At 53.9% G+C, this 230,686-nt stretch carries 210 protein-coding genes, 9 tRNA genes and 3 pseudogenes (2 of these 222 cut by a window edge); 106 read left to right on the top strand and 116 right to left on the bottom strand.

All coding sequences use genetic code 11. The annotated features are described in order from the left end of the window. Positions 1-46: the start of a fimbrial protein gene (locus tag VSR74_RS13215; RefSeq protein ID WP_347795157.1), read on the bottom strand. The gene continues 539 nt to the left of window position 1, outside the view; 46 of the gene's 585 nt are visible here — the first part of the coding sequence; the start codon lies at positions 44-46; its stop codon lies off the left edge, out of view. A 654-nt stretch (positions 47-700) separates the two neighbouring features. Here VSR74_RS13215 and VSR74_RS13210 point away from each other — a divergent pair. Then, complete coding sequence (locus tag VSR74_RS13210; protein WP_347795156.1) at positions 701-1,225, top strand: rhodanese family protein; 525 nt, start codon at positions 701-703, stop codon at positions 1,223-1,225. 78 nt (positions 1,226-1,303) lie between these two features. After that, positions 1,304-1,483 (top strand): hypothetical protein, encoded by a 180-nt coding sequence (locus VSR74_RS13205; RefSeq protein WP_347795155.1) that lies wholly within the window; start codon positions 1,304-1,306, stop codon positions 1,481-1,483. A gap of 45 nt (positions 1,484-1,528) precedes the next feature. Here the strand turns inward: VSR74_RS13205 and stpA are convergent, their stop codons facing one another. Further along, complete coding sequence (stpA, locus tag VSR74_RS13200; protein ID WP_347795253.1) at positions 1,529-1,930, bottom strand: DNA-binding protein StpA; 402 nt, start codon at positions 1,928-1,930, stop codon at positions 1,529-1,531. Between the two features lie 646 nt (positions 1,931-2,576). On the opposite strand from stpA, the gene alaE (VSR74_RS13195) reads away from it, so the two are divergent. Beyond that, positions 2,577-3,026, top strand: coding sequence for an L-alanine exporter AlaE (alaE, locus tag VSR74_RS13195; protein ID WP_347795154.1), 450 nt, complete (start codon positions 2,577-2,579; stop codon positions 3,024-3,026). A 32-nt stretch (positions 3,027-3,058) separates the two neighbouring features. On the opposite strand, the gene VSR74_RS13190 is transcribed toward alaE (VSR74_RS13195), so the two are convergent. Beyond that, the gene (locus VSR74_RS13190; RefSeq protein WP_347795153.1) at positions 3,059-3,403 is read right to left on the bottom strand and encodes a DUF2002 family protein; all 345 of its coding nucleotides are present in this window, start codon (positions 3,401-3,403) and stop codon (positions 3,059-3,061) included. A 163-nt stretch (positions 3,404-3,566) separates the two neighbouring features. Between VSR74_RS13190 and VSR74_RS13185 the strand changes: the two genes are divergently transcribed. Further along, on the top strand, positions 3,567-3,893 hold the full coding sequence (locus VSR74_RS13185) for a DUF883 family protein (RefSeq protein WP_347795152.1): 327 nt from the start codon (positions 3,567-3,569) through the stop codon (positions 3,891-3,893). 105 nt (positions 3,894-3,998) lie between these two features. Here VSR74_RS13185 and pdxR read toward each other — a convergent pair whose 3' ends face one another. Beyond that, positions 3,999-5,345 carry a MocR-like pyridoxine biosynthesis transcription factor PdxR gene (pdxR, locus tag VSR74_RS13180; RefSeq protein WP_347795151.1) on the bottom strand — a complete coding sequence of 449 codons (1,347 nt, stop codon included), beginning with the start codon at positions 5,343-5,345 and terminating at the stop codon, positions 3,999-4,001. 89 nt (positions 5,346-5,434) lie between these two features. On the opposite strand from pdxR, the gene VSR74_RS13175 reads away from it, so the two are divergent. From VSR74_RS13175 to emrB, 12 genes are all read left to right on the top strand, one after another. Further along, entirely contained in the window at positions 5,435-5,869 is a 435-nt protein-coding gene (locus VSR74_RS13175; RefSeq protein ID WP_347795150.1) for a carboxymuconolactone decarboxylase family protein, read from the top strand. A gap of 181 nt (positions 5,870-6,050) precedes the next feature. After that, positions 6,051-6,296: a glutaredoxin-like protein NrdH gene (gene nrdH, locus VSR74_RS13170; protein ID WP_347795149.1), complete on the top strand. Its 246-nt coding sequence runs from the start codon at positions 6,051-6,053 to the stop codon at positions 6,294-6,296. After that, on the top strand, positions 6,293-6,703 hold the full coding sequence (nrdI, locus tag VSR74_RS13165) for a class Ib ribonucleoside-diphosphate reductase assembly flavoprotein NrdI (protein ID WP_347795148.1): 411 nt from the start codon (positions 6,293-6,295) through the stop codon (positions 6,701-6,703). Before nrdH ends, nrdI begins: the two co-directional genes overlap by 4 nt. Further along, positions 6,676-8,820, top strand: a complete 2,145-nt coding sequence (gene nrdE / locus VSR74_RS13160) for a class 1b ribonucleoside-diphosphate reductase subunit alpha (RefSeq protein ID WP_347795147.1) — start codon at positions 6,676-6,678, stop codon at positions 8,818-8,820. The genes nrdI and nrdE overlap by 28 nt, the downstream gene beginning before the upstream one ends. Positions 8,821-8,830: 10 nt before the next feature. After that, positions 8,831-9,793 (top strand): class 1b ribonucleoside-diphosphate reductase subunit beta, encoded by a 963-nt coding sequence (gene nrdF / locus VSR74_RS13155; protein WP_347795146.1) that lies wholly within the window; start codon positions 8,831-8,833, stop codon positions 9,791-9,793. A gap of 354 nt (positions 9,794-10,147) precedes the next feature. Beyond that, positions 10,148-11,350 carry a glycine betaine/L-proline ABC transporter ATP-binding protein ProV gene (proV, locus tag VSR74_RS13150; RefSeq protein WP_347795145.1) on the top strand — a complete coding sequence of 401 codons (1,203 nt, stop codon included), beginning with the start codon at positions 10,148-10,150 and terminating at the stop codon, positions 11,348-11,350. Beyond that, on the top strand, positions 11,343-12,401 hold the full coding sequence (gene proW / locus VSR74_RS13145) for a glycine betaine/L-proline ABC transporter permease ProW (RefSeq protein ID WP_347795144.1): 1,059 nt from the start codon (positions 11,343-11,345) through the stop codon (positions 12,399-12,401). Before proV ends, proW begins: the two co-directional genes overlap by 8 nt. A 65-nt stretch (positions 12,402-12,466) precedes the next feature. Next, the gene (gene proX, locus VSR74_RS13140; RefSeq protein ID WP_347795143.1) at positions 12,467-13,462 is read left to right on the top strand and encodes a glycine betaine/L-proline ABC transporter substrate-binding protein ProX; all 996 of its coding nucleotides are present in this window, start codon (positions 12,467-12,469) and stop codon (positions 13,460-13,462) included. Positions 13,463-13,705: 243 nt separating this feature from the next. Continuing rightward, positions 13,706-14,887 carry an MFS transporter gene (locus tag VSR74_RS13135; RefSeq protein WP_347795142.1) on the top strand — a complete coding sequence of 394 codons (1,182 nt, stop codon included), beginning with the start codon at positions 13,706-13,708 and terminating at the stop codon, positions 14,885-14,887. A gap of 147 nt (positions 14,888-15,034) precedes the next feature. Next, complete coding sequence (gene mprA / locus VSR74_RS13130; RefSeq protein WP_347795141.1) at positions 15,035-15,565, top strand: transcriptional repressor MprA; 531 nt, start codon at positions 15,035-15,037, stop codon at positions 15,563-15,565. 127 nt (positions 15,566-15,692) lie between these two features. Then, the gene (gene emrA, locus VSR74_RS13125; RefSeq protein ID WP_347795140.1) at positions 15,693-16,865 is read left to right on the top strand and encodes a multidrug efflux MFS transporter periplasmic adaptor subunit EmrA; all 1,173 of its coding nucleotides are present in this window, start codon (positions 15,693-15,695) and stop codon (positions 16,863-16,865) included. A 16-nt stretch (positions 16,866-16,881) separates the two neighbouring features. Next, complete coding sequence (gene emrB, locus VSR74_RS13120; RefSeq protein ID WP_347795139.1) at positions 16,882-18,420, top strand: multidrug efflux MFS transporter permease subunit EmrB; 1,539 nt, start codon at positions 16,882-16,884, stop codon at positions 18,418-18,420. A 73-nt stretch (positions 18,421-18,493) separates the two neighbouring features. Here the strand turns inward: emrB and luxS are convergent, their stop codons facing one another. The 18 genes from luxS to mltB all read right to left on the bottom strand — a co-directional run bounded on the left by luxS (position 18,494) and on the right by mltB (position 32,524). Beyond that, on the bottom strand, positions 18,494-19,009 hold the full coding sequence (gene luxS / locus VSR74_RS13115) for an S-ribosylhomocysteine lyase (protein ID WP_015963308.1): 516 nt from the start codon (positions 19,007-19,009) through the stop codon (positions 18,494-18,496). 243 nt (positions 19,010-19,252) lie between these two features. Then, positions 19,253-20,809 carry a glutamate--cysteine ligase gene (gene gshA / locus VSR74_RS13110; RefSeq protein WP_347795138.1) on the bottom strand — a complete coding sequence of 519 codons (1,557 nt, stop codon included), beginning with the start codon at positions 20,807-20,809 and terminating at the stop codon, positions 19,253-19,255. A gap of 78 nt (positions 20,810-20,887) precedes the next feature. Beyond that, on the bottom strand, positions 20,888-21,316 hold the full coding sequence (locus VSR74_RS13105) for a YqaA family protein (protein ID WP_347795137.1): 429 nt from the start codon (positions 21,314-21,316) through the stop codon (positions 20,888-20,890). Further along, on the bottom strand, positions 21,313-21,879 hold the full coding sequence (gene yqaB, locus VSR74_RS13100) for a fructose-1-phosphate/6-phosphogluconate phosphatase (protein ID WP_015963305.1): 567 nt from the start codon (positions 21,877-21,879) through the stop codon (positions 21,313-21,315). Before yqaB ends, VSR74_RS13105 begins: the two co-directional genes overlap by 4 nt. Positions 21,880-22,118: 239 nt before the next feature. Then, positions 22,119-22,195, bottom strand: a tRNA-Arg gene (locus VSR74_RS13095). Positions 22,196-22,384: 189 nt separating this feature from the next. Next, positions 22,385-22,461: transfer RNA gene (locus VSR74_RS13090), tRNA-Arg, on the bottom strand. 189 nt (positions 22,462-22,650) lie between these two features. Further along, a tRNA-Arg gene (locus VSR74_RS13085) sits at positions 22,651-22,727 on the bottom strand. A gap of 57 nt (positions 22,728-22,784) precedes the next feature. Next, positions 22,785-22,861 (bottom strand) — tRNA-Arg (locus VSR74_RS13080). A 4-nt stretch (positions 22,862-22,865) separates the two neighbouring features. Then, positions 22,866-22,958, bottom strand: a tRNA-Ser gene (locus tag VSR74_RS13075). A 327-nt stretch (positions 22,959-23,285) separates the two neighbouring features. Continuing rightward, a complete protein-coding gene (gene csrA / locus VSR74_RS13070) occupies positions 23,286-23,471 on the bottom strand; it encodes a carbon storage regulator CsrA (protein ID WP_000906486.1) in 186 nt (61 codons plus the stop codon). A 236-nt stretch (positions 23,472-23,707) separates the two neighbouring features. Continuing rightward, positions 23,708-26,335 carry an alanine--tRNA ligase gene (alaS, locus tag VSR74_RS13065; RefSeq protein WP_347795136.1) on the bottom strand — a complete coding sequence of 876 codons (2,628 nt, stop codon included), beginning with the start codon at positions 26,333-26,335 and terminating at the stop codon, positions 23,708-23,710. A gap of 130 nt (positions 26,336-26,465) precedes the next feature. Next, positions 26,466-26,966, bottom strand: coding sequence for a recombination regulator RecX (gene recX / locus VSR74_RS13060; RefSeq protein WP_347795135.1), 501 nt, complete (start codon positions 26,964-26,966; stop codon positions 26,466-26,468). A gap of 73 nt (positions 26,967-27,039) precedes the next feature. Further along, positions 27,040-28,104: a recombinase RecA gene (gene recA, locus VSR74_RS13055; RefSeq protein WP_347795134.1), complete on the bottom strand. Its 1,065-nt coding sequence runs from the start codon at positions 28,102-28,104 to the stop codon at positions 27,040-27,042. Positions 28,105-28,184: 80 nt separating this feature from the next. Further along, the gene (gene pncC, locus VSR74_RS13050) at positions 28,185-28,682 is read right to left on the bottom strand and encodes a nicotinamide-nucleotide amidase (protein ID WP_347795133.1); all 498 of its coding nucleotides are present in this window, start codon (positions 28,680-28,682) and stop codon (positions 28,185-28,187) included. A gap of 136 nt (positions 28,683-28,818) precedes the next feature. Further along, on the bottom strand, positions 28,819-29,697 hold the full coding sequence (locus VSR74_RS13045) for a metal ABC transporter substrate-binding protein (RefSeq protein ID WP_347795132.1): 879 nt from the start codon (positions 29,695-29,697) through the stop codon (positions 28,819-28,821). A gap of 9 nt (positions 29,698-29,706) precedes the next feature. Continuing rightward, positions 29,707-30,570 carry a metal ABC transporter permease gene (locus VSR74_RS13040; RefSeq protein WP_347795131.1) on the bottom strand — a complete coding sequence of 288 codons (864 nt, stop codon included), beginning with the start codon at positions 30,568-30,570 and terminating at the stop codon, positions 29,707-29,709. Continuing rightward, positions 30,567-31,247 (bottom strand): metal ABC transporter ATP-binding protein, encoded by a 681-nt coding sequence (locus VSR74_RS13035; protein WP_347795252.1) that lies wholly within the window; start codon positions 31,245-31,247, stop codon positions 30,567-30,569. The genes VSR74_RS13040 and VSR74_RS13035 overlap by 4 nt, the downstream gene beginning before the upstream one ends. A gap of 197 nt (positions 31,248-31,444) precedes the next feature. Continuing rightward, positions 31,445-32,524 carry a lytic murein transglycosylase B gene (mltB, locus tag VSR74_RS13030; RefSeq protein WP_347795130.1) on the bottom strand — a complete coding sequence of 360 codons (1,080 nt, stop codon included), beginning with the start codon at positions 32,522-32,524 and terminating at the stop codon, positions 31,445-31,447. Between the two features lie 266 nt (positions 32,525-32,790). On the opposite strand from mltB, the gene srlA reads away from it, so the two are divergent. The 7 genes from srlA to gutQ all read left to right on the top strand — a co-directional run bounded on the left by srlA (position 32,791) and on the right by gutQ (position 37,728). Then, positions 32,791-33,354 carry a PTS glucitol/sorbitol transporter subunit IIC gene (srlA, locus tag VSR74_RS13025; RefSeq protein ID WP_347795129.1) on the top strand — a complete coding sequence of 188 codons (564 nt, stop codon included), beginning with the start codon at positions 32,791-32,793 and terminating at the stop codon, positions 33,352-33,354. Beyond that, the gene (gene srlE / locus VSR74_RS13020) at positions 33,351-34,319 is read left to right on the top strand and encodes a PTS glucitol/sorbitol transporter subunit IIB (RefSeq protein WP_347795128.1); all 969 of its coding nucleotides are present in this window, start codon (positions 33,351-33,353) and stop codon (positions 34,317-34,319) included. The genes srlA and srlE overlap by 4 nt, the downstream gene beginning before the upstream one ends. A gap of 11 nt (positions 34,320-34,330) precedes the next feature. Beyond that, positions 34,331-34,693, top strand: coding sequence for a PTS glucitol/sorbitol transporter subunit IIA (gene srlB / locus VSR74_RS13015; protein ID WP_347795127.1), 363 nt, complete (start codon positions 34,331-34,333; stop codon positions 34,691-34,693). 16 nt (positions 34,694-34,709) lie between these two features. Continuing rightward, entirely contained in the window at positions 34,710-35,489 is a 780-nt protein-coding gene (srlD, locus tag VSR74_RS13010; protein WP_347795126.1) for a sorbitol-6-phosphate dehydrogenase, read from the top strand. A 75-nt stretch (positions 35,490-35,564) separates the two neighbouring features. Further along, positions 35,565-35,924, top strand: coding sequence for a transcriptional regulator GutM (gene gutM, locus VSR74_RS13005; protein WP_347795125.1), 360 nt, complete (start codon positions 35,565-35,567; stop codon positions 35,922-35,924). 72 nt (positions 35,925-35,996) lie between these two features. Beyond that, a complete protein-coding gene (gene srlR, locus VSR74_RS13000) occupies positions 35,997-36,770 on the top strand; it encodes a glucitol operon DNA-binding transcriptional repressor SrlR (protein ID WP_347795251.1) in 774 nt (257 codons plus the stop codon). Next, positions 36,763-37,728, top strand: coding sequence for an arabinose-5-phosphate isomerase GutQ (gene gutQ, locus VSR74_RS12995; protein WP_347795124.1), 966 nt, complete (start codon positions 36,763-36,765; stop codon positions 37,726-37,728). Before srlR ends, gutQ begins: the two co-directional genes overlap by 8 nt. Here the strand turns inward: gutQ and norR are convergent. Beyond that, positions 37,725-39,245, bottom strand: a complete 1,521-nt coding sequence (gene norR, locus VSR74_RS12990; RefSeq protein ID WP_347795123.1) for a nitric oxide reductase transcriptional regulator NorR — start codon at positions 39,243-39,245, stop codon at positions 37,725-37,727. The two genes, gutQ and norR, sit on opposite strands and share 4 nt — an antisense overlap. A gap of 186 nt (positions 39,246-39,431) precedes the next feature. Between norR and norV the strand changes: the two genes are divergently transcribed. Beyond that, on the top strand, positions 39,432-40,871 hold the full coding sequence (gene norV, locus VSR74_RS12985; protein ID WP_347795122.1) for an anaerobic nitric oxide reductase flavorubredoxin: 1,440 nt from the start codon (positions 39,432-39,434) through the stop codon (positions 40,869-40,871). Further along, on the top strand, positions 40,868-42,001 hold the full coding sequence (gene norW / locus VSR74_RS12980; protein ID WP_347795121.1) for an NADH:flavorubredoxin reductase NorW: 1,134 nt from the start codon (positions 40,868-40,870) through the stop codon (positions 41,999-42,001). Before norV ends, norW begins: the two co-directional genes overlap by 4 nt. A 127-nt stretch (positions 42,002-42,128) precedes the next feature. Here norW and hypF read toward each other — a convergent pair whose 3' ends face one another. The 4 genes from hypF to VSR74_RS12960 form a co-directional block, all read right to left on the bottom strand. After that, complete coding sequence (hypF, locus tag VSR74_RS12975) at positions 42,129-44,342, bottom strand: carbamoyltransferase HypF (protein WP_347795120.1); 2,214 nt, start codon at positions 44,340-44,342, stop codon at positions 42,129-42,131. 3 nt (positions 44,343-44,345) lie between these two features. After that, entirely contained in the window at positions 44,346-46,496 is a 2,151-nt protein-coding gene (gene fdhF, locus VSR74_RS12970; RefSeq protein ID WP_347795119.1) for a formate dehydrogenase subunit alpha, read from the bottom strand. 36 nt (positions 46,497-46,532) lie between these two features. Next, positions 46,533-47,078 (bottom strand): electron transport protein HydN, encoded by a 546-nt coding sequence (gene hydN, locus VSR74_RS12965; protein ID WP_347795118.1) that lies wholly within the window; start codon positions 47,076-47,078, stop codon positions 46,533-46,535. Between the two features lie 144 nt (positions 47,079-47,222). After that, positions 47,223-48,236, bottom strand: coding sequence for a LacI family DNA-binding transcriptional regulator (locus tag VSR74_RS12960; RefSeq protein WP_347795117.1), 1,014 nt, complete (start codon positions 48,234-48,236; stop codon positions 47,223-47,225). 224 nt (positions 48,237-48,460) lie between these two features. On the opposite strand from VSR74_RS12960, the gene ascF reads away from it, so the two are divergent. Beyond that, on the top strand, positions 48,461-49,900 hold the full coding sequence (gene ascF / locus VSR74_RS12955) for a PTS cellobiose/arbutin/salicin transporter subunit IIBC (protein WP_347795116.1): 1,440 nt from the start codon (positions 48,461-48,463) through the stop codon (positions 49,898-49,900). A 27-nt stretch (positions 49,901-49,927) separates the two neighbouring features. Next, positions 49,928-51,352, top strand: coding sequence for a 6-phospho-beta-glucosidase (locus tag VSR74_RS12950; protein ID WP_347795115.1), 1,425 nt, complete (start codon positions 49,928-49,930; stop codon positions 51,350-51,352). Positions 51,353-51,387: 35 nt separating this feature from the next. Here VSR74_RS12950 and VSR74_RS12945 read toward each other — a convergent pair whose 3' ends face one another. The 11 genes from VSR74_RS12945 to hycA form a co-directional block, all read right to left on the bottom strand. Next, positions 51,388-51,756 carry a type II toxin-antitoxin system PemK/MazF family toxin gene (locus tag VSR74_RS12945; RefSeq protein WP_347795114.1) on the bottom strand — a complete coding sequence of 123 codons (369 nt, stop codon included), beginning with the start codon at positions 51,754-51,756 and terminating at the stop codon, positions 51,388-51,390. Then, positions 51,756-52,028, bottom strand: a complete 273-nt coding sequence (locus VSR74_RS12940; RefSeq protein WP_347795113.1) for an AbrB/MazE/SpoVT family DNA-binding domain-containing protein — start codon at positions 52,026-52,028, stop codon at positions 51,756-51,758. Before VSR74_RS12940 ends, VSR74_RS12945 begins: the two co-directional genes overlap by 1 nt. Before the next feature lie 80 nt (positions 52,029-52,108). Continuing rightward, entirely contained in the window at positions 52,109-52,579 is a 471-nt protein-coding gene (gene hycI / locus VSR74_RS12935) for a hydrogenase maturation peptidase HycI (RefSeq protein ID WP_347795112.1), read from the bottom strand. Next, complete coding sequence (locus VSR74_RS12930) at positions 52,572-52,982, bottom strand: formate hydrogenlyase maturation HycH family protein (RefSeq protein ID WP_189623963.1); 411 nt, start codon at positions 52,980-52,982, stop codon at positions 52,572-52,574. The genes hycI and VSR74_RS12930 overlap by 8 nt, the downstream gene beginning before the upstream one ends. Beyond that, positions 52,979-53,746, bottom strand: coding sequence for an NADH-quinone oxidoreductase subunit B family protein (locus tag VSR74_RS12925; protein WP_015963281.1), 768 nt, complete (start codon positions 53,744-53,746; stop codon positions 52,979-52,981). The genes VSR74_RS12930 and VSR74_RS12925 overlap by 4 nt, the downstream gene beginning before the upstream one ends. Continuing rightward, on the bottom strand, positions 53,746-54,288 hold the full coding sequence (locus VSR74_RS12920; RefSeq protein ID WP_347795111.1) for a formate hydrogenlyase complex iron-sulfur subunit: 543 nt from the start codon (positions 54,286-54,288) through the stop codon (positions 53,746-53,748). Before VSR74_RS12920 ends, VSR74_RS12925 begins: the two co-directional genes overlap by 1 nt. Positions 54,289-54,297: 9 nt before the next feature. Further along, positions 54,298-56,007 (bottom strand): formate hydrogenlyase subunit HycE, encoded by a 1,710-nt coding sequence (gene hycE / locus VSR74_RS12915; protein ID WP_347795110.1) that lies wholly within the window; start codon positions 56,005-56,007, stop codon positions 54,298-54,300. A 16-nt stretch (positions 56,008-56,023) separates the two neighbouring features. Next, a complete protein-coding gene (locus VSR74_RS12910; protein WP_347795109.1) occupies positions 56,024-56,947 on the bottom strand; it encodes a respiratory chain complex I subunit 1 family protein in 924 nt (307 codons plus the stop codon). Between the two features lie 2 nt (positions 56,948-56,949). Then, on the bottom strand, positions 56,950-58,776 hold the full coding sequence (gene hycC / locus VSR74_RS12905) for a formate hydrogenlyase subunit 3 (RefSeq protein WP_347795108.1): 1,827 nt from the start codon (positions 58,774-58,776) through the stop codon (positions 56,950-56,952). Further along, on the bottom strand, positions 58,773-59,384 hold the full coding sequence (locus VSR74_RS12900; RefSeq protein ID WP_347795107.1) for a 4Fe-4S dicluster domain-containing protein: 612 nt from the start codon (positions 59,382-59,384) through the stop codon (positions 58,773-58,775). Before VSR74_RS12900 ends, hycC begins: the two co-directional genes overlap by 4 nt. 83 nt (positions 59,385-59,467) lie before the next feature. After that, positions 59,468-59,935: a formate hydrogenlyase regulator HycA gene (gene hycA, locus VSR74_RS12895; RefSeq protein WP_347795106.1), complete on the bottom strand. Its 468-nt coding sequence runs from the start codon at positions 59,933-59,935 to the stop codon at positions 59,468-59,470. Between the two features lie 214 nt (positions 59,936-60,149). On the opposite strand from hycA, the gene hypA reads away from it, so the two are divergent. The 7 genes and pseudogenes from hypA to VSR74_RS12860 form a co-directional block, all read left to right on the top strand. After that, on the top strand, positions 60,150-60,500 hold the full coding sequence (gene hypA / locus VSR74_RS12890; protein WP_347795105.1) for a hydrogenase maturation nickel metallochaperone HypA: 351 nt from the start codon (positions 60,150-60,152) through the stop codon (positions 60,498-60,500). Between the two features lie 3 nt (positions 60,501-60,503). Next, positions 60,504-61,376, top strand: coding sequence for a hydrogenase nickel incorporation protein HypB (gene hypB, locus VSR74_RS12885; protein WP_347795104.1), 873 nt, complete (start codon positions 60,504-60,506; stop codon positions 61,374-61,376). Next, complete coding sequence (locus VSR74_RS12880) at positions 61,367-61,639, top strand: HypC/HybG/HupF family hydrogenase formation chaperone (protein ID WP_015963272.1); 273 nt, start codon at positions 61,367-61,369, stop codon at positions 61,637-61,639. Before hypB ends, VSR74_RS12880 begins: the two co-directional genes overlap by 10 nt. Further along, entirely contained in the window at positions 61,639-62,760 is a 1,122-nt protein-coding gene (gene hypD, locus VSR74_RS12875; protein ID WP_347795103.1) for a hydrogenase formation protein HypD, read from the top strand. Before VSR74_RS12880 ends, hypD begins: the two co-directional genes overlap by 1 nt. After that, positions 62,757-63,767 (top strand): hydrogenase expression/formation protein HypE, encoded by a 1,011-nt coding sequence (gene hypE / locus VSR74_RS12870; protein WP_347795102.1) that lies wholly within the window; start codon positions 62,757-62,759, stop codon positions 63,765-63,767. Before hypD ends, hypE begins: the two co-directional genes overlap by 4 nt. 98 nt (positions 63,768-63,865) lie before the next feature. Further along, the gene (gene flhA / locus VSR74_RS12865) at positions 63,866-65,947 is read left to right on the top strand and encodes a formate hydrogenlyase transcriptional activator FlhA (RefSeq protein ID WP_347795101.1); all 2,082 of its coding nucleotides are present in this window, start codon (positions 63,866-63,868) and stop codon (positions 65,945-65,947) included. Between the two features lie 68 nt (positions 65,948-66,015). Next, positions 66,016-66,144 (top strand): annotated as a pseudogene (locus tag VSR74_RS12860) (TOBE domain-containing protein); the annotation flags it as partial. Positions 66,145-66,249: 105 nt separating this feature from the next. Here VSR74_RS12860 and VSR74_RS12855 read toward each other — a convergent pair. Continuing rightward, a complete protein-coding gene (locus VSR74_RS12855; protein ID WP_347795100.1) occupies positions 66,250-66,918 on the bottom strand; it encodes a hypothetical protein in 669 nt (222 codons plus the stop codon). 321 nt (positions 66,919-67,239) lie between these two features. Between VSR74_RS12855 and VSR74_RS12850 the strand changes: the two genes are divergently transcribed. Further along, a complete protein-coding gene (locus VSR74_RS12850) occupies positions 67,240-69,537 on the top strand; it encodes a formate C-acetyltransferase (protein WP_347795099.1) in 2,298 nt (765 codons plus the stop codon). Then, positions 69,503-70,378: a [formate-C-acetyltransferase]-activating enzyme gene (locus tag VSR74_RS12845; protein WP_347795098.1), complete on the top strand. Its 876-nt coding sequence runs from the start codon at positions 69,503-69,505 to the stop codon at positions 70,376-70,378. Before VSR74_RS12850 ends, VSR74_RS12845 begins: the two co-directional genes overlap by 35 nt. Here the strand turns inward: VSR74_RS12845 and VSR74_RS12840 are convergent, their stop codons facing one another. The 4 genes and pseudogenes from VSR74_RS12840 to VSR74_RS12825 all read right to left on the bottom strand — a co-directional run bounded on the left by VSR74_RS12840 (position 70,379) and on the right by VSR74_RS12825 (position 73,701). Beyond that, complete coding sequence (locus tag VSR74_RS12840; RefSeq protein ID WP_347795097.1) at positions 70,379-70,732, bottom strand: nitrous oxide-stimulated promoter family protein; 354 nt, start codon at positions 70,730-70,732, stop codon at positions 70,379-70,381. A gap of 133 nt (positions 70,733-70,865) precedes the next feature. Next, positions 70,866-71,003, bottom strand: a pseudogene (locus VSR74_RS12835) (transposase); the annotation flags it as partial. Between the two features lie 100 nt (positions 71,004-71,103). Beyond that, positions 71,104-72,159, bottom strand: a complete 1,056-nt coding sequence (locus VSR74_RS12830; protein WP_347795096.1) for a fimbrial protein — start codon at positions 72,157-72,159, stop codon at positions 71,104-71,106. Positions 72,160-72,420: 261 nt separating this feature from the next. Then, positions 72,421-73,701 (bottom strand): annotated as a pseudogene (locus VSR74_RS12825) (tyrosine-type recombinase/integrase). A gap of 217 nt (positions 73,702-73,918) precedes the next feature. Between VSR74_RS12825 and mutS the strand changes: the two are divergent. Further along, positions 73,919-76,480 (top strand): DNA mismatch repair protein MutS, encoded by a 2,562-nt coding sequence (gene mutS / locus VSR74_RS12820; protein ID WP_347795095.1) that lies wholly within the window; start codon positions 73,919-73,921, stop codon positions 76,478-76,480. Positions 76,481-76,573: 93 nt separating this feature from the next. On the opposite strand, the gene VSR74_RS12815 is transcribed toward mutS, so the two are convergent. From VSR74_RS12815 to VSR74_RS12805, 3 genes are read right to left on the bottom strand one after another with little or no spacing between them, the layout of a single operon-like run. Beyond that, positions 76,574-76,810, bottom strand: coding sequence for a non-oxidative hydroxyarylic acid decarboxylases subunit D (locus tag VSR74_RS12815; protein WP_347795094.1), 237 nt, complete (start codon positions 76,808-76,810; stop codon positions 76,574-76,576). A 10-nt stretch (positions 76,811-76,820) separates the two neighbouring features. After that, entirely contained in the window at positions 76,821-78,248 is a 1,428-nt protein-coding gene (locus tag VSR74_RS12810) for a non-oxidative hydroxyarylic acid decarboxylases subunit C (RefSeq protein ID WP_347795093.1), read from the bottom strand. Further along, positions 78,248-78,841, bottom strand: a complete 594-nt coding sequence (locus VSR74_RS12805) for a non-oxidative hydroxyarylic acid decarboxylases subunit B (RefSeq protein ID WP_347795092.1) — start codon at positions 78,839-78,841, stop codon at positions 78,248-78,250. The genes VSR74_RS12810 and VSR74_RS12805 overlap by 1 nt, the downstream gene beginning before the upstream one ends. A gap of 170 nt (positions 78,842-79,011) precedes the next feature. Between VSR74_RS12805 and VSR74_RS12800 the strand changes: the two genes are divergently transcribed. Beyond that, entirely contained in the window at positions 79,012-79,416 is a 405-nt protein-coding gene (locus tag VSR74_RS12800) for a MarR family winged helix-turn-helix transcriptional regulator (RefSeq protein WP_347795091.1), read from the top strand. Between the two features lie 61 nt (positions 79,417-79,477). Here VSR74_RS12800 and rpoS read toward each other — a convergent pair whose 3' ends face one another. The 13 genes from rpoS to cysG form a co-directional block, all read right to left on the bottom strand. After that, positions 79,478-80,470, bottom strand: a complete 993-nt coding sequence (gene rpoS, locus VSR74_RS12795; protein ID WP_015963258.1) for an RNA polymerase sigma factor RpoS — start codon at positions 80,468-80,470, stop codon at positions 79,478-79,480. Between the two features lie 106 nt (positions 80,471-80,576). Then, positions 80,577-81,734, bottom strand: a complete 1,158-nt coding sequence (nlpD, locus tag VSR74_RS12790; protein WP_347795090.1) for a murein hydrolase activator NlpD — start codon at positions 81,732-81,734, stop codon at positions 80,577-80,579. Between the two features lie 125 nt (positions 81,735-81,859). After that, a complete protein-coding gene (locus VSR74_RS12785) occupies positions 81,860-82,486 on the bottom strand; it encodes a protein-L-isoaspartate(D-aspartate) O-methyltransferase (protein ID WP_347795089.1) in 627 nt (208 codons plus the stop codon). Then, positions 82,480-83,241 carry a 5'/3'-nucleotidase SurE gene (gene surE / locus VSR74_RS12780; RefSeq protein ID WP_347795088.1) on the bottom strand — a complete coding sequence of 254 codons (762 nt, stop codon included), beginning with the start codon at positions 83,239-83,241 and terminating at the stop codon, positions 82,480-82,482. Before surE ends, VSR74_RS12785 begins: the two co-directional genes overlap by 7 nt. Then, a complete protein-coding gene (gene truD / locus VSR74_RS12775; protein ID WP_347795087.1) occupies positions 83,222-84,271 on the bottom strand; it encodes a tRNA pseudouridine(13) synthase TruD in 1,050 nt (349 codons plus the stop codon). Before truD ends, surE begins: the two co-directional genes overlap by 20 nt. Continuing rightward, on the bottom strand, positions 84,268-84,747 hold the full coding sequence (gene ispF / locus VSR74_RS12770; RefSeq protein WP_347795086.1) for a 2-C-methyl-D-erythritol 2,4-cyclodiphosphate synthase: 480 nt from the start codon (positions 84,745-84,747) through the stop codon (positions 84,268-84,270). The genes truD and ispF overlap by 4 nt, the downstream gene beginning before the upstream one ends. Continuing rightward, positions 84,747-85,457, bottom strand: coding sequence for a 2-C-methyl-D-erythritol 4-phosphate cytidylyltransferase (gene ispD / locus VSR74_RS12765; protein WP_347795085.1), 711 nt, complete (start codon positions 85,455-85,457; stop codon positions 84,747-84,749). The genes ispF and ispD overlap by 1 nt, the downstream gene beginning before the upstream one ends. Before the next feature lie 24 nt (positions 85,458-85,481). After that, positions 85,482-85,793 (bottom strand): cell division protein FtsB, encoded by a 312-nt coding sequence (gene ftsB / locus VSR74_RS12760; RefSeq protein WP_347795084.1) that lies wholly within the window; start codon positions 85,791-85,793, stop codon positions 85,482-85,484. Between the two features lie 161 nt (positions 85,794-85,954). Beyond that, positions 85,955-86,281 (bottom strand): DUF3561 family protein, encoded by a 327-nt coding sequence (locus VSR74_RS12755; RefSeq protein WP_347795083.1) that lies wholly within the window; start codon positions 86,279-86,281, stop codon positions 85,955-85,957. Between the two features lie 43 nt (positions 86,282-86,324). Then, on the bottom strand, positions 86,325-86,930 hold the full coding sequence (cysC, locus tag VSR74_RS12750; protein WP_347795082.1) for an adenylyl-sulfate kinase: 606 nt from the start codon (positions 86,928-86,930) through the stop codon (positions 86,325-86,327). After that, positions 86,930-88,357, bottom strand: coding sequence for a sulfate adenylyltransferase subunit CysN (gene cysN / locus VSR74_RS12745; protein WP_347795081.1), 1,428 nt, complete (start codon positions 88,355-88,357; stop codon positions 86,930-86,932). Before cysN ends, cysC begins: the two co-directional genes overlap by 1 nt. Positions 88,358-88,366: 9 nt before the next feature. Next, a complete protein-coding gene (gene cysD, locus VSR74_RS12740) occupies positions 88,367-89,275 on the bottom strand; it encodes a sulfate adenylyltransferase subunit CysD (protein ID WP_064543103.1) in 909 nt (302 codons plus the stop codon). Between the two features lie 9 nt (positions 89,276-89,284). Further along, entirely contained in the window at positions 89,285-90,691 is a 1,407-nt protein-coding gene (gene cysG, locus VSR74_RS12735) for a siroheme synthase CysG (protein WP_347795250.1), read from the bottom strand. Positions 90,692-90,939: 248 nt separating this feature from the next. On the opposite strand from cysG, the gene VSR74_RS12730 reads away from it, so the two are divergent. Continuing rightward, entirely contained in the window at positions 90,940-91,983 is a 1,044-nt protein-coding gene (locus VSR74_RS12730) for an aminopeptidase (protein WP_347795080.1), read from the top strand. A gap of 67 nt (positions 91,984-92,050) precedes the next feature. Here VSR74_RS12730 and VSR74_RS12725 read toward each other — a convergent pair whose 3' ends face one another. From VSR74_RS12725 to cysJ, 4 genes are all read right to left on the bottom strand, one after another. Then, positions 92,051-92,203: a Hok/Gef family protein gene (locus tag VSR74_RS12725; RefSeq protein WP_347795079.1), complete on the bottom strand. Its 153-nt coding sequence runs from the start codon at positions 92,201-92,203 to the stop codon at positions 92,051-92,053. Between the two features lie 264 nt (positions 92,204-92,467). Beyond that, complete coding sequence (gene cysH, locus VSR74_RS12720; RefSeq protein ID WP_347795078.1) at positions 92,468-93,202, bottom strand: phosphoadenosine phosphosulfate reductase; 735 nt, start codon at positions 93,200-93,202, stop codon at positions 92,468-92,470. Positions 93,203-93,265: 63 nt separating this feature from the next. Then, positions 93,266-94,978 carry an assimilatory sulfite reductase (NADPH) hemoprotein subunit gene (gene cysI / locus VSR74_RS12715; RefSeq protein WP_347795077.1) on the bottom strand — a complete coding sequence of 571 codons (1,713 nt, stop codon included), beginning with the start codon at positions 94,976-94,978 and terminating at the stop codon, positions 93,266-93,268. Next, positions 94,978-96,783 (bottom strand): NADPH-dependent assimilatory sulfite reductase flavoprotein subunit, encoded by a 1,806-nt coding sequence (cysJ, locus tag VSR74_RS12710; RefSeq protein ID WP_347795076.1) that lies wholly within the window; start codon positions 96,781-96,783, stop codon positions 94,978-94,980. The genes cysI and cysJ overlap by 1 nt, the downstream gene beginning before the upstream one ends. A 303-nt stretch (positions 96,784-97,086) precedes the next feature. Between cysJ and queD the strand changes: the two genes are divergently transcribed. Continuing rightward, the gene (queD, locus tag VSR74_RS12705) at positions 97,087-97,452 is read left to right on the top strand and encodes a 6-carboxytetrahydropterin synthase QueD (protein ID WP_163446301.1); all 366 of its coding nucleotides are present in this window, start codon (positions 97,087-97,089) and stop codon (positions 97,450-97,452) included. Positions 97,453-97,500: 48 nt separating this feature from the next. Here queD and queE read toward each other — a convergent pair whose 3' ends face one another. The 6 genes from queE to rlmD form a co-directional block, all read right to left on the bottom strand. After that, the gene (gene queE / locus VSR74_RS12700) at positions 97,501-98,172 is read right to left on the bottom strand and encodes a 7-carboxy-7-deazaguanine synthase QueE (RefSeq protein WP_347795075.1); all 672 of its coding nucleotides are present in this window, start codon (positions 98,170-98,172) and stop codon (positions 97,501-97,503) included. Positions 98,173-98,307: 135 nt separating this feature from the next. Next, complete coding sequence (eno, locus tag VSR74_RS12695) at positions 98,308-99,606, bottom strand: phosphopyruvate hydratase (RefSeq protein ID WP_347795074.1); 1,299 nt, start codon at positions 99,604-99,606, stop codon at positions 98,308-98,310. A gap of 82 nt (positions 99,607-99,688) precedes the next feature. Then, the gene (gene pyrG / locus VSR74_RS12690) at positions 99,689-101,326 is read right to left on the bottom strand and encodes a glutamine hydrolyzing CTP synthase (protein WP_347795073.1); all 1,638 of its coding nucleotides are present in this window, start codon (positions 101,324-101,326) and stop codon (positions 99,689-99,691) included. A 349-nt stretch (positions 101,327-101,675) separates the two neighbouring features. After that, positions 101,676-102,467, bottom strand: a complete 792-nt coding sequence (gene mazG, locus VSR74_RS12685) for a nucleoside triphosphate pyrophosphohydrolase (RefSeq protein ID WP_347795072.1) — start codon at positions 102,465-102,467, stop codon at positions 101,676-101,678. Between the two features lie 71 nt (positions 102,468-102,538). Continuing rightward, positions 102,539-104,773 (bottom strand): GTP diphosphokinase, encoded by a 2,235-nt coding sequence (relA, locus tag VSR74_RS12680; protein ID WP_347795071.1) that lies wholly within the window; start codon positions 104,771-104,773, stop codon positions 102,539-102,541. Positions 104,774-104,823: 50 nt separating this feature from the next. Then, complete coding sequence (gene rlmD / locus VSR74_RS12675; protein WP_347795070.1) at positions 104,824-106,122, bottom strand: 23S rRNA (uracil(1939)-C(5))-methyltransferase RlmD; 1,299 nt, start codon at positions 106,120-106,122, stop codon at positions 104,824-104,826. 56 nt (positions 106,123-106,178) lie between these two features. Between rlmD and barA the strand changes: the two genes are divergently transcribed. After that, positions 106,179-108,932 carry a two-component sensor histidine kinase BarA gene (barA, locus tag VSR74_RS12670; RefSeq protein WP_347795069.1) on the top strand — a complete coding sequence of 918 codons (2,754 nt, stop codon included), beginning with the start codon at positions 106,179-106,181 and terminating at the stop codon, positions 108,930-108,932. A 192-nt stretch (positions 108,933-109,124) separates the two neighbouring features. On the opposite strand, the gene VSR74_RS12665 is transcribed toward barA, so the two are convergent. The 8 genes from VSR74_RS12665 to syd form a co-directional block, all read right to left on the bottom strand. Further along, positions 109,125-110,264 carry a glycerate kinase gene (locus VSR74_RS12665; protein ID WP_347795068.1) on the bottom strand — a complete coding sequence of 380 codons (1,140 nt, stop codon included), beginning with the start codon at positions 110,262-110,264 and terminating at the stop codon, positions 109,125-109,127. Between the two features lie 84 nt (positions 110,265-110,348). Then, the gene (gene gudD, locus VSR74_RS12660; protein ID WP_347795249.1) at positions 110,349-111,689 is read right to left on the bottom strand and encodes a glucarate dehydratase; all 1,341 of its coding nucleotides are present in this window, start codon (positions 111,687-111,689) and stop codon (positions 110,349-110,351) included. A gap of 13 nt (positions 111,690-111,702) precedes the next feature. Beyond that, positions 111,703-113,043: an enolase C-terminal domain-like protein gene (locus VSR74_RS12655; RefSeq protein WP_347795067.1), complete on the bottom strand. Its 1,341-nt coding sequence runs from the start codon at positions 113,041-113,043 to the stop codon at positions 111,703-111,705. Continuing rightward, on the bottom strand, positions 113,040-114,398 hold the full coding sequence (gene gudP / locus VSR74_RS12650; RefSeq protein ID WP_347795066.1) for a galactarate/glucarate/glycerate transporter GudP: 1,359 nt from the start codon (positions 114,396-114,398) through the stop codon (positions 113,040-113,042). The genes VSR74_RS12655 and gudP overlap by 4 nt, the downstream gene beginning before the upstream one ends. 357 nt (positions 114,399-114,755) lie before the next feature. Continuing rightward, positions 114,756-115,199 carry a flavodoxin gene (locus VSR74_RS12645; protein WP_347795065.1) on the bottom strand — a complete coding sequence of 148 codons (444 nt, stop codon included), beginning with the start codon at positions 115,197-115,199 and terminating at the stop codon, positions 114,756-114,758. 21 nt (positions 115,200-115,220) lie between these two features. Continuing rightward, entirely contained in the window at positions 115,221-115,997 is a 777-nt protein-coding gene (gene truC, locus VSR74_RS12640) for a tRNA pseudouridine(65) synthase TruC (protein ID WP_347795064.1), read from the bottom strand. After that, entirely contained in the window at positions 115,997-116,326 is a 330-nt protein-coding gene (locus VSR74_RS12635; RefSeq protein ID WP_347795063.1) for a YqcC family protein, read from the bottom strand. Before VSR74_RS12635 ends, truC begins: the two co-directional genes overlap by 1 nt. A gap of 683 nt (positions 116,327-117,009) precedes the next feature. After that, on the bottom strand, positions 117,010-117,555 hold the full coding sequence (gene syd, locus VSR74_RS12630; RefSeq protein WP_347795062.1) for a SecY-interacting protein: 546 nt from the start codon (positions 117,553-117,555) through the stop codon (positions 117,010-117,012). A gap of 68 nt (positions 117,556-117,623) precedes the next feature. Between syd and queF the strand changes: the two genes are divergently transcribed. From queF to xni, 5 genes are all read left to right on the top strand, one after another. After that, positions 117,624-118,469, top strand: a complete 846-nt coding sequence (queF, locus tag VSR74_RS12625; RefSeq protein WP_347795061.1) for an NADPH-dependent 7-cyano-7-deazaguanine reductase QueF — start codon at positions 117,624-117,626, stop codon at positions 118,467-118,469. A gap of 269 nt (positions 118,470-118,738) precedes the next feature. Beyond that, on the top strand, positions 118,739-120,103 hold the full coding sequence (ppnN, locus tag VSR74_RS12620) for a nucleotide 5'-monophosphate nucleosidase PpnN (RefSeq protein WP_347795060.1): 1,365 nt from the start codon (positions 118,739-118,741) through the stop codon (positions 120,101-120,103). A gap of 560 nt (positions 120,104-120,663) precedes the next feature. Next, complete coding sequence (locus VSR74_RS12615; RefSeq protein ID WP_347795059.1) at positions 120,664-121,953, top strand: HAAAP family serine/threonine permease; 1,290 nt, start codon at positions 120,664-120,666, stop codon at positions 121,951-121,953. Between the two features lie 54 nt (positions 121,954-122,007). After that, the gene (locus VSR74_RS12610; RefSeq protein ID WP_347795058.1) at positions 122,008-123,375 is read left to right on the top strand and encodes an L-serine ammonia-lyase; all 1,368 of its coding nucleotides are present in this window, start codon (positions 122,008-122,010) and stop codon (positions 123,373-123,375) included. Between the two features lie 129 nt (positions 123,376-123,504). Continuing rightward, entirely contained in the window at positions 123,505-124,260 is a 756-nt protein-coding gene (xni, locus tag VSR74_RS12605) for a flap endonuclease Xni (protein ID WP_347795057.1), read from the top strand. Positions 124,261-124,376: 116 nt separating this feature from the next. On the opposite strand, the gene rlmM is transcribed toward xni, so the two are convergent. The 4 genes from rlmM to VSR74_RS12585 form a co-directional block, all read right to left on the bottom strand. Beyond that, positions 124,377-125,477, bottom strand: a complete 1,101-nt coding sequence (gene rlmM / locus VSR74_RS12600; RefSeq protein ID WP_347795056.1) for a 23S rRNA (cytidine(2498)-2'-O)-methyltransferase RlmM — start codon at positions 125,475-125,477, stop codon at positions 124,377-124,379. Beyond that, positions 125,470-125,865 (bottom strand): DUF423 domain-containing protein, encoded by a 396-nt coding sequence (locus VSR74_RS12595; RefSeq protein WP_347795055.1) that lies wholly within the window; start codon positions 125,863-125,865, stop codon positions 125,470-125,472. Before VSR74_RS12595 ends, rlmM begins: the two co-directional genes overlap by 8 nt. Before the next feature lie 19 nt (positions 125,866-125,884). Next, complete coding sequence (gene gcvA, locus VSR74_RS12590) at positions 125,885-126,802, bottom strand: glycine cleavage system transcriptional regulator GcvA (RefSeq protein WP_015963219.1); 918 nt, start codon at positions 126,800-126,802, stop codon at positions 125,885-125,887. Between the two features lie 350 nt (positions 126,803-127,152). Then, positions 127,153-127,380 carry a YgdI/YgdR family lipoprotein gene (locus tag VSR74_RS12585; protein ID WP_347795054.1) on the bottom strand — a complete coding sequence of 76 codons (228 nt, stop codon included), beginning with the start codon at positions 127,378-127,380 and terminating at the stop codon, positions 127,153-127,155. Between the two features lie 193 nt (positions 127,381-127,573). On the opposite strand from VSR74_RS12585, the gene csdA reads away from it, so the two are divergent. Together csdA and csdE are read left to right on the top strand one after the other, a co-directional pair. Beyond that, the gene (gene csdA / locus VSR74_RS12580) at positions 127,574-128,779 is read left to right on the top strand and encodes a cysteine desulfurase CsdA (RefSeq protein ID WP_347795053.1); all 1,206 of its coding nucleotides are present in this window, start codon (positions 127,574-127,576) and stop codon (positions 128,777-128,779) included. Then, the gene (gene csdE / locus VSR74_RS12575) at positions 128,779-129,228 is read left to right on the top strand and encodes a cysteine desulfurase sulfur acceptor subunit CsdE (protein ID WP_347795052.1); all 450 of its coding nucleotides are present in this window, start codon (positions 128,779-128,781) and stop codon (positions 129,226-129,228) included. The genes csdA and csdE overlap by 1 nt, the downstream gene beginning before the upstream one ends. On the opposite strand, the gene tcdA is transcribed toward csdE, so the two are convergent. Further along, positions 129,213-130,025, bottom strand: coding sequence for a tRNA cyclic N6-threonylcarbamoyladenosine(37) synthase TcdA (gene tcdA, locus VSR74_RS12570; RefSeq protein ID WP_015963215.1), 813 nt, complete (start codon positions 130,023-130,025; stop codon positions 129,213-129,215). The two genes, csdE and tcdA, sit on opposite strands and share 16 nt — an antisense overlap. A 158-nt stretch (positions 130,026-130,183) precedes the next feature. Next, positions 130,184-131,281: a murein transglycosylase A gene (gene mltA, locus VSR74_RS12565; protein ID WP_347795051.1), complete on the bottom strand. Its 1,098-nt coding sequence runs from the start codon at positions 131,279-131,281 to the stop codon at positions 130,184-130,186. Between the two features lie 209 nt (positions 131,282-131,490). Here mltA and VSR74_RS12560 point away from each other — a divergent pair. The 4 genes from VSR74_RS12560 (at position 131,491) to VSR74_RS12545 (ending at position 133,015) form a co-directional block, all read left to right on the top strand. Next, positions 131,491-131,567 (top strand) — tRNA-Met (locus VSR74_RS12560). A gap of 43 nt (positions 131,568-131,610) precedes the next feature. Then, a tRNA-Met gene (locus VSR74_RS12555) sits at positions 131,611-131,687 on the top strand. A gap of 50 nt (positions 131,688-131,737) precedes the next feature. Continuing rightward, positions 131,738-131,814, top strand: a tRNA-Met gene (locus tag VSR74_RS12550). A 397-nt stretch (positions 131,815-132,211) separates the two neighbouring features. Continuing rightward, positions 132,212-133,015 (top strand): hypothetical protein, encoded by an 804-nt coding sequence (locus VSR74_RS12545; protein WP_347795050.1) that lies wholly within the window; start codon positions 132,212-132,214, stop codon positions 133,013-133,015. Positions 133,016-133,805: 790 nt separating this feature from the next. Here the strand turns inward: VSR74_RS12545 and amiC are convergent. Then, entirely contained in the window at positions 133,806-135,053 is a 1,248-nt protein-coding gene (gene amiC / locus VSR74_RS12540; RefSeq protein WP_347795049.1) for an N-acetylmuramoyl-L-alanine amidase AmiC, read from the bottom strand. Positions 135,054-135,282: 229 nt separating this feature from the next. Between amiC and argA the strand changes: the two genes are divergently transcribed. Next, complete coding sequence (argA, locus tag VSR74_RS12535; protein ID WP_347795048.1) at positions 135,283-136,614, top strand: amino-acid N-acetyltransferase; 1,332 nt, start codon at positions 135,283-135,285, stop codon at positions 136,612-136,614. 33 nt (positions 136,615-136,647) lie between these two features. On the opposite strand, the gene recD is transcribed toward argA, so the two are convergent. The 12 genes from recD to rppH all read right to left on the bottom strand — a co-directional run bounded on the left by recD (position 136,648) and on the right by rppH (position 154,975). Beyond that, a complete protein-coding gene (recD, locus tag VSR74_RS12530) occupies positions 136,648-138,483 on the bottom strand; it encodes an exodeoxyribonuclease V subunit alpha (protein WP_347795047.1) in 1,836 nt (611 codons plus the stop codon). Beyond that, positions 138,480-142,043, bottom strand: coding sequence for an exodeoxyribonuclease V subunit beta (recB, locus tag VSR74_RS12525; protein ID WP_347795046.1), 3,564 nt, complete (start codon positions 142,041-142,043; stop codon positions 138,480-138,482). Before recB ends, recD begins: the two co-directional genes overlap by 4 nt. Beyond that, positions 142,040-144,925 (bottom strand): pitrilysin, encoded by a 2,886-nt coding sequence (gene ptrA / locus VSR74_RS12520; protein ID WP_347795045.1) that lies wholly within the window; start codon positions 144,923-144,925, stop codon positions 142,040-142,042. Before ptrA ends, recB begins: the two co-directional genes overlap by 4 nt. A 128-nt stretch (positions 144,926-145,053) precedes the next feature. Further along, positions 145,054-148,422 carry an exodeoxyribonuclease V subunit gamma gene (recC, locus tag VSR74_RS12515; protein WP_347795044.1) on the bottom strand — a complete coding sequence of 1,123 codons (3,369 nt, stop codon included), beginning with the start codon at positions 148,420-148,422 and terminating at the stop codon, positions 145,054-145,056. A 12-nt stretch (positions 148,423-148,434) separates the two neighbouring features. Next, entirely contained in the window at positions 148,435-148,758 is a 324-nt protein-coding gene (locus VSR74_RS12510; protein WP_347795043.1) for a prepilin-type N-terminal cleavage/methylation domain-containing protein, read from the bottom strand. Continuing rightward, the gene (locus VSR74_RS12505; RefSeq protein ID WP_347795042.1) at positions 148,743-149,147 is read right to left on the bottom strand and encodes a DUF2509 family protein; all 405 of its coding nucleotides are present in this window, start codon (positions 149,145-149,147) and stop codon (positions 148,743-148,745) included. Before VSR74_RS12505 ends, VSR74_RS12510 begins: the two co-directional genes overlap by 16 nt. Beyond that, positions 149,144-149,704: a prepilin peptidase-dependent protein gene (locus VSR74_RS12500; protein WP_347795041.1), complete on the bottom strand. Its 561-nt coding sequence runs from the start codon at positions 149,702-149,704 to the stop codon at positions 149,144-149,146. The genes VSR74_RS12505 and VSR74_RS12500 overlap by 4 nt, the downstream gene beginning before the upstream one ends. Further along, on the bottom strand, positions 149,692-150,165 hold the full coding sequence (locus tag VSR74_RS12495) for a prepilin peptidase-dependent protein (protein WP_347795040.1): 474 nt from the start codon (positions 150,163-150,165) through the stop codon (positions 149,692-149,694). The genes VSR74_RS12500 and VSR74_RS12495 overlap by 13 nt, the downstream gene beginning before the upstream one ends. Before the next feature lie 171 nt (positions 150,166-150,336). Next, entirely contained in the window at positions 150,337-151,131 is a 795-nt protein-coding gene (thyA, locus tag VSR74_RS12490; protein WP_347795039.1) for a thymidylate synthase, read from the bottom strand. A 6-nt stretch (positions 151,132-151,137) separates the two neighbouring features. Further along, positions 151,138-152,010: a prolipoprotein diacylglyceryl transferase gene (gene lgt, locus VSR74_RS12485; protein WP_347795038.1), complete on the bottom strand. Its 873-nt coding sequence runs from the start codon at positions 152,008-152,010 to the stop codon at positions 151,138-151,140. Between the two features lie 175 nt (positions 152,011-152,185). Next, positions 152,186-154,432, bottom strand: coding sequence for a phosphoenolpyruvate--protein phosphotransferase (gene ptsP, locus VSR74_RS12480; protein WP_347795037.1), 2,247 nt, complete (start codon positions 154,430-154,432; stop codon positions 152,186-152,188). 12 nt (positions 154,433-154,444) lie between these two features. Beyond that, positions 154,445-154,975 carry an RNA pyrophosphohydrolase gene (gene rppH, locus VSR74_RS12475; protein ID WP_347795036.1) on the bottom strand — a complete coding sequence of 177 codons (531 nt, stop codon included), beginning with the start codon at positions 154,973-154,975 and terminating at the stop codon, positions 154,445-154,447. A 441-nt stretch (positions 154,976-155,416) separates the two neighbouring features. Here rppH and VSR74_RS12470 point away from each other — a divergent pair, with 441 nt between their 5' ends. The 6 genes from VSR74_RS12470 (at position 155,417) to VSR74_RS12445 (ending at position 160,407) form a co-directional block, all read left to right on the top strand. After that, a complete protein-coding gene (locus tag VSR74_RS12470) occupies positions 155,417-155,566 on the top strand; it encodes a hypothetical protein (protein WP_347795035.1) in 150 nt (49 codons plus the stop codon). A 92-nt stretch (positions 155,567-155,658) separates the two neighbouring features. Further along, positions 155,659-156,354, top strand: coding sequence for a DNA mismatch repair endonuclease MutH (mutH, locus tag VSR74_RS12465; protein WP_347795034.1), 696 nt, complete (start codon positions 155,659-155,661; stop codon positions 156,352-156,354). Positions 156,355-156,418: 64 nt separating this feature from the next. Next, positions 156,419-157,132 (top strand): TerC family protein, encoded by a 714-nt coding sequence (locus tag VSR74_RS12460; protein WP_347795033.1) that lies wholly within the window; start codon positions 156,419-156,421, stop codon positions 157,130-157,132. Between the two features lie 123 nt (positions 157,133-157,255). After that, a complete protein-coding gene (locus VSR74_RS12455; RefSeq protein WP_347795032.1) occupies positions 157,256-157,474 on the top strand; it encodes a YgdI/YgdR family lipoprotein in 219 nt (72 codons plus the stop codon). 122 nt (positions 157,475-157,596) lie between these two features. Then, positions 157,597-158,637 carry an NADP(H)-dependent aldo-keto reductase gene (locus VSR74_RS12450; protein WP_347795031.1) on the top strand — a complete coding sequence of 347 codons (1,041 nt, stop codon included), beginning with the start codon at positions 157,597-157,599 and terminating at the stop codon, positions 158,635-158,637. Between the two features lie 135 nt (positions 158,638-158,772). Then, positions 158,773-160,407, top strand: a complete 1,635-nt coding sequence (locus tag VSR74_RS12445; RefSeq protein ID WP_347795030.1) for a DUF4139 domain-containing protein — start codon at positions 158,773-158,775, stop codon at positions 160,405-160,407. A 37-nt stretch (positions 160,408-160,444) separates the two neighbouring features. Here the strand turns inward: VSR74_RS12445 and lplT are convergent, their stop codons facing one another. After that, positions 160,445-161,638 carry a lysophospholipid transporter LplT gene (lplT, locus tag VSR74_RS12440; protein WP_347795029.1) on the bottom strand — a complete coding sequence of 398 codons (1,194 nt, stop codon included), beginning with the start codon at positions 161,636-161,638 and terminating at the stop codon, positions 160,445-160,447. Further along, entirely contained in the window at positions 161,631-163,790 is a 2,160-nt protein-coding gene (gene aas, locus VSR74_RS12435) for a bifunctional acyl-ACP--phospholipid O-acyltransferase/long-chain-fatty-acid--ACP ligase (RefSeq protein WP_347795028.1), read from the bottom strand. Before aas ends, lplT begins: the two co-directional genes overlap by 8 nt. Before the next feature lie 394 nt (positions 163,791-164,184). Here aas and galR point away from each other — a divergent pair, with 394 nt between their 5' ends. The 4 genes from galR (at position 164,185) to VSR74_RS12415 (ending at position 168,461) form a co-directional block, all read left to right on the top strand. Next, positions 164,185-165,201, top strand: a complete 1,017-nt coding sequence (galR, locus tag VSR74_RS12430) for an HTH-type transcriptional regulator GalR (protein WP_347795027.1) — start codon at positions 164,185-164,187, stop codon at positions 165,199-165,201. 204 nt (positions 165,202-165,405) lie between these two features. After that, complete coding sequence (locus VSR74_RS12425; RefSeq protein ID WP_347795026.1) at positions 165,406-165,885, top strand: Hcp family type VI secretion system effector; 480 nt, start codon at positions 165,406-165,408, stop codon at positions 165,883-165,885. Between the two features lie 34 nt (positions 165,886-165,919). Beyond that, the gene (locus VSR74_RS12420; protein ID WP_347795025.1) at positions 165,920-166,432 is read left to right on the top strand and encodes a hypothetical protein; all 513 of its coding nucleotides are present in this window, start codon (positions 165,920-165,922) and stop codon (positions 166,430-166,432) included. 997 nt (positions 166,433-167,429) lie between these two features. Next, a complete protein-coding gene (locus VSR74_RS12415; RefSeq protein WP_347795024.1) occupies positions 167,430-168,461 on the top strand; it encodes a LacI family DNA-binding transcriptional regulator in 1,032 nt (343 codons plus the stop codon). Here the strand turns inward: VSR74_RS12415 and lysA are convergent. Continuing rightward, complete coding sequence (gene lysA, locus VSR74_RS12410) at positions 168,431-169,693, bottom strand: diaminopimelate decarboxylase (RefSeq protein WP_347795023.1); 1,263 nt, start codon at positions 169,691-169,693, stop codon at positions 168,431-168,433. The genes VSR74_RS12415 and lysA overlap by 31 nt on opposite strands. A 174-nt stretch (positions 169,694-169,867) precedes the next feature. Here lysA and VSR74_RS12405 point away from each other — a divergent pair, with 174 nt between their 5' ends. The 5 genes from VSR74_RS12405 (at position 169,868) to VSR74_RS12385 (ending at position 176,222) form a co-directional block, all read left to right on the top strand. Beyond that, positions 169,868-170,791: a LysR family transcriptional regulator gene (locus VSR74_RS12405; protein ID WP_347795022.1), complete on the top strand. Its 924-nt coding sequence runs from the start codon at positions 169,868-169,870 to the stop codon at positions 170,789-170,791. Between the two features lie 317 nt (positions 170,792-171,108). After that, on the top strand, positions 171,109-171,813 hold the full coding sequence (locus VSR74_RS12400) for a fimbria/pilus periplasmic chaperone (protein ID WP_411914256.1): 705 nt from the start codon (positions 171,109-171,111) through the stop codon (positions 171,811-171,813). Positions 171,814-171,838: 25 nt separating this feature from the next. Then, positions 171,839-172,333 (top strand): CS1 type fimbrial major subunit, encoded by a 495-nt coding sequence (locus VSR74_RS12395; protein WP_347795020.1) that lies wholly within the window; start codon positions 171,839-171,841, stop codon positions 172,331-172,333. Positions 172,334-172,407: 74 nt separating this feature from the next. Further along, positions 172,408-175,104 carry a TcfC E-set like domain-containing protein gene (locus VSR74_RS12390; RefSeq protein ID WP_347795019.1) on the top strand — a complete coding sequence of 899 codons (2,697 nt, stop codon included), beginning with the start codon at positions 172,408-172,410 and terminating at the stop codon, positions 175,102-175,104. After that, complete coding sequence (locus VSR74_RS12385; protein ID WP_347795018.1) at positions 175,101-176,222, top strand: CfaE/CblD family pilus tip adhesin; 1,122 nt, start codon at positions 175,101-175,103, stop codon at positions 176,220-176,222. The genes VSR74_RS12390 and VSR74_RS12385 overlap by 4 nt, the downstream gene beginning before the upstream one ends. A 43-nt stretch (positions 176,223-176,265) precedes the next feature. Here the strand turns inward: VSR74_RS12385 and VSR74_RS12380 are convergent, their stop codons facing one another. Continuing rightward, positions 176,266-176,958: an aspartate/glutamate racemase gene (locus VSR74_RS12380; protein ID WP_347795017.1), complete on the bottom strand. Its 693-nt coding sequence runs from the start codon at positions 176,956-176,958 to the stop codon at positions 176,266-176,268. 143 nt (positions 176,959-177,101) lie between these two features. On the opposite strand from VSR74_RS12380, the gene VSR74_RS12375 reads away from it, so the two are divergent. The 6 genes from VSR74_RS12375 to VSR74_RS12350 all read left to right on the top strand — a co-directional run bounded on the left by VSR74_RS12375 (position 177,102) and on the right by VSR74_RS12350 (position 183,312). Beyond that, positions 177,102-177,425: a cupin domain-containing protein gene (locus VSR74_RS12375; RefSeq protein ID WP_347795016.1), complete on the top strand. Its 324-nt coding sequence runs from the start codon at positions 177,102-177,104 to the stop codon at positions 177,423-177,425. Between the two features lie 479 nt (positions 177,426-177,904). Further along, positions 177,905-178,795, top strand: a complete 891-nt coding sequence (locus VSR74_RS12370; protein WP_015963179.1) for a carbohydrate ABC transporter permease — start codon at positions 177,905-177,907, stop codon at positions 178,793-178,795. Next, the gene (locus VSR74_RS12365) at positions 178,788-179,690 is read left to right on the top strand and encodes a carbohydrate ABC transporter permease (RefSeq protein WP_347795015.1); all 903 of its coding nucleotides are present in this window, start codon (positions 178,788-178,790) and stop codon (positions 179,688-179,690) included. Before VSR74_RS12370 ends, VSR74_RS12365 begins: the two co-directional genes overlap by 8 nt. 12 nt (positions 179,691-179,702) lie before the next feature. Further along, a complete protein-coding gene (locus VSR74_RS12360) occupies positions 179,703-180,830 on the top strand; it encodes an ABC transporter ATP-binding protein (RefSeq protein ID WP_347795014.1) in 1,128 nt (375 codons plus the stop codon). 12 nt (positions 180,831-180,842) lie between these two features. Continuing rightward, a complete protein-coding gene (locus VSR74_RS12355; protein ID WP_347795013.1) occupies positions 180,843-182,129 on the top strand; it encodes an ABC transporter substrate-binding protein in 1,287 nt (428 codons plus the stop codon). A 67-nt stretch (positions 182,130-182,196) separates the two neighbouring features. Beyond that, complete coding sequence (locus tag VSR74_RS12350) at positions 182,197-183,312, top strand: oligogalacturonate lyase family protein (RefSeq protein WP_347795012.1); 1,116 nt, start codon at positions 182,197-182,199, stop codon at positions 183,310-183,312. A gap of 111 nt (positions 183,313-183,423) precedes the next feature. On the opposite strand, the gene araE is transcribed toward VSR74_RS12350, so the two are convergent. The 3 genes from araE to kduI all read right to left on the bottom strand — a co-directional run bounded on the left by araE (position 183,424) and on the right by kduI (position 186,817). Next, complete coding sequence (gene araE / locus VSR74_RS12345; protein ID WP_347795011.1) at positions 183,424-184,842, bottom strand: arabinose-proton symporter AraE; 1,419 nt, start codon at positions 184,840-184,842, stop codon at positions 183,424-183,426. Between the two features lie 313 nt (positions 184,843-185,155). Further along, entirely contained in the window at positions 185,156-185,917 is a 762-nt protein-coding gene (kduD, locus tag VSR74_RS12340) for a 2-dehydro-3-deoxy-D-gluconate 5-dehydrogenase KduD (RefSeq protein ID WP_347795010.1), read from the bottom strand. 63 nt (positions 185,918-185,980) lie between these two features. Next, the gene (gene kduI / locus VSR74_RS12335) at positions 185,981-186,817 is read right to left on the bottom strand and encodes a 5-dehydro-4-deoxy-D-glucuronate isomerase (protein ID WP_347795009.1); all 837 of its coding nucleotides are present in this window, start codon (positions 186,815-186,817) and stop codon (positions 185,981-185,983) included. 460 nt (positions 186,818-187,277) lie between these two features. Between kduI and VSR74_RS12330 the strand changes: the two genes are divergently transcribed. Next, a complete protein-coding gene (locus tag VSR74_RS12330; RefSeq protein WP_347795008.1) occupies positions 187,278-188,453 on the top strand; it encodes an oligogalacturonate lyase family protein in 1,176 nt (391 codons plus the stop codon). A 153-nt stretch (positions 188,454-188,606) separates the two neighbouring features. Here VSR74_RS12330 and VSR74_RS12325 read toward each other — a convergent pair whose 3' ends face one another. The 3 genes from VSR74_RS12325 to VSR74_RS12315 all read right to left on the bottom strand — a co-directional run bounded on the left by VSR74_RS12325 (position 188,607) and on the right by VSR74_RS12315 (position 191,928). Beyond that, positions 188,607-189,302, bottom strand: coding sequence for an oligogalacturonate-specific porin KdgM family protein (locus tag VSR74_RS12325; RefSeq protein ID WP_347795007.1), 696 nt, complete (start codon positions 189,300-189,302; stop codon positions 188,607-188,609). 462 nt (positions 189,303-189,764) lie between these two features. Further along, positions 189,765-190,958: an acetyl-CoA C-acetyltransferase gene (locus VSR74_RS12320; protein WP_347795006.1), complete on the bottom strand. Its 1,194-nt coding sequence runs from the start codon at positions 190,956-190,958 to the stop codon at positions 189,765-189,767. A gap of 100 nt (positions 190,959-191,058) precedes the next feature. Continuing rightward, positions 191,059-191,928: a LysR family transcriptional regulator gene (locus VSR74_RS12315; RefSeq protein ID WP_347795005.1), complete on the bottom strand. Its 870-nt coding sequence runs from the start codon at positions 191,926-191,928 to the stop codon at positions 191,059-191,061. A 95-nt stretch (positions 191,929-192,023) separates the two neighbouring features. On the opposite strand from VSR74_RS12315, the gene VSR74_RS12310 reads away from it, so the two are divergent. The 24 genes from VSR74_RS12310 to VSR74_RS12195 all read left to right on the top strand — a co-directional run bounded on the left by VSR74_RS12310 (position 192,024) and on the right by VSR74_RS12195 (position 215,215). Then, on the top strand, positions 192,024-192,488 hold the full coding sequence (locus VSR74_RS12310) for a multidrug/biocide efflux PACE transporter (RefSeq protein WP_347795004.1): 465 nt from the start codon (positions 192,024-192,026) through the stop codon (positions 192,486-192,488). A 190-nt stretch (positions 192,489-192,678) separates the two neighbouring features. Next, on the top strand, positions 192,679-193,908 hold the full coding sequence (locus tag VSR74_RS12305) for an amino acid permease (RefSeq protein ID WP_347795003.1): 1,230 nt from the start codon (positions 192,679-192,681) through the stop codon (positions 193,906-193,908). A 121-nt stretch (positions 193,909-194,029) separates the two neighbouring features. Then, positions 194,030-194,206: a YnfU family zinc-binding protein gene (locus VSR74_RS12300; RefSeq protein WP_347795002.1), complete on the top strand. Its 177-nt coding sequence runs from the start codon at positions 194,030-194,032 to the stop codon at positions 194,204-194,206. 315 nt (positions 194,207-194,521) lie between these two features. Next, on the top strand, positions 194,522-195,244 hold the full coding sequence (locus tag VSR74_RS12295) for a beta-ketoacyl synthase chain length factor (RefSeq protein WP_347795001.1): 723 nt from the start codon (positions 194,522-194,524) through the stop codon (positions 195,242-195,244). Then, entirely contained in the window at positions 195,241-196,023 is a 783-nt protein-coding gene (locus VSR74_RS12290) for a lysophospholipid acyltransferase family protein (RefSeq protein WP_347795000.1), read from the top strand. The genes VSR74_RS12295 and VSR74_RS12290 overlap by 4 nt, the downstream gene beginning before the upstream one ends. Before the next feature lie 24 nt (positions 196,024-196,047). After that, on the top strand, positions 196,048-196,305 hold the full coding sequence (locus tag VSR74_RS12285) for a phosphopantetheine-binding protein (protein ID WP_347795248.1): 258 nt from the start codon (positions 196,048-196,050) through the stop codon (positions 196,303-196,305). A 12-nt stretch (positions 196,306-196,317) separates the two neighbouring features. Next, positions 196,318-196,569, top strand: a complete 252-nt coding sequence (locus tag VSR74_RS12280) for an acyl carrier protein (protein ID WP_347794999.1) — start codon at positions 196,318-196,320, stop codon at positions 196,567-196,569. Positions 196,570-196,575: 6 nt separating this feature from the next. Beyond that, entirely contained in the window at positions 196,576-197,145 is a 570-nt protein-coding gene (locus tag VSR74_RS12275) for a COG4648 family protein (RefSeq protein WP_347794998.1), read from the top strand. Further along, complete coding sequence (locus tag VSR74_RS12270) at positions 197,142-198,500, top strand: AMP-binding protein (RefSeq protein WP_347794997.1); 1,359 nt, start codon at positions 197,142-197,144, stop codon at positions 198,498-198,500. Before VSR74_RS12275 ends, VSR74_RS12270 begins: the two co-directional genes overlap by 4 nt. Further along, the gene (locus tag VSR74_RS12265; RefSeq protein WP_347795247.1) at positions 198,487-198,840 is read left to right on the top strand and encodes an ApeI family dehydratase; all 354 of its coding nucleotides are present in this window, start codon (positions 198,487-198,489) and stop codon (positions 198,838-198,840) included. The genes VSR74_RS12270 and VSR74_RS12265 overlap by 14 nt, the downstream gene beginning before the upstream one ends. Further along, positions 198,831-200,507: a glycosyltransferase family 2 protein gene (locus VSR74_RS12260; protein ID WP_347794996.1), complete on the top strand. Its 1,677-nt coding sequence runs from the start codon at positions 198,831-198,833 to the stop codon at positions 200,505-200,507. The genes VSR74_RS12265 and VSR74_RS12260 overlap by 10 nt, the downstream gene beginning before the upstream one ends. Before the next feature lie 3 nt (positions 200,508-200,510). Next, a complete protein-coding gene (locus tag VSR74_RS12255) occupies positions 200,511-200,933 on the top strand; it encodes an acyl-CoA thioesterase (protein WP_347794995.1) in 423 nt (140 codons plus the stop codon). After that, entirely contained in the window at positions 200,930-201,535 is a 606-nt protein-coding gene (locus VSR74_RS12250) for an outer membrane lipoprotein carrier protein LolA (protein WP_347794994.1), read from the top strand. Before VSR74_RS12255 ends, VSR74_RS12250 begins: the two co-directional genes overlap by 4 nt. Continuing rightward, entirely contained in the window at positions 201,504-203,825 is a 2,322-nt protein-coding gene (locus tag VSR74_RS12245) for an MMPL family transporter (protein ID WP_347794993.1), read from the top strand. Before VSR74_RS12250 ends, VSR74_RS12245 begins: the two co-directional genes overlap by 32 nt. Further along, complete coding sequence (locus VSR74_RS12240) at positions 203,822-204,400, top strand: DUF3261 domain-containing protein (protein ID WP_347794992.1); 579 nt, start codon at positions 203,822-203,824, stop codon at positions 204,398-204,400. Before VSR74_RS12245 ends, VSR74_RS12240 begins: the two co-directional genes overlap by 4 nt. Before the next feature lies 1 nt (position 204,401). Next, entirely contained in the window at positions 204,402-205,559 is a 1,158-nt protein-coding gene (locus tag VSR74_RS12235; protein WP_347794991.1) for a beta-ketoacyl-[acyl-carrier-protein] synthase family protein, read from the top strand. After that, positions 205,556-206,032: an ApeP family dehydratase gene (locus tag VSR74_RS12230; protein WP_347794990.1), complete on the top strand. Its 477-nt coding sequence runs from the start codon at positions 205,556-205,558 to the stop codon at positions 206,030-206,032. The genes VSR74_RS12235 and VSR74_RS12230 overlap by 4 nt, the downstream gene beginning before the upstream one ends. Further along, a complete protein-coding gene (locus tag VSR74_RS12225) occupies positions 206,029-206,760 on the top strand; it encodes a 3-ketoacyl-ACP reductase FabG2 (protein WP_347794989.1) in 732 nt (243 codons plus the stop codon). Before VSR74_RS12230 ends, VSR74_RS12225 begins: the two co-directional genes overlap by 4 nt. Continuing rightward, a complete protein-coding gene (locus tag VSR74_RS12220; protein ID WP_347794988.1) occupies positions 206,757-207,986 on the top strand; it encodes a beta-ketoacyl-ACP synthase in 1,230 nt (409 codons plus the stop codon). Before VSR74_RS12225 ends, VSR74_RS12220 begins: the two co-directional genes overlap by 4 nt. A gap of 2 nt (positions 207,987-207,988) precedes the next feature. Continuing rightward, positions 207,989-208,513 (top strand): 4'-phosphopantetheinyl transferase AcpT, encoded by a 525-nt coding sequence (gene acpT, locus VSR74_RS12215; protein ID WP_347794987.1) that lies wholly within the window; start codon positions 207,989-207,991, stop codon positions 208,511-208,513. A gap of 263 nt (positions 208,514-208,776) precedes the next feature. Beyond that, on the top strand, positions 208,777-209,229 hold the full coding sequence (locus VSR74_RS12210; RefSeq protein ID WP_347794986.1) for a DUF1398 family protein: 453 nt from the start codon (positions 208,777-208,779) through the stop codon (positions 209,227-209,229). Between the two features lie 535 nt (positions 209,230-209,764). Next, positions 209,765-211,969: a ferric-rhodotorulic acid/ferric-coprogen receptor FhuE gene (gene fhuE, locus VSR74_RS12205; protein WP_347794985.1), complete on the top strand. Its 2,205-nt coding sequence runs from the start codon at positions 209,765-209,767 to the stop codon at positions 211,967-211,969. A 121-nt stretch (positions 211,970-212,090) separates the two neighbouring features. Then, complete coding sequence (locus VSR74_RS12200; protein WP_347794984.1) at positions 212,091-213,698, top strand: FAD-NAD(P)-binding protein; 1,608 nt, start codon at positions 212,091-212,093, stop codon at positions 213,696-213,698. A gap of 596 nt (positions 213,699-214,294) precedes the next feature. Beyond that, entirely contained in the window at positions 214,295-215,215 is a 921-nt protein-coding gene (locus VSR74_RS12195) for a fimbrial protein (RefSeq protein ID WP_347794983.1), read from the top strand. Between the two features lie 183 nt (positions 215,216-215,398). Here the strand turns inward: VSR74_RS12195 and VSR74_RS12190 are convergent, their stop codons facing one another. The 3 genes from VSR74_RS12190 to VSR74_RS12180 are packed head-to-tail and all read right to left on the bottom strand — an operon-like array spanning position 215,399 to position 217,196. Then, positions 215,399-215,731 carry a pentapeptide MXKDX repeat protein gene (locus VSR74_RS12190; protein ID WP_347794982.1) on the bottom strand — a complete coding sequence of 111 codons (333 nt, stop codon included), beginning with the start codon at positions 215,729-215,731 and terminating at the stop codon, positions 215,399-215,401. A 59-nt stretch (positions 215,732-215,790) separates the two neighbouring features. Continuing rightward, positions 215,791-216,579 (bottom strand): molybdopterin-dependent oxidoreductase, encoded by a 789-nt coding sequence (locus VSR74_RS12185; protein WP_347794981.1) that lies wholly within the window; start codon positions 216,577-216,579, stop codon positions 215,791-215,793. 8 nt (positions 216,580-216,587) lie between these two features. Beyond that, positions 216,588-217,196 (bottom strand): cytochrome b/b6 domain-containing protein, encoded by a 609-nt coding sequence (locus VSR74_RS12180; protein WP_347794980.1) that lies wholly within the window; start codon positions 217,194-217,196, stop codon positions 216,588-216,590. Between the two features lie 242 nt (positions 217,197-217,438). Here VSR74_RS12180 and VSR74_RS12175 point away from each other — a divergent pair, with 242 nt between their 5' ends. Next, positions 217,439-218,005: a TetR/AcrR family transcriptional regulator gene (locus VSR74_RS12175; protein ID WP_347794979.1), complete on the top strand. Its 567-nt coding sequence runs from the start codon at positions 217,439-217,441 to the stop codon at positions 218,003-218,005. 56 nt (positions 218,006-218,061) lie between these two features. After that, positions 218,062-218,811 (top strand): SDR family NAD(P)-dependent oxidoreductase, encoded by a 750-nt coding sequence (locus VSR74_RS12170; RefSeq protein ID WP_347794978.1) that lies wholly within the window; start codon positions 218,062-218,064, stop codon positions 218,809-218,811. Between the two features lie 79 nt (positions 218,812-218,890). Here the strand turns inward: VSR74_RS12170 and VSR74_RS12165 are convergent, their stop codons facing one another. From VSR74_RS12165 to VSR74_RS12155, 3 genes are all read right to left on the bottom strand, one after another. Continuing rightward, positions 218,891-220,093, bottom strand: a complete 1,203-nt coding sequence (locus VSR74_RS12165) for an amino acid permease (protein ID WP_347795246.1) — start codon at positions 220,091-220,093, stop codon at positions 218,891-218,893. 482 nt (positions 220,094-220,575) lie between these two features. Continuing rightward, a complete protein-coding gene (locus tag VSR74_RS12160) occupies positions 220,576-221,703 on the bottom strand; it encodes an MFS transporter (protein WP_347795245.1) in 1,128 nt (375 codons plus the stop codon). 126 nt (positions 221,704-221,829) lie between these two features. Continuing rightward, a complete protein-coding gene (locus tag VSR74_RS12155) occupies positions 221,830-222,888 on the bottom strand; it encodes an alpha/beta hydrolase (RefSeq protein WP_347795244.1) in 1,059 nt (352 codons plus the stop codon). 263 nt (positions 222,889-223,151) lie between these two features. Here VSR74_RS12155 and VSR74_RS12150 point away from each other — a divergent pair, with 263 nt between their 5' ends. Further along, complete coding sequence (locus tag VSR74_RS12150; protein ID WP_347794977.1) at positions 223,152-224,036, top strand: LysR family transcriptional regulator; 885 nt, start codon at positions 223,152-223,154, stop codon at positions 224,034-224,036. A gap of 299 nt (positions 224,037-224,335) precedes the next feature. On the opposite strand, the gene alaE (VSR74_RS12145) is transcribed toward VSR74_RS12150, so the two are convergent. The 4 genes from alaE (VSR74_RS12145) to VSR74_RS12130 all read right to left on the bottom strand — a co-directional run bounded on the left by alaE (VSR74_RS12145) (position 224,336) and on the right by VSR74_RS12130 (position 226,782). Beyond that, entirely contained in the window at positions 224,336-224,902 is a 567-nt protein-coding gene (gene alaE / locus VSR74_RS12145; RefSeq protein WP_347794976.1) for an L-alanine exporter AlaE, read from the bottom strand. A gap of 23 nt (positions 224,903-224,925) precedes the next feature. Then, positions 224,926-224,999, bottom strand: a tRNA-Gly gene (locus tag VSR74_RS12140). 82 nt (positions 225,000-225,081) lie between these two features. Beyond that, positions 225,082-225,783, bottom strand: a complete 702-nt coding sequence (actS, locus tag VSR74_RS12135; protein WP_411914255.1) for an amidase activator ActS — start codon at positions 225,781-225,783, stop codon at positions 225,082-225,084. A 96-nt stretch (positions 225,784-225,879) separates the two neighbouring features. Beyond that, positions 225,880-226,782 carry a LysR family transcriptional regulator gene (locus VSR74_RS12130; RefSeq protein WP_347794974.1) on the bottom strand — a complete coding sequence of 301 codons (903 nt, stop codon included), beginning with the start codon at positions 226,780-226,782 and terminating at the stop codon, positions 225,880-225,882. 168 nt (positions 226,783-226,950) lie between these two features. Here VSR74_RS12130 and VSR74_RS12125 point away from each other — a divergent pair, with 168 nt between their 5' ends. From VSR74_RS12125 to xdhA, 4 genes are all read left to right on the top strand, one after another. Further along, positions 226,951-228,423, top strand: coding sequence for a UbiD family decarboxylase (locus VSR74_RS12125; RefSeq protein ID WP_347794973.1), 1,473 nt, complete (start codon positions 226,951-226,953; stop codon positions 228,421-228,423). A gap of 25 nt (positions 228,424-228,448) precedes the next feature. Next, entirely contained in the window at positions 228,449-229,018 is a 570-nt protein-coding gene (locus VSR74_RS12120) for a UbiX family flavin prenyltransferase (protein ID WP_347795243.1), read from the top strand. Positions 229,019-229,036: 18 nt separating this feature from the next. Next, positions 229,037-229,753 (top strand): DUF554 domain-containing protein, encoded by a 717-nt coding sequence (locus VSR74_RS12115; protein WP_347794972.1) that lies wholly within the window; start codon positions 229,037-229,039, stop codon positions 229,751-229,753. Positions 229,754-229,966: 213 nt separating this feature from the next. Continuing rightward, a protein-coding gene (gene xdhA / locus VSR74_RS12110) for a xanthine dehydrogenase molybdenum-binding subunit XdhA (RefSeq protein WP_347794971.1) crosses the window boundary here: on the top strand, positions 229,967-230,686 show its 5' end (the start). It continues 1,584 nt past the right edge of the window; only the first 720 of its 2,304 coding nucleotides appear in the window; the start codon lies at positions 229,967-229,969; its stop codon lies off the right edge, out of view.

The raw sequence follows: 230,686 nt of genomic DNA, 5'->3' as shown, positions 1-230,686 counted from the left end.
CCAGAGCAGCGACGAAAACGGCCATAATACGGAACTGCGATTTCATTGTTATTTCTCTCTTCTTTAACGGCTATCCAATGCGGTATATGCCAGGCAGCAAACCTGTGGCATATAGCGCCAGTTCTTCCGTGTTGAAGTTTATCGTCGTTCCATCTGTAGGATATTTTGCATGGTCTCTAATCTCCCGCATGTTTCTCTGGGGTAGAATATCGACTTTATGGAGTAGCAGACCCGCTGAATGTATTAGGTCTGCGAATAAATGATATCGGCAGTAGCATTAATTGCAACAACAAATTATGTAGAGAATGCGTTAAATAAATTACCCAAAGACTGAGTGATGGGCAAATAAATCCACAATGTTGCATTTTGGACACCACTTAACATCACTCACCCCCACATAACGCCATGCAATTTAACACCATCATTAACAAACTTTAATAATTAACAAAAAATCAATCTTTCTTGCTGGAATTTTATACCCACAAGCTTTCAACATTTACATTAACTAAGAATATTCTTAGAATACATATTAACCATAGCTATAACGTGGATAAATAATGATCGCCCTAAGAAAATTAACCATAGATTATATAATGCCACTCGCGGTAGCCGTCTCCCCGGCATCATCATCACTGCATTATCTATGGTTATTTTTTTGCATTTACTCCAGGATAGGATGAACCCTGCAGGAGGCAATAAAATGAACAGACCTGAGATAATATCTCCCCAACAGGCAATGCAGCTTATCCGTGACGGCGCGATGCTGATTGATATTCGTGATGCGGATGAGCACGCACGAGAACACATTGCACAGGCCAGGCTATTTCCGTTAAGCGCCATTGAGAGCGGCTCGACGCTACCGGTAAAAGCAGGCGATAGTGTTATCTATCACTGCCAGTCCGGGAATCGTACTCGTAGCAATAGTGAACGCCTGGTGGCCGCAGCGGCTCCCGCCGAGGTCAAAATAATGGAAGGAGGGCTCCAGGCCTGGAAACGCGCCGGGCTGGAAACGGTGGAAGATAAAAAACAACCGCTGCCGCTAATGCGACAGGTACAAATCGTTGCCGGTAGTTTAACGCTTCTGGGTTGCATACTGGGCTATACCGTCTCGGAGGCGTTCTACCTGCTGAGCGCATTTGTTGGTGCAGGGCTTACCTTCGCCGGGATCAGCGGATTTTGCGGTATGGCACGGCTACTGGCGGTTATGCCGTGGAATCGTAGATAAACATTATCAACGTTTACTAATTCATTACACGGACATAGGCTAATATCATTATCCCAACAGATGAACAGGAGTGTGACGATGTATTCCCCAGGCGATTTTGTGCAACCGAAAGCGGGCGGGCCAAAACTGAAGGTGCTGGAAGTACACAGCGATCAGATCGTAGCGGTTCAGGCGGCTAATGAACAGGGTGAAAAATATACGCTGAAATCTGAAGATGTTACGCCATATACTGAAGAAGGTGATTTTGGCGTCTGCTAAAAATAGTGCGGTGAGAAAATTCTCACCGCTTTCACATGCTTTAGCTTAAATCAGGAAATCATTCAGTGATTTTCCCTCAGCCATTGCCTGTGCGATAGGTTTTGGGGTACGCCCCTGCCCCGTCCAGGTTTTTACTTCACCGTTGAAATCGGTGAACTGATATTTTGCCGGACGCGTAGCGCGTTTTTTCGGCGTCGTTACAAGTGCCGCTTTCATATCCGCCAACTCTTCCGGAGAAATTCCGTCAGCCTGCATTAATTCCAGCCAGGTATTAATTTTTTCTTGCTGTTCAGCACGTTGCTGCGCGGCAAACTGCTCTTCATTTCTTTTTTCTTCAGTGACGATCCTGACTTTTCCCAGCATTTCTTCAAGAACGTCAATGGAGAAATCTCGCGCCATTGCACGCAAAGAACGGATATTATTCAATTTTTGTAACATAACAGACATAGAGCGTTTAAAATCCTTATTCAAATCAAAATACGGCACTTCAGTAGCTGATTGTATTATATTATTGATTTTATTACCACCCATGAAATATTTATGAATATTTCCCAACATCAGCATTCTTATATTTATTTATATTTCTTAATGCTTACCATTAATATTTCGTATAGCAGATGCGGCAATCGCGTATAAATCACGGATGACATCACGCTCTGCTAACAAAATGACAAGTGAATAATTACACATATGAAACGCATAAAACACAAAAAGTCACATCAGAATAAAACACCACCGAATGACTATTATCAGCATAAAAAAAACCAAAAGAGAGGCTGATCACACAAAAAAACCATCAGTTATGATGACGTCGCAGTTCCTCCGGTCGCCTCAGCTATCAGCCCGAAAAGATGAAAATACAACTCATTGATTTTAAATAAAATAAATAAAACAGATAACCAAAAATAATGCCAAATCCAGAAAGCATTCACTAACAGAGTATTTTATTGACAAAAAGGCAATAAATAAAAATATTTCACTAGTTGTTAGTTTAATGATAGGCAGATAACCTATACACGGATAAAAAACCAAACCAAAACACCTGTAACCATTCATTTTTGACGATTTTCGTTACGTTTCGAGGAGCATACCGATGTTCTCTGCGCAGTCACGCCTGCGTCACGCAGCAGCAGACACTTTTGCGATGGTGGTCTACTGTTCCGTCGTGAACATGATGATTGAAATTTTTCTCTCCGGGATGACCTTTGAACAGTCTCTTTCTTCTCGTCTGTTAGCGGTGCCGGTCAACATAATTATTGCCTGGCCATACGGGATCTACCGTGACGCCATCATGCGCCAGGCTCGTCGTATCAGCCCGGCCGGGTGGGTGAAAAATCTGGCCGACACGCTGGCTTATGTCACCTTCCAGTCGCCGGTATATGTCGTGATTCTGCTGACCATTGGCGCAGACTGGCATCAGATTGCCGCGGCCGTCAGCTCAAATATCGTGGTTTCTATGGTGATGGGTGCGGTGTATGGCTATTTCCTGGACTTCTGCCGCCGCCTGTTCCGTGTTAGCCAGTACACCCAGGCAAAAGCATAATGCGTAGCGACTGGCCCACGCCAGTCGCTCTCTTAGCGAACGTCGCCAAACAGGCCGTTCAGATAACGCTCCAGCGCAATACGTGAACTAAAGCCATGCGGAATGCCGTAATGCTGTTGTTCATCGCCACCTAAGTAGAGAGGAAATTGCTGGTAGTGATCGCAGGTTTTTATATCAGAAGCCGGCTCCGCCAGAGAATTACTCCGCTCTTTTAACGCCGGGTGGATAACTAACGCTGTGCGCCCCATCCTCGCTTCGCGATTCACGTATACATAATTTTCCCCACGGCGATAGCCGTAAGCTTTCTGGGTTACTACATCCACAGTGAAGCCCACTTTTTCAAGAACGCGCGCCACCTCGTCAGGTCGTAAATACATTATTTTTTCCTCGTCATCTTTTTACTGCACCGCCACCTTACAGTAATCAGCATTAACCTCGCTTTCAGAAAAATCCACAAACGCGTCAATTCCTTGTGATTAACTCCAAAGGATAAAAATTTTGCCTACACTTAATTCCGTCCCCACTTAAAAGGAGAAGCACATGCCTAATCGATTTGGCCGCAATGACGTTGTTGATGAGACTCAGGATATTCAGGATCAAGTCAATCAGTTAGCCGACAGTCTTGAGGATGTACTGAAAAGCTGGGGTAGCGATGCAAAAGGCGAAGCCGAAGCCGCACGCCGCAAAGCACAGGCGCTGTTGAAGGAGTCTCGCGCCAGACTGCATGGCCGCAGCCGTTCACAGCAGGCCGCTTGCGATTACCTGAACTGCGCCAGCACCTATGTGCGAGATAAACCGTGGCAAAGTTTAGGCGCGGTGGCCGCCGTAGGGATATTTATTGGCGCATTATTAAGTTTGCGTCGATAATTGAAGTGGATATGTGAAGATAATAAATGCGCCGTATCGGAAAACAGTAAGATAACGTTCTGAACGGCTACGCGTCTGCGCCCCGGCTTTTATCCGCCGGGGTTTTTACGTAAGTGCTCGCCTCAATGCCGCCACCTGTTCATTCGCCATATTCTGCGACACAATGTTAGTAAAACTCATGATAAGCCCCGGAGTGCCTCTGCCCGCGATCCGCCAGTCATTGATTGCCTGAACCGCCAGCCCGGCCGCACGCGCCTGAGCGGCAAGCCGGCGATCGTCGCCGGAAATATTCACCACCAACTGAATACCGCCCTGCTGTGCCACCACATCAAAACCCTGAGCCAATAGCGCCTCTTCAAGCCAGCGTCGCCGCCGGGCGTAATGCACACGCATCTTTTTAAGATGGCGCCAGAAGTGGCCTTCCCGAATAAAATCGCCCAACGTTTGTTGACCAGGAATAGGCACCGGGCAGGCAATCTGCCGCACCAGCTCGCGAAATGCCCCCACCAGCGGTAAAGGTACCACCAGCCAGGCCGTGCGCAGCGCGGGGAACATCGCCTTGCTAAAGGTTCCGGCGTAAATTACGCGCTGCGGCGCATCCAGGCTTTTCAACGGCGGCAACGGTTTGCCCTGATAGCGAAACTCACTGTCATAGTCATCTTCAATGATCCATGCCTGATTATGCATTGCCCAGTCCAGCAATTGCCGGCGGCGCGGCAGAGACAGCGCCACACCCAACGGGCTTTGATGGGCGGGAGTAACCAGCGCAAAACGGGCATCCGACACGTTAGCAAGTGCCCACTCTACATTCATACCTTCGTTATCTACGGGGATAGGATGCAGGGTGATGCCTTCCCGGGCTATCACCGGGCGGATAAGCGGGAAACCAGGATCTTCCACCCACATTCCCTGCCCCTGGCCGTTCAGCGCCCGGAGAATCAAACTCATCGAGGCGGCATAACCGGAGGTGATAAACACCTGCTCTGGCAAACATTCGATACTGCGCGAAAGTCGGAGATACTCAACAATTGCCTGACGCAAAGCCATCTCGCCGCACACATCGCCCAGCGCCAGATCAAAACGGGTCTGGGTTCGCAGCCGTCGCCCCATCATTCTTGCCCATAACGCGCGTGGGAAGAGATCCAGCGCGGGTAATCCCAATTGAAACGGCTGAGGATGCGGCTCTTCGCCACCAAACCAGGTCGGTTCCACGGCGACGGGTTTAAGCGTCAGATGTTCACTGACAAATGTTCCTGCCTGACCACGCCGCTCCAGCCAGCCCTGTGCCACCAGCTCGCCATAGGCATTTTCTACCGTCACGCGCGAAACGCCCAACTCCTGAGCGTAGACCCGACTGGAGGGTAGCCGACGCCCAGCGCCCAGCTTTCCCTCTTCAATCGCCGTTTTTAACTGCCAGGCAATTTGCCGATAACGCGGCCCTTCGTTTTGCATTATGGTCTGCTTTTTTACTCACAATATGGTCATCTTACTCATACCATTATAGTGCTATCTTTCCTGCAACAAAAACGAGGAGAGACGATATGACAACCCTGCTGCGCCAGCCCTATTACGAATTAAGCCCCGAAGTCTACAAAGGCATGGTTCAGGCGAGCCTGGCCCTGGAAAAAAGTTCGCTGGATCGCGCCCTGCTGGAGCTGGTCTACCTACGCGTGTCGCAGATCAACGGTTGCGCCTTCTGTCTGGAGATGCACAGTAAAGCGCTGAGGAAATCGGGTGTAGAGCAGACGAAGCTGGATGCTCTGGCTGGCTGGAGAGTAAGCACCCACTTCAGCGAAGCGGAGTGCGCGGCGCTGGCCTGGGCAGAAGATGTCACGCATATCGCCGAGCATCATGCGGAGGATAGCGTTTACCATCCGCTACAGGCGCATTTTAGCGCAGAGCAAATCAGCGACCTGACCTTCGCTGTCAGCCTGATGAACGCTTTCAACCGCCTCGCTATCGCTATGCGCATGTAATTTTAGGCAAAAGCTTCCGGCCCCCTGTGTCTCATGCGCAGAGGGCTTTTTTTGTTTAAATATCTATATATTGTATGGTTGAACTTTCCAAAAACTACATCTAGTATTCCTTTCAGGTAATCACGCCACAACCGACGCTCTTAACTGCGCCTTATTATCATTTTAAATGGAAATACGAATCATGCGCATTACTATTTACACTCGTAATAACTGTATCCAGTGTCACGCTACCAAACGGGCAATGGAGAGTCGCGGCTTTGATTTTGAGATGGTGAATCTCGACCAGCATCCTGAGATGGCCGATACGCTGCGTGAGCAGGGTTTTCGTCAGCTTCCGGTGGTCATCGCCGGTGACACCCGCTGGTCAGGGTTCCGCCCGGATATGATCAACCGCCTACGCCCCGATGCTATCGCCGCTCACGCATGAGCCGCCTCGTCTACTTCTCCAGCAGCTCTGAGAACACGCACCGCTTTATGATGCGCCTCGGGCTGCCTGCGATCCGCATTCCGCTGGATGAACGGGAGCGTATCCAGGCCGACGAGCCTTATATTCTGGTGCTGCCCAGCTATGGCGGAGGCGGTACGGCAGGCTCGGTACCGCGTCAGGTGATCCGCTTTTTAAACGACCCGCAGAACCGGGCATTGATCCGCGGCGTGATTGCCGCCGGAAACCGAAACTTTGGCGATGCGTATGGCCGCGCGGGCGCGGTGATCGCTAAAAAATGTCAGATTCCCTGGCTCTACCGTTTTGAGCTGATGGGCACGCAACACGATATCGATACCGTGCGAAAAGGAGTGAGCGAATTTTGGCAACGACAACCGCAGAACCTATAACCCAGGTTACGCCTGATTATCATGCCCTGAACGCGATGCTGAATCTGTATGACCGTAACGGGCAGATTCAGTTTGAAAAAGACCATGAAGCCGTTGATGCTTTTATGATCGCACACGTTCAGCCAAATAGCGTTAACTTTACTGATGAAGAGGAGCGCCTGCGCTGGCTGGTCGCGGAGGGCTATTACGATGAAACCGTTCTGAAGCGCTATCCACGGCCCTTTGTCATTGCGCTGTTTAAGCACGCGCACTCCAGCGGTTTTCGATTCCAGACCTTTCTTGGCGCATGGAAGTTCTACACCAGCTACACCTTAAAAACCTTCGACGGTAAGCGTTATCTGGAGCACTTCGCCGATCGCGTTTGCATGGTGGCATTGACCCTCGCGCAGGGCGATGAAGCGCTCGCTTGTCAGTTAACCGATGAGATGCTGTCCGGGCGATTCCAGCCGGCCACGCCCACCTTTCTCAACTGCGGCAAACAGCAGCGCGGCGAGCTGGTTTCCTGCTTCCTGTTACGCATTGAGGACAATATGGAATCCATTGGCCGCGCGGTAAATTCAGCGTTACAGCTCTCTAAACGCGGCGGCGGCGTCGCCTTTTTGCTGTCGAATTTGCGTGAGTCAGGCGCGCCAATCAAGCGTATTGAGAACCAGTCTTCCGGCGTTATTCCGGTCATGAAAATGCTGGAAGATGCGTTTTCATACGCCAATCAGCTCGGTGCGCGCCAGGGCGCAGGGGCGGTTTACCTGCATGCCCATCATCCGGATATTCTGCGTTTTCTTGATACCAAACGGGAAAATGCCGATGAGAAAATCCGTATCAAGACGCTCTCGCTCGGGGTGGTCATTCCTGATATCACTTTCCGCTTAGCGAAAGAGAATGCTGAGATGGCGCTCTTCTCACCCTATGACGTCGAGCGCCTGTACGGCAAGCCTTTTGGCGATATCGCCATCAGCGAGATGTACGCCGAACTGGAAGCGAACCCGGGAGTGCGCAAAAAATACATCAATGCGCGGGATTTCTTCCAGACGCTGGCGGAGATCCAGTTTGAGTCCGGCTATCCGTACATCATGTATGAAGATACGGTAAATCGTGCCAACCCCATTGCCGGGCGCATTAACATGAGCAACCTGTGTTCGGAAATTTTGCAGGTGAACAGTGCGTCAACCTATGACGACAACCTCGATTACGCGACTACCGGCCATGATATCTCCTGTAATCTCGGTTCACTGAATATTGCACACGCCATGGATTCACCCAATTTTGGCCTGACCATCGCAACGGCGATCCGCGGCCTGACGGCCGTTTCCGATATGAGCCACATTCGTTCGGTGCCATCCATTGAAGCGGGTAACGCGGCGTCCCATGCCATCGGGCTTGGGCAGATGAACCTGCATGGCTATCTGGCGCGGGAAGGCATCGCTTACGGCAGCCCGGAAGCACTGGAGTTCACAAACCTCTACTTCTACACCGTGACCTGGCACGCGTTGCACACCTCGATGCTCATCGCGCGTGAACGCGGGGAACATTTTGCCGGGTTTGAAACGTCCCGCTACGCCAGCGGCGAATATTTTACGCAATATCTGGAGGGTGACTGGCAGCCGAAACATGCGCGCATTCGCGCCCTCTTCCAGCGTTCTGGCGTTATCCTGCCGAGCCACGAAAACTGGCGGCAGTTACGCGAAGCGGTGATGTGTTATGGCCTCTACAACCAGAATTTACAGGCTGTTCCGCCGACGGGGTCAATTTCCTATATCAATCATGCCACATCAAGTATTCACCCAATTGTGTCAAAAGTGGAAATCCGCAAAGAGGGCAAAACCGGGCGTGTCTACTATCCTGCGCCCTTTATGAATAACGATAATCTTGCGCTCTACCAGGACGCATATGAGATTGGCCCGGAGAAGATTATCGACACCTACGCCGAAGCGACGCGCCACGTTGATCAGGGGCTGTCGCTGACCCTCTTCTTCCCCGATACCGCCACCACGCGCGATATCAACAAAGCGCAGATTTACGCATGGAAGAAAGGGATCAAAACCCTCTACTACATTCGCCTGCGCCAGCTTGCGCTGGAAGGTACGGAAATTGAAGGCTGCGTATCCTGCGCGCTGTAAGGAGAAAAGGATGAACCGTTTATCGCACGTCAGCGCTGTCAACTGGAACAAGATTCAGGATGATAAAGATCTGGAGGTATGGAACCGCCTGACCAGCAATTTCTGGCTACCGGAGAAAGTACCGCTGTCCAATGATATTCCGGCATGGCAGAGCCTCACGCCCGCTCAGCAGCAACTCACCATTCGCGTATTCACCGGGCTGACGCTGCTGGACACCATTCAAAATACCGTGGGCGCGCCGTCGCTGATGCCTGACTCACTGACGCCCCACGAAGAAGCGGTAATGTCGAATATCAGCTTTATGGAAGCGGTGCATGCCCGTTCATACAGCTCAATTTTCTCGACGCTCTGTCAGACGAAAGACGTGGACGCCGCTTACGCCTGGAGCGAAGAGAACGCGCCGTTACAGAAAAAAGCGCACCTGATGCTGGAGCGCTATCAGGCCGATGATCCCCTGAAGAAGAAAATCGCCAGCGTATTTCTGGAGTCGTTTCTTTTCTATTCCGGATTCTGGCTACCGATGTACTGGTCGAGCCGCGGTAAACTCACCAACACCGCCGACCTCATCCGCCTGATTATTCGTGATGAAGCGGTGCACGGTTATTATATTGGCTATAAGTATCAGAAAGGGCTGGAGAAAGTCAGCGAAGAGGAGCGTGAGTCGCTGAAGCATTTCGCCCTGGATTTGTTAATGGATCTCTATGATAACGAACTGGCTTATACCGAGGCGCTCTATGCCGAAAGTGGCTGGGTTGATGAAGTAAAAGCGTTTCTCTGCTACAACGCCAATAAGGCGCTGATGAACCTGGGCTATGAAGCGCTTTTCCCGGCTGAAATGGCCGAGGTGAACCCGGCGATCCTTGCCGCGCTTTCGCCAGGCGCCGATGAAAACCACGACTTTTTCTCCGGATCAGGTTCCTCTTATGTGATGGGAAAAGCCGTCGAAACCACCGACGACGATTGGGACTTTTAATGACATTTTCCGGCAAAAATATTCCTCACTTTTTGCCGGATTATTTTACGAATAGCGCAATTAATCACACAAATATTCTTAGGGCTACTACACTGTTATTTATCACTTCATTTCACCTGATTTTATCGCTTTCAGGTGAAATTTACGGTGGAAGGACGTAAAAATATCAGAAAAATTCGAATTGCTCTCAGCCCTTATATCACGGGAAGCCCCGGCAATTCGCCCCTCCCATTTCGGCAAGCAGAATCGTCTCAAGGGTTGTCACAGAATCTCAGTATGTTAGGGTATACCCGTGTAATTATTTCCATCAGGAATCATATCGAAATAAATAAATAACGGGAATTCTATTATTGCATGGCAATTAAATTAGAAGTTAAAAATCTTTATAAAGTATTTGGTGAGCATCCACAGCGCGCATTCAAATATATTGAGAAGGGCCTCAGCAAAGAACAAATTCTGGAGAAAACAGGATTATCGCTTGGCGTTAAAGACGCCAGTCTGGCCATTGAAGAAGGCGAGATATTTGTCATCATGGGATTATCCGGTTCCGGTAAATCGACCATGGTACGCCTTCTCAATCGCCTGATTGAACCAACCCGTGGACAGGTGCTGATTGACGGCGTAGATATCGCCAAAATCTCTGACGCCGAACTCCGCGAGGTACGCAGAAAGAAAATTGCGATGGTCTTCCAGTCATTCGCCCTGATGCCGCACATGACCGTGGTGGATAACGCCGCCTTTGGTATGGAACTGGCTGGCGTGCCGGCGGCTGAACGCCAGGAAAAAGCGCTTGATGCGCTGCGTCAGGTCGGGCTGGAAAATTATGCTCACTCTTATCCGGATGAACTCTCCGGCGGGATGCGTCAACGCGTCGGCTTAGCCCGTGCGCTGGCAATTAACCCGGATATCTTATTAATGGATGAAGCCTTCTCGGCTCTCGATCCATTAATCCGCACGGAAATGCAGGATGAACTGGTAAAATTACAGGCCAAACATCAGCGTACCATCGTCTTTATTTCTCACGATCTCGATGAAGCCATGCGAATTGGCGATCGTATTGCCATTATGCAAAATGGTGAGGTTGTCCAGGTCGGTACACCGGATGAAATCCTCAACAATCCGGCTAATGATTATGTACGCACCTTCTTCCGCGGTGTCGATATTAGCCAGGTATTTAGCGCCAAAGATATTGCCCGCCGAAGCCCTGCCGGAATTATCCGAAAAACACCAGGATTCGGCCCTCGCTCTGCGCTTAAATTATTGCAGGACGATGACCGGGAATATGGTTATGTGATTGAGCGCGGAAATAAATTCGTCGGAATTGTGTCTATTGATACGCTGAAAGCCGCCCTGAGCGAAGGCCTGGGTATTGAAAGCGCCTTGTTAGACCCGCCATTAGTCGTTGACGCAGAAACGCCGCTCAGCGAATTGCTCTCTCACGTCGGCCAGGCACCGTGCGCGGTACCGGTTGTCGGTGAAGAGCAGCAATACGTTGGGGTTATTTCTAAACGCATGCTTCTTCAGGCTTTAGATCGCGAGGTGACGAACAATGGCTGATCAAACTAATCCGTGGGATACCGCACCAGCGGCAGATAATGCCGCACAATCCGCCGACGCCTGGGGCAGCGCGCCTGCCGACGGCGGTGGTACAGCAGACTGGCTGAACAGCGCTCCCGCGCCGCAGCCGGAACATTTCAACATTCTGGATCCCTTCCACAAGACGCTGATCCCGCTGGATAGCTGGGTTACACACGGGATCGATTGGGTCGTGCTGCACTTCCGCCCGGTTTTCCAGGGCATCCGCGTACCTATCGATTACATCCTCAGCGCCTTCCAGCAACTGCTGTTGGGCATGCCGGCCCCCGTTGCAATAATCGTCTTTGCGCTGATCGCCTGGCAGATGTCGAGCCTCAGTATGGGCGTCGCGACGCTGGTGTCGCTGATTGCTATTGGCGCTATCGGCGCCTGGTCGCAGGCGATGGTGACTCTGGCGCTGGTTCTGACCGCCTTACTGTTCTGTATCATCATCGGTCTACCGCTGGGGATATGGCTGGCGCGGAGTCCGCGGGCGTCAAAAATTATTCGTCCGCTGCTCGATGCCATGCAGACAACCCCGGCGTTTGTTTATCTGGTACCCATCGTTATGTTGTTCGGTATCGGTAACGTACCGGGGGTCGTGGTGACGATTATCTTCGCCCTGCCGCCGATTGTGCGTTTGACCATTCTGGGGATTAACCAGGTTCCGGCGGATCTGATTGAAGCCTCGCGCTCGTTCGGTGCCAGCCCGCGCCAGATGCTGTTTAAAGTCCAGCTTCCGCTGGCCATGCCGACCATTATGGCAGGTGTGAACCAGACGCTGATGCTGGCGCTGTCGATGGTGGTTATCGCCTCGATGATCGCCGTCGGCGGCCTGGGGCAGATGGTTCTGCGCGGTATTGGCCGCCTTGATATGGGTCTCGCCACCGTTGGCGGCGTCGGTATCGTCATTCTGGCGATTATCCTCGACCGCCTGACACAAGCCGTAGGCCGTGACTCCCGTAGCCGTGGCAACCGCCGCTGGTACACCACCGGCCCGCTGGGTCTGTTGACCCGCCCTTTCAGTAAGTAATCTCGTTTTACCCGGCGCGCCATGCGCCGGGCTCACCGCACCTTACACATATAAAAGGAACAACGATGAGACATCGCATAATTTTAGCCACAGCCTTCGCTACCCTCGCTTCCACCAGCACCTTCGCGGCAGACCTGCCGGGTAAGGGCATCACCGTTCAGCCCATTCAGAGCACCATTACGGAAGAGACCTTCCAGACTCTGCTGGTCAGCCGCGCGCTGGAAAAGCTGGGCTACACCGTGAAAAAGCCTGATGAAGTCGACTACAACGTAGCCTATACCTCTCTGGCATCCGGCGACTCCACCTTCACTGCCGTGAACTGGCAACCACTGCACGATGATATGTATGCCGCCGCCGGTGGCGACAAGAAATTTTACCGCGAAGGCGTGTTCGTGAACGGCGCGGCTCAGGGTTATCTGATCGACAAGAAAACCGCTGATCAGTATCACATCACCAATATTGAGCAGCTTAAAGATCCGAAAATCGCCAAACTGTTCGACAGCAACGGCGACGGCAAAGCGGACTTAACCGGCTGTAACCCAGGATGGGGCTGTGAAGCCGCCATTAACCATCAACTGGGCGCCTATGGCCTGACCAAAACCGTCAACCACAACCAGGGTAACTATGCGGCGATGATGGCCGATACCATCACCCGTTATAAAGAAGGCAAACCGGTGCTTTATTACACCTGGACGCCGTACTGGGTCAGCGATGTGATGAAACCTGGTAAAGATGTGGTGTGGTTGCAGGTACCGTTCTCCTCCCTGCCGGGCGAGCAGAAAAATATCGATACCAAACTGCCAAACGGCGCGAACTATGGCTTCCCGGTTAGCACCATGCATATCGTCGCCAACAAAGTCTGGGCCGAGAAAAACCCGGCGGCGGCGAAGCTGTTCTCTATTATGAAAGTGCCGGTTGCCGACATTAACGCCCAGAACTCAATGATGCATGAAGGTAAAGCATCTGAAAGTGATATCCAGGGTCATGTCGATGGCTGGATCAAAGCCCACCAGGCTCAGTTTGATGGCTGGGTGAAAGAAGCGCTGGCAGCGCAGAAATAGAAATAGGGCAGCGCCTTTCCCCTCACCCCGGCCCTCTCCCCAAAGGGGCGAGGGAGAAAACCTGTGCAGAGATTGACAATGTGCACAATCATTCCCTCTCCCCTTTGGGGAGAGGGTTAGGGTGAGGGGGCAGCTTCCCCACAGAAACCGCACGTCTCGCCACCATTCATTTCACTTAAATCCCACTGCATCCGTTATTATTGGTAACATCAATAATAATCACCACGAAAATAATTTACTCCAATGACCAAAACATCTCACGGGCTGAGTCCCGCGCTGATTGTCCTGATGTCCGTTGCAACCGGGCTTGCCGTCGCCAGCAACTATTATGCGCAGCCGCTGCTGGAAGCTATCGCCCGCGCATTCTCGCTCAGCGCCAGCCAGGCGGGCTTTATCGTTACTACCGCTCAGCTTGGCTATGCCGCAGGATTGCTGTTTCTGGTGCCGCTCGGCGACATGTTTGAGCGTCGCAGACTGATTGTGATCATGACGCTACTGGCCGCAGGCGGGATGCTGATTACCGCCAGCAGTACATCTCTGGGGATGATGATTCTTGGTACCGCCCTCACCGGGCTCTTTTCGGTCGTAGCGCAACTATTAGTGCCGATGGCGGCGACGCTTGCCGCACCGGAAAAACGCGGCAAAGTAGTCGGTACCGTGATGAGTGGCCTGCTGCTCGGGATCCTGCTGGCGCGTACCGTTGCCGGGTTACTGGCAACGCTTGGTGGTTGGCGAACGGTATTCTGGGTTGCCAGCGTGCTGATGGCGATACTGGCGCTGGCGCTGTGGCGTGGTTTGCCAAAGCTGAAGCAGGAGAATCATCTCAACTACCCACAGATTCTGGGCTCGATTTACCATCTCTTTGCCCGGAATAAATTACTGCGTACCCGCGCCCTGCTCGGCTGTCTCACCTTTGCCAGCTTTAGCATTCTCTGGACTTCAATGGCCTTTCTGCTCGCAGGCGCCCCTTTCCACTTCTCAGAGGGAACCATTGGTCTGTTAGGCCTGGTGGGGGCAGCAGGCGCATTAGGCGCTCGCCCGGTGGGTACACTGGCGGATAAAGGCAAGGCTCACCTGACCACCACCGTTAGCCTGCTGGCGCTGCTGCTCTCCTGGCTGGCTATCTGGTACGGACAGGTGTCCATCGCGGCTCTGATTATCGGCATTTTGCTGCTCGACCTGATGGTTCAGGGTGTCCATATTACTAACCAGACGGTGATTTATCGTGTGCACCCCGATGCGCGTAACCGTCTTACCGCCGGTTATATGACCTGCTACTTCATCGGCGGAGCGGCCGGATCGCTGATTTCCGCTTCAGCCTGGCAGCACGCGGGCTGGAACGGTGTCTGTCTGGTCGGCATCCTGGTGACGCTGCTCAACCTGTTGGTGTGGTGGCGCGGCTACCGACATCAGCCGCAGGCGTAAGACCCTGCCTTAACAAGCGCCAGGTTGAGGTTCTACCTGGCCCAACTTTTCTTATAGATTCGACACATAAATTCGAATCAATAATTCATTTACTTTATTTGTCACCGTCGTTACTATATCGGCTGAAATTAATGAGGTTAAGCCCAAATGGATAGTTCGTTTACGCCCATTGAACAAATGCTAAAATTTCGCGCCAGTCGCCATGAAGATTTCCCATTCCAGGAAATCCTTCTGACTCGTCTCTGCATGCACATGCAGGGCAAGCTGCTGGACAATCGCAATAAGATGCTGAAAGCTCAGGGGATCAACGAGACATTATTTATGGCGTTAATTACGCTGGAGTCTCAGGAAAATCACAGCATTCAGCCTTCTGAACTGAGCTGCGCCCTGGGGTCGTCTCGTACCAATGCAACCCGTATTGCCGATGAGCTGGAAAAACGCGGCTGGATCGAGCGTCGCGAAAGCGATAATGACCGTCGTTGCCTGCACTTGCAGTTGACCGATAAAGGTCATCAGTTCCTGCGTGAGGTGCTGCCTCCGCAACATCATTGTTTACATCAACTTTGGTCTTCATTAAGCGCCGCTGAAAAAGACCAGCTTGAGCATATCACCCGGAAACTACTCACCCGTCTGGATCAGATGGATGTAGATGGCGTTGTCCTTGAGGCATTGCGCTAAATCCGGATATCGCTCAATTTCCTGATTGATAACAGATACTGACAGGCCAGCAGATTACCCCCTGCTGGCCTTTCTGATAAACAGGTCGGCTCAGCCGATGTGAAATAATAAGATCGTGGAGAATAACATGAGCGCAAATGCGGAGAGTCAAACCCCGCAGCAACCGGCCAACAAGAAAGGCACGCGTAAGCGCGCCCTGACGCTGTTGACCTTGCTCTTTATCATTATTGCTGTGGCATATGGGATTTACTGGTTTTTAGTACTGCGTCATTTTGAAGAAACTGATGACGCCTACGTGGCAGGGAACCAGGTACAAATTATGGCGCAGGTGTCCGGCAGCGTGACGAAAGTCTGGGCCGATAACACCGACTTCGTGCAAAAAGGCGACGTACTGGTCACGCTCGATGAGACCGATGCGCAGCAGGCTTTCGAGAAAGCACAAACCGCGCTGGCGTCTACCGTGCGCCAAATGCGTCAAACGATGATCAATAGCAAACAATTGCAGGCGAGCATCGACGTGAAAAAAACCGCACTGGCACAGGCGCAAACGGATTTAAACCGCCGTATTCCGCTGGGCAGCGCCAACCTGATTGGCCGTGAAGAGCTGCAACACGCTCGCGATTCGGTAGCCAGCGCACAGGCTGAACTCGACGTGGCTATCCAGCAGTACAATGCTAACCAGGCGATTATTCTGGGGACTAAACTGGAAGATCAGCCGACGGTGAAACAAGCCGCGACAGAAGTACGTAACGCCTGGCTTGCCCTGCAGCGTACCAAAATCGTCAGCCCAATGACCGGCTACGTCTCTCGTCGAGCCGTCCAACCCGGTGCGCAAATCAGCCCGACCACGGCGCTGATGGCCGTCGTTCCGGCGAACAACCTGTGGGTGGATGCAAACTTCAAAGAGACCCAGGTCGCGCATATGCGTATTGGCCAGCCGGTGACGGTCATTTCCGATATCTACGGCGATGATGTGAAGTACAGCGGCAAAGTGGTGGGTCTGGATATGGGGACGGGTAGCGCCTTCTCCCTGCTACCTGCGCAAAACGCCACCGGGAACTGGATCAAAGTGGTTCAACGTCTGCCGGTTCGCGTAGCCCTGGATGAAAAACAGCTTGCTGAACATCCACTGCGCATTGGCCTCTCTACGCTGGTAAAAGTCGATACCTCTAACCGTGAAGGGCAGATCCTGGCAAGCCAGGTACGTACCAGCCCGGCCTACGAAAGTAACGCGCGTGAAATCAGCCTGGAACCGGTCAATAAGCTGATCAACGACATCGTGCAGGCCAACGCCAACTGATCCCGGGGTGAGTGTAATGCAACAGCAAAAACCGCTGGAAGGCGCGCAACTGGTCATCATGACCATTGCGTTGTCGCTTGCGACTTTCATGCAGGTGCTGGACTCCACCATCGCAAACGTGGCGATCCCGACGATCGCCGGTAATCTTGGCTCTTCACTAAGCCAGGGAACCTGGGTAATTACCTCGTTCGGCGTGGCGAACGCCATCTCTATCCCGATTACCGGGTGGCTGGCGAAGCGCGTCGGTGAGGTGAAACTGTTCCTGTGGTCTACTGTCGCCTTTGCTATCGCTTCCTGGGCCTGCGGCGTCTCTAACAGCCTCGGCATGCTTATCTTCTTCCGCGTCATTCAGGGGATTGTCGCCGGGCCGCTGATCCCACTGTCGCAGAGCCTGTTGCTCAGCAACTATCCGCCCGCCAAACGCTCTATTGCGCTGGCGCTGTGGTCTATGACCGTCATCGTTGCGCCAATCTGCGGCCCTATTCTTGGCGGGTATATCAGCGATAACTACCACTGGGGCTGGATTTTCTTTATCAACGTCCCTATCGGCGCCATCGTGGTGCTGATGAGCCTTCAGGTGTTACGCGGGCGCGAGACGCGCACTGAACAGCGGCGTATTGACGGGATTGGTCTGGCGTTACTGGTGCTGGGGATCGGTAGTTTGCAGGTGATGCTTGACCAGGGTAAAGAGCTCGACTGGTTTAACTCGACCGAGATTATCGTTCTGACCATCGTGGCGGTGGTGTCGATAAGTTTCCTGATTGTCTGGGAGCTAACCGACGATAACCCGATAGTCGATCTTTCGCTGTTTAAGTCGCGAAACTTTACGATTGGCTGCCTGTGTATCAGCCTTGCCTATATGCTCTACTTCGGCGCGATTGTTCTGTTGCCGCAGCTATTGCAGGAGGTCTATGGCTATACCGCCACCTGGGCGGGGCTGGCCTCTGCGCCGGTGGGGATCATTCCGGTGATTCTGTCGCCGATAATCGGTCGCTTTGCGCATAAGCTCGACATGCGCCGTCTGGTCACCTTCAGCTTTATCATGTATGCCGTCTGTTTCTACTGGCGTGCTTACACGTTCGAGCCGGGGATGGATTTCGGCGCGTCGGCCTGGCCGCAGTTTATTCAGGGCTTTGCGGTGGCGTGCTTCTTTATGCCACTAACGACGATTACGCTCTCTGGCCTGCCGCCTGAACGTCTGGCTGCCGCATCGAGTCTGTCGAACTTTACGCGAACGCTGGCGGGCTCTATCGGAACGTCCATCACCACAACGTTATGGACTAACCGGGAATCGCTGCACCACGCGCAGTTGACGGAATACGTCACGCCATACAATCCGGACTCCCAGGCGATGTACAATCAGCTTCAGGGCATGGGCATGTCGCAACAACAGGCTTCCGGCTGGCTGGCGCAGCAGATAACCAATCAGGGGCTGATTATCTCAGCGAACGAAATCTTCTGGGTGTCTGCGGGGATATTCATCATACTGCTAAGTCTGGTGTGGTTTGCCAGACCGCCATTCGGCGCCGGTAGCGGCGGCGGCGGTGCGCACTAAGATGTGAAAAAAGGGCCAGATGGCCCTTTTTTGTTGCCCGCTTACCGGGCCTGCTGTATCCGGTAAAATCAGACTAGATATGCAGTTCCTGCAACTTCTCTTTCGGCAGCGCCAGCTCATCGTTGCTGTTCACACGCACGTCGCGGTCGAGAATATGGCGCGCGATATCCTGTGCTTCCGCCAGGGAGTGCATCTGATACGTACCGCACTGGTAAACGTTCAGTTCCGGGATCTGATTCTGATCTTGAACCTTCAGCACGTCCGCCATCGCCGCCTTCCACGCATCTGCCACGCGCTGCTCATCCGGCGTACCAATCAGGCTCATGTAGAAACCGGTGCGGCAGCCCATCGGGGAGATGTCGATTATCTCTACGCCGTTACCATTCAGATGATTACGCATGAAGCCGGCAAACAGGTGCTCCAGAGTGTGGATACCTTTCTCAGGCATCACTTCTTTGTTCGGCACACAGAAGCGCAGGTCGAAAACGGTGATCGCGTCGCCATGCGGCGTGTTCATCGTTTTGGCTACACGAACGGCTGGGGCTTCCATACGGGTGTGATCGACAGTGAAGCTATCTAACAACGGCATTTCGTAACCTCCGGTGTATCCCTCATCCCCGGCGTTTTATTTTTACATCATAACTCACTGAAAAATAAAACGTTTAACACTATCCGGTCAGGATTTTTCGGGATAAAGTGATTTTTTTATAAAAAAACTGAACTCTTCATTCCAGTGCGAGTCTGAGTATATGAAAGACGCGCATTTGTTATCATCATCCCTGAATTCAGAGATGTATATTTGGCCACAGTGATGTGGCCTTTTTCTTTTCTGTCAGGCGTGTTTTGCCAGCAACGCTTCAAATGATTCCGTGTCCGACGCTTCCAGCTTACGCTGACGTTCAACGGAGGCATCACGTTCCGCAGCAAACTCCTCTTCTGTGAGGATCTCCAGCGGCTCTTCACGCAGCATATTACGATACTGCTCCGCCAGTGCCTTACCGGTTCCGCCAATTCCTTCATCAAGCATAGAACGCAGAATGCGGGCTGAGAAAGTTAATTCCGGATTATCGAAGCAGGCGACCAGTTCATCGCACACTTTTTGATAGGCATCTCCGCCTTCAATGCTGTCCATGGTCTGCGCCACGCGTTTGAGATCGCGGAACAGATCTTTACCCACTTTCTGCAATGGGAACTGCGCGGTTTCGCAACCGATACCCAGCGTCAGGCCCGGCTTACGCCCTTCCAGAATCACGCGATTCCAGTTAGTGCGCGTGCACTGCAATTCCTGACTGCTCATTTCCGGCGCATCCGCCAGCACACACCAGACCATAAACAGGTCAAGGAAGCGGATCTGCTGCTCGTCCACGCCAATTGGCGAGAACGGGTTGATATCTAACGAACGTACTTCGATATACTCAATACCGCCGCGCAGCAGCGCATCGGACGGATTCTCACCGCTGCGGGTGACGCGTTTCGGGCGAATCGGCGCGTAAAGCTCATTTTCAATCTGCAAAATATTGCTGTTGATCTGCAAACGCTTACCGTCTTTTTCCACGCCAATACGCGCGTATTCCTCCGACGGCGTTTTGATCGCCCGTTTTAAGCCTGCCACATATTCGTGCAATTCGTTAAACGTAATTCCGAGATTGCTTTGCGACTTATTGGTATAACCCAGGTCGCTCAGGCGCAGAGAGGTCGCGTAAGGCAGGTAATACATGCCACATTCGGTTTTCTCAAACGGCAACGCACTCTCTTTCCCTTGCAGGAAGGAGGAGCAAATCGCCGGAGACGCACCAAACAGATATGGGATCACCCAGCCAAAACGGTAATAGTTGCGGATCGCGCGGAAATAGCCAGCGGAGATCGCCTCTTTACCGCTCTCAGCATCCGTCACGCCGCATTTCGCCTGCCAGAAGGCCATCGGCAGCGAGAAGTTGTAATGCACACCAGAGATGGTTTGCATCAGCGCGCCATAGCGGTTCTTCAGCCCTTCGCGGTACAGCGTTTTCAGACGCCCCACGTTAGACGTACCGTACTGCGCCAGTTCGATATCCTGGCCCGGCGCGATGTAGCACGGCATACTCAACGGCCACATCCGCTCATCTCCCAAATGACGCGCCGTGTAACGGTGAACATCACGCAGGAAAGTAAGCATATGATTGACGTCGCCATCAACCGGAGTGATAAATTCCAGCAGCGCTTCGGCAAAATCGGTGGTGATCCATTTATGGGTCAGCGTCGAGCCCAGCGATTCCGGGTGTCCGGTTGTTGCCAGAGAGCCATCAGCATTAACGCGCAACGTCTCACGTTCAAGACCACGATTTATCCCTTTCAAAGCGTCAGGGTGTTTTTCCAGCCAGGTCAGCGCCTGTGATACATCCGGGATCAAATTGACCTCCCGCCTGTCGATATCATTTTATTAAGCATAATTGTAATGGTTGACGATTAAAGGTCACAAGCAATCCAATTAGTGCCACCACGTCATACCCTGGAGCGTCGCCGCCGCTACCACAATGTAGCGTAACGCTTTTCCAAGGCACAAAAAAAAGAGCACCGGTCCCCAGGAGATACGCATCCATCCCGCCAGCAGACACAGTAAATCACCGATAACGGGCATCCAGCTCAGTAACAGTGTGGCTGCGCCGTAACGTTTTAACCAGGATGTCGCTTTTTCCTGCCAGCGCGATTGCTTACGCACGGGAAACAACCGTCCAAGGATAACGTTTGTTGCCCCACCAAGGCTATTACCCATTGTTGCTACTAATACTAAAAGCCAGGGGTGGCTGAGGCCAGAGACGAGAAGCGCCACAAGTACCGCTTCGGAGTTGCCCGGCAGCAGCGTTGCGCTCAGAAAGCTGCTGGCGAATAACGACGCCAGCGCCAGCCCGTCATTCACAGCAGACGAACGTCAACAGCGTCCATACCGGCGCTTCTTGCCGCCTGCAGGCCAAAATCCGCATCTTCAAACACCACACATTTTTCCGGCGCGACGCCCAAGCGTTGTGCACAAAGCAGAAAAGTATCGGGCGCGGGTTTGTGATTTTTGACGTGATCGGCGGCCACTACAGCAGAAAAATAGTGCCGCAAGCCAAGATGAGCCAGCAACGCCTCAGCAATGGCGCTCTCGCTGCCTGTACCGACCGCCATAGGGCGACGTCCGTGCCAGGCTTTTACCACATCAATAAGCGGTAACGGCGTCACAGAGTCCAGCAGCATCGCTTTAACGGCGGCTGTTTTTTCCTGTGCCAGAAGATGAGGGTCGAGATCGGCCTGATGAAGTTCAATGATAGCCTGCGCGATACGCCAAGTAGGAGAACCGTTAAGGGCGACCATCGCCTGTTCGTCGAAACGCATACCATAACGTCCCAGCACCTCATGCCACGCTTTACGGTGCGTAGGTTCGGTGTCCAGGATGGTGCCATCCATATCAAAGATTAATCCCGCGTAGCGTTCGTACATCACGTTCTCACAGACAAGATAAAGTGAGATGTTACTTTAACGTAAAAGGCGGTTTTTGTCGCTGACTTGCTGAATCGTTGGAGAAGAAGAAAACGGAAAGGAGAAGATGGTGCATCCGGGAGGATTACTCGGCTGCGCCTCGCCCGATGGGTCGTTGCTAAAGCAACGCTATCCTCCCTGGTGCCTGCGATGACTTCGCAGAACCTGCAACAACAGACTCACTGTTATCCTGGAGAATATGGTGCATCCGGGAGGATTCGAACCTCCGACCGCTCGGTTCGTAGCCGAGTACTCTATCCAGCTGAGCTACGGATGCATCGGGAGACTTGCTTCACTGCCGATATTGATATCACAGAAATGATATCAAGTAAGATGGTGCATCCGGGAGGATTACTCGGGTGCCCCTCGCCCTACGGGTCGTTGCTAAAGCAACGCTATCCTCCCTGGTACTTGCGATTATCTCGCAGAACCTGAAACAACAAATCAATTGTTATCTCGGAGAATATGGTGCATCCGGGAGGATTCGAACCTCCGACCGCTCGGTTCGTAGCCGAGTACTCTATCCAGCTGAGCTACGGATGCATCGGGAAACTTGCTTTACTGCCGATGTTGATATCACGAAAATGATATTAAGTAAGATGGTGCATCCGGGAGGATTACTCGGCTGCGCCTCGCCCGATGGGTCGTTGCTAAAGCAACGCTATCCTCCCTGGTGCCTGCTATGACTTCGCAGAACCTGAAACAACAGACTCGCTGTTATCCTGGAGAATATGGTGCATCCGGGAGGATTCGAACCTCCGACCGCTCGGTTCGTAGCCGAGTACTCTATCCAGCTGAGCTACGGATGCATCGGGAAACTTACTTTACTACTCGATTTAGCACCACTAATGCAATGCTAAGTAAGATGGTGCATCCGGGAGGATTCGAACCTCCGACCGCTCGGTTCGTAGCCGAGTACTCTATCCAGCTGAGCTACGGATGCAAAATGGCGGTGAGGCGGGGATTCGAACCCCGGATGCAGCTTTTGACCGCATACTCCCTTAGCAGGGGAGCGCCTTCAGCCTCTCGGCCACCTCACCACACGCCTCTTACGAGTGCTTCGGAGAACTCGTTAAAAGCTCTTCGTCGCTGCGTGGCGCACATATTACTTTCTGGGCTTTATAAGTCAAACAATTTTTCGAGACCTTTTATCGTTTGCACACTTCGCGCACAATTAGATGGTTAAAACGGCAAAAAGCCTGTTTTCTCAACAGTAAAATCGCTAACTCACGGTAAAACAAAACAGAAAGAATGAGGCTCGGCAGCCGCGATAAATTGCCAGCAACGAACAGAAGAGATGAAATCGAGGAGATAAAACGGAAAATCAGGGAAGGTTGCGTCTCACCGGAAGGGTGAGACGCGAGAACTTAGTAACTGGACTGCTGGGATTTTTCAGCCTGGATACGCTGGTAGATCTCTTCACGGTGAACAGATACTTCTTTCGGGGCGTTTACGCCGATGCGCACCTGGTTACCCTTCACCCCTAAAACTGTCACAGTGACCTCATCTCCAATCATGAGGGTCTCACCAACTCGACGAGTCAGAATCAGCATTCTTTGCTCCTTGAAAGATTAAAAGAGTCGGGTCTCTCTGTATCCCGGCATTCTCCATCATATAACGCCAAAAGTTTAGCGATGACAAACACCTTACGTGCATGTAGTCATGGCATCACATTCTGTTAAACGTAAGTTTAGCCGATATACATGACTTCAACCTGACTTTATCGTTATCGGTACTCCATATGCAAGGCGTCTTAACAATTAACGTTAAGACGCCAACACAGAAGTCGTTACAGCTTCGCGCTTACCCAGCCTTTCACACTGGACAATGCCGCAGGAAGTGCTGCCGCGTCGGTACCACCGGCTTGCGCCATGTCCGGGCGACCACCGCCTTTGCCGCCAACCTGCTGAGCTACCATACCGATAAGCTCCCCTGCTTTCACGCGGTCAGTGACGTCCTTAGACACGCCCGCTATCAGAGAAACCTTACCTTCATCCACGGTAGCCAGCACAATAATGGCGGAACCAAGCTGGTTCTTCAGATCGTCAACCATTGTGCGCAGCATTTTCGGCTCAACGCCGGAAAGCTCGCTCACCAACAGCTTAACGCCGTTGATGTTTTCTGCTTTGCTGGAGAGGTTCGCACTCTCCTGCACTGCCGCCTGCTCTTTAAGCTGCTGCAGCTCTTTTTCCAACTGGCGGGTACGTTCCAGAATGGTGCGTACTTTCTCAGTCAGGTTATGGCTATCGCCTTTCAGTAGCTGGGCGATATCCCCTAAACGATCGCTTTGCGCATGCAGGCTGGCAATCGCCCCTTCACCAGTTACCGCTTCAATACGGCGAACGCCTGCTGCGGTACCGGATTCAGAAACGATGCGGAACAGGCCGATGTCACCAGTCCGTGAAGCATGAGTACCGCCGCACAGTTCAGTAGAGAAATCGCCCATGCTCAGCACGCGAACACGGTCATCATATTTTTCGCCAAACAGCGCCATTGCGCCTTTCGCTTTTGCGGCGTCGAGATCCATCACATTGGTCTCGACCGGCAGGTTACGACGAATCTGTGCGTTTACCAGATCTTCGACCGCGCGAATCTCTTCTGGTTTCATCGCTTCTGAATGCGAGAAGTCGAAACGCAGCACTTTATCATTGACCAGCGAGCCTTTCTGCGCCACATGGGTGCCCAGAATCTGGCGCAGCGCCGCATGCATCAGGTGCGTTGCGGAGTGGTTCAGACGGATACGCGCGCGACGAGCTTCATCAACGTCAGCCTGCACCGCATCACCCACTTTCAGAGAGCCCGAAGTCAGCTTACCGAGATGGCCAATCGCCTGACCATATTTCTGCGTGTCATTCACGCTGAAGCTAAAGCCTGCGCCCTTCAGCTCGCCTTTATCGCCAACCTGGCCGCCAGACTCCGCATAGAACGGTGTCTGATCGAGAATGACAACCGCTTCCTGACCGGCCGCCACGCTATCAACCGCTTTACCGTCGATAAACAGCGCAGTCACGTTGCCGTTCAGTTCCAGATGGTCGTAACCTTTAAATTCTGACGCCCCATCAACGCGAATCATCGCGTTGTAGTCTGCGCCGAAACCGCTGGATTCACGCGCACGACGGCGCTGCTCTTCCATCGCGGCTTCAAAGCCTGCTTCGTCAACTTTCAGGCCGCGTTCACGGCAAACGTCTGCCGTCAGGTCAACCGGGAAGCCGTAGGTGTCGTACAGACGGAAAGCGGTTTCGCCATCCAGCGTGTCGCCAGTCAGCTTAGACAGCTCTTCGTCCAGCAGTGCCAGGCCGCGTTCCAGCGTACGGGCAAACTGCTCTTCTTCAGTTTTCAGAACCTGCTCAACCTGCGCCTGCTGGCGTTTCAGTTCTTCACCGGCAGAACCCATCACGTCGATCAGCGGGCCAACCAGTTTATAGAAGAAGGTGTCTTTCGCGCCCAGCATGTTGCCGTGACGGATGGCACGACGAATGATGCGACGCAGCACGTAGCCACGGTTTTCATTCGACGGCGTAACACCATCAGCAATCAGGAACGCGCAGGAACGAATGTGGTCAGCGATCACGCGCAGCGACTTGTTAGACAGGTCAGTCGCGCCAGTGACTTTTGCCACGGAGTCAATCAGTTTACGGAACAGGTCAATTTCATAGTTAGAGTTGACGTGTTGCAGTACCGCAGTGATACGTTCCAGGCCCATACCGGTGTCGACGGACGGTTTTGGCAACGGCTCCATGGTGCCGTCAGCCTGACGGTTGAACTGCATGAAGACGATGTTCCAGATCTCGATGTAACGGTCGCCGTCTTCTTCAGGCGTTCCCGGAGGGCCGCCCCAGATGTGGTCGCCGTGATCGTAGAAAATCTCGGTACACGGGCCGCATGGGCCGGTATCGCCCATCTGCCAGAAGTTATCGGAAGCATACGGCGCGCCTTTGTTGTCGCCGATGCGGATGATGCGCTCACGCGGGATACCGACTTCTTTTTCCCAGATTTCGTAAGCTTCATCATCGGTTTCGTAAACGGTCACCCACAGACGCTCTTTCGGCAGGGCAAACCAGTTTTCACCGGTCAGTAATTCCCACGCGTACTGAATAGCGTCGTGTTTGAAGTAGTCGCCGAAGCTGAAGTTCCCCAGCATTTCAAAGAAGGTATGGTGACGCGCAGTGTAGCCGACGTTTTCCAGATCGTTGTGTTTACCACCCGCACGAACGCAACGCTGCGCGGTGGTCGCGCGAGAATAATTACGTTTGTCGAGACCAAGGAATACATCCTTGAACTGGTTCATCCCGGCGTTGGTAAACAGCAGGGTCGGGTCGTTATTCGGCACCAGGGAGCTGCTGGCAACTACCTGATGTCCCTTGCTATGGAAAAAGTCGAGAAACGCCTGACGGATCTCAGCGGTGCTCTTGCTCATAATTATCCTGAAATCAAGCTAACGAATGGTCGCCGTCGTAGCAGGTTATTTATTGTTCAACTTGCTACCAGACGGAAAAAGTGGGAATAAGATAAGTTTTCTTTAAAGGGAAGTAAAATCCCCCGTGCGCTCAATCGGCAAAATTTCGCCATATTTCCTGGATATCTTCCATTAGATAGCCCCGATAAAGCAAAAAGCGCTGGATTTTCACCTTTTCAGTAAATGCTGTCGGTAACGGTTCGCCATATTTGCGTTCAGCCTGATCGCGCGCCAGCATACCCCAGTCAATGTCGCATTCGCGCATTGCCTGTTCAATATCATTGCGGGCAATCCCTTTCTGCCCCAACTCCTGGCGAATGCGCGCCGGGCCATAACCTTTACGACTGCGGCTGGCGATAAACTGTTGCACAAACCGCAAATCGTCGAGATAGCGATTTTCGTGACACCAGGCGATGACTTTCTCTACGTCCTCTTCCGGCGCATCGATAGGTTCGGGGCCATTTTTGGTCATTACCGGAGCCGTCAGTTTGCGACGCAATTCTTGCTCGCTATGGTCGCGCATTGCCAGAATACGAATGGCGCGATCCAGCAGACGAGCATATGCAGATCGACGTGGTTCATTCTCGTTCATAACCCTCCCGGTCGTTCAAATGCAAAAAGGGCTGCATGAGCAGCCCTTCCGTTATATCTCTGATGCGAGGTTATCAGAAATCTTCGTTGGTTTCTTTCGCGTGGGTGTCGTTATCATCGACCACGAAATCAGGCGATGAATCCTGATTGCTGAGCAGCAATTCACGCACTTTTTTCTCAATTTCTTTCGCCGCAGCCGGGTTCTCTTTCAGCCAGGAGATAGCATTCGCTTTGCCCTGACCAATTTTGTCGCCGTTATAGCTGTACCAGGCACCCGCTTTTTCAATCAGCTTCTCTTTCACGCCCAGATCAACCAGTTCGCCCAGGAAGTTGATACCTTCACCGTAGAGGATCTGAAACTCAGCCTGTTTAAACGGCGCTGCGATTTTGTTTTTCACGACCTTAACGCGGGTTTCGCTACCGATCACGTTATCGCCCTCTTTCACCGCGCCGATACGGCGGATATCCAGACGAACGGAAGCGTAGAATTTCAGTGCGTTACCACCGGTGGTGGTCTCCGGGTTACCGAACATGACGCCAATTTTCATACGGATCTGGTTGATGAAGATCAGCAGGGTATTAGACTGCTTCAGGTTACCCGCCAGCTTACGCATCGCCTGGCTCATCATACGTGCCGCAAGACCCATGTGAGAGTCGCCGATTTCGCCTTCGATTTCCGCTTTCGGCGTCAGTGCCGCTACGGAGTCGACAACCAGAACGTCTACCGCCCCGGAACGCGCCAGCGCGTCGCAGATTTCCAGTGCTTGTTCACCGGTATCTGGCTGAGAACACAGCAGGTTGTCAATATCAACACCCAATTTACGCGCATAGACTGGATCCAGCGCATGTTCCGCATCGATAAAGGCACAGGTTTTACCTTCACGCTGTGCCGCGGCGATAACCTGCAGTGTCAGCGTGGTTTTACCCGAGGATTCCGGCCCGTAGATTTCGACGATACGCCCCATCGGCAGACCGCCTGCACCCAGTGCGATATCCAGTGAAAGCGAACCGGTGGAGATAGTTTCCACATCCATGGAACGGTCTTCACCCAGGCGCATGATGGAGCCTTTGCCGAATTGCTTCTCAATTTGGCCCAGTGCTGCCGCCAACGCTTTCTGTTTGTTTTCGTCGATAGCCATTTTTACTCCTGTCATGCCGAGCGAGCCCGGGGAATGAATTTTGTTCTGTTGAAGCAATTATACTGTATGGTCATACAGTATCAAGTGTTTTGTAGAAATTGTTGCCAGAGCAGTTGCAAGGCAAAAGCAGTGGCCTGTCGGCGCACCGATTCGCGGTCGCCCGTGAAGCATTCACGCTGAGTGACGCCCTGCCCGGTCGCACTTGCCACGCCAAACCACACGGTGCCGACGGGCTTCTCATCGCTGCCGCCATCCGGCCCGGCAATGCCGCTGACTGATACCGCATAAGAGGCGCACGCAGCCCGCAATGCGCCCACGGCCATTTCAACCACTACCGGTTCGCTCACCGCGCCGTGCTGTTCCAGCGTCACCGCGCTGACGCCAATCATTTGTGATTTGGCTTCGTTGCTGTAGGTGACAAAACCTCGCTCAAACCATGCGGAACTTCCCGCGACATCGGTCAGGGTTTTGGCTATCCAGCCGCCGGTGCAGGATTCTGCCGCGGTTACCGTTGCGCCCTGCGCTTTCAACGCCTGCCCGACCTTTTCGCTCAGTTGAAATAATTCGCTGTCAGTCATCACCACTCCTGTCAGGTAGATATCTGTCGGACAAGATAGCACTTTCCCAACACAGATGGGGGCGAGGTGTTAATTTTACGAGGGGGGTTCCGAAAAAGCAGAAAATCCCCCGTCAGAAGACGGGGGATGAGGATAATTACTGCATGCTGTCAACAATCGCATTCACATTGTGGCGCAGCATTCTGACGTAGCTATCCGCCACGCCACCCGGCTTCGACAGCGCTTCCGGATAAAGCTCGCCGCCCGCCTGCGCGCCAGTTGCGGACGCAATCTGTTTCACCAGTCGCGGATCGAGCTGGTTTTCCATAAACCAGGTGTGCACGCCATCGGCATTGATTTGTTTAATCAATGCGCCAACATCTGCCGCGCTGGCTTCGCTTTCCGAAGACAATCCCTGAGGTGAGAGGAAATCGACCTGATAAGCTTTGGCGAAATAACCGAAGGCATCGTGGCTGGTGAGCACCTTACGTTTCTCGCGTGGGATCGGGCTGATACGTTGCTTAATCCAGCCGTCCAGCGCCGATAACTCAGCAGCATATTTCGCACCACGCGCTTTAATAACGCTGGCATCCTGCGGGTCAGCTTTGGCGAGCCCTTCAGTAATGTTTTGCGCATATATCACGCCATTTGCCACATCGTTCCAGGCATGCGGGTCAGTGATCGTTTGCCCATCCTCTTCGAGCTTTTGCGTCGTAACGCCTTTTGAGGCTACCACCAGTTGGCCTTTAAATCCGGATGCTTTGACTAATCTATCCATCCATCCTTCCAGCCCCAGGCCGTTAACCACCACCACATCCGCTTTACTCAGTAACGCGCTCTCTTTCGGCGACGGTTCAAAAGTATGCGGATCGCCATCCGGCCCCACCAGCGTCGTCACCTTCACAGCATCGCCCCCAACCTGCTGCGTTATGTCGCCCAGTACCGAAAAGCTGGCAACAACATTGAGCGTTTTTGCCATCGCCCCCTGTGCGATAACCCCCAACGCCAGTGCCAAAATCACCCTCTTCATTTTCATACCATCCCCTTAGTTAAAAAGTGCGCGCAGACGCCAGGCCAGCCTGCTACGCGTGCCAAAAATAAGTGAAATAAGAAAAAACAGACTGGCGACCAGCACGATGGACGGCCCGGCAGGCAGGCTCGCCCCCCATGAAAGGCTGAGTCCCAACCAGGCGCAAAGTACGCCGCAGAGCCCGGCAAGCCAGAGCATAGTCGGCAGCGTGTGCGCCCAGCAGCGGGCAACGATAGCGGGCAGCATCATCACCCCAACAGCCATCAATGTTCCCAGCACCTGAAATCCGGCCACCAGGTTCAGAACCAACAGCGCAAGGAACAAACCGTGCAGCGCCGATGGCAACCAGCGGGCGTTCACCAGCAACCAGCTATCGTCGAAGGCCTCAACGACCAGGCCGCGGTAAAATACCGCCAGCGCAACCAGCGTGATGCTCGCCACCACCGCGACAAACAGCGCCGAGGCCCCGTCCACCGCCAGAATAGAACCAAACAGCAGATGAAGCAGGTCAACGTTCGAGCCGCGTAGTGATACCAGCGTCACCCCTATCGCCAGCGAACCGAGATAGAACCCGGCAAAGCTGGCATCTTCCTTCAGTAGCGTGCGACGGCTTACCCAACCCGCCCCCAGCGCTACGGCGATCCCTGCCACAAATCCCCCGATCGTCATCGCCAGCAATGACATTCCATTCATTAAGTAGCCTACTGCCACGCCGGGGAGTATGGCGTGCGACAGCGCATCGCCCATTAAACTCATACGCCGCAGCAGTAAAAAAACACCCAGCAGAGTGATACTCAGTGAAAGCGCAAGGCACACCATCAGCGCCCGACGCATAAAGCCAAACTCGATAAACGGTTGAAAAAAGATGTGCCAGATCATGCCGACCTCGCAGTAACACGCTCTACGCGGTAGCCATCCAGCGCCAGCACCTGCGGAAAGAAACGGGCGACTTTTTCGCTGTCATGCAACACTGCCAGAACCGTTTGTCCACGCTGATGCATTTCCACAATCAGCGTCATTAGCAAGTCAGTGGTGGTTTCATCAACGCCGGTGAAGGGCTCATCAAGCATCACCAGCGGCGCCTGCTGTACCAGAATGCGGGCAAAGAGCATGCGCTGAAACTGGCCGCCGGATAGGGTCTGAATCGGCGCTTTCGCCTGCGACAACAGCCCCACACGATCCAGTGATGAGGTCATTCGCCTGCGCATCACCGGACTGATGCCGTACCACAGAGGCATTCTCGGCCAGCTTCCCTGAAACACCACATCCTGCACCGTCAGCGGAAATTGCTGATCCATCAACTGACGCTGCGCCAGCCAGCCGATCACGGGGCGACACGCCTGCCAGCGTACTCTGCCGCTGACAGGAGGAATAAATCCCGCCAGGGTTTTAAGCAGCGTTGATTTTCCGCAGCCATTCGCACCCACAATAGCCGTCAGACTGCCACGGGTGATCTGGTGATTGATGGCAGGGGCAATCGCCTCATCGTCATAACCGACGCAGAGATTTTCCAGAGCGATCATGGCAGCGATACCGCCCACCATACGACCAACCAGATAATCGCCAGTAGCAGACAAACGCCTGCCAGACGGCTAAGGCTTGAGAAAGAGAAAAGCGAAGATGACATCAGTAACGCCTCATTCATTATGTTATAACATAACAATAAACAGCGTCAGATAGATTGTAAATAACTGTCAGCGCGTGAGGATGTATCGAAATGTAACGCCCCTTCCGGTCGGAAGGGGCGGCAGAATCACTGAACGCGAGCCAGCGCGACAGCCTGGCCCAACTGCCAGACAGCCATCGCATAGTGCGTACTATGGTTGTAGCGGGTGATGGTGTAGAAGTTCGGTAAACCGTACCAGTATTGATAACTGGTGCCGACATCCAGACGCAGCAGACTGACCTGCTGATGATTGCCCAGAGAATCCGTCGGCGTCAGACCCGCCGCAGAAAGCTGCGACACGCTATATTTGGTTTTAAAGCCGTTTTCCAGCCCCGGCGCCTGCCCCATCGCCTGCACCGCCACCTGGTCGCCCTTCACCCAGCCATGCTGTTTAAAGTAGTTCGCCACGCTACCGATGGCATCTTCCGGATCCCACAGGTTGATATGTCCGTCGCCATTAAAATCAACGGCATACTGCTTATACGAGGACGGCATAAACTGGCCATATCCCATTGCCCCCGCAAAGGAACCTTTCAAATCCAGCGGGTCATCGCTCTCATCACGCGCCATCAGCAGGAAGGTTTCCAGCTCACCGGAGAAATACTCCGCGCGGCGCGGATAGTTAAAGGAGAGCGTCGCCAGCGCATCGAGAATACGGGTTTTACCCATCACGCGCCCCCAGCGGGTTTCGACGCCGATAATCCCGACGATAATCTCCGGCGGTACGCCATAAACCTGCCACGCGCGTTTCAACGCCTGTTCATGCTGATTCCAGAACGCCACGCCATTTTGCACGTTGTCCGGGGTGATGAACTGTTTGCGATAGCGCAGCCACGCGCCGTTTGGCCCGCTCGGCGGTAAGCCGGTTGGCGCCTGGCGATCCATCAAACGCAGCACATAATCGAGACGCTTCGCCTGGGAGAGAATTTCATGCAGTTGCTGTCGGTCAAAGCCGTGCTTGCTCACCATCTTATCGATGAACTGCTCCGCCGCCGGGTTATTGGCGAAATCACCGGTCGGGATCAACGCATTATGCTGCGGCTCCAGCAGGAAACCGCCGGATGGCGTGCCAGCCGTTGCCGGAGCGGCGGCGGTTTTCGGTTTGCTGCTACAGGCTGCGAGCAGAACGCATAAGGGGAGTAAGGCGATATAACGACGCTTCAACATGGGACATCCATTTAACAATATCGGCAAGAGTTAAATATGGTAAATCATCCGCCACGCTGCAAGGAAGCAGTACTCGTCCTCCCTCGCAGAAATTGTTGCCCCCCTGTGCGTTGTTGCGGGATCTTTCCGATGATCTTCGCAAAATCTTTCACAATAAAATATTTATCTTTCATTTTGCGATCAAACTAACAATTTAAAACCTTTCATTTCGATTATTATCGACAGCGATTTGGCAAGGTAATGATAAATCCCTACAGGAGAAAATAATGATCGAAACCATCACACATGGTGCAGAGTGGTTCATAGGGCTGTTCCAGAAAGGCGGAGAGGTATTCACCAGCATGGTGACCGGCATTCTCCCGCTGCTGATTAGCCTGCTGGTCATCATGAATGCGCTGATTAATTTCATCGGCCAGCGCCGTATTGAACGCTTTGCACAGCGCTGCGCCGGTAATCCTTTATCCCGCTACCTGTTGCTGCCGTGTATCGGCACCTTTGTTTTTTGTAACCCGATGACCCTGAGCCTGGGCCGCTTTATGCCGGAAAAATACAAACCCAGCTATTACGCTGCGGCGTCCTATAGCTGCCACTCCATGAATGGCCTCTTTCCCCACATCAACCCTGGCGAACTGTTTGTCTATCTGGGCATCGCCAGCGGCCTGACCACGCTGGGGCTGCCTCTCGGCCCGCTGGCGGTGAGTTACCTGCTGGTCGGTCTGGTCACCAACTTCTTCCGTGGCTGGGTAACAGACCTCACCACCAGCCTCTTTGAGAAAAAAATGGGCATTCAACTGGAACAGAAAGTCTATCTGTCGGGAGCCGCATCATGACGCGTATACGTATTGAGAGAGGAACTGGCGGCTGGGGCGGCCCGCTTGAACTGGACGCAACACCAGGTAAGAAAATCGTCTACATCACGGCGGGGACGCGCCCTGCCATTGTCGACAAGCTGGCGCAACTGACAGGCTGGGAGGCCGTCGATGGGTTCAAAGAGGGCGAGCCGCCAGAAGAGGAGATCGGCGCGGCCATTATCGACTGCGGCGGCACGCTGCGTTGTGGTATCTATCCCAAACGCCGCATCCCAACGATCAACATTCACTCGACCGGGAAATCCGGCCCGCTGGCGCAATACATCGTCGAAGACATCTATGTCTCGGGGGTGAAGGAAGAAAACATCACCGTGACGGGTGAAGCCTCTGCCAGACCGCAGCCTGCCGTCACCGCCGGGCGTGATTACGACACCAGCAAGAAAATTACCGAACAGAGCGACGGCTTGCTGGCGAAAGTCGGCATGGGAATGGGCTCCGCCGTCGCGGTGCTGTTCCAGTCGGGTCGCGACACCATCGATACGGTGCTGAAAACCATTCTGCCCTTTATGGCTTTCGTCTCAGCGCTCATTGGCATCATCATGGCCTCCGGCCTTGGCGACTGGATCGCCCACGGCCTGGCGCCACTTGCCAGCCATCCGCTGGGCCTGGTAACGCTGGCGCTGATCTGCTCTTTCCCGCTGCTGTCGCCGTTCCTCGGCCCTGGCGCGGTCATCGCTCAGGTTATCGGCGTATTGATCGGCGTACAGATTGGTCTGGGCAATATCCCGCCTCATCTGGCATTGCCTGCCCTGTTCGCCATTAACGCGCAGGCGGCCTGCGACTTTATCCCGGTTGGCCTGTCGCTGGCAGAAGCCCGTCAGGACACGGTGCGCGTCGGCGTACCTTCCGTTCTGGTCAGTCGTTTCCTGACCGGCGCGCCAACCGTGCTTATCGCCTGGCTGGTTTCCGGCTTTATTTATCAATAAGGGGTTCCATCATGACCGTGATTTATCAGACCACCATCACCCGAATTGGTCAGAGCGCGATGGATGCGCTTGGCGACCAGATGCTCATTACCTTTCGTGAAGGCGCGCCTGCGGATATAGAAGAGTATTGCTTTATCCACTGTCACGGAGAACTGAGCGGAACACTCCAGCCCGGCGTGCAGTTTGAACTGGGCGGCCACCGTTATCCGGTTACCGCCGTGGGCAGCGTCGCCGGGCAAAACCTGCGAGAACTGGGTCATATCACCCTGCGCTTCGATGGGCTACACGAAGCGGAATTTCCCGGCTGCGTACACGTTGCGGGGCCGGTTCCGGGCGATATCGCGCCGGGCTGCATTCTGAAATTTACAGCTTAAGATGTAAGGAGAAAAAATGAATCAGGTTGCTGTTGTTATTGGTGGAGGCCAGACCCTGGGAGCATTCCTCTGTCGCGGTCTCGCCGCAGAGGGATACCGCGTGGCGGTCGTTGATATTCAAAGCGATAAAGCCACAAACGTGGCGCAGGAAATTAATAGCGAATTTGGCGAGGGCAAAGCCTGGGGCTTCGGCGCTGACGCGACCAGTGAGCAAAGCGTACTGGCGCTTTCCCGCGGGGTGGATGAAATCTTTGGCCGCGTGGATCTGCTGGTCTACAGCGCAGGTATCGCCAAAGCGGCGTTTATCAGCGATTTCCAGCTCGGCGATTTTGATCGTTCACTGCAGGTTAACCTGGTGGGCTATTTCCTCTGTGCGCGCGAGTTCTCCCGTCTGATGATCCGCGACGGCATTCAGGGGCGCATCATTCAGATTAACTCCAAATCCGGGAAAGTGGGCAGTAAGCACAACTCCGGCTACAGCGCGGCGAAATTTGGCGGCGTCGGCCTGACGCAGTCACTGGCGCTGGATCTGGCTGAGTATGGCATCACCGTTCACTCGCTGATGCTTGGCAACCTGTTGAAATCGCCGATGTTCCAGTCTCTGCTGCCGCAATACGCCACCAAACTCGGCATTGAGCCAGGTGAAGTGGAGCAGTATTACATCGATAAAGTGCCGTTAAAACGGGGATGCGACTATCAGGACGTGCTCAATATGCTGCTGTTCTATGCAAGCCCTGGGGCGTCATATTGTACGGGTCAGTCGATCAACGTGACCGGCGGGCAGGTGATGTTCTGAATATCGCAGGCGCCCGGCGGCATAGCGACTGCCGGGCCTTCGGCGTTCCATCCGGAAAAAGCACAGGAGTGGATCATGGTTTCCGCACTGATTATCGTTGCCGCCCTCGCCTGGTTCGCACAACTGGTGCTGGGCGGCTGGCAAATATCTCGCTTTAACCGCGCATTTGATGAACTTTGCCAACAGGGGCGAGTTGGCGTCGGGCGTTCCGGCGGGCGCTTCAGGCCGCGAGTGGTCGTCGCTATCGCCCTGGATGAGCAACAGCAGGTCACCGGCGCGTTACATATGAAAGGCCTCACCGTATTCGCCAAACCGGTGAAAATCACCTCGCTAATGGGCAAATCTATTAATGAATTACATCCTGATGTGATCTTTCCCCATGATCCGTTATCGCAGAATGCACTATCATTGGCGCTTAAACTGAAACATGGGTAATTTCGTTGTGAATGCTAATAGCTTGCGAAATTATCATTTCGCAACAATTTATAATTCAGGGTAATTATGCCGATGAAACCTCGTCAGCGTCAGGCCGCTATTCTGGAGCATTTACAAAAACAGGGAAAATGCTCGGTTGAAGAACTGGCCCAGTGCTTTGACACCACGGGTACTACCATTCGCAAAGATTTGGTCACGCTGGAGAATGCCGGAACCGTCATCCGAACTTACGGCGGTGTGGTATTGAACAAAGATGAATCCGATCCGCCTATCGATCACAAAACGCTTATTAATACCCATAAAAAGGAGCAGATCGCACAGGCCGCCGTCGGGTTCATCCACGATGGCGACTCGATCATCCTCGACGCAGGCAGCACCGTCCTGCAAATGGTGCCGATGCTGAGCCGTTTTCGCAATATCACCGTCATGACCAACAGTCTGCACATCGTTAATGCCCTTTCAGAACTGGACAACGAACAAACCCTCCTGATGCCGGGCGGCACATTCCGCAAAAAATCGGCGTCATTTCACGGGCACCTGGCGGAAACCGCCTTTGAGCATTTCAGCTTTGATAAACTCTTCATGGGCACCGACGGCATTGATCTGAACGCCGGAGTGACCACCTTTAACGAGGTGTATACCGTCAGTAAAGCCATGTGTAATGCGGCAAAAGAAGTGATACTGATGGCCGACTCCTCAAAATTTGGCCGTAAAAGCCCTAATATCGTTTGCAGTCTCGAGAGCGTGGATAAAATCATTACCGATGCCGGTATCGATCCGGCGTTTCTGAAGGCGCTTGAAGAGAAGGGAATCGACGTCATCATAACCGGAGATCATTATGAGTAATTCTTTGTTAGCCGCAGGTCGTCAGGCGCTGATGCTGGAACTACAGGAAGCCAGCCGGCTGCCGGACAGGCTGGGCGACGACTTTGTGAAAGCCGCCGAAGCCATCATTAACTGCAAAGGCAAACTGATTGTTTCCGGCATCGGCAAATCAGGCCATATCGGTAAAAAACTCGCCGCCACCTTCGCCAGCACCGGTACACCCGCTTTCTTCGTCCATCCGGCGGAAGCCCTGCACGGCGACCTCGGCATGGTTGAAAGCCAGGATGTGATGCTGTTTATCTCCTACTCCGGCGGCGCGAAAGAACTTGATCTGATCATCCCGCGCCTGGAAGAGAAATCTGTCGTGCTGCTGGCGATGACCGGGAAGTCCCACTCGCCGTTAGGGTTAGCGGCGAAAGCCGTGCTCGACATCTCCGTTGAACGCGAAGCCTGCCCGATGCGACTGGCCCCCACTTCCAGCACCGTCAACACACTGATGATGGGCGATGCGCTGGCCATCGCCGTCATGCAGGCGCGTGGATTTAATGAAGAAGATTTCGCCCGTTCGCACCCGGCTGGCGCGCTGGGCGCGCGGCTGCTGAATAAAGTGCACCACCTGATGCGCCGCGACGCGGACGTACCGCAGGTGAGCATTCACGCCAGCATTATGGACGCGATGCTGGAACTGAGCCGTACCGGCCTGGGGCTGGTCGCCGTGTGTGATGAGCAGTTGCAGGTGAAAGGCGTCTTTACCGACGGCGACCTGCGTCGCTGGCTGGTCGGCGGCGGCACGCTGGCGGATAACGTCAGCAGCGCGATGACGACTAACGGCACCACGCTGAACGCGCAAAGCCGCGCCATCGACGCCAAAGAGCAACTGATGAAGAAAAAGATTAGCGCGGCCCCGGTCGTGGATGACAACGGCCAACTGGTCGGCGCGATTAACCTGCAAAACTTCTATCAGGCCGGGATCCTTTAATCCTTCATCCCCAGACGTTTCGCCAGCCGATGCAGGTTGGCGACGTCTGTTTCCAGCGCTCGCGCGCTCGCCGCCCAGTTGTGATTATTCTGCGCCAGCGCGCGACGGATCATCTCACGCTGAAAATGCTCGGTCGCGTCCCGCAGGTTACGGCACTCGGGCAATGCAGGTGTGTCACTTTCCGAAGCTGTCGCAACCGCGCTCTCTTCAAAAGCGAAATGCTGCGCTTCGAGAATCACTTCGCCACCGCTGCGGGTTGCGCGCGCCAGCACTACCGCACGGTGCACGGCATGTTCCAGCTCGCGCACGTTACCCGGCCAGCCGTAGTTCAACAGATGCCCCCGCGCCCCGCTGCTTAAAATCACCCGCGACAGCCCCAGCCGCAGTCGGCACTGTTCGCAAAAATAGCCCGCCAGCAGCACCACATCATCGCCGCGCTCCCGTAGCGGTGGCACCGAAAGCGGAAAGACGCTCAGACGATGGAACAGGTCAGCACGAAAACGCCCGGCGAGCACCTCTTCGCGCAGGTCGCGGTTGGTTGCCGCCAGTACGCGCACATCGACCCGCAGGCTACGGTCGTCACCGACGCGCTGAATATCGCCATACTGCAACACGCGCAGTAGTTTGGCCTGCAACGCCAGCGACAGTTCGCCAATTTCATCGAGGAACAGCGTGCCGTTATCGGCCATTTCAAACTTACCGCTACGGTTGCTGATTGCCCCGGTAAACGCCCCTTTCACGTGGCCAAAGAGTTCACTTTCCGCCACGCTTTCCGGCAACGCAGCACAGTTCAGATAAACCAGTGGGTTGGCCGCGCGTGGCGAGCCTTCGTGAATAGCTTTCGCCACCAGCTCTTTCCCGGTACCCGTTTCACCGCTTATCAGCACGTTGAGATCGGATGCCGCGACAATCTCAATCTCTTTTTTCAACTGCATCATATTTGGCGACAGGCCAACCATATCGGTATTCGCCACCGGTTCGAAAGCGGCGGGGGAACCCGGAAGCATATTCTGGCTTTCCAGTTGCTCAATCAGCAGTGCATTGCTGAGCGCCCCGGCGGCCAGCGCAGATATCAGCCGCAACTCTTCATCGCTGAACACATCAAACTGCTGCGGCTCCATCGCATCAAGGGTTAGCGCGCCAATCAGATTCTGCCCGGCAAACAGCGGCAGGCCGACGCAGGCATGCACTTTCAGGCTCTCCTGACCCGGAATTAAACCATCATAAGGATCGGGCAAGTCGCTGTCCGCCGGGAAGCGCACCACATCCCCGGCACGCGCAATCGCTTCCAGCCGCGGGTGGCCCTCCAGGGTGAAACGGCGACCCAACACGTCCTGCGCCAGCCCGTCGATAGCCAGTGGAATAAATTGCCGCGCGTCATAGCGCAGCAGCGCAGAGGCATCGCACTCCAGCACCTGACGCAGCGTGGTGATTAAACGCTGAAAACGGTTCTGATGCCCGACTCCGCTTTGCAGTTGAATGGCGATACCCGCCAGTACCTCGACCGAGAAACTCATCGCTACCTCATTGTCTTTTTGACAATAAATATTGTCATATTGACCGCATTAAGAATAGTCATTTTGACAAACAAAACACGCACAAAAACTTAAAATACATTAAAAACAATAAGTTAAAAAGTTGGCACGCAACCTGCAATAAGCAAAACATCTTTTTTAAAAACACTGCATTTGATTGAGGTTGCTATGTCTATTCTGGTTAAAAATAACATTCATTGGGTTGGCCAACGTGACTGGGAAGTACGTGATTTCCACGGAACCGAATACAAAACGCTGCGCGGCAGCAGCTACAACAGCTATCTGATCCGTGAAGGTAAAAATGTCCTGATCGACACCGTTGACCACAAATTCAGCCGTGAATTTGTACAGAACCTGCGCAGCGAAATCGACCTGAACGATATCGACTACATCATTATTAACCACGCGGAAGAAGATCACGCAGGGGCGCTGACCGAGCTGATGTCTTACATCCCGAACACGCCGATTTACTGCACCACCAACGCGATTGATTCTATCAATGGCCACCACCACCACCCGGAGTGGAATTTCCATACGGTAAAAACCGGCGACAGCCTGGATATCGGCAACGGTAAACAACTTATTTTCGTGGAAACGCCGATGCTGCACTGGCCGGATAGCATGATGACCTACATGACCGGTGACGCAGTGCTGTTCAGTAACGACGCCTTTGGCCAGCACTACTGCGACGAACACCTGTTCAACGACGAAGTCGATCAGACCGAGCTGTTTGAACAGTGCCAGCGCTACTACGCCAATATACTGACGCCGTTTAGCCGCCTGGTAACGCCAAAAATCACCGAAATCCTCGGCTTCAACCTGCCGGTAGACATGATTGCCACCTCTCACGGTGTGGTATGGCGTGACAACCCAACCCAGATTGTTGAGTTGTATCTGAAATGGGCGGCAGATTACCAGGAAGATCGCATCACCATTTTCTACGACACCATGTCCAATAACACCCGCATGATGGCTGACGCGATAGCCCAGGGCATCAACGAAGTTGACCCCCGCGTGGCGGTGAAAATCTTTAATGTCGCCCGCAGCGATAAAAACGAGATCCTGACCAACGTCTTCCGCTCTAAAGGCGTGCTGGTCGGTACCTCCACCATGAACAACGTGATGATGCCGAAAATCGCCGGTCTGGTGGAAGAGATAACCGGCCTGCGTTTCCGTAACAAACGCGCCAGCGCCTTTGGCTCGCACGGCTGGAGCGGCGGCGCGGTTGACCGCCTCTCCACCCGCCTGCAGGATGCCGGTTTTGAGATGTCCCTGAGCCTGAAAGCGAAATGGCGTCCGGACTTCGACGCACTGGAGATTTGCCGCGAACACGGCCGTGAAATTGCCCGTCAATGGGCGCTGACCCCGCTGCCAGACGTGAGCGCTAAAGCGACAACCGCGCAGGAAGAATGCGCCTGTGCCGCCGCTGACCTCGGCCCAAGCATGCAATGCAGCGTGTGCCAGTGGATCTACGACCCCGCCAAAGGCGAACCGAACCAGGATGTGCAGCCAGGCACACCGTGGAGCGACGTACCCGACAACTTCCTGTGTCCGGAATGTTCACTGGGTAAAGACGTCTTTGACGTGCTGGCGACGGAGGCAAAATGAATAACGGTATCGTGATCATCGGGTCGGGCTTCGCGGCCCGTCAACTGGTGAAAAACATTCGCAAACAGGACGCTGCCGTACCGCTGACCTTGATCGCGGCCGATAGCATTGATGAGTACAACAAGCCCGATCTCAGCCACGTGGTCAGCCGGGGGCAAAGCGCCGCCGACCTGACCCTGCAAACCGCGGGCGAGTTTGCCGAGCAGTACAATCTGAACCTCTTTCCACAAACCTGGGTGAGCGGCATCGACGCACAAGCCAGGGTGGTGAAAAGTCAGGACAAAGAGTGGCATTACGACAAACTGGTGCTGGCAACCGGGGCATCGACCATTGTACCGCCAGTGCCCGGAAAAGAGCTGATGCTGACCCTCAACAGCCAGCAGGAATTTGGCGCCGCACAAAGTACCCTGCGCGATGCCCGGCGCGTACTGATTATCGGCGGCGGCCTGATTGGCAGCGAACTGGCAATGGACTTCAACCGCGCAGGCAAAGCGGTGACGGTGGTGGATAACTCCGCCTGCATCCTCGCCTCATTAATGCCGCCAGAAGTGAGTAGCCGCCTGCAACACCGCCTGACCGATATGGGTGTGCATTTGCTGCTGAAAACGCAACTGCAATCACTGGAGCAAACACCGTCCGGCATTGTGGCGCACTTTGATCGCCATCGTCAGGTCGAAGTCGATGCTGTGGTTGCGGCAACCGGTTTACGCCCGGAGACGGCTCTGGCGCGTCATGCAGGAGTAGAAATCAACCGCGGCGTGAAGGTAAACAGCGCGATGCAGACCAGTAACCCGGATATCTACGCGCTGGGCGACTGCGCGGAGATTAACGGTACAGTGCTGCCGTTCCTGCAACCGATTCTGCTGAGCGCGATGTGCCTTGCGAAAAACCTGCTCGGTCAGAGCGGCGAGCTGAAGCTGCCGCATATGCTGGTCAAAGTAAAAACGCCGGATCTGCCGCTGCATCTGGCGGGAGAAACGCGCCGTCAGGATTTGAACTGGAGTATCGCCACCAGCGCACAGGGGATGCTTGCCCAGGGCTATGATGAAAGCCAGCAACTCCGCGCTTTTGTAGTCAGTGAAGAGAGGATGAAAGAGGCCTTTAGTTTGCTGAAGTTATTACCGAACTGATTGCTTTGCCACTGCTGAACTTAACCTTAGCTCGCTCATTTGCAGAGTTCTAACCTCAGATACACGGAAGTATCGCGTCTGATTTTGCCCCGGTCTACCGGGGCTTTTTTTTGTGTCTATGCGCGCATTATCGTCGGGCTGCCGCCACCACCGCCTGCCCGAACGCAATCGCCCCATCGCCTGCGGGTAAAGTGTGCGGGAAAAGCAGAGTAAAATCAGCCAGATGATGCTGCAACCGCGCACGCAGCAGAGCGTTATGCAGCACGCCACCGCCAAACGCCAGCGTCGAGATTCCGCGCGCATCTGCCTCGCGACGCAGCATACCGCCCAGCCCCTGCGCCAGCGCATCATGAAATGCCCACGCTTTTTCCGCCGGACTTGCCTGCCACGCCAGCCACTGGGGCCAGAACGATGCAAGGTCGAACGTCTCGCTCTGCAACGGATGCGCCACGCCTGGACAGGTGCTTGCCAGCGCCTCCAGCCGACAGGCTGCCTCACCTTCATAGCTGAGAGTGAGCGGCGCACAGCCCAGTGCACAGGCCACCGCGTCAAATAATCGACCGCACGAGGACGCCTGAGGCGCATTAATACCCCGTTCGATGGCTCGCGCCAGCAGCGGCCAGTTTTGTTCGCGCACGGCGGCGGTTTCCGGGTAGCTTTCCCACTCCGGCACAAACGCCAGGCAGTGCGCCAGCAGGTTACGCCACGGCTGACGCGCCGCCAGGTCGCCCCCCGGCAACGCTACCGCAGGCAGGCCGCCAAGATGTTCACACTCGCGGTAGTTCACCCGTAGACATTCGCCGCCCCACAACGCGCCCTCTTCCCCCATGCCGATGCCGTCCAGCGCCAGCGCAATCACATCACCGCCGTCCAGCGGCCAGTTATGTTCCGCCAGACACCCGGCGATATGCGCATGATGATGAAGCACCGTCTGATGAGGAAGGTCGCGCTCGGCGGCCCACTGCGACGAGTGGTAGCCTGGATGCGCATCGGCCACCACCGACTGCGGGGTAAAATCGTAGATAGCCTGCATCAGATGCAGCGACTGCTGCCACTGCGCTTCGACCCCCTCATCGGTGAGATCGCCAAAATGCTGGCTCAGCACCGCCTGATCACCCCGAACCAGGCAGAACGTGTTTTTGAGATCGGCACCAAGACAGAGCATGGGCGGGACGTCATGAAACCCTGGCGGTAGTGGGATAGCATCCGGCACATAGCCGCGCGAACGGCGCAGCATTTCGCCATTTTGCCGCACCACTGAATCATCCATACGCTGAACGATTTCACGGTTGTGCAGCAAATAACCATCAGCGATATCAGCCAGATCGGTCAGCGCCAGCGCATTAGTCAGGGCAGGCGGTTTACCGCTGAGATTCCCGGATGTCATCACCAACGGGCGATTCAACGCCTGCATCAGCAAATGCTGAATTGGGTTAGCCGGAAGCATTACGCCCACTTCCGCGAGCCCCGGCGCGATGTCATCACACAAGCCGCTAACGCAGGATTTATCCACCAGCACAATCGGCGATGCTGGCGTTTGCGTTAATCGTTTTGCTTCATCGGGCAAGGCTGCGGTATTCGGGATCATCACCGCCAGCGGTTTCGCCGGGCGATGCTTACGCGCGCGCAGCGTCGCTACCGCGCGGGCATTGCCCGCGTCACAGGCCAGATGAAAACCACCCAGCCCTTTAATCGCCACAATACCGCCCGACGAGAGAAGCACAATCGCCGCCTGCAACGCTGCCTCGTGATGCAGCGGTTCGCCTTCTGCGTACCACGACAGCCACGGGCCGCACTCGGCACAGGCCACAGGCTGGGCGTGAAAACGACGATCGTAAGGATTGCGGTACTCCGCCTCGCAGGCAGAGCACAGCGGAAACGCCGCCATTACCGTCAGCGGGCGATCGTAGGGCATGGCGTTGATAATGGTAAAACGTGGGCCACAGTGGGTACAGTTGATAAAGGGATAACGATAACGGCGCTCCTGCGGGTCATTCATCTCCGCAAGACACGCCGGACAGGTTGCCGCATCCGGGACAATTTGCGTGCTCATCGCCCCCGCGCCGCTCTCGCGGATCGTGAAGTCGTCAGGCTCGCTCTGCCACCTGTACGGCTGCACCTGCGTTTCATCAATGCGCGCCAGCGGCGGGCAGTGTTGATGTAGCGCGGCAAGGAAATCCGCTTCTTCACCCAGCAAACGAACGAGCACCCCCGCACCGTCGTTGCAGACGTCGCCCACGCGAGCCTGCTGCTGAGCCAGTTGCCAGACAAAGGGGCGGAAGCCCACCCCCTGTACTTTACCGCGAATACGGATCTCAACGCCGTTATGCGTTATCGTCATTCGTTACCCTGCTACCGCCTCACGCAGGCGGGATTTCATCGACTGGTAGCTTTCCAGCGCATAGTTTTCTGCCCAGTTCTGATCCTCAATCGCACTGATATTCACCGCACAATACTTCGTTTCCGGCGTTTTCGAGATGGGATCAAGATTGTCCTGGGTCAGTTCGTTACAGGCGCCAATCCACCACTGGTAGGTCATATAGACACTGCCGTGATTAATACGTTCGTTGACGTTCGCACGGGTGATGACTTTGCCGCGACGCGACGCCACCCACACCAGTTGTTTATCCAGGATACCCAGTTTCTGCGCATCCTGAGGGTTTATCTGCACAAAGCCCGGTTCATCCGCGAGCGATTGCAGCGCCGCGCAGTTACCGGTCATCGAACGGCAGGAGTAGTGCCCCACTTCACGCACGGTGCACAGCACCAGCGGATAGTTTTCATCCGGTTGTTCTGCTGGCGCGCGCCACGGCGCGGCAAACAGATGACCTTTGCCATCAGGAGTATCAAACTGATTGCCTGCGTAAAGATACGGCGTGCCTGGGTGATCGAGCGTCGGACATGGCCACTGAACGTGCCCCATGTCGCCCATTTTATCGTAAGTCACACCAAAGAAGAGCGGGCAAAGCTCACGCATTTCGTCCCAGATTTGCTGGTTATTCTCGTAATGCATCGGATAACCCATCTGCCGGGCAATCAGGCTGATAATTTCCCAGTCGCGTTTGACGTTATATTTCGGTTCGATGGCTTTTTCGAAACGCTGGAAGCCACGGTCGGCACAGGTAAAGACGCCACCGTGTTCTCCCCAGGAGGTGGCGGGCAGCAGCACATCGGCCTGCTCGGCGGTTTTGGTCATAAAGATGTCCTGCACCACCACGAAATCGAGCGCTTCGAACCCTTTGCGCACCAGGCCCAGGTCGGCTTCGGTTTGCAGCGGATCTTCGCCCATGATGTAGTAGGCTTTCACCTTCCCTTCCAGCGCCAGATGCGGCACTTCGGTAATGCGCACACCCACTTTGTCGTCCATCAGGCTGGCGTCAATCCCCCATGCTTTGGCGAATTTCGCCCGCACGTCAGGATCAACAACATCCTGATAGCCGGGGAACTGGTTGGGGATCACCCCCATATCGCATGCGCCCTGCACGTTGTTCTGACCGCGCACCGGGCCGACGCCGACATGTTCACGCCCCAGATTGCCGGTGAGTAACGCAAGCGTTGCCAGCCCTTTGACCACATCCACGGCCTGACCAAACTGGGTGACGCCCATGCCCCACATAATGGTGGCGCTGGGTGCCGCCGCGTAGGTACGCATCGCCTGACGAATTTGCTGTGCCGATACCCCGGTCAGCTTTTCCACCGCTTCCGGCGCGTAATCTTTGACGATTTCACGCAGTTCATCGATACCGGTGGTGTAGCGCGCAACATATTCTTTGTCGTAGAGGTTTTCTTCCAGCAGCACATGCGAAAACGCATTTACCAGCGCCATGTTGCAGCCGTTGTTGATTTGCAAATGTTGATCGGCAATACGCGCGGTTTCGATGCGACGCGGGTCGCAGACGATAATTTTCGCCCCTTTCTCTTTGGCTTTAATCACGCGACGCGCCACGATAGGGTGAGAATCGGCGCAGTTGTAGCCAAAAACTAACAGACAGCTTGAGTTTTCAATGTCTTCGATGGAGTTACTCATCGCGCCGTTGCCCAGCGCTTCCTGCAAACCGGCGACGGAAGGCCCGTGGCAGACGCGCGCGCAGCAGTCGACGTTATTGGTATTCAGCACGCCGCGCGCAAATTTTTGCATCACATAGTTGGTTTCATTCCCGGTTCCGCGCGATGACCCGGTGGTCATCATGGCGCGCGGGCCGAATTTCGCTTTGATCTCGCCTAAGCGTTTTGCCGTATAGCGGATGGCCTCATCCCAGCTCACTGGCGTCAGCTTGCCGCCTTTTTCATAGCGGATCATCGGCTGCGTCAGGCGCGGCGTCAGCAGTTTGGTGTCATTCAGGAAATCCCAGCCGTAATAGCCTTTCAGGCACAGTTCATGCTGGTTAGTTTTCCCATCGGCAGCTTCCGCGCGGATGATTTTATTGTTATCGACAACCAGCTTCAGTTTGCAGCCAGCACCACAATACGGACAAACACTTGTAATTTTTTTCATCAGTAACAGACCTGTTAAAAGTGAAACGGAGGATCATTAAAACGACAGGGAAATCGACGTATCGAGCGCGGCGCGACGACGTTTTTCGGCGCTGATTTGCTCAAGTTTGTCGCGGTCAACGCAGAAAATAGCGTGCGTCGGGCAGGCTTCCATACAGGCCGGGCCTTGCTCGCGGTGGAAGCAAAGGTCGCATTTGTTGGCTTCGGCTTTTTCAGCACGCACATTGAGGCCTGCGCCACTGTTACGCACAACCGGGCGCACGACCACTTCCATTGCGCCATACGGGCAGGCCACCACGCAGGTTTTGCAACCAATGCAGCGCTCCTGCAGTACGTGCACAAAACCTTTCTCACGGCGAATTGCGCCGTTCGGGCAGACGTTAGCGCACGGCGCGTCTTCACACTGACGGCACGCGGTCGCCGTGGAGACGTTTACGCCTTTAATCACGTGAATACGCGGCAGAAACGCTTCCGGCGTCAGCGCGGCGCAATCCTGCTCGGCCTGGTGACTAACCACACACGCCACTTCGCATGTCCGGCAGCCTATACATTTACTCGCATCTGCAATGATGAAACGGTTCATCAAATTCTCCAGCAATGACAATGAATGAGCCGGAGAATGCATTATTCGCGCCAACTTTTAGTTAGCTGTTTCTTAAGGATTTTTTATTTGAAGCGCGGTGTCTAACCCTGTCATCGTCACGAGTGACGATGACAGGTGACGAGATTAACGCTGCGGGCCTGCGCCCAGAGAATCACGGGAGATAAGCTCGCCAAGGAAGGGGGGCTGGGGATTAAATTCGCCGCCATCGAGCATGAAAATCAGGCGATGGATAATCTCCTGAATCATTTCGGTCACCGGAATTTTGACGCTGGAGAGCGAAGGCATCATGTACGGCGCAAGCGCGATATCATCAAAACCGACGACGGAGACCTGCTCCGGCACGCGCAGGCCGCGCGACTGAAGCTGTTTCATCGCCCCGATGGCCATGTCATCGTTGCTGGCGACCAGCGCGCTAAAGTTAACGCCGCGCTCAAGCAGCATATCAACACCAGCCGAACCTGTCGCAGGCGTCCATTTCCCTTCCACAATCAGCGCATCGCGCAGTGGAATATTGTGTTCAGCTAAAGCGGCTTTGTAGCCTGATAAGCGCTCAACTCCGGTCGGCGAATCGAGTGAACCAGTAATAAACGCGATATCGCGATGTCCCTGCGCAATCAGCTTTTCCACCGCATTCTGACAGGTCTGCGTCTGGTTACAGTAAACGCAGTGACTAAGGTTACGCCGCAGGCGGCGGTTGAGTACCAGCACCGGTTGTTCATGCTGTTGAATCAGCTCGTCGATTTCGTCAACGCTGAGAAAACGCGGGTAGATAATGATGCCGTCGCAGCGCATATCGAGAAGAGACTGAATCGCCGCCCGCTCCTCTTCTGCGCTGTGTTTACCATCGGCGAGGATCAACTGGCGGCCCTGATTTTCGGTCATCCGCGCGGCCTGGAACAGCAGCTCGCTGAAGTAGACGCCATGATACAGCGTGTTAGTGACCACCAGCCCCAGCGTCTGGGTGCGTTTGGTCGCCAGATTACGCGCCAGCAGGTTAGGCCGATAGCCGCTCTCTTCAATCGCCTGCCACACCCGGTCTTTGGTCTCCTGACCCACATAGCCGTTGCCGGTGAGGACGCGTGAAACCGTCGCTTTCGACACGCCAGCCAGCTTCGCCACCTCCAGCATCGTCGCCATTTCCCTTCCCTCGTCAAAAATGATGGGCTGCAGTGTACTTCAGCCACTGCCCTTTTTCAGCTTTTGCCTTGCATAGCGATCGTTATCACAAATTTTAAAAATGCGAAAAAAGCCTCTTGCCAGCAAATATGAAACTATTCATTCTTTTGTGGAACCGGTTTCCTATGCAACGTTTCATCGCCGAGGCGATGAGTCCCCTACAGATAAAAACAGGATAGATTCCGATGTCCAAAAATTATGCGGCGCTGGCGAAGTCGATCGTCGATTTACTGGGCGGCGTGGGCAACATCACGGCAGTAACCCACTGCATGACGCGTCTGCGCTTCGTGTTGAAAGACGACTCACGGGTGGATAGCCCTGCGCTGAAAAACCTGAGCGGCGTACTCGGTGTGGTGCGCAGCGATAACCAGTGCCAGGTGATCATCGGCAATACCGTTTCCCAGGCCTATCGGGAAGTGGTGAGCCTGTTACCGGGGGAGTTGCAGCCTGCGGTTCCACAGGGCAAACAGAAGATCACCCTCAGGCGCATTGGCGCGGGGATCCTCGACGCGCTGATCGGCACCATGTCTCCGTTGATCCCGGCAATTATCGGCGGATCGATGGTTAAGCTGCTGGCGATGATCCTCGAAATGTCCGGTGTGCTCACCAAAGGTGAACCGACATTGACCATTCTGACCGTAATTGGCGACGGGGCCTTCTTCTTCCTGCCGCTGATGGTTGCCGCCTCTGCCGCCGTGAAATTCAAAACCAACATGTCGCTGGCCATTGCCATTGCCGGCGTGCTGGTGCATCCGAGCTTTATTGAACTGATGGCGAAAGCCGCGCAGGGCGAGCATGTAGAATTTGCCTTCGTGCCAGTCACGGCGGTGAAATATACCTATACGGTTATTCCGGCGCTGGTGATGACCTGGTGCCTGTCCTACATCGAGCGCTGGGTGGATCGCATCACCCCGGCGGTGACGAAAAACTTCCTTAAACCGATGCTGATCGTACTGATTGCCGCCCCGCTGGCGATCCTGCTTATCGGCCCGATTGGTATCTGGATCGGTAGCGGCATCTCCGCGCTGGTCTACACCATTCACGGCTATCTCGGCTGGCTGTCGGTCGCCATTATGGGCGCGCTGTGGCCGCTTCTGGTGATGACCGGGATGCACCGCGTCTTTACGCCAACCATTATTCAAACCATCGCCGAAACGGGCAAAGAGGGCATGGTAATGCCATCGGAAATCGGCGCGAACCTGTCGCTCGGCGGCTCGTCGCTGGCGGTGGCGTGGAAAACCAAAAACCCGGAGTTGCGCCAGACGGCGCTCGCTGCGGCGGCCTCGGCTATTCTGGCAGGCATCTCTGAACCCGCGCTGTACGGCGTGGCGGTCAGGCTGAAGCGTCCGTTAATCGCCAGCCTGATCAGCGGCTTTATTTGCGGTGCCGTAGCGGGGATCGCCGGGCTTGCCAGCCACTCGATGGCGGCTCCCGGCCTGTTCACCAGCGTGCAGTTCTTTGACCCGTCGAACCCCATGACCATTGTGTGGGTCTTTGGCGTGATGGCGCTGGCGGTGGTGCTCTCCTTTATTCTGACCCTGATTCTTGGCTTTGAAGATATCCCGGTCGAAGAAGCTGCCGCCGATGCCCGCATGCGTCAATCCGCGTCTACGGCAGCAGTCTGAACCCGATAACATTTAATGAGGAAACGCATGTCGACATTTCCAGAAGGATTCTTATGGGGCGGCGCACTGGCCGCCAACCAGTGCGAAGGCGCTTATCTTGAGGGCGGTAAAGGCCTGACCACGGTCGATATGATCCCGCATGGCGCAAATCGCCTGCCGGTTAAGCTGGGCCAGGAAAAGCGCTTTACCCTGCGTGACGATGAGTTTTACCCCAGCCATCAGGCGACCGATTTCTATCATCGCTATAAAGAAGATATCGCCCTGATGGCGGAAATGGGCTTTACCGTATTTCGCACCTCCATTGCCTGGGCGCGCCTCTACCCGAACGGTGATGAACTGACGCCCAACGCGGAAGGCATTGCGTTTTATCGCGCGGTATTTGAAGAGTGCAAAAAGTATGGCATTGAGCCGCTGGTGACGCTGTGCCATTTCGATGTGCCGATGCATCTGGTAACGGAGTACGGCTCCTGGCGCAACCGCAAAATGGTCGAGTTCTTCAGCCGCTATGCGCGCACCTGTTTTGAAGCCTTTGACGGGCTGGTGAAATACTGGCTCACCTTCAATGAGATCAACATTATGCTGCACAGCCCCTTCTCCGGCGCCGGGCTGGTATTTGAAGAGGGTGAAAATCAGGATCAGGTGAAATACCAGGCCGCGCACCATGAGCTTATCGCCAGCGCCCTGGCGACCAAAATCGCCCATGAGGTTAACCCGCAAAACCAGGTTGGCTGCATGCTGGCAGGCGGCAATTTCTACCCTTACTCCTGCAAACCGGAGGATGTGTGGATGGCGCTGGAGAAAGACCGCGAAAACCTGTTCTTTATCGATGTACAGGCGCGTGGGGCGTATCCCGCTTACTCCGCCCGCGTGTTCCGCGAAAAAGGGGTGGTAATTGAGAAAGCCGAAGGCGATGACGAGATCCTGAAAAACACCGTCGATTTTGTGTCGTTCAGCTACTATGCGTCACGCTGCGCATCGGCTGATATGAACGCCGGTAATACCAGCGCGGCAAACATCGTGAAATCGCTGAAAAATCCGCATATTCAGGCCAGCGAATGGGGCTGGGGCATCGACCCGCTGGGGCTGCGCATCACCATGAATATGATGTATGACCGTTATCAGAAACCGTTGTTCCTGGTGGAAAACGGGCTGGGCGCGAAGGATGTGGTCAACGCAGAGGGCGAGATTAACGACGACTACCGTATTAGTTATCTGCGCGAACATATCCGCGCCATGGGCGAGGCGATTGGCGACGGCATTCCGGTTATCGGCTACACCACCTGGGGCTGTATCGACCTGGTGGCGGCCTCGACGGGCGAGATGAGCAAGCGTTACGGTTTTGTCTATGTCGACCGCGACGACGCGGGTAACGGCACGCTGGCGCGTACACGTAAAAAATCGTTCTGGTGGTATAAGAAGGTGATTGCGAGTAATGGGAAAGATGTAGAGTAAACCACAGCGCCGGATGCGGCGAAGCCGCCATCCGGCTACTGCGGATCAATCAAATCCACGACCATGCTGAGTATTTCATCCATCACCCAGGGCGAAACGGTTGCGGCGTAGCGTGCTTTACGCTCCAGCAAATCAAGGGCGCGGAGCTGATAACACAAAACCACCCCGGTGATTTTTCCGTTATCCGTGCTATCACCATCCAGCCAGACCGTTACCGCTTTCGAGCGTGCCAGACCACCACCACTCGTTATCGGCAGGCATATAGCCGTACCTAAAGCGGCGACCAGCTTTTTTTCTGAAAGCACCAGGTAGTAATGGGCGCCTTTAAATTCATGCCCTTCTGCCGGGTCACCGTTAACGTGCCAGATTTCTCCCTTTGCCGGGATCCGCTTCCCTTGCGCCATTAAATTTTCTCCTTGCCCTTTGGAGAATCCGCTAAATCATCGGCTAATGACTGGTTGAAGCTGGCAATTTCGTTTTCGTCAATGCCATCGAGAATTTCGGAAACCGAGCGACGGCCTCGGGCCCGACGTTTTGCAGGAGTAATGCTGACCGTGTCGCCATGCGCTTTTACATTGAGCATGGTGCCGACGACCCAACCCATTAGCGATGCGATTTCGCCAGGGATAGTCACCACGACAGCCCCGCCCTGCTGCCTGAGTTTTGTTAAAGGCATATATCCTCCGGTAAGTGCAACAGTGTGTTACTCAGATTATATCCTGAGTAACACAAAGTCTCACTCGAATTGTGCGATTTTTACTCGCCCATCGCCTCTAACTGCGCAAACCCGCCCTGCCCTTCCCAGCCTTCCAGACGCTGATAAACCACCTCTACCGCGTCTTTAATCGCCTGGGTCATCGGGTAGTAGAACCCCACAATATCCGGCTGAATCCCCAGGAAAATCACCTCGCCGACATCCTCTTTAAGCTGATCGACCAGATAGTTCAGCGGCATATTATGGGTGGTCATCATAAACATCTCGGCGATGTCGTCCGGGTCGATAATGCGGATTTCACCGGGGTTGAGCCCCATGTCGGTGGCATCGACAATCAGCAGGCGTTCCGGGTGCAGTTCGCGGATGGCGAAGACGTCGTTTTCCGGCGCGCTGCCGCCGTCAATCACCACCCAGTTGCCTTTCGGCGCGGCGGCGCACATTTCGGCGAGCAACGGGCCTGCGCCATCGTCGCCCATCATGCTGTTGCCGACACAAAGTAGTACGTCAGTCACGAAGCCTCCGAACCATCAAATAAATCGCACTTTCCTGATAAATGGCGTGCAGCATGCCGAGCATCGCTTCGCTCCATTCTTTCTGCTGCGCGGTCTGTACGGCACGCGCTTTATCAAACGCGTTTGCGAGCATAGAGACGTGATTACTGTCGATAACGATTTCACCATACTTCGGCACGCCTTCCATTTTGCGCCGCGCGACGCTGCCCTCTTCCAGCGTAGCAATCCATGCGAGGTATTGCTCCCACGGGCAGGTCAGCGCGGCTTCGAGGCAGTCGATCACCCCGAGGTGGTGGCCAATCGCCAGGCTGTAATAGACAACCTGCTGCGCCTCGGACGGCGTCGCATCGTTCTCATCAATAAATTTACGGCTCAGTTGACTGAACACCACCGTTTCGCTCATCGGATACGCGCCTCTTCAACAACGTGATTAAGCTGGCCGACGATTTCGGTCAGACGGGGGTCGCTTTCGGCTTCCAGCCAGCGCTGTACCTGATGATCGCCCTGCCCCAGCAGACGCATGTAGTCATCGGCAATCTGGCGGCCATAGCGATAGCCCGCCAGACGGCGTGCGGCGCGGTCAATGCGGACGCGCAGCGGCTGGTTCATATCCGCATGCAGCAGTTCGGCCGGTTGCGCATCCAGTTCACCCGGTGCGCGGGCGTGAATCTTCTGCTCCAGCAGGCCGAGCGCCATCGCAAAACCATACAGCGTGGCGGCAGGCGTCGGCGGGCAGCCAGGAATGTAAACATCCACCGGCACGATTTTATCCGTGCCGCCCCAGACGCAGTAGAGGTCATGGAAGATGCCGCCGCTGTTGCCGCAGGCACCGTAGGAGATACAGATTTTCGGATCCGGCGCAGACTGCCAGGCACGCAGCGCCGGAGAACGCATGGCGCGGGTGACAGCGCCAGTGAACAGCAGGATGTCCGCATGGCGCGGCGACGGTACCACTTTGATACCGAAGCGTTCGGCGTCGAACAGCGGCGAAAGCGTGGCGAAAATCTCGATTTCGCAGCCGTTACAGCCGCCGCAGTCCACACGGTAAACATACGCGGAACGTTTGATGTTTTTCAGTAGCGCCGTTTTCATACTGGCGATGGACTCTTCCACCGTCATCGGCACCGGCATGCCGTTATCATCACGTGGGCCTATTAAAGCACTCATCAGACGGCCTCTTTCATATGGCGAGTCAATTCAATACGGTCGGATGGCACCAGGCATTTCTGGCGTTTGCACTCCGGGCAGGTTTCGAAGCTTTCGCGATGTTTCTCCGCGCGGCTGTCGCCATTGTGCTTGAGGATCGCAATGGCGTAGTCGATCTCTTTCTGCACGGCGAAGGGGCGCTGGCAAACGCGGCAGTTGCAGATGTCGAAGCGGGACTGCTGTAAGAAGTCCTCTTTTTTCCACACCGCCAGTTCGTACTCCTGCGACAGTTTAATCGCCGCCGTCGGGCACACTTCTTCACAGCGGCCGCAGAAAATGCAGCGGCCGAGGTTGAACTGCCACGCCAGTTGGTTGGTGGCTAAATCCGTTTCCACGGTCAGCGCGTTAGACGGGCACGCGTTGACACAGGCGGCACAGCCCACGCACTGCTGCGGATTATGCTCCGGTTTGCCACGGAAGTTTTTATCAACCGGCAGCGGCTCCAGCGGATACGACGCGGTGGTCGTGCCGGTTTTGATCACTTTTTTGATAAAGGTAAACATGGCGATTCCTTATTTCAGCGGCGAGTTTTTACGCTCGATGCTGTAGCGCTCAAGTTCTTTGTACGGCACCACTTTGCTTTTCTTCTTACGTACATCAACCACGGTCATGCGGTCGGTACAGGAGTAGCAAGGGTCGAGGCTACCAATGATCAGCGGCGCATCGGAAACGGTGTTGCCACGCAGCATATAGCGCAGGGTCGGCCAGTTGGCGTAGGTCGCCGCACGGCAGCGCCAGCGGTAGAGTTTCTGATTGTCGCCGGTCATGCTCCAGTGGATGTCATCACCGCGCGGCGCTTCCGAGAAACCGAGCGCAAAGCGATGCGGAATGTAGGTAAAGCCTTCCACCGCCAGCGGGCCGCCAGGCAGGTTATCGAGGCCAAAATCAATCATATTCAGCGCGGTAAAGACTTCGTTGATACGCACTTTCAGGCGCGAAATCACATCACAACCCTGCTCGCTGTGCACTTCCATCGGCAGCAGGCCGTAACCGACAAACGGGTGATCGGCACGGGTGTCGCGCGCATGGCCGCTGGCGCGAACCATCGGGCCGACGTTACTGAAGTCGCGGGCGATTTCCGGGTCGAGACGGCCAATGCCGACGGTGCGCTGTTCCATGTTCGGCGTGCTGAGCAGCACGTCCACCAGATCCTGCACATCGCGGCGCATCTGCTGCGCCAGTTGGCGGGTCTGGATCATGTCATCTTTCAGCAGGTCGCGGCGGATACCGCCAATCAGGTTCAGGCCGTAGGTTTTACGCGCCCCGGTGAGGATTTCCGCCATTTTCATCGAGGTTTCACGCACGCGGAAGAACTGCATAAAGCCGGAGTCAAACCCGGTGAAGTGGCAGGCCAGGCCGAGGTTCAGCAGGTGAGAGTGCAGGCGTTCCACTTCCAGCAGAATGGCGCGGATCATCTGCGCACGTTCCGGCACCACGATGCCCATCGCATTCTCAACGGAGGTGGTGTAAGCGGTGCTGTGGGCGAAGCCGCAGATGCCGCATACGCGATCCGACAGGAAGGTGACTTCGTTGTAACCCATGCGGGTTTCCGCCAGTTTTTCCATGCCGCGGTGGACGTAGAACAGGCGGTAGTCGGCGTCGATAATATTTTCGCCATCAACAAACAGGCGGAAGTGACCCGGTTCATCGGAAGTCACGTGCAGCGGGCCAATCGGCACCACGTTATTTTTCTTGCTGCCCAGTTCGTTGATGAACTCGTAGGTTTCCGCATCGGTGGTCGGCGCCGGGCGCTGACGGTAATCCATGCTGTCTTTACGCAACGGGTAGAGTTCGTCCGGCCAGTCATCCGGCAGCACCAGGCGGCGCTCATCCGGCAGACCGACCGGGATCAGCCCGTACATATCGCGCACTTCGCGCTCGCCCCACACGGCGGCAGGCACGCGCGGCGTCACCGACGGATATTCCAGCGTATTCGCGTCGACTTCCACACGCACGGTAATCCAGCATTTGGTGCCCTGCTCCATAGAGAGCACGTAATAGACGGCGTAATGACCGTTGAGCTTACGTTCGTCGTTGCCAAACAGCACCGACAGCCAGCCGCCCTGCTTGTAGTAAAGAAACTCCACCACTTCCGGCAGGTAGTTCACCTTCACCGTAATAGTAAGCTGATCTTTCGTCTGCCAGGCTTCATCCAGCACCACGCCAGGAAAGGCCTGATGCAGTGCGGCGAGGTAGTGTTGACCGATTTTTTCTTCAGACATGCTCAAACTCTCTTAATCACGCCGCCAGCAAGGAGACGAAAGCTAAAAACGCAAAACCAAATCCCGCCCAGGTGACGCGAGACGTGGCGCAAAAACGCAGACGCGCCATGCTGTTTTCGAACAGGGCGATAACCAGAACGCCGACCACCAGTTTGACCACCGCCGCCACCAGCGCCAGCACGAGGCCGCCGACGCTGAAGCTGGTCATCTGGCCCCACGGAATGAAGACGCCAACGAACATTTGCAGCACCACCAGTTGTTTCAGGCTGATGCCCCACTTCAGGACGCCGAAGCCGCTGCCGCTATATTCGGAGAGCGGCCCTTCCTGCAACTCCTGCTCTGCCTCCGCCAGGTCGAACGGCAGTTTGCCCATTTCGATAAAGGTGGCGAAGGCGCAGGCGCACAGCGCCAGCAGCAACGGCAGAGAATGCGCGACAGGCCAGTGATAAACGGTGTTAGCGATATTGCTGATGTGCGTTGACCCGGCAACCAGCGCCGCCACCCACAGGCCGAGCAGCAGAATCGGCTCGACCAGTACGCCGAGCATCGCTTCGCGGCTGGCGCCGATGGCGGTGAACGGGCTTCCGGTATCCAGCCCGGCGATGGCAAAGAAGAAACGAGCAATGGCGAACAGATAAATCAGGGTGATGAGATCGCCCAGCGACGGCATCAGAGACCCTACTGTTACCACCGGCAGCGCGGTAGCAATGGTGAGCATCACGCCGACCATCACAAACGGCGTCAGGCGGAAGACCCAGCCGGATGCATCCGGGCCGACGCTCTGACGACCCAGCAGTTTGATAATGTCGCGATACTCCTGCAACACCCCCGGCCCACGGCGGTTATGCATACGCGCGCGGGCGACGCGGGTAATGCCGGACAGCAGCGGCGCCGCGGCAAACAGCACCAGCGCCTGCAGTAATGCAAAGAAAACAGTCATTCTCAGGCTCCTCGCGAAATCACAATCACCACCAGCACGGCAAGCTCAATGAGCGCCACACCGCGCAGCAACGCTGGCGCACTGGCGTTCTGCCAGCCTGGCACCAGACGCACCGGGTTCAGCCAGTCGCGCAGTTTCAGCACCACGGCAAAGGCTTCTTTCACCGGCATCGCAAAACCATGCGCGGTGACGACCATCGATTGCTCATGATCGTAACCACATACCCAGGCCGCACCGCGTGAACGGTTCGGCAGGCGGTCGCCTTTGAAAATAACCATGATGATGAACGGCAGCAGCGGGCAGGCGATCAGCAGTAAAGTGATCATCGGCTGAGAGACCACCGTATTCGCCGTCTGCAACGGCAGCGGCACGGCGGAGGTCAGCAGCGGCAGCAGCCACGGCGCAGCGACACCACCCGCGACACACAGCAGCGCCATCGCCACGGTGCTCACGCCCATCAGCAGCGGCGCGCAGCAGGCGTTTTCCGCCTCTTTGGTACGCGGCGCGCCAAGGAAGGTGACGCCATAGACTTTCGCCATACACATCACCGCCAGCGCGCCGGTAATAGCGAGCCCCACCGCCAGCAGCGGCCCAAGCAGACGACCAATAAACAGATCGCCCGCGCTCAGTTTGAAGAAGGATTGATAGATAACCCATTCACCCGCAAAACCGTTCAGCGGCGGCAGCGCGGCCATCGCCATCAGGCCCACCAGCATGGCAATGGAGATAACCGGCATTTTTTTGCCGATACCGCCCAGTTTTTCGATATCGCGATGACCGGTGCGATACCACACCGCGCCCGCGCCGAGAAACAGCGTGGTTTTAAACAGGCTGTGGTTTACCAGGTGATAGAGGCCACCGGTTAAACCCAGCGCCACCAGCACCGGCTGTTGCAGCGCAATACCGGTTACGCCCGCGCCAAGGCCGAGCAGAATGATGCCGATATTTTCCAGCGTGTGGTACGCCAGCAGACGCTGAATGTTGTGTTCCATCAGCGCATAAAGGCCACCGACAAACGCAGTGATCATTCCCAGCACCAGCAGGGCAATCCCCCACCACAGCGGTTGATTCACGCCAATCAGCGAAACGGTCAGAATGCCGAGCAAACCGACTTTCATCACCACGGCAGAGAACAGCGCCGCAGCCGGCGCGCTGGCGTTGGCATGCGCCTGCGGCACCCAACCGTGCAGCGGAATAATGCCCGCCAGCAGGCCGAAGCCCAGCACGCTCAGTACCCAGATATCGGAGCCCAACGACAGAAGCTGGGTGCGCTCATTGAGCACCGCGAGATCCAGCGAGCCATAACGCTGCCACAGCAGCCAGCAGGCGACAGCCAGCAGAATCGTGCCCAGGCGACCCAGCGCAAACCACAGTTTGCCGGAGGTCGCGCAGCCGGTCAGGAACGCGCCGCACAGAGCCATAATTTCCGCCATCACCACCAGCGAACCGAGATTATCGGCAACCGTGGCGCAGACCGCCGCCGCCAGCAGGATATTCACCAGCCCGCCGTTAGCTTTCGCCTGCGGATGACGGTGCCAGCTAATATTGAACAGACTGATAAAGAGGCCGCACAGGCCAAAGGCAATCAGCCAGATGGAATTTAAAGGCGTCGCCAGTACCCGATGCCCCACCAGTGGGATAGCCCCGGCAACCGGCTGCGCGTGCATTAACACGCTAAAACCCGCCAGCGCCGTGCAAACGCTGCCGACCGCGCCGCCAATCCCGGCAACCCAGCCGCTCAGCGGCTTGTTGAACGACAGCAGAAAAGCGAGCACCGCCGCCGCGGCAAACCAGGCGACCGCACTATCAATTAACGACATCACGCTCATTTCGCCCCTCCTTCCTGCATGCTCTGCAACAGCGACAAATCGCCTAAATCGGTGTTAAAGGTCAGCTCGCGCTTGCGTTTGCTGACGCGGGCGATATCCATGTTATTCACCAGATGCAGCGCTTTGGTCGGGCAGGTGCGAACGCAGGCCGGGCCCTCTTCGTCGAAGTGGCACAAGTCGCACTTCACGGCGATAGCGCGAACGCCCGGCACCCAGTCCAGCAGCGTGCTCACGCGGGCAGGCGCAGGCGGCGCAGGCAGCGCTTTCGGCGTATTGGCGTTGGCCGGGATATCCAGCGGACGGCTGCCGGAAAATTCAATGGCGCCAAACGGGCAGGCGATGCCGCACAGTTTGCAGCTTACGCACAGGCTTTCATTAAGCTGTACCGCGCCGTCGACGCGGTTGATGGCATTCACCGGGCAGACGGTGGCGCATGGCGCGTCTTCACAGTGGTGGCACATCTGCGGGGCAGATTCTTTTTCATTTAGCATCACGCGCAGACGCGGCATAGCCTGCAATCCATGATGGCGATGCGTCTCAGCACAGGCGGCTTCACAGGTGTGGCAGCCAATACAGACGCTTGAGTCAGCAATTACAAAACGGTTCACCAGGTCTTCCTCAGGTGACAGTCATTTTTGACGAAATCATGCAGAGCAGGTGTCATTTCGACACCTGTCGACACACCGGTAATTCAGGCCACTTTGGCCGTATTCGCGCTTTGCGCCAGCGGGTTGAACGTCACCGGGCTGTCGCTTTCCAGCGCGGCATACAGGGCGTCATAAACCGGGGCGATTTTTTCCAGATAGTGCTCCAGCACCTGCTCGCGATCGCGGCATTTCACGCCGTTATCCACGGTGCCGTCGGCGTTTAACTCCGCGCGGGCAATACATTTTTTGTCTTGCCCGTCGCGCGTTTCGACGGTGTATTCGATGGTGTGGCTGTTGAAGCCGCCGACCAGGCTTATGGAAAGCACAAAGTGTTCGAACAGCACGAAGCTGAGATCCTTATCCGGCGCGCAATTCACCGCATGATGCAGGCGCGCTTTAGAGAGCGTGATCCCCTGAACCAGCGAGTTGCAGTAAATACGCCACTGTTCCTGTTGGCGATGGTGTCTGTCGGCAATGAAGTCAGCTTTTTCGCTAATTTCCCAAATTGTCATGTCAGGTTACCCGGTTAAATAGAGACTATCCCTGATAAGCACGTTCCATGCCAATTTTTAACTACATGATTAACAAGAAATTTAATTGCAAGTTTGGCAAGTAATGACATGTCATTTCGTCAGATTGACAGTGTCATCGACAGTACAAAAGCATCAGGTTTCATCTCTGGCATCGTTATTGCATTAACCGGGTCAATGAAATGTCGGAGGCGTTATGCACGAAATTACGCTCTGCCAGCGGGCGCTGGAGATCGTCGAACAGCAGGCCAGCCAGTACGGCGCAAAACGCGTAACTGGGGTCTGGCTCAAAGTTGGCGCATTTTCCTGCGTAGAAACCAGCGCAATGACCTTTTGTTTTGATCTGGTATGCCGCGGCACCTTAGCTGAAGGTTGTAAATTACACGTCGAAGAACAAGAGGCGGAGTGCTGGTGTGAACAGTGCCAGCAATATGTTCAGTTGCTCTCTGTTCACGTGCGCCGCTGCCCGCAGTGCCACAGCGATAACCTGCGCATTGTGGCGGATGATGGTTTACAGATTCAGCGAATTGAAATAGAAGGGGAGTAAGCTATGTGTACCACCTGTGGTTGTGGAGAAGGTAACCTCTATATAGAGGGAGACGAACATAACCCGCACTCGCCGTTCCGCAGTGCGCCTTTCGCCTCTGCGGCACGGCCAGCAATGACCATTACGGGCGTCAAAACCCAGCAATTTGAACCAACGCGCGCCGATAACGGCGACCTGCATTACGGTCACGGCGAAGCCGGCACCCACGCGCCGGGCATGAGCCAGCGCCGGATGCTGGAAGTCGAAATTGACGTGCTGGATAAAAACAACCAGCTCGCCGCGCGTAACCGCGCGCGTTTCGCTGCCCGCGAACTGTTAGTGCTGAATCTGGTCTCCAGCCCGGGCTCCGGTAAAACCACCCTGCTCACCGAAACCCTGACGCGCCTGAAAGATAAAGTGCCCTGTGCGGTGATTGAAGGCGACCAACAAACGGTGAACGATGCCGCGCGCATTCGTGCGACCGGAACGCCCGCCATTCAGGTCAACACGGGTAAAGGCTGCCACCTTGATGCGCAGATGATTGCCGACGCCGCGCCGCGCCTGCCGCTGGATAACCTCGGCATTCTGTTTATCGAAAACGTCGGTAATCTGGTGTGCCCGGCAAGTTTTGATCTCGGCGAAAAACACAAAGTCGCCGTGCTCTCCGTCACCGAAGGCGAAGACAAACCGCTTAAATATCCGCATATGTTTGCTGCCGCATCTATCATGCTACTCAATAAAGTCGACCTGCTGCCGTACCTCAACTTCGACGTTGAGAAATGCATCGCTTACGCCCGCGAAGTGAATCCGAACATTGAAGTTCTGCTGATTTCCGCCACCAGCGGCGAAGGCATGGACACCTGGCTGAACTGGCTGGAGGCACAGCGATGTGCATAGGCATTCCGGGGCAAATCTGCGCTATTGATGGCGTACAGGCGAAAGTGGAAGTCAGCGGCGTCAAGCGCGATGTTGACCTGACGCTGGTCGGCGCGGTGGATGAACAGGGCCAGTCGCGCATCGGCCAGTGGGTGCTGGTACACGTCGGCTTCGCCATGAGCATCATCAATGAAGAGGAAGCCCGCGACACCCTCGCGGCGCTACACAACATGTTTGAAGTCGAGCCGGATGTCGGCGCGCTGCTGTACGGCGAGGAGCACTGATGCGTTTTGTTGATGAATATCGCGCACCCGAACAGGTGATGCAGCTTATTGCCCATCTGAAAACCCGCGCCGCTCACCTGCCCTACACCGCCGAACGCCCGTTGCGGATTATGGAAGTGTGCGGCGGCCATACCCACGCCATTTTCAAATTCGGCCTCGACCAGCTTCTGCCGGATAACATCGAGTTTATCCACGGCCCAGGCTGCCCGGTATGTGTGCTGCCGATGGGGCGTATCGATAGCTGTATCGAAATCGCCAGCCACCCGGAGGTGATCTTCTGTACCTTTGGTGACGCAATGCGTGTGCCGGGCAAGAATGGCTCCCTGATGCAGGCGAAGTCACGCGGTGCGGACGTGCGTATTATCTACTCGCCAATGGATGCCCTGAAGCTGGCAAAACAGAACCCGGATCGCAAAGTGGTGTTCTTTGGCCTGGGCTTTGAAACCACCATGCCTGCTACCGCCATTACGCTGCAACAGGCGCGTATCCAGCAGGTCGATAACTTCTTCTTTTTCTGCCAGCACATCACGCTCATTCCTACGTTGCGTAGCCTGCTGGAACAACCGGACAACGGTATTGACGCCTTCCTCGCGCCCGGTCACGTCAGCATGGTTATCGGTACCGACGCTTATGGATTCATCGCCAGCGATTTTCATCGTCCATTAGTGGTCGCTGGATTCGAACCGATTGATCTACTGCAAGGCGTGAACATGCTGGTTGAGCAGAAAATAGCGGATAACATTCAGGTAGAGAATCAATACCGCCGGGTGGTGCCTGATGAGGGCAACCGGCTGGCGCAGGTGGCTATCGCCGACGTATTTACCGTGAAAGGCGACAGCGAATGGCGTGGGCTGGGGCTGATTAATGACTCCGGCGTGCAGTTAACCGAGAAATATCAATCATTCGATGCAGAAGCGCACTTTAACCCCGCGCCGCAAAATGTCAGCGACGATCCCCGCGCCCGCTGCGGCGATGTACTAACCGGTCGCTGCAAGCCGCATCAATGTCCACTTTTCGGTAATACCTGCAATCCGCAAAGTGCCTTTGGCGCATTAATGGTCTCCTCCGAGGGAGCCTGTGCCGCCTGGTATCAATATCGCAGTCAGGAATCAGAAGCATGAAAAGTATCCAGTTAGCCCACGGCAGTGGTGGCCAGGCGATGCAGCAGTTGATTGGCGACCTCTTTATGCAGGCATTCGCCAACCCGTGGCTGGCGGAGCAGGAAGATCAGGCGCGCCTTTCGCTGGCAACGCTAACCGCCCAGGGCGACCGATTAGCCTTCTCCACCGACAGCTACGTCATCGATCCGCTCTTTTTCCCCGGCGGCAACATCGGCAAGCTGGCGGTGTGCGGCACGGCGAATGATGTCGCCGTCAGCGGCGCGATCCCGCGCTTTCTCTCCTGCGGTTTTATTCTTGAAGAAGGCCTGCCAATGGAGACGCTGGAAGCCGTCGTCAACAGCATGGCGGCCACGGCGAAAGCCGCGGATATCGCTATCGTCACCGGCGATACCAAAGTGGTTCCGCGCGGCGCGGCCGATAAGCTGTTTATCAATACCGCAGGCATGGGCGCGATCCCGGCTGATATTCATTGGGGTGCGGCGCAGTTGCAGCCTGGCGATATTCTGCTGGTCAGCGGTACGCTGGGCGACCACGGAGCGACTATCCTTAACCTGCGCGAACAGATGGGACTCGATGGCGAACTGGCAAGTGACTGTGCGGTGCTGACGCCATTGATTCAGGCGCTGCGTCACATCCCTGGCGTGAAAGCGCTGCGCGATGCTACGCGTGGCGGCGTGAACGCTGTCGCGCATGAATATGCGGCCACCAGCGGTTTTGGTATTGAATTGCACGAGCAAAAGTTACCGCTGAAAGCAGCCGTTCGCGGTGTGTGCGAATTGTTGGGGCTGGACGCGCTCAACTTTGCCAATGAAGGCAAGCTGGTGATTGGCGTAGCGCGCGATGCCGCTGATGCCGTGCTGGAGGCGCTACGCGCGCATCCTTTGGGTCGTGATGCGGCCATGATTGGCGAAGTAACCGAACGTAAAGGGGTACGCGTCGCCGGGTTGTATGGCGTGAAACGCACGCTTGATCTACCGCATGCGGAACCGCTGCCGCGCATTTGTTAATTGCCAGCGAAGCGCCGTCCGACAAACAGGCGGATTGAGGCCTGTCAGTATTATTTTTTCTTTTTCCGTACCGTCAGAGTACGTTTGTGGGCTAATTAATGTCGTATACACCGATGGGCGATCTCGGTCAGCAAGGGCTGTTCGATATCACCAGAACACTTCTGCAACAACCCGATCTGGCTGCGCTCAGCGAAACGCTAACGCGGCTGGTGAAGCAATCTGCACTTGCCGATCGGGCAGCCATCGTACTGCTGCAGGCGGGTAATCACCGCGCCAGCTATCATGCGACGCATGAAGCCGGGAACCCCATCGCCTACGATGACGGCAGCCTGCTGGCCAACGGCCCCGTGCGTCGTCTGCTCTCGCGCCCGGACGCCCTGCACTGCGACTATCACGAATTTAGCGAAACCTGGCCGCAGCTCGCCGACAGCAAACTCTATCCCCGCTTTGGCCACTACAGCCTGCTGCCGCTGGCGGCGGAAGGGCGTATATTCGGCGGCTGCGAGTTTATTCGTGATAACGACCAGCCGTGGACGGAAAAAGAGTTTCAGCGCCTGCAAACATTCACTCAGATTATCGCCGTCGTCACGGAGCAAATTCAGAGTCGCGTTACCAACAACGTCGATTACGATCTCCTCTGCCACGAGCGTGATAACTTTCGCATTCTGGTCGCGATTACCAACGCCGTGCTCTCACGGCTGGATATGGACGACCTGGTGAGCGCCGTAGCGAAAGAGATCCACTACTACTTCCGTATTGACGCCATCAGCATCGTGTTGCGCAGCAACCGCAAAGGCAAACTGAACATCTACTCCACCCACTATCTGGACGCCAACGATCCGGTTCATGACCAGAGCGAAGTGAATGAAGCGGGCACGCTGACCGAGCGCGTGTTCAAAAGCAAAGAGATGCTGATGCTCAACCTGCGCGAACAGGATAAGCTCGCACCTTACGAACGCATGCTGTTCAATATCTGGGATAACCAGATCCAAACTCTGTGCCTGCTACCGCTGATGTCCGGCAACACCATGCTGGGCGTACTGAAGCTCGCCCAGTGTGATGAAAAAGTCTTTAACGCCACCAACATTAAGCTGCTGCGTCAGATTGCCGAACGCGTCGCGATTGCAGTGGATAACGCCCTCGCCTATCAGGAAATTCATCGCCTGAAAGAGCGCCTGGTGGATGAAAACCTGGCCCTGACCGAGCAGCTAAACAACGTTGAGAGCGAGTTCGGTGAAATCATTGGCCGTAGCGAAGCGATGTACAGCGTGCTCAAGCAGGTCGAGATGGTGGCGCAGAGCGATAGCACGGTGCTGATCCTCGGTGAAACGGGTACCGGGAAAGAGCTTATCGCCCGCGCTATCCACAACCTCAGCAACCGCAACGGCCGCAGAATGGTGAAAATGAACTGCGCCGCTATGCCTGCGGGGCTACTGGAAAGTGACCTCTTCGGCCATGAGCGGGGGGCATTTACCGGCGCAAACGCTCAGCGCATCGGTCGATTTGAGCTGGCGGACAAAAGCTCGCTGTTCCTGGATGAAGTCGGTGATATGCCGCTGGAACTGCAGCCAAAACTGCTGCGCGTATTGCAAGAACAGGAGTTCGAGCGCCTCGGCAGTAACAAGCTGATCCGCACTGATGTACGCCTGATCGCCGCCACCAACCGCGATCTGAAACAGATGGTGAACGATCGCGAATTTCGCAGCGATCTCTACTATCGTCTGAACGTCTTCCCGATCCACCTGCCGCCGCTGCGCGAGCGCCCGGAAGATATTCCGCTGCTGGTGAAAGCGTTCACCTTTAAAATCGCCCGTCGTCTGGGACGCAACATCGACAGCATTCCCGCCGAAACCCTGCGCACCCTGGAACGTATGGAGTGGCCAGGCAACGTGCGCGAACTGGAAAACGTGATTGAACGCGCCGTTCTGTTGACGCGCGGTAGCGTGCTGCAACTTTCACTGCCGGAACTGGCTTTCACGCCGGATGAACCCGCCGCGCCAGCGCCTGCCTGCGCGATGGAAGGAGAAGACGAATTTCAGTTGATCACCCGTGTACTAAAAGAGACTAACGGCGTGGTTGCCGGGCCAAAAGGCGCAGCGCAGCGGCTGGGGCTGAAACGCACCACGCTGCTGTCGCGCATGAAGCGTCTGGGCATTGATAAAGACGCCCTGCTGCCGTAAATCTGGCTATACTGCTCTCAAACACATCGAAAGGAGGCAGTATGTCAGTATCAGCGCGTAACCAGCTTACCGGCGCCGGTTTTGACGTTGTCGCCGTGGTCACTAACGAGAGCCAGGATGAAATGAAGCTCACCACCGGCAGCCGCGTCATTGCGCTGATTAAAGCCTCAGCGCTCCTTCTGGCGACCCGCGCGTAATAATGCCATAATCCCATATTACTGAGGTGATATGGGATTTTATCTTTTATTCACGAAACCCAACAAATATTGAGAACACATCAATAATCAAATAAATCATTACTCTTAGGCCATAATAAAAGCCGAACTCACAACACAAATGGCAACCACGATTGCGGTGATTAAACCACAAGATAAAAAATTCAATGTTGAATCTTTTTTTCTAACATTAAGAATATCAATTAAATATTTTTCCCTCCGGGCTGACGGAATAAGCCCTTGAGAGTCCAGTGTTATTTTTTTTCTCAGCATCTGGCTAAGCTGCTGAATATTCACAAAAAGATAAAGCCCTTTCTTTGCATCGGTGTGAACTTGAATAAAACAGGCCGATTCTTTTTGACGCCCCATTTTTTTTAGCGACCAGGATACACCAATACCATCAATGGCCGCACCATCGTCCGTCACCTCAATTTGTTTAATGAAAAAATAGGGCACACAGCAACTGCTCATTATTATAAATAAGCCAAAACCTAGTGTATATTCCATAACATGCTCAACATGGCATATCTGATTTACTACGCCATAACTTGTGCGGCATATACTCATCGTTATTCCCACTAAAAAAGCGAGAGATAACACATACAAACCGATGATGAATGTCAGTCGGCATGCAGATATTGAAATCATGAATAAATAGTCACAATGTGCTCTCTTGCTTAACAACCAGTGTAGTTTTTTTAAAAACAAACGAAAAGTAAGAGCCGTTAATGAAATGATCAAAAAGTACTTCGTCATAATTCACCTGATATCCGCCAACAGCAACGATGACGCATTCACCACTATAAAAACAGAGGCGTAAAATTTCATATAAATTAACAATAATATCGAGAGGAGTGATTTATAAAAATCATAATAAGTTAATTATCCGAGGTGGTCAGAGTACAGTAATACCTGAGATATGTCATCCCGGCTATTTCATCTCTAAAGCAGGACAAAACAGAGATCTCACTTTCAAAATCTGCGTACAATAATCCAGTATTTCGCCAGATTGTCTCCTGTCTTCACGCCCCTGATTTGCCTACCTTAGACGCATTACCTGTTCTGAGGAGCACATCCATGACCCATCGCATTCAACGCCTGAAAGACGCCCTTTTTGCACATCCGCGTGAAATCTCTCTCGAGCGCGCACTGCTTTATACCGAAAGCCATCGTCAAACCGAGGGCGAGCCGGTGATCATTCGCCGCGCCAAAGCCACCGCGCACATTCTGGATAACGTCGCCATTAGCATTCGTGAAGACGAACTGATTGCCGGGAACCGTACAATCAAGCCGCGCGCGGGTATCATGTCACCGGAAATGGATCCGTACTGGCTGCTGAAGGAACTGGAGAAATTCCCCACACGCCCGCAGGATCGTTTTGCGATAAGCGAGGCTGATAAACGCTGCTATCGTGAAGAACTTTTCCCGTACTGGGAAAACCGCTCGATGAAAGATTTCATCAACGGTCAAATGACCGATGAGGTGAAGAGCGCCGTCGCAACACAGATTTTCAGCGTCAACCAGACCGATAAAGGCCAGGGCCACATTATTATCGACTACCCGCGGCTACTGAATAACGGCCTGTCAGCGCTGGTTGCCGAAATGAAAGCCCACTGCGAACAGCAGCCGGAAAACACCTTTTACCAGGCGGTGCTGATTGTGCTGGAAGCATCACAGCGCCATATTTTGCGCTACGCCGCACTGGCGGAGACCCTGGCGGCAGAGTGCCCGGATGCCGCGCGTCGCCAGGAGTTGCTGACTATTGCTGCCGTCTCGCGGCATAACGCTGAAGAGCGTCCGCAGGATTTCCATCAGGCCTGCCAGCTTTTCTGGTATATGAATATCATTCTGCAGTATGAATCCAACGCTAGCTCCATTTCCCTGGGACGCTTTGACCAGTACATGCTGCCTTTCTGGCAGGCATCGCTGAATCACGGCGTGGAAGCGGAAACCCTCCGCGAGCTGCTGGAATCGCTGTGGGTGAAATGCAATGACATCGTCCTGCTGCGCTCCACCAGCAGCGCCCGTTACTTTGCCGGCTTCCCGACGGGTTACACCGCGCTGCTGGGCGGTTTAACGGAAAATGGCCGCAGCGCCGTTAACGCACTTTCCTTTATGTGTCTCGATGCCTACCAGAGCATTCGTCTGCCGCAACCCAACCTGGGCGTGCGCGTCAACGAGCTGATCGACCGCTCATTCCTGCGTAAAACCGCAGAAACCATTCGGTTAGGCACGGGGATTCCGCAAATTTTCAACGATGAAGTGGTCGTTCCGGCGTTTTTAAACCGCGGCGTATCACTTGAAGACGCGCGCGATTACGCGGTGGTGGGCTGCGTGGAATTATCCATTCCCGGCCGTACCTACGGTCTGCACGATATCGCCATGTTTAACCTGCTGAAGGTGATGGAGATTGTGTTGCATGAAAACGAAGGCAACGCGGAAATTAGCTGGGATGGGCTTCAGGCGCAGATCCGCGACAAGATCCGTCATTACATCAAGCTCATGGTTGAAGGCAGCAACATCTGCGATATCGGCCATCGCGACTGGGCGCCGGTGCCGCTGCTCTCGTCGTTTATCAGCGACTGCATGGACAATGGCAAAGACATTACCGAAGGCGGCGCGCGATATAATTTTTCCGGCGTGCAGGGGATCGGCATCGCCAACCTCAGCGATTCACTCCATGCGCTGAAAGGCATGGTATTTGACCAGCAGCGAATGAGTTTCGACGAACTGCTGAGCGTATTGAAGGCAAACTTCGCCACGCCGGAAGGGAAAGAGGTGCGCGCGCGGTTGATTAACCGCTTCGAGAAATACGGTAACGATATCGACGAAGTGGATAATATTAGCGCCGATCTGCTGCGTTTTTACTGCAAAGAGGTGGAAAAATACCGTAATCCGCGCGGAGGGCAGTTTACACCTGGTTCCTATACCGTCTCCGCACACGTGCCGCTGGGTTCAGTGGTTGGCGCAACGCCGGACGGGCGCTTTGCCGGGGAACAGTTGGCCGATGGCGGTTTATCGCCGATGTTAGGCCAGGATTGCGAGGGGCCAACGGCGGTGCTGAAATCGGTAAGCAAGCTGGATAACTATTTGCTTTCCAACGGCACATTGCTGAATGTGAAATTCACACCCGCGACGCTTGAAGGTGAAGGCGGCCTGATTAAACTCTCTGATTTCCTTCTCGCCTTTACCAAACTGAAGCTGCAACACGTACAGTTTAACGTTGTGAATGCCGATATGCTGCGCGAAGCCCAGCAGCGCCCGCAGGATTTCGCCGGGCTGGTGGTGCGCGTGGCGGGTTACAGCGCCTTCTTTGTGGAGCTATCGAAGGAGATTCAGGATGACATCATCCGCCGCACCGCACATCAGTTGTGAGGTAACGGATACGCGCGCCGACAGGGCGCGCATCTTCAATATCCAGCGCTACTCGCTTAATGATGGTCAGGGCATCCGCACGGTGGTCTTTTTTAAAGGCTGCCCGCATCGCTGCCCGTGGTGCGCCAATCCGGAATCGTTGTCGCCGAAAATTGAAACGGTGCGCCGCGAAAGCAAGTGTCTGCGTTGTAAACGTTGTCGCCAGGATGCACAGGAGTGCCCCTCTGGCGCATGGGAGCATATCGGGCGCAACGTCACGCTGGAGCAACTGGAACACAGCGTACTGAAAGATGAAGTTTTCTTTCGCGCCTCCGGCGGGGGTGTGACGCTTTCTGGCGGAGAAGTATTGATGCAGGCGGAATTTGCGACGCAGTTTTTACGTCGTCTGCGGCAACTGGGCATTCGAACCGCCATCGAAACCGCGGGTGATGCGCCGCTCAGCCGCTTTCTTCCCCTGGCGAGCGTCTGCGATGAAGTGCTGTTCGATCTCAAAATTATGGATACGCAACGCGCCCGCGAAGTGCTGAACATAAATCAGCCGCGCGTACTGGAGAATTTTCGCCATCTGGTAGCAAACGGTATTAAGGTCATTCCCCGCCTGCCGCTAATCCCGGGCTTTACGCTGTGCGAAGAAAATGTGGCACAGATTCTGGCGTTTCTGGCGCCGCTTGCCGTACAGGAAGTCCACCTGCTGCCATTCCATCAATATGGCGAACCGAAATACCATCAACTTGATAAAGTCTGGCAAATGGCGGGCGTGGCGGCGCCGACAGAGCAGGATATCGCCACACTGCGGGAAAAAGTGGAACGGGCGGGTTATCGGGTAGTGATTGGCGGATAGTTAGTTAGTATCGTTTTTTTTGCGATACTTTTCAGGTAGTTCCGGCACCGGACGTTTGTCATCTATCAGATGGCGAATGGTGAGAATCGGGTGACGCCAGAGCATTCGCGGCCCCGCCCAGCGCATAATTTGCTTCATCTCTTCGCGTTTCGCCGGCTGATAGCAGTGCACCGGACACTGCTTACAGGCCGGTTTTTCTTCACCAAATACGCATTTATCCAGCCGCTTATCCGCATAGTTATTTAATGCCTGATAGTGCTCCCCCCCGGCCTGCGCATCCGGGCAACGGCGCTGATACAGCGAAATCATGCAACGGATAGTCTGTTTTTCACGTTCGATACGTTTGCCTGACATAACTCCCCCCCAAAAGATGCATGAATAATACACCTTCATGCCCGCGATTGCATTACAGGCAGTACACGCACGCGCAGAGATAAATGGAAGTGTAAGCATCCCGGTAAACCGAACCATTCACTTTTAGAGATCTACCGCCATACTTCTTACGCCAGGTGTAAAAGGTGGCGTCGGAAATGGCGTGCTTACGGCAGAGCTCACGGGCAGAAATCCCGGCTTCAGCCTCGCGGAGGATACTGATGATCTGTTCGTCGGAAAAACGCTTCTTCATGGGGTTGTCCTCATGTGGCTTATGAAGACATGACTAACATCGCGGTGTATTAATCAACGGGGAGCAGGTCACCGTAGACATGTTAGTGCAGTAATATTAATCAGTTATAACTGAACATTACCGTGGCAGTTGCATTAACACTACCAGGCTGAGCATTGACTGAATCATATACCTTGTAATAAGCATTCAGCTTAACATCCTGCTCCCCCTCTTCAAGGGATTCACCTTTGCTGATAGTTTTGATCCTGGTTACCGCATCTGTCAGCACGCTGGTTGCACCAAAAGCCACATCTGAACCGCTTTCATCCTGCAGCGATATGCCAATACCAGTGGACGAGGATTCTTCATTGCGAAGCACTTTATTTCCTGAGTCCACAATATCATTGCTCATTAACCAGGTATTAACGTTGCTAAGAGCGAGCCCGGTATCAGAGTTACATGATATGGGTAGACTGAATGCTGTCATTCCATTGCTGTTTCCTTCCAGCAAATCATTTATGCCGATGGCTGGGAGTCTGACAGTCTGATCTTGCACATCACAGGTCATTGTTGATGGACTGTAAGTAATATTCAGGCTCTGAACAGCATAAACAAAAGGTACAGAAAAGCTATCTCGGGCGACTTGTATAAAATAATCCTCCTGAGTAGTTTCACTTCTGCCTGCGGCAGCCACAGGGATGGTGGCTGTTCCATTACTTGTAGATTTATAGTAAGACAGCGTAGCTGACGGCGCAGAAACTAGTTCAGCCGTTAATGTTATTGTTGCCTGATAATCAGACATTGACCGCGTTTTTAAGGATGCGGGGGATTTCATCTTTGTCGATGCCGGACTGATCGAGGTGGTGATTTTTACCCAGTAATCACTTATCCCCGAGGCGTCAGTGAAATTTACATAGTAGGGCTCACTGCCTTGAGTCTGAAATTTTATTGTATCGATAGCAAGTCCATTGCATGTCAATGTTTGGGTGAAGTTTGTTGAAATACTTGTTGAATAGGTAGTGCTGGTCTCAAATATTTTGGACAGATCGATAGACTGCGTCGATTTCATCCCTTCCGCTGCCCCTGAGTATATGCAATCAGCGTTGGCTGCATACACAGAACAAGGCACGAAGCCGACAATCGCAGGAATAATGATGTTTCGAGTAAAATTTTTCATTAAAGATCATCCATAAAGCATATATAGTCTTGAAAATAAAAATAAAAATAAAAATAAAAATAAAAAACAATCATTCATCGGTGCTCGATTTCCATACAGATTAATTGTATTGCAATTTATTACAATCGAAATCAGTCGGAGATTTATCCGATTTTCTGAGGTTACATGTGCATCTCTGCAGCCATGGGGTCAGTCCATCAACGGACAGGAAGTGTCTGGATTATCCGTGGAGATTCAATACCCGTCGTTAATGCTACCCAATCAATCCAGAAGACTATCTAAATAATCAGCCCATATCTGCAACCATTTTCACACTCAGCGTCATATTTATATAGGTTATAAATACCTTCAACCCCAGCTTTTGTATGCCCAAGAACAGCCTCTGCTACTTCATTGGGACATTGTAATCGTGATAACCCTGTCCGTACCGTCCTTCTTAGATCATGAGGCGTCCAACTCGGTATATCCAACATTTGCCCCTGCTCACGCATACGCCAGGCATTCTCGGTAAGATATTTCTGCTGTATAGGTAATTTTGTACGAGAAGAAGGGAAAAGATAAGCATCAGAGTTGAGCCGCAGAACTTTCAAAAAGTTGATGGCTTGAGTGGGTAATTGCACATAACGCTCAATGCCTGTTTTGGTTTCTCTTAGATGAATAGTCCCTTTTCAAGATCAACATCCTTCCATGCCATATTGCAGACGTCGCCGGTACGACACCCGGTCCAGAGGGTCAGACGTAACACGTTTTTGATCGTTGGCGTGTAAGCCGACCCCGGAAGCCATTTAAGGAATTTTGCAAGCTCGTCCTCGCTCAGTACTCGTGTTCCACGTCCGTTTGTGAGCTTGATTCTGGTCTGTCGTAAGCTGGATTTTGCTAACAACGCTGGATTCGCAAAACTGTCATCAAAGCGCCCAAGGCCAATAGCAAATTCATATGCGAGAGAAAGCTCCCTCAGTACATTCCCTGCCTGTACGGTTGCACCTCGAGCTACAATGGCGTTAATTAAATTGATGACATCCTGTCGCGTTATCTCAGTAGCATTCCGGGTTCCTAAGCTTTTAACAGCGTCACCATAGAGAGTACGATGAACCTCTGCCTGCCCTTTCGGCTTTCTGGCACCTGGAATGACCTTCCCATCCTTCGTTTTACGAACCTCAATACGTTCAGTAAGATACAGTTCAACTAATCTCTGTACGGTCAATTCAGGGATCTTAGCCTGTTCAGCTTCAATCACACGCTGGAGCTTATCTTGTTTGAGTTCAGTCGCAGGACACCGACCTTCCTGTCGGAGAAACTTGAATTCATGAAGTTTAAGACGTGCAGCGGCGAGAGAAGTCCGCGGGAATTACCAATTTTAACCTGAGCAAGCTTGCCAGTCAGAGGGCTTGTGTAACGGTAGAAAAAAGACTTAACCCCAGTTGTACCGCAGGAGACACGTAAGCCACGATTTTCGCCTACATCAGCCTTATCTTTGTCGCCAGGCTTCATCATTTCTACCGCTTTAACCGAAAGTGGCTTTCCCTCTTGTTTTCCTGCCATAAAGACTCCGTTATCATGCACCTTACGCAGTCATGAATATAAATGTAGGTTGCGCTGTATGTGCCCATATTTTACCAGGCTATAGATTGGCAAGCTGCACTTTAACCTGCATTTAAATGTAGGATTTCATGATATTCGATGAGACACCGTGAAACTTAATGATAACAACAAAAATCACTAACTCATTAAAAATTAAGAAAATGGACATCACAAACCGATGAGCACAATAGAAAACTTAGATTCTCACACACCAATGATGCAGCAGTATCTCAAGCTGAAAGCCCAGCATCCTGAGATCCTGTTGTTCTATCGTATGGGCGACTTTTACGAGATGTTTTATGACGACGCGCGTCGCGCGTCTCAATTGCTGGATATCTCACTGACCAAACGCGGCGCTTCAGCAGGCGAGCCCATTCCAATGGCGGGCATTCCGCATCACGCGGTGGAAAACTACCTCGCGAAGCTGGTAAACCAGGGCGAATCTGTCGCTATCTGTGAACAGGTTGGCGACCCGGCAACCAGCAAAGGGCCAGTGGAGCGTAAAGTTGTCCGTATCGTGACGCCTGGCACCATCAGCGACGAAGCGCTGCTGCAGGAGCGTCAGGACAACCTACTGGCGGCCATCTGGCAGGACAGCAAGGGTTACGGCTATGCCACGCTGGATATCAGCTCCGGGCGTTTTCGCCTGAGCGAACCGGCTGACCGCGAAACCATGGCGGCAGAACTCCAGCGCACTAACCCGGCAGAACTCCTCTACGCTGAAGATTTCGCTGAGATGGCGCTGCTTGAAGGCCGTCGCGGGCTGCGTCGTCGCCCTCTGTGGGAGTTTGAAATCGACACCGCGCGTCAGCAGCTTAACCTGCAATTTGGCACCCGCGACCTGATTGGCTTCGGTGTCGAAAACGCCCCACGCGGCCTGTGCGCCGCGGGCTGCCTGCTGCAATATGTGAAAGACACCCAGCGCACCTCCCTGCCGCATATTCGTTCCATCACCATGGAACGCCAGCAGGACAGCATCATTATGGATGCCGCCACGCGTCGCAATCTGGAGATCACCCAAAACCTGGGCGGCGGTCTGGAAAATACCCTGGCCTCCGTGCTCGATTGTACCGTTACGCCGATGGGCAGCCGTATGCTCAAGCGCTGGCTGCATATGCCCGTGCGCGATACAAAAACCCTGACCGAGCGCCAGCAGACTATCGGCGCGTTGCAGGATGCCACCGGCGAACTGCAACCGGTGCTGCGTCAGGTGGGCGACCTTGAACGTATTCTGGCGCGTTTGGCGCTGCGCACCGCGCGCCCGCGCGATCTCGCCCGTATGCGTCACGCCTTCCAGCAACTGCCGGAGCTGCGCACGCAACTGGAAAGCGTTGATAGCGCGCCGGTGCAAATGCTGCGCGAAAAAATGGGAGAATTTGCAGAACTGCGCGACCTGCTGGAACGCGCCATCATTGATGCACCGCCTGTTCTGGTACGTGACGGTGGCGTTATCGCGCCCGGCTATAATGCGGAACTGGATGAGTGGCGCGCGCTGGCCGATGGCGCGACCGATTATCTCGATCGTCTGGAGATTCGGGAACGTGAACGGACTGGCCTTGATACGTTAAAAGTTGGCTATAACGCCGTGCATGGCTATTACATTCAGATCAGCCGCGGGCAGAGCCATCTGGCCCCCATCAACTACGTGCGCCGCCAGACGCTGAAAAATGCCGAACGCTATATCATTCCAGAGTTAAAAGAGTACGAAGACAAAGTGCTCACCTCAAAAGGTAAAGCCCTGGCGCTGGAAAAACAGCTTTATGAAGAACTGTTTGATCTGCTGTTGCCGCATCTGGCTGATTTACAACAGAGCGCCAGCGCGCTGGCGGAACTGGATGTGCTGGTCAACCTCGCGGAACGCGCCTATACGCTGAACTACACCTGCCCGACCTTTATCGACAAACCGGGCATTCGCATCACCGAGGGTCGCCATCCGGTGGTCGAACAGGTGCTCAATGAGCCGTTTATCGCCAATCCGCTCAGCCTGTCGCCGCAACGACGCATGCTGATCATTACCGGCCCGAACATGGGCGGTAAGAGTACCTATATGCGCCAGACCGCGCTGATTGCCCTGCTGGCTTACATCGGCAGCTATGTGCCTGCACAGAGCGTGGAGATTGGCCCGATTGACCGCATCTTCACCCGCGTTGGCGCGGCGGATGACCTTGCCTCTGGCCGCTCAACCTTTATGGTGGAGATGACCGAAACGGCTAATATTCTGCATAACGCTACCGAAAATAGCCTGGTGCTGATGGATGAGATTGGGCGTGGTACATCAACCTATGACGGCCTGTCGCTGGCGTGGGCGTGCGCCGAAAATCTTGCTAATAAAATCAAAGCATTAACGCTGTTTGCCACCCACTACTTCGAGCTGACTCAGTTGCCGGAGAAAATGGAAGGCGTGGCTAACGTGCATCTTGATGCGCTGGAGCACGGCGACACCATCGCCTTTATGCACAGCGTACAGGATGGCGCGGCGAGCAAAAGTTACGGCCTTGCCGTTGCTGCGCTGGCGGGCGTGCCGAAAGAGGTGATCAAACGCGCGCGGCAGAAACTGCGCGAGCTGGAGAGCATTTCGCCGAATGCCGCGGCGACGCAGGTGGACGGTACGCAGATGTCGCTGCTGTCAGTGCCGGAAGAGACCTCGCCTGCCGTCGAAGCGCTGGAAAATCTCGACCCGGATTCCCTGACACCGCGCCAGGCGCTGGAGTGGATTTATCGGTTGAAGAGTCTGGTGTAATGGTATTGCCCGATGGCACTGCGCTTAGCAGGCCTGCGGGCAATCGCAAGATTAACAGGCCGGGTAAGGCTTCGCCGCCGCCCGGCACTTTTTTTAACGCTTACCGTCCGCCAGCAGCGGCGGAATGCTCGGCACCATCGGCGCGTCATCAATATCCTTCTGCGTCATACGGAACGCTTCCGGGTAGTGTTCGCGGCTGGTACGGCGCAGTGGTTCGGTATCGCGCCAGGTATAAAGGCAGTGCTGGCACTGATAAACCGTCCAGACATCTTTCACCGGCGATTTCGCCATCACTTCAATCTGTTCATCGGCACAACGTGGACAAATCATCTTTTTCTCCTTATTGACGTGCGGCCAGCATAGCGGTCAGTTTTTCAGCCCAGGCTTTGGTTTCTGGTAAATCCACCACCGGCTGGCTGTAGTGACCACGGTTGTCCGGGGCGACAGGCGTGGTGGCGTCGATAATCAGCTTGTCGGTGATCCCCGCCGGGCTTGAGCCCGGGTCAAGCTCCAGCACCGACATATTCGGCAGTTGCACCAGGTCGCCCGCCGGGTTCACTTTCGACGAGAGCGCCCACATCACCTGCGGCAGGTTGAACGGGTCAACGTCTTCATCCACCATAATCACCATCTTCACGTAGCCCAGTCCGTGCGGCGTGGTCATCGCGCGCAGGCCCACCGCGCGAGCGAAGCCGCCGTAGCGTTTTTTGGTGGAGATAATGGCCAGCAGGCCGTGGGTGTACATGGCGTTTACCGCCTGCACTTCCGGGAACTCGGCTTTCAGTTGCTGATACAGCGGCACACAGGTGGCAGGCCCCATCAGGTAGTCGATCTCCGTCCACGGCATCCCGAGATAGAGCGACTCAAAAATCGGTTTTGTGCGGTAAGAGACTTTATCAATACGCACCACCGTCATGTTGCGCCCGCCGGAGTAGTGGCCGGTAAACTCACCGAACGGCCCTTCAATTTCACGTTTGCGGCTTTCGATCACCCCTTCGAGGATCACTTCCGAGCCCCACGGCACGTCAAAACCGGTCAGCGGGGCGGTGGCGATCGGGTATGGGCTTTCGCGCAGTGCGCCCGCCATTTCATATTCAGACTGATCGTATTTCAGCGGGGTGGCGCCCATCAGGGTGATGATCGGATCGTTACCGAGGGTGATCGCTATCGGCAGATCTTCCCCGCGCTCTTCCGCTTTATGCAGATGCAGGGCGATATCGTGCATTGGCACCGGTTGCAGGCCAAGCTTACGTTTGCCCTTCACTTCCATACGGTAGATGCCGACGTTCTGCTTGCCGAAGTTATCCGGGTCAAGCGGGTCGCGGGACACCACGCAGGCTTTGTCGAGATAAAAACCGCCATCGCCATCATTCAGACGAAACAGGGGCAAAATATCGAACAGGTTGATCTCATCGCCATCAACACTGTTTTCTGCCCATGCCGGGTTGGCGCGGCGCTCCGGGGCGATTGGGAAGTTATCCCAGCGGCGGATAAACTCATCAATCTGCTTTTTAACCGGCGTGTTCGGCGGTAGCCCGAGGGAAATTGCGTGGTTCTGCCAGGAACCGATGGTGTTCATCGCCACGCGCGCATCGGTAAAGCCGCGAATATTATCAAACCACAGCGCGGGTGCGCCGTCGCCGATACGCCCGGTGGCGTTGGCAGCGGCGGCCAAATCCGGCTCGGCGTTCACCTCTTCGCTGATTTTCAGCAATTGCCCCTGGTCGTCGAGCGCCTGTAAAAAGCTGCGTAAATCATCAAAAGCCATTATGCATTCTCCTGTGAAAATGAGTGTGCCGACGGAAGCCCCTTCCAGCGGCGAGCCTTGTCATACTTCAGGCCGAATTGATCCAGCACGCGGGTGACGATGTGATCGACGATGTCGCCCACCGTTTCCGGGTGGTTATAAAAAGCAGGCATGGGCGGCACCATCGCCACGCCCATGCGAGAAAGCGCGAGCATATTTTCCAGGTGAATGGTGCTGAGCGGCATTTCACGCGGCACCAGTACCAGCTTGCGCCCCTCTTTGAGCACCACGTCCGCAGCGCGCCCCACCAGGCCGTCGGCGTACCCGGCGCGGATCCCTGCCAGCGTTTTCATGCTGCACGGGATCACAATCATGCCGTCAGTCTGGAATGAGCCTGATGAGATGGTCGCCGCCTGATCCGCCGGGCTGTGGCTGAAATCAGCCAGCGCAGCAACATCGCGCGCGCTGTAGGGCGTTTCCAGTTCGATGGTGGTTTTCGCCCACTTCGACATCACCAGGTGCGTTTCAACCTCCGGCATCTCACGCAACGCCTGAAGTAGTGCGACGCCAAGCGGTGCGCCCGTCGCGCCGGTCATACCCACAATCAGTCTCATTCATCACCTCTATGTTTGTTCGTGTACGAACGTTTTATATAACCTACGTCAGAATGTCCTTACACACAATATTGTTCGTACACGATCGCACTCAGAGCTAAAAAATGAAGGATTAAAAAAGCGGTGCGTAGCGGCTATGATGAGAGAAAGTTTTTTACGATGGGGTTTTCATGGAGTTAAGAAACGAAGCATTTCACCTGCTGCGCCAGCTCTTCCAGCAACACACCGCGCGCTGGCAGCACGAATTGCCGGAGCTGACCAAGCCCCAGTACGCCGTGATGCGCTCTATCGCTGAGCATCCGGGCATTGAGCAGGTAGAACTGACGGAGGTGGCGGTCAGCACTAAAGCGACGCTCGCTGAGATGTTAAGCCGCATGGAGAGCCGTAATCTGGTGCGACGCGAGCACGATCCGGCCGATAAACGCCGCCGATTTGTTTTTCTCACCGAGGAAGGCGAAGCGTTATTGAACGCCAAAAAACCCATTGGTAATGGCGTCGATGAGGCGTTTTTAGCGCGTTTAAGCGAAGATGAGCGTGAGATGTTTATACGCCTGGTGAGGAAGATGATGGGGTGAATGACCTCCCCCAAAAAGAAAAAGGCCAGTCTCTCGACTGGCCTTTTTGACGAATGTTCACTTATTCGCGGAACAGCGCTTCGATATTCAGCCCCTGAGTCTGCAGGATTTCACGCAGACGACGAAGACCTTCAACCTGAATCTGACGAACGCGTTCACGAGTCAGGCCAATTTCACGGCCCACATCTTCAAGCGTCGCAGCTTCATACCCCAGTAAACCGAAACGACGTGCCAGCACTTCACGCTGTTTGGCGTTCAGTTCGAACAGCCATTTGACGATGCTCTGTTTCATGTCATCGTCCTGCGTGGTGTCTTCCGGGCCGTTTTCTTTCTCATCGGCCAGGATGTCCAGCAACGCTTTTTCGGAGTCGCCGCCCAGCGGCGTGTCGACCGAGGTAATGCGCTCATTGAGACGCAGCATACGGCTTACGTCATCAACCGGTTTGTCCAGTTGCTCGGCTATCTCTTCCGCACTTGGCTCGTGGTCCAGCTTATGGGACAACTCACGCGCGGTGCGCAGATAGACGTTCAACTCTTTGACGATGTGGATTGGCAAACGAATGGTACGGGTTTGGTTCATAATCGCCCGTTCAATCGTCTGGCGGATCCACCAGGTCGCGTAGGTTGAAAAGCGGAACCCGCGTTCCGGGTCAAACTTCTCAACGGCGCGGATAAGACCTAAATTGCCCTCTTCGATAAGATCCAGCAATGCCAGACCACGATTGCCATAACGGCGGGCAATTTTTACCACCAGACGCAGGTTACTCTCAATCATCCTGCGGCGGGAAGCGACGTCTCCGCGCAATGCACGACGTGCAAAATAGACTTCTTCTTCGGCTGTTAACAGTGGAGAATAACCGATCTCTCCAAGGTAAAGCTGAGTCGCGTCCAGCACACGCTGTGTGGCACCCTGCGATAACAGCTCTTCCTCAGCCAGGTCGTTATCACTGGGTTCCTCTTCTACTAAGGCTTTCTCGTCGAAAACCTCTGCTCCGTTCTCATCAAATTCCGCATCTTCATTTAAATCATGAACTTTCAGCGTATTCTGACTCATAAGGTGGCTCCTACCCGTGATCCCCAGGCAAAGCACCTTATCACTTCATCTTCAGACTGCGCGTTTCACACCGCCTGAATGACTCCGTGCTTAGTACTCTGCCGAATTATCGCTGCGGCAAATACTGCAGCGGGTTTACGGATTTCCCCTTGTAACGAATTTCAAAATGCAAGCGTGTAGAACTGGTTCCGGTGCTACCCATGGTAGCTATTTTCTGCCCCGCCTTAACCTCTTGTTGTTCCCGGACCAGCATTGTGTCGTTATGGGCGTAGGCGCTCAGGTAATCATCGTTATGTTTGATGATAATTAAGTTACCGTAACCTCGCAGCGCATTACCGGCATACACAACGCGACCATCCGCGGTCGCGGTGATAGCCTGTCCTTTGCTACCTGCGATATCGATGCCTTTGTTGCCCCCTTCGGAACCACCAAAGCCTTCGATAATTTTGCCGTCAGTTGGCCAGCGCCAGGACGAAATTGGCGCGCTGGTTGTCGTACTGCTGGCATTCGGTACGGAAGAGCTCGCAACCGGTGCTGTTACAGGCGCTGTGACTGTCGTCGCAGGCTTGTTATTAGGCAACATCTTGTTAGCACTTTGTTCACCTGAATCCTCAGAATACGTAATTGTTGGTTTCGACGCAACAACCGCGGTGGAATTTTGTGCAGGTTTTGCGACCGCCGTCTGAGAAGTGGTTGCCGCCTGTGTGCTGGCCATGGCGACAGGGTTATTGCCGGTAATCGGCTGCCCGGACGCATTACCCACTTGCAGAACCTGGCCGACATTCAGGGCATACGGTGCTGCAACGTTGTTACGCTGCGCCAGGTCACGGAAGTCATTACCTGTTACCCAGGCGATATAAAAAAGCGTATCCCCATGCTTAACGGTATAGGTGCTGCCGCCCGCATAGCTGCCTTTCGGAATGTCGCCATATTTACGGTTATAAACGATATGGCCGTTCTCCATTTGTACCGGCTGCTGGGCGACAGGCTGCTGAGTAACCGGCTGGATCTGCGTCGGCTGGGTTTGTACCGGCTGAACGGGCTGAATTTGCGGCGTGGACGGCACGCTGTTTTGCGCTGTTCCGCCAACCTTCTGCTGCGGCGTGATGAGCATGCCGGAATTGGTGCTGCTGGAGGTGTTTCCGTTAACAGAGGTTACCGGCGCAGGCGGATTGTCCGAAGAACTACAGCCTGCCAGCCAGAGTGAAACCAGTGATAATGCCGCAACACGGCGTACGGTGATTTTTGGGCTTCCCGCGCTCATTTATCCCCCAGGAATAGTGTTAACTGCCAGTGTCTTAATAACCGTGTCGCGTTCGTCGTGGACGCCTGCAAAACGTGACCACGATACGCTGAATTGCGCCAAAAAACCTCAGAAAAATCCGGGTCTCAGGCCAGTTCCCCTTTGACTAAAGGAACAAAGCGCACGGCTTCCACGGTATCAATTATAAATTCGCCTCCCCGCCGATGAACACGCTTTAAAAACTGCTGCTCATCGCCCACGGGTAAAACAAGGATGCCGCCTTCGGCCAACTGCGACATCAGCGCCACCGGGATCTCCGGCGGTGCGGCCGTGACGATAATGGCGTCGAAAGGCGCACGCGCCTGCCAACCCTGCCAGCCATCGCCATGGCGAGTAGAGATATTATGCAAATCAAGCTGCTTCAGGCGACGCCTTGCATGCCATTGCAAACTTTTAATACGTTCAACCGAGCAAACGCGCTGCACCAGATGCGCCAGAATTGCCGTCTGATATCCGGAGCCGGTGCCGATTTCCAGCACTCGCGACTCTGGCGTTAGTTCCAGCAATTCTGTCATCCGCGCCACCATATAAGGCTGAGAAATAGTTTGCCCCTGCCCGATAGGCAGCGCCACATTTTCCCAGGCTTTATGTTCAAACGCCTCATCAACGAACTTTTCACGCGGGACTTTAGCAATCGCATCCAGTACCCGTTCGTCGCGGATCCCCTGCACGCGAAGCTTTTCCAGAAGAGCCAGTACGCGTCCGCTTACCATTGCGTATCCACTCCCGCCTGCTCCAGCCAGCTTCCTACCACGTCACGAGCGCTGTGCGCCGTTAAATCGACGTGCAGCGGCGTGACGGAGACATAACCGGCGTCGACCGCGGCAAAATCTGTATCCGGGCCAGCGTCCTGTTTTTCACCCGGCGGGCCAATCCAGTAGAGCGTATTGCCGCGCGGATCCTGCTGCGGAATCACTTTATCTGCCGGATGGCGGCTGCCGCAGCGGGTAACGCGAATGCCTTTGATTTGATCAAGCGGCAAGTCTGGCACGTTGACGTTCAGGATACGCCCGGTACGCAGCGGTTCACGCGCCAGCGCGCGCAGCAAGGTACATGTCACCGCCGCCGCCGTGTCGTAATGCTGCGTGCCGTTCAACGAAACCGCCAGCGCCGGAAAACCGAGGTGGCGGCCTTCCATCGCCGCGGCGACGGTGCCGGAATAGATGACGTCATCGCCCAGATTTGGCCCGGCATTAATGCCAGAAACGACAATATCCGGACGCGGACGCATCAGGGCATTGACGCCGAGATAGACGCAGTCTGTCGGTGTGCCCATCTGCACGGCAATATCGCCGTTTTCAAAGGTAAAAGTACGAAGAGAAGATTCCAGCGTCAGCGAGTTTGATGCGCCACTGCGGTTACGATCGGGTGCAACTACCTGAACCTCGGCAAATTCTCGTAAGGCTCTGGCCAGAGCCTGAATGCCTGGCGCATGGATCCCGTCATCGTTACTCAGCAATATTCGCATATTCACCTGTTGTATTGATAAGTTCCCTTACCACGCTGGTCGCAAAGCTGCCTGCCGGGAGCCAGAAACGCAACTCTACGGTTACGTCATCCCACCAGTTCCACTCAAGCTGTTGTGGATAAAGCAGCATCGCGCGACGCGCGGCTTCTACTTTTTCACGCACCAGTAATGACTGGAGCGCGGTTTCTTCTGCAAGCTGAAGCTGTTCAAATTCCAGAGCTTCGCGCTGGGTTCCCCAGTCGCCGCTGCCCGGCATTGCCGCGGTGATCATCAATTCGCGAGCATCCACACGCGTTTGTAGCTCCGCCATTTCTTCAGGCGTCGCCACAAACCAACTTCCGCGTCCCGCTAATTGTAGCGCATCGCCATCAACAACTTGATTAAATTCCGGTTTCTGTATGCGCGCGCTGACCAGTTGATTAAACAACGCGCTGCGCGCTGCCGACAACCAAAAACTGCGTTTATTACGATCGCGCACCGGCGCGCCGCTTTCAGCCCAGCGCAGAGCCCCGAGCAGGTTGCTGCCGCCAATCCCAAAGCGCTGCGCGCCGAAATAGTTCGGTACGCCCTGCGCCTGAATCGCCTGTAAGCGCGCCTCAACATCATCGCGATGAGTGACTTCACGCAGAATAATCGTGAACTGGTTGCCTTTCAGGGCGCCTAAACGCAGTTTACGCTTATGTCGCGCATACTCCAGCACCTGACAACCTTCCAGCTCGAACTTGCTTAAATCGGGCATCTCTTTGCCCGGCACGCGCGCGCAGAGCCACTGTTCAGTGACCGCGTGTTTGTCTTTCTGCCCGGCAAAGCTCACTTCGCGGGCGTGAATTTTCAGGAACTTTGCCAGCGCATCAGCCACAAAGCGTGTATTGCAGCCGTTTTTCAGGATGCGCACCAGTACATGCTCACCTTCACCATCAGGCTCAAAACCTAAATCTTCCACCACCAGGAAATCTTCCGGGCTGGCTTTCAGCAGCCCATTTCCCTGCGGCTTACGGTGCAGATAAGTGAGATCATCGAATGCAATCATTTCTTTGCCTTATACAACAGAGCGACCGCTTCGCAGGCGATGCCTTCACCGCGCCCGGTAAAACCGAGTTTTTCAGTGGTGGTCGCTTTTACGTTCACGTCATCCATATGGCAGCCAAGATCTTCAGCGATAAAGACGCGCATTTGCGGGATGTGGGGCAGCATTTTCGGCGCCTGCGCGATGATGGTGACATCGACGTTGCTCAGGGTGTAACCCTTCGCCTGCACGCGTTTCCAGGCTTCACGCAGCAGCGCGCGGCTGTCTGCGCCTTTGAACGCCGGGTCGGTGTCCGGGAAGAGTTTACCGATATCGCCCAATGCCGCCGCGCCAAGCAGGGCATCGGTTAGCGCATGGAGCGCAACGTCACCGTCCGAGTGGGCGAGCAGCCCTTTCTCGTAAGGGATGCGCACGCCGCCGATAATAATCGGCCCTTCGCCGCCAAACGCGTGTACATCAAAACCGTGTCCAATTCGCATTATGCTTTCTCCTGGTGTCCCGATCGGGTGAGGTAAAATTCTGCCAGCGCCAGATCTTCCGGGCGTGTCACTTTAATATTATCAGCGCGTCCGGCAACCAGCGCCGGATGAAAACCACAATATTCCAGCGCCGATGCTTCATCGGTGATGGTTGCGCCTTCGTTGAGCGCCCGGGTCAGGCAATCGAAGAGTAATTCCCGGGGGAAAAACTGCGGTGTCAGGGCGTGCCACAGATCGATGCGCTCAACCGTATGGGCGATGACGGGTTTGCCGGGCTCCGCGCGTTTCATGGTATCGCGCACCGGGGCGGCCAGAATGCCGCCTACGCGGCTGGTTTCGCACAGCGCCAGCAGACGCGCGAGGTCGTCCTGATGTAAACAAGGGCGCGCGGCATCGTGCACCAGCACCCAGTCAGCATTCCCTGCGGCTTTCAGGCATGAAAGCACGGAATCAGCGCGTTCGGCGCCGCCGTCAACGACGGTAATCTGTGGATGCTGTGCCAGAGAGAGTTGGCTGAAGCGCTCGTCTCCGGGAGAGACGGCGATGATCACCCGCTGGACGCGCGCATTTGCCAGCAGCGCATCCACCGAATGTTCGAGAATCGTTTTGTTACCGATTGAGAGATATTGTTTCGGGCAGTCCGTTTGCATGCGGCGACCAAATCCGGCCGCCGGAACCACGGCGCAAACGCCCGGAAAAGTTGCTGCCATGTGTTAATCCTGGGCTTATTCTGTTTATCGGTTTGTTGGCCCTGAACTCTGATTGCGTTTAGACGCATCCGGCACCAGACGGTAGAAGGTTTCGCCGGGTTTCGTCATGCTGAGTTCATTGCGTGCGCGTTCTTCAATCGCTTCCTGGCCGCCGTTGAGGTCATCAATTTCGGCAAAAAGCTGATCGTTGCGCGCTTTTAATTTGGCGTTAGTCGCCTCTTGTACTGATACATCGTCACGGACTCGGCTGAAGTCGTGCAGACCATTTTTGCCGAACCACAGCGAATACTGCAACCACACCAGCAGAGCCAGTAATAGCAGCGTTAATTTACCCATCCTGCCCCCTGAAAAACGGCATCATCATCCCAAAACTTGCCGTCGTACTCTACGCCGGCTGCGGACGATACCGCGTCACGCGGGCAATGTATCACATTTTGCCTGCCGATACTTATGTCTCGTTGTTTGGTGATTGCGTGTAATTTCACAAAAAATCAGGCTCAGCCCATAAGCCACAAAAATAATAGACCGCACAGCGCTGCAACGGTAAGCAGCGTCGCAATAATACTGTAGCGCAACTTGCTTTCGACCAGCGAGTGAATAGACACGCCAATGAGCACGGCGACGGGCATCAGCGCCAGGAAGAAGGGCCAGGTATAGAGAAAGAAAAAAAGGGTGTTATTGCCGTACCACAGGTAGGGGATGCCCAATGCAATCAGCCAGGCGACAAAACCCACGGTCGCGCCAGACAAAGACCAGGTGGTTTCGTCATCGGGCGGGGGTATGGACTCTGAACGCGTCAGGCTGATGTTTTGAGTATTGCGCATAATTAATCCTGTCAGGCCGGGCCACAATACGCCCGGCACTCTCTCAGGATCTGATGATATCGTCCTGTCTCAGCAGGTCTAACATTTGGGCTACTAAATTTGTTACCAATTGTTCACCATCGAGATGGATTTCAGGCCGTTCAGGGGATTCATAGACTGAATCAATGCCAGTGAAATTGCGCAGTTCGCCGGCACGCGCTTTCTTGTATAAGCCTTTCGGATCGCGGGCTTCACAGGTAGCAAGCGGCGTATCAACGAACACTTCGATAAAGCGCCCTTCTCCCACCCGTTCGCGCACCATCTGGCGCTCAGCGCGATGCGGAGAGATAAATGCCGTTAAAACCACCAGCCCGGCGTCCACCATCAGGTTAGCCACTTCGCCCACCCGACGGATATTCTCTTTGCGATCGTCATCACTAAAGCCGAGATCGCTGCACAAACCATGGCGCACGTTATCACCATCCAACAGATAAGTGCTGACACCCAGTTTATGCAACGCTTCTTCCAGCGCTCCGGCAACGGTCGATTTCCCCGAGCCCGAAAGCCCGGTAAACCACAGCACAACCCCACGATGACCGTGGAGTTGTTCACGCTGCTGCGCAGTGACCGGATGAGCGTGCCAGACGACGTTTTCGTCATGCACCGCCATTACTTGCCTCCCAGCAGGTCACGCGCGCCCCAGTGCGGGAAATGCTTACGTACCAGCGCGTTCAGTTCCAGTTCAAAAGCACTGAACTCTGACGCCACTGCCATCGGGGCGGTATTCGGTTCGCGCACCATGCCTGCACCCACCGTGACGTTGGTCAGACGGTCAATAAAGATAAGGCCACCCGTCACCGGGTTTTGCTGGTATTTATCCAGTACCAGCGGTTCATCAAAGGTCAGATCCACCAGGCCGATGCCGTTCAGCGGCAGGTTATCAACATCGCGTTGCGTCAGGTTATTGATATCAACCTGATACTGAATGCCGTCTACACGGGCGCGGGTTTTCTTGCCGGCGATTTTAATGTCATAGCTCTGGCCCGCCGCCAGCGGTTGTTCCGCCATCCACACCACATCGACGGATGCGCTTTGCACCGCAGGCAGCGTTTCACCCGCATCCAGCAGCAAATCGCCGCGGCTGATGTCGATTTCGTCCTTCAGCACCAGCGTCACGGCTTCGCCGGCAAACGCTTCCTGCAAGTCGCCATCAAAAGTGACGATGCGCGCAACGGAAGATTCCACGCCTGACGGCAATACTTTAATGCGTTGCCCAACCTTCACGTTGCCGGACGCCAGCGTACCGGAGAAGCCGCGGAAATCGAGATTTGGGCGGTTAACATACTGCACCGGGAAGCGCATTGGCTGGGTATCAACCACACGCTGGATCTGCACGGTTTCCAGCACTTCCAGCAGCGTCGGGCCGCTGTACCACGGCATTTTGTCGCTCTGGCTGGCAACGTTATCCCCTTCCAGCGCAGAGAGCGGCACGAAGCGGATATCGAGATCGCCCGGTAGCTGCTCGGCGAAAGTCAGGTAATCCTGACGGATCTGCTCAAATTTATCTTCGCTAAATTCAACCAGATCCATCTTGTTTACCGCCACGATCAGGTGCTTGATGCCAAGCAACGTGGAGATAAAGCTGTGGCGACGCGTTTGATCGAGCACGCCTTTACGGGCGTCGATCAGCAGGATCGCCAGGTCGCAGGTGGAAGCGCCGGTTGCCATATTCCGGGTGTACTGCTCATGCCCCGGGGTGTCGGCGATAATAAATTTGCGCTTCTCGGTCGAGAAGTAGCGATAGGCCACGTCAATGGTAATACCCTGTTCGCGCTCGGCCTGCAAACCATCGACCAACAGCGCCAGATCGAGTCGCTCACCCTGTGTACCGTGACGTTTACTGTCATTGTGCAGCGAAGAGAGCTGATCTTCATAAATCTGGCGGGTATCGTGCAGCAAACGGCCAATCAACGTACTTTTGCCGTCATCCACGCTACCGCAGGTCAGGAAACGCAGCAGGCTTTTGTGCTGCTGGGCATGCAGGTACGCTTCAACGCCGCCTTCATCCGCAATTTGTTGTGCAATTGAACTGTTCATGGCGGCTCCTTAGAAATAACCCTGACGTTTTTTAAGCTCCATAGAGCCTGCCTGGTCACGGTCGATCACGCGGCCCTGACGTTCACTGGTGGTCGAGACCAGCATCTCTTCGATGATTTCCGGCAGCGTCTGCGCATCGGATTCCACTGCGCCGGTCAACGGCCAGCAACCGAGGGTACGGAAACGCACCATCCGTTTTTTGATAACTTCGCCTGGCTGTAAATCGATGCGATCGTCATCAATCATCATCAGCATACCGTCACGTTCCAGCACCGGGCGCTCTGCGGCAAGATACAGCGGAACAATTTCGATATTTTCCAGATAGATATACTGCCAGATATCCAGTTCAGTCCAGTTGGAGAGCGGGAAGACGCGAATGCTTTCGCCTTTGTTAATCTGGCCGTTGTAGTTGTGCCACAGCTCCGGGCGCTGGTTTTTCGGATCCCAGCGGTGGAAACGGTCGCGGAAAGAGTAGATACGCTCTTTGGCGCGCGACTTCTCTTCATCACGACGCGCCCCGCCGAATGCGGCATCAAAACCGTATTTGTTCAGCGCCTGCTTGAGACCTTCGGTTTTCATGATATCGGTATGCTTGGCGCTGCCGTGGACAAATGGGTTAATGCCCATCGCCACACCTTCCGGGTTTTTATGCACCAGCAGTTCGCAGCCATAAGCTTTTGCGGTACGGTCGCGGAACTCGTACATCTCACGGAATTTCCAGCCGGTATCCACGTGCAGCAGCGGGAACGGTAAGGTTCCCGGGTAGAACGCTTTACGCGCCAGGTGCAGCATCACGCTGGAGTCCTTACCGATGGAGTACATCATCACCGGGTTGGAAAATTCGGCGGCCACCTCACGGATGATATGGATGCTTTCCGCCTCCAGTTGCCGCAGGTGAGTGAGTCGTTTTTGGTCCATAACCGTTCCTTAAGCCAGATTCACTACAGAAGAATCGAAATTTTCTGAGTCTGTTGTGTGTTGAAACCAAGCAAGCTGGTGATGCAGTTCCACCACTTCGCCGACCACCAGCAGTGCTGGCATGGGGGCCTCTTTCGCCAGGTTTTCGAGTTGTTGCAGGGTGCCTGTTTTTATCTGTTGATCCGCACGCGTCCCGCGCGATATCACCGCCACCGGCGTTGCGCTGTCGCGTCCGTGTTGAATCAGTTGCTGGCTGATTTCCGCCGCTTTCATCGTGCCCATGTAAATCGCCAGCGTCTGGCGGCTTTGCGCCAGGTGCGCCCAGTCAAAGGGGGCGCTGTCTGCTTTGTAATGCCCGGTGACGAAAGTCACGCTCTGCGCATAATCACGATGGGTCAGAGGGATCCCGGCATAAGCCGTTGCTCCTGCGGCCGCTGTGACGCCTGGCACGACCTGGAACGGGATCCCCGCTTCTGCCGCCGCCTGTAACTCTTCGCCACCGCGTCCAAAAATAAACGGGTCGCCGCCTTTCAGGCGTACAACCGTTTTGCCCTGGTGTGCCGCATCAATCATCATGCGGTTGGTGTCGTGCTGAGCCACCGCGTGGACACCCGCACGTTTACCCACGCACACCAGCTCCGCGTCGCGACGAACCAGTTCCCGCACCGCGTCACTCACCAGGTGATCGTAAAAAACGATGTCTGCCTGCTGGATGACCTGCAAACCACGCAGGGTTAGCAATCCGGCATCGCCCGGGCCCGCGCCGACCAAAATGATCTCGCCCACGCGACGCTGGGGTTGCGTCAGCTCTTCCTGCAACGCCGCTTCTGCCGCCTGCTGATTACCGGCAATCATCATGTTGGCAATCCGCCCGCGGAAAACGCGCTCCCAGAAACGGCGGCGTTCCGCCGTGGTTTTAAGCTGGGTTTTAATCGCATGCCGCCAGTAGCTGGCTGCTTCGGCCAGTAAGCCCAGACGTGTCGGCAGCAGCGCTTCAATCTTTTCACGCAGTATCCGCGCCAGCACCGGCGCGGTGCCGCCGGAGGAAATCGCCACCAGCAGCGGTGATCTGTCGACAATCGACGGGAAGATAAAGGAGCACTGTGCCGGGCTATCCACCACATTGACCAGCCGCTGACGGGCATTCGCCGCGTCATAGATCCGCTGATTGAGTGCATCATCGTCCGTGGCGGCAATAACCAGGAAAACGTTATCAAGCTGCGTTTCCTGGAAGGCAGTCGCCAGCCATGAAATTCTCTTTTCCGCCGCCAGTGTAGTGAGCTCCTCGCCCAGCCTTTCGCTCACCACCTGAACATTCGCGCCAGCCCGAAGCAGAAAAGCAATTTTGCGGGCAGCGGTGTCTTCACCGCCAATAACCAATGCGGTGCGGTCTTTTACAGCGGCAAAAAGGGGCAGATAATCCACAGAGTTACAACTCACTAACAATCAGTAATAGAGGGACTATAGGGTGCCCCTTAGTGCAAATGAAATTACGAAATGGAATGAGTAGTTCCTCAAAGGAATAACAGACTGAAAAAGCAAATATCAAAAAGTGCTTAACATCCTCTTTTTTGGGCATTTAAGAAGAAATGAAATTGTGTAATGACTGCCCCGGTTTCATACTGAGCGCGTCTACTTTTTTGCTTTGTTGTAAGGATTCCCCTATGTCTTCCGCACTGCGTCGCGGCATCCTCGCGCTGGCGCTCGGCGTATGCTCTGCCTTCCCGGCACTGGCGACAACGACGTCGCCCGGTTCTATCGCAAATACTCAGGCGCGCTACATCGCTACCTATTTTCCGGGGCGTATTACCGGCACGCCGGCTGAAATGCTGTCAGCAGACTATCTGCGTCAACAATTCGCCAAAATGGGCTACCAGAGCGATATCCGCACCTTTCACAGCCGTTACATCTACACCGCTAAAAATAACCGTAAAAACTGGCATAACGTGACTGGCAGTACCGTCATCGCAGCGCATGAGGGTAAATCGCAGCAGCAGATTATTGTGATGGCGCATCTGGATACTTACGCGCCGCAAAACGATAGCGATGTCGAAAATAATCTCGGCGGGCTGACGCTCCAGGGAATCGACGATAACGCGCTGGGCCTTGGCGTCATGCTGGAGATGGCAGAGCGCCTGAAAGATGTCCCCACGGAATATGGTATTCGTTTCATCGCTACCAGCGGCGAGGAAGAAGGCAAACTGGGGGCGGAAAATCTGTTGAAGCGCATGAGTGACGCGGAAAAGAAAAACACCCTGCTGGTGATTAATCTCGATAACCTGGTCGTGGGTGACAAACTCTATTTCAACAGCGGCGTAAAAACCCCGGCATCGGTACGCAAACTGACCCGTGACCGGGCGCTGGCGATTGCGCGCAACCATGGTATTTCCGCTTTTACCAATCCAGGACTGAATCCTGATTATCCCAAAGGCACCGGTTGCTGTAATGACGCAGAAGTGTTTGATAAAGCTGGCATTCCTGTGTTGTCTGTCGAAGCGACCAACTGGTCTTTAGGGAAAAAAGATGGTTATCAACAACGCGCAAAAACCCGCAGCTTCCCGGAGGGGAGTAGCTGGCACGACGCGCGGCTGGATAATCAGCAATATCTCGATAAAGCCCTGCCGGGCAGAATTGAACGCCGCAGCCGCGATGTAGTGAAAGTAATGATGCCGCTGGTGGAGGAACTGGCGAAGGCGGGGAAGGTTTAGGTTTAAAAGGGTGCCGGAGACCAAACCATCACAATCCAGTACGCGGGGTGTTACCCCCGCGTGATGGCTACTTCTTCGGTTCGTAAGCGAGAACTGCCTTAAACTCCATACCACGCTCTCTGATACTCAACTCACACAACGAGTCGCGAACCATCAACGTGAATCCCAGCGCCGTAAAACAGAGCACTATGATTGCCACAAGGGCATATTTTGTCAGCATGTCTTGCCTCCCTGCAAAGAAGAGACTAACATCCGAATTGCTACGTTCGAACGCGAGCCTCAGGTTGATAGAAATATCGCCTGGGGCTTTTGTCCATCTGGAACCTCGCGAATGCTCAACGCCAGACAGCCTCAAGCACCCGACGCCATTCTATGCCTGTTAATTCCCCCTGCTATATTCCCGTTTAAAAGCAGGAATGCTGCTCGCAAAATAAAAACGCCCCCATCTTTTCAGACAGAGGCGTTTATTAAGCGGTGCGAAGTTTTACCCTTCGTGTAGCCCACACTCCCTTTTTAAGCCAAAGAAACGCGTTTCTTCTTCCGCCATGCCGGGTTCCCATTTACGGGTCGTATGGGTATCACCGACGGATAAATATCCTTCATCCCATAGAGGGTGATATTTCAGACCATGTTTTTGCAGATACTGATATATCGTCCGGTTATCCCAGTCGATAATCGGCAGCACCTTAAATACACCCCGCTGAACCGCCAGTACCGGCAATGTTGCGCGGCTACCGGATTGTTCACGGCGTAATCCTGCAAACCAGGTTTGTGCGTTGAGCTCTTTCAGCGCCCGGTTCATTGGCTCAACCTTGTTGATGTCATTGTATTTTTCAATGCCTTCAACGCCCTGCTCCCACAGTTTGCCGTAGCGCGCTTCCTGCCAGGCGGCGCTTTCGGTGGCGCGGTACACTTTCAGGTTCAGCTTGAGTTTGTCCGTTAACTCGTCGATAAACTGATAGGTTTCCGGGAATAAATAGCCGGTATCGGTCAGGATCACCGGGATATCCGGGCGAATTTGATTCACCAGATGCAGGCTGACCGCCGCCTGAATACCAAAGCTGGAAGAGAGCACGTATTCACCAGGCAGATTTTCCAGCGCCCAGGCGACGCGGCCTTCCGCATCGAGTTTTTCCAGTTGCGCGTTAGTTTCCGCCAGCGCCAGAATGCGATCCACTTTCGGCAGGTCATTCAGGGCGTTTAGATCGAGTTTGGACATAGTTACCTCTGCACTTTTCCCCTTACCCTCTCCCGGGAGGAGAGGGTATGGTCAGGAGATGCGTTATTCCCACAAGTCTCGCGCCGGGTCGAGCACCGGGCGAATGATACCCGCACGTATCGTAAAATCGCCGAAGCCTTCACCCGCTTCACGCTCTTTCGCCCAGCGCCCTACCAGTTCGTCTATCACCGCAAGAATTTCAGTGTCAGTGATGTTCTCTTTGTACATCCGTGGGATGCGCGTACCCATCCGGTTGCCACCGATATGTAAGTTATAGCGGCCCGGCGCTTTCCCGACGAGCCCGATTTCCGCCAGCATCGCGCGACCACAGCCATTCGGGCAGCCCGTTACGCGCAGAACGATATGTTCATCGCTCACGCCGTGCGTCGCCATTATCGCTTCCACTTTGTCGACAAAAGATGGCAGGAAACGTTCGGCTTCCGCCATCGCCAGTGGGCAGGTCGGGAACGAGACACAGGCCATCGAATTTTCACGCTGCGGCGTAACAGTATTCATCAGGCCACTGGCCTGCGCTATCTTCTCGATTTTCGCTTTCTGGTTTTCCGGTACGCCCGCGATGATCAGATTCTGGTTAGCGGTAATGCGGAAATCACCTTTGTGGATCTTCGCAATATCCAGTAACCCGGTTTTCAGCGGACGCCCAGGGTAATCAAGGATACGGCCATTTTCGATAAACAGCGTCAGGTGCCATTTATCGTCGATCCCTTTTACCCAACCGATACGATCGCCACGTCCGGTGAACTCATACGGACGGATCGGTTCAAATTTGATCCCCGCGCGACGTTCCACTTCCGCCTTAAACGTCTCAACACCCACGCGCTCCAGCGTGTATTTGGTTTTGGCATTTTTGCGGTCAGTACGATTACCCCAGTCGCGCTGTGTCGTGACCACGGCTTCCGCTACTGCCAGCGTGTGCTCCAGCGGCAGATAACCAAATTCACTCGCCGTGCGGGCGTAGGTTTTCTTGTTGCCGTGCTCAATGGAAAGCCCGCCGCCTACCAGCAGGTTAAAGCCCACCAGTTTGCCGTTTTCCGCGATCGCCACAAAGTTCATGTCGTTGGCATGCAGGTCGATATCGTTCTGCGGCGGGATCACCACCGTGGTTTTGAACTTACGCGGCAGATAGGTCTGGCCGAGGATCGGCTCTTCGTCAGTCGTCGCAACTTTTTCCTGATCGAGCCAGATCTCCGCATAGGCGCGGGTGCGCGGCAGCAGATGTTCAGAGATCTTCTTCGCCCACTCGTAAGCTTCAGCATGCAGCTCAGACTCATAAGGATTCGAGGTGCAAAGCACGTTACGGTTCATGTCGTTAGCGGTGGCAAGCGCATCGAGGCCGACAGAATGCAGCATCTGATGCACCGGTTTCACATTCTTTTTCAGAATACCGTGGAACTGGAACGTCTGGCGGTTAGTCAGGCGGATACTGCCGTAAATGGTGTTCTCGCCCGCAAATTTATCAATCGCCTGCCACTGTTTAGTCGTGATGACGCCCCCCGGTAAGCGGCAGCGTAGCAGCATCGCGTGACGCGGTTCCAGCTTCTGCTCCGCGCGTTCCGCGCGGATATCACGGTCATCCTGTTGGTACATACCGTGGAAGCGGATCAGCAGGAAGTTATCGCCCTTAAACCCACCGGTCAGGCCATCGTTTAAATCTTCAGCAATCGTGCCGCGCAGATAGTTGCTCTCAAGCTTCATGCGCTCGGCGTCTGCCAGTTTACCTTCGACCACTAAAGGCCCTGGATGTTTTTCGCTCATTAGTAGACATCTCGCTGATAACGGCGCTCTACGCGCAGCTCACTTAAAAATTCATCCGCCGCTTCGGTGTCCATGCCACCAAATTCGGCAATCACTTCCAGAAGTGCCTGCTCAACGTCTTTCGCCATGCGATTAGCGTCGCCGCAAACATAAATGTGGGCACCGTCATTGATCCAGCGCCACAGCTCTGCGCCCTGTTCGCGCAGTTTGTCTTGTACGTAAATTTTTTCTTTTTGATCGCGCGACCAGGCCAGATCGATGCGCGAGAGCACGCCCTCTTTAACATAACGCTGCCACTCCACCTGATAGAGGAAGTCTTCCGTAAAGTGCGGATTACCAAAGAACAGCCAGTTTTTACCTGGCGCTTCGTCGGCGGCGCGTTGCTGCATAAAGGCGCGGAATGGCGCGATACCCGTACCCGGGCCAATCATAATCACCGGGGTTTCCGGGTTAGCCGGCAGACGGAAGTTGTCGTTATGCTCGATAAAGACGCGAACTTCACCGTCTTCCTCCACACGATCGGCGAGGAAACTGGATGCCCCGCCCGCACGGGCACAGCCCTCGATATCATAGCGAACAACACCGACGGTGATATGAACTTCACTCTCCACTTCCGCCTGCGACGAGGCGATAGAGTAAAGACGCGGCGTCAGCGGACGCAGCAGGTTAATCAGCACATCGGCATCAAGCTGCGCCGGGGAGAAACGTACCATATCGACAATCGGCGTCGTGGCAGCATAGTGCTGCAACTGGGCTTTATCGCCCACCAGCGGCAGCAGCGTTTCACTGCGCGTCAGCGTCGCATAGTTCTCGACGATATTGGCGGTGTTCACCGTCAGTTCGAAATGCCATTGCAATGCCTCGGAAAGCGGCAGCGTTGTCCCGTCAACGGTGACTTTTTCGTCGCCTTTCAGCCACAGCAATTCCACCAGTTCTTTGACCAGTGCGGGATCGTTCTGATACCAGACACCCAGCGCGTCACCCGGCTGATAACGGAGACCGGAATCACCTAAATCGATTTCGATGTGGCGGACATCTTTTTCTGAGTCGCGGCTGGTGATTTTCTGATTAACGGCAAGAGTGGCGGTCAACGGGGCTTCTTTGCTGTACGGGCTGGTGTAAATTTCATTTACAGCCCCGGTGGCAGCGACGGCAACCTGCGCCGGGGCATCTTTCGGCACGCGGGCTTTCAGCACATCAACCACGCGAGCGCGCCATTCACTGGCAGCCGTTTGGTATTCCACATCGGCATCAACACGATCAAGCAGACGCTCGCCGCCAAGTTCCGCCAGTTTGCTGTCAAAATCTTTCCCGGCCTGGCAGAAAAACTCATACGAGGTGTCACCCAACCCCAGCACGGCAAACGCGGTGCCGTCGAGCTTCGGCGCTTTTTTCGAGAACAGAAACTTATGCAACGCCACCGCTTCTTCCGGCGGCTCCCCTTCCCCTTGCGTGGAGGCAACGACAACCAGCAGTTTTTCTGACGCGATTTGTTTGAATTTATAATCCCCGGCATTCACCAGGTTCACACTAAGTGAAGCAGCCAGTAGATCGTCACGCAGCGCTTCTGCCACGCGGCGCGCATTACCCGTTTGCGAAGCAGAGATAAGTGTAACGGTTGGTGCTTCGACGGCAGCGGGTGCAGCGACTGCCGCAGCGCCTGGCTGCTGATTCAGCACGCCCCAGAAATAGCCAGAAACCCAGGCAAGCTGGGTAGGCGTTAAGTCGGTGGTGGCCGCCTGAAGGCGCGCCAGTTGCTCCGTATTAAGCGGCAGCAATGCGGATGGGGGGACCTGTGTTGTCATGCTTGTTATGTTCCAGTATCAAAGCTGTTTCAAATCGGGAAAAACAAAACTGAATGTAAGGTTAACGAGCTGGATAATAACAATTAAAGAAGGGTTGGAAATATCAAATAACCAAATGGACTAACCTGATTTCCAGGTAGGCTATAGCGATAAAAGCGATTGGATAACTTACTGATATAAAATAAGAATAAAGCATGGACACAATCCATTACGCCTGATGTGTCCATTTGTGGGTTTTAGTTAATGATAAAAAATGTGCTTTCCGGTACTATGCGGCGGTTTTTTCCGCAAGACTGAGAGTTCATGATGTCCACCACACTGTTTAAAGATTTCACTTTTGAAGCCGCTCACCATTTGCCTCACGTACCAGAAGGGCATAAATGCGGTCGCCTGCACGGCCACTCCTTTATGGTGCGCCTGGAAATTACGGGTGAAGTCGATCCGCATACCGGTTGGATCATGGATTTCGCCGAATTGAAGGCTGCGTTTAAACCGACTTACGATCGTCTGGATCACTACTATCTGAATGATATTCCGGGCCTGGAGAATCCAACCAGTGAAGTGCTATCGCGCTGGATTTGGGAACAGGTAAAACCGGTTGTACCGCTGCTAAGCGCGGTAATGGTGAAAGAGACCTGTACGGCGGGTTGTGTTTATCGCGGGGAGTGAATTTCTGCGAACTGATGAAAGCCCGGTAGATGCTACCGGGCTTTTTTATTAGGCAATATTCAAATATTTATGCGTCTGCATCGATAAACGCCAGTTACGCGCGATGCAGGTTTCGATGCACAAACGCGTGGCATCTTCTTTCTGGCTGATCGGCTGCAGGGCAATTACACGCTGTTTGTCATCCGTCAGCGTCTCCAGCAGCTCGTCCAGCGCTTCGATATCGCGCACGCGGCCTACCGGGTGCTTGATTTCATCCGCACGCTCCAGCGCCTGTGACAGCACGTCATAGCCACCGCGCATGTTCACTTTCGGGGAAACCGTCACCCAGGTTGTGTGCGTGCAACGCACTTCATGAGTACCGCTGGTTTCAATCTGGCAGCTAAAACCGTTTTGCTCAAGCAACGTGGTGAGTGGAGTAAGATCGTGAATGCAGGGTTCGCCGCCGGTGATGACAACATGCTTCGCTGTCCAGCCCTGGCGGGCAATGGCGGTTAACAGATCGTCTTCCCCTGCCGCGCCCCATTTATCGCTCTCTTTGGTTTTTGCCAGGATGCTGAACAGAGACACTTCCCGATCGCTAAGTTTTTCCCAGGTGTGTTTAGTATCACACCAGGCGCAGCCTACCGGGCATCCCTGTAAACGAATAAAGATAGCGGGAACGCCGGTGAAGTAACCCTCGCCTTGCAGGGTCTGGAACATTTCGTTAATCGGGTACTGCATAATCATCTCTGTAAAAGGGGGATAAGGCAATTATCGCAGATTTATGCGGGAGGGTCATGCCTGCATGCGCTTTCTCTTACAGACATAAAAAAACCCGCCGAAGCGGGTTTTTACGTTAAGAGTTAAAGAACAGGATTAAGCCTGGCCTTTGATCTCTTTACGACCGTTGAACGGTGCTTTTTCGCCCAGAGCTTCTTCGATACGAATCAACTGGTTGTATTTAGCAACGCGGTCAGAACGGCTCATAGAACCGGTTTTGATCTGGCCTGCAGCGGTACCAACAGCCAGGTCAGCGATGGTAGCGTCTTCAGTTTCGCCAGAACGGTGAGAGATGACAGCCGTGTAGCCAGCGTCTTTCGCCATTTTGATCGCAGCCAGAGTTTCGGTCAGAGAACCGATCTGGTTGAATTTGATCAGGATGGAGTTAACGATGCCTTTCTCGATGCCTTCTTTCAGGATCTTGGTGTTGGTTACGAACAGATCGTCACCAACCAACTGGATTTTGTCGCCCAGTACTTTGGTCTGGTATGCGAAACCATCCCAGTCAGACTCGTCCAGGCCATCTTCGATGGAGACGATCGGGTACTGTTTGGTCAGGTCTTCCAGGAAGTGAGTGAACTCTTCAGCGGTGAATGCTTTGTTGCCTTCGCCAGCCAGAACGTATTTACCGTCTTTGTAGAACTCAGATGCTGCGCAGTCCATCGCCAGAGTGATGTCTTTGCCCAGCTCGTAGCCAGCCGCTTTAACCGCTTCAGCGATAACAGCCAGTGCTTCGGCGTTAGAGCCCAGGTTCGGCGCGTAGCCGCCTTCATCACCAACGGCAGTGTTCATGCCTTTAGCTTTCAGGACTTTAGCCAGGTGATGGAACACTTCAGAACCCATGCGTACTGCTTCTTTCAGGGTTTTAGCGCCAACCGGCTGAATCATAAATTCCTGGATGTCGACGTTGTTGTCAGCGTGCTCACCACCGTTGATGATGTTCATCATCGGAACCGGCATGGAGTATTTACCCGGGGTGCCGTTCAGTTCAGCGATGTGTTCGTACAGCGGCTGACCTTTAGATGCTGCAGCAGCTTTGGCGTTAGCCAGAGACACAGCCAGGATTGCGTTCGCACCGAATTTGGATTTGTTTTCAGTACCATCCAGGTCGATCATGATTTTGTCGATGCCAGCCTGATCTTTAGCATCTTTACCCAGGATTGCCTGAGCGATAGGGCCGTTAACCGCGGCAACAGCTTTGGTTACGCCTTTACCCAGGAAACGGGATTTGTCGCCATCGCGCAGTTCCAGCGCTTCGCGGGAACCTGTAGAGGCGCCTGACGGAGCAGCCGCCATACCGACGAAACCACCTTCCAGGTGTACTTCGGCTTCAACAGTCGGGTTACCACGGGAGTCGATGATTTCACGACCGATGACTTTAACGATTTTGGACATTAGGTTTTCCTCAGTACAAGTTAAACTAAAACTCCAGACAAACAACGCCCCTCATGGGGCGTTGCCGTTCTAACTTTTTTACTTACTTCGCCTGACGCTTCTGGTACTCGCCGGCAGCTTTTACAAAGCCTGCGAACAGCGGATGACCATCACGAGGTGTAGAAGTAAACTCCGGATGGAACTGACAAGCAACGAACCACGGATGATTCGGAACTTCGATGATCTCGACCAACTGATCATCCCCGGAACGGCCCGCAACGCGCAGACCTGCAGCTTCAATCTGTTTCAACAGCATATTGTTGACTTCGTAGCGGTGACGATGACGCTCAACGATAGTTGGCGCATTGTACAACTGACGAACCAGGCTATCGTCGGAGAGCTGGCACTGCTGTGCGCCGAGGCGCATGGTGCCGCCGAGATCGCTCTTCTCAGTACGAACTTCGACGTTGCCTTCTTCGTCACGCCACTCGGTAATAAGCGCCACAACCGGGTACTTACAGTCTGGCACAAATTCCGTAGAGTTGGCGTTATCCATACCCGCCACATTACGTGCAAACTCAATCAACGCAACCTGCATACCCAGGCAAATGCCCAGATAAGGAATATTGTTTTCACGCGCATAGCGTGCAGTGGCAATCTTACCTTCGACACCACGGTAGCCGAAACCACCAGGAATCAGGATAGCATCTAAATCTTTCAGGATTTCGACGCCTCGTGTTTCAACATCTTGCGAATCGATCAATTTGATGTTGACGGTTACACGATTTTTCAGACCACCGTGTTTCAGCGCTTCGATAACGGATTTGTAGGCATCCGGCAGTTCGATGTACTTGCCAACCATACCAATCGTTACTTCGCCTGCCGGGTTAGCTTCTTCATAGATAACCTGTTCCCATTCAGACAGGTTAGCTTCCGGACAGTTCAAGCTGAATCGTTTACAAATATACTCATCCAACCCCTGTGATTTCAACAGGCCTGGAATTTTATAAATGGAATCGACATCTTTCATCGAAATAACGGCTTTTTCTGGCACGTTACAGAACAATGCAATTTTTGCACGTTCGTTGGCAGGAATCGCGCGATCGGAGCGGCAAACCAGAATGTCTGGCTGAATACCGATGGACAGCAACTCTTTTACAGAGTGCTGAGTCGGTTTGGTTTTGACTTCACCCGCAGCCGCCAGATAAGGCACCAGAGTCAGGTGCATGAACAGCGCGTGTTCACGGCCGATATCCACCGCCAACTGGCGAATCGCTTCAAGGAACGGCAGAGATTCGATATCACCGACAGTACCACCGATTTCAACCAGCACTACATCATGGCCTTCGCCGCCCGCAAGGACGCGCTCTTTAATGGCGTTAGTAATGTGTGGAATAACCTGAACGGTCGCGCCAAGATAGTCGCCACGGCGCTCTTTGCGCAGAACGTCTGAGTAGATACGACCGGTGGTGAAGTTGTTACGGCGGCTCATTTTGGTGCGGATGAAACGCTCGTAGTGCCCCAGGTCCAGATCGGTTTCTGCGCCGTCTTCAGTAACGAACACTTCGCCGTGTTGGATCGGGCTCATGGTGCCTGGATCGACGTTGATGTACGGATCCAGTTTCATCATGGTTACGTTGAGGCCACGGGCTTCAAGAATGGCTGCCAGGGAGGCTGCGGCAATGCCTTTACCCAGAGAGGATACGACCCCGCCGGTCACAAAAATATAGTTCGTTGTCATGCTGAACCTGAGAAGTTAGGGTGAAACGATGGAATAACCAGGACGGGAAAACAGTATACCCGAACATAACGAGCGCCACAAACTTTCATTCTCCCTCCCCTATGTTCTTCAGGCCGCGTTAATGTTGGTTTTCTCCGGATTTTACAGGGCATTGCACTGCTATTATCCGGGGGAATTACTCCATTATCGCCTTGATGTCTCACGAATAAGTGACGAACGCGTCTCAGCACGGAGTCTCAACAGAGATAAGGAGTGAGAAAATAGCCGCTTTTGGCTAAATGTTTTTGACGCAAATCAAGCGCTTGTCATTTAAAAAATCACACAAATTGCGCTTGATCGCGAAATTCCCTTAGAGATCAGTTTCCTGTCGTTTTACCTCTTGCCAGACCTCTTCCATCGTATTCAGATCGACTCCGGTCATTTCCAGGCCTCTGGCGGCGACAATTCGCTCAACTTCACGAAAACGACGCTCAAATTTGAGGTTCGCCTTTTGCAGCGCAGTTTCGGCTTTTACGCCTAAATGGCGAGAGAGATTGACGGTGGCAAACAGTAAGTCGCCCACCTCTTCCTCCAGTTTGGCTTCGTCGACAACAGCCTGCTTCGCTTCGTGCATCACTTCGTCGATTTCTTCATGTACTTTGTCCAGTACCGGGCCGAGCGTCGTCCAGTCGAAGCCGACCGCAGAGCAACGCTTTTGAATTTTGTGCGCGCGCATCAGCGCCGGGAAACTATGGGGAATGTCATCCAGCGCCGACGTTTGTGCTTTTTCAGCACGTTCAGCGGTTTTTATTTCCTCCCAGCGAGCCAGCACTTCGCGGCTGTTTCCCGCGGTGGCATCAGCGAAAATATGCGGGTGACGCCGCTCCAGTTTGTCGCTGATGGCCGTACAGATATCATTGAAGTCAAAACGCCCCTCTTCCTGAGCCATTTGTGCGTAAAAAACCACCTGGAATAACAGGTCGCCCAGCTCGCCGCGCAGATCGTCAAAGTCTTCGCGGGCGATGGCGTCGAGCACTTCATAGGTCTCTTCAAGGGTGTAGGGGGCGATGGTGCTGTAAGTTTGTTCTTTATCCCACGGGCAGCCGCTTTGCGGGTCGCGCAGGCGCTGCATAATGGTGAGTAGACGAGTGATTGGATCCATGTAAACATCCTGGAAAAGTGAAGAGAGCGAGGCCGGATAAGACGAAGTCGCTATCCGGCCTGCATATTGAATTAACCGCCGTGCAACCGCCGCGCGTCAATCACATCCGGCACCTGATTGAGCTTGCCGAGTACGCGCCCCAGCACTTGTAAGTTGTAGATCTCAATCGTCATATCGATAGTCGCCATCTGCTGTTTGGTATCGCTGCGGCTGGCTACGCCCAGCACATTGACCTTCTCGTTGGCAAGAATGGTGGTGATGTCACGCAGCAGGCCGCTACGGTCATTCGCCGTGACGCGAACCACCAGCGAGTAGCCCGCCGAGTAGCTCTCTCCCCAAACGGCATCCACCAGGCGTTCTGGCGCATGCGCTCGCAGTTCGACCAGTTGTTCGCAGTCGGCACGGTGCACAGAAATGCCACGCCCCTGAGTGATAAAACCGACGATCTCATCCCCCGGGATCGGCTGGCAGCAGCGGGCGATGTGGTGCATCAGGTTGCCAACGCCTTCCACCACCACGCGGCCATTATCTTTGCTGCGGTTTTGCGGCGCGTAGGTTTTCTGCTGCAATTGCTTCAGCGCCGCCGCATCTTCTTCTGCCGCGCTTGGTTTGTTGAACTGCGCCTGCAGGAAGTTAACCATCTGATTAAGGCGAATATCACCGCCGCCAATCGCCGCTAACAACTCTTCCACATCGTTGAAGTTGTAGCGCGGCAGCAGATGTTTTTCGGCTTCTTTCAGGCTGATTCCCAGATGCTCCAGTTCGTCATCGAGGATCTGACGCCCGGCAAGCACGTTCTTGTCGCGATCCTGTTTACGGAACCAGGCGTGGATTTTCGAACGCCCGCGGCTGGTGGTGACGTAACCCAGGTTCGGGTTCAGCCAGTCACGGCTCGGGTTCGGCTGCTTCTGGGTGATGATTTCAATCTGATCGCCCATCTGCAACTGATAGGTGAACGGCACGATGCGCCCGCCTATTTTCGCGCCGATGCAACGGTGGCCGACATCGCTGTGGATGTGGTAGGCGAAATCAAGCGGCGTCGAGCCCGCCGGTAGATCCACCACGTCGCCTTTCGGCGTAAACACATACACGCGGTCGTCAAAGACCTGGCTGCGCACTTCGTCGAGCATTTCGCCGGAGTCAGCCATCTCCTCCTGCCACGCAATCAGCTTACGCAGCCAGGCGATGCGATCTTCATGACCGCTACGCGGGCCAGGCGCCGCCGTGCCCTCTTTGTATTTCCAGTGCGCGGCGACGCCCAGTTCTGCATCCTCGTGCATCTGTTTGGTGCGAATCTGAATCTCAATCGTTTTGCCGCCAGGCCCCAGCACCACGGTGTGGATCGACTGATAGCCGTTCGGTTTTGGGTTGGCAACGTAGTCGTCAAACTCATCCGGCAGGTGGCGATAGTGAGTATGTACTATCCCCAGAGCGGCGTAGCAGTCCTGCAAGCGTTCAGCGACGATACGCACTGCGCGCACGTCAAACAACTCATCGAAGGCGAGCTGTTTTTTCTGCATTTTGCGCCAGATGCTGTAGATGTGTTTCGGCCGGCCATACACTTCCGCTTTCACACCTTCGGTTTTCATTTCGGCGCGCAGATGCCCCACGAACTCAGCAATATAGTGTTCGCGGTCAATACGACGTTCATGCAGCAGTTTGGCAATGCGCTTATATTCCGCCGGGTGCAGATAGCGGAAGCAGTAATCTTCCAGCTCCCACTTGAGCTGGCCGATACCGAGTCGGTTAGCCAGCGGCGCGTAGATGTTGGTGCACTCTTTCGCCGCCAGTACGCGTTCATCTTCCGGCGCGTCTTTCACTTCGCGCAGGTGCGCGATACGTTCAGCCAGTTTAATGACCACGCAACGGAAGTCGTCAACCATCGCCAGCAGCATGCGGCGCACGTTATCGACCTGATCGGACGACACGGAATCGGTATGGGTGGCTTTCAACTGGCGTATTGCCGCCATATCGCGCACGCCGTGGATTAACGTCACCACTGATTTTCCGGCGCTTTCGGCAAGCACCTCTTCAGAGACGACGTTAGCATCCACTAACGGGAACAGTAAGGCCGCGCGCAGGGTATCGTTATCCATGCTGAGCATCGACAGAATTTCCACCATCTCAACCCCACGCCAGAGCAGCAGCTCGGCATCCGGGTGATCCTGTGTGTGCTGTCGACAATAATCCCAGGTCTCGGCTAAGCGCTCACACGACTGCTGGCTGGTAATTCCCAGGCTTGAGATCCATTTTTGTGAGTCAAACTCACCAGCTTTATTTAGATGTGCACTTCTTACCGCAACCATTGTCCTCTCCTTAACGGACCGGGCCTGCCGAAGTCGGCAAGCCGCGATTATTACTTACGCTCAAACAACACCATCGATTCCAGATGCCCAGTGTGCGGGAACATATCAAGCATTGCCATACGCTGAATTTGGTACCCCGCACTTAACAGCGCCTCGCTATCACGCGCCAGCGTTGCCGGGTTGCAGGAGACATACACAATCCGCGCAGGGGATAATTTTAGAATATGTTGCATCACACCTGGCGCTCCTGCGCGGGCAGGGTCGAGTAAAATTTTGTCAAAGCCGTGCTTCGCCCAGCTTTGACGGGTCACATCCTCTTCCAGATTCTCATGGAAAAACGTGACATTCTGTAACTGATTGAACGCGGCATTTTCCTGCCCTTTCGCTACCAGCGCCGGAACCCCCTCGACACCAATCACGCTGGCTGCGCGTTTTGCCAGCGGCAGCGTAAAGTTGCCCATGCCGCAAAAGAGGTCAAGTACCCGATCGTCTGGCTGAACGTCCAGCCACGCCAGCGCCGTGGCAACCATTTTCTGGTTTACACCATCGTTCACCTGGATGAAGTCGCGCGGGCTGAACGTTAAGCGTAGCCCGTCTGAGGAATACCAGGGAGCTTCACCGATTACGCGTTCAAGTATCTCGCTTTCTGGCGCGAGATACAGGGAAAGTCCAAAAGAATGCGAAAAGCGTTCCAGTTTTTCTTTATCCTGCGCGCTGAGCGGTGCCGTATGGCGGAGCACCATCAATGAGCAGTTGTCGGCGCTCACTAACTCGATGTGCCCCAGGCTACGTTTACTCTGCAATGTGTTCAGACATTCACGCAGCGGCACCAGCAACACACCAAGAGCGGGCACCAAAACCGGGCATTGCACTACATCGACAATATCGTTGGCGCCAGACTGACGAAACCCCATCTGCAATTGCTGCGTTTTCGGCTGATAATTTAGGCTCAGACGCGCCCGGCGGCGGTAGCCCCAGGGCTGCGCCGAAATCACCTCTTCAACCTCGCGTTTCATCAAACGCGCCAGTGCAGCCTGCTTGCTGCGCTGCTGTAGTGCAATAGTGGCATGCTGCTGCTGGCAGCCGCCGCAGACACCAAAATGGGGACAACGAGGCGTTTCACGTTCCGGGCTGTCGCTTAATCGACGTTTAACCTTACCGCGAGCGTACTGTTTTTTATCTTCCGTAATGGTGATTTCAGCACGTTCTTCAGGAAGCAATCCATTGATAAATAGTGCTTTACCGTTATGTCTCGCGACCCCCTGCCCAAATGGGTCAAGGTCACTGACTGTCACAGTTATGATCTGGCGCGTCGTCACGCGCCGTTTTGCAGAGTAGAATTGCGCCATCGTAGAGATTTTTCTCAAAAAAACATATTACCCTGATTCTCCCACAACGGACCTTCATGACCAACTACAGCCTGCGTGCGCGCATGATGATTTTGATCCTGGCCCCGACCGTACTCATCGGTTTACTGCTCAGCATCTTTTTCGTCGTTCACCGCTATAACGACCTGCAGCGTCAACTTGAAGACGCTGGTGCCAGTATCATCGAGCCACTTGCCGTCTCCAGCGAATACGGAATGAATTTGCAAAATCGCGAATCCATTGGCCAGCTCATCAGCGTATTGCATCGCCGCCACTCAGACATAGTGCGGGCGATTTCGGTGTATGACGAACACAACAGGCTGTTCGTCACCTCAAACTATCAGCTTGATCCCACCGAACTGCGTTTGCCAACGGGACAACCCTTCCCCCGACGGCTTAGCGTTACGCGCCACGGCGATATCATGATTCTGCGCACGCCGATCATTTCCGAACACTATTCGCCGGATGAATCACCACAATCAGATGCCAAGACTCCGGTGAATATGCTGGGCTATGTGGCGCTGGAACTGGATCTCCGCTCCGTGCGGCTTCAGCAGTACAAAGAGATTTTCATCTCCAGCGTGATGATGCTGTTCTGTATTGGTATTGCGCTGATCTTCGGCTGGCGACTGATGCGCGACGTCACCGGGCCGATTCGCAACATGGTCAACACCGTTGACCGCATCCGACGCGGGCAACTCGACAGCCGCGTCGAAGGCTTTATGCTCGGCGAGCTGGATATGCTGAAAAATGGCATCAACTCGATGGCGATGTCGCTGGCGGCTTATCACGAAGAGATGCAGCACAACGTTGACCAGGCGACCTCTGACCTGCGTGAAACGCTTGAGCAGATGGAGATCCAGAACGTCGAGCTGGATCTGGCGAAAAAACGCGCCCAGGAAGCGGCGCGTATTAAGTCTGAGTTCCTGGCCAACATGTCCCACGAGCTACGTACACCACTCAACGGTGTCATTGGCTTCACCCGCCTGACGCTGAAAAGCGAGCTTAACCCGACACAGCGCGACCACCTCAGCACCATTGAACGCTCGGCCAACAATCTGCTGGCCATCATCAACGACGTGCTCGATTTCTCGAAGCTGGAAGCCGGCAAGCTGATTCTGGAAAGTATTCCGTTCCCGCTGCGTAACTCGCTTGATGAAGTGGTGACGCTACTCGCCCACTCGGCTCACGACAAGGGGCTGGAGCTAACGCTTAATATCAAAAACGATGTGCCTGATAACGTGATTGGCGACCCGTTGCGCCTGCAACAGGTGATCACCAACCTGGTCGGCAATGCGATTAAGTTTACCGAGCATGGCAACATTGACGTGCTGGTTGAGAAACGCGCGCTCAGTAACAATAAAGTTCAGATTGAAGTCCAGATCCGCGATACAGGGATCGGTATTCCGGAACGCGATCAGTCCCGGCTGTTCCAGGCGTTCCGCCAGGCTGACGCCAGCATTTCCCGCCGCCACGGAGGCACCGGGCTGGGGCTGGTTATCACGCAAAAACTGGTCAAAGAGATGGGCGGGGATATCTCCTTCCACAGTCAGCCGAATCGCGGCTCAACCTTCTGGTTCAATATCAACCTGGATCTCAACCCCAATGTTGCCGCAGACGGTGTGTCAACGCAGTGTCTGAGCGGAAAAACGCTGGCATATGTGGAAGCGAATGCGGCTGCGGCTCAGGCCACGCTGGAAATGCTGGCCTCAACGCCGCTGGAAGTGATTTACAGTCAGACATTCTCTGCGCTGCCGGTTAAGCATTACGACATGATGCTGGCGGCGATTCCGGTTTCGGTACGCGACCTGGAACACCATCGTGCAAAACTGGCGCAGGCTCGGGCGATGACTGACTATCTGCTTCTCGCACTCCCTTGCCATGCGCAGGTTGATGCCGAAGCATTGAAAAAAGAGGGCGCGGCGGCTTGTTTGCTGAAACCACTGACGTCGACCCGGCTGTTACCGGCATTAACGGATCTTTGCCACACAGAACAACCCGTGCTGGAACATCAGACGGAGGATCCACGCATCGCAATGACCGTGATGGCCGTCGATGATAACCCGGCCAACCTGAAGCTGATTGGCGCGCTGCTCAGCGATCAGGTGCAACATGTTGAGCTGTGCGAAAGTGGCCAACAGTCGATCGAACGCGCCCGTGAAATGCAGTTCGATTTGATTCTGATGGACATACAGATGCCGGATATCGATGGTATTCGCGCCTGCGAGTTGATCCGCCAGCTACCGCATCAGCAACAAACGCCGGTGATTGCCGTTACCGCGCACGCCATGGCCGGGCAGAAAGAGAAGCTGCTGAGCGCAGGCATGAACGACTATCTGGCGAAACCGATTGAAGAGGGCAAATTACGCAATCTTCTGTTGCGCTATAAACCGGGGCTTAATGCCGCGGCAATGCCTGTCGTGGCCGAACATGTCGAACCGGCGGTCGATCTCAACACGACGCTCGACTGGCAGTTGGCGCTGCGCCAGGCCGCATATAAACCCGATTTGGCGCGCGAGATGCTGCAAATGCTGGTTGCCTATCTGCCAGAGGTGCGAAATAAAGTTGAAGAGCAACTGGTAGGCGAAAAGCCTGAAAATCTGGTGGATGCGATTCATAAATTGCACGGAAGCTGCGGCTACAGCGGTGTGCCGCGCCTGAAGCATCTGTGTCATCTGATTGAAGGGCAATTGCGTAACGGTACGCCAGCGGAAGAGCTTGAACCAGAGTTCCTGGAACTGCTGGATGAGATGGATAACGTGACGCGTGAAACGAAGAAGGTGTTGGGGTGAGTGGTGTCCCCTCACCCCGGCCCTCTCCCCAAAGGGGCGAGGGTGAAAACCTGCGCTGTTCTGCTAAATCGGCTCAGTCAGTCCCCTCTTCTTCCCTTTGGGGAGAGGGTGAAAACCTGCGCTGTTCTGCTAAATCGACTCGGTCAGTCCCCTCTCCCCTTTGGGGAGAGGGTTAGGGTGAGGGGCAGAAAACTACAACCGCTCCCCCATCCTCAACATCGCCGCGATATTTCGCGCCGTCATAAACAGATTATCTTCGGCATCCCGCAATGCGTCTTCCAGCGTGCAGATGCGATACAGCACACTAAACACCGCATCCAGCCCATGTTCATACACCACGCCGACATCCGGCGTCAGGCTGCCGCCAATGGCGATGACCGGTACGTGATAACGCTTCGCTACGCGAGCCACGCCTACGGGGACTTTGCCGTGAATCGTCTGGCTATCGATGCGACCTTCCCCGGTGATCACAAGATCGGCGTCGGCCACCAGCTTATCGAGATGCAGCGCATCAGTGACAATTTCAATACCCGGGCGAAGCTCGGCACCGCAAAAAGCATACAGCGCCGCGCCCATTCCGCCTGCCGCACCGCCGCCTTCCAGTTGAAGCACGTCAATCCCCAGATCCCTTTTAAGGCACTGCGCATAGTGCGTCAGCGCGGCATCGAGGCGGGTAATCATCTTCGCCGTCGCCCCTTTCTGCGGGCCAAACACCGCAGATGCGCCCTCTTCCCCGGTCAACGGATTAGTGACATCACAAGCGACTTCAATGCGACACTCCGCCAGCCGCGTATCCAGTTCGCGAATATCAATATGCGCCAGTGTTTCCAGCCCTGCGCCGCCTGGCGCAATCGCCTGGTTATCCGCCGTCAGCAGTTTTACACCCAGCGCCTGTACCATGCCTGCGCCACCGTCATTGGTCGCACTGCCGCCGAGGCCAATAATAATATGCTTAACCCCCGCGTCTAAGGCGTGGCGAATCAGTTCCCCGGTTCCCCAGGAGGTGGTGGTCAGCGGGCAACGTTTATCGGCAGGCACAAGCTCCAGGCCGCTAGCCGCCGCCATTTCAATAAAGGCGCTTCGCCCATCGCCTGAGAGGCCATAAAACCCCTGCACGGTGTCGCCCTGTGGGCCGGTGACGTCTATCTCTACGATACGCCCCTGAGTGGCAGTGACCATTGCCTCAACGGTACCTTCGCCACCATCCGCAACAGGAAGTTTATGGTAGTCAGCCTCGGGATAGATTTCGCGAAAACCACGCTCAATCGCGCTGGCAACCTCCAGCGCACTCAGGCTTTCCTTGTAAGAATCCGGGGCAATTACAATCTTCATTGGCTGTCCTTATGCGTGGGTTGAGCCATGATCTTACATCTGAATCAGAAAAAATGCCGACCCCGGCAGGGATCGGCATTTTGATCAACGCACCATGCAAGGACGCTTATTATCAAACGTCCAGTTGGGGATGAGGTACTGCATCCCCATCGCATCATCACGAGCGCCCAGGCCATGCTTCTTATAAAGCTCGTTAGCCTGCATAACGCGATCCATATCCAGCTCGACACCCAGCCCAGGCGTCGTCGGCACCTGTACCATACCGCCTTTAATTTCAAACGGTTGTTTGGTGAGGCGCTGGTTCCCCTCTTGCCAAATCCAGTGAGTATCAATCGCCGTCACATTCCCGGGCGCCGCCGCTGCAACATGGGTGAACATCGCCAGCGAGATGTCGAAATGGTTATTGGAGTGCGAACCCCAGGTCAGGCCAAATTCATGACACATCTGCGCCACCCGTACCGAGCCCTGCATAGTCCAGAAGTGCGGGTCTGCCAGCGGAATGTCGACCGATTGCAGGGAGAGCGTATGGCCCATCTGACGCCAGTCGGTGGCGATCATGTTGGTCGCGGTCGGCAGGCCAGTCGCGCGGCGGAACTCCGCCATCACCTCACGCCCGGAGAAGCCCTGTTCAGCACCGCAAGGATCTTCCGCATACGCCAGCACGCCCTTCAGGTATTTGCCGATTTTAATCGCCTCGTTGAGCGACCATGCACCGTTAGGATCGAGCGTAACGCGCGCCTGCGGGAAGCGTTTAGCCAGCGCCACGATGGATTCCGCTTCTTCTTCCCCGGCCAGCACGCCGCCTTTCAGTTTAAAGTCGTTAAAGCCATATTTTTCATACGCGGCTTCCGCCAGGCGCACCACCGCGTCCGGGGTCATCGCTTCATCGTGGCGCAGACGGTACCAGTCGCATTGCTCATCCGGCTGGCTCTGATACGGCAGCGGCGTCGCTTTACGGTTGCCGACGAAGAACAGGTAGCCGAGCATCTCCACTTCGCTGCGCTGCTGACCATCGCCTAGCAAAGAAGCAACGTTTACGCCCAAATGCTGGCCGAGCAGATCGAGCATCGCCGCTTCAATACCCGTGACCACATGAATGGTGGTACGCAGGTCGAAAGTTTGCAGACCGCGACCGCCGGAATCACGATCGGCGAAAGTATTACGCACCAGCGTCAGAACGTTCTTGTATTCACCCAGCGTTTTGCCGACCACCAGCGGAATGGCATCTTCAAGCGTGGTGCGAATTTTCTCGCCGCCGGGAATTTCCCCCACGCCCGTATGACCGGAATTGTCTTTAATCACCACGATGTTGCGGGTAAAGAACGGTGCATGCGCCCCGCTCAGGTTCATCAGCATACTATCGTGACCCGCCACCGGGATGACCTGCATGGAAGTGACAACTGGCGTTGAAGTTTGAGACATGATTCAGTCCTTTTAATTAATTGCGGCCGAAAACGGGACGTTTGCGGTCAAATGTCCAGCCGGGGATCAGATACTGCATCGGGCCCGCGTCATTACGCGCGCCGCCCGGTAGGCTTTTATACGTTTCGTGCGCTTTCTGCACCTGATCCCAGTCCAGCTCGACGCCCAGTCCGGGCGCATCGGGAACGGCAATTTTGCCGTGAGCGATCTGTAGCGGATTTTCGGTCAGGCGCGCATCGCCCTCCTGCCAGATCCAGTGAGTATCAATCGCTGTCGGATTACCCGGCGCGGCGGCGCCAACGTGGGTAAACATCGCCAGCGAGATGTCGAAATGGTTGTTGGAGTGGCAACCCCAGGTCAGTCCCCACTCGTCGCACATCTGCGCCACGCGCACCGCGCCGGAGAGCGTCCAGAAGTGCGGGTCAGCCAGTGGGATATCCACCGCATTGAGCATCACCGCATGCCCCATTTCACGCCAGTTAGTGGCGATCATGTTGGTGGCGACCGGCAGGCCGGTGGCGCGACGAAATTCCGCCATCACTTCTCGCCCGGAGAAGCCCTGCTCTGCGCCACACGGATCTTCCGCGTAGGTCAGCACATCGTTGAGCCCCTTACACAGCGAGATCGCTTCATCCAGCAGCCAGGCGCCGTTCGGGTCGACGGTGATCCGCGCATCCGGGAAGCGTTTTTTCAGCGCTTTTACTGATTCAATCTCCTGCTCGCCCGGCAGCACGCCGCCTTTGAGTTTGAAATCTTTAAAACCGTAGCGATCCTGCGAGGCTTCCGCCAGCCGCACCAGCGCCTCGCTGGAGAGCGCCTCCTGGTGACGCAAATGGTACCAGTCATGGCTGCCCGGTGTATTTTCCAGATAGGGCAAATCGGTTTTGCGGCGGTCGCCGACGTAAAAGAGATAACCGAGCACCGTGACCGCATCGCGCTGCTTCCCCGGCCCCAGCAGTTCACAAACCGGGACATTCAGCGCTTTGCCCAGCAGGTCAAGCAGTGCGGCCTCCAGCGCCGCCACCGCGTTAACCTTCAACTCAAACGTCCATGCTCCTTTACCAAAGGTGTCGAAATCCGCCGCCTGATTCCCCTTATGCACCTGCTGAACCACTTTATTCAGGCGGGCGATCTCCTGCCCCAGCACCACAGGAATGGCGTCCACCAGCGTCTGGTAAATCACCTCGCCACCCGGCGCTTCCCCGACGCCGGTATTCCCGGCGTTGTCAGTCAGCACTACAATATTGCGCGTGAAGTACGCATTGTGCGCGCCGCCAATATTGAGCAGCATACTGTCATGCCCGGCAACGGGAATGACCTTCATATCCGTGATTACGGGGCTCGATTGCGTTGTCATGATGATTGCCCCGCAACAGGTTTCAGTTCGATACGTTTAATATCGCCCACCAGCACCAGATAGCTCAGCACCGCCACCAGCGCATGAATACCGACGTAGATCAGCGCGCCGTTGAAAGAGCCGGTTGTCCCGACGATGTAGCCAATCGCAATCGGCGTCACGATACCCGAAATATTGCCGAACATATTAAACAGGCCGCCAGAAAGGCCGCTGATCTCTTTCGGCGCGGTATCCGCCATTACCGCCCAGCCCAGTGCGCCAACCCCTTTACCGAAGAAGGCCAGTGCCATAAAGCCGATAATCATCCACTCGACGTTCACATAGTTACAGAACACCATCACCATCGATAGCAGCATGCCCATGACGATCGGCGTTTTACGCGCAATGTTCAGCGAACCGGTACGACGCATCAGCCAGTCGGAGATAACCCCACCCAGTACGCCGCCAATAAATCCGCAAATCGCCGGAACGGAGGCGACAAACCCTGCTTTCAGAATCGACATACCGCGCGCCTGCACCAGATAAACCGGGAACCAGGTGATGAAAAAGTAGGTTAGCGCGTTGATACAGTACTGGCCGATATAAATCCCAACCATCATGCGCGAGCCGATCAACTGTCTGATCTGCCCCCACTTGACGCTAAACGGCACTTTTACCTTCGCACCTTTTTGATCCATGTTGATCAGCGCGCCGCCTTCAGCGATGTACTCCAGCTCTTTTTTGTTCACGCCCGGATGTTGATTCGGTTCGTGGATCACTTTCAGCCAGATAAAGCTGATAACGATCCCCAGCCCGCCCATAAAGAAGAACACATGCGACCAGCCCACCTCATGCGTCAGCCAGCCCATGATCGGCGCGAAGATAACCGTGGCAAAGTACTGCGCGGAGTTAAAAATCGCGACCGCCGTGCCCCTTTCCTGTGCCGGGAACCAGGCCGCAACGATACGACTGTTGCCGGGGAAAGAAGGGGATTCAGCAAGGCCGACGAGGAAACGCAGGGTAAAGAGTGCGACGATAATGCCAAAACCGCTAAAGATATCGACGAACCCCTGCAACAGGGTAAACATCGACCAGATGAAGATAGACCAGAAGTAGACTCGTTTTGAACCGAAGCGGTCGAGTAACCAGCCGCCGGGGATCTGCCCGATAACGTAAGCCCAGGAGAATGCGGAGAAAACATATCCCATCCCCACCGGGTCAAGACCAATATCTTTGGCCATTTCGGAACCGGCAATCGACAACGTCGCCCGGTCTCCGTAGTTAAACGACGTGACGATAAACAGCATCACCACTATCCAGTAGCGAGCGTTGGTACGCTTTTCAGCGGCGCTCGCAGCCTGACTTAATGAACTCATTGTTGCACTCCTGAATTATAGCTTTCGGCTACATTCACTCTGAACAACACAACCTGTAGGGTAATCAGAATGACGTATTGGTGTTTTTATCGCAGCGCGTCGTTATGCATGACTTGCTGCGTTTTATAACTGGCTCAGGAAGTATAAAAAGAGGTGCATACTGGCTCACCGTGCATCTACACAGCATTGAGGGGGTAATTAAAAGAGATTTATGGCTTCTGCCCAAAGCACTGGAAGATGCTTCACGGAAATGAAAACTGTTTGCTAAAAGTCAGCGGGACAAACGAGGAAGAAGGGGTATGAAGAGGTACTCCTGACGCGGTGTAAACGCCCTCTGCGTGACGAGAGGGCGACACTTTATTTAAGCAACGTAGCCCATTGCTCAACCCAGGGGTTGGAAACACCTTCTGGCTCAGGGTCTTCACTGGCGTCAATCATCAGCATTTCGCCGATGCGCTGAGCGCCCTGCTCCTGTAATAATGCATCGAAGGTTTTGCCGCCGCCGCAGAAATTAGCGTAAGTACTGTCGCCCAGAGCAATAATGCCGTAGCGCAGATGTGGCTGGTACATATCCTTGAGGTCGTTATACAGCGGCACAATGCTGTCCGGTAAATCGCCCTGTCCGGTCGTCGAGGTGACAACCAGCACATATTTACCCACATACTCTTCCCAGTCGCTTACTTGCGGGTCTTCAAAAACCTTTGCGGCATGACCCTGATTGCCCAGAATCGCCTGCGCTTCTTCGGCGACTAACAGCGAATTACCATACATGGTGCCAACAAAAATCCCTACTTCAGCCATGATTTAACTCCCTGTTTACTTTCAGATGTTCTCATCCTGACCGCTCCCGCCGACAAACTCAACCCTTTCGTTATCAGGGAGAAGCCCGCGCCAGCCAAAGTGTGACAGCGCCTGCATCCACGTTTCGTCGAGCCCGGCGCGCAGCGTAAGCGGCTCACCGGTAAACGGATGCATCAGGGAGAGCGAACTGGCATGCAGCATCAGGCGCTGACAGCCGAAATTTTCTGCCGCGCTGCGGTTCTGACGCAGGTCGCCATGTTTGCTATCGCCAATAATAGGATGACGCAAATGCGAGAGGTGACGACGCAACTGATGCTTGCGCCCGGTTTTGGGTTCCAGCTCAACCAGCCCGTAACGAGTGGTGGGGTATCGTCCCGTCGCCACAGGCATCTCGACCGTCGCCAGCCCGCGATAGTGCGTCACCGCAGGCTGCGGCTCTTTATTCTCTTTGGCAAATTTGTCGGCAATCTTGTCGAGCTCTTCCACCAGCGGGTAGTCAAGTACCGCTTCATCCATCAACCAGCCGCGCACGATGGCATGATAACGCTTCTGCATTTGGTGCTGTTCAAACTGCTGCGACAATAACCGCCCTGCCTCGCTTGAAAGCCCCATCAGCAGTACGCCGGAAGTCGGGCGGTCAAGGCGGTGGGCGGTAAACACATGCTGACCTATCTGGTCACGCACCGTCTGCATCACCACCACTTTTTCATCGCGATCGAGCCAGCTACGGTGAACTAACCAACCGGAAGGTTTGTTAACAGCGACCAGCCATTCATCCTGGTAAATAATTTCCAGCATCAGTTGTCATCATCAGCAAAAAAGGCGTCAAGCTTTTGCAGCTCAAGCAAAATAATATCGCGCTGCGGATGCTGCGCATCCAGCGCCATTTCATAGTAAGGCGCGATGGCAAACCGTTGCGGCAGAGGCTCGCCGTTATCCAGCAATTGATGCATACGCGGAATCAATACCCACTGTAACCACGCCAGCGGCTCCAGCGTATCCATGCAGAAGGGTTGATCGCTGGCGAACGCACTGGCATCTGGAGCTTCGTCCTGCCAGTGTTGATGCAGGCGCAGCATCGCCTCGATGGATTGCAATTGTTCGCGCAGATTATTGTGAAAAGTCATGGGAGCCTCGATAGAAACGAAATCGCGCGCAGGATACCACCAGCCGAACGCAAAACAAAAAAAGGGAGCACTGTATAAACAGTGCTCCCGGTTCGTTTCGCAGCATTCCAGCTACTTTTCGTGCTCCCTGCTCGTCCGTGACAACTTTTCCTGCGGTCTTGCGACCTGTTCATCCATAAACTGTTGCGTCCTGCTCACACCACCCCGATGCGAATCTACCCAATCCTTGAGTATGTCCTGAACTTCTTGCTCCACCGCTCATCCTGACCGGCTCTCATTCTCCATCCTGGAGGTGTCCTTTAACGCATCCTGGCGTTATCCTTTTGCCTCGTCCTGAAGCCTTTCCTTGTTACACCGTCCTGGCGTATCCACTTACCTCATCCTGAGGCCTGTCCCTGAAGCACCATCCTGGTGTGTCCTGTTTGAAGTGCCATCATCCTGATGTTCACTTCACTGTGCGACTCCTTGTCGACGGAGATAGAATCGCTTATTACGCCCCGTCTTACAAGGCCTCTTCAGACAATCCTGTAAGGACATTTTCATATGAAAGTACCTAAGGAAAATCTCAATTATTTGTTTTGTAAGGAAAACAAAAAAATCATTCAGTGCCTGTCTTACTTATGTCCTGGCGATCTCCTACAAGGCATGTAAGAGATCTCTCACAGACAATCGGGCAAAGTGGATTACAAATCGGGGTCTAATTGATTGAGAAAGCTCTCAAGAGAAGGTGCGAGTGTCTGGCGTTTACGGGTACCGAGCGTCTCTTTAACCACTTCACCACTCATATTACAGACGGAAATCACATCCAGTTCGCTTTCCAGAGTGGCGATAAACAGCGTCGGCGATAGCTTCAGGCGTTTCTGAGTCACCAGGTGGCCGATCAGATTCTCCTGCACACGACGAAAGTCGTCCGGGCTCCATACCTGCAATAACGTCAGTCGCTGCCCGGCAAAACGCGCTTCCATATCGCCGGCAAACTGAGTGGTATAATAAGTATGAAGCGGTGGTTGTACCACAATGTCCAGCGCGCGTTCAACGGCATTTACATTTTGTTCACCACTAAATGGCAGCGGCTGCCAGAAAACCGCATCATCGGTGGTATTCACAATGCAGGGAGAGGCGACGCCGTACAGCTCTTCGCTGCGCGGCCAGCAGTGATTCTGCTGCTGCCATGCGTCACAATAACGTTGGGTAAAAGCCTGGAGCGCTTCTGCAGTCTGATGGTCCACCGATTTCTCTCTTCTGTTTAGTCAGGTTACACTTGGCGTATAGTCTACCTGCTTTATAACGGTGAAACATGTCTTCTTATGATAATCATCAGGCTCTGAGCGGCCTGACACTGGGTAAATCAACGGATTACCGTGATACTTACGATGCCGCACTGTTACAGGGTGTTCCACGTAGCCTTAATCGCGATCCGCTCGATTTACGTGCCGATGCGCTACCGTTTCATGGCGGTGATATCTGGACGTTGTATGAACTCTCCTGGCTGAACGCCAGAGGATTGCCGCAGGTAGCGGTGGGCCATGTGGAACTGAGCCACACCACCGTGAATCTGGTGGAATCCAAGAGCTTTAAGCTCTACCTGAACAGCTTTAACCAGACTCGCTTCGCCTCATGGGATGACGTTCGTAATACGCTTGAGCGCGATCTCCGCGCCTGCGCGCAGGGTGACGTATCTGTATCGCTTTATCGTCTTGATGAGATTGAAGGGCAGCCTGTTGCGCACTTCCACGGCACCTGCATTGATTCTCAGGATATCGAGATTGATAACTATGAGTTTAATGCTGACTACCTGCTGAACGCGACGGCAAATAAAACAGTCGAAGAGACGCTGGTCAGCCACCTGCTGAAATCCAACTGCCTGATCACTCACCAGCCCGACTGGGGCTCCGTGCAAATTCAGTATCGCGGGCCGCAGATTGACCGCGAAAAGCTGCTGCGTTATCTGGTGTCGTTCCGCCACCATAATGAATTTCACGAGCAGTGTGTCGAGCGTATCTTCAGCGATATTCTGCGCTTCTGTCAGCCGGAAAAACTCAGCGTTTATGCGCGCTATACCCGTCGCGGCGGGCTGGATATCAACCCGTGGCGTTCGAATACGGAATTTGTACCGGCGGTTGGTCGGCTGGTCAGGCAGTAAGGGCCCCCTCACCCTAACCCTCTCCCACGGGGAGAGGGAACCGATTGTGCACATTGAGAGGGAACCGATTGTGCACATTGTTACGTTCTGCGCTGTTTTCTCCCTCTCCCTGTGGGAGAGGGCCGGGGTGAGGGCCCCCATCCCCCTCACAAACCTCAATAATTTCTCAATTTACAGCCATTCTCCTGCACAGGGTGGTTGTAGTATTCCTACAGGCAAGGCTATTGTAATCAGCAGGGAAGACGATTCTCGTCCCGTAAGGAGCTCACTTGATTACACATATTAGCCCGCTTGGCTCAATGGATATGTTGTCGCAACTGGAAGTCGATATGCTTAAACGCACGGCCAGCAGCGACCTGTACCATCTGTTTCGTAACTGCTCGCTGGCGGTACTAAATTCAGGCAGCCTGACCGATAACAGTAAAGAACTGCTGTCCCGTTTTGAGAATTTCGACATTAACGTGCTGCGCCGCGAGCGTGGCGTGAAGCTTGAACTCATCAACCCGCCTGAAGAGGCGTTCGTTGATGGTCACATTATTCGCTCGTTGCAGGCCAACCTGTTCGCCGTTCTGCGCGATATCCTGTTCGTCTACGGGCAAATCCATAACACCGTGCGCTTCCCGAATCTCGATCTGGAAAGCTCAACTCATATCACTAACCTGGTTTTCAGTATTCTGCGCAACGCCCGGGCGCTGCACGTTGGTGAAGCACCGAGCATGGTGGTTTGCTGGGGCGGTCACTCAATTAACGAAAATGAATACCTGTATGCGCGTCGTGTGGGGAATCAGCTTGGCCTGCGCGAGCTAAATATCTGCACCGGGTGCGGCCCGGGCGCGATGGAAGCGCCGATGAAAGGCGCGGCGGTAGGTCACGCACAGCAGCGTTACAAAGAAGGCCGTTTCATCGGCATGACTGAACCGTCAATTATTGCCGCTGAACCGCCTAACCCGCTGGTTAATGAGCTGATCATTATGCCGGATATTGAAAAACGCCTCGAAGCGTTTGTGCGTATCGCTCACGGTATTATCATCTTCCCCGGCGGCGTCGGAACGGCGGAAGAGCTGCTTTACCTGCTGGGCATTCTGATGAATCCGGCGAATAAAAATCAGGTGCTGCCGCTCATCCTTACCGGCCCGAAAGAGAGCGCTGACTACTTCCGCGTACTGGATGAGTTTATCGTACATACTTTGGGTGAAAGCGCGCGCCGTCACTACAAAATCATCATAGATGATGCCGCAGAGGTGGCCCGTCAGATGAAAAAAGCGATGCCGCTGGTGAAGGAGAACCGTCGCGATACGGGCGATGCTTACAGCTTTAACTGGTCGATTAAGATAGCCCCTGACCTGCAATTGCCGTTCGAACCAACCCATGAAAACATGGCGAACCTGAAACTTTATCCTGACCAACCTGTAGAAGTACTGGCCGCCGACCTGCGCCGCGCCTTCTCAGGGATTGTCGCCGGTAACGTGAAAGAAGTGGGTATTCGCGCCATCGAAGAGCACGGGCCGTATAAGATCCACGGCGATAAAGCGATGATGCGCCGTATGGACGATCTGTTGCAGGGTTTCGTCGCCCAGCACCGTATGAAGCTGCCAGGCTCCGCATATATCCCTTGCTACGAAATTATGGCCTGATAACGCCAGCCTTAATGTCGCCCGATCCTCGGGCGACTTATCCCTCTTGCCCGTTGAATCTATTAGCATAAAACCCTGCCCTTACGCACTTTTCCCAACATACACGCTGATACCGCTGAACAAAAAATAATAACCCTCACTTATTGTTATTACATTTCCTCAATCGTTTGCGCTCTGAGTAAAGCGTTAATTATTGACAACAAAGACAAATAAACAACCTAAAACGCTGTTTTAAACACTTTTATTGGTGAAAAACGCGAATTTACAGCCTCCCCTGTTTACCAACAATACTGCTGATGCTAGCTTTTGCGACCATAAATTTCTGCCCAAATAACAATCACAGGCAGATGAACTGCAAACACAGCTAAGAGGAGTGAATTATTACATTTGGGATCATGATCACTGATAGATTCATCAGTTAAATGTATCTTTCCGGCCGTCACAGTGATGGGTGAAAATCATAAAAAAACCATCGCTAAAAAGATTTCATATTACTGTCGGCCCTAATTCCATTGGAATTAACTAAAAACCGACAATTTTCCTTCCTCCAGGAGAAACAGATGGAAAGCACTCAAACCAGCACCATCGCGTCAACAGAATCCGCTAGCGGATGGCGCAAAACTGATACCATGTGGATGCTGGGTCTTTACGGCACAGCCATCGGCGCGGGCGTATTGTTCCTGCCGATTAACGCAGGCGTTGGCGGCATGATCCCGCTGATTATTATGGCAATTCTCGCCTTCCCAATGACCTACTTCGCACACCGCGGCCTGACCCGCTTCGTTCTGTCCGGTAAAAACCCGGGCGAAGACATCACCGAAGTGGTTGAAGAGCACTTTGGCGTGGGCGCAGGCAAACTGATTACCCTGCTTTACTTCTTCGCTATCTACCCGATTTTGTTGGTATACAGCGTCGCCATCACCAATACCGTTGAAAGCTTCATGACGCACCAGTTACAGATGACTGCACCGCCGCGTGCGATTCTGTCGCTGATCCTGATCGTTGGCATGATGACCATCGTTCGCTTCGGTGAGCAAATGATCGTCAAAGCGATGAGTATTCTGGTATTCCCGTTTGTTGCAGCCCTGATGTTGCTGGCTCTGTACCTCATTCCTCAGTGGAGCGGCGCGGCGCTGGAAACCCTGTCCTTTAGCTCAGCAAACTCTACCGGTAATGGTCTGTGGATGACGCTGTGGCTGGCAATTCCGGTGATGGTTTTCTCCTTTAACCACTCTCCGATCATCTCCTCCTTCGCCGTGGCGAAACGTGAAGAGTACGGTCAGGATGCAGAGAAAAAATGTTCTAAAATCCTGGCATGCGCACACGTCATGATGGTGCTGACGGTGATGTTCTTCGTCTTCAGTTGCGTACTGAGCCTGACTCCGGCAGACCTGGCGGCGGCAAAAGCACAGAACATCTCGATTCTGTCTTACCTGGCGAACCACTTTAACGTCTCCTTCATCGAATGGATGGCGCCAATTATCGCGATTATCGCTATCACTAAATCGTTCCTGGGCCACTACCTGGGTGCACGTGAAGGCTTTAACGGGATGGTGATTAAGTCTCTGCGTGGCAAAGGCAAATCCATCGAAATCAACAAACTGAACAAAATCACTGCGCTGTTCATGCTGGTTACCACCTGGATTGTGGCGACCCTGAACCCAAGCATCCTGGGTATGATTGAAACCCTGGGCGGCCCGGTTATCGCGATGATTCTGTTCCTGATGCCGATGTATGCGATTCAGAAAGTACCGGCGATGCGTAAATACAGCGGTCACATCAGCAACGTATTCGTTGTGATTATGGGCCTGATTGCTATCTCCGCTATCTTCTACTCTCTGTTCAGCTAATATCCCCCCGCGCCGCCTTCGGGCGGCGCTTCTCTCTACAGCAATGGACGCAATATGATCAGCGTATTCGATATCTTCAAAATCGGCATTGGTCCTTCCAGCTCTCATACTGTCGGGCCAATGAAAGCAGGCAAACAATTCACGGACGACTTGATTGCGCGTGGGCTCCTGACCGACATCACCCGCGTCGTCGTCGATGTTTATGGCTCACTTTCCCTCACCGGAAAGGGGCACCATACCGATATCGCCATCATCATGGGCCTGGCAGGTAATCTACCGGACACCGTCGATATCGACAGCATCCCTGGCTTTATCCAGGACGTAAACACCCATGGTCGTTTACTGCTGGCAAACGGCCAGCACGAAGTGGAGTTCCCGGTTGATAAGTGCATGAACTTCCATGCCGACAACCTTTCATTGCATGAAAACGGCATGCGCATCACCGCACTGGCGGGCGAAAAAGCGGTTTACAGCAAAACCTATTATTCCATCGGCGGCGGCTTTATCGTCGATGAAGAGCACTTCGGCCAGCAAACTGACGCGCCGGTTGCCGTACCTTATCCGTACAGCAGCGCGGCGGACTTGCAACGCCATTGCGACGAGACAGGACTTTCTCTCTCGGGCCTGATGATGCAAAACGAACTGGCGTTGCACAGTAAAGAAGAGCTGGAAAAGCACTTTGCTGACGTCTGGGCCGTGATGAAAGGCGGCATCGAGCATGGCACCACCACCGAAGGCGTCCTGCCTGGCAAACTGCGCGTACCGCGCCGTGCGTCCGCACTGCGTCGCATGCTGGTCAGTCAGGATAAAATCAGCAGCGACCCAATGGCAGTCGTCGACTGGATCAACATGTTCGCCCTGGCGGTAAACGAAGAAAATGCCGCGGGCGGGCGTGTGGTAACGGCACCAACAAACGGTGCCTGCGGTATCGTCCCGGCGGTACTGGCGTACTACGACAAATTTATCCGTGAAGTGAACGCTAACTCACTGGCGCGCTATCTGCTGGTGGCCAGCGCTATCGGTTCGCTTTACAAAATGAACGCCTCGATTTCCGGTGCGGAAGTCGGCTGTCAGGGTGAAGTGGGCGTTGCATGCTCAATGGCTGCCGCAGGGCTGGCCGAACTGCTTGGCGGCAGCCCGGCGCAGGTGTGCATCGCCGCTGAAATCGGTATGGAGCATAACCTCGGTTTGACCTGCGACCCGGTAGCGGGTCAGGTTCAGGTGCCGTGTATCGAGCGTAACGCGATTGCCTCCGTGAAAGCGGTCAATGCGGCACGTATGGCGCTGCGCCGTACCAGCCAGCCGCGCGTGTGTCTCGATAAGGTTATCGAAACCATGTATGAAACAGGTAAAGACATGAACGCTAAGTATCGCGAAACCTCTCGCGGTGGACTGGCCATGAAAGTAGTAGCCTGCGATTAACCCCCCCACTGTCCGGTGGCGTCATGCTGCCGGGCAGTTTTTGCGACTCTCCTTCCCGATTTTTTATCCCGCGTAGCCTCCCTCTGATGCAAATGTTACCCTAGCCTCAATTGTTACAAGGAGGCCCCGGTGTCCGTTCATCTGCTTATCGTCGACGCACTCAATTTGATTCGCCGCATTCATGCCGTGCAGGGGTCGCCCTGCGGTGAAACATGCCTGCGGGCGCTGGAGCAACTGATTGCCCACAGTCAGCCCACTCACGTGGTAGCCGTGTTTGATGATGAGGAAAGAGGCCAGGGCTGGCGGCACCAGCGTCTGCCCGACTATAAAGCGGGCCGGGCACCGATGCCGGACACGCTGGTCGAAGAAATGCCCGCATTGCGTGCGGCGTTCGAACAGCGCGGTTTCAGGTGCTGGGCGCTGCCGGGCAGCGAAGCCGATGACCTTGCGGCGACGCTTGCGGTTAAGGTCGCGCAGGCCGGGCATCAGGCGACCATTGTCTCTACTGACAAAGGCTACTGCCAGCTACTCTCACCCACTATTCGCATTCGTGATTATTTTCAGAAACGCTGGCTGGATGCGCCGTTTATCGCCAGCGAATTTGGCGTAACGCCCGAACAACTGCCGGATTACTGGGGGCTTGCGGGGATCAGCAGTTCAAAAGTGCCAGGGGTGGCGGGAATCGGGCCTAAAAGCGCCACGCAGTTGTTGAATGAGTTTGGTTCGCTGGAAGGCATCTACGCGCAATTGGATAACGTGCCGGAGAAGTGGCGCAAAAAGCTGGAAGAGCATAAAGAGATGGCATTTATCTGCCGCGACGTCGCGCGGCTGGAGACGAATTTACAACTGGATGGGAATTTGCAGCAGTTGCGACTGGTGCGGTAGAGACCCCCTCACCCTAACCCTCTCCCGCAGGGAGAGGGAACCGATTGTGCATATCTGACAGAACTGAGCCGGTTTTCGCCCTCTCCCTGCGGGAGAGGGCGGGGTGAGGGGCAACCTTACCGCTCGTCCCGACGCCCACCAACCGCAGCCCACCAGCGACGCACATGCACAGTCACTTCTTCGCGGTCATGGTACAACTGACGCGCCTGGATTTCCGCATTAATACCGTTATCCTTCAGCGTCTGCTCGATATGCGCCAGGTTCTGCGACAGCTCTTCATAGCGCTTTTTCATCGGCAGCTTCAGGTTGAAAATGGTCTCGCGGCACCAGCCGTTCACCAGCCACTGGGCCATCAGCGCAGCCACCTTTGCTGGTCTTTCAACCATATCGCACACCATCCATGAGATATTATTGCGAGTTGGGCGATAGCGGAAACCATCTTCACGTAGCCAGGTGACCTGCCCGGTATCCATCAGACTTTGCGCCATCGGGCCATTATCAACCGAGGAGACCCACATGTTGCGTTTCACCAGTTGATAAGTCCAGCCGCCAGGACAAGCCCCGAGGTCAACCGCATACATGCCATTAGCCAGACGCTCGTCCCATTCGTCTGCCGGGATAAAGACATGGAACGCCTCTTCCAGCTTCAGGGTTGAACGGCTTGGCGCATCTGAAGGGAACTTCAGACGCGGGATACCCATATAGAACGGGGAGTTATTGGTGGTGTATGAATATCCGGTATAGCAGCATCCCGGAGCGATGAAGAACACATGCACTACCGGTCGTTTCGGTGTTTCATAATTAGTCAGCACGCCAGCATCACGCAGCGCCGCGCGCAGCGGAACGGTGAATTTACGGCAGAACTTCATCAGTTCTTTGCTTTCGTTGGTGTCGGCCACTTCCACACGCAGGTCGCCGCCCTTCTCCACCACGCCCTGCAACATGCCTACCACCGGCGTGATGCGATCTTCCGGCGGTAAGTCTTTCAACAACTCACCAACCACTATCATCTGACGCGCGAAAATCAGTGAACTAAACGGCAGCTCGCGAGCCAGTTTGTCGGCATCACCTTCCTGATAGCACTCGAAAATCACATAGCCCGAGTTATCTTTTACTCGCGCAAAGCCGAAAACTTCGCGACGTGCGGCTTTATCGGTGATTTCCGCAGCGCACTCTTTCTCAAACCCAGGGCGGCAATAGAGCACAACCTTATTCATGAACAACACCCTTACGTTTAAGACGAATAGCGCCGACCAACATCAACGCCCAACCCACGAGGAAGCTCACGCCACCGACCGGGGTAACAAACGCCCACAGGCGTAAATGAGAGAGCGCCAGGCAGTAAAGGCTACCGCTAAACAATACGGTACCTAATGCCAGAAAAACGCTGCTCCAGTAAAACCAGATGCTAATGCGACGCTGCATGGCGACGGACAAACCGAGGATAGCCAGCGTATGAAACGCCTGGTACTCAAGCCCGGTCTGGAGCCAGCCCATCTCAACAACACCCAGAGATTTGCTTAATACATGCGCGCCAAAAGCGCCCAGTGCAACAAAGATAAAGCCACTAATGGCGGCGAAAATCAGCATAAAACGGCTGGTCATGCGATTACCCTAAATTCATTTATTGTTCGTAGCGAAAGCGGAATGTCTCTTGTTCATTGGCCGCTTTCGCCAGTATCCATTGCCGGAAGGCCGCTATTTTACCCAGTTCCGCCTGACTGTCATGACAAACCAGATAAAAAGCGTTTTTACTGACCAGGACATCATTAAACGGGCAGACGAGGCGACCGGCTTCAATTTCCGACTGTGCCATGACGTTATTCGCCAGTGCGACACCTTGTCCATGAATGGCAGCCTGAAGCACCATCGCGCTATGGCTAAAGATGGGCCCCTGCTGAACATTAATGTGATTGAGGCCTAACTGACGGGTATAGGTCTGCCAGTCACGGCGAGAAGCATCATGCAACAGAGTATGCTTCGCTAAGTCTGCCGGTGTTTTGAGCGCTTTATCACCAGTAAGCAGTAACGGCGAGCATACCGGCAGCAAATATTCTGCGTACAGTTTTTCAACACGCAGCCCTGGCCAGTTGCCGCGACCATAAAAAATAGCCACGTCGACGTCGTCCGCCAGCTTATCTTCCTGACGGTCGACCGCCTGGATCCTGACATCGATTCCCGGATAAGCTGAGTTAAAGCTAGTAAGACGAGGCACCAACCACTGAATCGCAAAACTGGGCAATAAACTGACAGTCAGCGCCCCTTTCGCACTCCGAGCCTGTAGTTTACGCGTTGCCTCGGTTAATTGCGAAAAGATCTCTTTAATGTCCAGAAAATAGCTTTGCCCCTCTTCCGTCAACAGCAACGAACGATTGCGGCGGCGGAACAGCTTCAGACCTAAAAAATCCTCGAGAGACTTGATTTGGTGGCTTACTGCGGCCTGCGTCACAAAAAGCTCATCGGCGGCGCGAGTAAAACTTAAATGGCGGGCTGCTGCATCAAATACACGTAATGCATTCAGCGGTGGCAATCGCTTCGACATGGTCCCAGAACCCGAATGTTAATAGGATTTAACAAATAGGAAACACAGTTTAACCTATTAGTTTTTTTTATCTGAGACATTATAATTTGTCCGTTGAGCTTCTACCAGCAAATACCTATAGTGGCGGCACTTCCTGAGCCGGAACGAAAAGCTTTTTTCGGAATGCGTGTTCTGATGGGCTTTTGGCTTACGGTTGTGATGTTGTGTTGTTGTGTTTGCAATTGGTCTGCGATTCAGACCACGGTAGCAGCGCTACCCTTTTTCACTTCCTGTACATTTACCCTGTCTGTCCATAGTGATTAATGTAGCACCGCCCAATTGCGGTGCTTTTTTTTGCGTCAAAACCGCCCTTAGTTGTCCAGCTCAACCATCTCTTTCACATCGGTACGGTTAATCTGCTGCTTGTTCCCGTTAGCATCTTTGTATGAAATCATTCCGGTTTCATCATCGGTTTTCGGCTTGCCATCGGAGACGATCGTTCGGCCATCATTGGTGTGCATCACGTAGTTCGGGCCAGAACAGGCGCTCAGTGCGAAGGTCATCAAACAAGCGGAAATCAGTGCGGCAGTCTTTTTCATCTTAATACTCCTTTAAGCGATTTATGCCAGATAGTACTTCTTCCGTAACAGGCAAAAGCATTTGCCTAACACTATTTAGCATAAGTCACTGGTCAGATTTCACCAGACTATCCAGATTATTCCGATGGTTAGCGCAAGCCTTGTCATAAGGCGGCTTTTGCGCCACGATCGCAGTATTGAACCGAGGAATATCATGAACGCTTTCACTCCCGCGCAGTTTCGCGCCCAGTTTCCTGCCCTGACCGACGCAGGCGTCTATCTCGACAGCGCCGCGACAGCCCTTAAGCCGCAGGCCGTTATCGAGGCGACTCATCACTTCTATTCCCTGAGCGCGGGTAACGTTCACCGCAGCCAGTTTGCCCAGGCGCAAAAGCTGACCGCCCGCTACGAAGCCGCACGCGACCAGGTTGCCGCTCGCCTGAATGCGCCCTCCGGGAAAAATATTGTCTGGACTCGCGGCACGACGGAAGCCATTAATATGGTGGCGCAGTGCTATGCGCGCCCGCGTTTGCAGGTAGGCGATGAGATTATCGTCAGCGAAGCGGAACACCACGCCAACCTGGTGCCCTGGTTGATGGTTGCGCAACAAACCGGCGCGAAAGTGGTGAAACTGCCGCTGGGTAGCGATCGCCTGCCCGACATCAATTTACTGCCTTCTATTATCTCTCCGCGCAGCCGTATTCTGGCGCTTGGCCAGATGTCCAACGTCACGGGTGGTTGCCCGGATTTAGCTCGCGCCATTAAACTTGCTCATCAGGCCAATATGGTGGTGATGGTCGATGGCGCACAGGGTGCGGTGCATTTTCCATCGGACGTGCAACAACTGGATATCGATTTTTATGCTTTCTCAGGGCATAAGCTATATGGCCCAACGGGTATTGGCGCGCTGTATGGGAAAAGCAATTTGCTCGACGAAATGACTCCGTGGCTTGGCGGCGGCAAGATGATAAGCGAAGTCAGTTTCGAAGGTTTTACCACGCAACCGGTGCCGTACCGCCTGGAAGCAGGCACGCCCAACGTTGCAGGCGTGATTGGTCTGAGCGCAGCGCTTGAGTGGCTGGCTGATATCGATATCGTCCAGGCTGAGAACTGGAGCCGCGGACTGGCGTCGCTTGCTGAAGACGAACTGGCTAAACGGCCGGGGTTCCGCTCCTTCCGCTGTCAGGACTCCAGCCTGCTGGCATTCGATTTTAACGGCGTTCACCACAGCGACATGGTTACATTGCTGGCGGAGTACGGCATCGCCCTGCGCGCCGGGCAACACTGCGCGCAGCCGTTACTGGCGGCGCTGGGCGTCAGCGGCACGCTTCGCGCCTCATTTGCGCCCTATAATACGCAGGATGACGTTTACGCGCTGGTCAACGCGGTTGACCGCGCTCTCGAACTACTGGTGGACTAATGACAGCCTCAATGCTTGCCGGGCATCCGTTCGGCACAACCATTACGCCCGACTCGCTGCGCCAGCTTTTTGCGCCCTTGCAGCAGTGGGAAGATAAATACCGGCAAATCATTCTGCTGGGCAAACAACTGCCGACGCTCAGCGACGACCTCAAAGCACAAGCACGGGAAATTCCCGGCTGCGAAAACCGCGTCTGGCTGGGCTACAGCGTGACATCGGGCGGCGCGATGCATTTCTTTGGCGATAGCGAAGGAAGAATTGTGCGCGGGTTGTTGGCCGTTTTACTGACGGCAGTTGAAGGAAGGCTGGCGGTCGATTTAGCAGTGGCTGATCCACTCGCACTTTTTGATGAACTGGGGTTGCGCGGCCAGCTTAGCGCTTCGCGCACTCAGGGCCTTGCAGCCCTGAGTGAAGCCGTGACAGAAGCGGCACGTCAGGCGCTGGCCTGACGCTCTGCTTTCGCCATCATTTTTTTCAACGCATGTGAAACCGCAACAAAACCAAAAGTTGCGGTAACCATCGTCGCCGCACCGAAGCCAGATGCGCAATCCATACGCTTCGGCCCCTCTGCCGTACTTTTCATTGCACAGACTGAGCCATCCGATTGTGGATAGACCAGGGCTTCGGTTGAGAAGACGCAGTCCACGCCAAGTTTCCCTTTGCTGTTTTTCACCACATTAAATTCGCTTTTCAGCCGTTCACGCAGCTTTGCCGCCAGTGGATCCTGGATAGTTTTCGCCAGATCCGTCACCTGAATCTGCGTCGGGTCAATTTGCCCACCCGCCCCGCCGGTTGTCACCAGCGGCACTTTATAACGGCGACAGTAAGCAATCAGCGCCGCTTTGGGCCGCACGCTGTCGATAGCATCAATCACGTAGTCATAGCCTGCGCTCATGTACTGCGCAACGTTTTCCGTGGTAACAAAATCATCTATCACCGTGACGCGGCATTCCGGATTGATCTGGCGAATACGCTCAGCCATCACTTCCGCCTTAGCCTGCCCGACATTGCCAGTCAGCGCATGAAGCTGGCGGTTAGTGTTGGTCACACAGACGTCGTCCATATCGATAAGCGTGATTGCACCAATACCGGTACGCGCCAGCGCTTCTGCTGCCCAGCAGCCGACGCCGCCGATCCCTACCACGCAAACGTGCGCGCCTGCAAATAGCTGCAACGCTTTTTCACCGTACAACCGCGCCGTGCCGCCAAAACGCTGGCGCCAGGCGTCACTGATGACAACTGACATAAAACCTCGGAATTGAAAAACATAAGAGTGGGAGTCGATAGTTACCCTCACCCTAACCCTCTCCCTGAGGGAGAGGGAACCGATCGAGCACGAAGTGATGACTCTGCTCCGCTTTTCTCCCTCTCCCTCAGGGAGAGGGCGGGGTGAGGGTGCCGCCATCAGCCGCTAAACACATTCCCCGCACCAGGCGCGGTCTTCAGCACCCATACGCGACCATAGTGATTATACCAGCCTGCGCGGTGTCCGGCATCCGGGCCGATCCCCTGATAGATATCAAAATGCTGGCCTTTTATCGCCCCGCCCACATCCAGCGCCACCATCAAACGCAGCTCATACTGACCGTTGAACTTACCGTTATTGTCCAGTTGCGGCACTTCTGCCAGCAGGGTGGTACCCGGAGGAATAATGCTCTTATCAGACGCAACCGATGCGCGCCCAATCAGCGGCACGGCGCTCGCACCTTTAACGGGAGCAAACGACTGAGGTTTAAAGAAGACGAATGACGGGTTCTGCTCCAGCAGCTCACGCACTTCGGCTTCACTGTGTTTCTCGCCCCACTCACGAATCGCCTGCATCGACATATCTTCGCGTTTCACTTCCCCACGGTCGATCAGCACCTTACCAATGCTGCGATAGGACCAGCCATTTTTCCCGGCATAGCTGAAGAAGTTCAGCGGCGAGCCGTCGCCAAAATCGATATAACCGCTGCCCTGCACATCCATAATGAAGTTATCCATCAGCGAATTGCTGTAGGCCAGGATGTAGCTGTCGCTCAGCGCACCAGCATAAATGCTGGCTCGTGACGGCAGTTTTCCGCGCTTCGGCGGCATACGGTAAATAGGATACTGGAACTCGCCCTGGCGGGTGTGACGTGCCTGAACCACCGGGGTGTAATAACCGGTAAACTGGACGTTGCCGTAATTGTCAGTGCCTTCCATCTGCCAGGCATCGAGACCGAACTGACGCATATTGCGGGTATCGCCCCCGGCACGCAGCCACTGCTGCACGGCGTTATAAACGCTGCTCTGGTTGCCGTAAAGGCGCGGCGACGCGCTACGAATCTGGCTCACCTGCTCTGAGAAATCTCCGGCATTGATCGGTGCGCCGACGGCTTCAGGTTGATTGACCAGTGAGAAAGGCTGGGTAAATTTCCCGTCTTTATACTGTTGACCGCGATCGGTCGGTTTGGAAGAACAGGCTGCCAGCATCGCCAGCATTGCGCCCGTCACTACATACTTTGCCCAACGTCCTTTCATGGTATCTCGTCTTATACGTAAATCGTGAATGCCCGATGAAGATAACAAACCGCCAGGGCTATTGAAATGTGATAACGCCGTCTGAATACAATTTCGTACAAAAAACAGACCACAATGATACTTTTTAGACTGCATTGGGAAAAAATAGCCATTTAAATCAAAAAATAGTTGCATCAGAAAGCGAGCAGAGTATAGTGCGCATCCACGGACGCGGGGTGGAGCAGCCTGGTAGCTCGTCGGGCTCATAACCCGAAGGTCGTCGGTTCAAATCCGGCCCCCGCAACCAATTACAATGTGAAAGAGTTACTTGAAAGAGAGTAACAGACGGACGCGGGGTGGAGCAGCCTGGTAGCTCGTCGGGCTCATAACCCGAAGGTCGTCAGTTCAAATCTGGCCCCCGCAACCAACACGTTGTACAAAGAGAAAAGGTTACTCGATGGAAGAGTAACAGACGGACGCGGGGTGGAGCAGCCTGGTAGCTCGTCGGGCTCATAACCCGAAGGTCGTCGGTTCAAATCCGGCCCCCGCAACCAACACATTACTCAAGGATTTACACTAAATCCTTAGAAAACAGGAAACCGTTAAGCAATCAACAGCTTGCGGTTTTTTTTGTTTTTACATCTCCAGAAATGCTTCAGGATCATTAACCTGATTACCCCATTTATCCTCTTCACACGCCCGTAGTGCTGGGACTTAACATCGTTTTGCCTTTCCCTGAATACATCCTTGTGGGTTGTTATCAGCACTTTTCCGGTGCATTTTCCCAGGATCTCCATTGATATTTATAGTTTCACTCATACATATTCATTCAAATAATTAATTCGGTAGAAAATCGTCGAAAGATCTTTTTTTGCCAAACTATGATACAGGAATATAATAAAAACTTACGGGCATATATAATATCATCTGACACATGAGGGAGTACGATAAATGAAAATCAGGGAAACATTTTTTATATTAATTTCGCCATTTATTTTAGTTGTGGGGTGTACCCCTCATTCTTCCATCGATGCCAGGAAGCCTGGTTCAACCCATATTTCAGGCAGTAGTATCAGTACGAATACTGCCGTGTTAACGGATAAAGACATTTTTGGCAACGAAACCACCCTGGCTGTTTCTGAGGAAGACATCCAGGCTGCGCTGGAGGGGGAATCATTTCGCGTACCAATGAATTCAGCCGTTATTCTGGTTCAGTCCGGTAGTCGTGCACCGGAGGCGATGATCCAGCAGGAAATGAGTAAGTATTATACGGTTTCAACATTCTCCGGCATTCCTGACAGACAGAAACCCATAACATGCAATAAAAACAAGAATGATAAAAATGATGGTAGCAATGCATTACCTGTGGAAAATATGAATTACATGCAGGCACTGCGTTATATTGCAGCAAAAGGACATCAGAAAGCGATTATCGTTTATAATGGAACCTTGCAGTCAGGAAAATATGACACGGCGCTAAAGTCCACAGTATGGTCAGATTATAAAAATGAGAAACTGACAGATGCCGTGTCGATGCGCTATTTGATACGTTTTACCCTGGTGGATGTGGCGACGGGGGAATGGGCAACATGGTCGCCAGTGAATTATGAAAATAAAGTGCTCCCGCCAATGGCCGGTTCCGGGACAAGTAAAAAAGAAACCAGCGCCGCTGATCTCACAGAGCAGCAAATTACCCAGCTTAAACAAAGAACATATACCGCAATGGTCAAAGACCTGGTAAACCGCTATCAGTGACTATCACCTAATACTGTCTGCCGCCAACAAACTGTGGCGGCAAGCTCAGCATAAAATTTCACATATATAATACATCGTTTTTCTTAATAGGAAATTATATGCAGTTTTACTGTTTGCTACTGAAAAGTAGCACATTACGAGTTTTGTTAATTATTGAAATTACCTGATTATTATTCGTCGAGACCCTCTTCTGAAGAATCACATACAGTCCAAAAAAAAATTTTCAAGATAATATTTATTACTTTGAGGAAAATACTGAAAGAGTACCATTTACCTGATCATCCATATCGATATCCGACTCCATTTTGTGTTTTTTTTGTTCCAAAACAATACTGAATAATCGGTGTTGTAACTGTGGGTCGCATGGACAACCTCTGCTATTTTTTGCATTGCATCAACAGCATCTATTCCAGGTTCAGATTCCGGAATATAAATATAATCAGTACATCCCGAGATAAAATGAGTTTTTTCTGTTCCAGTATTATTTAACTCACTGTGCTACTAGAGGTAATTCAACTGAAAATGCATTCACTGATAAAAACAAATAGCTAAGTAATATTATACAAACTCATCTCATCATTTCAATAAGCAACAATAATGTAACGGATTAAATATAGAATTGCCTTATGGTGATTTCCCTTTCACTCCAAAGTACACGTTTCCTGGTGTGTAAGCATCCCCGCTTGAGTTCCATGCACTTTTGAAAGTTCCGGTTTTTCAGCCATAATGAGTCAGGAGAGTGAGACACTGTCGTAAAATTGCACCGCCGTGTAAAACTCTCCCCACCAACCTATCGCCTCGCAAGCGTCGCGCCATCGGCAAAATAGGCTTTAATCCCCGCCAGAATCGACTCCGCGACTTCCTGCTGGAACACGGCGGTCTTCAGCTTACGCTCCTCTTCGACGTTACTGATAAACGCCGTTTCGACGAGGATCGACGGGATATCCGGTGCCTTCAGCACGGCAAAGCCCGCCTGTTCAACCTGGTTCTTATGCAGCTTATTTACCTTACCCATATGTTTAAGCACCGCTTTGCCAAATTTCAGGCTATCGGCAATGGTCAGCGACTGCACCATATCGAACATTGTGTGATCAACATAGCGATCGCCGCTTTTACTCACCCCACCAATTAAATCCGAGGCGTTCTGCGTCTGTGCCAGATACTTCGCAGCGGTACTGGTTGCACCTTTGGTCGACAGCGCAAAAACGGAAGATCCACTCGGTTGACGGCTGGTAAAGGCGTCAGCGTGAATAGAGACGAAAAGATCCGCGCGTTGCTTCTGGGCTTTCGCCACACGCACCTTCAGCGGAATAAAGATATCTTCATTGCGCGTCATGTAGACCTTCATATTGCCCTCTTTCTCGATAAGCGAGCGCAGGCGTCGGGCAATTTGCAGCACCACATCTTTTTCACGCGTTTTATATTTCCCCACCGCGCCGGAATCTTCACCACCATGGCCCGGATCGAGCATGATAACGATTGGACGATCGCGCCCTGCCTTGCCCGGCTGCGGGCCGCTTTGCGCTGGTGGGACTTGCTTATCAAGATCGCCACGGTTGTAATCTTCCAGCAGCGCCAGTAGTGGATCCTGCACATCCTGGGCATTTGCCGGGTACAGATCCATCACCAGACGCTCTTTAAAACCGGCCACGGGAGCCAGCGCAAATAGCTGTGGCGTGACGTTTTGCTTAAGCTCAAACACCATACGCACGGTTTGCGGGTCAAATTGCCCCACGCGAGCGGATTGAATAAAGGGATCGTCGGCACGGATTTGCGCGGTCATGCCTTTCAACACAGAATTGAGGTTCACGCCTTCGAGATCAACCACCAGACGTTCCGGATTGCTCAGCGCAAACTGCCGGTATTTCAGTTCCCGATTCGACTCAACCGTCACGCGTGTATAGCTGGATGCAGGCCATACGCGAACGGCCACCACCTGGCTTGTGGCAGCCAAACCGACCTGACTGACGCTTAATAACCACATGGCGCCCGCGCCTTTTAACAGGTGGCGGCGGCTAAATGACTGACTTTCCGACATGCTTCTCCCGAGCAAAAAATATTTGTTAGGTGTTACGCATAATAAGTTTGACCAAAAACTTTAACCAAAGGCGCATAAACTGTCATCTATAAAAGGGTAAACATTCTTTTGCAAAGCCATTTTTCAGATTCCATTTTCCCCCACAGGGGAAAATTCATACTTGCACTCCCGGCAAAAACAGAATAAAAATACACTTATTGCGAATAAAAATGCACTGAGAGGTCATACCGTGGTGAAGGAACGTAGAACCGAACTGGTCGAAGGGTTTCGTCATTCAGTTCCCTATATTAATGCCCATCGGGGAAAAACGTTTGTCATCATGCTTGGCGGTGAAGCCATTGAAAATGACAACTTCTCTAGTATTGTCAATGACATTGGGCTGTTACATAGTCTGGGGATACGCCTGGTATTGGTTTATGGCGCACGCCCGCAGATTGACGCCAATCTGGAAGCGCACAACCACCAACCGATTTACCACAAGCAGATCCGCGTCACGGATGCCAAAACGCTGGAACTGGTTAAACAGGCAGCCGGGCTGTTGCAGCTTGATATTACCGCCCGTTTATCAATGAGCCTTAACAACACGCCGTTGCAGGGCGCGCATATTAATGTCGTTAGCGGTAACTTTATCATCGCGCAGCCGCTTGGCGTCGATGATGGCGTGGACTACTGCCACAGTGGGCGTATTCGTCGTATCGATGAAGAAGCCATTCATCGTCAGCTCGACAGCGGTGCTATCGTGTTGATGGGCCCGGTTGCGGTTTCCGTTACCGGCGAGAGTTTCAACCTGACCTCTGAAGAAATTGCCACGCAACTGGCCATCAAACTGAAAGCGGAAAAAATGATCGGCTTCTGCTCATCGCAGGGGGTGTACGACCGCGACGGGAAAATCGTGCCAGAGCTGTTCCCTAACGAAGCGCAGGCGCGCGTCGAAGAGCTGGAACAGGAAGGCGATTACTTATCCGGCACCGTGCGTTTTCTGCGCGGCGCGGTCAAAGCCTGCCGCAGCGGTGTGCGTCGCAGCCACCTAATCAGTTACCAGGAAGATGGCGCGCTGTTGCAGGAGCTTTTCTCCCGCGACGGTATCGGGACGCAAATTGTCATGGAGAGCGCTGAGCAGATCCGCCGCGCGACCATCAACGATATCGGCGGCATCCTCGATCTCATTCACCCGCTGGAGCAACAGGGCATTCTGGTACGCCGTTCCCGCGAACAACTGGAAATGGAGATCGACAAGTTCACCATTATTCAGCGTGATAACACCACCATCGCCTGTGCGGCGCTTTATCCGTTCCCGGAAGAAAAAATTGGCGAGATGGCCTGTGTGGCGGTACATCCGGATTACCAAAGTTCATCACGCGGTGAGGTGCTGCTACAACGCATCTCCACCCAGGCAAAACAGATGGGGCTCAGCAAACTGTTTGTGCTGACCACCCGCAGCATTCACTGGTTCCAGGAGCGCGGCTTCCAGCCGGTAGATGTGGAACTGCTGCCGGAAAGTAAAAAGCAGATGTACAACTATCAGCGGCGTTCAAAAGTACTGATGGCGGATTTGGGATAACCCTGTGTGCCGGATAACGCTATCCGGCACACATCAGTTCTGCGCAAATATCGCCGCCAGCCCGCTGCGACGCTCAGTCCGCGCCACAATCGCCTGCCCTAATAGCGTCTCATCGGCATACATCGACAGTCGTGATTTGGCACGGGTAATTGCCGTATACACCAGCTCGCGCGTCACCAGCGGCACAGACTGCGTTGGCAGCACCAGCGCAGCGTGATCAAATTCAGAACCCTGCGACTTATGCACGGTCATCGCCCAGGCCGTATCGTGCTCCGGCAGACGACTTGGCTGGACAGATTTTATCGTACCATCCGGCATCGGGAACCAGACGCGCAGCCCCTGACCGCGATCCAGCGCGACGCCAATATCGCCGTTGAACAACCCTAATGCGCTATCGTTGCGAGCAATCATCACCGGGCGTCCCTCGTACCAGCGAGAGTGGCGCTGCGGAGCTATCGCACGATGGCGCACCAGAGAGTGCTCCAGTTGTTGATTTAACCCGCTCACACCCCACGGCCCTTCGCGCAGAGCGCACAGAAGCTGATACTCACCAAACGCCTGCAAAATTTCTGCCGGTTCCGCCCTCTGGCGCAGACATTGAAGATAGCGCCCGTAGCCCGCCCGCGCATCATCAAGCATCGCCTCGTACTCTTCCTGAGTGCGAAGGGATTTCATTTCAATATCGGCAAAACCACGCGCAAAGACCTCACGAACGCCGGCGCGATCGCCAAGGTTGACCGCGCGCGCCAGTTGCCCTATGCCGGAATCGCTGCCAAAGCGGTAGCTGGTACGCAACAGACAAAGGCTGTCGCGTAATGCCCCGGCCACGGCACCGTCGCCTTCCGGCACCGGCGTTCCGGTCAACCGACTGAGCTGTGCTGCACGTTCACTGGTATACCCGCAGCTCACCCAGGCGCAGATATCACCTAATACGGCCCCCGCCTCAACGGACGCCAGTTGGTCGCGATCGCCAAGGAAAATAACCCGCCCGTGATCCGGCAGCGCATCAATCAACCGCGCCATCATCGGCAGGTCAATCATCGACGCTTCATCGACCACCAGTACATCCAGATGGAGAGGATTTCCGGCGTGATAGCGCATCCGCTGACTACCCGGCTGCGCGCCCAGCAGGCGATGCAGCGTACTCGCCTCCGTCGGCAACATGCTTTTCTGGTTTTCTGTTAGCGGCAGCTTACGTAGCGCAGCCCCCAGCGATTCGGTTAATCGGGCCGCCGCTTTACCGGTTGGCGCTGCCAGGCGGATGCGGCATTTTTTATCGCCTGCGATGCGCACCAGCGCCGCCAGCAGTTTTGCTACCGTAGTGGTTTTCCCGGTGCCAGGGCCGCCGGAGATAACAGAAATGCGTCGCGTCAGCGCCACGGCGGCGGCAACCTTCTGCCAGTCCACCTCCGCAGACGACGGAAAGAGATCGGCCAGCGCGTCGGCCAACAATGACTCATCAATGGCTTCCGGCAGTTGCGCATCGCGGAAGAAGCGCGCCACGCTCAACTCATTACACCACATCCGGTTCAGATAAAGACGCCCGTCGTTAAGGATCAGCGGCGACGGACGTTCGCCCAGGCTTACCGCAGAAGAGGCCAGCAGTAGCGACGTCCAGTCATCCGGAACATCCACGGCAGCCAGCAGTTGCGTCCACACCACTTTTGCCCGTCCGTTCAGTGCAGGTGTGGTATGCAAATGGCTCAAAGGCAAACAGACATGCCCTTCTCCGGCATCACGGCTAACCAGCGCAGCCGCCAGCATCACCGCCGGATGCTCGTGACGCGCGATGGTCAGCGCAAACTGTACATCCAGTGGACGCAGCAGTTTTTGTTCAGCGGCTTCAATCAGTAAATTTTCCAGGCTCATGAAGCCACCTCCTGCGTCTGCCCGGCAAACAGAGCGTCCATTGCATCAACCAGTTCCCGCCGGGGGCGCGTAGTGAAAATCCCCTGCTGACCCGGCTCGCCATCAATGCCCCGCAGGAACAGATAAATCACACCGCCAAAGTGGCGCTCATAGTCATAATCAGCGAGACGGTGTCGCAGATAGCGGTGGAGCGCCAGCGTATAAAGCTGATACTGCAAATCGTAACGGTGCGACTGCATCGCCTGTGCCATCGCCTGCTGGGTGTAGGCCTCACGGTTTGCACCCAACCAGTTCGATTTATAGTCCAGCAGGTAGTAGCGCCCGTCGTGGCGGAATACCAGGTCGATAAAGCCCTTCAGCATGCCGCGCACCTGACGGAAATCGAGCGGCGGGCATCCTGCCGAAAGCGGATCATAACCACGCACCAGGGCGTCCAGCGCCAGCGGGTCGAGCGGTTTTTCGATGGGGAGATAAAACTCCATCTCCACCTGTTTTTGCCGCGCATCAAGCTGGTCTAGCGCCACGCCCTCTGGCGTCAACGGCGTAGTCAGCACCTGCGAAATCCACTGCGTCAGCACTGGCTCCCAGTGCTCTTCAAAACCGTTGAGTTGCAATTTTTCACGCATCCACTGCGCCTCAATGGGCTGGGTGAAATCGAGATCTTCAAACAGACTGTGCAGGAAAGTTCCCGGCGATGCGCCGCGCGGGAAGTGGTGCGGCGTCAGCGCTTCCTCTTCCATGGCATTACCCACGCCTGCGGCGTCGATGTCCAGCCGTGGCAGCAGATCCTGCGCCATGCTATGGCCGCGCTGTTGCAGGCCGGAGTAACTGGTGACGCGCCAGTCATCCACCATCCTCCGTGTAACCTGACGTGCGTTCAGTTCAGGCACACCTGCCTGCAATGCCTGCCAGCGGGTGTCGTCAGGATCGCTGGCGATGGTCAGCGCAATATGTTCATCGCACAGGGCGCGTAATGCCGACTCCAGCCCGGCCGCATCCCGTTGTTCGCCTTTTTGCAACAGGCGACCCGGCGCGCTGTGATGGATCTCGGTTTCGGTCGCTTTATCACTGCGCCGTGTGGTAAGAGGCGCCATGCCGAGACTACAGTGCCAGACGGCGCGAGTCAGCGCCACGTAGAGCAGTCGCAAATCCTCCGCCAGTCGTTCGGCCTCGGCCAGTTCAAGGCTCTCCTCGCCATGCCGGAGATCCAGTACGGCGGAAAACGATTCACGGTCGTGATAAAACGCCTGATCCTGTTTACGGAAACGGGCGATAAACGGCAGCCAGACCAGCGGGTATTCCAGCCCTTTTGATTTGTGGATGGTGACGATTTGCACCAGATGCTTGTCGCTCTCCAGACGCATCTGCTGGCTGGAGGCGTTGGTATTCGGTTCGGTGATCTGCTGATTTAGCCAGCGCACCAGCGCATGTTCGCTCTCAAGCTGGGTCGCCGCCTCCTGCAACAGTTCGCTCAAATGCAAAATGTCGGTTAAACGGCGCTCGCCGCCGTGGGTCGCCAGCAGATTTTCGGCAATATTACGCGCGCTCATCAGGGCGCGAAGCATCGGCATGACACCGCGTTTTTGCCAGATATCGCGATACAGGCTGAACTCTTCGACCAGCGCATCCCAGGCATTTTCATCGTGGTTCAGACGTTCGATGTCCTGCGCATTCAGGCCAAACATCGCCGTCGCCAGCGCGCTGCGCAGGGTATTTTCGCGCTCCGGGCTTAACGCAGCCTGCAAAACCCAAAGTAACTCCTGCGCTTCTGGCGTTTCAAATACACTGTCGCGGTTGGAGAGGTAAACCGACGGGATCGCCAGCGCATTCAGTGCATCGCGAACCAGCGAAGCTTCCTGACGGTTACGCACCAGAACCGTAATATCGGAAGCCTGTACCGGGCTCGCTTTATCACCGCGCCACAGTAATGCCGTGCCCTGCTGACCGCCGGTCAGCCAGTCGCGAATTTGCGCCGCGCACTGACGCGCCATAAAAGCCTGATAATCACCCGCACCAACGCCCTGCCCCGGCATCAGGCAGAAATTCATCGCCGGCTGCGCTTCTCCGTTAATTTCAAATTTCAGCGACTGATTTTTCGCGGCGGATTTCACCGGTAAAAACGGAATATCGCGGAACATAAATGGGTTATCGACGGTCGTAAACAGTTTATTGACGCTTGCCACCACACCCGGTGCGGAACGCCAGTTGGTATCCAGCGTATAGTGCGCCGCCACATCGCTGCGCGCGCGCATGTAGGTAAAAATATCCGCGCCACGGAAAGCATAAATAGCCTGCTTAGGGTCGCCGATCAGCAATAACGCCGTATCCGGCTGCTGCCGCCAGATGCGGCGGAAAATGCGGTACTGCTGCGGGTCGGTATCCTGAAATTCATCGATCATCGCGACCGGGAATCGCTGACGAATCGCCGCCGCCAGCGCATCACCGCTTTCACTTTGCAGCGCGGCGTCCAGTCGGCTCAACATATCGTCAAAGCCCAGCTCTCCGCGGCGGCGTTTTTCTTCTGCCACGGCCTCACGAATTTCGACCATCGCCTGGGTAATAACCAGATCATTCAGGCTGAGCGGCGCAGCAAGCAGTTGCTCAATGGCGCTAAACAGCGGATGCGTCGGCACCTCGCCGCCTGCTTTGGTACGTTCAGCCAAAAAAGCCTGGGAGAATTTTTCCAGCGCATCGGGAAGCTGATAAGTACGGCTCTCTTCACTCGCCCAGGCGCTGATCTTATCGATCCATTTACCCTGGTTGCCGCGGTTGAATTTACGCCTGTCGATAGCGGAGTTTTCCAGCAGATCGTTCAGTTCGCCCACTGTTGCCAGCCACTGGCTTTTAATTGCATCAATCTGCGCGATTATTTTTTCGTGTCGCGACTCAAGCGTTTCGCTGCTGTCAGGAGGTTGTTTGATGGTTGGCGCTTCGCCCTGCAAATAGCGGTCAATAGATTTCAGCAGATCCTGCGGCCCTTTCCAGCTATCAAAAATCACCTGCGCGATTTCGTGTCTCAGCGGATAACAGTGGCGTCGCCAGAAGTCGGCGCAGGCCTGATAGCGAAGCTGGGATTCATCCTCGATAAGCTGTTGCTCAAACAACATCCCCGATTCAAAGGCATTGAGGCTGAGCATGCGCTGGCAGAAGCCGTGAATGGTAAAGACCGCTGCGTCGTCCATCTGCCGTTCGGCCAGCAGCAACACCTCTGCGGCTTGTTGTTTATCGGCGATTTCAGCCAGGAGCCGGGAATAGAGAGGATCAACAGATTGCTCAGCATCGTCAGGATCATAGCGCAGGCAGGCAATGCGCAGTTCGTGAATGTTGCTGCGGATACGCCCGCGGAGCTCTTCAGTCGCCGCTTCGGTGAAGGTCACGACCAACAACTCTTCGACGTTAACAGGTCGGGGGAAAGCAGCGCTTTCCCCCAGCCCCAACAGCAACCGCAGATAGAGTGCGGCAATGGTGAAGGTTTTTCCGGTGCCCGCTGAGGCTTCAATCAGACGCTCGCCATAAAGCGGCAAGCGCAGGGGATCAAGGGACTCGGCGGTATCGGTCATTCGTTCTCTGGTCTCAATGGTAAGGTTTGCTGCAATTCACTGATGCTTTGCCACACTTTCCAGCCTTCAGGATGCGCGTAGTCCTGTTTTCCGTTATCACTTCCGGAAATCTGAGACAGTACGGTCATGCCCTGCGGCTCAACCACCGTCTGGTGGAAGAAGTCGGCTACTTTAAGCGGTGTCAGTAACTTAATCTGGGCCACTACTTTATCACGTGAATCGAACGCCATATTACCTCTGTCAAAATCTTTACTGAGCTTAGAGGCTTCTTCGCTGAGGGTTTGCGGCGCCTGCTGCATCTGGGCAATCACTGCTTGTTGAATTTGGGCAAACTCTTCCGGTTTCATGGCGCGCAGTTTCGCTTCTGCCGTTGGGAAGAAGGCTTTAAAACGCTCCCACAAGAATGCGGGTTGCTTATCGCTGCTTTGCAGCAGGAAGCCCATTCCCCACTGACGCCCGACGTTCATCGAGAAGGCAAATACCGCGTAACCAAGCTGCTCTTCAGTACGCAGCTGAGTGTAGAACCACGGCTGCACAATCTGCGCCAGTACGGCACTCTGGGCTGACGTGCTGGCTTCATCACTGTTGATGGGCGCAAAGACCGCCGCCAGCGCAGAGTCGGTGCTCGGGGCCGATTTTTCAAAGATAACGGACTGTTTTTTATCGATCAGCACATCCTGATTACGACACCACTCTGTCCCCTTCGAGCCCAGTTGCGCCTGAACATGGTGCGCCAGCGTGCTGGACGCCTCTTTGCTGAGGTTCCCAATCACCATAAATTCCGCTCGCGCATTGGTTTTCAGGCGCTCGCGGTATGCCATCACCTCTTTGAGGGTAATTGACGGCAGCAACGCCCGACGCTCTTCCCGCTGGAAATAGGGCACCTGCGACAGCATCTGTACCGGCATAATCGCCTGCTCATACGCTTTACTCTTGTCAGCAGAGTCCATCATCTGTGCATACCAGGACTTCGCCTGCTCAAGCTGATCTTCCGTCGGCTGATAGCTGAAATAGCCCTGCAACAGGGCATCAAAAAGCTGCGGCAGGCGCTGGGTATAACCGTTGGCGTTCATCATCAGACCGTTGTTCGCCCCGGTGGAGAAACTGATGCCGCCCACCGCCGCCTGATTACTGAGCTGATCCAGCGAAATACCCGCCAGATAGTCATTCAGCGCGAACATGACCTGATTACGGGCGCTGTTCATTGCCTTCGGGTTGCGCAGAATCAACGTGACATCGGCTTTCGGCTCGCTGGCGAAGTAGTGGCTTGGCATATACACCAGGCGCAACGTGGGTTCATCAATGATAAGTTCCGGATGCGTATATGTTTTCTCCGGCTTAATCAGCGTGAAATCGTCCGGAATGTAGGGGTTCAGCTCGGGCAATTTCAGTTTGATGGCGTCCGCGTCTTGCTTCCACCGGCTAAAGGTCTGGTCGCTGATTTTGTCTACCTGGTACGGCGCATTAACAAAGTAGGCCGTCTTGTTATGCGGCTCTTTCTCGCTGATGTACCAGATACGGGCATTCTGTGGCGTCATCATTGCCAGCCGCGCTTTCACTGCCTGCTCATCAAACTGGTCGGCGACATTGACGGCATCCAGCGTATGCTGCACCGGTACGCGGATCATGGTATCCGCCAGCCACTCCACATAGCTCATATCGCGATTGATGGACGGATAACGAAAATCGAGATCCAGCACATGCGCAAGCTCATTGAAATAACGCTTATCAATGCCTTTTTCACGCAGCAGATTGAGGTAACTGAAGATGGCCGCAACAACCTCATCGCGATGGGCGAGGCCCTTATCCGTTAAAGTGGCGGAGATGGCCAGCACACCGCTGTTGCCGTTGACTACCGGGTCGGCATCGGCGCGAATGCCTTCCACCAGCCCCTGATTTTGCAGCCAGTCGGACAAAGTACCAGGGCTGCGGTTGCCAATCAGATAGGTCACCAGTTCATCGGTTTTGCTACGGAACTGGGCCGTGTTGTTGTCGATGCGGAACTCCACGCGCAATACTTTACGCGGCAGTGCGGGAACGTAATGAATCAGTATGCCTTTTTGCGCATCGGTCACGACCGGCACGTCGATTTTCGGCACCGTAATGGATTTATTCGGCACTCGGCCATAGGTTTCCGCCGCCATCTTTGCCAGTTCCGACAAAGGTTTATTGCTGTAGATAACCGCTTTCATCAGGTTGGCTGAATAGTATTCATCGCGGAAAGCCAGCAGCGCGTCATGTACCGGGCTACCGGGTTTATCACTCAGCGTTTCGAGATTACCGCCGGAAAAACGTGACCCCGGATGCGCCGGGTTAATAGTTTCAGCACTGACCTGCGCCATACGCATCCCATCGCGCGAACGCGCCATGGTGAGCTCGGCGTTTACCGCATTACGCTCACGCTCGACGTATTTTTTATCAAGCTTAGGGGCGGCAATAGCATCAGCAAGACGGTCAACTGCGCCCTGCAGGGCGTCGTTTTCCACCTCAAGATAGAAAGCGGTGCGGTAAGGCGCGGTACTGGCGTTGTGGCTGCCGCCGTGCATTTTGAGGTATTCAGCAAGGCTGTCAGGCTTCGGATACATTTTCGAGCCCATCAGCGTCATATGTTCGAGGAAGTGTGCAAGGCCAGGATGCACGTCCGGATCCTGCAATGACCCCACCGGCACAACCAGCGCCGACAGCGATTTAACCGCCTGAGGATCAGAAACCAACAGCACCACCATGCCGTTATCAAGCTTGATAGCCTGATAGTGACGTGGATCTTTTTCGCTTTTGCGGATGGTTTCCTGGATGGGCTGCCATCCAGTGTCTGCCTGACTTATAGGTGCCCAAAGGGCGGTAATCAATACAAGTACACTCAACCAGATACTACGGGGCATTCACGGACCTCATCATTAATAACCAGCGACTCCGTAAAACAGCCGCTTTACTTTGTATGGCACATCAGTCCGTGACTGCTTGCGCATAGTAAACGAAGGGTTTTAATTGCGCAATTTTTATACGGCCATTATGACTGTTGATGACGAAAAACCGGCAGGAGATAGCGCTGCGTCTGTTCAAGAATGGCTTCATACTGCTCGTTTTCGAGGGTACGCCACAGGCGCTGATACCAGAGATCGCTACCTTCACCACTGACTACCATATTCCCTTCATACGCCTGAAGAAACTTGCTTCGCGCTTTTTGCTGCGTTTCGTCATCCATCAGGATGGTATTGCTGTCAGCATCGAAGCAGGCTTTAAGCCAGGCTCCGCCGCTTTCTGGCAGGAACAACAGCGGCTGCGTCATGCCAAGCTGGTACCCTTCCACCAGCTCAGTCAGATAGGCTTTTGCCTCTTCCACCTGTAGCGGCGGGAAGTGCCATTCCCCCTCTTTACGCAGCAACAGACGGCTTTCACCGGTTCCGCCACTGGCACAGTAGACAAGGTGTTCCAGCCAAAGTTGCATCCCCTGCGAAACACTAAGCAAAGATGGGCGCCAGCGCAACAATCCATTCGGCTGCACTTGCGTCAGCCACCCGGTGATGTTAATGCCTGCACATTCAAGGTCGATTTCCACGCTTTGCGCAGGCTGCCGCAGTTCGAGTACGCGTGCGGCCAGCGCTTCCATTTCCTGGCGCTGCACCTCCCAGGCGATTTCACCATAAGGCCCGTAAGGCAACGTGCCCGCCGCCCGATAACGACGATACATCTCCCCGGCATCCTGCTCTTCAATCAACGTATTCAGTAATTGCTGATTAAGCTGATAGCGGGTCAGCCCTTCCAGGATAAAGGGTTCGGTATCAGGGATTTCGCTCTCCTCAGAGCGAAAGTTCACCTGCAAACGCATCTGGAAGAAAGCGCGCACCGGATGCTGCCAGAAGCGCTGCAACTGCTCCAGCGGCAGGCTGGTTAGCTCCAGCGGTGCCAGCGGCTGAATAAAGGGAGAATGAGCCTGCCCCTGCTGGCTGGCTGCCGCCAGCCACTCTCGCGCATAGCTCTGCCGTTCCCCGGCAGTAAAATTCTCCGCATCAAACGGCATGCGCGTATGGTGATGCATGATATGCGCTTTCACACGTCGATCGCTTTCGTCGCAGTTCAGTGCCTCATCGCCCACCAGACAGTGGCTCTGGCCAATGTAATCCAGTAGTTCCTGCACCAGCACCGAGGGATATCGTTCACTGTTGTCCTGGATTGAACGGCCAATGTAGCTGATATAGAGCGCTTGCCCGGCAGACATCAACGCTTCAAGGAACAGATAGCGGTCATCATCACGGCGGCTACGGTCGCCACGCACCGGCTTCTGACTCATCAGGTCAAAGCCCAGCGGCGGCAGCGCGCGCGGATAAACACCATCGTTCATGCCAAGCAAACACACCACTTTGAAGGGAATAGAACGCATCGGCATCAGGGTACAGATGTTGACCGGCCCGGCGAGAAAACGCTGGCTGATTCGTTCCTGATCGAGACGCGAAGCCAGTTCATCGCGCAGCAGTGAAAGCGGCACCATTCCCTCATATTGGGACTGAGTTCCCTGGCCGATGATTGCCTGCCACTGCTGTTCGATCAATGCCAGCGCCGCTTCTGTGTCCTGATCCGGCAGGAAGAAGTCATTGAGCATGTCCCGGCACACTGGTAGCCACTCTTCCAGCGGGCGCGCCTGTGACAGCCCCTGCCGCCAGTGGTTAAGCTGCATGAGCAGTGATGCCAGATGCCCCACCAGCTCGGCGATTAACCCACTCGATTCGTCGTAAGGCAAAACCGACTGCCACTCCCCCTGCCGGCTCTCCATGGCATAGCCCAGCAGCATGCGCGTCAGGCCAAAGCGCCAGGTATGTTGCCCGGTGGCAGGAAGGTCGAGTTCGCGCACGTTGTCGTCATCCAGTCCCCAGCGAATGCCAGACTCATTCACCCACTGGCGCAGGTAGCGCTGCCCCTCTTCATCAATATTAAAGCGGGCTGCCAGTACGGGCACGTCCAGCAGCGCGAGAACATCTTCGCTGATAAAGCGGCTGTCCGGCAGCGAGAGGAGTGTGATGAACGCCTGCATCGCCGGGTGCGCCTGACGAGCTCGGCGGTCAGAGATGGCGTAAGGCAGGTAGCGTTCGCCGCTGGCGCTGCCAAACACCGCCTGAATAAACGGGCTGTAGCTGTCGATATCCGCCACCATCACGATGATATCGCGCGGTGTCAGGGTCGGGTCTGCTTCCAGCATCGCCAGCAGACGGTCGTGCAATATTTCCACCTCGCGCTGTGGGCTGTGACATACGTGTACCGTCAGGCTACGATCGTTCGGGTCGAGTGCGCGTTTGGCGCCACTATGGGCAAATTCTTGTGCCGTGCGCCCGGCAACCGCGGAATTTTTTAACTCCAGAACGTCATGTTGCAGATTATGCAGCAGGTTATCGGGGTCAATATCAACAAACGCCTCCAGCTCCTGATAGCGCTCAAGCCCCGCCAGCAGGTAGATATAATCGCGCCCCAGCTTGCCCCAGGAGGCTAACATCGGGTTGGTGACATTTTGCTCGCCCTCGTCGTTAAACAAACCCGGCGCAGCATCCGCATCACGAAACAGCGGCAATGCACGTTCTTCACGGAAGTGGCGGCGTTGGCGAGCCTGCAAACGTGCCAAAAACGCCGGATCCTGAATATCCCCCCAGTAGTAACGGCAGGGGTTAGTGAACAGCACGTAAATATCAATGTGTTTACCCAACGCCTGTAAGGCATGGAGATAAACTGGCGGCAGTGCTGAAATACCACAGATAAACACGCGCGACGGCAAACCTTCCGGGCGGGTGTCGCTTTTTTCGAGGATATCGATAAAACGCTGGTAGAGATTAGCACGGTGCCAAAGCGGCTGACCGAGCGTTTCGGTATGCTCCACCAGCGCTTTCCACAGTGGCGCCTGCCATAATTGCGCCTCGCCCAGGCCATCGACCAGCCTGTCGTTTTCCCAATCAGTCAGCCACTGCGGACGATAGACCAGATACTGGTCATAGAGATCCGCCACGCGTGAAGCAAGCTGGAACAACTTACGTTTATCGCCATCATCGTGAAGATAGTGGCGCAGCGGCGTAAACGCCTCGTTATCCAGCATTTGCGGCAGTAGCGTCATCAGCTTCCAGCTCATGCTCTGTTTGTTGAAGGCGCTTTCACCAGGAATATCCGGCAGTACGCGGGTGAACATATCCCAGATAAAGCTTGCCGGCAGCGGGAAGTCGATATTTGCCGCGATGCCGAAACGCTGCGAAAGGGTCATCTGGAGCCATTGCGCCATCCCGGTGCTTTGCACCAGCACCATTTCAGACTCGAAAGGGTCGTCGAGCCGCTGCTGCTCAACAATGAACTCCATTAATGCTTCCAGCACATCCAGGCGATTGGAGTGGTAGACCCGTAACATATTCGCTCCTGACTACAGTTTGACGGGGCAATGTAACCGCGTCATGTGACCTTGCTTACCCACCGGGGCGGTAATAGTAACATTGATGCTGACACAACTTTGGGTTGATGTCTCCACGCGCTGGCTTTCCCACCCCTCCGGCAGGGGCTGCGCCTGGCGCTGAGTCTGCAACCATGCATAACGCCAGAGCTGGCGATACTGATTAAGCTGGTGATTCCCCAGCGCCAGGTTACGGTAATAGCCGCCCAGCGCAGTGATTACGCTCACCATAAGCAGCATCGCCAGCAGCACTTCCGGCAGGCTGAAGCCACGCATTTTCTCTATGGCATCTGGCATAATGCTTTCTCCTGTAAAGGGCAAAAATCGCTCCAGCCATGGGGCGAGAAAACAATGCCATTAATCTGACGTGCGCCGGATTGCCATAGTTGAATGCCGTTGCTGTCCGCCATCAGCAGAATGGCGCCGTGGTCGAGCAGGCGCAGGCAGGCGCGGCTACCGCCACTGTAAGCTCTGCACTGCACGTCTACCCCATCCGGCCACGATACGGTTTTTCCCCACTGAAGCGTGGAGTGCGCCTGCGCCGTATTGCGTAGTGCCAGCGTTTCGTCATTCACCATCGCCACCTGTCGCCGCTGCATCTGGTTAAGCCCCTGTAACATCAAACTGCCTAACACCAGCAGCAACAGAACCAGCGCCAGCGACGACGCTCCCCGCTCGCGATTCACAGGTTATATCCCGTTACGCTATAAAGCGCATTGACGCGCCCCGCCCCATCAGCGCCGGTGGCGCTCATTAATATCGTTAGCTCCGGCGAAAAACCGGCGCTGTTTTTCCGCGAAACCTGAAACTGCGTCACGATGACGGTTTCCGGGTTGGTCATTTTGTCCCATCCCTTCCCCTCACAGGCCGTCGCCCCTCTCAGGGTTTCCAGCACACCGTTTTGCAAACGGAAACCGATGCTGTCGGCATCCGTCATCGGCGACGTCTGCCAGATGCCATCGCTGTTGCTATCCCAACGAACAATCACACACTGTTCCTGCCTCGCCAGTTCAAGAGCTTCCCCCTGGCACTGTCCGTTACAATACCCGGCTCGCTGAAGATGTTTCGCCACCGTATAGAGCCGCTGCCAGACTTCGTCCTCCAGCGTCTGCTGGCGGGTTTGCTGCAAAATACCGCGCTGCAGGGCTGGCAAAAAGCGCGATGCGCCCAGCAGCAGAATGCTGCTGATAGCCATCGAGATAAGCACCTCCAGCAGCGAAAATCCGCGCATCATGACTGGCACTGATGACCTCCATCACTTTGACATAACCGAACTCGCCCTAACCCGGAGAGGATCGCCTCCCAACGCCCGGCGTCACTTTGTAGCGTGATACTCCCCGCCCAGGCCGTATTTCGTAGCCCATAGAACCCGAGAGAAGGTGTCATGGCGGCAAGTGAGACCTCCGGCCACGGCGGCAGAAATACCGCGGGCTTCCCCGACGGGCAGCCTTCGGTTATCGCCGTATCCGCGACCAGACACCAGCGCGTTTCGACATAATGTGCCGTAATCAGCCGATCGCGGTTATGCCAGTTGGCGTCATTACGTAAAAACAGCAGGTAGTCGCGTAATTGCGTGGCGGTTTGCCATAACCGCTGTTGCTGCTGCCAGCTCTGCCAGCCATATAGCCCGCCGGCGCTGAGGATAATCATCAGCGAGAGCGCGACTAACGTTTCAATCAGGGTGTAGCCCTTTTCTCTGTTCATGGCGGCGAGTATCGACAAAGCCCATCAACATTTCGAGCTGCAAGTTTAGGTTTTACGAGGAGGTTTCAGAGATATCTACGCAGTTGCAACGCATTGCAAAAAAACGGGAAGGAGGATTCAGAATATAAAAAAACCGGTACACGCGGTGTACCGGTTTTTCACAAGGTGCGCTTAAATAGCGACAGGCGCTTTGATGCCAGGATGCGGGTCGTAGCCTTCAATCTCAAAGTCTTCGAAACGGTAATCGAAGATGGAGTCAGGTTTACGTTTAATCACCAGTTTCGGCAGTGCGCGAGGTTCGCGGGTCAACTGCAGCGCAGTCTGTTCCATGTGATTGCTGTACAGGTGGGTATCGCCGCCCGTCCAGACAAAATCGCCCACTTCAAGGTCGCACTGCTGCGCCATCATATGCACCAGCAGCGCATAACTGGCGATGTTGAACGGCAGGCCAAGGAAGACGTCACAGGAGCGCTGATAGAGCTGGCATGAGAGTTTCCCGTCGGCCACATAGAACTGGAAGAAAGCGTGGCAAGGCGCCAGCGCCATTTTATCCAGTTCGCCCACGTTCCACGCCGAGACAATAATGCGGCGGGAGTCAGGGTCATTTTTCAGTTGATTCACGACGGTTGCGATCTGGTCGATATGACGTCCATCCGGCGTTGGCCAGGCGCGCCACTGCTTACCGTAAACCGGGCCAAGGTCGCCATTTTCATCGGCCCATTCGTCCCAGATGGTGACGTTATTTTCACGCAGATACGCCACGTTAGTGTCGCCCTGCAGGAACCACAACAGCTCGTGGATGATGGAGCGTAAATGACAACGTTTGGTCGTCACCAGCGGGAAGCCATCCTGCAAATTAAAGCGCATCTGGTGGCCAAAAATAGAGATCGTGCCCGTGCCGGTACGGTCATTTTTCGGGGTGCCTTCATCAAGCACCTTCTGCATCAATTCAAGATACTGTTTCATGATTCCTCAGGAGACGTGTTGCTGCGGACGGCGAAATGCCCAGACCATCATCATGATACCCGCAAGCACCATCGGAATGGAAAGGATCTGCCCCATGCTGATGTACTGAACCCATGTGCCGGTAAACTGCGCATCCGGCTGGCGGAAGAACTCAACGATGATGCGGAACAGGCCATAGCCAATCAGGAACAGGCCAGAGACCGAACCCGCCGGGCGCGGTTTGCGGATAAACCAGTTGAGGATCAGGAACAGCACCACGCCTTCCAGCGCCATTTCATAAAGCTGCGACATATGACGAGGCAGAGAGCCATATGTGTCGAACAACGTCTGCCATTCAGGGTGTGAAGGCAGCAACGACAGATCTTCAGCGCGAGAGCCAGGGAAGAGCATCGTGTATTTGAAACTCGGGTCGACACGCCCCCACAATTCACCGTTGATAAAGTTGCCCAGACGCCCGGCGCCAAGGCCGAACGGGATCAGCGGAGCAATAAAATCAGAGACCTGGAAGAAGGTACGTTTGGTGCGCTTCGCGAAGATGATCATCACGATAATCACGCCAATCAACCCGCCGTGGAACGACATGCCGCCATCCCAAACGCGGAACAGATAGAGTGGATCGCTCAGGAACAGGTCGAAGTTATAGAACAGGACATAGCCGATACGTCCGCCCAGGAAGACCCCGAGGAAGCCCGCATAGAGCAGGTTTTCAACTTCGTTTTTCGTCCAACCGCTACCCGGACGATTGGCCCGGCGCCCCGCCAGCCACATCGCAAAGACGAAGCCAACCAGATACATCACGCCGTACCAGTGCAGCGCAACCGGTCCGATGGAAAAAATCACCGGGTCAAATTCCGGGAAATGCAGATACCCACTATTCATCTGTCACCACAAGTTCTTGTTATTCCGCCGAAAGTGGTCAGCGGTAGAGATGTGCGCCAGCAGGGAGCAGGCGCGCCAAAGGTGCGAATGATAGCACAAGGCGCGCGCGAGATGATGCGGGGAAGATGTAAAAGATGTGTATAGGGAGAGGACATCAGCGCGCCCATCCCCCCGTTCACCGCCCCCCGCGAATCAACCCGCCCAGCCCACGACGTTCCATAAACGCGGCCACCTGGTGACGCACCTCCGTTGCCAGTTGTGCTTCAAGACTTCGTTGCGCCAGGGTTTGCGCTTCTTCAAGATCGATATTGCGCAGCAGATATTTGACACGCGCCACCGAGCGTCCGTTCATCGATAAATGACGGAAACCCATGCCAATCAGTAGCGTAACGCACATCGGGTCGCCCGCCATTTCACCGCACAGGCGAAGATCGATATCGTAGCGTTCCGCTTCCTGCACCACCATCGAGAGTACGCGCAGCATGGCCGGATGCAGGCTATCGTAGATACTCGCCACCCGCGTATTGTTGCGATCCACCGCCAGGATATACTGGGTGAGATCGTTGGTACCCACAGAGATAAAGTCGATGCGATTCGCCAGATGCGGCAGCATAAATACCATCGACGGTACTTCCAGCATGATGCCAATACGCGGTTTCGGGATCGCATAGCCGATCATCTCTTCCACTTCACGCCCGGCACGATCAATCAAACGGCGCGCCTCGTCGATCTCATCAAGGCTGGTAACCATTGGCAGCAAAATACTGAGATTGCCCGTCGCCGCATTGGCGCGCAGCATGGCGCGCACCTGGATCAGGAAGATCTCCGGCTGATCGAGCGTAATGCGGATCCCACGCCAACCCAGGCATGGGTTCTCTTCGCTTATCGGCATATACGGCAGTTGTTTATCCGCGCCGACGTCAAGAGTGCGCAGCGTGACCGGTTTGTCATTAAACATCTGCAGCATGCCCTGGTACTGCGCGACCTGCTCCTCTTCCGACGGAAACCCGCTTTGCAGCATAAAGGGGATTTCTGTGCGATAGAGGCCAATACCGTCGATTCGGCGACCCTGTTTCTCTTCGTGTTCCGGGCTGAGGCCTGCGTTGAGCATCACTTTCACCCGCTCGCCGCTTTTAAGCTGCGCCGGGCGTTCGACATCATCTTCCGCAATGCGGCTCAGTTCATGTTCTTCGCTGATAAGCCGTTGATATTCCTGAATCAGGATCGGTTCAGGGTCAACCAGCAACTCGCCGCGATATCCGTCCACCACCAGAGTACGGCCATGCAGTACCGAAGGTTGAATGTCCGCGCCCATGACGGTAGGAATGCCGAGCGCGCGCACCATAATCGCCGCATGGGAGTTGGCCGCGCCATCGCGCACCACCACGCCGACCATTCTGTCTTGCGGTACTTCCGCAAGCGTGGTCGCCGAGAGTTCATCGGCCACCAACACAAAGCGCTCCGGCCAGGCGTTCGCGCCCTGAATGGTGTCATCAAGGTGAAACAGCAGGCGCTGGCCCAGCGTGCGCAGGTCGCCCGCCCGCTCTTTCAGATAACCGTCGCTTAGCGCGGCAAACTGTTCAGCGAATTTCTCCACCACCTTTTTGACCGCCCATTCGGCCACCGAACCTTTATCCACTTCAGCAAACAGCGCCCGGCGCAGGCTGGCATCAGACAGCAGATGCGAATAGAGGTCGAAAATCGCGGCAGTCTCTTTTTGCGCCCCGGCAGCGTAACGTTTGCTGTAACGTCGGAACTCGTTGGCCGCCTCTTCCAGCGCGCCGGTCAACCGCTCGCGCTCCAGGGCTGTGTCGAGCGTCGAGGCTTCGTATACCTGCTCCATCAGCGGTAACGTCGCATCCATCCAGCCTTCTGCGATTGCCACGCCGGACGATGCCGGAAGGGCGCGAATACGCGTCTGACGATATTGACCAAACAGTGCCGTCAGTTGTGACTGGGAAAGAATCGCCGCCATCTGCGTCGCAAGAGTGACCAGGAAAGACTCTTCGCTTTCGTCATACTGACGCAGCTCTCGCTGCTGAACGACCAGTACGCCCAGTAGCTGGCGGCGCTGAATAATCGGTACGCCGAGAAACGCGCGGAAGCGCTCTTCTTTTACGGAGGGGATATATTTAAAGCTGGGGTGTTTTTGCGCATCCGCCAGGTTGATGGGTTCAGCCAGCCGACCCACCAGCCCAACGATGCCTTCATCAAAAGCGAGCGTGACTGTGCGACCGCGCGGTTTTTTTAACCCGCGCGTCGCCATCAGGTAGTAACTGCGTCGATCATGGTCGGCCAGGTAAACCGAGCAAACCTCGGTTTCCATCGCCAGGCAGATATCCGTTACCAGAATATCCAGCGCCTCATTCAAACGCGGCGCGCTGGCCACCTTCTCGACTATTTCGCGTAAGCGAGTGAGCATAATGTGCGTGGCTTAACCTCTTTTACGTCGATAAGCGGGGGCGTTCTGCGGCCTGGAGTTGCTTTCCGCGAGCGCCATCACCACACTGGCGAACTCTTTCATCACCCGGCGGTAGACATCACGCTTAAACGAGACGACCTGACGCACCGGATACCAGTAACTCACCCAGCGCCAGCCATCAAATTCCGGCGTGCTGCTGGTTTGCATATTGATATCTGCGTCATTGCCGATCAACTGCAAGAGAAACCACTTCTGCTTCTGGCCGATACAAACCGGCTTTGTGTCCCAACGCACCAAACGTTTCGGTAACTTGTAACGCAACCAGTTTCGGGTTGAAGCGAGGATCCGCACATCCTTGCGGCTTAACCCCACTTCTTCAAACAGTTCCCGATACATCGCCTGTTCTGCGGTTTCTCCTGGATTTATCCCGCCCTGCGGGAATTGCCAGGAGTGCTGACCATAGCGTCGGGCCCACATTACCTGGCCCTGACGGTTGCAAATTACAATGCCAACATTTGGGCGGTAGCCATCGTCATCAATCACCGGACTACCTCAACATAAGCTTCAATGTGAATGATTGTTTCATACTCCCCGGAAACGGTAAACCACTCTCTCACCCCGCTCACAACGAATAACATTTGAATAACTCACAGTAATCATCAGAGTTATAAACAGAGGATGGTGCGCAAAGGCAATTTTATTCACTTTTTCTGTGGATAGAGTTGTGAAGAAGTATGGAATTAACCAGGGAAAACCCGGAGTACTCCTAATCATCAGAGATAAGAGCATCTCAGCAAAATGCTATTTTTCATAAACTTATTGGCATCACTTATCAGTTATCACATCATAACGTGACGATCATCACATTACCGATCCTTTGATTGATGAAAGATCGAGCAACGCCGATTTTATCCACAGATTGTGCCAGCATCTTAGACATCTTTTGTGCAAAATTTCGATTTTCATCGCACGTCAAGGCTGTAAATGGAAACAGTAGTGGGGCTTTTCCCCAGTTATCCCATTTTTCTGTGGATAACAGGGTGTAAGATCCTGTTCATTGCCAGTGACCAGAATTGGAAAACCTTTTTTCTACGACTTTTTCATGAAGAAAATAGAGAAAAAAAGCTATATTAATCATCATATTGGCATCTTTACTCAGAAAAAGTTAAACTCTATCCACACTGTGCAAAACTCTCGCTCTTTTTTTGAACAAAAGGTTTAATACCATGTCAGCCCTTCTTCCATTGGCCTCTTCCCCACAAACTCAGGCTGAGTTATTAACACAGGCGCAACGTCTGGCTGGGTATTCGTTGGGAGAACTGGCGGCGATGGCGGGGATGCCCATTCCCAAAGATTTAAAGCGTGATAAAGGCTGGATTGGCGTACTGCTGGAGCTTTGGCTGGGCGCCAGCGCAGGAAGTAAACCCGAGCAGGATTTCGCCGCGTTGGGCGTGGAGCTCAAAACAATCCCCATCGACAGCCTGGGCCGACCGCTGGAAACCACCTTTGTCTGCGTCGCGCCCCTGACCGGTAATACCGGCGTGACCTGGGAGAACAGCCACGTTCGCCATAAGCTAAAGTGTGTGTTGTGGATCCCGGTTGAAGGCGAGCGCGCCATTCCACTGGCTGAACGCCGGGTCGGTTCACCGCTGCTGTGGACGCCGAGCGCAGAAGAAGACCGCCAGCTACAAATGGACTGGGAAGAGTTGATGGATCTCATCGTGCTGGGTCAGGTGGAGAAAATCACCGCCCGCCACGGCGAGGTATTGCAGCTACGTCCTAAAGCCGCCAACAGCAAGGCGCTGACGGAAGCTATTGGCGCGCATGGCGAGCCTATTCTGACGCTACCGCGCGGTTTCTATCTGAAGAAAAACTTCACTGCCGCCCTGCTGGCCCGCCACTTCATGCTGCAACCGCATTAATATTTTTACCCTGCCGCTCCGGAAGCTTATACTTGTCGCTTTCGTTTTTGGCAGGATTTGATAGATGTTATTTGCATGGATAACCGATCCTAACGCCTGGCTGGCGCTGGGTACCCTGACGCTTCTGGAGATCGTCCTTGGGATCGACAACATTATTTTTCTCTCGCTGGTAGTTGCTAAACTCCCGACGGCACAGCGTGCCCATGCCAGACGCATAGGCTTGCTGGGGGCGATGATCATGCGCCTGGCGCTGCTTGCATCCATCGCGTGGGTAGTGAAACTGACCCATCCCCTGTTCAGCGTATTGGGTCAGGATGTCTCTTTTCGCGATCTCATCCTGTTGCTCGGCGGGCTGTTCCTTATCTGGAAAGCGAGTAAAGAGATCCACGAGTCGATAGAAGGCGATGAAGAAGGGTTAAAAACCAACGTTCACTCATTCCTCGGCGCTATTGTTCAGATCATGCTGCTGGATATTATTTTCAGCCTCGACTCTGTGATCACCGCCGTGGGTCTGTCCGATCATCTGTTCATTATGATGGCGGCGGTGGTGATTGCTGTCGGGGTAATGATGTTTGCCGCACGTCCGATCGGCGATTTCGTCGACCGTCACCCGTCGGTGAAAATGCTGGCACTCTCATTCCTGATTCTGGTCGGTTTCACCCTGATTCTGGAAAGTTTCGACATTCATGTGCCGAAGGGATACATCTATTTCGCGATGTTCTTTTCCATTGGCGTCGAAAGTCTCAACCTTATCCGCAACAAAAAGAATCCTCTGTAACGCCTTCTCCAGCCCTCTTTTGAGGGCTGTGTCTTATTTTTTTAAGACTTTCCTGCTTTATGCTCTCATAATAATCAGTTATCACTACAATGATAAACGTGCGGCCATAAAAGGGGATTAAGGATGAAAAAATGGGCGGTGTTGATTTCCGCAGTGGGTTTGGCTTTTGCAGTATCGGGTTGCAGCAGTGATTATGTGATGGCAACCAAGGATGGCAGAATGATCCTGACGGACGGAAAACCGGAGGTCGACGACGACACCGGGCTGATTAGCTATGAAGATCAGCAAGGCAACAGAATGCAGATCAATCGCGACGACGTTTCGCAAATCATCAGACGCTAAGAAAAGAGGTCAGCCCTGCTGGCCTTTTTTGATTTTTTACTTCCCCTTTCACTCTCCCTCTGCCATTTTTATATTCCTTTGTCGGGGATTTCCTGACGTTGTTCAGAAAAAGGAAGCTGGCTATGCACTACCACCGTATTCCCCACAGCTCACTTGAGATAAGCACGCTTGGGCTGGGCACTATGACGTTTGGTGAACAAAATAGTGAAGCCGACGCCCACGCACAGCTCGATTATGCCGTAAGTCAGGGTATCAACCTGATTGATGTCGCCGAGATGTATCCGGTTCCGCCACGCCCGGAAACGCAGGGTTTAACCGAGACTTACGTCGGTAACTGGATTGCTAAACGCGGCAATCGTGAAAAGCTGATACTGGCCTCCAAAGTGAGCGGCCCTTCGCGCAATAACGACAGCGGCATCCGCCCGAATCAGGCGTTGGATCGCAAAAATATCCGCGAAGCCTTGCACGATAGTCTGACCCGTCTGCAAACAGATTACCTGGATTTGTACCAGGTACACTGGCCACAGCGCCCAACCAACTGTTTTGGCAAGCTCGGCTATAGCTGGGCCGACTCTGCACCGGCGGTTTCCCTGCTGGAAACCCTGGACGCGCTTACCGAATTTCAGCGCGCCGGGAAAATTCGCTATATCGGCGTCTCCAATGAAACGGCCTTCGGCGTGATGCGTTACCAGCATCTGGCGGATAAACACGACCTGCCGCGCATCGTCACCATTCAGAACCCCTACAGCCTGCTAAACCGCAGCTATGAAGTCGGTCTGGCGGAAGTGAGTCAGTTTGAAGGCGTGGAACTGCTGGCATATTCCTGCCTGGCTTTCGGTACCTTAACCGGGAAATACCTCAACGGCGCGAAACCCGCCGGGGCGCGCAATACGCTGTTTAGCCGCTTTACGCGCTACAGCGGCGAGCAGGCGCAGAAAGCGGTGGCGGCGTATGTTGATATCGCTAAACGTCACGGCCTCGACCCGGCGCAGATGGCGCTGGCTTTTGTACGTCGTCAGCCGTTTGTCGCCAGCACCCTGCTGGGCGCCACCACGCTTGACCAACTGAAAACCAACGTCGAGAGCTATCATCTTGAGCTGAGCGAAGAGGTGTTAGCGGAGATTGAAGCGGTGCATCAGGTTTATACCTATCCGGCACCGTAATTCCCCGGCCTGACGTTTTGCGTCGGGCCTCGTTTTTTCAGAATTCATTCACACGTTTTTGTCACGTTTTTCTTAACGATGCGCAATAGACTTGCACTCACGCCACGCAGGCGTTTTTCTTCGTTAAGGACAACTATGTTTATTTTAAAACCGCTTCCCCTCGCCCTGCTTCTGGCAGGCGCGTCTGTTTCATCGGCCTGGTCTGCGCAGCTTACGCAGCCGCTTTCGCTTAAAGAAGTAACCGTCTACCTGCGCGGCGCGAGCCTGCAAAGTGAAGAGACCCTCAATCTTCCCGCCGGAGAGAGCGAAATTACCTTTACACAGGTTGCCGATTCCTTGCTTTCTGACAGCATCGCCATCGCCATGGACAACGGTGTCACCGTGCTCTCTTCGCAGTTGATACAGCAAAGCGTCCAGCCAAAAGCGGATCTACAGCAGCAACTCACATGCGCGAAGCAGGAGCTTGCGGAGCTTATCGCAGAGAAAAACAACATCAATGCGCAAATAAAAGTGCTGGAAGATAACCGTTCGCTCACTAACAAAAGCGCTGCTGAGGTAGGCAAATACCTTCAGATGGTGAAAGAGAGAAACGGCGAGCTCCTCCTTACCGCCAGTAAGCTGGAACAACGGATAGCGGAAAAAGAAACCGAAATTGACGAGCGTGGTCAGCAACACGATTTCTCGGGCGATGTTTATCGCAATCAGATTGTGGCGCGAATCTATACCCCAAAAGCGGTCAGTAGCCATGCCGTCGTTCGTTATATGACGCCGCAAGCCACCTGGGTGCCTTCGTACGATATTCACGCCAGCGCCATCAACCAGCCGCTGCGCCTGGTCTATAAGGCCAGCATTCGTCAGCATTCGGGGCTGGCGTGGAAAAACGTTAAGCTGGTGCTTTCCACCAGCGAGCCGGATACTCGTCTGACGATACCGCGCCTTGAAACGCAGTACGTGGATGTCCGCGACGAGAGCAATATAATCTCGGGCTATGCTGGCGGCAGCAGCTCAGTTGATACCGCCTTCCAGCAATCGCTGGCGCACAAGGAAGCGAGGGTTCGCGACGAAGCCTATGCCGCCGCAAAAGCCGCCGCTGATGCAAAAGCAAAATCCCCTGGTCGCTACAAAGCGTCTGCCACAAAGCCTGCGAATAACTTCACGGCATTGAACGTGCGTTACGCGCTGACCCTTCCCTGGCAAATCGACAGCGATAACAACGCGCGCACGGTGGTGATTAAAGAAGAGTCTGTCTCCGGCGACTATCGCTTCTTTGCGATTCCGAAAATCAGCAACGATGCCTATCTGCAGGTGCAGATTAACGCGTGGGAAGATCTGAATTTAATCCCCGGAGAAAGCCAGATTTTCTTTGGCAACAATCGCACCGGCGTCGGCTATTTACAGCCACCGGAAGATGGTAAATCACTGAACATTCAGCTTAATCGTGACCCGAAACTGATTATTCAGCGTAAAACGGTACAGAAGAAAGAGAATGCGGTCTCTATCTTTAACGACAATGCGATACGCAACTTCAGCTATACCCTGAACGTGAAAAACAGCTACGCCGAAGCCGTGGATTTAACCCTTCTCGACCAAATCCCGGTCAGCGCCAACAGCGATATTACAGTGGAAAATGTCCAGTATGGTCAGGCGCAGTACAATACCAAAACCGGAGAACTGAGCTGGAAACTGCATCTGGCGGGGAAAGAGAGCACCAGTTTGCCGTTCTCGTATGCCGTGAAGTATCCGAAAAATGCTACGCCGTCAGGCATGTAAACTCAGCGGGTGGCGTTAAACGCCACCCGATTCATGCTTACCGCCGGTGCCCCCACAGCCACAGGCCGATAATCGCCAGCGCAAACAATACGCCAAAACCAATGCCCACGCCAACCACCGGAATACCGACCATCACCGCCAGGGAATAGAGCGCGAGCATAATCAACATCGCACTGTTTTCGCCGAGGTTTTGCACTGCAATCGCGTTCCCCGCGCCAACCGTGTGTTTACCGATATCCTGTAATAACGCGTTCAGCGGAACCACAAAGAAACCACCGCAAATCCCGATGATAAACAGTAATCCATAGGCTGGCAGAATCGCGTGTTGCAGGGCAAAAATTGCCACCACAACGCCAATCAACACCCCCGCAGGCATACAGCGGGCAACGGTTTTCAACGTAACCAGTTTTGCCGCCGCCCCGGCACCGACCACAATCCCGACGGCAACCATCGCATTGAGATAAGTCGGCGTGGCGTTATCAGTAATGCCAAGCGCCACCGGAACCCACAGCACCAGCAGGAAGCGCAACGTGACGCCAGCCCCCCAGAACAGGCTGGTACCCAGTAAGGAGAAACGCGACTCACCGTTACGCCACAGGGATTGGCAGGCGCTGAAGAAGCTGCGAGTCATTGGGCGAAAACGCCACGACTGCCCCGGACGCGCCGCCGCAAGCTTCGGAATAAACAGGTTCGCCACCACCGCGCCGCCATAAGCCAGCGCACAGGCAGACAGCGCCGCAATCACGTGCCAGTCGGCCAGCACGCCGCCCGCCACCGAGCCAATCAGGATCGCGGCAATAGTCGAGGCCTCCATCAGGCCGTTGGCTTTCACCAGCTTATCCCCGGTGGTCAGCTCGCCAAGAATGCCGTATTTCGCCGGGGAATAACCCGCCGCGCCAATCCCCACAAGCAGATAACCAATAAATGGATTCACACCCAGGCAAATACTGGCCGCTCCAATAAGCTTCAGACCGTTAGTCATCATCATGACGCGGCCTTTAGCAAAACTGTCCGCAATCTGGCCCACAAACGGCGCAAAAAGAATGTAAGCGCCCACAAACACCATCTGTAAGACAGGCTGGCTCCAGTCTGGGTAAAACTGCTGCTTCATCAGCGCCAGGGTGGCAAACAGCAATGCGTTATCCCCGAACGCCGAGAGGAACTGGGCGGCAATCACCGCCATCATGCCTTTCGACCATATGGAGGTGTTAGTGTGTACTGACTCACTCATTATGCTGTTCTGCCTCTTCAACCATACCTTTGAGCGTGACAAAATCTGGCTTGCCGCTACCCAGCAGCGGCATCTGTTTCAGCCAGCGAATATCACGTGGCACCGCCAGCTCCGGTACGCCATGAGCCCGTGCGTACTGCAACAGTTTGTCGCGGGTAAGCTCATTATCGGTGGTAAACAGCACCAGCGCCTCCCCTTTACTGGCATCCGTTTTCACGGCCGTGGCATGCATTTTCTCCGGCGAGACCGCCAGCGCCACCTGTTCGACCATCTCCAGCGACACCATTTCACCCGCAATTTTAGCGAAGCGTTTGGCGCGGCCCTGAATTTGCACAAAGCCCTGCTCGTCAAAGGCGACAATATCACCCGTGTCGTACCAGCCCTCTTCCAGCTCGCCGTGTTGGTTTTCTGCGCTCGGTTTCTCCAGTACGCCTGGATTTTCCACGCGCAGGTAGCCGGTCATGATATTCGGCCCCTTCAGTTGCAGGCGTCCGCCTTTATCAATCCCCGGTATCGCCAGTAAACGCGCGTCCATTCCCGGCAGGATACGACCCACCGTGCCCGGCTTCGCCGCCATCGGCACGTTAATGGAGACCACTGGCGCACATTCTGTTACGCCATAGCCTTCCAGAATGCGCAGGCCGAATTTGTCCTGCCATATCTCTTTGGTGCTTTGCTGGAGTTTTTCCGCTCCCGCCACCACGTAGCGCAAACGGTAAAAATCATACGGGTTAGCGAATCGCGCATAGTGCCCGAGGAAAGTCGACGTGCCGAACAGTACGGTGCAGTTCCGGTCATAAACCAGTTCCGGCACGATGCGGTAGTGCAGCGGACTTGGATAAAGGAATACTTCCGCCCCGGTCAGCAGTGGCGTAAACAGCCCAACCGTCAGGCCGAAGGAGTGGAACAGCGGCAGCGCCGACATAAAGCGATCGTTGGCGGTAAAGTCAGCGATGGTTTTAATCTGCTCGACGTTCGCCAGAATACTTTTATGGCTGTGTACCACGCCTTTCGGGTTCCCCTCAGAACCCGAGGTAAAGAGAATAATCGCCGGGTCTTCCGGTTTTTGCGCCACCTGCGCCAGGCGCGGCAGCAACAGGCGCGAGAAGATCCACAGCTTATCGCCAGTCGTCACATCGCCTTTTAAATCTTCGAGGAACACCCAGCGTACCTGGGTTAACTGTTCGGTGAGATGCCAGAGTTTGCCCTTATCAAGGAAGGTGCGCGAGGTGAAAATCGTCTTCAGTTCAGCCGCTGTAATCGCACTGGAGAGCCCCTTCACGCCAGCGGTATAGTTCATCATCGCCGGAATACGCCCGCGCGCAATCGCGCCGAAGATAACCGCTGCGCTGATCCCCGCGTTGGGCAGCATCAGGCCGATGCGATCGCCTTTTTGGGTGTATTTCTCAAGGATACGCGCCACAAACAGGGTTTTAGTCATCAGTTTGCGATAGCTATCGGGCTGGAAATTAATGTCTTCCACACACGGTTTTTTCGCGCCGTAACGGTATTGCGCGTTAATCAGTGATTCAAACAACGTTTCACGCGGGCGCACCGCCATCCGCGCTTCCATCATAATTTGATGTAGCATCTCACCGGCAATTTTGCGGCGATCGCGCGCGCGCGGCGCATCCGGCATGTCGATGCGCGTAGGCGGCAGAAGATGCAGCTGGATCTGCGGGAAGAGACGCTGTTTTACCAGCCCTTTCAGGCGACTGAAGTAGGTGAGTTCTGCGCCTTCAATGCGTACCGGGATAATGGTCGCGCCCGATTTTGCCGCGACAAAAGCGGCGCCGTCGTAGATTTTCATCAGCGAACCAGAGACAGAAATGCGCCCTTCCGGGAAAATGACCACCGGACGCCCCTGCTCAATCAGGCGCACCAGGTGCTTGATAGACATGGGTTTGGTGGGGTCGAGAGGCACAAAGTCGATGAGTGGCGCCAGCCAGCGCATAAACCATTTTTGCGAAATCGAAGAGTAGACCGCAAATACCGGGCGCACAGGCAGGAACAGCGCCAGCAGTATGCCGTCAATAAATGAAACATGGTTTGGGGTAATCAGCACCTTCGATTGCGTTAACGCCGCTGTGTCGCCAGTCATCCTGACCCGAAACAGAACCTTAAAAAGCTGCCGGAAAAAGCCAATAAGCATACCAACTCCTTTTGCCAAAGTTTTCTCTGCAAGCAGGGTACATGAGAAAACAGCGGAAAAGCAGCAAACCCCGATTTTTTGACAAAAAAAAACCTGCGCATCTGCGCAGGTTGGTGTAATTCAAGTCAGTCCACCTTGCGGAGGACTTCACCTATCAATACCTCTGGGATAACCAGAGTAACAATCCCACAAGGCGTTTCTCCAGCGGAGAACCGCAACAGCCCTTCGCAAAGTGTAAGCAAAAGTTTGTATTCGTTTTTTTCGAATTATCTGCCGATAGCACGCTTAACGATGCAGGGCGGATGCACAGGAAAACGATCCCAACCTTGAACCTGCGCGTAATTTCCGTAACACTACAGGTGTGTAACCGTTTACCCATCAATTAAGGCAGTGTATGGCGACTATCAAAGATGTGGCTCGACTGGCTGGCGTCTCTGTCGCCACCGTCTCCCGCGTAATCAACAACTCCCCGAAAGCCAGCGATGCCTCACGTCAGTCGGTTTTTTCGGCCATGGAAACGCTCAATTATCATCCGAATGCCAACGCACGCGCCCTCGCGCAACAGTCCACGGAAACCGTCGGCCTGGTCGTCGGAGATGTATCCGATCCTTTCTTCGGCGCAATGGTAAAAGCCGTGGAACAGGTGGCATACCACACGGGCAACTTTTTGCTGATCGGTAACGGCTATCACAATGAATTAAAAGAGCGTCAGGCGATTGAACAGCTCATTCGCCACCGCTGTGCAGCGCTGGTGGTTCACGCCAAAATGATCCCCGATGAAGAGCTTATCGGGTTAATGAAGCAGATGCCCGGCATGGTGCTGATCAACCGTATCTTACCGGGGTTTGAAAAACGCTGCGTGGCGCTGGATGACCGTTACGGCGCATGGCTCGCCACCCGCCATTTGATTCAACAGGGACATACCAGGATTGGCTATATCTGCTCGAACCACGCCATTTCCGATGCGGAAGACCGCTTGCAGGGATATTACGACGCGCTAAAAGAGAACGGGTTGCCTTGTCATGACAGGCTAGTGACCTTCGCTGAACCCGACGAAAGCGGCGGCGAACAGGCGATGACGGAACTGCTGGGTCGAGGGAAGCACTTTACCGCCGTGGCCTGCTATAACGACTCGATGGCGGCAGGCGCCATGGGTGTACTGAATGATAACGGCATCGACGTTCCACAAGAGATTTCACTGATTGGATTTGATGACGTGCTGGTGTCGCGCTACGTCCGCCCACGCCTGACGACCATCCGCTACCCCATTGTCACCATGGCGACACAGGCGGCTGAACTGGCGCTGGCGCTGGCGGAAAATCGCCCCCTGCCTGATGTGACGCATCTGTTTAGCCCTACGCTGGTACGCCGCCATTCGGTTTCAGCGCCTGCGGAAGGGGATAAGGCCTAGGTGTTCAGACGGGTAGCGCTGCGCGCGCCCGTCTTATTCTTCTGTTGTTCAACGTGTAACTCATATTAACTCTCTCAAACCGCCGCAACGCCAACTAGCCCGGGCGCTTTTCCTAAAAAATCCTGTTTATGCATTGCCTCTCATTTAGTTTTAGTTTTTATGGAAATAATAAATGAATTTTTTTGTTAAGGAGGCTTCAGCATCATGGCTAACGTTGTTTATCTCACCCTTAAAGGTGAAACTCAGGGACTTATATCTGCAGGATGCTCTTCCTTAGAATCAGTGGGAAATAAGGCACAAGTCAGCCATAGAGATCAAATACTTGTTTACGCACTTTCCCATTCAATAAGCAGGATACAAAACGTCAATCACCACGAGGTGATTATAGTGAAGCCTCTCGATAAGTCATCTCCATTGTTAGGTAAAGCGATTTCTGATAACGAAACTTTAGAATGCGAATTTGATATCTATCGCACCTCTCCTGAAGGACGTAATGAACGTTGTTATCAAATAAAACTCACCAAGGCCCATCTAACCAACATAGACTTTGTTATTCCACACTGCATTCTTGAACCGGAGGGTGAAATGCAGGAGAAAGTCGCTTTTTCCTACGAATCTATCAACTGGGACCACAATATTGCCGGCACCTGTGCCTTTAGTTTTTGGCAAGATCGTATTCTTTAATATCTGGATATGGATTACCACATGGAGTGAGTAAATGCTTAGAAATGATAGTATGGGGGACTATTTAGGCGATATATTATCTGGACGGCAACAGATCAATAGCCTCTACCCCGAACACGCATTCTTACAATCTCTTCCACTGCTGGAAGAGATGATGGAAAATAATACACAATACTTTCTGTTGCTGACTATTGATGAAGCTCAGGGCGTTGTAAATGATTTAATTGGATACACCGATGATTTTATGTCATATCGAATGGGAGCGGGTAATATTAAAGATGCCTGGAATGGCTTGCGAAACACAACATTACTCATGACCTGGCGAGATACAAATAAAATTTGTCTTAATCTTAGAGCTCTCTTCATCAAGGCTACACCGTACCGGGTTAATGGGGTTGAATATATTAAAATCAGCGGCTATTCCGGCCTGCGCAGAATACTTAACAGTACACGTTACCGGGCAAATAATCTCCAGATGCTGGAACTGGGGATTGGTAGGAGAGGCATACAATCAGCGATTATTAATGGTGCCAAATTTTGTATCTAATTTTCACTGGCATGGCGGGGAGTTGAGTTAATACTAAAGTCAGAATATAATCTGATTGATTTTTTAGGGGATATAGCAATGGATGCTGCCAAGCTGGTAGTTTCCAGTCTGGCAACACTTATCGTTTGGAACCTATTAATTTTATCACCACTATCAATAATTATAACCACAGGACTAATCTTGTCGTTTAATATAATAGCAAATGCAAAACTTAACAAACTGGATTGTAGTTTAGGGGCATCCGTAAAATTAAAAAGCATCATCAAAGATGCGTTTATCGAACAGTCTCGAAATCAGTATTGGCATAGAGAACACTTTGGTCATGAAAACTACTTTCTTTATCAGGTCAGGAACTAGTAAGAATGTCACAAAAGATAAAAAACAAAATTAAAAACACAATCATTTCATTCTGGGACAAAATAAAGATACCATTCTCTGGAGTTTTTGTAATTATATTGGCAATATGGTTTATAAAATCAACAGTTGAAGATATGGCCATATATCAGTTTACATCTATCTTTCACTATGGACAGATTATTTACTTCAACGGTTATCAAATAGTTCTTCCTCTAGGCATTCCCATTTTTTTATTTGCCATGATAAGCATAGGGCTTTCTTTTTTTAAGAAAGGTAAGACCCTAAGAAAAATAGACTTTATCATGAATTTCATTACTTTAGTTTTAATCATATTCATATTTCTTACTCAATTCCTTTGTCTGCTCGTCACCATCTGGCTGGATGTATTCTCCCCCTACAGAGCATGCGAAACAGAAGCCCTAAGGTATTTTTATGTTCGGGATCTCGGAGACTGTCAACGCCTGGTGTGGGAAGAGACGCACAGAGAGTGAGACGGCAATACGTGTGCTCAACCGCCTCGCTGTTCATGCACTTCGCTTCAAAAACCGTGATCCCGATAGTTATTTGCCGCGTTCTCAAGGCATATGCCCCTGAATGTCTGTGATAAACTGCGGAAATCACGTGGCATCAGGAACAGACAATGACAACAATGCTGGATGTCTCAATTCGCGCTGGCGTTTCGAAAGCAACGGTTTCCCGCGTCTTGAACGGCACAGGTCAGGTAAAAGAGAGCACCCGTCAACAGGTGTTCAAAGCAATGGAAGAGCTGGGCTACCGGCCAAATTTTCTGGCGCGCTCGCTGGCAAACCGCACCAGCAACAGCATTGGGCTGATTGTCTCCACTTTTGACGGCTTCTATTTTGGCCGCCTGTTACAGCAGGCATCACGCCAGACGGAAGTGTGGGGCAAGCAGTTGATTGTCGCCGACGGGCACGACGAGCCAGAGCGAGAAAAGCAGGCGGTGCAGATGCTGGCGGATCGCCAGTGCGATGCGATTGTGCTCTACACTCGTTTTATGAGCGAAGAAACCATCATGTCGCTCATCGATTCCATTCCCATGCCGCTGGTGGTGATCAACCGCGACGTCAGCCAGGCGCGCGAGCGCTGCGTCTTTTTCGAACAGCAGGATGCCGCGTTTCAGGCAGTGGAATACCTGATTTCCCAGGGCCATCGGGATATCGCCTGTCTCACCGTTCCTATTCACACCCCCACCGGGAAAGCGCGTTTAGAAGGCTATCGCAATGCGCTGGAGAAACATGGCATTGCATGGGATCCCGCGAAGGTGAAATATGGCGATGCAGGGATGACCTGCGGGTATGAAAAATGCAACGAGCTGCTGGCCGAAAAGGTGACATTCAGTGCGCTGTTTGCCTGTAATGATGATATGGCGCTGGGCGCGTCCAAAGCGTTACACCAGGCGGGGCTGCATATTCCGCAGGATATTTCGCTGTTTGGCTTCGATGACGCGCCGAGCGCGAAATGGCTCGAACCCGGGCTTTCAACCGTCTATCTTCCCATCGATAACATGATCGTCACGGCTATCGATCAGGCCATCAGGCTCGCCAACGACGAGCCGATTGAAACCATCCCGCCGTTTACCGGCACGCTGGTGTTGCGCGACACGGTCGCTGCGGGGCCGTTTTACGACAGTTCCAGCGCCAGCAATTCCTGAATGGTCTGGCGGCGGCGAATTAAACGCGCTGCCCCCTTATCAAACAGCACTTCCGGCAGCAGCGGGCGACTGTTGTAGTTCGATGACATTGACGCCCCGTATGCGCCCGTATCGTGCAGCACTAAATAATCGCCCGGCTTCACCGCAGGAAGCGCGCGCGTTTCCACTTTGCCACCTTCCTGTTGGGTAAACACATCCCCTGATTCACACAGCGGCCCGGCCACCACCGTTTCAATCAGCGGTGCCTGTGACAAATCACGCCCGTCGGCCGCCAGCGCTGAAATGTGGTGGTAGCTGCCGTACATCGCCGGACGCATTAAATCGTTAAACCCGGCGTCGATCAGCACGAAGTGACGACTGCCCATCGCTTTCACGCTGCGCACCTGCGCTACCAGCACGCCGGACTCCGCCACCAGGAAACGGCCCGGTTCGAGTTCCAGTTTCACCGGATGCCCCAAATGCTTCGCAATCTGGTCACGCGCACCATTCCACAGGCCGTAATAGTGATCGGTGTTGATCGCTTCTTCGCCTTCACGATAGGGAATAGACAGCCCACCGCCCGCGGAGATCGCCTCCAGATCCTGACCAAATTCAACAACCTGACGCACCATCGCGCCGCATACCTGCTCCAGGTGGGCATAGTCCACACCGGAACCGATATGCATGTGAATCCCCACCAACTTGAGCTGATAACGCTGAATGACCTCCAGCGCGGCAGGCAGATCGCTGTACCAGATCCCGTGTTTACTGTTTTCGCCACCGGTATTGGTTTTCTGGCTATGGCCGTGACCAAAGCCCGGATTGACACGCAGCCACACGCGATGACCAGGCGATACCTCACCCAGTTGCGCCAGCATATCAACGGAACCCGCGTTAACCGGGATCTTCAGTTCATGCACACGCGCAAGCGTAGCTTCATCGATCATATCCGCAGTGAAAACGATATCGTCGGAATGCTCACCCGGTTGATACCCCGCCACCAGCGCGCGCTCAATCTCACCTAATGACACCGAATCAACCTTAACGCCCTGTTCACGCATCAAACGCAGAATATGCGTGTTAGAGCACGCCTTCTGGGCGAAACGCACCACATCAAACTGGCTCAATTTGGCAATCTGCTGGCGAATAATCTGCGCGTCATAAACCCAAACCGGGCAGCCAAATTCAGCAGGCAGGCGCAGCAGGTTTTCTGCGGTCAAATCGGTGTCGGTACTGTTAAGCGGGCGTGGCATACAAGGCTCCGGGTCAGATAAGGCTTTTAATCGATTACGCCACAGGATAATGGGAATAAAAAATATCGTTTTATGGTAAGTCTATGCAAAAATGATATACCCCTCACCCCGCCCCTCTCCCTGAGGGAGAGGGTTAGGGTGAGGGGAAAAAAACGCACAAACCAGGAGTCTCTCATGCCCGCTGTCAATCTGCGTCACATAGAAATCTTCCATGCGGTGATGACCGCCGGCAACCTGACGGAAGCCGCTCGCCTGCTGCACACCTCGCAGCCGACCGTCAGCCGCGAACTGGCGCGGTTTGAAAAAGTGCTCGGTTTGAAGCTTTTTGAACGCAGCCGTGGCCGCTTACATCCTACCGTGCAGGGGCTGAGGCTGTTTGAAGAGGTACAACGATCCTGGTACGGGCTCGATCGCATCGTCAGCGCGGCGGAAAGCCTGCGCGAGTTTCGCCAGGGCGAGCTGTCGATTGCCTGCCTGCCGGTTTTCTCACAATCGTTTCTGCCGCTACTGATCCAGCCTTTTCTGGCGCGCTACCCGGATGTCAGCCTGCAAATTGTCCCGCAGGAGTCACCGCTGCTGGAGGAGTGGCTTTCAGCCCAGCGCCATGATTTGGGGTTAACGGAAACGCTACACACGCCCGCAGGGACGGAGCGCACGGAATTACTCTCTCTGGACGAAGTCTGCGTTCTGCCGTCCGGGCATCCCCTCGCCGCAAAGCAGATTTTAACGCCACAGGATTTTCAGGGAGAAAACTATATCAGCCTGTCGCGAACGGACAGTTATCGCCAACTGCTGGATTCGTTATTCAATGAACACGATATTCGCCGACGAATGGTAGTCGAAACCCACAGCGCCGCGTCCATTTGCGCGATGGTGCGCGCGGGAGTGGGAATTTCCATTGTCAACCCTCTTACCGCACTGGATTACGCCGGAAGCGGAATTGTGATCCGTCGTTTCACCGTATCCATTCCCTTCACAGTCAATATTATTCGCCCACAGCACCGCCCCGCATCCGCATTAGTCGATGCTTTCACTAAACATATAATTGACGAAAAATCCATCATTCTTGCCCGTTTAAAACAGAGCTTTAATTTCTGAGAGGTGCATGAAATCTACCGACAGCACAATTTGTACAATATCTTATTTTTTTGACAATATAATATTATCAAAAGACAGATCACGCCAAAAAATCACTTCCTTACGCACATCAAGATTTTCTATAAATATACCAACGGCCATAAACAAACAATATTATTATATTTATACTAATATTTATCATTAGAAAAACTAACTTCCACACTCCTCATACCAGAGATAGCATCCGCCGCATAAATTAATTTTATTTACTAATACTGGTGTTTATTCCAGTTTATTTATTATCCGCCACCGTATTAATTTACTCTCAGGTAAAAACAATGATACGTAATTTTAGTCTGTGTACCATTTTAATGGCCTGCGCAGCCCCTGTTTGTCATGCTAACATGTCAGTATACCCCATGTCTGTTGATATGAATGATCAGGGCGAAGGCAGTATCAGAGTAATATCCAGAACTAATGAAATACAATATATTAAATCGACCATACTGATTGTCTCTGACAGAAATACCCCGCAAGAAAAAGAAACTGAAATAAAAACCGGCGACCCTAACGCAATAGTCGTGATGCCGCCAAAATTCGCCCTGCCCGCCGGAGCCAGCAAAATGGTTCGCATTGTCGCGATGGAGCCCGTTCAGGAAGAGGCCACATATCGGGTAAAAGTAGAGGCAGTCCCGCAACTGGATGATCCACTGAATACCGCAAACGTAAAATCACAGGTCACTCTGAATCTTATCTGGGGTGTGCTGGTGAGCGTTCCCCCCGCCCATCCGCAACTGGCGATGAGTTTACAAACCGACGGCAAAATCAGAAATGATGGCAACCAGCGATTCAAAATATTAAAGACCGGGCTGTGTAAGAAAGGCCAGGCCGAGAAAGATTGTGTATGGCAGGAGGTTAATAAAAATATTTACCCTCGCGTCAGCTATACCCTCCCGAACATATTGGGTTACGACCGCGTCGTTGTTCAATATTGGAACTGGATTAATAAGTCGAAGGATTCAAAAGACTTTGCCATCCATTAATTTTTACAACATGGAATATGAATAAATGACACGTACAATTTCTAAATCCTTAATGGCTTTAGCGCTGGTATCCGTAATGGGTTCTGCCGTTGCGGTACAGAAAGATATTACCGTCACTGCAAACGTCGATGCCGCTCTGGATATGACTATGTCGGACAACACTGCGCTGCCGAAGAGTATTGAAATGCAATACTTCCCTGGCACCGGTTTGGCACAGTACTCTCTGCAAACCAGAATCTGGGCTAACGATACCACGAAAGATGTAAAAATGAGACTGGTCAATGATTTCTTACTGACCAACAACCTGGGCGGTACCACTGTACCAATGACCGTTAAATGGGGCGGTGCAACCCTGACCACAACCGATACCACGCTGACCGCGACCGATCTGTTCCCGAACGGCGCTGATGCGATTAAAACCGGTTCTGTCGCTAAACCTTTGGTTCTCTCTCAGACAACCCAGGGCACCCTGGCTACCGGGACATATCAGGGCGTAGTCAGCATCTATCTGTACCAATAATACGCAAATAAATGCGTAATAAGCCGAAGGGCACCTTCGGCTTATTATTTCGACTCCAGGGACGGTGGCAAATAATGAAAAAAACAGTGCTGGGCCTGCTCATATTCTCTGTACTGAATACAGCGAATGCGCGCATAGATAAAATTCCCCCTGGCTTCGAAGTGATTGTTCTGGGTCAACAGGAGTATGTCGACGTTTACCTGGCCGGGCGCCACCTGGGTAAATTCTTCGCGACCGTCAACATTGACACGGTTAAATTCGAAGCCCCTCAGAAAATCATTGCCGCGATGGCGTTAGATGACGACGATAAAAGCCACCTTCCCGAGCTTACCGCCAGGCTAAGCCAACCGCTGGCGCGAAATGGAGAGCTGGCTTGTTCATCCATTAACAACAGCCCCGGCTGCGGTTATCTCAACCCCGACGATGTGGCGCTGATTTATAATGATGAACAAAACGCAGTCACGCTATTTTTGAATAAATCGTGGTACCCCGATAACAGCAAAAACCTGATGTACCTCACCCCGGCTCATGACGAAAGTGTGGTTAATGCCTTTATTCATCAGCAGGATCTTAACGTTGCTATTCAGGACGATTTTAAATCTGCCTACCTGCAGGGTACCGGCGCGCTGGGCGTGACGGAAAACAGCTATATTGGCGGATACTGGAGCCTGAATAGCAGCGAAAGCGACGGTGAAACCGAAACCAGCGCTGACGTTAACGAACTCTACTACCGCTACGATTTTTTAAGCCGCCTGTATGTTCAGGGCGGCCGCATGGACAGCCGTGGCTTGTTTAATCTCGATGGCGGCAACTTTAACTTCTCTTTTTTGCCGCTTGACGCCTTTGACGGGGTTCGCGCTGGCTCCACCCTGAGTTACCTCAACCGCGAACAGGCAAGTCAGGGGACGCCGGTAACCGTGCTGCTGTCACGCAGCTCCCGCGTTGATGCTTATCGCGACAATCAACTGCTGGGTTCATTTTACCTGAACGGGGGCAACCAGACGCTTGACACCTCGTCATTCCCGGCGGGCAGCTACACGCTGCAATTAAAGATTTATGAAAGCAACCAACTGGCGCGCACAGAGATGGTGCCGTTCACCAAAACAGGCAACCTGAGCGACGGCCATATTCAGTGGTTTATACAGGCCGGTAAACTGGCAGATACCTCCGACTACGATGAGCAGGAGAGAGATAACGCCACCGCAGCCCAGGCGGGGATACGTTTCCCCGTCACGACGCAAAGCGAAATGATGCTCGGCGTCGCCTCTGTGGACAATGATTTTTCAGCCGAGATTAACGGTCACGTCGTGCCGCCACTGGGAGACTTTGGTTTTCTGGATCTGCAAAGCGGCTTTTTCTACAACGATCAGGGCGGACGCGGTAATTTGCAGCAGCTAAACTGGCGCATCGGCAGCGGCCCGGCCATTAACTTTTACCGTAAAGACACCAGCGGCGGACAGTGTTCCGGCGACAGCAATGCCGATGATTACGATCTTAACTGCTTTGAAAGCATCAGCGCCGGCATCACCCAAAATGTGTTTGGCTGGAACCTCGCCCTGAACTGGAACCGCACCCGCAACCATGCCGATTACCACACGCGCTGGGACAACAACAGCGATTTTGCCAGCAACTATTTTAGCCAGACCGACGCCAATACGACCTCTGACAGCGTACAGTTTACCGCCACGCGTTCTTTCAGCTTCAATAACTGGATAGTCAACACCAACCTGGGCGTGTTCACGCGCGATGATGGCGGCAGCAACAGTAACGATAATGGCGGCTACCTGATGTTTACGTTCAACGAAACCCCTCGTCAGGACAACAATGCGCGCAGCCATACCACCACGATCAGCACCGATTACCGCACCAGCAACAATAGCGCAGACCAGGCATCCTGGAACCTGGCCCGCACCTGGTATGACGACAATGTTAACCACCGGGAAGTGGGCGTGACCCTCGGCGGCATCAACACCGACACGCTGGACAGCAGCCTAAACGGGCGAGTTGATGGCCTTTATGGCAACCTGAGCGCTAACCTGAGTGATAGCTACGACCGACAAAACCAGGACCACTCAACGGCATTTACCGGCAGCTACAGTTCCACGCTCGCCATCAGTCGCCACGGCATCCAGATTGGCCGTCCCGGCAACGGTGATCCTTCTGCTGCGGTTCTGGTGGCCGTGAAAAACATTGAGGCGGAGTCTGAGGCACAGCTTTCCATTGACGCTGCGGCAAACGGTAGTAAAGCCAGCCTGACGGGCGATGAGTCAGTTCTTTTCCCTTACAGTAGCTACGAGATGGGCTATGTGGAAGTCAGCGACAGCTCTCGTAAGCACCAGAGCGGGACGACAAATCTGATTACCGGTTCAGGTAAACAGAATCTGATGCTGTTGCCCGGAAAGCTGCGCTATCGCGAGGTGTCCGCTTCGTTTAACTACAACTATATCGGCCGTCTGCTGCTGCCGGATTCGGTGAAACGCTTCCCGATAATTGGCCTGAACAGCGCCATGCTGCTACTGGCTGAAAACGGCGGCTTCACGCTGGAAATGCCGGGCGCGTCGCAAGATCTCTACGTGCTTGCCGGACAATCTTTCCTGAAATGCCCGCTGAAGGTGGTGAAGAAGCGCGCCAGCATTCGTTATGCCGGAGACATCACGTGCTCAGTCATCGCTTACGACCAGTTGCCGCCGCAAATTCAGGTTCAGGCTCAGTTGAAACAGTCGCTGCGTAAACAGGCGCTGGAAACCGCGCAAAGGGAGCGTGTACAATGAAATTAACGGCATTTTTAGGCATTTGTGGTCTCATGGCAGGGGTATCTGGCTACACGCAAGCTGTCACGCCCGTTGGGCCAACACTGTCAGTTTCGACGTTGCAGGAGTACGAGATACCGTCAGGCGCCCCTGCCGATGTTTATCTATGGGATCGTAATTATCCCGGAGAGGCTAATTACAGTGCTGGCCACGCTTCCTATTATTGTTCCGACGCCTCTATTCAGCAAACGTGTACGCACCAGTCTAACGGAACAACCATTTCTATGGTGTTGACGGAAAAACGTAGCCACATGCAGCACAGACTGACATTGCAGGCATACATTGAAAATGCTTACTACGACAGTTCAGACCCCGCGAATGTTGAATATTGCGCTGGCAAAAGAGCGATAAACTCGTATAACGCCTGGTCCTGCTATAATGATGTCCGCGCAGTCAACACCAATACGAAATTACTGACGGTCTACATAACGCAGAGCGAAATGAATGCGCTTCCCATAGGCGGCGTGTGGGAAGGCCAGCTTAAGCTCCAGTATGATGGTGGAAACGATGCGACCTACACCGCCGACATTACCCTTAAAGGGAAATCCACTGGTAAACAAGATATCTTTTTCCCGGAGTTTAACGGGGCTAACCCACTGGTGCAGCTCGATCTGCACCCGACAGGTTCTGTCACCGGTAATAGTTTTGTCGAGGACGTGACCAATCTGGATATGTGTCTTTACGATGGCTACAACTCCAACAGCGACAGTATGACGTTATCGTTCAATGATGAGGGGAAGGCGGCGCCGTCGCGGCGGAACGGCTACTTTTCTATCTATAACACCACGACAGGCGGCACAGACGAAGCGGAGCGGATTGATTATCGCGTTGAGATGTTCAACCCCCACACCAGGGGCTGGATGTCGATAGCAAACACCAATACTTTCACCCTCATGGGTGGTCAAAACGGCATAGATCAGATCCGCCCGGTGCGCCTGCCTACCATCACCTATCCGGTGCTCTGCGCGCCCACGCCGCTGCGGCTGATCGTCGATAAGTTCCGCATCACCGACAAAGCCGCCGGATACTATCGCGGAACCCTGCACGTAGAGTTCAGCCCTAGTCTTAACAGCATTTAATGCAGACAGGGATGGGGAGTCATCTCCCCATCGTTTCGGAAACTCAGGAGAGCATAAAGTCCACCGCATCTGCCGCATGGATAGCCGCCGTGTCGAACACCGGCAGCGGGCTGAGTTCCGCAGGCACCAGCAGGCCAATTTCGGTACAACCGAAAATCACCCCCTGCGCGCCCTGCTCTTTCAGCGCGGAAATAACTCCGAGATAATAATCGCGTGACGCCTCGCTGAAAGTGCCAAGACACAACTCATCAAAAATTATCTGGTTGATACGCGCGCGGTCGTCGCTGTCCGGAATCGGCGTGCTGATAGCAAATTCCTGTTGCAGCCGACCACGATAGAAATCCTGCTCCATGGTGTAACGGGTGCCAAGCAGCGCAACATTACTCATTCCCGCTTTCTGGATTGCGCGTCCGGTCGCATCGGCAATGTGCAGAAACGGCACAGTCACAGCGTGCTCGATTTGATCCGCCACTTTGTGCATGGTGTTGGTACACAGCACAATGCCTTCTGCCCCGGCCTGCTCCAGCCCTTTTGCCGCCTGCGCCAGAATGTCGCCCGCACGCTGCCAGTCGCCGCTCGACTGACAGGCTTCAATCTCGTGGAAATCAACGCTGTGCAGCAGAATTTTCGCCGAATGCAGCCCACCCAGACGCTGCTTTACGCCTTCATTAATCAACCGATAATAGGGGATCGTCGATTCCCAGCTCATCCCGCCTAACAGCCCTATCGTTTTCATTTTTTTTGCCTCGGTTTTTCGCGTGTTTCCCAGTGAAGCAAAGTTGTGATCAACTTTCCACTTCTCCCGCTGTGAATTTCTTTTTCATCCATTCTGGGATAAGTTAAATGAAACATTGTTTCAACTTAATACAGGACTGCCTGATGTTTATTTTTCATAAAGAGACCACCCTTGAAGACCTGGGCGGCGGTGTTACCCGTCGCATCCTCGCTCACGATGGCAAAATGATGCAGGTGGAGGTCAACTTTGAGCAAGGCGCCATTGGCCCGATGCATAACCATCCACACGAGCAACTGACCTACGTGCTCTCCGGCGAATTTGAGTTCACCATCGGTGACGAAAAGCATGTCGTTCGCGCAGGTGATACGCTCTATAAAAAGCCGGATATTATGCACGGCTGTGTCTGCCTGAAAGCCGGTACGCTTTTAGATACCTTCACGCCGATGCGCATGGATTTTCTTAAATAAGAAATTCATTTCACCGCCAGAGGCCCTCTTTCATGAGGGCTTTTTTTTACTTCAAGAAATTAAGCATTAGCCTGTTAACGATTAGCAAATCATTTGTACCATGATTAAAAAAACCATTCTCTGTCTGTTCTACTTCCATACCACCGCAACAGAAATCCTACCCACCTCACTTAATTGAAACATCGTTTCGACTTCGATCACATTTCCATCATTAAACACATGACGCAGAAACAAATAGCAATAAAATAAAATTAAAACGGTGTTTTAGTAAACGAGACTAAAAAAGCACAAGTTCTGAAACAGCAAAGTTCCACCTAAGGAAGAAGCATTAGAAACGCTTTACATAACAATCAATTACATGGAAGAAAAGTATGACAAACACCAAGCTAACACCGTAAATTCCGCGCCCCGTGCCCCTCGTGTGGAGCGATGACCGAACCTCAATCCGTTTTACAAACTTGTTTGCCAGGTAGGTATCTATGAATGAAAACAGAATGCTGGGTTTGGCCTGGATTTCGCCCTATATCATTGGGTTGATAATCTTTACGGCCTTCCCGTTTGTGTCATCTTTCTTTCTCAGTTTTACTGAGTATGACTTGATGAGTCCGCCGGTATTTAACGGCATTGAGAACTACCGCTATATGTTTGCCGAAGATACGCTCTTCTGGAAATCTATGGGCGTGACGTTTGCATATGTATTTTTAACCATCCCGCTGAAGCTCGCTTTTGCGCTCGGCATCGCGTTTGTGCTGAACTTTAAATTACGCGGCATCGGTTTCTTCCGTACCGCCTACTATATTCCGTCTATTCTCGGCAGCTCCGTGGCCATCGCTGTATTATGGCGCGCCCTGTTTGCCATCGACGGCCTGCTTAACAGCTTCCTCGGGGTGTTCGGTTTTGACGCCATTAACTGGCTCGGCGAGCCGTCTCTGGCGCTGATGTCCGTTACTCTGCTGCGCGTCTGGCAGTTTGGCTCCGCGATGGTTATCTTCCTGGCCGCACTGCAAAACGTTCCGCAATCACAGTACGAAGCCGCGATGATCGATGGCGCTTCCAAATGGCAGATGTTTATGAAAGTGACCGTGCCGCTGATTACGCCGGTTATCTTCTTCAACTTCATCATGCAAACCACCCAGGCGTTCCAGGAGTTTACCGGCCCGTATGTCATTACCGGCGGCGGCCCAACCTACTCCACATACCTGTTCTCACTCTACATCTACGACACCGCGTTTAAATACTTCGATATGGGATATGGCGCAGCGCTGGCGTGGGTTCTGTTCCTGGTCGTCGCGGTCTTCGCCGCCATCGCCTTTAAGTCTTCAAAATACTGGGTCTTCTACTCCGCCGATAAGGGAGGCAAAAATGGCTGATATTCAACAAATCGACGAAGCAAGAAGCATCGCTGAGCGTGAGGTTGCCCGCACCCTGAGACGCGAAAAGATTAGCGCCTGGGTTCGCTACACCATCCTGCTGTTTGTCGGCCTGCTGATGCTCTACCCGCTGGCGTGGATGTTCTCGGCGTCGTTCAAACCGAACCATGAGATCTTCACCACCCTGGGCCTGTGGCCAGCAAACGCCACCTGGGAAGGGTTTATTAACGGCTGGAAAACCGGTACCGAATACAACTTCGGCCATTACATGCTGAACACCTTTAAGTATGTGATCCCGAAAGTGATTCTGACCATTATCTCCTCCACTATCGTGGCCTACGGCTTTGCCCGCTTCGAAATCCCGTGGAAGAAATTCTGGTTCGCCACGCTTATCACCACCATGCTGCTGCCGAGCACCGTACTGCTGATCCCTCAGTACCTGATGTTCCGCGAAATGGGCATGCTGAACAGCTACATGCCGCTGTACCTGCCGCTGGCCTTCGCCACGCAAGGGTTCTTCGTCTTCATGCTGATTCAGTTCCTGCGCGGCGTACCGCGCGACATGGAAGAAGCGGCACAGATTGACGGCTGTAACTCTATCCAGGTGCTGTGGTACGTGGTGGTGCCGATTCTGAAACCGGCCATTATCTCCGTCGCACTGTTCCAGTTCATGTGGTCTATGAACGACTTTATCGGCCCGCTGATCTACGTCTACAGCGTCGATAAGTATCCGATTGCACTGGCATTGAAAATGTCCATCGACGTCACCGAAGGTGCGCCGTGGAACGAAATTCTGGCAATGGCGAGCATCTCCATTCTGCCGTCCATCATTGTGTTCTTCCTGGCTCAACGCTACTTCGTACAGGGCGTGACCAGCAGCGGAATTAAAGGTTAAGAGGGATATATCATGGCTGAAGTGATTTTCAACAAACTGGAAAAAGTGTACTCCAACGGCTTCAAAGCGGTACATGGTATCGACCTTAAAATTGCTGAAGGCGAATTTATGGTGATCGTCGGCCCATCGGGCTGCGCCAAGTCCACCACCCTGCGCATGCTGGCCGGGCTGGAAACCATCAGCGGTGGTGAAGTGCGCATCGGCGAGAAAGTGGTGAATAACCTCGCGCCGAAAGAGCGTGGCATTGCGATGGTGTTCCAGAACTATGCGCTCTATCCACACATGACCGTGCGCGAGAACCTCGCGTTCGGCCTGAAGCTGAGCAAAATGCCGAAAGATCAAATCGACAAGCAGGTCGATGAAGCGGCGAAAATCCTGGAGCTGGATGAACTGCTGGACAGGCTGCCGCGCCAGCTCTCCGGCGGCCAGGCGCAGCGTGTGGCCGTAGGCCGTGCGATTGTGAAAAAACCAGACGTGTTCCTGTTCGATGAACCGCTCTCCAACCTTGATGCCAAACTGCGTGCGTCGATGCGCATCCGTATCTCTGATCTGCATAAGCAGTTGAAGAAATCGGGCAAACCGGCGACCACCGTTTACGTCACCCACGATCAGACCGAAGCGATGACCATGGGCGACCGCATCTGCGTCATGAAGCTCGGTCACATCATGCAGGTCGATACGCCGGATAACCTCTACCACAAGCCGAAAAACATGTTCGTCGCAGGCTTCATCGGCGCGCCGGAAATGAACATTCGCAGCAGTAAACTGGTGGAAAAAGAGGGGCACCTCTATCTGACCATCGGCGACGAGTTCCTGCCGCTGAGTGAGAAGTTAGAGCAGAAACTGGCAGGCCATAAAAATGAAGATGTGTTCTATGGCATTCGCCCGGAATTTGTCTCGGTGGCGGATGAGCCTTATGCCGAAGGCGGCTGCACGGGTGAAATGGTTCGTGTGGAAAACATGGGCCATGAGTTCTTCGTCTATCTGAAAGTAGCCAACTACGAACTGACGGCGCGCATTCCATCGGATGAAGCTAAGCCAATGATTGATAAAGGGCTTAACCGTAAAGTGTACTTCAAGTTTGATATGAATAAGTGTCATATCTTTGACGCAAAAACAGAACAGAACCTCTCTCTTTAATGGAGTATTAAAATGAAAAAAGTGCTTTTAAGCGCAGCAATCTCCACCGTTTTGGGACTGACTGCTTTACCCTCAATGGCAAAAGATGTGGATTTACGTATGTCCTGGTGGGGCGGCAATGGCCGTCACCAGGTCACTCTGAAGGCGCTGGAAGAGTTCCATAAACAGAACCCGGACATCAACGTTAAAGCGGAATATACCGGCTGGGATGGTCACCTCTCCCGTCTGACCACCCAGATTGCAGGCGGTACCGAGCCGGATGTGATGCAAACCAACTGGAACTGGTTGCCGATTTTCTCCAAAACGGGCGATGGCTTCTATGACCTGAATAAAATGAAAGATGTCATCGACCTGAGCCAGTTCGATGCCAAAGAGCTGCAAACCACCACGGTGAACGGCAAGCTGAACGGCATTCCGATTTCCGTGACTGCGCGCGTGTTCTACTTCAACGATGAAACGTGGAAAAAAGCTGGCGTGGAGTACCCGAAAACCTGGGACGCGCTAATGGAAGCGGGCAAAACCTTCGAAAGCAAGCTGGGTAAGCAATACTACCCGGTGGTGCTTGAGCATCAGGATACCCTGGCGCTGCTGAACTCTTATATGGTGCAGAAGTACAACACCGCTGCCATTGATGAAAAGACCAAAAAACTGGCCTGGAGCAAAGATCAGTGGAATGAGTTTTTCCAGATGTACAAAAAGCTCATCGACAGCCACGTAATGCCGGATACCAAGTACTACGCCTCTTTCGGTAAGAGCAACATGTACGAAATGAAGCCATGGATCCAGGGCGAATGGGGGGGAACCTACATGTGGAACTCCACCATCAACAAATATTCCGACAACCTGAAGCCGCCGGCAAAACTGGAACTGGGTAACTACCCGATGCTGGAAGGCGCAACCGACGCGGGCCTGTTCTTCAAACCAGCGCAGATGCTCTCTATCGGTAAGTCGACGAAAAACCCGGAAGCGGCAGCGAAGTTGATCAATTTCCTGCTTAACAACAAAGAAGCGGTCGATACGCTGGGCCTGGAGCGCGGCGTGCCGCTGAGCAAGGCGGCGGTAACATTCCTGACCGAAGACGGCATCATCAAAGAGGATGACCCGGCGGTATCCGGCCTGCGTCTGGCGCAGTCTCTGCCGACCAAATTGAGCGTGTCGCCGTACTTTGATGACCCGCAGATCGTCGCCCAGTTCGGCACCACACTGCAATACATCGATTATGGTCAGAAATCCGTGGAAGATGCCGCCACCGACTTCCAGCGCCAGGCGGAGCGTATTCTGCGTCGCGCCATGCGTTAATCCCGACCTTATTTCTCAATACCCTGGCGCTTCGGCGACGGGGTATTTTTTTATCAGGAGCTGATTGATGAAAGGTAAAGTCATTCCGCTGAATTTCCGTTCACAGCCGGACAGCGAAACGGGGCATGAGGTTATCCGCCTGACGCCACCGCATATTATTTGTCACCGTAACTACTTTTATCAGAAGTGTTTTACCCGCGATGGCAACAAACTCATTTTTGGCGGTGCGTTTGAGGGGCACTGGAATTATTACCTGTTGAACCTTGAGACGCAGCGCGCCACGCAGTTAACCGATGGCGAAGGCGATAACACCTTTGGCGGCTTTCTTTCCGCCGACGACCAGGCGCTGTGGTATGTGAAAAACAGCCGCCAGTTAAGGCGCGTGGATCTCGATTCGCTGGAAGAACAGGTGATTTATGAAGTCGATGACGCCTGGGTTGCCTATGGTACGTGGGTCGCCAACAGCGATTGTACCCAACTGGTCGGCATCGAAATCAAAAAAAGCGACTGGCAGCCGCTGACCGACTGGGGCAAATTCCGCGATTTCTACTTTACGCAGCCAGAGTGCCGCCTGATCAACATCGACCTGCAAACAGGCGAACAGCGCACTATTTTGCAGGAGAAGCGCTGGCTGGGGCATCCGATTTACCGCCCGTTTGATGATAGTACCGTGGCGTTCTGCCACGAAGGCCCGCGCGATGCGATCGATGCGCGCATGTGGCTAATCAATGCCGACGGCAGCAACCTGCGAAAAGTACGTCAGCATCAACCCGGCGAAAGTTTTACCCATGAATTTTGGGTGCCGAATGGTTCTGCGCTTTATTACGTGGCACATCAGGAGAACGCACCGCAGCGCTATTTATATCGCGCTGACCCTGCAACGCTTGAGAATACGCTGCTGATGGCGATCCCGCCCTGCTCTCACCTGATGAGTAACCATGACGGCACGTTAGTCGTCGGCGATGGCGCACCGCACAATGGCAGCAACGATCCGTTTATCTGGGTATTTGATATTCAAACCGGGGATCAGAAAGCGGTATGCCAGCACAACAGTAGCTGGAAGGTGCTGGACGGTGATCGCCAGGTGACGCATCCGCATCCTTCGTTCTCGCCGGACAATCAATGGGTGCTGTATACGTCAGATGTTGAGGGGATGCCGGCGCTGTATTTGGCGAAGGTGTAGACCCTCACCCCGGCCCTCTCCCACAGGGAGAGGGAGAACACAATCGGTTCCCTCTCCCTGTGGGAGAGGGTTAGGGTGAGGGCATCCGCGCGCACTCACCCCAACTTTCCTTCACACCCCAATATTACGCAGCTTCTCTCCCGCCATCAGTTTGCGTTCGATATGCTCCAGCGTCACATTTTTAGTCTCCGGAATCAGCCAGAAGGTGATCCCAACAAACGCGATATTCAGCCCGGTATAAAGCCAGAATGTCCCCGCCGCGCCAATGCTGTCGAGCAGCGTCAGGAAGGTGGCGCCGATAATCATATTGGAGACCCAGTTGGTGGTTGTGGAACAGGTGATACCAAAGTCGCGGCATTTCAGCGGCTGAATTTCAGAGCACAGGATCCACACCACCGGCGCGGCACTCATCGCATAGCCTGCGATACACATCATGGTCATGCCAACTGATAGCCATGAAAGCCCATTCCCCGCCGTACCATTATCAAACTGCATCAGGCAGTAACCGAGCACCAGCGTTCCCAGCGCCATCACGCTGAAACCAATCTTCAGCGCCGGTTTACGTCCGGCTTTATCTACCATAAAGATGGCAATAAAGGTGGCGAACATAAAGGTCAGCCCGACGACCAGCGTCGCCAGCATCTGCTGTTCCGTGGTGGTGAAACCGGCCATTTTGAAGATGCGCGGCGCGTAATACATAATGATGTTCATGCCGGTAAACTGCTGCATCGCCTGCAAAAGCATGCCGAGGAACACTGCCCGACGCACGTTACGGTTAGCTTTAAACAACTTCCAGCCGCCCTGCTTCAACTTCAGACTTTCGCGGATTTCATTCAGTTCTTCGCGCGCTTTTTCAGAGGTATCACGCAGCATGCGTAGCACCTCTTCCGCTTCAATATGCCGCCCTTTTTCCGCCAACCAGCGCGGGCTGTTCGGCAGGAAGATAACCAGCACGATGAGGACAACCGCCGGCAGCGCCAGAATCCCCAGCATTGCTCGCCAGTTCCCCGTATAGCTGAAGGCGGTATCAGAGAGAAACGCCAGCACAATACCCAGCGTCACCATTAACTGATACATGCTGATCATCTTACCGCGCACATTTTCGCTTGCCATTTCAGAGAGATAGAGCGGTGCGGTATATGAGGCTATCCCCACCGCTATGCCCAGCAGTACACGGGCGGCAAGCAATACTTCAACGCTATCGGCCAGCGCCGACCCCAGCGAGCCGAGCACAAACAGCACCGCCGCAGCCATCAGGCTGTATTTACGCCCCAGGCGGAAAGAGAGCCAACCGTTAAACAGCGCACCCAGCGCCGCGCCGAGCATCATGCTGCTCACTACCCACTCCTGCAAACGGCTGCTCAACGCAAAATGATCGGTGATAAAGGGCAGCGCCCCGGCAATCACCCCAATATCTAACCCAAACAACAGACCGGCCACCGCCGCAGAAACGGAGACAAACAGGTTCATCCGCCGCGTATCGCGCAGTGACTGTGAAGAGACTACCGAATCATTATTTAACGAAACCATCTTTTCCTGCCCGCACTGTATGAAACATACTTTGAAAATACGGGATTTCAGCGCCAGTACGTCAGGCGGTTAATCGCGTAGATATGGATCAAACTGCTGCACATATCGGTTATGTGATGGACATTACAATTTCAAAAATTGAATACCTTTAGTAAGCATTTTTTAATTTATTGTTTTTTAATGATTTTAATTTCATCAGATTCACAAACGAAACAATCACATGGATAAATCAATTCTCGCAGTATGGATTGATGTGAATTACAGTCAAAAAAAACCCTGCCGTCGGGCAGGGTTATCACTCATTTTTGCGGAATTAACGCGCGAGCCAGCCACCATCAACAGCCACGGTGTAGCCGTTGATGTAATCTGAAGCGCTGGAAGCCAGGAAGACAATCGGCCCCATCAGATCGCTCGGCAGACCCCAACGACCCGCCGGGATACGGTCAAGGATCGCCGCGCTACGCTCTTCATCCGCGCGCAGTTGCTGAGTGTTGTTGGTCGCCATGTAGCCCGGCGCGATAGCGTTAACGTTGATGTTGTGCTTCGCCCATTCGTTGGCCATCAGGCGAGTCACGCCCATCACGCCGCTTTTGGAGGCGGTGTAAGATGGCACGCGGATGCCGCCCTGGAAGGAGAGCATAGAGGCGATATTGATGATTTTGCCGCCTTTACCCTGCGCGATGAAGTGCTTCGCTGCGGCCTGAGACATAAAGAACACGCTCTTGATGTTCAGGTTCATCACGTCGTCCCAGTCTTTTTCGCTGAAGTCGATGGCGTCTTCACGACGAATCAGACCGGCGTTGTTGACCAGGATATCAATATGGCCGAACTCTGCCACAGCGCGATCCAGCAGTGCCGGAATACCATCGATGGAACGCAGGTCAGCGGTCAGGCTCAGGAAGCGACGACCCAGCGCAGTAACGCGTTCAATGGTTTCGGTCGGCTCAACGATGTTGATACCCACGATGTCACAGCCTGCTTGCGCCAGACCCAGCGCCATACCCTGGCCCAGACCTGTATCACAACCGGTCACGACCGCAACTTTACCCTGCAGAGAAAATGCATCTAAAATCATGTTAAATTCCTTATCAATTGCGCCTGTTTGCGACAGGCATACTGTTATTATGCTGCCCGCGACCTAGCGCAGATCCTTAACCGCCACGTGATCCATGTCATCGAAGACCTGGTTCTCGCCAACCATTCCCCAGATGAAGGTATACGCTTTAGTACCCACACCAGAGTGAATAGACCAGCTCGGCGAAATCACTGCCTGTTCGTTATGCATCACGATGTGACGCGTCTCCTGCGGCTGCCCCATCATATGGAACACGCAGGCGTCTTCATCCATATTGAAGTAGAAGTACACTTCCATACGGCGCTCGTGGGTGTGGCACGGCATGGTGTTCCACAGATTCCCCGGAGCAAGTTCGGTCAGTCCCATGCTGAGCTGGCAGGTTTCCAGCACATCAGGCACAAAGTATTTATTGATGGTACGACGGTTGCTGGTGAGGTTATCGCCCAGCGTGACCGGAGAAACGTCATCCGGAGTCACTTTTTTGGTTGGGTAGGTGGTGTGTGCCGGTGCGCAGTTATAGTAGAACTTCGCTGGTTTCGCGTTATCAACGCTGGCGAATACTACCTCTTTCGCACCTTTACCAACATACAACGCATCGCGATGACCGATTTCGTAGCATTTGCCGTCAACGGTGATGGTGCCTGCGCCGCCAATGTTGATAACACCCAGCTCGCGGCGTTCCAGGAAATAGGTTACGCCCAGTTGCTTACCCACTTCGCCGCCCACCGAAACCGTTTTTGCAACCGGCATGATACCGCCCACAATGATGCGGTCGATGTGGCTATACACCATGGTGTATTCATCAGCGACAAATACCTGTTCAACAAGAAATTCGTTACGCAGACCCTGTGTGTCCAGCGTCTTTGCATGTGCGCTATGAATGCTTTGTCTTACGTCCACCAAGTACCTCCAGAAAATTGTTCTCATTATTAAGCGGCATGAAACGAGGTTCCGCTTTGTCTATGTCGCCATCTTATCGCTGATGAAATGGGTTTTCAATTACAATTAAAACATCGTTTCACTTTTTCTGCTTAATATTTCTAAAAATGCACATGGGATCACGAATATCTCAACACAACCCGACACCAGAAAAATAAACACCTTCTAATTCAGTGAAATAGAAATATTAAGAATTGACCAAAATGTGAGAAATATCCGTCAAAAAACAAAGATGAGGTACAGAGAAAGCAACAACGCCACGCTGCTCTGGATTGAATTTTCAGCCTTTTCGTACAAAGTGCGTCCACCATCACAAACAATGAAACACTGTTTTGATAAATTGACACTATATTTTTAAAACGACATCCACATCGGCCGGTGAGCGTCATGCCACCATCGCTTGAGAAAAAAGGAGTGCAACATGGCTAAAGGTATGCGGGTAAAACTGAACTATGAGGTCAGCCGCGATCCAGACACAGGCGCGGAAGTCACCCGCTTAACCCCACCAGACGTCACCTGTCATCGTAACTACTTCTATCAGAAGTGCTTTTTCAATGACGGCAGCCATCTGCTTTTCGCGGGCGAGTTCGACGGCCACTGGAACTACTACCTGCTGGATGTCGCTAATGCCGAAGCGGTGCAGTTAACGGAAGGCGCGGGCGATAATACCTTCGGGGGGTTCCTCTCCCCGGATGACAAGTCTCTCTATTATGTAAAAAACGACCGCGCCCTGCTGGAAGTCAATCTGAAAACGCTGGTTGAGCGCGAAGTGTATCGTGTACCGGACGAGTGGGTCGGCTACGGCACCTGGGTATCCAACAGCGACTGCACCAAACTTGTGGGCATTGAAATCGCCAAAAGCGACTGGACGCCGCTCAATGACTGGCAACTGTTCCACGACTTCTTCCATAAAGGGCCGCACTGCCGCCTGCTGCGGGTTGACCTGCAAACCGGCGCAAGCTCGGTTATCCACGAAGAGAAGAACTGGCTTGGCCACCCTATTTACCGTCCGTTCGACGATAATACCGTCGCGTTCTGCCACGAAGGCCCACACGATCTGGTCGATGCGCGTATGTGGCTGGTAAATGAAGACGGCAGCAACGTGCGAAAAGTGAAAGAGCATGCGGAAGGCGAAAGCTGCACCCACGAATTTTGGGTACCAAACGGTTCGGCGCTGATTTACGTCTCTTATCTGAAAGGTAAGCAGGGTCGCACGATCTATCGCTATAACCCGGATACCGGGGTCAACGAAGCGCTGATGCAAATGCCTGCCTGTTCACATCTGATGAGCAACTTCGACGGCACGCTGCTGGTTGGCGATGGTTCAGGCACGCCAGTGGATGTAAAAGACACCAGCGGTTACACCATCGACAACGATCCCTATTTATACGGTTTCGACGTGGCGAAAAAAGCGTATTTCCGCATCGCCCGTCACGACACCTCCTGGGCGACGGTGCAAAACAGCCGCCAGGTCACGCATCCGCATCCGTCATTCCTGCCACACGATGGCGCGGTGCTGTTCAGCTCCGATAAAGACGGCAAACCTGCGCTCTATATCGCGAAACTGCCGCCACAGCGGGAATTAATTCAGGCCTGAATGGCGGGATATTAAACAGAGTATTTGAGTAGTGTTTCTGTAACTGGCCTTTGCCCTCCCTTGTGGAGGGCCTTTTTTTATCTTTTCCTGATATTTAAACAAACAAAACCCCGGCTAACCGCTCCGGGGTAAATAACGAATGGGGAAGATTAATTAGAAAGTATACGCGACACCCACACGGAGACGAGTCTGGCGGTCGTTACGATCATTCACCCCTACGTTACCCACCTCGCCATATGGCGCCCAGTTCTTATCTAAACGGTATGCCAGCTTGATGTTATATTCCTGCGAATACGGCTTATTATTATTACGCGCGGTGCCTTCAGTACTACGCGCATAAACGTAGTTCAACTCGGTACGCCAGTCGCCATAAACAAAACCTGCCCAGGCATCGCCACGGTTGACTTTATCGTCATCTTTACCCGCATTCGAAGGATAGCGGGTATAGTCATAACGATAACGAGCAGCGACATAAAAACCGCTGTCGAAGCTGTACTGAACGCGCAGATTTGGTTTGTAAATAGAGCGGCTATCATTACTTTCAATATTGAATCCCGGCGTTACCGAGAAATTCTTATTTGCCTTCCATTGCCAGCTAATCGCCTCTTCGTGACCATTACCGATAAAGTCAGCATACGGCTTATCCGTATTATCACCACCGGACTTCCATTTTGCTTCAACAGAGAAACCAAAACCATTTGCAAAACGATGAGAAACAGAAACGCGGTCAGCATTTGATTTATCTGTTTTACCACCATCAATAAACTCGTGTCGTAAATCGACAGTTACCGCTGATGCCGCAAAAGATGCTCCACACAATACTGCCAGGGCCAGAGTTTTTTTAAACATTTGCTATCCCTCAATTGAAATTATGTTTCATTTTTATGGAATTGCATTTTATTTTTTTAAGCCATGTATTTTAGTGATCGAGATCGTAATTGTTTGTTTCAAAAAATACGGCACAAAATGGCGTGATCGGCTTCAATAAAAATAATGGGAAATGCTTTAAATATGCGACTTACATCACAGGAAATTCATTTTTCGCTCATAATCTGAAATTCCCACAAGATAAAAAAGCCAATATTAATCAATTAGTTACAATCCAATCGAAAAATAAAATAACGCAGGTTATTTTATTTTGCATAATAATAAGGATTTTATTAATGTGATTTTTATAGAATTGACTTATCCAACCCAATGACCAAACAACGCTAAAGTGTAAGCAAATACTTAGCACCAGGTCATTTGTATTAGAGTTAAACAGTAAGGAATAACTGAGCGCTTTCGCTGAGTTGCCAGCGCTCCAGGAGATTATGCAGCCGGAAGATCGCGTTCAACGGCCAGCGCCACGCCCTGCCCACCGCCGATACACAGTGTCGCCAGCCCTTTGCGGGCATCGCGTTTTATCATTTCATGCACCAGAGAAACCAGAATACGGCAGCCGGATGCGCCAATCGGATGGCCCAGAGCAATAGCCCCTCCGTTCACATTCACCTTCTGCTCATCCCATTCCAGCATCTTACCAACAGAAATGGCCTGCGCGGCAAAAGCTTCATTGGCCTCAATAAGATCGACATCATGAAGCTGCCAGCCCGCGCGCTCCAGACAGCGCCGTGTTGCATAAACCGGGGCGATGCCCATCAGCGCAGGGTCGACCCCGACGCTCGCGAAAGCGCGAATACGCGCCAGAATCGGTAAATTAAGTTCCCGTGCTTTGCTCTCGCTCATCATCAACACGGCAGCCGCGCCATCGTTGATCGAAGACGCGTTCCCGGCGGTGACTGAACCGAGCTGATCGAATGCCGGGGAAAGACGCGCCAGCCCTTCAGCGCTGGGGTCGGTCTGCGGTTGCTCATCCGTTTCAACCATATGTGCCGCACCGTTCGGCAGCGGATTAAGCACTGGCACGATCTCGTCGCGAAAGCGCCCGGAATCGATAGCCTTACGCGCTTTATGCTGAGAACTGAGCGCCCAGGCATCCTGCTGCTCGCGGCTGATACCATATTCACGCGCCAGATTTTCCGCCGTGACGCCCATATGGTAGTCGTTAAAGGCATCCCACAGGCCGTCATGAACCAGGCTATCTATCAACTGACTATTACCCAGTTGCGCACCGGTACGGCTGTCGGTCAACACATGCGGCGCACGACTCATGTTCTCCTGACCGCCGGCGATCACCACATCGGCTTCACCGCACTGGATAGCCTGCGTCGCCAGATGGAGCGCTTTCAGACCAGAACCGCAGACATCGTTGATGGTGATTGCAGATACCGTATTGGGCAGACCGCCCTTAATCGCCGACTGCCGGGCAGGGTTTTGCCCGGTGCCCGCGGTCAGCACCTGGCCGATAATCACTTCGTCAATGGTGTGCGGGGCAATACCGCTGCGTTCCACCAGCGCGTTGATCACAAGGCTACCCAGTTCAACGGCCGAATGACGGGAGAGCGCCCCCTGGAAGCAGCCAATGGGAGTACGGACTGCACCTACGATAACGACATCTTTCATCTCTGCCTCAGCGCAAAATAACCCGGCTATAGTAGATGATTGTTATCAACTGTTATCGCAATTGTTTAAAAAAAGTGAGATTAATCACAAAGGTTTTCCGTCACGCTGAAACCTGTTGCAGATACTGTTTGACCCAGCTTCCGGCTGCGCCCGGCGGTGCGCTTTTGTTCCACAGCAAATCGATCGACACAGCAATCGGCCAGCCGGGAAGCGTCAGCATTGTTAACGGCGCCGAGCGGGAAAACTCCTCCACCAACGCACAGGGCAGAACGCACCAGCCAAAACCCTGCGCCGCCATACTCATCAACATCAGATAGTTAGGCGCAGACCATACCGGGCCACGCGCCGGTGTCGGCCGATTCTCCAGATACGTATTCAGCCGCAGTTCACGCCAGGTGTGGAGCTGATCCCACTCCACGGTTTGCTGCACGTTCAGTGGATGATCGGGCGAAACATAGATAGCCATACGAGTCTGCATCGGTAGGCGGGTATGACCGATATCCGTGGGGTAATTTTCCCGCGCCTCAATCAACCCCACCTGCGCGCGCCCCTTTTGCAGCAGATCGATAACATCGTCGTCCTCGCCAACCAGACACTCAAACTCCGTATGGGGAAAGTGGCGGTCAAACTGCACCATCAGTTCCTCCAGCACATCCGGATGCAACGTATCGGAGAACACAAACGCCAGCCGCGCTTCCGTTTCACTGCTGAGCGCCACCGCCAGTTCATCCAGCCGTTCGCTGGCTGACAAAATGGCCTGCACATAGCTCAACACGCGTTGCCCTTCCGGCGTCAGCACCGGCTGACGGGCCGTGCGGTCGAACAGCGTAACGCCGAGATCCGCCTCCAGATTGGCAATCGCGGTACTGATAGTGGACTGGCTTTTCCGCAGGCGGCGAGCCGCAGCAGAAAACGAGCCGCTGTCGACGGCTTCAACAAACGCGGTAAGAGCTTCGGGGGAATAGCGCATAACCTATCTACTTTATCGATGGAATCTATCTTTTACTTATCATATTTACCCATAAAATGCGCAACTGTCTACGCAACAAACTGAGGTAAATAAAAATGCAAAACGATAACCTGCACCGCAGAAAGCTGCCGGAACGTATTTTCCACGCCGTGTGCTTTGAAGGGATCGCCACGGCGATCCTCGCCCCAACTGCCGCCTGGCTGATGCAACGTTCGGTGCTGGAAATGGGGGGCTTAACCATCATTCTCGCGACCACAGCGATGGTGTGGAATATCATCTACAACGCCATTTTCGACCGACTGTGGCCAGTAACCCGCGTGAAGCGCACCGCTAAAATCCGCGCCTTTCATGCGCTGGGATTCGAGTGCGGCTTTATCGTGATTGGCGTGAGCATTGTGTCGGCGGTACTGGGCGTTACCCTGGTGCAGGCGCTGACGCTGGAAATTGGTTTCTTCCTGTTCTTCCTGCCTTACACCATGCTCTATAACTGGGTGTATGACACCCTGCGCGATCGGGTGATGAAGCGCCGTGTGCGACAGACGATGGATTGTGCGCGCTGATGCCCTCACCCCGGCCCTCTTCCGGAGGGAGAGGGTGAATTACGTATGTGCACAATCTGTCCCCTCTCCCTCCGGGAGAGGGTTAGGGTGAGGGGCAAAAACACCCAACAGTATTCATAACCACCATGAATCATAATTATGGTAAATTACGCTCCGTTTTTTTATGATTCATGGTTATTAAATTCACATAATGTCTAAAATCTGGTCAAAAGAAGAGACGCTCTGGAGCTTTGCCCTGTACGGCACGGCTGTGGGCGCCGGTACGCTGTTCCTGCCGATCCAGCTTGGTTCCGCAGGCGCGGTGGTACTGTTTGTTACTGCCCTGGTCGCCTGGCCGCTCACCTACTGGCCCCATCGTGCACTCTGCCAGTTTATCCTCTCCTCCAGAACCTCAGCGGATGTCGGGATCACAGGCGCAGTCAGTTACTACTACGGCAAAAAAATCGGTAGTGTGATCACCGCGCTCTATTTTCTGGCGTTCTTTGTGGTCATCCTGATCTATGCCGTAGCCATCACCAACTCCATCACCGAGCAAATAGCGAAACATATGCCCATCGATCTCACCCTGCGGGTACTGGTGAGCTTTGGCGTTGTGTTACTGCTGAACGTGATTTTCCTCGCCGGACGGCAGGCAACTATCAAGGTGATGGGCTTCCTGGTGTTCCCGCTGATCGCCTGGTTCCTGTTTTTATCGATTTACCTGACAGGCCAATGGCAACCTGAGTTACTGTCAGGGCAAATGGAAGTCACGCCGCACACGCTGCACCAGGTGTGGTTATCCATCCCCGTGATGGTTTTCGCTTTTAGCCATACGCCGATTATCTCCACGTTCGCTATCGATCGCCGGGAAAAATATGGCGATCTTGCGATGGGTAAATGCAAAAAAATCATGAAGGTGGCGTATCTGATTATTTGCCTGAGCGTGCTGTTCTTTGTCTTTAGCTGCCTGCTCTCGATTCCGGTCGATTACATCAACAGCGCGAAGGATCAGGGCGTGACGATTTTGTCCGCGTTGGCGATGATGCCGGATTCACCACACTGGTTGTCAGTCTGCGGTATCATCGTGGCAATTGTGGCGATGTCTAAATCGTTCCTCGGTACCTATTTTGGGGTGATTGAAGGTGCGAGCGAAATGGTGAAATCTTCGCTCAATCAGATAGGTATCCGTAAAAGTCGTTCGTTTAATCGCATGATGTCAATTCTGCTGGTTTCCACGCTGACCTTTATCGTCTGCTGTATTAATCCGAATGCGATTTCAATGATCTACGCAATAAGCGGCCCGCTGATTGCGATGATTTTGTTCATCATGCCAACCCTCTCGACTTATCTGATTCCAGCACTCAAGCCTTACCGTTCGCCTGGCAGTCTGATCACGCTGATTGTCGGCTTACTCTGCGTCTCGGTGATGTTCTTCGGTTAAAGCATTACGGGCAGCCTGGCTGCCCGCATTTCTGACTTATTTTGCTGATATTGCATAAAATGCTAAGGATACTGGCCATCCGGGTGTATGGTAGGCGCTCGAAAATACATAGGAAATATTTATGGCTAATGCCCCTAAACGCACCAAAACAAGTTCATTCCTGGTTAAGATCCCTTGCCCGAAATGCAGTAAAACCGCAGAGCACAGCGCCTCGCGAGTCCACAAAAGTAAAAACCTGATTTGCCCCTTCTGCAGTACTCTTTTTATCCCTTCTGAAGCGAAAGTTCAGAACGCGTAATCGCACTACCGGCTCTTTCCGGCTTCAGCTATTCCGTTAGCCGAGGAAGCCTGCGCCTCCCGCACAGCACGTCGCGTGTAATCATGATCCACGCAAAAAAAGCCGTTGTGCGGGCGGTTCGTCTCTTATCTCCAGACCCCCCGCGCACCACAATTAAGAAGAATCTATCTGGTGAATTATTCTGAATAGCCCTAAAAAATGGGCCGTAGCATGCGTAATTCCCGATCTGCTATATATTTTCGCTTGCGATAGCACAACCCTGTACAATATTGCTGGCTTACGACAATAACAATAGATATACCGCGGCGCGCGTCAATGAAATTAGCACTCAATATAATCGACTGGAACGCCAGAGCGCCTGGATTGGGCGAGGCTGACCAGTGGCTGTCGTGGGCGCAGGCACCTTATGCCATTGACCCCGACAGCCCGCAGGCAAAACTTGTAGAACTACCGATGATGACCGCCCGCCGACTCAGTTCAGGCAGCAAGCTGGCCGTTGAATGTGGGCTTACCCTGCTGCGTCGCCACGCCATTGATGCGGTTCTCTACACCAGCCGCCACGGGGAGCTGGAGCGAAATTACCGCATTCTGAATGCGCTGGCGAACAATCAGGCGATTTCCCCGACCGATTTCGCGATGTCCGTACATAACGCCGCTGTCGGTAATCTCACCATCACGGCGAAGCAGCCGATTGTCTCCTCCTCGCTTAGTGCCGGGCGTGATACTTTCCTGCAGGGGCTGTGCGAAGTGATGTGTCTGCTTCAGGCAGGCCACCAGCGGATATTGATGGTTGATTTTGACGGCACGTTACCCGGCTTCTATCGGGCGTCGCTGCCGCCGCATATGCCTGGCTGGGCCTATGCCGCGGCCTGGGTCTTTGAGGCTGGCGACCAATTACGCTGTGAGACGGCGCCCGGCGGTACAAAAGATGAAAGTTCGTTACCGCAAAGCCTGCAATTTTTACAGCACTACCTGAGCGGCAAAGCGGACTTCACGGTTGAGGGTGAGCGGCTGCGCTGGTGCTGGAGACGAAAATGATAGCCGCGCGCATCGGCCAGTTCTGGCGAATGCTGATGACCGGGCTCTGTTTTGCTTTGTTCGGCATAGGCGGCCTGCTGCTGTCGCTGTTCTGGTTTAACCTGCTGTTGCTGGTCGCAGGCGACAACGATAAGCGCCGTCGCCTCGCACGCCGCAGCATCTCTGTAAGCTTCCGCGCCTTCTTGTGGTTTACAAGCGCAACGGGAGTGCTGCGCTATCGCTTTCATGGCGCAGAAATTTTACGTCAGGAGCGAGGCTGTCTGGTGGTGGCAAATCATCCCACGCTGCTTGATTATGTGCTTCTGGCCTCGGTCATGCCGGAAACAGACTGTTTAGTGAAAAGCGCGCTGCTGAAGAATCCGTTTCTGCGCGGCGTGGTACGCGCAGCAGACTATCTGATTAACCGCGAAGCCGACGTGTTGCTGGCACAAAGCCAGGCCCGCTTGCAGCGCGGCGACACGCTGGTGATCTTCCCGGAAGGCACCCGAACCCGCCCCGGTGAAAAAATGACGCTTCAGCGCGGAGCGGCCAACATCGCCGTGCGCTGTCGCAGCGATATCCGTCTCGTGACGGTGCACTGTAGCGAGCGCATGCTGGATAAACAGAGCGCGTGGTATCAGGTGCCGCCAGCCAGACCGCAATTTGACATTATCGTCGGCGAACGAATTTGTATCGACGATTTTACTGACGTGAATAATCAAGAACCGGCGCTCGCCGCTCGCGCGCTAAACCGGCATCTTTTACAGAAATTACAATCCGTTAATAAACCTATTAGTTGAAAAAACATTGTGCAGGAATGAATGATGCAAGAGCTCTACTCTGAGATTAAACATCTCATCATTACCACCTTGAATCTGGATGAGTTAAGCGAGGATGACATCGACCACGATGCCGCCCTGTTTGGCGACGGTTTGGGTCTGGACTCTATTGATGCGCTGGAGCTGGGGCTGGCGGTCAAAAACCGGTATGGCATTGCGCTTTCTGCCGAAAATACGCAAATGCGTCAGCATTTCTATTCAGTGGCAACGCTTGCCGCCTTTATTCAGTCACAACGCGCCTGAGGAGATGCCATCATGACCGAACAACACGCTATCTATCAGGAAGTCTCATCCCTGCTGGAAACACTCTTTGAAATCGACCCGGCGGACATTAAGCCGGAAGCCCGTCTGTATGAAGACCTTGAACTCGACAGCATCGACGCGGTTGATATGGTCGTGCATCTGCAAAAGAAAACCGGGAAAAAAATTAAACCGGATGAGTTCAAAGCCGTGCGCACCGTGCAGGATGTGGTCGACGCCGTCGAACGCCTGCTAAAGGACGAGTAATTTTTCGTGCGTCTGCCGCTCATCAGGGTTGCGACCGGTGCCGTGCTGCTGGCCTGGCCTTTTCTGGTCTGGTTTGGGCTTGCGCATAACGGCCTGCAATGGCTACTGCCAGCGCTGGCCGTCGTTCTGCTGCTTCGTCTGCGCCAGGCGCGGCACAACGCCGGGCCAATGCGCCGGGTCATGCAAAGCGTGGCCCTGGCGGGGCTGGCGCTGTGCATCGCCAGCGCGCTCCTCGGAACACATCAGCTTCTGCTCTACTGGCCGGTGGCGGTGAACGGTATCATGCTGGCGCTGTTTGGCAGCTCACTGTTCAGCGCCATGCCGCTGGTCGAGCGTCTGGCGCGGCTGCAACATCCGCACCTCCCGGCGCAGGGCGTGCGCTACACGCGCCGCGTGACGCAAATCTGGTGCGGTTTTTTTATCGTTAACGGCTCAATTGCGCTGTTCACCGCGCTCTACGGCAGTATGCCTTTGTGGAGCGCATGGAACGGTATGATCGCCTACCTGCTGATGGCCACCCTGATGGCCGGTGAATGGCTGGTGCGCCGTCGGGTAATACCGCGGGAACCAATATGACTCTCCCTCTGCCGTTATCCCACTGGCTGACCTCCGATCGCCCCGATACAACGCCTGTCGCCTGCTCCGCTGAGCGCCTCTGGACGCTGGGCCAGCTCCGCAATGACGTCTCTGGCCACTGCGCCTGGCTGAAACGGCAGGAGGGCCAGCGCTGGGCGCTGTGTTCTGATGACAGCTATCTGTTTCTCGTCGCTCTGCTGGCAACGCTATATGCCGGGAAAACCCCGGTATTGCCAGGCCACAATCGCCCTTCGCTGTTGAAAGAGCAAAGCGCCCTGTTTGATGGCATCCTCAGCGATGGCGAACTGCCCTGGGATGGCCCATTCCGACGCATTACCCCACGCGGCAACGACGAAAAGCATCCACTGCCTGAGCTAAAAGGCGATGCCGTGCTGGAGCTTTTCACCTCCGGTTCTACCGGTCAGCCAAAGCGTATCTGCAAGAGCATTACGGCGCTGGACGCGGAGTCTGCGCTGCTGGCTGCCCGTTTTCGCGAAACGCTGGCCAACTGCCGGGTTGTCTCTTCCGTATCGCCGCTGCATCTCTACGGCCTGACCTTCCATATTTTTCTCCCAATGGCTCTTGGTCTGCCGTTACATACCGCCACTATCGCCTGGCCAGAACAACTGGCGGCGCTCGATGCGCAGCAACGTTATCTGTTCATCAGCAGCCCGGCATTTCTCAAACGTCTGGATACACAACTGGTGGCTCCCAGGGTGGCGATGATCGTATCGGCAGGCGGCGCCCTGCACTGGCACGATGCGCAGCACGCGCATGGCTGGCTGGAGAGATGGCCTGACGAAATTTACGGCAGTACCGAAACGGGCATTCTCGCGTGGCGTCACCGCTGCGAAGAGGATGTTACCTGGCTTCCGTTCCCCGGCGTGACGTTTACCGCGGAAGACGGCGGGTATCGCGTCACTTCGCCGCTGATTGCCGAGCCTTCCGGCTTACTGCTCGATGACGAGCTACGTTTTACTCCCGACCTGCGTTTTCATCTGCTGGGACGGCGTGGGCGAGTCGTTAAGATTGCCGAAAAACGCGTTTCACTGGCAGAAATAGAGCGCCGCTTGCTGGCGCTGGACGGCATACGCGATGCCGCCGCCCTGCTGTTGACGCGCAATGGCCGTCAAAGCATCGGCGTGCTGCTGGTTGTGGATGATGCGCGACGCCAGGCGTGGCAACGCGCGAGCGGAGCACAGATACAGTCGTGGCGACAGGCGCTGCGCCCGTGGCTGGAGCCCGTCGCCCTTCCCCGCCACTGGCGGGTCGTTGACGACATTCCGGTTAACAGTATGAATAAGCGCATCGACGCCCAATTACAGGAGTTTTTTAATGACCATGACGCCCGATGAAATTTCCTGCCAGCTCACCGGCGCGGGCGAGGCGGAGATTGTTCTGCATCTGTCTGCCGATCTCTTCTGGTTTAAAGGCCATTTTTCGGTGCAACCGTTGCTGCCGGGCGTCGCACAACTGGAATGGGTCATGCGCTACACGACGCGTTTACTGACGCCGGATTATCGCTTCCATAGCATTCAGAACGTTAAGTTTCAGGCGCCGCTGCTGCCGGGAAATCGCATCACTCTGACGCTCAAATGGCAGGAGGCGCACAGCGTGCTGGCGTTCAGCTATCAGCGCCACGACGGTGATGCTCGCCACACCACCAGCAGCGGGAAAATTCGGCTATGTCGCTGACTTTCAACGCCTGTGTGGTGATCCCCTGCTATAACCATGGCGCCATGATGTCGCGGGTGCTGGCGCGCCTGACGCCGTTCGGGCTACCCATCATCATTGTTGATGACGGCAGCGATGACGCCACACAGCGCACATTGCTCGCCCTAGCGCAGAACCGTGCCGATATCGCGCTTATTCGTCTGGCACAAAACGCAGGAAAAGGGGCGGCGGTGATCCGCGGTCTTGAAGTCGCGGCGAGTGCCGGCTATACGCACGCTGTGCAGGTGGATGCCGACGGTCAGCATGCCATTGAGGATATTCCGGCGTTACTGGCGCTGGCACGGCAACATCCGCAGGCGCTCATTTCCGGGCAGCCGATTTACGATGACTCCATCCCTCGTTCGCGCCTCTATGGCCGCTGGATCACTCATGTCTGGGTGTGGATTGAAACCCTCTCTTTGCAACTTAAAGACAGCATGTGCGGTTTTCGCGTCTACCCGATTGCCCCCACAATGCAACTGGCGCGGCGCGTGACGCTCGGCAAACGGATGGATTTCGATACCGAGGTGATGGTGCGCCTCTTCTGGCAGGGTAACCCTAGCGTTTTTCTGCCCACGCGCGTGACCTATCCACAGGATGGCGTCTCCCATTTTGACGCGTTTAAAGACAACGTGCGCATTTCGCTAATGCATACCCGCCTTTTCCTTGGCATGTTGACGCGCATCCCGTCGCTGCTGTTCCGGCCGCGCAATCTGCACTGGGCCGAGCAAAAAGAGGTGAAGGGACTCTGGGGCATGCGCCTGATGCTGTGGGTCTGGCGACGGCTGGGTCGTAGCGCATTTTCACTGCTGTTGAAACCCGTCGTGGCGGTTTACTGGCTCCTGGCCACCACCGAACGACGCGCTTCGCGGCAGTGGCTGGCACGTATTCGCGAGCACCAGCCGGGCAGTACGCATCTCAACAGCTACCGCCACTTCCTGCGCTTTGGCGAGGCGATGCTCGATAAAATCGCAGGCTGGCGCGGCGAACTGCGATTCGGCCATGACGTGGTGTTCGCCCCTGGTGCTGAGGCATCGCTTGCAATGCATGAACCACGCGGCAAACTGCTGCTGGCCTCGCATCTTGGCGACGTCGAAGCCTGTCGGGCGCTGGCGCAGCATCAGGAAGGCCGGGTCATCAATGCCCTGGTATTCAGTGACAACGCCCAGCGATTCAAACAGATCATGCAGGAGATGGCTCCGCAGGCCGGGCTGAATCTGCTGCCTGTTACCGATATTGGCCCGGATACCGCCATGCTGCTCAAAGAGAAACTGGATCGCGGCGAGTGGGTGGCGATCGTTGGCGATCGCATCGCGGTGAATCGTCAGCGCGGCGGCGACTGGCGCGTGATCTGGAGTAATTTTATGGGCCAGCCCGCCCCCTTCCCTCAGGGGCCGTTTATTCTCGCCGCACTGCTGCGCTGCCCAACGCTGCTGATTTTTGCCCTCAGACAGCACGGTAAACTGCATATTCACTGCGAACCCTTCGCTGACCCATTGCCGCTCCCCCGCGCCGGGCGTCAGCACGCGCTTCAGCAGGCGGTCGATCGCTACGCGCAGCGGCTGGAGCACTATGCGCTTCAGGCTCCGCTGGACTGGTTTAACTTTTTTGATTTCTGGCGGTTACCTGACACCGCCGATAAGGAGTAACGGGTGCTTAACGATCCCCGCTTTACCACTGAAGTCGAACTCACCATTGCCTTTCATGACGTTGATGCGATGGGCGTGGTGTGGCACGGCAACTATTTCCGCTACTTCGAGATTGCCCGTGAGGCACTGCTCAACCAGTTCAACTATGGCTATCGCCAGATGAAAGCCTCCGGCTACGTCTGGCCTGTGGTCGATACGCGCGTGAAATATCGCGATGCGCTGACCTTTGAGCAACGCATCCGCGTGCGGGCGCATGTGGAGGAGTTTGAAAACCGCCTGCGTATCGCCTATCAGATATTCGATGCCGTAAGCGGCAAGCGCACCACCACCGGCTACACCATCCAGGTGGCGGTCGATGAAGCCAGCAAAGAGATGTGCTTCGTCAGCCCGCCGGTGCTTTTCGAACGCATGGGGGTGACGCCATGAAATGCTGGCCGCTTATTTGCCTGCTGATTGCTCCGTGGGTACATGCTGTGACGCTGGACGAACTGCAACAGCGCTTTACCGAACAACCGATAGTTCGCGCACACTTCGAACAGACCCGTACCATCAAAACAATGCCGCAGCCGCTGCGCTCGCAGGGCGAGATGCTCATTGCCCGCAACCATGGCCTGCTGTGGGATCAGAAAACCCCGTTTCCGATGCTGCTGATGCTCAACGACACGCGGATGGTGCAGCAGGTTAACGGGCAGCCGCCACAGGTGATCACCGCCGATAATAACCCGCAGATGTTCCAGTTTAACCATCTGCTGCGCGCGCTGTTCGAGGCGGATCGCAAAGTGCTGGAAGAAAACTTCCGCATCGATTTACAAAACAGGGATAATGCCCACTGGGCACTGCGCCTGACCCCCATCACTTCGCCGCTGAACAAGATTTTTGCTTCTATCGATCTCGGCGGTGATAAATTCCTCGAAACCATCGAGCTTAACGATAACCAGGGCGATCGCACCGATATCCGCCTCTCACAACACCGACTGACGCCAGTAACCCTGACCCATGACGAACAACAACGCTTTAGCGCTCAATAATGCCCGCCGTCCGGCGCTGGTGTGGGCCGTTCTTTGCCTGATGATGCTGGGCACATTGCTGGCGCTGCTCCCCGGCGCGAAGATGAACAGCAGCGTACTGGCGATGCTGCCAACACAGGCGCTCGGCGATATTCCGCCACGGCTTAACGATGGGTTTATCGAACGGCTGGATAAACAGATGATGTGGCTGGTGAGCCCTGGTAAAACGCCCGACCCGCAGGTCGCGCAGGCCTGGCTCAGGCAAATTGAGCAATCCCCCCTGCTTGCCAGCGTGAAAGGGCCGATGGACGCCAAAAGTCAGCAGGCGTGGGGCTCATTTTACTGGCGGCACCGCAACGGCATGATTGACAGCGCCACCCGCGCTCGCCTGCAAAATGGCGGCGAAGCGCAGGCACAGTGGATCATGGCGCAGCTCTACTCCGCCTTTTCCGGCGTCAGCGGTAAAGAGCTGCAAAACGACCCGCTGATGCTGATGCGCGGCTCACAACTGGCATTGATGCAGAGTGGGCAACGTCTACGCCTGATGGATGGCTGGCTGGTGTCCCAGGATAAAGAGGGTAACTACTGGTATCTGCTGCACGGCGAGCTACGCGGCGACTCGTTTGATATGCAGCAAACCCACCAACTGGTGCAGTCACTGACATCCGCAGAAGCCCGACTTAAAACGCGCTTCCCGCAGGCGCAGGTGTTATCACGCGGCACGGTGCTGTACAGCGATTATGCCAGCCAGCAGGCGAAACACGACATCTCCACGCTCGGCGTCGCCACGGTGCTGGGCGTGCTGTTGCTGATCGTCGCCGTATTTCGCTCTCTGCGGCCACTGCTGTTAAGCCTGCTGTCCATCGCTGTCGGCGCGCTGGCGGGAACGACAGTGACGCTGCTGCTGTTTGGCGAACTGCATCTGATGACGCTGGTGATGAGCATGAGCATCATCGGGATCTCTGCCGATTACACGCTCTATTACCTGACTGAACGGATGGTACACGGCGCGGAAAACTCACCATGGCAAAGCCTTGCTAAAGTCCGCAACGCGCTGCTTCTGGCCCTGCTGACCACCGTCGCGGCCTATCTGATTATGATGCTGGCCCCCTTCCCAGGTATTCGCCAGATGGCGCTATTTGCCGCCGTCGGGCTGACCGCGTCCTGCCTGACGGTGGTGTTGTGGCATCCATGGCTGTGTCGCGGCATGCCGGTACGTCAGGTGCCAATGCTGGGGCTGCTGTTGCGCTGGCTTGCCGCCTGGCGGCGCAAAAAGGCGTTGATCTACGGGTTGCCTGCTGCGCTGGCTCTGGTATCCGTGTTCGGTATCACGACGTTGCAGGTCAACGATGACATCGCCCAGCTTCAGGCTTTGCCGCAGCACCTTCTTCGGCAGGAAAAACAGATTACGCAACTGACGGGTCAGAATGTCGATCAGAAATGGTTTGTGGTGTACGGCAACACGCCGGAACAGACGCTAATGCGGATGGAGGCGTTTGCTGCACGTCTGGATAACGCGCGCCAGCAGGGGCTTTTTGCCAGCTATCGCACGATTCCACTCAATTCGCTGGAGCGTCAGTCGCAGGATCTGGCGCTGCTGCGCGAGGCGGCTCCTACCATTCACCGGGCGCTGCATCGAGCCGGATTGCAGGACATGACGCCGGATCTCAGCGCGATGCCCGTTAGCGTACCCGACTGGCTCGCCAGCCCGGCGAGTGAAGGCTGGCGTCTGATGTGGCTGACGCTGCCGCATGGCGTCAGCGGTGTGTTGATCCCCGTTGACGGTGTCCAGAACAGTGCCGCGCTGCGGGCGCTGGCTGAGCAACAAACCGGCGTCGCCTGGGTGGATCGTAAGCAGAATTTTGATGCGCTGTTCGCCCTTTACCGCAACGTGCTGACCGCCCTGCTGGGCGTGGCGCTGGCGGCAATTGCCATTGGCGCGATGGTGAGGATGGGCTGGCGTAAGGGGCTAATTAGCCTCATTCCCTCCCTGCTTTCGCTGAGCTGTGGGCTGGCGGCACTCTCTTTTAGCGGTCACAGCGTAAACCTCTTTTCTATGCTGGCGCTGGTGCTGGTGCTGGGGATTGGCATTAACTACACCCTCTTCTTCAGTAACCCGCGCGGAACGCCACTCACCTCACTGCTCGCCATTACACTGGCGATGATGACCACGTTGTTGACGCTTGGCATGCTGGTCTTCAGCAGTACGCAGGCAATCAGTAGTTTTGGGATTGTGCTGGTCTGCGGTATCTTCACAGCCTGGCTACTGTCGCCGCTGGCGATGCCAACGAAAAAAAGAGAAAAACGATGATGATACGCAATGTCTGGCGCGCCATCGCGCTGGCTACCGCGCTGCTGCTTGCGGGCTGTAGCCATGACCATGATGACACTCGCCCAACGGCATGGTTGCAGCCAGGAGCCCGTATTACGCTGCCTGCGCCAGGGATTTCCCCGGCCTTTACCTCACAGCAATTACTGACCGGGACTTTTAACGGCAAGACGCAATCGCTGATGGTAATGCTGAATGCCGATCAACACAGCATTACATTCGCCGGGCTTTCATCGCTGGGTATTCGTCTGTTCCTGTTAACCTATGATGAGAAAGGCCTGCGGACTGAACAGAACATCGTGGTGCCGCAACTGCCGCCAGCGAGCCAGGTGCTTGCCGATGTGATGCTGAGCCACTGGCCAGTTAGCGTCTGGCTGCCGCAGCTTCCGAAAGGCTGGACGCTCACCGACACAGGCGACAAACGCATACTGCGCAACGCCCACGGCGAGCAGGTGACCGAAATCACTTACCTGACGCGTAAAGGCCAACGCGTGCCCATCAGCATCGAGCAGCACGCCTTTAAGTACCACATCACCATTCAATATCTGGATGACTGATATGATTTTTATCTCTGCCGTGGGCATGATTAACGCGCTGGGTAACGACACCGCGGAGATCGCAGCGAATCTGACACGCGGTATCGCGCCGGGAATGCGCCCGCGTCCGGGCTGGCTTCAGGGGGTGCCGGATGCGATCTTCGCTGGTGTCGATGGGACACTACCGGGCATCCCGGATACCTTTGCCGCCCATCGCAGCCGCAACAATCAACTCCTGCTGGCGGCGCTGGCGCAGATCCAGCCGCAGGTTGATCGCGCTATCGAGCAGTATGGCCGCGACCGCATCGCCGTGGTACTCGGCACCAGCACTTCCGGGCTGGATGAAGGCGACAAGCATGTCAGCCAGACGCTGGACACATCGTGGCATTACGCACAGCAGGAGCTCGGCGATCCGTCGCGTTTTCTCAGCCACTGGCTGGAACTCGACGGCCCGGCATTTACGCTTTCCACAGCCTGTTCATCAAGCGCCCGCGCCATTATCAGCGGACGCCGCTTAATTGAAGCCGGTATGGCTGACGTGGCGATTGTCGGCGGTGCCGATACACTTAGCCGTATGCCGGTGAATGGTTTTCACAGCCTGGAGTCGCTTTCGCCAACGCGCTGCCAGCCTTTTGGCCGCGATCGTCGCGGAATTACCATTGGCGAAGGCGCGGGGTTACTGCTGCTGACGCGCGAGCCGCACCCCATTGCCCTGCTTGGCGTGGGCGAATCCAGCGATGCATGGCATATGTCTGCCCCACATCCGGAGGGGGAAGGGGCATCCCGTGCGATTCAACAGGCGCTACAGGAAGCTAATATTGCGCCGCAGGCGGTGGGTTACATCAATTTGCACGGCACCGCCACGCCACTTAACGATAAAATTGAGGCAAGCGTCGTCAGCCAGCTCTTCGGCGACGCCGTTCCCTGTAGCTCGACCAAGCATCTGACCGGCCACACGCTGGGCGCGGCAGGCGTGACCGAAGCCGCACTCTCAATGCTGATTTTACAGCATAATCTGCCACTGCCGCCGCAGGATTTCAGCCAGACGCCGCCCGATGAGACGCTACCTGCCTGCGGCCTGCTGCATCGCGCCGCGCCGCTGGCGCGTCCGGTGATCCTCTCGAACTCTTTTGCCTTTGGCGGCAATAACACCAGTATTTTGTTAGGACGATGCTCATGAGCCACTATTCACCGCCCGGGGATTATCTGCCCCACGATGCTCCCCTGCTGCTGCTTGATAACGTGGTGACGGTCAGCGCAGACGACGTTCAATGTCAGGTGGCGGTCGATCCAACCGGCGTACTGGCGCCCTTTCTCGATGCATCGGGCAATCTGCCCGGCTGGTACGCGCTGGAGCTCATGGCGCAGACCGTTGGAGTCTGGTCTGGCTGGCATCGTCAGAACAAGGGGGTACAGCAAAGCACACTCGGCATGGTGCTTGGCGCGCGCGAACTGGTGTGCGAGGCGGGAGACTTCCCTGCCAACGCGACGCTTGATATTCAGGCCCATCTGCTGATGCAGGATAGCCGCTTTGGCAGCTTCGAGTGCGCCATTCTGATCGATAACGTGCCCGCGGCGACGGGCCGGGTGAATACGTTCCAACCTACATCTGAAGAGTTAACATCGCTGTTTAACCGGGGAGAAAACGCATGAGCCGTTCCGTTCTGGTCACAGGCGCCAGTAAAGGCATTGGCCGCGCCATCGCCCTGAAACTGGCAGCCGACGGTTTTACCCTTGGCGTCCACTACCATCGCGATGAACGCGGCGGCCGTGAAACGCTGGCGGCTATCGAACAGGCCGGCGGTCAGGGGCGTTTACTCTGCTTTGATGTTGGCGACCGCGCCCAGTGCTTATCCGTGCTGGAAGCGGATATGGACGCAAACGGTGCGTGGTACGGCGTGGTCAGCAACGCGGGCATAACCCGCGACGGCGCATTTCCGGCGCTCAATGGCGATGACTGGGATAGCGTGATCCACACCAATCTCGATAGTTTTTATAACGTCATTCAGCCGTGCATCATGCCGATGATCGGCGCACGCCGGGGTGGCCGAATTATCACGCTCTCGTCCGTATCCGGGGTGATGGGCAATCGCGGCCAGGTGAATTACAGCGCGGCAAAAGCAGGCATTATCGGCGCCACCAAAGCGCTGGCCATTGAACTGGCGAAGCGCAAAATTACCGTCAACTGCATCGCGCCGGGTTTAATTGACACCGGCATGATTGCAATGGAAGAAGCCGCGCTCAAAGATGCGATGGCAATGATCCCCATGAAACGCATGGGTCAGGCCGAAGAAGTTGCCGGACTGGCGAGCTATTTAATGTCTGATATCGCGGGCTACGTGACCCGGCAGGTGATTTCGATTAACGGAGGCATGTTATGACACGTCGTGTCGTCATCACCGGCATGGGCGGTGTAACCGCCTTCGGTGAAAACTGGCAGGACGTTTCACGCGGCCTGCGGGGTTATGAAAATGCAGTACGCCACATGCCGGAGTGGCAGGTCTATTCCGGCCTGCACACGCTGCTGGGCGCGCCAATTGATCATTTCACATTACCCGCGCATTACACCCGTAAGCGCATCCGCGCGATGGGGCGCGTCTCGCGGCTTTCCACCCGCGCAACCGAGCTGGCGCTGGAGCAGGCCGGGCTGATTGACGACCCGGTACTGACCAGCGGCCAGACCGGTATTGCTTATGGTTCATCAACCGGCAGCACGGGGCCGGTCAGCGAGTTCGCCACGATGCTGACGGAAAAGCACACCAACAACATCACTGGCACCACTTATGTGCAGATGATGCCGCACACCACGGCGGTGAATACCGGGCTGTTCTTTGGCCTGCGCGGACGCATTATTCCCACCTCCAGCGCCTGTACTTCCGGTAGTCAGGCGATTGGCTACGCCTGGGAAGCCATTCGCCACGGATATCAAACGGTCATGGTCGCCGGTGGGGCGGAAGAACTCTGCCCGTCGGAAGCCGCCGTTTTTGATACTCTTTTCGCCACCAGCCAGCGTAACGATTGGCCAAAAACCACACCGGCACCGTTCGACCAGAAGCGTGACGGGCTGGTGATTGGCGAGGGGGCCGGTACGCTAATTTTAGAAGAACTTGAGCACGCCAAAGCACGCGGTGCCACCATCTACGGTGAAATCGTCGGCTTCGCCACGAACTGCGACGCCGCTCATATTACCCAGCCGCAGCGTGACACAATGCAAATCTGCATGGAGCAGGCGTTGCTGATAGCAGGAATTAGCGCGCAGGAGATTGGCTATATTTCCGCACACGGTACCGCAACGGATCGTGGCGATCTGGCCGAGAGCCAGGCGACGGCGGCGATCTTCGGTGATAGCACACCGATCTCCTCGCTGAAAAGCTACTTTGGCCATACGCTGGGAGCCTGTGGCGCGCTGGAAGCCTGGATGAGTTTACAGATGATGCGCGAAGGCTGGTTTGCCCCAACCATCAACCTCACCCAGCCGGATGAAGCCTGTGGCGCGCTGGACTACATCATGGGGGAGGCGCGCAACATCGATTGTGAATACCTGCAAAGCAATAACTTTGCCTTCGGCGGGATCAACACCTCGCTGGTGATCAAGCGCTGGGCCTGAGCATGTATCGCCTTATTTGGGGAAAGATTTCATCCTTCGGCAACGCCAGAACAGCAGGCCGGACGCTGCTTGCAGAGGCGCTTTCCCCGACTCCGCTGCCTGAGATTATCTATGGAAAATATGGTAAACCCGGCTTTACCGCCGGGTATCCGCTATGGTTCAACATCAGCCATAGCGGCGATGATATCGTGCTGCTGCTGAGCGATGAAGGTGAAGTCGGCTGTGACATTGAAGCCCTGCGCCCACGCAAAAACACACAGCGCATTGCCGATGCTATTTTCAGCCCCGGCGAGCAGACCCAACTCACGCTGGCGGACGATAAGCTCACCGTATTCTGGCAGATATGGACGCGCAAAGAGGCGATGCTCAAACAAGCGGGCGCGGAAATCTGGCAGATAGCAGAATTTGATAGCTGTACACCCGCGCCGCTGTTTTTACAGCAGATGCCACTGTCTGAAAAAACGGTTCTGGCATTGTGCACGCCAACGCCACTTTCCGCTGAGGATCTTATTTTTTCTATTAAATAATTACGTGAATATCACTCTTATGAATAATACACCCCTAAAGTATTATCATAATAATTGATGATATATCATGCCTGAATGAGATCAATAATCGACCATATGTATTAATGATGTTGATATATTCCATCATCCATATGAATGAAATAAACAAAGCGGAAACATATAATTTAGCTTGGTCTTTTTTTGTGACGCAGATAACACAAATTTTAATTGTCTATGGATTCGCTTTGCCCGTATAGTGACTCTCTGTTAGAAGATGGTTACATGTGCTAACTTTAATTAGCTTTATTATAACCTCCGCAATCATTTATATTGAGGCATTGATTATTTTACGCACTCTATTTTCTGAGGCCAGAACGCAGATAACGCTGCATGATTTGATCAAAGAACTTGAGAACCAGAATATCGTTTTCTACGTTCATTTCGTCTCAACCGGAAACGTGAACCTGGTCGATAGTGACGGCGGCATTCGCATTATTGAAGGGGAATACAGCGTCAAGCGCGTTAATCAGCGGGCGAATGAAGCACTCATTCGCGAGGCCTCTCGCAGACATTTTTCGGGCGAGATTGGTTACGAAGAGTATTGTACGCGCGTCGCCAATGCAGGTGTGTATAAATGGATTGTTGATATTAAACAGATGACGCGAAAATATGTCGGGCTATCGGATAAAGTCATTTTCTGTGAAGAGATAACCGTGGATACTCCAGAACGCGTCTGATCGTATAATTCACCATCTGATTATCGTATTGGCAACCACATCCAGAGCCCATGCAAAACAAGCCAGGCTCCCGCGCATGACAGCGTAATTAACGAAACCATTTTCATTGAACCTCCCTGGTTCATTTCCATCGAAAGCATCCTTTTTTCATCAGGTGACACCTTAAAATATAAACCATCATCTGATAAAAAATACATCATACGATATTCTAAACTAATAATGACATCGTGAGATATACGTAATAAAAATTACGTTTTCTTATTCTTTACTTCTGTTTGCTTTCTGAATGACGTTTTTGCGTCATTCATGCGCGGTGCAAAGGTTCGCAAATCCCCTTACGGCATCACTCTCCGCCCCCTTCCCGCAAATCTGAACGCCGTTTCATAAAATCCGCTTACATCCATTTACATCTAAAACACTAATGCGTATATTTCTCATTCGCATTTTTATGCAGATGGGTTACTTAAAAATACAAATCCCGGCGCGGCAATGTACTGCTGTCGGGCAACCCCGCTAACACACTTAAGGGTTTATCATGTCTTTCACTTATCAGACCCGGGAAGCGCGTCGCCCGTTCAGTTGCTCCCCTTCTTTGCTCGCCCTCTCTGTTGCGATGGCTTTCGCGCCTGCGCTGTCGTCTGCCGCAACCACCGATAGCGATGAGACTATTGTGGTGGAAGAAAATACGGCGCCGGGCGATGAAGGCCAGGCGCAGGATTACAGCGTCAAAACCACAACGACTGGCACTAAAATGTTGCTGATACAGCGCGATATTCCACAGTCAGTCAGCGTCGTCAGCCAGCAGCGTATGCAGGATCAGGAACTCAACTCGATTGAAGAAGTACTGGATAACACCACCGGGGTAAGCGTTTCCCGCATCGACAGCCACCGTACCAATATCTTCTCACGAGGGTTCTTCGTCAGTAACTTTGCCTTCGACGATATGCCGACGTTCCTCGACGATCGCTGGAATTTTGGCGATACGGCGGGTGATACGGCAATTTTTGAGAGTATCGAAGTGGTGCGCGGCGCAGCCGGTTTGATGAGTGGCACTGGTAATCCGTCGGCATACGTTAACATGGTGCGTAAACACGCCGACAGCCGTGAGTTTAAGGGCTCTGCCTCCGCGACTTACGGTAGCTGGGATAAACAACGCTATGTACTGGATCTACAGGCGCCGCTGAGCGAGTCCGGCGATGTGCGCGGGCGCGTGATTGCGGGTTATCAGGACAACGACAGTTGGCTTGAGCGCAACCACTACCGCAAAAAATTCATCACCGCGGTGGTGGATGCGGACATTACCGACTCCACCACGCTCTCACTGGCTTACGATTACCAGGAGAGCGACGAGGACAGCCCAACCTGGGGCGGTTTCCCTTCCCTGTGGAGCGACGGCAGCCGCACCGATTTCCGCCGGGAATTTAACACCGCGGCTGACTGGGCCTACTCCAGTGAAGATACCTCCCGCGTTTTCGCCAACCTGACTCAGCGTTTCGATAACGGCTGGGAGGCGAAAATCAACGCCATGCATGCGGAAACCAACTTTGACAGCCGCCTGATGTATATCGACGGCTTCCCGGATAAAACCACCGGGCTCTACAATGCCGACCTGTATCAAGGCGCATGGGGCGGATGGAACCGCGGCGAGCGGAAGCAAGATTCCGTCGACGCCTTCGTGCGCGGCGGCTATGAACTGTTTGGTCGCCAGCATCAGCTAATGTTCGGCGGCAGCTACAGCCGACAGCGCAGCAACTATGATAACTCCTACCCGGTGACAGATAATTACGGGCTGATGGACGTCGGCAATATCTACAACTACGACGGTAAGCTCGCCTACCCGGAGTGGTCTGACTGGGCGCTGTACCAGCGCGATATTATTCGCCAGAAATCTCTCTACACCGCCACCCGCATTTCACTGGCTGACCCACTGAATCTGATCCTCGGAGTGCGCTGGACGGAATGGAGCGCCCATTACAACCTGGAACGCAAACCGGATGAGGTACGAAACAGTAAGTTTGACGACGTCACCCCTTATGCAGGTCTGGTCTATGACATCAATGATGAATGGTCGGCCTACGCCAGCTATACCTCAATCTTCCAGCCGACCAGCAAACGCGACGCCAATAGCGAGTTCCTCGCCCCGACCACCGGCAAAAGCTATGAAGCGGGCGTAAAAGGCGACTGGTTTAACACCCGCCTGACGGCAACGCTTGCGGTATTCCGTACCGAGCAGGATAAAGTCGCTGTTTCTACCGGGCAGACCATTCCGGGCTCCGGTGGTCAGACGGCGTATAAATCCGTAGATGGTACAGTCAGCAAGGGCGTGGAGTTTGAGATCAACGGCGCGCTGACCGACCGCTGGCAGCTCACTTTCGGCGCATCCCGCTATATCGCCGAAGATGGCGACGGCGTAGCGGTTAGCCCGGAGCAACCGCGTACTACCGCCAAGTTGTTCACTCGCTACCAGTTACCCATGCTGCCTGAACTGGCTGTCGGCGGCGGTGTGCGCTGGCAGAACAAAACCTGGCAGGATATTGCGGGCCCTAACGGCGATACACGTATTAAGCAGGGTGGCTATGCGGTGGTTGATCTCTTCAGCCGTTACCAGGTCACGAAAAACTTCGCCGTGCAGGCTAACCTGAACAACCTGTTCGACAAAGAGTATTACGATTATCTGGGCACCTATGGCGTCTATGGCGCACCGCGTAACTTCTCGGTCAGCGCAAACTACACATTCTAATCATCCAGGACGGCGCCGGCCAGGTGCCGTCCTTCTTTTTTCTGATTTCCTGCCGCCGGGTTTGGCGCTATCCGGTTATTCGACCAAACTTATCGTTATGCGTCTTTGTCTCAGGATAACCATGAAAAATATTGCAATTGTCGGCGTCGGGCCTACAGGGATCTATACCTTCTATTCACTCATCGAACGTGGTGAACCGCTCGCCATAACGCTTTATGAGCAGGAGAAAGAAGCGGGGGTTGGCATGCCCTACAACGATGAGAATACTGCGACGTTGATGCTGGCAAATATCGCCAGCATTGAGATCCCGCCTGTTTTTATTACCTATCTGGAGTGGCTGCATAAGCAAAGCGACAGTTATCTGGCGCGTTTTAATATTGTGCGTGAATCGCTGCACGAGCGGCAATTTCTACCTCGCGTGATGCTCGGTGATTATTATCGCGACCGCTTTCTGGCGCTGGTGGATAAAGCAGAACGCGCAGGTTTTACGGTAACGGTGCGGGAAAACAGTAAAGTCATTGATTTACAGATCCCGGAGAACGGCGTGCAGATTTGGACGGAGGGCCACACGAAGCCTGAGTTGTTTGACTTTGCGATTGTCGCCACCGGTCATCTCTGGCCTGAAGACGATGACTCGCCGCGCGATTTCTTCCCCAGCCCCTGGACAGGCCTGATGGCAGCCCAAATAAAGCCGTGCCGGGTAGGCATTATGGGCGCTTCGCTGAGCGGCCTTGATGCTGCAATGGCCGTGGTCTCTCAACACGGAAAATTTATTACCCATGACGGCAAAAGCGTGCGTTTCGCCCTCAACCCGGAGAGCAAAGGGCTTGAGCTGACCCTGATGTCGCGTACCGGTATTCTGCCCGAAGCCGATTTTTACTGCCCTCTTCCCTATGAACCACTAGCAATAGTGACTGAAAATACCATTGAGCATGAGATAGCCAAAGGCAGTGACGGCCTGCTTGACCGGGTATTCCAGCTTATTGTCGCTGAACTCGAACAGGCAGACCCGCAGTGGAGTGCGCAAACAGGGCTAAATACACTGACTGCCGACACTTTCGGTGATGTATGGTTTGCCGAGAGGAAAAAGCACGATCCGTTTTACTGGGCGCAGGAAAATCTTGAAGAAGCGGAACGCAATAAACGCGAGAAACATACAGTGCCCTGGCGTTATACCGTCCTGCGGCTACATGAAGTGGTCGAGGAAATTGTTCCCCACCTGAATGAACTGGATAGCAAAAGATTCAAAACAGGATTAGCGCGCGTTTTTATCGATAATTACGCCGCAATCCCTTCCGAGTCTATCCGCCGCCTTCTGGCATTGCGTGAAGCAGGAATTATACGCCTCCAGGCTCTGGGACAAAAATACGAAATGAAAGTACAGGATAATCTTACAACGATTATTACTGAAGATACTCACTATGCCTTCGATATATTTATCGATGCCAGAGGACAGAAAGCATTAAAAACGAAAGATCTGCCCTTCCCTTCTCTGCGTGAGCAATTGCTGAAGTGTAGTGATGAAATCCCCGATATTGGCGAGGATTACACATTACAGGAGCCCCAAAATATACGTGGCCGTGTCGCTCTTGGCGCGATCCCGTGGCTGATGCATGACCGTCCATTTGTACAAGGGTTGGTGGTTTGCGCAGAAATTGGCGCTGCAATGGCTAAAGGCGTGATGCAACAAGCCTCCGGAAAAAGAAAAAAGAGAGTACAGATGGATTAAAATCTGAGGGCATAGCGAGTGATATTAATATAACAGACGGAATGTTTTTTACGCACAAATAGGTTGCACGAGTGTAAACAAAAAGAGAAAAATAGTAAAACTTAACGTGATAAACCATCCAAATGACCATCATCACAAAACCACCAATAAGGAATAGTCACCGCAAGGTGGTTTTTTGCGCATGGAAAAACGCCAAAACAAAGCATTTAAACCTATAAAACCACATAAAACAGGAATTAAACACCAAAGCCTGTCATTAGGTTATTTTATATTCTTTTATTTTATCTATTTCCCTCCCTGTGATTAAATAACGACATCTTCAGATAACTATTTGTTAAAGTCAAAGCGAATTAACGCAATAGTTAGTTTTCACTCAATATACTAAAATGAGAGTTCGATATATTATGTACAGACGAATAGTTACGCTGACATTTTCTTTTATCATATTGATGTTTCTAAGCAGTCAAATTGCTATGGCATCATGTGGTATAACATTGGGAAGCGTTAAACAGTCTAATAAATCATTAAACCTCTCAACGGCATTTTCTACATCAACGACATATACCGTATCTTATACAACAAGCTGGTCAGGTTCTATGACCTGTACGACCGGTATTTTTGATACAGTCTACTTTTTTGATGCTTTTGGCGGAAAACCCGTCTATATGAATTTCACGAGTACCGATGGCGCACATGATTACTGGATTAAAGTCACTAACCAAATCACAGGGGATACAAAAGCAAGCGTTTCCGGGATTACGGGTTTGCATGGTATGAGTAACTACCAGACTCAATATACCACTACATTTGAGTTGTTAGATGCTGCCCCCAGCGGAGTTTCCGATTACACAAAAACGACAACGAATGGATCTATTAATCTCTACCCCGCCATCCTGAGCGACGGTGATTCCAGTTCTAAATATGATTGTGTCCTGGTCTGGAGTTGTTCCACTTATGCAGAAAACGTCTGGGATTATATGATGAATGACACGGCTAAGTGGTCAACGGCCCGCTATATGGCGAATGAAAAGTTGAGTGTGCAATTCGAGCCAGAAGAAACCACATGCAATATGACCAAGGACATCACCGTCAAACTTCCAGCCACAACGGTGGATATTCTGGCGGCAAATGGCGAGGCGCCGGGTATCAATTTCCGTTTGCCTATCTCCTGCCGCGATGCGCTGGGAGATTTGATGTCGACACGACACATTACAGCATGGTTATCCAGCAATGACATCCTGAACAGCGCCGACACGGGCACTATCCTGGTGAATGAGGACTCAGAAGCGGGTGGTGTAGGCGTGTCCGTTCGTTCATCAACCACCGGGAGCGATCTCACCTTTTCGACAGGCACAGCAAAACTTGGTGCCACAACCGTGCTGGATATCGCGGAAAATGACTCTGTCGAATCGGCGTTCAACGTTAATCTTTATGCGTATTACAAAGTCTACGATGCCTCGGCATTAAGTACCGGTTCAGTCGTGGCGACCGCTCAATTGATGTTTGGCTACGATTGACGGAATAATCCCGGGGTGATGAATCTGGCTGGAATGACGACGGGGTATCCCACTGATCCAGCCTGATTTTCCGGCAACTGTTAAAGAGGTCAGGCAGGTCATCCCTGGCCTGCCCCCTGGACGCACAAATCCAGGCCATTCGACGTAATTTCAGTGGCAGAACGCTATTTCAACGTCGTTTAATTATTTCATATTGTCTTTCTGCATCATGGCGTCTTTTTTCATCATAGCGTCGTGTTTCATTTCGTCTTTTTTCATCATACCGTCATGCTTCATGGCATCTTTTTTCATCATGCCATCGTGTTTCATTTCATCTTTTTTCATCATGCCATCATGTTTCATAGCGTCTTTTTTCATCATGGCGTCGTGTTGCATGGCGTCTTTTTTCATCATGCCATCGTGTTGCATGGCGTCTTTTTTCATCATGCCATCATGTGACATTGCATCCGCTGCAAAAGCAGAACCCGCGGACATGAACATAGTGCCGATAATTGCTGCGATGAGTTGTTTTTTCATGGATTTATCTCCTGCATATTGTCTGTATAGTTTGTTTGTAAAAGTTGTCAGGCAGCCTGTTAGCTGCCCCCGAACCAGTTGTAACCCTGGTCCTCCCAGTACCCACCAGGGAAGCGGTTCGTCACCTCTATCACCCTGATATGTTTTGGATTCTTGTACCCAAGCTTTGTGGGTATGCGCAATTTCATGGGATAACCATATTCCGGCGGTAGCGTGTTGCCGTCATATCCCAGCGCCAGTAACGTCTGTGGATGCAAGGCTGTCGCCATATCGATGCTGGTGTAATAGTCATCCGCACATTTAAAACTGACGTATTTCGCAAAGAGATCGGCACCTATTGCCTGCAAAAAATGCTTAAAAGGAACCCCATCCCAGCGTCCGATGGCGCTCCACCCTTCCACACAAATATGCCGGGTGATTTGGCTGACCTGCTGCAAATGATGCAACTGAGGTAATGTCCAGGGACGCTTGTCCTGTATCAACCCGGCAAGCTCCAGTTGGTAATCCTCGCCATTAACCTTGGGGATCTCATCCTCACCATAAAAGGCGTTGAACGGGAATGGACGGGTGATCTGGCTCTCCTGATAAACTGGCGCTAATTGGGTTTGGCTAAACAGCAACCCCTGTAGACGATCGTTAACGCGCGACATGCGATTAAGAACCTCTTCCGCCTGGCTGTTGTCACTGATGTCACAACCGGTAAGCAGCGCCATGCCTCCCAGCGTCAAGCCCATCTTCAGGAAATGCCGGCGGCTTTCCCCGGAGAGCCGACGCTCAAGCAATTGGCTGGCTTCGCGTAACAGGTCGCTTTTATCGTTCCGGGTTATCTTTTTTTTATTCTCAGGCATGGTGAATCTCAACGACCGCGAATCATGGCAAGTAATGTTTTCGGTACCAGCACAACCATCAGTAAATGTACGGCGATAAAGAGAACAATCAGCGACATACAGGCAAAATGCACCAGCCGTGCTGACTCATAGCCGCCCATTAATTCCCGCAGCAGCGGAAACTGCACCGACTTCCAGACAACCAGCCCGGACATTACCGTCAGGATGCTGAGCAACACGACGCCGACATAAGCAAGTTTCTGTATCATGTTGTATTGGCTTAGATCGTCGTGGCTCAGTTTGCCACGCACCGTCAGACCGACTTCCTGTACTAACGCACGCAGAGAAAACGGCCGGTACATCCGGCGCATACGCCCCGTAACGATGTTGCAGGTCAGATAAAACACGCCGTTCAACACAAACAGCCACATCGCGGCAAAATGCCACTGCAACGCGCCCCCCAGCCAGCCGCCTAATGTGAAGGCATCCGGAAAATCGAAATTAAACAGCGGCGATGCGTTGTAGATTCGCCAGCCACTGGTGATCATCATCAACATGGCTAATGCATTGATCCAATGAGAGATTCTCAACCATAAGGGATGAATCATTTTCATTGGGATCTTGTTCGGTTTTGTCATCCCACTTTCCCCAAAGCCTTGCGATATCAGAAGCGCTTGCAAACCTACCATCTGGTAGGTAGGATGAGCGAATCGTATTCCGCATAACGCATGCTGTCAAGAAGGAACCCTGGTGTTAAGGGAAAATATTCACCGCTGATTAGCGAGTAAAAGGTTGCTGAGGAATTTTATCGGATACGGTTAAAACGGTGATGCTGGTAAAGTACGGCGCACCTTTAAGAAAAGTTAACCCGGGATGATACATGACCACATACGATAAAATAATCAAACTGGCTGATACCTGTATCCAGCGTGATGGATTTCACGGCTTCAGCTTTTCTGATCTGGCTGAAGGTGTCGGGATCAGGAAAGCCAGCATTCATCACCACTTCCCAAGCAAAACGGATCTTGGGTTGGCGTATTGTGACTATAAATACGCGCTTTTTAAGCAGTTAGATGAACGCCTACAGGCCATTCCGGCAGGTGCGCAAAGGCTTAAAGGTTATCTTGATGCATTTTCAAACTGTGCGCAGCAAGGTGAAATGTGTGGAATCTATACCATGCTTTCTGACAGCCACACCTTTCCGGCCGAATTACAGCAGGCGGTTAACAAGCTGGCGCAGAGCGAACTGGATATCCTCGAAGCATTGCTTCTTTCAGGCGCGGAGTGCGGCGAGCTGTCGTTAAACCGTCTGTCGGCCCGGGAACAAGCCGTTATCGTTAGCGCATCGCTAAAAGGCGCGCTGATGCTTAATCGCTTGCCTCCCCATGATGCCTATAACAAAACCTCTGCCGCATTACTGAAAACCCTGAGCGCCAACAACATATAAGCCATTGTTTAAGTTTAGAGAATATATTAACAGCAGAAATTAACGAGGTGATTAATATGGAACAGGTCAAAGTCGCACTTATCACCGGGGCATTATCCGGTATCGGTAAAACAACCGCAGAACTTTTCGCAAATAAAGGTTACAAAGTGGTCATTTCTGGTCGACGTCAATCGGCCGGGGAAGAGTTTGAAGCACAACTGCAAAAAATTAATCCGCAGGTGCGGTATAAAAATGCCGATATGAGTAACGAAGATGAAATCAAGGCACTTATTGATTTCACCGTTGCCGAATTTGGTTCATTAGATATCGCCATTAATGCTGCGGGTCTGGAAGGCATTCAGCAGAGTATCACTGAAGTCACCCAGGAGAATATCCAGTCCGTATTCAACACCAATGTGTTTGGTGTCGCTCTGGCGATGAAATATGAAATTGCTGCAATGCTCTTAGCCAAACGCGGGAGTGTCGTGAATGTTTCGTCGGTGGCGGGTCATACGGGAATGCCCAACTCAGGCATTTACGCCGCCAGCAAATATGCTGTAGAAGGCCTAACCCAATCCGCAGCGCTTGAAGTGGCAGCCCATGGCATTCGTGTTAATGCTGTCGCACCGGGCCCGGTTGAAACACCGATGCTCGATCGCTTTGTCGGTAATGATAGCAATGCAAAAAATGCGTTTATTCAAAGCTTACCGGCCCAAAAAGCATCGACTACGGAAGAGATAGCCAAAACCATTTTATTCATCGCGGATGGTGGTGTTGAGACAATGATTGGTCAAATTATCACTGTCGACAGTGGATATACGGCCTGACATTTCCCCCCGACCTCCCCACCCTCATCTCTGATGGGTGGTCAAACCGCCAGGCCCGATAAGCCTGGCGGTAAAACATTTAGATGAGGCTATACAATAAAGCTGAAACCGTCGCGATACCGCTTATCATGACCATAACGGAAGTGAAACTACGAAGGGGCTTTAGAGCGATTCTCGTGAAAATCAGATACGTTGGGATCAAAAACAGGAAGATTGCAATCAGCGGCCCACAGACCGTTTCAATCATATTAATCACATCGGGATTGAGATATACCACAATGGATGTGGCGATAAACATTAGCACCAGGATCATCGCTCTTAAGCGCCGGATGTGACTGGTTCGCGTAACACTGAATGCGTCTGCGACAAGAATACTGAATGTCTCCGCCACCGGCATGGAAATGCCTAAAAAAGATTTCGTCATGCCCACGATAGCAATAAAGGGAGCCAGGAATAGCATGATGCCCAGATGGCTATCTCCGCCTATCACTGACAATACATTCAGATTTTGCTCTTTGGCCATGATAAACGTCTCGCGAGGCGTGCTCAGGAGACAACTCAGGACAAAAAAGAGAATGCTAAAAATAATTAAAACATAGGCTGCCCGGATAACCTGAACCGATTTTGTCTCCCCCCCGGCACCCGGTTCACGATAACCGGATGCGAGCGCTGGGATCAGTGGCGCAGAGCAGAGGGAAAAAGCAATCAGAGGAAGCGTGAGCCAAATTCCCTTCAGGGAATCATCAGCAGATTTTCCATGAGTTTGCTGCCAGGCATGAGTAATATTTGATATATCCCAGGCCGGTATTTGCGTGACGGCAATCAGAATGATGGCAATAGCAAACGGCATTGCCAGCGCCCCCATTGTTTTGACGACCTTATCACGGCCTTTGCTTATCACCAGATACATAAGCAGTAAGACGGTAATCGTCAGCACCCCACGATTAATATCTCCCAGATGCAGGCGTTCCGATAAAAAATGGCTCAATGCATTCACCAGCGATACTGCATAGACCAGCGTGACGGGATAATGCGCCACACAGAAAAACAGCTTGATCGCCTGACGCCCCTTAGGCCCAAAAAAAGAACCAAAGAGAGGAAGGGAACGGTCTTCTGTATGCGTATCACGCATGAATACTCTACAAATGAGTACGTGCGGGATCATTGAAAGCGGAAAACTTAAAACCAGCAGCAGAAGAAAAACGAGTGGGCCACGAGTGCCGATTTCGATGGGTAAAAAAAGTGTACCAGCACCGACGGTGGCGCCATATACCCCCATCATCCATATGGTATCTTTTACTGTCCACGGATGACGATGTATTTCGTTAGCGTTCTTCATAATATTCATTAATTTATTGATAAAAGACGGGTGCCATAGATGACAAAGTCAAAGCGATAAGTTCATTCCTAAGCAAGGAGAAAGTACTGTTGCAATAACCAATTATGCATTTTTCAGATGAACCATAGTACCGATACTATATGGCAGTATCAAGCCAACTATTTAACTCTGTATTTTATCAATATTAACGCTATATCTTCCCTTATTTCTCCCATTATCATTAATAATGATAACGTTCTTTAAACATTTCACATTTAGAAAAAGAAAGGCAAATTTCCCACACTTCGTTCAGCATTCTGGACAGATAAAAATCGTGTATTCCGCCAGGGTTCAAGTGTTCAGACACCACCGACGGAATATGAAAATCAATATTAACAACGGCTCAGAAGATTATCAGGGCCCTGTATACGCTTGTTTTCGGACAATTAAGCCGGGTGAACTTCCTGACGTGAAGTGAAAACGGTCAAAGCAGCGGCGGCAGCGAGCAACCCACCACTGAGTGCAAACGCACTCTGCCAGCCAAGGTGGTCAAACACCATGCCGCCGACCGTTGAACCCAGCGCAATAGAGAGCTGGATCACAGCGACCATCAATCCGCCTCCCGCTTCCGCATTGTCGGGAAGCGTGCGTGCAATCCATGCCCACCAGCCCGTCGGCGCGGCGGTTGCCAGCAATCCCCAAAGACCTAATAGCAGCGCGACAACCCAAATGCTTTGGCCGATCAGAATCAACGCCATGGCGATAGCCGCCATCCACAGTGGAATGGCGACCAATGTTGGGTAGAATTTTGCGTTAAGGAAAATAGAAATAATCAGTGTGCCGACAAAACCCGCCACACCGATAGCAAGCAGGATCAGAGATAAGCCGGAGGAATCAACCCGCGTCACCGTCTCCAGAAACGGGCGCACATAGGTAAATAGCGCAAACTGCCCCATAAAGAACAGGCCACAGGCCAGCATGCCAACCGCAACAATGCGGCGGCGGAATAAGTGAAATACAGAACCCCGTGACGTGTGGCTTTTATGAGCCTCCATGTCGGGCAGACTGATAAGCTGCCAGATAAAGGCGGCAACCGCGACGGGAACCAGACACAAGAAGGCACCACGCCATCCGATAGTTGCGCCAAGATAGCTCCCCAATGGCGCTGCCACGACCGTCGCCAGCGCATTACCGCCGTTAAATATCGCCAGGGCACGCGCGACCTGATGTTGTGGCACCAGACGAATCGCCGTTGCCGCAGACATCGACCAGAATCCGCCAATCGCGATGCCTATCATGGCACGACCCGCCATATACACCAGGTAACTGGAAGCCAGTGCGATAACAAGCCCCGAGATTGCCATCAGGATCGTCATTCCCATCAGCAGGTACTTGCGATTCGCATTTCCGGCCAGTGTCGAAAGGGTAAGACTGGTCAGAACCGCCAGCGCGCCGGAGATGGCGATCCCCTGACCTGCCAGCCCCTCCGTCACGTTTAAATCCTGGGCTATCGGCGTAAGCAGGCTGACGGGCATAAATTCAGAGGCAATCAGCACAAAGACGCACAGGGTCATGGCAAAAATGCCGCCCCAGTAATCGTGCTGATGATGAGGTGATGGGGTTTGGCTTAATGTAGACATACACTGATTTCATCGCGGCAAGAAGTGAATCCACCCGCTATCAGCGGGTGGATTAGAGGGTTATTTCAGGCTGGTTTTGAAGAACTCGTCAAATTTTGCGAAGGGGATCTTCCCGGCGACGTTGTCGTATAAATCAACATGGTTTACCCCCGGAACAATCACCAGTTCTTTCTGTTTACTGCCGACGGCTTTATAAGCATCTTCAGCAAAATAGCGTGAATGCGCTTTTTCACCAGTCACGATAAGCGTCGGTATAGTGATTTCACCGGCGTAGCTCAGCAGCGGCATATTCATAAACGACAGCGGCATCGTTGCCGTCCACGCTCCCGTAGAGTTAACGGAGCGCTCATGGAAACCGCGCGGCATGCGGTAGTAATCAAAGAACTCTTTCAGCACCGGATGCGGATTTGCCGGCAGCGTTTCAGGCAAAATGCGATCGCCCGCGCTGATCTTACCGTTGCCATCGACGTTAATATCATGACCACCGTGAGCGAAGGTTCCGCTCTGCGCATCCTTCCAGCGCTGTTCATTCAGATACTGCAGAACAGCACGACGGTCGGCTGTGGAATAACGGTCTTTGCCATCACCCACGCCATGACCCATCGCCCGGCTCATGTCGTACATCACGCTGGTTGCCACCGCTTTAACGCGAGTATCCATCGCAGCATCGTTCAACGCCATGCCACCCCAGCCACAAATACCGAGCAGACCGATACGGTTGCGATCCACCTCTTTTTGCAGTCCTAAGAAATCCACCGCCGCGCTGAAATCTTCAGTGTTGATATCCGGTGAGGCGACGTTTCGCGGATAGCCGCCGCTTTCCCCCGTGTAAGAAGGATCGAACGCCAGGGTAACAAACCCTTGTTCCGCCAGCGTTTGCGCATACAGGCCGCTGGATTGCTCTTTCACCGCGCCAAAAGGCCCACTGACCGCAATTGCCGCCAGTTTGCGATCGCCACGATCTTTGGGCAGGTAAAGATCGCCCACTAAGGTGATGCCATATCGATTCTGGAACGAGACTTTACGATGATCGACTTTCTGGCTCTCGGCGAACGTCTTATCCCATTTATCCGTCATAGAAACAGGGGCATTCGGATTGGTTGAATCAGCATAACTCATCGTCGTAACTCCACTTAATGATGCGAATAACAGCATGGCCGGCATCGCGGTTTTTAGCGTTCGGGTGAAGGCTTTCATAAAAATCCCCATGAGAAACAAGAGAGAAACACAGGTTTCCTACGGACAACGCTGCGGTGCTTTGTTTTGATGGGGTCATTATAGTGAGCAGAATTAGTGCTGATTAGAGGGCGATTACTGCTAAGATTGATACCATATTGGTATAAATCAATCCTGTATTTGCTGTCATTCACGGGGATTATTCAATGGCGAAAAGGGAGAACTACAACGAGTTGTACCTGTTTATGCAGGTGGTGCGGGAAGGCAGTTTTACCGCCGCGGCTAAGAGGCTTAGCCTTGCTCAGTCAGGAGTCAGCCGTTCTGTGCGTGAGCTTGAAGAAAGGCTGGGCGTCCAGTTGCTGGTGCGCACCACGCGTAAACTGTCGCTGACGCAAGCAGGAGAACAGCTTTACCAGAAAACCGAATCAGGATTTGATACGTTGGATCTGGGGCTTGCCACGCTGGCGCATTATCGTGAAACCCCCTCAGGTACGGTGCGCATCAATGCCAGCCAGCACGCGATTGATAAATGCCTTCTGCCAAAGCTTGCCGTCTTTAAACAGCGCTATCCAGATATCAGGCTCGAACTCATAAGCGAGAGCCGATTCATCGACATTATTGATGAAAGATTCGATGCAGGCATCCGTCTGGGGCCGGAAGTCGAACAAGGCATGGTCGCGGTACGCATTACTCCCGATATGGAGATGGCCATTGTGGGGACTCCTGAACATTTTCGTCGCTACGGTTTTCCGCAAACCCCGACGGATTTAAAAGCGCATCCCTGCATCGCCTATCAGTTTGCCGACGGTAGCGTATATCAGTGGGAACTCACTCAGGATGATAAAAAAATCACCCATCAGCCTGAAGGGCAGTGGGCCCTGTCTGACAGCTATATGGAAGCAGAAGCCGCCCGGCTGGGTCTGGGGCTGGCCTATGTCCCTGTCGAGCTGGTCGCGGATGATTTAGAACAGGGTAAGCTTATCAGGGCGTTGCAGCGATACAGTCTGCGAATGGAAGGGTTGTTTCTTTATTATCCTCATCGCAACGTTTCCCCTGCCCTGCGAATGGTCATTGATACGTTGAAAATCTGAACGTTACGATGACAGACTCTTCACAGTGCAGAGTTATGTCAGGCAGTTCCTCTGCTTTCAATTGCAGGGTGGTTTTGAGCGAGGAGCGGAAGTTGGCAAATCCAACAACAAAATGACTAACATTGAGGTGTTTTAATCAACGGGGAGCAGGTCAGCCGGTGTTTTCCTTCCCGCTCATAAGTGCCAGAAGGCTTGGGAGGAAGTATAAACATCCCAGAAAAACGAACCATTAATTTTTTAAGAGTCTCCAGGCCGCCAACTTCCCCTCATGGCACAAAGCGACCATCCATCCGTTCCCCTCAATCTCCCAGCGACATCGGTTTTGCCCCACCCGGCGGCAAACCAAACAACTTCCGTATCCAATTAAGAAACGCCCCATACGGTCGACCCAATAACAACATCATCAAGGTAGCACCGAGTGTACCCTGTACTAATCCACTGCCCGATGCACCACTAAACGCAATGATCGCAGCATAGATTGGCACCTGAAAGCTCACCAGAGCAATACTGTCCCATAACACTTTTGATATCCGGCCTGATCGCGCGCACTGCATTACCCAATCCCGCCATAAGCCATAAGGACGGGCAACAGGCACCATCAACACTGCGCCAATCAAACGTGCATGCAGAACTTGATCCCACGACATACCCGCGACAAATCGTTCATTAATAATGCCAGTTGTCGTGAAAAATATAATCAACGCAGTCGTATCCGCAATAAATGCAGTTCGGCGAATGCTCTGGTCATGAGGTTGAGGCAAAGTACATTTCCTCTTTTGGGTAACGCGACAGGTGCGGGAGTAGAAGAATGGGTAGTTTAGGTTGTATTTGCTAAAGCGGGGTAACAGAACTAACTGATAAATCATAACGTTTTGATTTATCAGGAGATTGGAGCGGGCGAAGGGAATCGAACCCTCGTATAGAGCTTGGGAAGCTCTCGTTCTACCATTGAACTACGCCCGCTTCGGCGTGTGCGAGGAGCATTATAAACCTTATGCCCTCGCTGGCAAGCCTCATCGCCACTGACTGGCGATAAAATAGTCTTTTAGCACTTAGGCTTACTGCCCTGCGGCGGTAAGTAGCGCAGTGGATCAATCGCCGTGGCACGGTAGCGAATCTGGAAATGCAGCCGCACAGAATCTGCGTCGCTGCTGCCCATCGTGGCAATCTTCTGGCCAATCTTCACGCTTTGGCCGTTGTTGACCAACAGTGTGTCGTTATGCGCGTAGGCCGTAATGTAATCTTCACTGTGCTTAATCATGATTAAATTACCGTAGCCACGTAGTTGATTGCCCACGTAAACCACTTTCCCCGCGCCTGCGGCGTACACTGCCTGCCCACGGCTCCCGGCGATATCAATGCCTTTGTTCCCGCCATCCGCGGTGGAATAAGGCATGATGACTTTTCCGCTAGTCGGCCAGCGCCAGCAGCGTTGCCCTACCGGCGGCCAGGAGGACTGCGGCACCGCAGAAGATGGCGTAACTTTTGCCGTGCTGGTCGATTTTTTACCCAGCAGCTTCGATGAGCCACCGGTCTTAATCTTCTGCCCCACCTCAATGGTATAAGGCGGTTTAATGCCGTTCAGGCGCGCAAGCTCAGCAACGCTGGTGCCGGTCATGCGGGAGATCCGCGACAGCGTATCACCACGCTTCACGGTGTAGACAGAACCGCTGCTGTCAGAGCCCGATTTATTCCCGGAACAGCCTACCAGCAGCACGCCGAGGAGCAGGCACAGTAAAAATCGCATTGGCTGGATACTCAGGCTTCCTGCTCGCAAAACAAATCCTCGGGTTAATTCTTTCGGGTTGCCTATGATAACAGGCTGTTGGCGGATGCCAATATCTCAGGCAACCGGATGCGCGCGAAAGGGGTACCCTTCCGCCACCAGTTCCATCACTTCCGGCACCCAGTTTGCCGCAGGCATTTTTACCAGCGCGGGATAGAAAATCTGCGGCGACGGGAAGACGTCAACCACGTGGCAGTTGGGCAAACGCGCGGCATTCACTTCTGAAGATGGCAGCAGCGTAGCGGCAGCAAGCCCCGATTCAAGCCAGTCGAGGATCATACCCGGCTGGGTGATATGCATAATCACATTCGGATTTACCCCCGCTTTTCTGAACAGGTCGATCAGCATCTCGTAGGTGCCGGAATCTTTCGCCCGATGCAGCAGCACCAGCGGAAAGTCAGCCAGCGCCGTATAGTCGAAAGGATTCGCAGGCGCCTGTGGCAAACATTTTTTGCTGATCACCGCCACCAGCTTAATGGGATCAAAGGAAACAAAATCAAAGCCTTCACTGCGATAAGGGCGCTGAATCAGCGCTAAATCTATGGCGCCTTCATTGAGTAGCATCTCCAGATGACTGGAGTCGGTGACCGAAATGTTTACCTCAATATTGGGATTGCGCTCATACAGCGCCAGCAGCAGCGGTTTGAAGTAAGACTGAAAAAGGTGCGTGAGACCCAGACGAAACTGCGGGTGATCTTTTTGCGCGATCTCCATGGTTTCACGCGCGGTGTCTTCCACCTGTCGCAAAATTTCGCAAGCTTTGCGATAGAGAAAAAACCCCGCTTCTGTAGGTTCAATACGATTGCCACGGCGAGTGAAGAGCGGCGTTTGCAGTTCATCCTCCAGCTCCTGGATGCGTTTACTGAGCGGCGGTTGCGCCATATTCAGCACCTTCGCCGCCTGACTTACCGAACCCTGCTCCACTACCCGACAAAAGTAGCGTAATCGTTTTAGATCCATGAAACCGTTCTCCTCACCTGCATCCCGAAGGCTAGTGTACGTCAGGCTTTCAGGCGTCTCACACTTTTTTGATCTACTCAGACGCAGCTAAACGGTATTTGTCCCCATTACTTTTGGGGATTAGGGTAACCGCAGACAGTTTTACTGCTTACCAACAGGAACAACACGATGAAAAGTAAAGTTCATGACCTACGCTCTGCGCTGGAGCTGCTGAAAACGCTGCCAGGCGAATATGTCGAAACCGATACCGAAGTTGACCCGCACGCAGAACTCTCTGGCGTTTATCGCTACGTTGGCGCAGGCGGTACCTGCCAGCGTCCGACGCGTAAAAATGGCCCGGTAATGATGTTCAATAAAATCAAAGGTTTTAATGACATCAGTGTGGCAATCGGTCTTAACGGTTCCCGTAACCGCGTTAGTCAATTCCTGAACTGCCCGCCGGAACGTCTGGGCCATTTGCTGAAAGACTCCGTCCAGACGCCTATCGCTCCGGTTCTTACCACCGCGCCCGCGGCGGGTCAGGAAGTGGTTCACCTCGCCACCGACGCCGGTTTTGACCTGCGCAAACTGCTGCCCGCGCCGACCAATACCGCAGAAGATGCCGGCCCGTACATCACCATGGGGCTGTGCTATGCGTCAGACCCGGATACCCACGAGTCCGATATCACCATTCACCGTCTGTGCGTCCAAAGCAAAGATGAACTTTCGATGTGGCTTACCCCTGGCCGTCATATCGATGCGTTCCGCATGAAAGCGGAAGCCGCAGGCAAACCGCTGCCGATTTCTATCAGCATCGGCGTTGATCCGGCGATTGAAATTGCCGCCTGCTTCGAGCCGCCGACCACTCCGCTGGGCTTTGATGAACTGAGCATTGCCGGTTCCCTGCGCGGACACGCCGTTGAAATGGTGCAGTGCAAAACCATCAACGAAAAAGCGATCGCTCACGCAGAAATCATCATTGAGGGCGAACTGCTGCCTAACGTGCGCGTGCGTGAAGACCAGAACACCAACACCGGCAAAGCAATGCCTGAATTTCCGGGCTACACCGGCGAAGCGAAAGAAGCGATTCCGGTGATTAAAGTGAAAGCCGTGACGCACCGTAAAAACCCTATCTGGCGTACCACCGTCGGGCCAGGCGAGGAACATGTGAACATGGCGGGTATCCCGACCGAAGCAAGCATCCTCGATATGGTTGAACGCGCGATGCCGGGCAAATTGCTGAACGTCTTTGCGCATACTGCAGGCGGCGGCAAACTGCTGGCGGTCATGCAATTCAAAAAATCCGCCGCCGTGGATGAAGGCCGTCAGCGTCAGGCTGCCCTGCTCGCCTTCTCTGCGTTCCCGGAACTGAAACACGTCATTCTGGTGGATGAGGATGTCGATATTTTCGATACCGACGATGTGCTGTGGGCAATGCAGACACGCTATCAGGGCGACGTGGACACCGTCACCATTCCGGGCGTTCGCTGCCACCCGCTCGATCCGTCTCAGGTACCTGCTTATAGCCCGAGCATTCTGCAACAGGGGATGTCATGCAAAACCATCTTCGACTGCACGGTTCCGTTCCATCTGAAAAGCCACTTTGAACGCTCGAAATTCAAAGAGGTCGATGTGAAGCGCTTCCTGCCGGACTTCGAATAAGGGGAATACCGTGGCCACCAAACGCATGATTGTCGGAATTAGCGGCGCCTCCGGGTTCCAGTATGGCGTGAAAGCGCTGGAGCTCTTACGCAAACTGGACGTTGAGGTTCATCTCGTGGTCTCGAAAGGGGCCGAGAAAACCTGCCAACTGGAGACGGATTACCGTCTGGAGGACGTCTTCGCCATGGCGGATGTCGTCCACCCGATCGGTAATCTGGGCGCGGCGATTTCCAGCGGCTCATTCAAAACGGCAGGGATGCTTGTCGCCCCCTGCTCAATGAGAACGCTGGGCGCCATCGCCCACTGCCTGACCGACAATCTGCTGACGCGTGCGGCAGACGTGGTGCTCAAAGAGCGCCGCCGTCTGGTGCTGCTGGCGCGGGAAACGCCGCTCAACCTCGGCCATATTCGCAATATGGGCGCAGTGACCGAAATGGGCGGCATTATTTTCCCGCCGGTACCCGCGCTTTATCAAAGGCCACAAACGGCTGACGAGATCGTTACCCATAGCGTCAGCCGTGCTCTCGACCTGTTTGATTTTGATATTAACGATCTTCCGCGTTGGGGCGAGGGATCGTTGAGTCACACTGAATAACACTATCAGGATATTTTCATGTTAATTGGACCCTACGTGAACGGCGCGGCGGTGATCGTCGGCGGCCTGTTCGGCTCGGTAATCGGGACGCATATTCCCGATCGCGTAAAAACGGCGTTACCGTTGACCTTCGGGCTTTGCTCAGTTGGCCTTGGCATCAATCTGGTGATCAAGGTGAAATTCATGCCTGCCGTGGTACTGGCCATGGTGATTGGCGCAGTCATTGGCGAGATGTTTTTCCTCGAAAAACAGATTGGTAAAGCGGCAGGCAGTACCCGCGGCCTGATCAACCGTATCTTCCCGCCGGTGCAGGGGTTAACGCACGACGAGTTCACCGAAAAATTTGTCGCCATTCTGGTGCTCTTCTGTGCCAGCGGCACCGGGATTTTCGGCGCAATGCATGAAGGGATGACCGGCGATCCATCGATTCTCTATATTAAAACCGTGCTGGATCTCTTCACCGCGGCCATTTTCGCTACCATGCTGGGCTTCTCGGTGATGACTATTGGCCTGCCGCTGATTGCCGTCCAGGTCGCGCTGGCGGTGCTGGCCGTGCATATTCTGCATCTGATCACGCCGGATATGATGGCCGATTTCTCTTGTGCGGGCGGGTTGATTATGGTCGCCACCGGGCTGCGCATCTGCAATATCAAAGCATTCCCCGTTGCTAATATGCTACCGGGGTTGATTCTGGTGATGCCGATCTCCGCTCTGTGGGCCCGTTTATTCGCCTGATAATCGTCTGAACATCCCGTATCATAATGAGTGCAATTAAATCATTATGATACGAGATGCATACCGTTCTTCCCGCCTTGTTCTTTTCATCCTCATTCCTTTTTTAAGCGCATCACATTTTTCCCTCCTGATATCGCTCGTTCCCTCTTCTGGCGTAAATCTTGCCTGTGTTCATTATTCGCTTATAAGCGGGAATAACCACAGGGGGCAAATATGGAAGCGCGTGAAGCGACCGGAACCGGTGAATCATATCTGCGCGTAGATGCTATCGCCAAAGTCACCGGGCGAGCGCGGTATACCGATGACTACGTTATGGCAGGGATGTGCTACGCAAAATATGTGCGCAGTCCTATCGCACATGGATATGCCAACAGTATCAATTGTGATGAAGCCAGAAATCTACCAGGCGTACTGGCAATTTTCACGTGGGAAGACGTACCCGACATTCCCTTCGCTACCGCGGGGCATGCCTGGTCGCTGGAAGAAGGTAAGCGCGATGTCGCCGATCGTCGCCTGCTGACACGCCACGTGCGTCACCACGGCGATGCCGTAGCGATTGTCGTGGCCAGAGATGAACTGACAGCCGAGAAGGCCGCGCAGCGGGTCAAAGTTGACTGGCAACCACTGCCGGTCATTACCACCCCGCAAGCCGCACTGGCGGCCGATGCTGCAGAAATTCATCCGGGCGGCAATCTGCTTCGGCAAGGGGAAATGAGTACCGGCAATGTGGAACAGGAAATCAACGCGGCCGATTACCTGATTGAGGGGCATTTTCAGACACCCGTTATTCAGCATTGCCATATGGAAAGCGTCACCTCATTTGCCTGGATGGAGGATGATTCGCGCATTTCAATCGTTTCCAGCACGCAAATCCCGCATATTGTACGCCGCGTTGTCGGGCAAGCGCTTGGGATACCCTGGTCGTGCGTGCGG

It is taken from the genome of Pseudocitrobacter cyperus, from assembly GCF_039889165.1.
In the GTDB taxonomy this organism is placed as follows: domain Bacteria; phylum Pseudomonadota; class Gammaproteobacteria; order Enterobacterales; family Enterobacteriaceae; genus Pseudocitrobacter; species Pseudocitrobacter cyperus.
Note: the sequence above shows the minus strand (reverse complement) of the source record. Positions and strands in the feature narration are given on the sequence as shown.

Coding starts and splice junctions, on each gene's coding strand:
- recB (WP_347795046.1), bottom strand. CDS start 142,043: ATGACCGATACCGCCGAGTCCCTTGATCCCCTGCGCTTGCCGCTTTAT.
- ftsB (WP_347795084.1), bottom strand. CDS start 85,793: ATGGGTAAATTAACGCTGCTATTACTGGCTCTGCTGGTGTGGTTGCAG.
- hycE (WP_347795110.1), bottom strand. CDS start 56,007: ATGTCTGAAGAAAAAATCGGTCAACACTACCTCGCCGCACTGCATCAG.
- ptrA (WP_347795045.1), bottom strand. CDS start 144,925: ATGCCCCGTAGTATCTGGTTGAGTGTACTTGTATTGATTACCGCCCTT.
- alaE (WP_347794976.1), bottom strand. CDS start 224,902: ATGATTTATCAGTTAGTTCTGTTACCCCGCTTTAGCAAATACAACCTA.
- VSR74_RS12595 (WP_347795055.1), bottom strand. CDS start 125,865: ATGACCAGCCGTTTTATGCTGATTTTCGCCGCCATTAGTGGCTTTATC.
- VSR74_RS12585 (WP_347795054.1), bottom strand. CDS start 127,380: ATGAAAAAGACTGCCGCACTGATTTCCGCTTGTTTGATGACCTTCGCA.
- VSR74_RS12350 (WP_347795012.1), top strand. CDS start 182,197: ATGAAAGGTAAAGTCATTCCGCTGAATTTCCGTTCACAGCCGGACAGC.
- srlB (WP_347795127.1), top strand. CDS start 34,331: ATGACCGTGATTTATCAGACCACCATCACCCGAATTGGTCAGAGCGCG.
- VSR74_RS12310 (WP_347795004.1), top strand. CDS start 192,024: ATGCAAAACGATAACCTGCACCGCAGAAAGCTGCCGGAACGTATTTTC.
- VSR74_RS12155 (WP_347795244.1), bottom strand. CDS start 222,888: ATGAGTTATGCTGATTCAACCAATCCGAATGCCCCTGTTTCTATGACG.
- VSR74_RS12730 (WP_347795080.1), top strand. CDS start 90,940: ATGTCTTCCGCACTGCGTCGCGGCATCCTCGCGCTGGCGCTCGGCGTA.
- VSR74_RS12405 (WP_347795022.1), top strand. CDS start 169,868: ATGCCCGCTGTCAATCTGCGTCACATAGAAATCTTCCATGCGGTGATG.
- VSR74_RS12200 (WP_347794984.1), top strand. CDS start 212,091: ATGAAAAATATTGCAATTGTCGGCGTCGGGCCTACAGGGATCTATACC.
- VSR74_RS12810 (WP_347795093.1), bottom strand. CDS start 78,248: ATGGCTTTTGATGATTTACGCAGCTTTTTACAGGCGCTCGACGACCAG.
- hypD (WP_347795103.1), top strand. CDS start 61,639: ATGCGTTTTGTTGATGAATATCGCGCACCCGAACAGGTGATGCAGCTT.
- VSR74_RS12655 (WP_347795067.1), bottom strand. CDS start 113,043: ATGACAACGCAATCGAGCCCCGTAATCACGGATATGAAGGTCATTCCC.
- hydN (WP_347795118.1), bottom strand. CDS start 47,078: ATGAACCGTTTCATCATTGCAGATGCGAGTAAATGTATAGGCTGCCGG.
- VSR74_RS13190 (WP_347795153.1), bottom strand. CDS start 3,403: ATGTATTTACGACCTGACGAGGTGGCGCGCGTTCTTGAAAAAGTGGGC.
- pdxR (WP_347795151.1), bottom strand. CDS start 5,345: ATGCAAAACGAAGGGCCGCGTTATCGGCAAATTGCCTGGCAGTTAAAA.
- cysC (WP_347795082.1), bottom strand. CDS start 86,930: ATGGCGGTGCATGACGAAAACGTCGTCTGGCACGCTCATCCGGTCACT.
- VSR74_RS12385 (WP_347795018.1), top strand. CDS start 175,101: ATGAAATTAACGGCATTTTTAGGCATTTGTGGTCTCATGGCAGGGGTA.
- emrB (WP_347795139.1), top strand. CDS start 16,882: ATGCAACAGCAAAAACCGCTGGAAGGCGCGCAACTGGTCATCATGACC.
- rlmD (WP_347795070.1), bottom strand. CDS start 106,122: ATGGCGCAATTCTACTCTGCAAAACGGCGCGTGACGACGCGCCAGATC.
- VSR74_RS12785 (WP_347795089.1), bottom strand. CDS start 82,486: ATGGTAAGCGGACGCGTACTGGCTCTTCTGGAAAAGCTTCGCGTGCAG.
- VSR74_RS12815 (WP_347795094.1), bottom strand. CDS start 76,810: ATGATTTGTCCACGTTGTGCCGATGAACAGATTGAAGTGATGGCGAAA.
- VSR74_RS12160 (WP_347795245.1), bottom strand. CDS start 221,703: ATGACCCTGTGCGTCTTTGTGCTGATTGCCTCTGAATTTATGCCCGTC.
- VSR74_RS12415 (WP_347795024.1), top strand. CDS start 167,430: ATGACAACAATGCTGGATGTCTCAATTCGCGCTGGCGTTTCGAAAGCA.
- VSR74_RS12380 (WP_347795017.1), bottom strand. CDS start 176,958: ATGAAAACGATAGGGCTGTTAGGCGGGATGAGCTGGGAATCGACGATC.
- norW (WP_347795121.1), top strand. CDS start 40,868: ATGAATAACGGTATCGTGATCATCGGGTCGGGCTTCGCGGCCCGTCAA.
- VSR74_RS12130 (WP_347794974.1), bottom strand. CDS start 226,782: ATGGATCTAAAACGATTACGCTACTTTTGTCGGGTAGTGGAGCAGGGT.
- VSR74_RS12420 (WP_347795025.1), top strand. CDS start 165,920: ATGCTTAGAAATGATAGTATGGGGGACTATTTAGGCGATATATTATCT.
- ptsP (WP_347795037.1), bottom strand. CDS start 154,432: ATGCTCACTCGCTTACGCGAAATAGTCGAGAAGGTGGCCAGCGCGCCG.
- VSR74_RS12300 (WP_347795002.1), top strand. CDS start 194,030: ATGGCTAATGCCCCTAAACGCACCAAAACAAGTTCATTCCTGGTTAAG.
- VSR74_RS12930 (WP_189623963.1), bottom strand. CDS start 52,982: ATGAGCGAAACGGTGGTGTTCAGTCAACTGAGCCGTAAATTTATTGAT.
- VSR74_RS12280 (WP_347794999.1), top strand. CDS start 196,318: ATGACCGAACAACACGCTATCTATCAGGAAGTCTCATCCCTGCTGGAA.
- barA (WP_347795069.1), top strand. CDS start 106,179: ATGACCAACTACAGCCTGCGTGCGCGCATGATGATTTTGATCCTGGCC.
- araE (WP_347795011.1), bottom strand. CDS start 184,842: ATGGTTTCGTTAAATAATGATTCGGTAGTCTCTTCACAGTCACTGCGC.
- VSR74_RS12940 (WP_347795113.1), bottom strand. CDS start 52,028: ATGCCTTTAACAAAACTCAGGCAGCAGGGCGGGGCTGTCGTGGTGACT.
- VSR74_RS12845 (WP_347795098.1), top strand. CDS start 69,503: ATGACATCATCCGCCGCACCGCACATCAGTTGTGAGGTAACGGATACG.
- lysA (WP_347795023.1), bottom strand. CDS start 169,693: ATGCCACGCCCGCTTAACAGTACCGACACCGATTTGACCGCAGAAAAC.
- VSR74_RS12400 (WP_411914256.1), top strand. CDS start 171,109: ATGATACGTAATTTTAGTCTGTGTACCATTTTAATGGCCTGCGCAGCC.
- hycA (WP_347795106.1), bottom strand. CDS start 59,935: ATGACAATTTGGGAAATTAGCGAAAAAGCTGACTTCATTGCCGACAGA.
- rpoS (WP_015963258.1), bottom strand. CDS start 80,470: ATGAGTCAGAATACGCTGAAAGTTCATGATTTAAATGAAGATGCGGAA.
- VSR74_RS12240 (WP_347794992.1), top strand. CDS start 203,822: ATGATGATACGCAATGTCTGGCGCGCCATCGCGCTGGCTACCGCGCTG.
- csrA (WP_000906486.1), bottom strand. CDS start 23,471: ATGCTGATTCTGACTCGTCGAGTTGGTGAGACCCTCATGATTGGAGAT.
- gutQ (WP_347795124.1), top strand. CDS start 36,763: ATGAGTAATTCTTTGTTAGCCGCAGGTCGTCAGGCGCTGATGCTGGAA.
- queE (WP_347795075.1), bottom strand. CDS start 98,172: ATGCAGTACCCGATTAACGAAATGTTCCAGACCCTGCAAGGCGAGGGT.
- thyA (WP_347795039.1), bottom strand. CDS start 151,131: ATGAAACAGTATCTTGAATTGATGCAGAAGGTGCTTGATGAAGGCACC.
- eno (WP_347795074.1), bottom strand. CDS start 99,606: ATGTCCAAAATCGTTAAAGTCATCGGTCGTGAAATCATCGACTCCCGT.
- fhuE (WP_347794985.1), top strand. CDS start 209,765: ATGTCTTTCACTTATCAGACCCGGGAAGCGCGTCGCCCGTTCAGTTGC.
- srlA (WP_347795129.1), top strand. CDS start 32,791: ATGATCGAAACCATCACACATGGTGCAGAGTGGTTCATAGGGCTGTTC.
- luxS (WP_015963308.1), bottom strand. CDS start 19,009: ATGCCGTTGTTAGATAGCTTCACTGTCGATCACACCCGTATGGAAGCC.
- VSR74_RS12295 (WP_347795001.1), top strand. CDS start 194,522: ATGAAATTAGCACTCAATATAATCGACTGGAACGCCAGAGCGCCTGGA.
- proW (WP_347795144.1), top strand. CDS start 11,343: ATGGCTGATCAAACTAATCCGTGGGATACCGCACCAGCGGCAGATAAT.
- truC (WP_347795064.1), bottom strand. CDS start 115,997: ATGCTGGAAATTATTTACCAGGATGAATGGCTGGTCGCTGTTAACAAA.
- proV (WP_347795145.1), top strand. CDS start 10,148: ATGGCAATTAAATTAGAAGTTAAAAATCTTTATAAAGTATTTGGTGAG.
- VSR74_RS12330 (WP_347795008.1), top strand. CDS start 187,278: ATGGCTAAAGGTATGCGGGTAAAACTGAACTATGAGGTCAGCCGCGAT.
- VSR74_RS12270 (WP_347794997.1), top strand. CDS start 197,142: ATGACTCTCCCTCTGCCGTTATCCCACTGGCTGACCTCCGATCGCCCC.
- VSR74_RS12175 (WP_347794979.1), top strand. CDS start 217,439: ATGACCACATACGATAAAATAATCAAACTGGCTGATACCTGTATCCAG.
- VSR74_RS12510 (WP_347795043.1), bottom strand. CDS start 148,758: ATGCCAGATGCCATAGAGAAAATGCGTGGCTTCAGCCTGCCGGAAGTG.
- acpT (WP_347794987.1), top strand. CDS start 207,989: ATGTATCGCCTTATTTGGGGAAAGATTTCATCCTTCGGCAACGCCAGA.
- relA (WP_347795071.1), bottom strand. CDS start 104,773: ATGGTTGCGGTAAGAAGTGCACATCTAAATAAAGCTGGTGAGTTTGAC.
- cysD (WP_064543103.1), bottom strand. CDS start 89,275: ATGGACCAAAAACGACTCACTCACCTGCGGCAACTGGAGGCGGAAAGC.
- recA (WP_347795134.1), bottom strand. CDS start 28,104: ATGGCTATCGACGAAAACAAACAGAAAGCGTTGGCGGCAGCACTGGGC.
- rlmM (WP_347795056.1), bottom strand. CDS start 125,477: ATGAATAAGGTTGTGCTCTATTGCCGCCCTGGGTTTGAGAAAGAGTGC.
- VSR74_RS12265 (WP_347795247.1), top strand. CDS start 198,487: ATGACGCCCGATGAAATTTCCTGCCAGCTCACCGGCGCGGGCGAGGCG.
- VSR74_RS12855 (WP_347795100.1), bottom strand. CDS start 66,918: ATGACGAAGTACTTTTTGATCATTTCATTAACGGCTCTTACTTTTCGT.
- VSR74_RS13045 (WP_347795132.1), bottom strand. CDS start 29,697: ATGAAAATGAAGAGGGTGATTTTGGCACTGGCGTTGGGGGTTATCGCA.
- VSR74_RS12395 (WP_347795020.1), top strand. CDS start 171,839: ATGACACGTACAATTTCTAAATCCTTAATGGCTTTAGCGCTGGTATCC.
- VSR74_RS12290 (WP_347795000.1), top strand. CDS start 195,241: ATGATAGCCGCGCGCATCGGCCAGTTCTGGCGAATGCTGATGACCGGG.
- srlE (WP_347795128.1), top strand. CDS start 33,351: ATGACGCGTATACGTATTGAGAGAGGAACTGGCGGCTGGGGCGGCCCG.
- VSR74_RS12225 (WP_347794989.1), top strand. CDS start 206,029: ATGAGCCGTTCCGTTCTGGTCACAGGCGCCAGTAAAGGCATTGGCCGC.
- VSR74_RS12320 (WP_347795006.1), bottom strand. CDS start 190,958: ATGAAAGATGTCGTTATCGTAGGTGCAGTCCGTACTCCCATTGGCTGC.
- amiC (WP_347795049.1), bottom strand. CDS start 135,053: ATGTCGGAAAGTCAGTCATTTAGCCGCCGCCACCTGTTAAAAGGCGCG.
- gudP (WP_347795066.1), bottom strand. CDS start 114,398: ATGAGTTCATTAAGTCAGGCTGCGAGCGCCGCTGAAAAGCGTACCAAC.
- srlD (WP_347795126.1), top strand. CDS start 34,710: ATGAATCAGGTTGCTGTTGTTATTGGTGGAGGCCAGACCCTGGGAGCA.
- VSR74_RS12645 (WP_347795065.1), bottom strand. CDS start 115,199: ATGGCTGAAGTAGGGATTTTTGTTGGCACCATGTATGGTAATTCGCTG.
- VSR74_RS13040 (WP_347795131.1), bottom strand. CDS start 30,570: ATGATCTGGCACATCTTTTTTCAACCGTTTATCGAGTTTGGCTTTATG.
- VSR74_RS12840 (WP_347795097.1), bottom strand. CDS start 70,732: ATGTCAGGCAAACGTATCGAACGTGAAAAACAGACTATCCGTTGCATG.
- VSR74_RS13135 (WP_347795142.1), top strand. CDS start 13,706: ATGACCAAAACATCTCACGGGCTGAGTCCCGCGCTGATTGTCCTGATG.
- proX (WP_347795143.1), top strand. CDS start 12,467: ATGAGACATCGCATAATTTTAGCCACAGCCTTCGCTACCCTCGCTTCC.
- csdE (WP_347795052.1), top strand. CDS start 128,779: ATGACAGCCTCAATGCTTGCCGGGCATCCGTTCGGCACAACCATTACG.
- hypA (WP_347795105.1), top strand. CDS start 60,150: ATGCACGAAATTACGCTCTGCCAGCGGGCGCTGGAGATCGTCGAACAG.
- VSR74_RS12285 (WP_347795248.1), top strand. CDS start 196,048: ATGCAAGAGCTCTACTCTGAGATTAAACATCTCATCATTACCACCTTG.
- VSR74_RS12235 (WP_347794991.1), top strand. CDS start 204,402: ATGATTTTTATCTCTGCCGTGGGCATGATTAACGCGCTGGGTAACGAC.
- VSR74_RS12185 (WP_347794981.1), bottom strand. CDS start 216,579: ATGCCTGAGAATAAAAAAAAGATAACCCGGAACGATAAAAGCGACCTG.
- VSR74_RS12920 (WP_347795111.1), bottom strand. CDS start 54,288: ATGTTTACCTTTATCAAAAAAGTGATCAAAACCGGCACGACCACCGCG.
- hypF (WP_347795120.1), bottom strand. CDS start 44,342: ATGACGATAACGCATAACGGCGTTGAGATCCGTATTCGCGGTAAAGTA.
- recD (WP_347795047.1), bottom strand. CDS start 138,483: ATGAGCCTGGAAAATTTACTGATTGAAGCCGCTGAACAAAAACTGCTG.
- cysH (WP_347795078.1), bottom strand. CDS start 93,202: ATGTCCAAACTCGATCTAAACGCCCTGAATGACCTGCCGAAAGTGGAT.
- recC (WP_347795044.1), bottom strand. CDS start 148,422: ATGTTACGGGTCTACCACTCCAATCGCCTGGATGTGCTGGAAGCATTA.
- recX (WP_347795135.1), bottom strand. CDS start 26,966: ATGAACGAGAATGAACCACGTCGATCTGCATATGCTCGTCTGCTGGAT.
- mazG (WP_347795072.1), bottom strand. CDS start 102,467: ATGGATCCAATCACTCGTCTACTCACCATTATGCAGCGCCTGCGCGAC.
- VSR74_RS12125 (WP_347794973.1), top strand. CDS start 226,951: ATGAAAAGTAAAGTTCATGACCTACGCTCTGCGCTGGAGCTGCTGAAA.
- pncC (WP_347795133.1), bottom strand. CDS start 28,682: ATGACTGACAGCGAATTATTTCAACTGAGCGAAAAGGTCGGGCAGGCG.
- nrdF (WP_347795146.1), top strand. CDS start 8,831: ATGAACCGTTTATCGCACGTCAGCGCTGTCAACTGGAACAAGATTCAG.
- tcdA (WP_015963215.1), bottom strand. CDS start 130,025: ATGTCAGTTGTCATCAGTGACGCCTGGCGCCAGCGTTTTGGCGGCACG.
- VSR74_RS12470 (WP_347795035.1), top strand. CDS start 155,417: ATGGAAACAGTAGTGGGGCTTTTCCCCAGTTATCCCATTTTTCTGTGG.
- galR (WP_347795027.1), top strand. CDS start 164,185: ATGGCGACTATCAAAGATGTGGCTCGACTGGCTGGCGTCTCTGTCGCC.
- VSR74_RS12360 (WP_347795014.1), top strand. CDS start 179,703: ATGGCTGAAGTGATTTTCAACAAACTGGAAAAAGTGTACTCCAACGGC.
- VSR74_RS13185 (WP_347795152.1), top strand. CDS start 3,567: ATGCCTAATCGATTTGGCCGCAATGACGTTGTTGATGAGACTCAGGAT.
- hypE (WP_347795102.1), top strand. CDS start 62,757: ATGAAAAGTATCCAGTTAGCCCACGGCAGTGGTGGCCAGGCGATGCAG.
- VSR74_RS12800 (WP_347795091.1), top strand. CDS start 79,012: ATGGAGTTAAGAAACGAAGCATTTCACCTGCTGCGCCAGCTCTTCCAG.
- VSR74_RS12460 (WP_347795033.1), top strand. CDS start 156,419: ATGTTATTTGCATGGATAACCGATCCTAACGCCTGGCTGGCGCTGGGT.
- norV (WP_347795122.1), top strand. CDS start 39,432: ATGTCTATTCTGGTTAAAAATAACATTCATTGGGTTGGCCAACGTGAC.
- VSR74_RS12950 (WP_347795115.1), top strand. CDS start 49,928: ATGTCGACATTTCCAGAAGGATTCTTATGGGGCGGCGCACTGGCCGCC.
- VSR74_RS12635 (WP_347795063.1), bottom strand. CDS start 116,326: ATGACTTTTCACAATAATCTGCGCGAACAATTGCAATCCATCGAGGCG.
- VSR74_RS12850 (WP_347795099.1), top strand. CDS start 67,240: ATGACCCATCGCATTCAACGCCTGAAAGACGCCCTTTTTGCACATCCG.
- mltB (WP_347795130.1), bottom strand. CDS start 32,524: ATGTTGAAGCGTCGTTATATCGCCTTACTCCCCTTATGCGTTCTGCTC.
- VSR74_RS12960 (WP_347795117.1), bottom strand. CDS start 48,236: ATGGCGACGATGCTGGAGGTGGCGAAGCTGGCTGGCGTGTCGAAAGCG.
- VSR74_RS12450 (WP_347795031.1), top strand. CDS start 157,597: ATGCACTACCACCGTATTCCCCACAGCTCACTTGAGATAAGCACGCTT.
- kduD (WP_347795010.1), bottom strand. CDS start 185,917: ATGATTTTAGATGCATTTTCTCTGCAGGGTAAAGTTGCGGTCGTGACC.
- queF (WP_347795061.1), top strand. CDS start 117,624: ATGTCTTCTTATGATAATCATCAGGCTCTGAGCGGCCTGACACTGGGT.
- actS (WP_411914255.1), bottom strand. CDS start 225,783: ATGCGATTTTTACTGTGCCTGCTCCTCGGCGTGCTGCTGGTAGGCTGT.
- ispD (WP_347795085.1), bottom strand. CDS start 85,457: ATGGCAGCAACTTTTCCGGGCGTTTGCGCCGTGGTTCCGGCGGCCGGA.
- yqaB (WP_015963305.1), bottom strand. CDS start 21,879: ATGTACGAACGCTACGCGGGATTAATCTTTGATATGGATGGCACCATC.
- srlR (WP_347795251.1), top strand. CDS start 35,997: ATGAAACCTCGTCAGCGTCAGGCCGCTATTCTGGAGCATTTACAAAAA.
- VSR74_RS12220 (WP_347794988.1), top strand. CDS start 206,757: ATGACACGTCGTGTCGTCATCACCGGCATGGGCGGTGTAACCGCCTTC.
- pyrG (WP_347795073.1), bottom strand. CDS start 101,326: ATGACAACGAACTATATTTTTGTGACCGGCGGGGTCGTATCCTCTCTG.
- VSR74_RS12665 (WP_347795068.1), bottom strand. CDS start 110,264: ATGAAGATTGTAATTGCCCCGGATTCTTACAAGGAAAGCCTGAGTGCG.
- VSR74_RS12880 (WP_015963272.1), top strand. CDS start 61,367: ATGTGCATAGGCATTCCGGGGCAAATCTGCGCTATTGATGGCGTACAG.
- queD (WP_163446301.1), top strand. CDS start 97,087: ATGATGTCCACCACACTGTTTAAAGATTTCACTTTTGAAGCCGCTCAC.
- VSR74_RS12115 (WP_347794972.1), top strand. CDS start 229,037: ATGTTAATTGGACCCTACGTGAACGGCGCGGCGGTGATCGTCGGCGGC.
- VSR74_RS12305 (WP_347795003.1), top strand. CDS start 192,679: ATGTCTAAAATCTGGTCAAAAGAAGAGACGCTCTGGAGCTTTGCCCTG.
- hycC (WP_347795108.1), bottom strand. CDS start 58,776: ATGAGCGTGATGTCGTTAATTGATAGTGCGGTCGCCTGGTTTGCCGCG.
- mprA (WP_347795141.1), top strand. CDS start 15,035: ATGGATAGTTCGTTTACGCCCATTGAACAAATGCTAAAATTTCGCGCC.
- VSR74_RS12455 (WP_347795032.1), top strand. CDS start 157,256: ATGAAAAAATGGGCGGTGTTGATTTCCGCAGTGGGTTTGGCTTTTGCA.
- truD (WP_347795087.1), bottom strand. CDS start 84,271: ATGATTGCATTCGATGATCTCACTTATCTGCACCGTAAGCCGCAGGGA.
- VSR74_RS12250 (WP_347794994.1), top strand. CDS start 200,930: ATGAAATGCTGGCCGCTTATTTGCCTGCTGATTGCTCCGTGGGTACAT.
- mltA (WP_347795051.1), bottom strand. CDS start 131,281: ATGAAAGGACGTTGGGCAAAGTATGTAGTGACGGGCGCAATGCTGGCG.
- VSR74_RS12755 (WP_347795083.1), bottom strand. CDS start 86,281: ATGCGCAATACTCAAAACATCAGCCTGACGCGTTCAGAGTCCATACCC.
- flhA (WP_347795101.1), top strand. CDS start 63,866: ATGTCGTATACACCGATGGGCGATCTCGGTCAGCAAGGGCTGTTCGAT.
- VSR74_RS13175 (WP_347795150.1), top strand. CDS start 5,435: ATGACAACCCTGCTGCGCCAGCCCTATTACGAATTAAGCCCCGAAGTC.
- VSR74_RS12260 (WP_347794996.1), top strand. CDS start 198,831: ATGTCGCTGACTTTCAACGCCTGTGTGGTGATCCCCTGCTATAACCAT.
- VSR74_RS12725 (WP_347795079.1), bottom strand. CDS start 92,203: ATGCTGACAAAATATGCCCTTGTGGCAATCATAGTGCTCTGTTTTACG.
- gcvA (WP_015963219.1), bottom strand. CDS start 126,802: ATGTCGAAGCGATTGCCACCGCTGAATGCATTACGTGTATTTGATGCA.
- nlpD (WP_347795090.1), bottom strand. CDS start 81,734: ATGAGCGCGGGAAGCCCAAAAATCACCGTACGCCGTGTTGCGGCATTA.
- VSR74_RS12190 (WP_347794982.1), bottom strand. CDS start 215,731: ATGAAAAAACAACTCATCGCAGCAATTATCGGCACTATGTTCATGTCC.
- VSR74_RS12230 (WP_347794990.1), top strand. CDS start 205,556: ATGAGCCACTATTCACCGCCCGGGGATTATCTGCCCCACGATGCTCCC.
- VSR74_RS12150 (WP_347794977.1), top strand. CDS start 223,152: ATGGCGAAAAGGGAGAACTACAACGAGTTGTACCTGTTTATGCAGGTG.
- VSR74_RS12545 (WP_347795050.1), top strand. CDS start 132,212: ATGAAAATCAGGGAAACATTTTTTATATTAATTTCGCCATTTATTTTA.
- VSR74_RS12805 (WP_347795092.1), bottom strand. CDS start 78,841: ATGAGACTGATTGTGGGTATGACCGGCGCGACGGGCGCACCGCTTGGC.
- lgt (WP_347795038.1), bottom strand. CDS start 152,010: ATGAATAGTGGGTATCTGCATTTCCCGGAATTTGACCCGGTGATTTTT.
- VSR74_RS12365 (WP_347795015.1), top strand. CDS start 178,788: ATGGCTGATATTCAACAAATCGACGAAGCAAGAAGCATCGCTGAGCGT.
- nrdI (WP_347795148.1), top strand. CDS start 6,293: ATGAGCCGCCTCGTCTACTTCTCCAGCAGCTCTGAGAACACGCACCGC.
- VSR74_RS12120 (WP_347795243.1), top strand. CDS start 228,449: ATGATTGTCGGAATTAGCGGCGCCTCCGGGTTCCAGTATGGCGTGAAA.
- emrA (WP_347795140.1), top strand. CDS start 15,693: ATGAGCGCAAATGCGGAGAGTCAAACCCCGCAGCAACCGGCCAACAAG.
- hypB (WP_347795104.1), top strand. CDS start 60,504: ATGTGTACCACCTGTGGTTGTGGAGAAGGTAACCTCTATATAGAGGGA.
- csdA (WP_347795053.1), top strand. CDS start 127,574: ATGAACGCTTTCACTCCCGCGCAGTTTCGCGCCCAGTTTCCTGCCCTG.
- alaE (WP_347795154.1), top strand. CDS start 2,577: ATGTTCTCTGCGCAGTCACGCCTGCGTCACGCAGCAGCAGACACTTTT.
- gutM (WP_347795125.1), top strand. CDS start 35,565: ATGGTTTCCGCACTGATTATCGTTGCCGCCCTCGCCTGGTTCGCACAA.
- VSR74_RS12390 (WP_347795019.1), top strand. CDS start 172,408: ATGAAAAAAACAGTGCTGGGCCTGCTCATATTCTCTGTACTGAATACA.
- VSR74_RS12355 (WP_347795013.1), top strand. CDS start 180,843: ATGAAAAAAGTGCTTTTAAGCGCAGCAATCTCCACCGTTTTGGGACTG.
- VSR74_RS12315 (WP_347795005.1), bottom strand. CDS start 191,928: ATGCGCTATTCCCCCGAAGCTCTTACCGCGTTTGTTGAAGCCGTCGAC.
- VSR74_RS12375 (WP_347795016.1), top strand. CDS start 177,102: ATGTTTATTTTTCATAAAGAGACCACCCTTGAAGACCTGGGCGGCGGT.
- norR (WP_347795123.1), bottom strand. CDS start 39,245: ATGAGTTTCTCGGTCGAGGTACTGGCGGGTATCGCCATTCAACTGCAA.
- VSR74_RS12830 (WP_347795096.1), bottom strand. CDS start 72,159: ATGAAAAATTTTACTCGAAACATCATTATTCCTGCGATTGTCGGCTTC.
- mutS (WP_347795095.1), top strand. CDS start 73,919: ATGAGCACAATAGAAAACTTAGATTCTCACACACCAATGATGCAGCAG.
- VSR74_RS12925 (WP_015963281.1), bottom strand. CDS start 53,746: ATGAGTGCTTTAATAGGCCCACGTGATGATAACGGCATGCCGGTGCCG.
- aas (WP_347795028.1), bottom strand. CDS start 163,790: ATGCTTATTGGCTTTTTCCGGCAGCTTTTTAAGGTTCTGTTTCGGGTC.
- VSR74_RS12610 (WP_347795058.1), top strand. CDS start 122,008: ATGATCAGCGTATTCGATATCTTCAAAATCGGCATTGGTCCTTCCAGC.
- VSR74_RS12495 (WP_347795040.1), bottom strand. CDS start 150,165: ATGAACAGAGAAAAGGGCTACACCCTGATTGAAACGTTAGTCGCGCTC.
- VSR74_RS12195 (WP_347794983.1), top strand. CDS start 214,295: ATGACCTGTACGACCGGTATTTTTGATACAGTCTACTTTTTTGATGCT.
- fdhF (WP_347795119.1), bottom strand. CDS start 46,496: ATGAAAAAAATTACAAGTGTTTGTCCGTATTGTGGTGCTGGCTGCAAA.
- alaS (WP_347795136.1), bottom strand. CDS start 26,335: ATGAGCAAGAGCACCGCTGAGATCCGTCAGGCGTTTCTCGACTTTTTC.
- VSR74_RS13205 (WP_347795155.1), top strand. CDS start 1,304: ATGTATTCCCCAGGCGATTTTGTGCAACCGAAAGCGGGCGGGCCAAAA.
- ascF (WP_347795116.1), top strand. CDS start 48,461: ATGTCCAAAAATTATGCGGCGCTGGCGAAGTCGATCGTCGATTTACTG.
- VSR74_RS12910 (WP_347795109.1), bottom strand. CDS start 56,947: ATGACTGTTTTCTTTGCATTACTGCAGGCGCTGGTGCTGTTTGCCGCG.
- stpA (WP_347795253.1), bottom strand. CDS start 1,930: ATGTCTGTTATGTTACAAAAATTGAATAATATCCGTTCTTTGCGTGCA.
- surE (WP_347795088.1), bottom strand. CDS start 83,241: ATGCGAATATTGCTGAGTAACGATGACGGGATCCATGCGCCAGGCATT.
- lplT (WP_347795029.1), bottom strand. CDS start 161,638: ATGAGTGAGTCAGTACACACTAACACCTCCATATGGTCGAAAGGCATG.
- VSR74_RS12425 (WP_347795026.1), top strand. CDS start 165,406: ATGGCTAACGTTGTTTATCTCACCCTTAAAGGTGAAACTCAGGGACTT.
- VSR74_RS12170 (WP_347794978.1), top strand. CDS start 218,062: ATGGAACAGGTCAAAGTCGCACTTATCACCGGGGCATTATCCGGTATC.
- nrdH (WP_347795149.1), top strand. CDS start 6,051: ATGCGCATTACTATTTACACTCGTAATAACTGTATCCAGTGTCACGCT.
- cysN (WP_347795081.1), bottom strand. CDS start 88,357: ATGAACAGTTCAATTGCACAACAAATTGCGGATGAAGGCGGCGTTGAA.
- VSR74_RS12245 (WP_347794993.1), top strand. CDS start 201,504: ATGACGAACAACAACGCTTTAGCGCTCAATAATGCCCGCCGTCCGGCG.
- VSR74_RS13210 (WP_347795156.1), top strand. CDS start 701: ATGAACAGACCTGAGATAATATCTCCCCAACAGGCAATGCAGCTTATC.
- VSR74_RS12370 (WP_015963179.1), top strand. CDS start 177,905: ATGAATGAAAACAGAATGCTGGGTTTGGCCTGGATTTCGCCCTATATC.
- VSR74_RS12945 (WP_347795114.1), bottom strand. CDS start 51,756: ATGGCGCAAGGGAAGCGGATCCCGGCAAAGGGAGAAATCTGGCACGTT.
- VSR74_RS12165 (WP_347795246.1), bottom strand. CDS start 220,093: ATGATGGGGGTATATGGCGCCACCGTCGGTGCTGGTACACTTTTTTTA.
- cysI (WP_347795077.1), bottom strand. CDS start 94,978: ATGAGCGAAAAACATCCAGGGCCTTTAGTGGTCGAAGGTAAACTGGCA.
- cysJ (WP_347795076.1), bottom strand. CDS start 96,783: ATGACAACACAGGTCCCCCCATCCGCATTGCTGCCGCTTAATACGGAG.
- VSR74_RS12445 (WP_347795030.1), top strand. CDS start 158,773: ATGTTTATTTTAAAACCGCTTCCCCTCGCCCTGCTTCTGGCAGGCGCG.
- mutH (WP_347795034.1), top strand. CDS start 155,659: ATGTCAGCCCTTCTTCCATTGGCCTCTTCCCCACAAACTCAGGCTGAG.
- VSR74_RS12615 (WP_347795059.1), top strand. CDS start 120,664: ATGGAAAGCACTCAAACCAGCACCATCGCGTCAACAGAATCCGCTAGC.
- VSR74_RS12325 (WP_347795007.1), bottom strand. CDS start 189,302: ATGTTTAAAAAAACTCTGGCCCTGGCAGTATTGTGTGGAGCATCTTTT.
- VSR74_RS12180 (WP_347794980.1), bottom strand. CDS start 217,196: ATGACAAAACCGAACAAGATCCCAATGAAAATGATTCATCCCTTATGG.
- ispF (WP_347795086.1), bottom strand. CDS start 84,747: ATGCGAATTGGACACGGTTTTGATGTACACGCGTTTGGCGGCGAAGGG.